General features: G+C 50.5%; 201 protein-coding genes, 1 tRNA gene, 2 pseudogenes and 1 riboswitch (2 of these 205 cut by a window edge). Of the genes and pseudogenes, 81 read left to right on the forward strand and 123 right to left on the reverse strand.

Annotation, left to right across the window (positions count from 1 at the left end):
* The 4 genes from MJO52_RS14205 to MJO52_RS14220 form a co-directional block, all read left to right on the forward strand.
* Positions 1 to 421: the 3' portion of a TRZ/ATZ family hydrolase gene (locus MJO52_RS14205; RefSeq protein ID WP_252086006.1), read on the forward strand. Its footprint begins 905 nt before the window's first position; only the last 421 of its 1,326 coding nucleotides appear in the window; its start codon lies off the left edge, out of view; the stop codon is at positions 419 to 421.
* 240 nt (positions 422 to 661) lie between these two features.
* Positions 662 to 1,363, forward strand: coding sequence for a bifunctional 2-polyprenyl-6-hydroxyphenol methylase/3-demethylubiquinol 3-O-methyltransferase UbiG (gene ubiG, locus MJO52_RS14210; RefSeq protein WP_252082389.1), 702 nt, complete (start codon positions 662 to 664; stop codon positions 1,361 to 1,363).
* A 12-nt stretch (positions 1,364 to 1,375) separates the two neighbouring features.
* The gene (locus MJO52_RS14215; protein WP_252082390.1) at positions 1,376 to 2,035 is read left to right on the forward strand and encodes an HAD family hydrolase; all 660 of its coding nucleotides are present in this window, start codon (positions 1,376 to 1,378) and stop codon (positions 2,033 to 2,035) included.
* 51 nt (positions 2,036 to 2,086) lie between these two features.
* On the forward strand, positions 2,087 to 2,845 hold the full coding sequence (locus MJO52_RS14220; protein WP_252082391.1) for a YciK family oxidoreductase: 759 nt from the start codon (positions 2,087 to 2,089) through the stop codon (positions 2,843 to 2,845).
* A 63-nt stretch (positions 2,846 to 2,908) separates the two neighbouring features.
* On the opposite strand, the gene MJO52_RS14225 is transcribed toward MJO52_RS14220, so the two are convergent.
* On the reverse strand, positions 2,909 to 3,214 hold the full coding sequence (locus MJO52_RS14225) for a hypothetical protein (RefSeq protein ID WP_252082393.1): 306 nt from the start codon (positions 3,212 to 3,214) through the stop codon (positions 2,909 to 2,911).
* Positions 3,215 to 3,473: 259 nt separating this feature from the next.
* Between MJO52_RS14225 and MJO52_RS14230 the strand changes: the two genes are divergently transcribed.
* The 3 genes from MJO52_RS14230 to MJO52_RS14240 all read left to right on the forward strand — a co-directional run bounded on the left by MJO52_RS14230 (position 3,474) and on the right by MJO52_RS14240 (position 5,955).
* A complete protein-coding gene (locus MJO52_RS14230; RefSeq protein WP_252082395.1) occupies positions 3,474 to 3,893 on the forward strand; it encodes a hypothetical protein in 420 nt (139 codons plus the stop codon).
* Positions 3,894 to 4,074: 181 nt separating this feature from the next.
* A complete protein-coding gene (locus MJO52_RS14235) occupies positions 4,075 to 5,223 on the forward strand; it encodes a sigma-70 family RNA polymerase sigma factor (RefSeq protein WP_252082396.1) in 1,149 nt (382 codons plus the stop codon).
* A 147-nt stretch (positions 5,224 to 5,370) separates the two neighbouring features.
* Positions 5,371 to 5,955, forward strand: coding sequence for an acyloxyacyl hydrolase (locus MJO52_RS14240; RefSeq protein ID WP_252082397.1), 585 nt, complete (start codon positions 5,371 to 5,373; stop codon positions 5,953 to 5,955).
* On the opposite strand, the gene MJO52_RS14245 is transcribed toward MJO52_RS14240, so the two are convergent.
* Positions 5,952 to 7,073, reverse strand: a complete 1,122-nt coding sequence (locus tag MJO52_RS14245; protein WP_252082398.1) for a glycosyltransferase — start codon at positions 7,071 to 7,073, stop codon at positions 5,952 to 5,954. The genes MJO52_RS14240 and MJO52_RS14245 overlap by 4 nt on opposite strands.
* Before the next feature lie 186 nt (positions 7,074 to 7,259).
* On the opposite strand from MJO52_RS14245, the gene MJO52_RS14250 reads away from it, so the two are divergent.
* Together MJO52_RS14250 and MJO52_RS14255 are read left to right on the forward strand one after the other, a co-directional pair.
* Complete coding sequence (locus MJO52_RS14250; protein WP_252082400.1) at positions 7,260 to 8,150, forward strand: TraB/GumN family protein; 891 nt, start codon at positions 7,260 to 7,262, stop codon at positions 8,148 to 8,150.
* Positions 8,151 to 8,400: 250 nt separating this feature from the next.
* Positions 8,401 to 9,711 (forward strand): OprO/OprP family phosphate-selective porin, encoded by a 1,311-nt coding sequence (locus MJO52_RS14255; RefSeq protein WP_252082402.1) that lies wholly within the window; start codon positions 8,401 to 8,403, stop codon positions 9,709 to 9,711.
* 50 nt (positions 9,712 to 9,761) lie between these two features.
* Here the strand turns inward: MJO52_RS14255 and MJO52_RS14260 are convergent, their stop codons facing one another.
* On the reverse strand, positions 9,762 to 13,319 hold the full coding sequence (locus MJO52_RS14260; protein ID WP_252082403.1) for an indolepyruvate ferredoxin oxidoreductase family protein: 3,558 nt from the start codon (positions 13,317 to 13,319) through the stop codon (positions 9,762 to 9,764).
* 277 nt (positions 13,320 to 13,596) lie between these two features.
* Here MJO52_RS14260 and MJO52_RS14265 point away from each other — a divergent pair, with 277 nt between their 5' ends.
* Entirely contained in the window at positions 13,597 to 14,067 is a 471-nt protein-coding gene (locus MJO52_RS14265; RefSeq protein WP_152452743.1) for an Lrp/AsnC family transcriptional regulator, read from the forward strand.
* A gap of 72 nt (positions 14,068 to 14,139) precedes the next feature.
* Here MJO52_RS14265 and MJO52_RS14270 read toward each other — a convergent pair whose 3' ends face one another.
* Together MJO52_RS14270 and MJO52_RS14275 are read right to left on the reverse strand one after the other, a co-directional pair.
* Positions 14,140 to 14,652: a shikimate kinase gene (locus MJO52_RS14270; protein ID WP_252082404.1), complete on the reverse strand. Its 513-nt coding sequence runs from the start codon at positions 14,650 to 14,652 to the stop codon at positions 14,140 to 14,142.
* Between the two features lie 44 nt (positions 14,653 to 14,696).
* A complete protein-coding gene (locus tag MJO52_RS14275; RefSeq protein ID WP_252082406.1) occupies positions 14,697 to 15,419 on the reverse strand; it encodes an acyltransferase in 723 nt (240 codons plus the stop codon).
* A gap of 107 nt (positions 15,420 to 15,526) precedes the next feature.
* Between MJO52_RS14275 and MJO52_RS14280 the strand changes: the two genes are divergently transcribed.
* Complete coding sequence (locus tag MJO52_RS14280; RefSeq protein WP_252082408.1) at positions 15,527 to 16,144, forward strand: class I SAM-dependent methyltransferase; 618 nt, start codon at positions 15,527 to 15,529, stop codon at positions 16,142 to 16,144.
* Here MJO52_RS14280 and MJO52_RS14285 read toward each other — a convergent pair.
* The 8 genes from MJO52_RS14285 to gloA form a co-directional block, all read right to left on the reverse strand.
* Positions 16,079 to 17,188 (reverse strand): prenyltransferase/squalene oxidase repeat-containing protein, encoded by a 1,110-nt coding sequence (locus MJO52_RS14285; RefSeq protein WP_252082410.1) that lies wholly within the window; start codon positions 17,186 to 17,188, stop codon positions 16,079 to 16,081. The two genes, MJO52_RS14280 and MJO52_RS14285, sit on opposite strands and share 66 nt — an antisense overlap.
* Positions 17,185 to 17,937, reverse strand: a complete 753-nt coding sequence (locus tag MJO52_RS14290) for a class I SAM-dependent methyltransferase (protein ID WP_252082412.1) — start codon at positions 17,935 to 17,937, stop codon at positions 17,185 to 17,187. The genes MJO52_RS14285 and MJO52_RS14290 overlap by 4 nt, the downstream gene beginning before the upstream one ends.
* Entirely contained in the window at positions 17,937 to 19,280 is a 1,344-nt protein-coding gene (locus MJO52_RS14295) for a glycosyltransferase family 4 protein (protein WP_252082414.1), read from the reverse strand. The genes MJO52_RS14290 and MJO52_RS14295 overlap by 1 nt, the downstream gene beginning before the upstream one ends.
* Before the next feature lie 603 nt (positions 19,281 to 19,883).
* Positions 19,884 to 21,269 (reverse strand): glutamine synthetase family protein, encoded by a 1,386-nt coding sequence (locus MJO52_RS14300; protein WP_252082416.1) that lies wholly within the window; start codon positions 21,267 to 21,269, stop codon positions 19,884 to 19,886.
* Between the two features lie 123 nt (positions 21,270 to 21,392).
* Entirely contained in the window at positions 21,393 to 22,799 is a 1,407-nt protein-coding gene (locus MJO52_RS14305; protein ID WP_286036970.1) for an aspartate aminotransferase family protein, read from the reverse strand.
* 335 nt (positions 22,800 to 23,134) lie between these two features.
* Positions 23,135 to 23,806 (reverse strand): GntR family transcriptional regulator, encoded by a 672-nt coding sequence (locus MJO52_RS14310; protein WP_252082419.1) that lies wholly within the window; start codon positions 23,804 to 23,806, stop codon positions 23,135 to 23,137.
* A complete protein-coding gene (locus tag MJO52_RS14315; RefSeq protein ID WP_252082421.1) occupies positions 23,803 to 24,909 on the reverse strand; it encodes a hypothetical protein in 1,107 nt (368 codons plus the stop codon). The genes MJO52_RS14310 and MJO52_RS14315 overlap by 4 nt, the downstream gene beginning before the upstream one ends.
* A gap of 60 nt (positions 24,910 to 24,969) precedes the next feature.
* Positions 24,970 to 25,410 (reverse strand): lactoylglutathione lyase, encoded by a 441-nt coding sequence (gene gloA, locus MJO52_RS14320; protein WP_252082423.1) that lies wholly within the window; start codon positions 25,408 to 25,410, stop codon positions 24,970 to 24,972.
* Between the two features lie 75 nt (positions 25,411 to 25,485).
* On the opposite strand from gloA, the gene MJO52_RS14325 reads away from it, so the two are divergent.
* The 3 genes from MJO52_RS14325 (at position 25,486) to MJO52_RS14335 (ending at position 28,640) form a co-directional block, all read left to right on the forward strand.
* On the forward strand, positions 25,486 to 26,682 hold the full coding sequence (locus tag MJO52_RS14325) for a hypothetical protein (protein WP_252082425.1): 1,197 nt from the start codon (positions 25,486 to 25,488) through the stop codon (positions 26,680 to 26,682).
* A 100-nt stretch (positions 26,683 to 26,782) separates the two neighbouring features.
* Positions 26,783 to 27,529 (forward strand): aspartate/glutamate racemase family protein, encoded by a 747-nt coding sequence (locus tag MJO52_RS14330; protein WP_252082427.1) that lies wholly within the window; start codon positions 26,783 to 26,785, stop codon positions 27,527 to 27,529.
* A gap of 400 nt (positions 27,530 to 27,929) precedes the next feature.
* Positions 27,930 to 28,640 (forward strand): SIMPL domain-containing protein, encoded by a 711-nt coding sequence (locus tag MJO52_RS14335; RefSeq protein ID WP_252082428.1) that lies wholly within the window; start codon positions 27,930 to 27,932, stop codon positions 28,638 to 28,640.
* A 60-nt stretch (positions 28,641 to 28,700) separates the two neighbouring features.
* Here the strand turns inward: MJO52_RS14335 and MJO52_RS14340 are convergent, their stop codons facing one another.
* A complete protein-coding gene (locus MJO52_RS14340) occupies positions 28,701 to 30,062 on the reverse strand; it encodes a metal-dependent hydrolase family protein (protein ID WP_252082431.1) in 1,362 nt (453 codons plus the stop codon).
* Positions 30,063 to 30,152: 90 nt separating this feature from the next.
* Between MJO52_RS14340 and MJO52_RS14345 the strand changes: the two genes are divergently transcribed.
* On the forward strand, positions 30,153 to 30,764 hold the full coding sequence (locus tag MJO52_RS14345; RefSeq protein ID WP_252082433.1) for a glutathione S-transferase family protein: 612 nt from the start codon (positions 30,153 to 30,155) through the stop codon (positions 30,762 to 30,764).
* Positions 30,765 to 30,900: 136 nt separating this feature from the next.
* Here MJO52_RS14345 and MJO52_RS14350 read toward each other — a convergent pair whose 3' ends face one another.
* Complete coding sequence (locus tag MJO52_RS14350; RefSeq protein ID WP_252082453.1) at positions 30,901 to 33,720, reverse strand: M16 family metallopeptidase; 2,820 nt, start codon at positions 33,718 to 33,720, stop codon at positions 30,901 to 30,903.
* Positions 33,721 to 33,970: 250 nt separating this feature from the next.
* Positions 33,971 to 35,059 (reverse strand): Glu/Leu/Phe/Val dehydrogenase dimerization domain-containing protein, encoded by a 1,089-nt coding sequence (locus MJO52_RS14355; RefSeq protein WP_252082454.1) that lies wholly within the window; start codon positions 35,057 to 35,059, stop codon positions 33,971 to 33,973.
* Positions 35,060 to 35,409: 350 nt separating this feature from the next.
* Between MJO52_RS14355 and MJO52_RS14360 the strand changes: the two genes are divergently transcribed.
* The 4 genes from MJO52_RS14360 (at position 35,410) to MJO52_RS21520 (ending at position 40,123) form a co-directional block, all read left to right on the forward strand.
* Positions 35,410 to 37,377, forward strand: coding sequence for a VacB/RNase II family 3'-5' exoribonuclease (locus MJO52_RS14360; RefSeq protein WP_252082456.1), 1,968 nt, complete (start codon positions 35,410 to 35,412; stop codon positions 37,375 to 37,377).
* Between the two features lie 116 nt (positions 37,378 to 37,493).
* A complete protein-coding gene (locus MJO52_RS14365) occupies positions 37,494 to 38,966 on the forward strand; it encodes an aminoacyl-histidine dipeptidase (RefSeq protein ID WP_252082458.1) in 1,473 nt (490 codons plus the stop codon).
* Positions 38,967 to 39,252: 286 nt separating this feature from the next.
* The gene (locus MJO52_RS14370; RefSeq protein WP_252082460.1) at positions 39,253 to 39,774 is read left to right on the forward strand and encodes a hypothetical protein; all 522 of its coding nucleotides are present in this window, start codon (positions 39,253 to 39,255) and stop codon (positions 39,772 to 39,774) included.
* A 55-nt stretch (positions 39,775 to 39,829) separates the two neighbouring features.
* A complete protein-coding gene (locus MJO52_RS21520) occupies positions 39,830 to 40,123 on the forward strand; it encodes a YceK/YidQ family lipoprotein (RefSeq protein ID WP_353505491.1) in 294 nt (97 codons plus the stop codon).
* A gap of 147 nt (positions 40,124 to 40,270) precedes the next feature.
* On the opposite strand, the gene MJO52_RS14375 is transcribed toward MJO52_RS21520, so the two are convergent.
* The 3 genes from MJO52_RS14375 to MJO52_RS14385 form a co-directional block, all read right to left on the reverse strand.
* On the reverse strand, positions 40,271 to 41,179 hold the full coding sequence (locus MJO52_RS14375; protein WP_252082462.1) for a polysaccharide deacetylase family protein: 909 nt from the start codon (positions 41,177 to 41,179) through the stop codon (positions 40,271 to 40,273).
* A complete protein-coding gene (locus MJO52_RS14380; protein WP_252082463.1) occupies positions 41,179 to 42,051 on the reverse strand; it encodes a GNAT family N-acetyltransferase in 873 nt (290 codons plus the stop codon). The genes MJO52_RS14375 and MJO52_RS14380 overlap by 1 nt, the downstream gene beginning before the upstream one ends.
* A 74-nt stretch (positions 42,052 to 42,125) precedes the next feature.
* Complete coding sequence (locus MJO52_RS14385) at positions 42,126 to 43,187, reverse strand: linear amide C-N hydrolase (protein WP_252082465.1); 1,062 nt, start codon at positions 43,185 to 43,187, stop codon at positions 42,126 to 42,128.
* Between the two features lie 464 nt (positions 43,188 to 43,651).
* Between MJO52_RS14385 and MJO52_RS14390 the strand changes: the two genes are divergently transcribed.
* The 5 genes from MJO52_RS14390 to rdgC all read left to right on the forward strand — a co-directional run bounded on the left by MJO52_RS14390 (position 43,652) and on the right by rdgC (position 48,206).
* The gene (locus MJO52_RS14390; protein ID WP_252082467.1) at positions 43,652 to 44,050 is read left to right on the forward strand and encodes a VOC family protein; all 399 of its coding nucleotides are present in this window, start codon (positions 43,652 to 43,654) and stop codon (positions 44,048 to 44,050) included.
* 424 nt (positions 44,051 to 44,474) lie between these two features.
* Positions 44,475 to 45,575: a lipase family protein gene (locus tag MJO52_RS14395; RefSeq protein WP_252082469.1), complete on the forward strand. Its 1,101-nt coding sequence runs from the start codon at positions 44,475 to 44,477 to the stop codon at positions 45,573 to 45,575.
* Between the two features lie 88 nt (positions 45,576 to 45,663).
* Complete coding sequence (locus MJO52_RS14400; protein ID WP_252082471.1) at positions 45,664 to 46,167, forward strand: hypothetical protein; 504 nt, start codon at positions 45,664 to 45,666, stop codon at positions 46,165 to 46,167.
* Positions 46,168 to 46,177: 10 nt separating this feature from the next.
* Complete coding sequence (locus MJO52_RS14405; RefSeq protein WP_252082473.1) at positions 46,178 to 46,516, forward strand: hypothetical protein; 339 nt, start codon at positions 46,178 to 46,180, stop codon at positions 46,514 to 46,516.
* A gap of 697 nt (positions 46,517 to 47,213) precedes the next feature.
* A complete protein-coding gene (gene rdgC / locus MJO52_RS14410; RefSeq protein ID WP_252082475.1) occupies positions 47,214 to 48,206 on the forward strand; it encodes a recombination-associated protein RdgC in 993 nt (330 codons plus the stop codon).
* 104 nt (positions 48,207 to 48,310) lie between these two features.
* Here the strand turns inward: rdgC and gndA are convergent, their stop codons facing one another.
* Positions 48,311 to 49,831 (reverse strand): NADP-dependent phosphogluconate dehydrogenase, encoded by a 1,521-nt coding sequence (gene gndA / locus MJO52_RS14415; RefSeq protein ID WP_252082477.1) that lies wholly within the window; start codon positions 49,829 to 49,831, stop codon positions 48,311 to 48,313.
* Between the two features lie 1,138 nt (positions 49,832 to 50,969).
* Here gndA and MJO52_RS14420 point away from each other — a divergent pair.
* A complete protein-coding gene (locus MJO52_RS14420; RefSeq protein WP_252082480.1) occupies positions 50,970 to 51,452 on the forward strand; it encodes a hypothetical protein in 483 nt (160 codons plus the stop codon).
* Positions 51,453 to 51,769: 317 nt separating this feature from the next.
* Here the strand turns inward: MJO52_RS14420 and MJO52_RS14425 are convergent, their stop codons facing one another.
* Together MJO52_RS14425 and MJO52_RS14430 are read right to left on the reverse strand one after the other, a co-directional pair.
* Positions 51,770 to 54,781 carry a TonB-dependent receptor gene (locus MJO52_RS14425; protein ID WP_252082482.1) on the reverse strand — a complete coding sequence of 1,004 codons (3,012 nt, stop codon included), beginning with the start codon at positions 54,779 to 54,781 and terminating at the stop codon, positions 51,770 to 51,772.
* A 609-nt stretch (positions 54,782 to 55,390) separates the two neighbouring features.
* Positions 55,391 to 55,906 carry an RNA polymerase sigma factor gene (locus MJO52_RS14430; RefSeq protein WP_252082484.1) on the reverse strand — a complete coding sequence of 172 codons (516 nt, stop codon included), beginning with the start codon at positions 55,904 to 55,906 and terminating at the stop codon, positions 55,391 to 55,393.
* 785 nt (positions 55,907 to 56,691) lie between these two features.
* Between MJO52_RS14430 and MJO52_RS14435 the strand changes: the two genes are divergently transcribed.
* The 6 genes from MJO52_RS14435 to MJO52_RS14460 all read left to right on the forward strand — a co-directional run bounded on the left by MJO52_RS14435 (position 56,692) and on the right by MJO52_RS14460 (position 61,992).
* A complete protein-coding gene (locus tag MJO52_RS14435) occupies positions 56,692 to 58,164 on the forward strand; it encodes an alpha/beta hydrolase (protein ID WP_252082486.1) in 1,473 nt (490 codons plus the stop codon).
* A 119-nt stretch (positions 58,165 to 58,283) separates the two neighbouring features.
* Positions 58,284 to 59,378 carry a PaaI family thioesterase gene (locus MJO52_RS14440; protein WP_252082487.1) on the forward strand — a complete coding sequence of 365 codons (1,095 nt, stop codon included), beginning with the start codon at positions 58,284 to 58,286 and terminating at the stop codon, positions 59,376 to 59,378.
* A 144-nt stretch (positions 59,379 to 59,522) separates the two neighbouring features.
* Positions 59,523 to 60,056: a DUF2058 domain-containing protein gene (locus MJO52_RS14445; protein ID WP_252082489.1), complete on the forward strand. Its 534-nt coding sequence runs from the start codon at positions 59,523 to 59,525 to the stop codon at positions 60,054 to 60,056.
* Between the two features lie 8 nt (positions 60,057 to 60,064).
* The gene (locus MJO52_RS14450) at positions 60,065 to 60,622 is read left to right on the forward strand and encodes a DUF1415 domain-containing protein (RefSeq protein WP_252082491.1); all 558 of its coding nucleotides are present in this window, start codon (positions 60,065 to 60,067) and stop codon (positions 60,620 to 60,622) included.
* Between the two features lie 3 nt (positions 60,623 to 60,625).
* Positions 60,626 to 61,213 (forward strand): DUF99 family protein, encoded by a 588-nt coding sequence (locus MJO52_RS14455; protein WP_252082493.1) that lies wholly within the window; start codon positions 60,626 to 60,628, stop codon positions 61,211 to 61,213.
* Positions 61,214 to 61,482: 269 nt separating this feature from the next.
* Entirely contained in the window at positions 61,483 to 61,992 is a 510-nt protein-coding gene (locus MJO52_RS14460; protein ID WP_252082494.1) for a 6-carboxytetrahydropterin synthase, read from the forward strand.
* Between the two features lie 123 nt (positions 61,993 to 62,115).
* Here MJO52_RS14460 and MJO52_RS14465 read toward each other — a convergent pair whose 3' ends face one another.
* Both MJO52_RS14465 and MJO52_RS14470 read right to left on the reverse strand, forming a co-directional pair.
* Positions 62,116 to 62,598, reverse strand: a complete 483-nt coding sequence (locus MJO52_RS14465; RefSeq protein WP_252082496.1) for a hypothetical protein — start codon at positions 62,596 to 62,598, stop codon at positions 62,116 to 62,118.
* A 242-nt stretch (positions 62,599 to 62,840) separates the two neighbouring features.
* Positions 62,841 to 63,326 (reverse strand): hotdog fold domain-containing protein, encoded by a 486-nt coding sequence (locus tag MJO52_RS14470; RefSeq protein WP_252082498.1) that lies wholly within the window; start codon positions 63,324 to 63,326, stop codon positions 62,841 to 62,843.
* 491 nt (positions 63,327 to 63,817) lie between these two features.
* On the opposite strand from MJO52_RS14470, the gene MJO52_RS14475 reads away from it, so the two are divergent.
* Positions 63,818 to 64,735, forward strand: coding sequence for a haloalkane dehalogenase (locus MJO52_RS14475; protein WP_252082499.1), 918 nt, complete (start codon positions 63,818 to 63,820; stop codon positions 64,733 to 64,735).
* An 89-nt stretch (positions 64,736 to 64,824) separates the two neighbouring features.
* Here the strand turns inward: MJO52_RS14475 and MJO52_RS14480 are convergent, their stop codons facing one another.
* A complete protein-coding gene (locus MJO52_RS14480) occupies positions 64,825 to 66,909 on the reverse strand; it encodes a neutral/alkaline non-lysosomal ceramidase N-terminal domain-containing protein (protein WP_252082501.1) in 2,085 nt (694 codons plus the stop codon).
* A gap of 601 nt (positions 66,910 to 67,510) precedes the next feature.
* Here MJO52_RS14480 and MJO52_RS21315 point away from each other — a divergent pair.
* Entirely contained in the window at positions 67,511 to 67,639 is a 129-nt protein-coding gene (locus tag MJO52_RS21315; RefSeq protein ID WP_286036971.1) for a hypothetical protein, read from the forward strand.
* A 37-nt stretch (positions 67,640 to 67,676) separates the two neighbouring features.
* Complete coding sequence (locus MJO52_RS14485; RefSeq protein ID WP_252082503.1) at positions 67,677 to 70,793, forward strand: cellulose binding domain-containing protein; 3,117 nt, start codon at positions 67,677 to 67,679, stop codon at positions 70,791 to 70,793.
* Between the two features lie 63 nt (positions 70,794 to 70,856).
* Here the strand turns inward: MJO52_RS14485 and MJO52_RS14490 are convergent, their stop codons facing one another.
* The 3 genes from MJO52_RS14490 to MJO52_RS14500 form a co-directional block, all read right to left on the reverse strand.
* Positions 70,857 to 71,273 carry a nuclear transport factor 2 family protein gene (locus MJO52_RS14490; protein ID WP_252082505.1) on the reverse strand — a complete coding sequence of 139 codons (417 nt, stop codon included), beginning with the start codon at positions 71,271 to 71,273 and terminating at the stop codon, positions 70,857 to 70,859.
* The gene (pcaB, locus tag MJO52_RS14495) at positions 71,270 to 72,619 is read right to left on the reverse strand and encodes a 3-carboxy-cis,cis-muconate cycloisomerase (RefSeq protein WP_252082506.1); all 1,350 of its coding nucleotides are present in this window, start codon (positions 72,617 to 72,619) and stop codon (positions 71,270 to 71,272) included. Before pcaB ends, MJO52_RS14490 begins: the two co-directional genes overlap by 4 nt.
* Positions 72,620 to 72,854: 235 nt before the next feature.
* Positions 72,855 to 73,097: a hypothetical protein gene (locus MJO52_RS14500; protein WP_252082508.1), complete on the reverse strand. Its 243-nt coding sequence runs from the start codon at positions 73,095 to 73,097 to the stop codon at positions 72,855 to 72,857.
* A gap of 1,004 nt (positions 73,098 to 74,101) precedes the next feature.
* On the opposite strand from MJO52_RS14500, the gene MJO52_RS14505 reads away from it, so the two are divergent.
* From MJO52_RS14505 to MJO52_RS14515, 3 genes are read left to right on the forward strand one after another with little or no spacing between them, the layout of a single operon-like run.
* Positions 74,102 to 74,800 (forward strand): iron-containing redox enzyme family protein, encoded by a 699-nt coding sequence (locus tag MJO52_RS14505; protein ID WP_252082510.1) that lies wholly within the window; start codon positions 74,102 to 74,104, stop codon positions 74,798 to 74,800.
* Complete coding sequence (locus tag MJO52_RS14510) at positions 74,778 to 75,548, forward strand: class I SAM-dependent methyltransferase (RefSeq protein ID WP_252082512.1); 771 nt, start codon at positions 74,778 to 74,780, stop codon at positions 75,546 to 75,548. The genes MJO52_RS14505 and MJO52_RS14510 overlap by 23 nt, the downstream gene beginning before the upstream one ends.
* On the forward strand, positions 75,541 to 76,476 hold the full coding sequence (locus MJO52_RS14515; protein ID WP_252082514.1) for a TauD/TfdA family dioxygenase: 936 nt from the start codon (positions 75,541 to 75,543) through the stop codon (positions 76,474 to 76,476). The genes MJO52_RS14510 and MJO52_RS14515 overlap by 8 nt, the downstream gene beginning before the upstream one ends.
* 91 nt (positions 76,477 to 76,567) lie before the next feature.
* Here MJO52_RS14515 and MJO52_RS14520 read toward each other — a convergent pair whose 3' ends face one another.
* From MJO52_RS14520 to cysM, 12 genes are all read right to left on the reverse strand, one after another.
* Positions 76,568 to 77,527: a DUF2279 domain-containing protein gene (locus MJO52_RS14520; protein WP_252082515.1), complete on the reverse strand. Its 960-nt coding sequence runs from the start codon at positions 77,525 to 77,527 to the stop codon at positions 76,568 to 76,570.
* A 426-nt stretch (positions 77,528 to 77,953) separates the two neighbouring features.
* Positions 77,954 to 78,712, reverse strand: coding sequence for a hypothetical protein (locus tag MJO52_RS14525; protein WP_252082517.1), 759 nt, complete (start codon positions 78,710 to 78,712; stop codon positions 77,954 to 77,956).
* A 153-nt stretch (positions 78,713 to 78,865) separates the two neighbouring features.
* Positions 78,866 to 79,990, reverse strand: coding sequence for a tRNA-queuosine alpha-mannosyltransferase domain-containing protein (locus MJO52_RS14530; RefSeq protein ID WP_252082519.1), 1,125 nt, complete (start codon positions 79,988 to 79,990; stop codon positions 78,866 to 78,868).
* Positions 79,991 to 80,074: 84 nt separating this feature from the next.
* The gene (locus MJO52_RS14535; protein WP_252082521.1) at positions 80,075 to 80,956 is read right to left on the reverse strand and encodes an NAD(P)-dependent oxidoreductase; all 882 of its coding nucleotides are present in this window, start codon (positions 80,954 to 80,956) and stop codon (positions 80,075 to 80,077) included.
* 5 nt (positions 80,957 to 80,961) lie between these two features.
* Positions 80,962 to 81,759: an undecaprenyl-diphosphate phosphatase gene (locus tag MJO52_RS14540; protein ID WP_252082522.1), complete on the reverse strand. Its 798-nt coding sequence runs from the start codon at positions 81,757 to 81,759 to the stop codon at positions 80,962 to 80,964.
* A 6-nt stretch (positions 81,760 to 81,765) separates the two neighbouring features.
* Positions 81,766 to 82,464, reverse strand: a complete 699-nt coding sequence (tsaB, locus tag MJO52_RS14545) for a tRNA (adenosine(37)-N6)-threonylcarbamoyltransferase complex dimerization subunit type 1 TsaB (protein ID WP_252082523.1) — start codon at positions 82,462 to 82,464, stop codon at positions 81,766 to 81,768.
* 165 nt (positions 82,465 to 82,629) lie between these two features.
* Positions 82,630 to 83,436, reverse strand: a complete 807-nt coding sequence (locus MJO52_RS14550) for a hypothetical protein (RefSeq protein ID WP_252082525.1) — start codon at positions 83,434 to 83,436, stop codon at positions 82,630 to 82,632.
* 262 nt (positions 83,437 to 83,698) lie between these two features.
* Positions 83,699 to 84,697 (reverse strand): ferrochelatase, encoded by a 999-nt coding sequence (hemH, locus tag MJO52_RS14555; RefSeq protein WP_252082527.1) that lies wholly within the window; start codon positions 84,695 to 84,697, stop codon positions 83,699 to 83,701.
* Between the two features lie 167 nt (positions 84,698 to 84,864).
* On the reverse strand, positions 84,865 to 85,518 hold the full coding sequence (gene adk / locus MJO52_RS14560; RefSeq protein WP_252082530.1) for an adenylate kinase: 654 nt from the start codon (positions 85,516 to 85,518) through the stop codon (positions 84,865 to 84,867).
* A gap of 143 nt (positions 85,519 to 85,661) precedes the next feature.
* A complete protein-coding gene (gene mazG, locus MJO52_RS14565) occupies positions 85,662 to 86,489 on the reverse strand; it encodes a nucleoside triphosphate pyrophosphohydrolase (RefSeq protein ID WP_252082533.1) in 828 nt (275 codons plus the stop codon).
* A 9-nt stretch (positions 86,490 to 86,498) separates the two neighbouring features.
* Positions 86,499 to 88,745: a GTP diphosphokinase gene (gene relA / locus MJO52_RS14570; RefSeq protein ID WP_252082536.1), complete on the reverse strand. Its 2,247-nt coding sequence runs from the start codon at positions 88,743 to 88,745 to the stop codon at positions 86,499 to 86,501.
* Between the two features lie 675 nt (positions 88,746 to 89,420).
* Entirely contained in the window at positions 89,421 to 90,311 is an 891-nt protein-coding gene (gene cysM, locus MJO52_RS14575; protein WP_252082540.1) for a cysteine synthase CysM, read from the reverse strand.
* Positions 90,312 to 90,599: 288 nt separating this feature from the next.
* Here cysM and MJO52_RS14580 point away from each other — a divergent pair, with 288 nt between their 5' ends.
* The gene (locus tag MJO52_RS14580) at positions 90,600 to 93,365 is read left to right on the forward strand and encodes a response regulator (RefSeq protein WP_252082542.1); all 2,766 of its coding nucleotides are present in this window, start codon (positions 90,600 to 90,602) and stop codon (positions 93,363 to 93,365) included.
* Positions 93,366 to 93,400: 35 nt separating this feature from the next.
* Here the strand turns inward: MJO52_RS14580 and acpS are convergent, their stop codons facing one another.
* The 8 genes from acpS to MJO52_RS14620 form a co-directional block, all read right to left on the reverse strand.
* A complete protein-coding gene (gene acpS, locus MJO52_RS14585; RefSeq protein ID WP_252082544.1) occupies positions 93,401 to 93,790 on the reverse strand; it encodes a holo-ACP synthase in 390 nt (129 codons plus the stop codon).
* Positions 93,787 to 94,536, reverse strand: coding sequence for a DNA repair protein RecO (gene recO, locus MJO52_RS14590; protein WP_252082547.1), 750 nt, complete (start codon positions 94,534 to 94,536; stop codon positions 93,787 to 93,789). Before recO ends, acpS begins: the two co-directional genes overlap by 4 nt.
* 24 nt (positions 94,537 to 94,560) lie before the next feature.
* Complete coding sequence (gene era, locus MJO52_RS14595; protein ID WP_252082549.1) at positions 94,561 to 95,460, reverse strand: GTPase Era; 900 nt, start codon at positions 95,458 to 95,460, stop codon at positions 94,561 to 94,563.
* Between the two features lie 113 nt (positions 95,461 to 95,573).
* Positions 95,574 to 96,254, reverse strand: a complete 681-nt coding sequence (rnc, locus tag MJO52_RS14600) for a ribonuclease III (RefSeq protein ID WP_252082551.1) — start codon at positions 96,252 to 96,254, stop codon at positions 95,574 to 95,576.
* Positions 96,247 to 96,687, reverse strand: a complete 441-nt coding sequence (locus MJO52_RS14605) for a DUF4845 domain-containing protein (protein ID WP_252082554.1) — start codon at positions 96,685 to 96,687, stop codon at positions 96,247 to 96,249. The genes rnc and MJO52_RS14605 overlap by 8 nt, the downstream gene beginning before the upstream one ends.
* Positions 96,688 to 96,735: 48 nt before the next feature.
* Positions 96,736 to 97,503: a signal peptidase I gene (gene lepB / locus MJO52_RS14610; protein WP_252082555.1), complete on the reverse strand. Its 768-nt coding sequence runs from the start codon at positions 97,501 to 97,503 to the stop codon at positions 96,736 to 96,738.
* 43 nt (positions 97,504 to 97,546) lie between these two features.
* On the reverse strand, positions 97,547 to 99,352 hold the full coding sequence (lepA, locus tag MJO52_RS14615; RefSeq protein WP_252082557.1) for a translation elongation factor 4: 1,806 nt from the start codon (positions 99,350 to 99,352) through the stop codon (positions 97,547 to 97,549).
* A 133-nt stretch (positions 99,353 to 99,485) separates the two neighbouring features.
* Positions 99,486 to 100,880, reverse strand: a complete 1,395-nt coding sequence (locus MJO52_RS14620) for a Do family serine endopeptidase (RefSeq protein WP_252082559.1) — start codon at positions 100,878 to 100,880, stop codon at positions 99,486 to 99,488.
* Positions 100,881 to 101,055: 175 nt separating this feature from the next.
* Here MJO52_RS14620 and mpaA point away from each other — a divergent pair, with 175 nt between their 5' ends.
* Positions 101,056 to 101,760 (forward strand): murein tripeptide amidase MpaA, encoded by a 705-nt coding sequence (gene mpaA, locus MJO52_RS14625; RefSeq protein ID WP_252082561.1) that lies wholly within the window; start codon positions 101,056 to 101,058, stop codon positions 101,758 to 101,760.
* On the opposite strand, the gene ycjG is transcribed toward mpaA, so the two are convergent.
* The 5 genes from ycjG to rpoE all read right to left on the reverse strand — a co-directional run bounded on the left by ycjG (position 101,748) and on the right by rpoE (position 105,811).
* Positions 101,748 to 102,695, reverse strand: coding sequence for an L-Ala-D/L-Glu epimerase (gene ycjG / locus MJO52_RS14630; protein ID WP_252082564.1), 948 nt, complete (start codon positions 102,693 to 102,695; stop codon positions 101,748 to 101,750). The genes mpaA and ycjG overlap by 13 nt on opposite strands.
* 44 nt (positions 102,696 to 102,739) lie before the next feature.
* Positions 102,740 to 103,192 (reverse strand): SoxR reducing system RseC family protein, encoded by a 453-nt coding sequence (locus MJO52_RS14635; protein ID WP_252082567.1) that lies wholly within the window; start codon positions 103,190 to 103,192, stop codon positions 102,740 to 102,742.
* 5 nt (positions 103,193 to 103,197) lie between these two features.
* On the reverse strand, positions 103,198 to 104,373 hold the full coding sequence (locus MJO52_RS14640) for a MucB/RseB C-terminal domain-containing protein (RefSeq protein WP_252082569.1): 1,176 nt from the start codon (positions 104,371 to 104,373) through the stop codon (positions 103,198 to 103,200).
* Position 104,374: 1 nt separating this feature from the next.
* Positions 104,375 to 105,079 carry a sigma-E factor negative regulatory protein gene (locus MJO52_RS14645; protein ID WP_252082571.1) on the reverse strand — a complete coding sequence of 235 codons (705 nt, stop codon included), beginning with the start codon at positions 105,077 to 105,079 and terminating at the stop codon, positions 104,375 to 104,377.
* Positions 105,080 to 105,196: 117 nt separating this feature from the next.
* Positions 105,197 to 105,811 (reverse strand): RNA polymerase sigma factor RpoE, encoded by a 615-nt coding sequence (gene rpoE / locus MJO52_RS14650; RefSeq protein WP_226647383.1) that lies wholly within the window; start codon positions 105,809 to 105,811, stop codon positions 105,197 to 105,199.
* 178 nt (positions 105,812 to 105,989) lie between these two features.
* Here rpoE and nadB point away from each other — a divergent pair, with 178 nt between their 5' ends.
* Positions 105,990 to 107,597 (forward strand): L-aspartate oxidase, encoded by a 1,608-nt coding sequence (nadB, locus tag MJO52_RS14655; RefSeq protein ID WP_252082573.1) that lies wholly within the window; start codon positions 105,990 to 105,992, stop codon positions 107,595 to 107,597.
* A gap of 30 nt (positions 107,598 to 107,627) precedes the next feature.
* On the opposite strand, the gene MJO52_RS14660 is transcribed toward nadB, so the two are convergent.
* Together MJO52_RS14660 and MJO52_RS14665 are read right to left on the reverse strand one after the other, a co-directional pair.
* On the reverse strand, positions 107,628 to 108,080 hold the full coding sequence (locus MJO52_RS14660; RefSeq protein ID WP_353505438.1) for a protein YgfX: 453 nt from the start codon (positions 108,078 to 108,080) through the stop codon (positions 107,628 to 107,630).
* Positions 108,055 to 108,300, reverse strand: coding sequence for a succinate dehydrogenase assembly factor 2 (locus MJO52_RS14665; protein WP_252082577.1), 246 nt, complete (start codon positions 108,298 to 108,300; stop codon positions 108,055 to 108,057). The genes MJO52_RS14660 and MJO52_RS14665 overlap by 26 nt, the downstream gene beginning before the upstream one ends.
* A 114-nt stretch (positions 108,301 to 108,414) precedes the next feature.
* On the opposite strand from MJO52_RS14665, the gene ygfZ reads away from it, so the two are divergent.
* The 3 genes from ygfZ to MJO52_RS14680 all read left to right on the forward strand — a co-directional run bounded on the left by ygfZ (position 108,415) and on the right by MJO52_RS14680 (position 111,157).
* The gene (gene ygfZ, locus MJO52_RS14670; protein WP_252082579.1) at positions 108,415 to 109,455 is read left to right on the forward strand and encodes a CAF17-like 4Fe-4S cluster assembly/insertion protein YgfZ; all 1,041 of its coding nucleotides are present in this window, start codon (positions 108,415 to 108,417) and stop codon (positions 109,453 to 109,455) included.
* Positions 109,456 to 109,788: 333 nt separating this feature from the next.
* The gene (locus MJO52_RS14675) at positions 109,789 to 110,346 is read left to right on the forward strand and encodes a hypothetical protein (protein ID WP_252082581.1); all 558 of its coding nucleotides are present in this window, start codon (positions 109,789 to 109,791) and stop codon (positions 110,344 to 110,346) included.
* A 247-nt stretch (positions 110,347 to 110,593) separates the two neighbouring features.
* On the forward strand, positions 110,594 to 111,157 hold the full coding sequence (locus MJO52_RS14680) for a hypothetical protein (RefSeq protein WP_252082583.1): 564 nt from the start codon (positions 110,594 to 110,596) through the stop codon (positions 111,155 to 111,157).
* A 178-nt stretch (positions 111,158 to 111,335) separates the two neighbouring features.
* On the opposite strand, the gene MJO52_RS14685 is transcribed toward MJO52_RS14680, so the two are convergent.
* Positions 111,336 to 112,073 carry an SDR family oxidoreductase gene (locus MJO52_RS14685; RefSeq protein WP_252082584.1) on the reverse strand — a complete coding sequence of 246 codons (738 nt, stop codon included), beginning with the start codon at positions 112,071 to 112,073 and terminating at the stop codon, positions 111,336 to 111,338.
* A gap of 84 nt (positions 112,074 to 112,157) precedes the next feature.
* Between MJO52_RS14685 and MJO52_RS14690 the strand changes: the two genes are divergently transcribed.
* Positions 112,158 to 113,078 carry a LysR family transcriptional regulator gene (locus MJO52_RS14690; RefSeq protein ID WP_252082588.1) on the forward strand — a complete coding sequence of 307 codons (921 nt, stop codon included), beginning with the start codon at positions 112,158 to 112,160 and terminating at the stop codon, positions 113,076 to 113,078.
* Positions 113,079 to 113,336: 258 nt separating this feature from the next.
* Here MJO52_RS14690 and MJO52_RS14695 read toward each other — a convergent pair whose 3' ends face one another.
* From MJO52_RS14695 to MJO52_RS14725, 7 genes are all read right to left on the reverse strand, one after another.
* Positions 113,337 to 114,146 (reverse strand): hypothetical protein, encoded by an 810-nt coding sequence (locus MJO52_RS14695; RefSeq protein ID WP_252082590.1) that lies wholly within the window; start codon positions 114,144 to 114,146, stop codon positions 113,337 to 113,339.
* Positions 114,147 to 114,484: 338 nt separating this feature from the next.
* Positions 114,485 to 115,207 carry a uracil-DNA glycosylase gene (ung, locus tag MJO52_RS14700; protein ID WP_252082592.1) on the reverse strand — a complete coding sequence of 241 codons (723 nt, stop codon included), beginning with the start codon at positions 115,205 to 115,207 and terminating at the stop codon, positions 114,485 to 114,487.
* A 2-nt stretch (positions 115,208 to 115,209) separates the two neighbouring features.
* The gene (locus tag MJO52_RS14705) at positions 115,210 to 115,800 is read right to left on the reverse strand and encodes a uracil-DNA glycosylase family protein (RefSeq protein WP_252082594.1); all 591 of its coding nucleotides are present in this window, start codon (positions 115,798 to 115,800) and stop codon (positions 115,210 to 115,212) included.
* Positions 115,801 to 116,736 carry an SdiA-regulated domain-containing protein gene (locus MJO52_RS14710; protein WP_252082596.1) on the reverse strand — a complete coding sequence of 312 codons (936 nt, stop codon included), beginning with the start codon at positions 116,734 to 116,736 and terminating at the stop codon, positions 115,801 to 115,803.
* A 342-nt stretch (positions 116,737 to 117,078) separates the two neighbouring features.
* On the reverse strand, positions 117,079 to 118,014 hold the full coding sequence (locus tag MJO52_RS14715) for an esterase-like activity of phytase family protein (protein ID WP_252082597.1): 936 nt from the start codon (positions 118,012 to 118,014) through the stop codon (positions 117,079 to 117,081).
* 11 nt (positions 118,015 to 118,025) lie between these two features.
* Positions 118,026 to 118,508 (reverse strand): YajQ family cyclic di-GMP-binding protein, encoded by a 483-nt coding sequence (locus MJO52_RS14720; RefSeq protein ID WP_252082598.1) that lies wholly within the window; start codon positions 118,506 to 118,508, stop codon positions 118,026 to 118,028.
* 14 nt (positions 118,509 to 118,522) lie between these two features.
* Positions 118,523 to 119,059: a YaeQ family protein gene (locus tag MJO52_RS14725; RefSeq protein ID WP_252082600.1), complete on the reverse strand. Its 537-nt coding sequence runs from the start codon at positions 119,057 to 119,059 to the stop codon at positions 118,523 to 118,525.
* Positions 119,060 to 119,145: 86 nt separating this feature from the next.
* Between MJO52_RS14725 and MJO52_RS14730 the strand changes: the two genes are divergently transcribed.
* The 5 genes from MJO52_RS14730 to MJO52_RS14750 all read left to right on the forward strand — a co-directional run bounded on the left by MJO52_RS14730 (position 119,146) and on the right by MJO52_RS14750 (position 124,649).
* Positions 119,146 to 119,757, forward strand: a complete 612-nt coding sequence (locus MJO52_RS14730; RefSeq protein WP_252082602.1) for a LemA family protein — start codon at positions 119,146 to 119,148, stop codon at positions 119,755 to 119,757.
* 20 nt (positions 119,758 to 119,777) lie between these two features.
* On the forward strand, positions 119,778 to 120,539 hold the full coding sequence (locus MJO52_RS14735; RefSeq protein ID WP_252082604.1) for a TPM domain-containing protein: 762 nt from the start codon (positions 119,778 to 119,780) through the stop codon (positions 120,537 to 120,539).
* A complete protein-coding gene (locus tag MJO52_RS14740; protein ID WP_252082606.1) occupies positions 120,539 to 121,150 on the forward strand; it encodes a TPM domain-containing protein in 612 nt (203 codons plus the stop codon). The genes MJO52_RS14735 and MJO52_RS14740 overlap by 1 nt, the downstream gene beginning before the upstream one ends.
* Before the next feature lie 364 nt (positions 121,151 to 121,514).
* Entirely contained in the window at positions 121,515 to 123,266 is a 1,752-nt protein-coding gene (locus MJO52_RS14745) for a hypothetical protein (protein WP_252082608.1), read from the forward strand.
* Between the two features lie 30 nt (positions 123,267 to 123,296).
* Entirely contained in the window at positions 123,297 to 124,649 is a 1,353-nt protein-coding gene (locus MJO52_RS14750; RefSeq protein ID WP_252082610.1) for a HupE/UreJ family protein, read from the forward strand.
* A gap of 1,040 nt (positions 124,650 to 125,689) precedes the next feature.
* On the opposite strand, the gene MJO52_RS14755 is transcribed toward MJO52_RS14750, so the two are convergent.
* The 12 genes from MJO52_RS14755 to MJO52_RS14810 all read right to left on the reverse strand — a co-directional run bounded on the left by MJO52_RS14755 (position 125,690) and on the right by MJO52_RS14810 (position 138,276).
* Entirely contained in the window at positions 125,690 to 126,118 is a 429-nt protein-coding gene (locus MJO52_RS14755) for an MAPEG family protein (RefSeq protein ID WP_252082611.1), read from the reverse strand.
* A 567-nt stretch (positions 126,119 to 126,685) separates the two neighbouring features.
* The gene (locus MJO52_RS14760) at positions 126,686 to 127,045 is read right to left on the reverse strand and encodes a GNAT family N-acetyltransferase (RefSeq protein ID WP_252082612.1); all 360 of its coding nucleotides are present in this window, start codon (positions 127,043 to 127,045) and stop codon (positions 126,686 to 126,688) included.
* Positions 127,046 to 127,336: 291 nt separating this feature from the next.
* Positions 127,337 to 128,203 (reverse strand): hypothetical protein, encoded by an 867-nt coding sequence (locus MJO52_RS14765; RefSeq protein WP_252082614.1) that lies wholly within the window; start codon positions 128,201 to 128,203, stop codon positions 127,337 to 127,339.
* A 169-nt stretch (positions 128,204 to 128,372) separates the two neighbouring features.
* Complete coding sequence (gene lysS / locus MJO52_RS14770) at positions 128,373 to 129,857, reverse strand: lysine--tRNA ligase (protein ID WP_252082616.1); 1,485 nt, start codon at positions 129,855 to 129,857, stop codon at positions 128,373 to 128,375.
* 84 nt (positions 129,858 to 129,941) lie between these two features.
* A protein-coding gene (gene prfB / locus MJO52_RS14775) for a peptide chain release factor 2 (protein ID WP_157533496.1) occupies positions 129,942 to 131,037 on the reverse strand; the annotation gives its coding sequence in 2 pieces (ribosomal slippage) (positions 129,942 to 130,964 and positions 130,966 to 131,037; 1,095 coding nt in all).
* A gap of 100 nt (positions 131,038 to 131,137) precedes the next feature.
* Positions 131,138 to 131,533 (reverse strand): MerR family transcriptional regulator, encoded by a 396-nt coding sequence (locus MJO52_RS14780; RefSeq protein WP_252082617.1) that lies wholly within the window; start codon positions 131,531 to 131,533, stop codon positions 131,138 to 131,140.
* A 37-nt stretch (positions 131,534 to 131,570) separates the two neighbouring features.
* Positions 131,571 to 132,020 carry a hypothetical protein gene (locus tag MJO52_RS14785; protein WP_252082619.1) on the reverse strand — a complete coding sequence of 150 codons (450 nt, stop codon included), beginning with the start codon at positions 132,018 to 132,020 and terminating at the stop codon, positions 131,571 to 131,573.
* A gap of 33 nt (positions 132,021 to 132,053) precedes the next feature.
* Complete coding sequence (locus MJO52_RS14790) at positions 132,054 to 132,674, reverse strand: LysE family translocator (protein WP_252082621.1); 621 nt, start codon at positions 132,672 to 132,674, stop codon at positions 132,054 to 132,056.
* A gap of 9 nt (positions 132,675 to 132,683) precedes the next feature.
* Positions 132,684 to 133,595, reverse strand: a complete 912-nt coding sequence (locus MJO52_RS14795; protein WP_252082623.1) for a DMT family transporter — start codon at positions 133,593 to 133,595, stop codon at positions 132,684 to 132,686.
* A 77-nt stretch (positions 133,596 to 133,672) separates the two neighbouring features.
* Positions 133,673 to 135,400, reverse strand: a complete 1,728-nt coding sequence (recJ, locus tag MJO52_RS14800) for a single-stranded-DNA-specific exonuclease RecJ (RefSeq protein ID WP_252082627.1) — start codon at positions 135,398 to 135,400, stop codon at positions 133,673 to 133,675.
* Between the two features lie 49 nt (positions 135,401 to 135,449).
* Complete coding sequence (gene thrC, locus MJO52_RS14805) at positions 135,450 to 136,862, reverse strand: threonine synthase (RefSeq protein WP_252082629.1); 1,413 nt, start codon at positions 136,860 to 136,862, stop codon at positions 135,450 to 135,452.
* A gap of 91 nt (positions 136,863 to 136,953) precedes the next feature.
* Positions 136,954 to 138,276 (reverse strand): homoserine dehydrogenase, encoded by a 1,323-nt coding sequence (locus tag MJO52_RS14810; RefSeq protein ID WP_252086007.1) that lies wholly within the window; start codon positions 138,274 to 138,276, stop codon positions 136,954 to 136,956.
* Positions 138,277 to 138,660: 384 nt separating this feature from the next.
* On the opposite strand from MJO52_RS14810, the gene MJO52_RS14815 reads away from it, so the two are divergent.
* The 3 genes from MJO52_RS14815 (at position 138,661) to aspA (ending at position 142,224) form a co-directional block, all read left to right on the forward strand.
* Positions 138,661 to 139,668 (forward strand): asparaginase, encoded by a 1,008-nt coding sequence (locus MJO52_RS14815; protein ID WP_252082632.1) that lies wholly within the window; start codon positions 138,661 to 138,663, stop codon positions 139,666 to 139,668.
* Between the two features lie 161 nt (positions 139,669 to 139,829).
* Positions 139,830 to 140,642 (forward strand): helix-turn-helix domain-containing protein, encoded by an 813-nt coding sequence (locus MJO52_RS14820; protein ID WP_252082633.1) that lies wholly within the window; start codon positions 139,830 to 139,832, stop codon positions 140,640 to 140,642.
* A 115-nt stretch (positions 140,643 to 140,757) separates the two neighbouring features.
* On the forward strand, positions 140,758 to 142,224 hold the full coding sequence (gene aspA / locus MJO52_RS14825; RefSeq protein ID WP_252082635.1) for an aspartate ammonia-lyase: 1,467 nt from the start codon (positions 140,758 to 140,760) through the stop codon (positions 142,222 to 142,224).
* Positions 142,225 to 142,269: 45 nt separating this feature from the next.
* Here the strand turns inward: aspA and MJO52_RS14830 are convergent, their stop codons facing one another.
* The 6 genes from MJO52_RS14830 to ffh all read right to left on the reverse strand — a co-directional run bounded on the left by MJO52_RS14830 (position 142,270) and on the right by ffh (position 146,955).
* Positions 142,270 to 143,022: a DsbC family protein gene (locus MJO52_RS14830; RefSeq protein WP_252082637.1), complete on the reverse strand. Its 753-nt coding sequence runs from the start codon at positions 143,020 to 143,022 to the stop codon at positions 142,270 to 142,272.
* Positions 143,023 to 143,372: 350 nt separating this feature from the next.
* Positions 143,373 to 143,729, reverse strand: a complete 357-nt coding sequence (rplS, locus tag MJO52_RS14835; protein ID WP_286037023.1) for a 50S ribosomal protein L19 — start codon at positions 143,727 to 143,729, stop codon at positions 143,373 to 143,375.
* A 74-nt stretch (positions 143,730 to 143,803) separates the two neighbouring features.
* Positions 143,804 to 144,568 (reverse strand): tRNA (guanosine(37)-N1)-methyltransferase TrmD, encoded by a 765-nt coding sequence (gene trmD / locus MJO52_RS14840; RefSeq protein ID WP_252082639.1) that lies wholly within the window; start codon positions 144,566 to 144,568, stop codon positions 143,804 to 143,806.
* A gap of 11 nt (positions 144,569 to 144,579) precedes the next feature.
* Positions 144,580 to 145,119 (reverse strand): ribosome maturation factor RimM, encoded by a 540-nt coding sequence (rimM, locus tag MJO52_RS14845; RefSeq protein WP_252082641.1) that lies wholly within the window; start codon positions 145,117 to 145,119, stop codon positions 144,580 to 144,582.
* A 22-nt stretch (positions 145,120 to 145,141) separates the two neighbouring features.
* Positions 145,142 to 145,381 carry a 30S ribosomal protein S16 gene (rpsP, locus tag MJO52_RS14850; RefSeq protein ID WP_226648429.1) on the reverse strand — a complete coding sequence of 80 codons (240 nt, stop codon included), beginning with the start codon at positions 145,379 to 145,381 and terminating at the stop codon, positions 145,142 to 145,144.
* Between the two features lie 155 nt (positions 145,382 to 145,536).
* Positions 145,537 to 146,955 carry a signal recognition particle protein gene (gene ffh, locus MJO52_RS14855; protein ID WP_252082643.1) on the reverse strand — a complete coding sequence of 473 codons (1,419 nt, stop codon included), beginning with the start codon at positions 146,953 to 146,955 and terminating at the stop codon, positions 145,537 to 145,539.
* A 204-nt stretch (positions 146,956 to 147,159) separates the two neighbouring features.
* On the opposite strand from ffh, the gene MJO52_RS14860 reads away from it, so the two are divergent.
* Together MJO52_RS14860 and MJO52_RS14865 are read left to right on the forward strand one after the other, a co-directional pair.
* Positions 147,160 to 147,960 carry a cytochrome C assembly family protein gene (locus tag MJO52_RS14860; RefSeq protein ID WP_252082644.1) on the forward strand — a complete coding sequence of 267 codons (801 nt, stop codon included), beginning with the start codon at positions 147,160 to 147,162 and terminating at the stop codon, positions 147,958 to 147,960.
* A gap of 219 nt (positions 147,961 to 148,179) precedes the next feature.
* A complete protein-coding gene (locus MJO52_RS14865; protein ID WP_435583617.1) occupies positions 148,180 to 149,454 on the forward strand; it encodes an HlyC/CorC family transporter in 1,275 nt (424 codons plus the stop codon).
* Between the two features lie 29 nt (positions 149,455 to 149,483).
* On the opposite strand, the gene rnhB is transcribed toward MJO52_RS14865, so the two are convergent.
* The 16 genes and pseudogenes from rnhB to rpsB form a co-directional block, all read right to left on the reverse strand.
* Positions 149,484 to 150,101 (reverse strand): ribonuclease HII, encoded by a 618-nt coding sequence (gene rnhB, locus MJO52_RS14870; RefSeq protein WP_252082645.1) that lies wholly within the window; start codon positions 150,099 to 150,101, stop codon positions 149,484 to 149,486.
* A gap of 16 nt (positions 150,102 to 150,117) precedes the next feature.
* Entirely contained in the window at positions 150,118 to 151,266 is a 1,149-nt protein-coding gene (gene lpxB / locus MJO52_RS14875; protein ID WP_252082646.1) for a lipid-A-disaccharide synthase, read from the reverse strand.
* Between the two features lie 114 nt (positions 151,267 to 151,380).
* The gene (gene lpxA / locus MJO52_RS14880) at positions 151,381 to 152,160 is read right to left on the reverse strand and encodes an acyl-ACP--UDP-N-acetylglucosamine O-acyltransferase (protein WP_252082650.1); all 780 of its coding nucleotides are present in this window, start codon (positions 152,158 to 152,160) and stop codon (positions 151,381 to 151,383) included.
* A 115-nt stretch (positions 152,161 to 152,275) separates the two neighbouring features.
* Positions 152,276 to 152,713 carry a 3-hydroxyacyl-ACP dehydratase FabZ gene (gene fabZ, locus MJO52_RS14885; protein WP_252082651.1) on the reverse strand — a complete coding sequence of 146 codons (438 nt, stop codon included), beginning with the start codon at positions 152,711 to 152,713 and terminating at the stop codon, positions 152,276 to 152,278.
* Positions 152,714 to 152,798: 85 nt separating this feature from the next.
* Positions 152,799 to 153,854, reverse strand: a complete 1,056-nt coding sequence (gene lpxD, locus MJO52_RS14890) for a UDP-3-O-(3-hydroxymyristoyl)glucosamine N-acyltransferase (protein ID WP_252082652.1) — start codon at positions 153,852 to 153,854, stop codon at positions 152,799 to 152,801.
* A gap of 12 nt (positions 153,855 to 153,866) precedes the next feature.
* Entirely contained in the window at positions 153,867 to 154,382 is a 516-nt protein-coding gene (locus MJO52_RS14895; RefSeq protein WP_252082654.1) for an OmpH family outer membrane protein, read from the reverse strand.
* A 70-nt stretch (positions 154,383 to 154,452) separates the two neighbouring features.
* A complete protein-coding gene (gene bamA, locus MJO52_RS14900; protein WP_252082656.1) occupies positions 154,453 to 157,005 on the reverse strand; it encodes an outer membrane protein assembly factor BamA in 2,553 nt (850 codons plus the stop codon).
* A gap of 63 nt (positions 157,006 to 157,068) precedes the next feature.
* A pseudogene (gene bamA, locus MJO52_RS14905) lies at positions 157,069 to 158,346 on the reverse strand (outer membrane protein assembly factor BamA); the annotation flags it as partial.
* A gap of 112 nt (positions 158,347 to 158,458) precedes the next feature.
* Positions 158,459 to 159,814, reverse strand: coding sequence for an RIP metalloprotease RseP (gene rseP, locus MJO52_RS14910; protein WP_252082659.1), 1,356 nt, complete (start codon positions 159,812 to 159,814; stop codon positions 158,459 to 158,461).
* A gap of 58 nt (positions 159,815 to 159,872) precedes the next feature.
* Positions 159,873 to 161,057, reverse strand: coding sequence for a 1-deoxy-D-xylulose-5-phosphate reductoisomerase (gene ispC, locus MJO52_RS14915; RefSeq protein WP_252082660.1), 1,185 nt, complete (start codon positions 161,055 to 161,057; stop codon positions 159,873 to 159,875).
* 108 nt (positions 161,058 to 161,165) lie between these two features.
* Complete coding sequence (locus MJO52_RS14920) at positions 161,166 to 162,011, reverse strand: phosphatidate cytidylyltransferase (protein ID WP_252082663.1); 846 nt, start codon at positions 162,009 to 162,011, stop codon at positions 161,166 to 161,168.
* A gap of 127 nt (positions 162,012 to 162,138) precedes the next feature.
* The gene (uppS, locus tag MJO52_RS14925; protein WP_252082665.1) at positions 162,139 to 162,894 is read right to left on the reverse strand and encodes a polyprenyl diphosphate synthase; all 756 of its coding nucleotides are present in this window, start codon (positions 162,892 to 162,894) and stop codon (positions 162,139 to 162,141) included.
* Positions 162,894 to 163,451 carry a ribosome recycling factor gene (frr, locus tag MJO52_RS14930; protein ID WP_252082666.1) on the reverse strand — a complete coding sequence of 186 codons (558 nt, stop codon included), beginning with the start codon at positions 163,449 to 163,451 and terminating at the stop codon, positions 162,894 to 162,896. Before frr ends, uppS begins: the two co-directional genes overlap by 1 nt.
* On the reverse strand, positions 163,448 to 164,185 hold the full coding sequence (gene pyrH / locus MJO52_RS14935) for a UMP kinase (protein WP_152452478.1): 738 nt from the start codon (positions 164,183 to 164,185) through the stop codon (positions 163,448 to 163,450). Before pyrH ends, frr begins: the two co-directional genes overlap by 4 nt.
* Before the next feature lie 162 nt (positions 164,186 to 164,347).
* On the reverse strand, positions 164,348 to 165,211 hold the full coding sequence (gene tsf, locus MJO52_RS14940; protein WP_252082668.1) for a translation elongation factor Ts: 864 nt from the start codon (positions 165,209 to 165,211) through the stop codon (positions 164,348 to 164,350).
* 113 nt (positions 165,212 to 165,324) lie between these two features.
* Positions 165,325 to 166,071 (reverse strand): 30S ribosomal protein S2, encoded by a 747-nt coding sequence (gene rpsB, locus MJO52_RS14945; protein ID WP_252082670.1) that lies wholly within the window; start codon positions 166,069 to 166,071, stop codon positions 165,325 to 165,327.
* 287 nt (positions 166,072 to 166,358) lie between these two features.
* Between rpsB and map the strand changes: the two genes are divergently transcribed.
* The 9 genes from map to MJO52_RS14990 all read left to right on the forward strand — a co-directional run bounded on the left by map (position 166,359) and on the right by MJO52_RS14990 (position 178,738).
* Positions 166,359 to 167,129: a type I methionyl aminopeptidase gene (gene map / locus MJO52_RS14950; RefSeq protein WP_252082672.1), complete on the forward strand. Its 771-nt coding sequence runs from the start codon at positions 166,359 to 166,361 to the stop codon at positions 167,127 to 167,129.
* Between the two features lie 79 nt (positions 167,130 to 167,208).
* A complete protein-coding gene (locus MJO52_RS14955) occupies positions 167,209 to 169,914 on the forward strand; it encodes a [protein-PII] uridylyltransferase (RefSeq protein ID WP_252082673.1) in 2,706 nt (901 codons plus the stop codon).
* A gap of 30 nt (positions 169,915 to 169,944) precedes the next feature.
* Positions 169,945 to 171,123 (forward strand): succinyldiaminopimelate transaminase, encoded by a 1,179-nt coding sequence (gene dapC / locus MJO52_RS14960; protein ID WP_252082675.1) that lies wholly within the window; start codon positions 169,945 to 169,947, stop codon positions 171,121 to 171,123.
* A 59-nt stretch (positions 171,124 to 171,182) separates the two neighbouring features.
* Positions 171,183 to 171,851: an endonuclease III gene (gene nth, locus MJO52_RS14965; RefSeq protein WP_252082677.1), complete on the forward strand. Its 669-nt coding sequence runs from the start codon at positions 171,183 to 171,185 to the stop codon at positions 171,849 to 171,851.
* A gap of 2 nt (positions 171,852 to 171,853) precedes the next feature.
* Entirely contained in the window at positions 171,854 to 172,207 is a 354-nt protein-coding gene (locus MJO52_RS14970) for an ArsC family reductase (RefSeq protein ID WP_252082678.1), read from the forward strand.
* A 9-nt stretch (positions 172,208 to 172,216) separates the two neighbouring features.
* Positions 172,217 to 173,248 (forward strand): 2,3,4,5-tetrahydropyridine-2,6-dicarboxylate N-succinyltransferase, encoded by a 1,032-nt coding sequence (dapD, locus tag MJO52_RS14975; protein WP_252082679.1) that lies wholly within the window; start codon positions 172,217 to 172,219, stop codon positions 173,246 to 173,248.
* Positions 173,249 to 173,338: 90 nt separating this feature from the next.
* A complete protein-coding gene (gene dapE / locus MJO52_RS14980) occupies positions 173,339 to 174,472 on the forward strand; it encodes a succinyl-diaminopimelate desuccinylase (RefSeq protein ID WP_252082680.1) in 1,134 nt (377 codons plus the stop codon).
* Positions 174,473 to 174,607: 135 nt separating this feature from the next.
* Positions 174,608 to 176,671: a S9 family peptidase gene (locus MJO52_RS14985; protein WP_252082683.1), complete on the forward strand. Its 2,064-nt coding sequence runs from the start codon at positions 174,608 to 174,610 to the stop codon at positions 176,669 to 176,671.
* Between the two features lie 111 nt (positions 176,672 to 176,782).
* Positions 176,783 to 178,738, forward strand: a complete 1,956-nt coding sequence (locus MJO52_RS14990) for an alpha/beta hydrolase family protein (protein ID WP_252082684.1) — start codon at positions 176,783 to 176,785, stop codon at positions 178,736 to 178,738.
* A 73-nt stretch (positions 178,739 to 178,811) separates the two neighbouring features.
* Here the strand turns inward: MJO52_RS14990 and MJO52_RS14995 are convergent, their stop codons facing one another.
* The 3 genes from MJO52_RS14995 to MJO52_RS15005 all read right to left on the reverse strand — a co-directional run bounded on the left by MJO52_RS14995 (position 178,812) and on the right by MJO52_RS15005 (position 180,430).
* A complete protein-coding gene (locus tag MJO52_RS14995; protein WP_252082685.1) occupies positions 178,812 to 179,189 on the reverse strand; it encodes a hypothetical protein in 378 nt (125 codons plus the stop codon).
* A gap of 6 nt (positions 179,190 to 179,195) precedes the next feature.
* A complete protein-coding gene (locus MJO52_RS15000) occupies positions 179,196 to 179,747 on the reverse strand; it encodes a flavodoxin (protein ID WP_252086009.1) in 552 nt (183 codons plus the stop codon).
* Between the two features lie 215 nt (positions 179,748 to 179,962).
* A complete protein-coding gene (locus tag MJO52_RS15005) occupies positions 179,963 to 180,430 on the reverse strand; it encodes a Spy/CpxP family protein refolding chaperone (protein WP_252082687.1) in 468 nt (155 codons plus the stop codon).
* Positions 180,431 to 180,598: 168 nt separating this feature from the next.
* Here MJO52_RS15005 and MJO52_RS15010 point away from each other — a divergent pair, with 168 nt between their 5' ends.
* The 3 genes from MJO52_RS15010 (at position 180,599) to MJO52_RS15020 (ending at position 183,489) form a co-directional block, all read left to right on the forward strand.
* A complete protein-coding gene (locus MJO52_RS15010) occupies positions 180,599 to 181,303 on the forward strand; it encodes a response regulator transcription factor (protein WP_252082689.1) in 705 nt (234 codons plus the stop codon).
* A gap of 11 nt (positions 181,304 to 181,314) precedes the next feature.
* Entirely contained in the window at positions 181,315 to 182,691 is a 1,377-nt protein-coding gene (locus MJO52_RS15015; RefSeq protein ID WP_252082691.1) for an ATP-binding protein, read from the forward strand.
* 90 nt (positions 182,692 to 182,781) lie between these two features.
* Entirely contained in the window at positions 182,782 to 183,489 is a 708-nt protein-coding gene (locus MJO52_RS15020) for an SRPBCC family protein (protein ID WP_252082693.1), read from the forward strand.
* A gap of 71 nt (positions 183,490 to 183,560) precedes the next feature.
* Here MJO52_RS15020 and rluB read toward each other — a convergent pair whose 3' ends face one another.
* From rluB to MJO52_RS15045, 5 genes and pseudogenes are all read right to left on the reverse strand, one after another.
* A complete protein-coding gene (gene rluB / locus MJO52_RS15025; protein WP_252082694.1) occupies positions 183,561 to 184,418 on the reverse strand; it encodes a 23S rRNA pseudouridine(2605) synthase RluB in 858 nt (285 codons plus the stop codon).
* The gene (gene scpB, locus MJO52_RS15030; protein WP_252082696.1) at positions 184,415 to 185,593 is read right to left on the reverse strand and encodes an SMC-Scp complex subunit ScpB; all 1,179 of its coding nucleotides are present in this window, start codon (positions 185,591 to 185,593) and stop codon (positions 184,415 to 184,417) included. The genes rluB and scpB overlap by 4 nt, the downstream gene beginning before the upstream one ends.
* 178 nt (positions 185,594 to 185,771) lie before the next feature.
* A pseudogene (locus MJO52_RS15035) lies at positions 185,772 to 186,632 on the reverse strand (segregation and condensation protein A); the annotation flags it as partial.
* A 93-nt stretch (positions 186,633 to 186,725) separates the two neighbouring features.
* Entirely contained in the window at positions 186,726 to 187,349 is a 624-nt protein-coding gene (locus MJO52_RS15040; RefSeq protein WP_252082697.1) for an L-threonylcarbamoyladenylate synthase, read from the reverse strand.
* Between the two features lie 116 nt (positions 187,350 to 187,465).
* Entirely contained in the window at positions 187,466 to 188,380 is a 915-nt protein-coding gene (locus MJO52_RS15045) for a PHP domain-containing protein (RefSeq protein ID WP_252082698.1), read from the reverse strand.
* Between the two features lie 250 nt (positions 188,381 to 188,630).
* On the opposite strand from MJO52_RS15045, the gene MJO52_RS15050 reads away from it, so the two are divergent.
* From MJO52_RS15050 to rlmB, 7 genes are all read left to right on the forward strand, one after another.
* Positions 188,631 to 189,356: a VC0807 family protein gene (locus tag MJO52_RS15050; protein WP_252082700.1), complete on the forward strand. Its 726-nt coding sequence runs from the start codon at positions 188,631 to 188,633 to the stop codon at positions 189,354 to 189,356.
* A gap of 38 nt (positions 189,357 to 189,394) precedes the next feature.
* Positions 189,395 to 189,694: a YciI family protein gene (locus MJO52_RS15055; protein ID WP_252082702.1), complete on the forward strand. Its 300-nt coding sequence runs from the start codon at positions 189,395 to 189,397 to the stop codon at positions 189,692 to 189,694.
* A 26-nt stretch (positions 189,695 to 189,720) separates the two neighbouring features.
* On the forward strand, positions 189,721 to 190,401 hold the full coding sequence (locus MJO52_RS15060) for a TIGR04211 family SH3 domain-containing protein (protein WP_252082703.1): 681 nt from the start codon (positions 189,721 to 189,723) through the stop codon (positions 190,399 to 190,401).
* 125 nt (positions 190,402 to 190,526) lie between these two features.
* Positions 190,527 to 191,120 carry a peptidylprolyl isomerase gene (locus MJO52_RS15065; protein ID WP_435583618.1) on the forward strand — a complete coding sequence of 198 codons (594 nt, stop codon included), beginning with the start codon at positions 190,527 to 190,529 and terminating at the stop codon, positions 191,118 to 191,120.
* Between the two features lie 3 nt (positions 191,121 to 191,123).
* Entirely contained in the window at positions 191,124 to 191,882 is a 759-nt protein-coding gene (locus MJO52_RS15070) for a pyridoxine 5'-phosphate synthase (protein WP_252082706.1), read from the forward strand.
* Complete coding sequence (locus MJO52_RS15075; protein WP_252082707.1) at positions 191,882 to 192,751, forward strand: Rossmann-like and DUF2520 domain-containing protein; 870 nt, start codon at positions 191,882 to 191,884, stop codon at positions 192,749 to 192,751. The genes MJO52_RS15070 and MJO52_RS15075 overlap by 1 nt, the downstream gene beginning before the upstream one ends.
* Positions 192,748 to 193,518, forward strand: a complete 771-nt coding sequence (gene rlmB / locus MJO52_RS15080) for a 23S rRNA (guanosine(2251)-2'-O)-methyltransferase RlmB (protein WP_252082709.1) — start codon at positions 192,748 to 192,750, stop codon at positions 193,516 to 193,518. Before MJO52_RS15075 ends, rlmB begins: the two co-directional genes overlap by 4 nt.
* 368 nt (positions 193,519 to 193,886) lie before the next feature.
* Here the strand turns inward: rlmB and guaA are convergent, their stop codons facing one another.
* Both guaA and guaB read right to left on the reverse strand, forming a co-directional pair.
* Positions 193,887 to 195,464 carry a glutamine-hydrolyzing GMP synthase gene (gene guaA / locus MJO52_RS15085; protein ID WP_252082711.1) on the reverse strand — a complete coding sequence of 526 codons (1,578 nt, stop codon included), beginning with the start codon at positions 195,462 to 195,464 and terminating at the stop codon, positions 193,887 to 193,889.
* A gap of 87 nt (positions 195,465 to 195,551) precedes the next feature.
* Positions 195,552 to 197,039, reverse strand: coding sequence for an IMP dehydrogenase (gene guaB, locus MJO52_RS15090; protein ID WP_252082713.1), 1,488 nt, complete (start codon positions 197,037 to 197,039; stop codon positions 195,552 to 195,554).
* 172 nt (positions 197,040 to 197,211) lie between these two features.
* On the opposite strand from guaB, the gene xseA reads away from it, so the two are divergent.
* Together xseA and MJO52_RS15100 are read left to right on the forward strand one after the other, a co-directional pair.
* Positions 197,212 to 198,564: an exodeoxyribonuclease VII large subunit gene (xseA, locus tag MJO52_RS15095; protein WP_252082715.1), complete on the forward strand. Its 1,353-nt coding sequence runs from the start codon at positions 197,212 to 197,214 to the stop codon at positions 198,562 to 198,564.
* Between the two features lie 66 nt (positions 198,565 to 198,630).
* Complete coding sequence (locus MJO52_RS15100; protein ID WP_252082717.1) at positions 198,631 to 200,946, forward strand: transporter substrate-binding domain-containing protein; 2,316 nt, start codon at positions 198,631 to 198,633, stop codon at positions 200,944 to 200,946.
* Between the two features lie 25 nt (positions 200,947 to 200,971).
* On the opposite strand, the gene MJO52_RS15105 is transcribed toward MJO52_RS15100, so the two are convergent.
* The 3 genes from MJO52_RS15105 to ftsH all read right to left on the reverse strand — a co-directional run bounded on the left by MJO52_RS15105 (position 200,972) and on the right by ftsH (position 207,228).
* Positions 200,972 to 201,949, reverse strand: coding sequence for an NAD(P)H-quinone oxidoreductase (locus tag MJO52_RS15105; protein ID WP_252082718.1), 978 nt, complete (start codon positions 201,947 to 201,949; stop codon positions 200,972 to 200,974).
* Between the two features lie 245 nt (positions 201,950 to 202,194).
* Entirely contained in the window at positions 202,195 to 204,483 is a 2,289-nt protein-coding gene (locus MJO52_RS15110; protein ID WP_252082720.1) for a TonB-dependent receptor, read from the reverse strand.
* Positions 204,484 to 205,269: 786 nt separating this feature from the next.
* A complete protein-coding gene (gene ftsH / locus MJO52_RS15115; protein ID WP_252082722.1) occupies positions 205,270 to 207,228 on the reverse strand; it encodes an ATP-dependent zinc metalloprotease FtsH in 1,959 nt (652 codons plus the stop codon).
* A 368-nt stretch (positions 207,229 to 207,596) separates the two neighbouring features.
* Here ftsH and MJO52_RS15120 point away from each other — a divergent pair.
* Positions 207,597 to 207,673, forward strand: a tRNA-Arg gene (locus MJO52_RS15120).
* 196 nt (positions 207,674 to 207,869) lie between these two features.
* Here the strand turns inward: MJO52_RS15120 and MJO52_RS15125 are convergent.
* On the reverse strand, positions 207,870 to 208,634 hold the full coding sequence (locus MJO52_RS15125; RefSeq protein ID WP_252082724.1) for a substrate-binding periplasmic protein: 765 nt from the start codon (positions 208,632 to 208,634) through the stop codon (positions 207,870 to 207,872).
* 749 nt (positions 208,635 to 209,383) lie between these two features.
* Here MJO52_RS15125 and MJO52_RS15130 point away from each other — a divergent pair.
* The 3 genes from MJO52_RS15130 (at position 209,384) to MJO52_RS15140 (ending at position 211,880) form a co-directional block, all read left to right on the forward strand.
* The gene (locus MJO52_RS15130) at positions 209,384 to 210,241 is read left to right on the forward strand and encodes a zinc-dependent peptidase (RefSeq protein WP_252082727.1); all 858 of its coding nucleotides are present in this window, start codon (positions 209,384 to 209,386) and stop codon (positions 210,239 to 210,241) included.
* A gap of 106 nt (positions 210,242 to 210,347) precedes the next feature.
* Positions 210,348 to 210,926, forward strand: coding sequence for an HD domain-containing protein (locus tag MJO52_RS15135; RefSeq protein WP_252082729.1), 579 nt, complete (start codon positions 210,348 to 210,350; stop codon positions 210,924 to 210,926).
* A 420-nt stretch (positions 210,927 to 211,346) separates the two neighbouring features.
* Complete coding sequence (locus MJO52_RS15140) at positions 211,347 to 211,880, forward strand: hypothetical protein (protein ID WP_252082730.1); 534 nt, start codon at positions 211,347 to 211,349, stop codon at positions 211,878 to 211,880.
* Between the two features lie 232 nt (positions 211,881 to 212,112).
* Here MJO52_RS15140 and MJO52_RS15145 read toward each other — a convergent pair whose 3' ends face one another.
* From MJO52_RS15145 to MJO52_RS15160, 4 genes are all read right to left on the reverse strand, one after another.
* Positions 212,113 to 216,141, reverse strand: a complete 4,029-nt coding sequence (locus MJO52_RS15145) for a translocation/assembly module TamB domain-containing protein (RefSeq protein WP_252082732.1) — start codon at positions 216,139 to 216,141, stop codon at positions 212,113 to 212,115.
* Complete coding sequence (locus tag MJO52_RS15150; RefSeq protein ID WP_252082735.1) at positions 216,141 to 217,976, reverse strand: autotransporter assembly complex protein TamA; 1,836 nt, start codon at positions 217,974 to 217,976, stop codon at positions 216,141 to 216,143. The genes MJO52_RS15145 and MJO52_RS15150 overlap by 1 nt, the downstream gene beginning before the upstream one ends.
* A 130-nt stretch (positions 217,977 to 218,106) precedes the next feature.
* Positions 218,107 to 218,487 (reverse strand): hypothetical protein, encoded by a 381-nt coding sequence (locus MJO52_RS15155; RefSeq protein WP_252082736.1) that lies wholly within the window; start codon positions 218,485 to 218,487, stop codon positions 218,107 to 218,109.
* A 108-nt stretch (positions 218,488 to 218,595) separates the two neighbouring features.
* Entirely contained in the window at positions 218,596 to 220,575 is a 1,980-nt protein-coding gene (locus MJO52_RS15160) for an acetoacetate--CoA ligase (RefSeq protein ID WP_252082738.1), read from the reverse strand.
* Positions 220,576 to 220,733: 158 nt separating this feature from the next.
* On the opposite strand from MJO52_RS15160, the gene MJO52_RS15165 reads away from it, so the two are divergent.
* Complete coding sequence (locus MJO52_RS15165) at positions 220,734 to 221,615, forward strand: LysR family transcriptional regulator (RefSeq protein WP_252082740.1); 882 nt, start codon at positions 220,734 to 220,736, stop codon at positions 221,613 to 221,615.
* Positions 221,616 to 221,653: 38 nt separating this feature from the next.
* Here the strand turns inward: MJO52_RS15165 and MJO52_RS15170 are convergent, their stop codons facing one another.
* The 7 genes from MJO52_RS15170 to thiC all read right to left on the reverse strand — a co-directional run bounded on the left by MJO52_RS15170 (position 221,654) and on the right by thiC (position 228,876).
* Complete coding sequence (locus MJO52_RS15170) at positions 221,654 to 222,127, reverse strand: Dps family protein (RefSeq protein ID WP_252082742.1); 474 nt, start codon at positions 222,125 to 222,127, stop codon at positions 221,654 to 221,656.
* A gap of 342 nt (positions 222,128 to 222,469) precedes the next feature.
* Positions 222,470 to 223,219: a HesA/MoeB/ThiF family protein gene (locus MJO52_RS15175; protein ID WP_252082743.1), complete on the reverse strand. Its 750-nt coding sequence runs from the start codon at positions 223,217 to 223,219 to the stop codon at positions 222,470 to 222,472.
* Positions 223,213 to 224,766: a thiamine phosphate synthase gene (gene thiE, locus MJO52_RS15180; protein WP_252082744.1), complete on the reverse strand. Its 1,554-nt coding sequence runs from the start codon at positions 224,764 to 224,766 to the stop codon at positions 223,213 to 223,215. The genes MJO52_RS15175 and thiE overlap by 7 nt, the downstream gene beginning before the upstream one ends.
* A 7-nt stretch (positions 224,767 to 224,773) precedes the next feature.
* Complete coding sequence (locus MJO52_RS15185; protein ID WP_252082745.1) at positions 224,774 to 225,580, reverse strand: thiazole synthase; 807 nt, start codon at positions 225,578 to 225,580, stop codon at positions 224,774 to 224,776.
* 2 nt (positions 225,581 to 225,582) lie between these two features.
* Positions 225,583 to 225,783, reverse strand: a complete 201-nt coding sequence (gene thiS / locus MJO52_RS15190) for a sulfur carrier protein ThiS (protein ID WP_252082746.1) — start codon at positions 225,781 to 225,783, stop codon at positions 225,583 to 225,585.
* Complete coding sequence (gene thiO / locus MJO52_RS15195; protein ID WP_252082747.1) at positions 225,783 to 226,859, reverse strand: glycine oxidase ThiO; 1,077 nt, start codon at positions 226,857 to 226,859, stop codon at positions 225,783 to 225,785. The genes thiS and thiO overlap by 1 nt, the downstream gene beginning before the upstream one ends.
* Positions 226,860 to 226,965: 106 nt before the next feature.
* Positions 226,966 to 228,876, reverse strand: a complete 1,911-nt coding sequence (gene thiC, locus MJO52_RS15200; protein WP_252082749.1) for a phosphomethylpyrimidine synthase ThiC — start codon at positions 228,874 to 228,876, stop codon at positions 226,966 to 226,968.
* An 85-nt stretch (positions 228,877 to 228,961) separates the two neighbouring features.
* Positions 228,962 to 229,060, reverse strand: a riboswitch (TPP riboswitch).
* 273 nt (positions 229,061 to 229,333) lie between these two features.
* Between thiC and MJO52_RS15205 the strand changes: the two genes are divergently transcribed.
* Positions 229,334 to 230,260, forward strand: a complete 927-nt coding sequence (locus MJO52_RS15205) for an SGNH/GDSL hydrolase family protein (RefSeq protein WP_252082751.1) — start codon at positions 229,334 to 229,336, stop codon at positions 230,258 to 230,260.
* Between the two features lie 78 nt (positions 230,261 to 230,338).
* Here the strand turns inward: MJO52_RS15205 and MJO52_RS15210 are convergent, their stop codons facing one another.
* A protein-coding gene (locus tag MJO52_RS15210; protein WP_252082753.1) for a thioredoxin domain-containing protein crosses the window boundary here: on the reverse strand, positions 230,339 to 230,686 show its final stretch. Its footprint extends 1,221 nt past the window's final position; only the last 348 of its 1,569 coding nucleotides appear in the window; its start codon lies beyond the right edge, outside the window — the gene reads right to left on this strand; its stop codon occupies positions 230,339 to 230,341.

The raw sequence follows: 230,686 nt of genomic DNA on the forward strand, positions 1-230,686 counted from the left end.
ATCACTGGGCACCGATGGAGCCGCGAGTAACAATAGTCAGGACCTTTTTGCCGAGGCCAGTACCGCCGCCCTGCTCGCCAAAGCCGTAAGCGGCAAGGCCACTGCGCTTCCCGCTCACCAGGCACTGGCGATGGCCACCATCAATGGTGCCCGCGCCCTGGGAATTGAAGAGAAGACTGGCAGCCTGGAAATCGGCAAAAGCGCCGATATTGCCGCGATCGATCTGTCCGGCCTCGAACAGCAACCAGTGCATGACCCTGTATCACAGTTAATTTATGCCAGCGGTGGACACAATGTCAGCGATGTCTGGGTTGCCGGCAAACAACTGCTGGAGGATCGCCAGCTGTTGACCTTGAATGAGGCAGAGGTAATCCAGCGGGCGCAATTATGGCGTGATAGAATCGCCGGCCATTCACGCTAGGCGTTATTGGTTACGGTAGTTCAACTGCAATAAGCAGCCAGCAATTGACGATTAACCGGGCAATTAAATTGACTCTCTTCGTCATTTATTGCCGCCCGTGAAGTACGGAAGTAGTCATTCGACCCTCCTCGTATTCGCGGACTAGGACCGGCTAATAGCCGGCGACAGCACCTCAGTGCTGAACTAACCCGGCACAAATTTATTTGCGGGTTGATAGCGACGGAGTATGCAGAGAATTTCATGAGTAATGTAGATCCCGCGGAAATCGCCAAATTCGAACAACTCGCCAGCCGTTGGTGGGACAAAGAAGGGGAATTTAAACCCCTTCACGAAATTAACCCATTGCGTGCTAATTATATCGATAGATACGCCTCGGTGGCTGGGAAAAAACTGTTGGATGTCGGTTGTGGCGGTGGCATTCTAGCCGAGGCAATGGCTCAGCGAGGCGCGACGGTAACCGGTATTGATATGGGCGAAGCCCCTCTCAATGTCGCCAAGCTACACGCCCTGGAAAGTGGCGTATCGGTAGATTATCGACGTATTACAGTGGAAGCACTTGCCGAGGAAGCCCCTGGAAGTTACGACGTTGTCACCTGCCTGGAAATGCTCGAGCATGTACCCGATCCTGCCTCGGTAATCCGCGCCTGTGCCAACTTGGTCAAACCCGGCGGGCACCTGTTTTTTTCGACGATCAACCGCACCCCTAAAGGCTGGCTTTTCGGGGTGGTGGGAGCGGAATATATCCTACGCTTACTACCCAAAGGCACCCACGAATACAGCAAATTTATCCGACCTTCGGAAATGGGTGCCTGGCTGCGCGAGGCGGATCTGGAGTTACGCGACATCACCGGCATGACCTATAACCCGGTAACCCGCACCTATAAACTGAACCCCCGCGACGTCGACGTCAATTACCTGATGTATGCCAGCAAACCCGAATAAGCGAACCATAGAATGAAAGCAGTTTTATTTGATCTGGATGGCACACTCCTCGACACCGCACCAGACTTTATTGTCGTGCTCAATCAGTTGCGCCACCAGGAGCAACTCCCTCCCCTGCCCGATCAGGTTATCCGTGGCACCGTCTCTAGCGGCTCGCGAGCACTGGTCACCCTGGGGTTTGGCAAGCAGGAAGGCGATCCTGAATTTTCCAGCCTTTTGCAGCGTCTACTGGATCTTTACCTGGCACACCTCGCAGAGCAGACCGTACCTTTTCCCGGCATAGAGCCATTACTTGATACGCTGGCACAAAATGAAATCCCCTGGGGTATCGTTACCAACAAGCCCGAAGCGTTTACTGCGCCCCTTATGCGAGCATTCGAATACCTGCCGCCAGCCTCCACTGTGATTTGCCCGGATCATGTGAGCAAGTCCAAGCCGGACCCTGAAGCCATACTGCTCGCCTGCAGCAAAATAGGCTGCACTCCAGCGGATGCCGTTTATATAGGGGATCATCAGCGAGATATCATTGCCGGCCAGCGTGCGGGCATGCCCACCATTGCTTGCGCATACGGATATATTGATGCATCCGACGATCCCACTAACTGGGGTGCCGATCACCTGGTCAGCTCAGTGGATGAAATCTGGCCTCTACTCCAGCAACATTATATTTAACCTTCGAAACCATGCCCGGCCCGATGCTGGGCGCCAGCATCAGGATGTTTCATGTCTGAATATGCCGGCGACTATGTCGCTCCATCAAACCTACTAAAAGATAAAATCATACTTGTTACCGGCGCTGGTGACGGTATTGGCAAGGTTGCAGCAAAGACTTTCGCCGCACACGGAGCCACTGTAATCTTACTGGGACGCACCACTCCAAAACTCGAAATGGCCTATGACGAGATTGAGGCCGCAGGAGGACCGCAGCCGGCCATTTTCCCAATGGACCTCAATGAAGCCAAAATAGAGCACTTTGAAAGTTTTGCCGAGGCCATTGAACAGGAGTTTGGCCGTCTCGATGGGCTACTTCACAATGCCAGCCTCCTCGGGCAGCGCACCCCTCTGGCAAATTACAATTTCTCCGCCTGGCAACAGGTTATGCAGGTCAATGTTAATGCCGTATTTGGACTCACCAACACACTACTGCCATTACTGGAAAAATCCGAAGCCGGATCAGTGGTATTCACCAGCTCCAGTGTTGGCCTAAAGGGAAGGGCTTATTGGGGTGCCTACTCTGTATCAAAGTTCGCAACAGAAGGCCTTATGCAGGTATTAGCCGATGAGTTGGATGGTGTATCCAATGTACGGGTGAATAGCCTCAACCCAGGCGCAACTCGCACCCCAATGCGCGCAACAGCCTATCCGGCAGAAAACCCCAAGTCTGTGGCGGCACCAGAAGAAATTATGCCCACCTACCTCTACTTAATGGGCGATGACAGCCGTAGTCAAAGCGGCAAACACTTTAGCGCTCAAAAACGCTGAGCCCATGTAAACAGTAAAAAACCGGGTAAAACCCGGTTTTTTACTAAGAAGGATACCCTTGCATTACTTACTTGGGGATTTCTCTCCCAATGAATCTCTCTGCCCGACACTCTTATCGGTTGCCGCATGCTCAGGCACATCCGCAAATATATCCCCTTCAAATTCCATCATCTCACTGCCATCAAGCATTTCCTTCTGAGCACCATTTCCAGAAAAGTCCTGCTCTATGTTTTTCCCCTGCTGGCTCTGAGACAGGCTAACCATGCTCGTAGCGGCAAAGGCCTCACCTGCAAAAGAGAGTCGCAACCCCTCAAAACTAAGGTAACCTAGCGTGGCCAATAGAACTGCGGGAGTAATAAGACCTTTCATTTTCCGCCCCTGGATAGTTTTTGCCTATATTTTTAACCCAACCAATAGCTAAGCGCTCGACAACCTCCTAATGTAAGCGCTGCTCTTACAAATGAGCCGGCCTGAGCACTAAAGAGTGGCAGGGTGACCCATTTTTATGGAAGCTATTTTTCCATGTAGGTTCCACTAAAAGCGTGCTGAGACGCACAAATCCAATTGTCCATCACCAACTGCTCCGGCAAAATAAAGCCAACAACCGGCAAAAGCGTAATAAATAGTCATGACTCGATTTTTTATAATTTCCCTTCTAGCGATCCTTACCTCCAGTGTTTATGCAGATTCACTTGGAAAGCAGCTCAAACACTGCTCTAAAGTGACATCCAATACAGACCGATTGGCCTGCTACGATAAGCTCAGTAACTCCATTGAAAGGCGAGCCGAACAAAATTTTGGTCAAGAGTATAAGCAAACTGTAGAGACACCTGAGTCTATTGAGGCAAGAATCACTGAGATTCAAGAGAGCACTCACAATAAAAAGATTGTCACTCTGGAGAATGGTCAGATTTGGAAGCAGAATGATACAGGACGCATTTTCTGGAAGGCCGGCGATCTCATTATCGTAGAGCGTGCAATGTTTGGCTCCTTCTTTATGAAACCCGCCAATGGCGGAAAGAAAATGCGAGTTAAGCGCCTAAAATAATTTATCTTTTATTAACTGGGCGTTTGCTGCGCACAGCCCCTCCCACAAAAACCCATCAGTCAGCCTTTATTGGGCGCAAAATTCAACTTTCATCTATCGTTAAAGTGAAAAGGGCGCCAAGAGCGCCTGGAGAGACTGAACAAAGCATATCGTTCACGCAGTCAACAGAAGGTTTAAGCACTTGTCCCGAGAAAATTTTTACTCAAGGGATGAAGACTGGCTGAAGGATACAGACAACGCCCTCTCCGATTCCTGCTCCAATGCGGAAAATCGCGGTCAGGCAGAAGATGCCGAACCCGATATCGAAGAGATCCATTCAGTTGGGGAATCGCTCAGCGAAAGTGGCAGCACCCCAATGCAAAGCTATCTCAAGCATCTGTACAGACTTGAGCTGCTTACCCCCGAGGAGGAACACAGCACCACCTGCCTACTACGGGATCTCGAAGATACCCTAATTGAGAAATTACAGCAGTGCGGGACTGAGCTTGTGCAATTGCGTAGTGAAGGCGTGGAGCAGCGGGGCAGTACCGGTGCCTATGACCACGGCCTGATTATTGCTCGCACAGAGATGTTACTGTCACTCGAAGAACTCACCCGACGGGAAAGAAGCAAACTCGGTGGGCTTCTGAGACGCTTTCAGGAACAAAGAAAAAAGCTGATTCAGTGCAATTTACGCCTGGTCATCGCTATTGCCAAGCGCTTTCGCAATCCCTCGGTCCCTTTTATTGATCTGATTCAGGAGGGGAACGTCGGCTTAATGAAGGCCATAGAGCGCTTCAAGCCGCAAATGGGCTACCGATTTTCAACCTACGCCTACTGGTGGATTCAGCAGGAAATACAACTGGCCATGCGGCGCAATGAAGATTTGGTTCGCCAGCCAGCCAATGTGCAGGATGACTTACGCACAATTTACCGTGCCATCGGCGAGGTACGCGCATTAGGCCAGCCCGCATCCGATGAAAATCTGGCCAGGCACACGGGGCTTGACCTGGAACGAATTCAAAGCTTGCTCAAGCTACCCGGCCCAACAGGCTCACTGGACGACCCTGTCGCAGACGACCAGAGCAGTACCCGCTTGGATTACGCTCCCGCCGACGAACTTTACAATACCGATGAATTGGTCACCAACCAAGAGCTGGCAGAGCGACTACGCGAAGCTGTCGACCGCCTGCCAGCTAGGCAAAGGACGGTATTGAACCTGCGCTATGGACTGATTTCAGACAAGGATTGCTCTTTCAGAGTTATCGGCGAACAGCTTGGGCTCAGCCAGGAACGCGCCCGCCAACTGCACTCCGATGCCATTCGTCAACTGAAACGTCAGTGGCGATAACCGCCCAAAAACTCCGCGGCCTGGGGCTGATCTCAGCCCCAGCCAAACTTGAGGAAGCCGGTGGCGGTCGATAGGTAGCGTGCTTGCCTTCAATCACTTTCCCACTAGTCTTAATTACAGCTCTTGCAACTATGATCCTCACAACCCATGCGTAAATATTCCAAAAATGGTGTAAGCGGCAACACAGCATTGGGCTGTACACTGTTGCTCGCTTGGATTCTCCCCGGCGCCCCTGCCACTATCGCCGAACAGGAAATTATTATCAGCGCAGGAAAGGGGCTAGGAAATGTCCTAATGCAGAGAGACTCGATTTCAGCCGCCAAAGTAGGCGGTATCAACTATTCCTACCTGTTCACCTCTTTCAACAATGCCAATAATTCCTGGCAGTGGTGGGGACAAGGCAGTTATTCCTATATCCGCCTGGAACACCTCAATAAAACCCAGCAGCAAAATATTCTAGAAATCAAACCGGTGCTGCGTTGGTATCCGCGCAGTGAACCCCTAGGTAGCTTTGGTGAGGCGGGTGTCGGGGCTTCTTATTTAAGCCAGCAGGAATTTGGCGACATTCGACTCAGCACCAAGGTAAATTTTGCCTTACATTTTGCTCTGGGCTATCGCTTCAGTAGTGGCCATACACTATCGCTGCGCTATAGCCACTTTTCCAATGCCTATACGAATATCCCCAATCCCGGTTTCGATTTTGCCTCATTTAATGGGCACTTTAATTTTTAATCAGCCTCTGCCTGGCTGGAAGAACCAACTAAATCCTGATAGATATTTATGGTCTTTTTAACGATTTCTTCATGAAAAAAACCATTTAACTCCACTTTATCCCGCCGCTCCATTAAAGCCAGCCCCACATCACATAAAGCTTGTGAATCTCCCCGCTCAACGACCCCCTTGGGGAAGCAGCCCTCCAGCACCTCTCCAGCACAAGTATCTTTATAGGCAACCACAGAGCACCCCATCGCCAAAGCCTGCATAGCACTTTGGCCGCTAGGCTCACCAGGGTTGGCCAAACTGAAAGTCAATTGCGAGGAGGCATAGAGCTCCCGTAAATCCTTTCTCTCTCCCAGAAAAAGTACTTTCCCTTCCAGCCCCAACTCTTGAGCCAATTGCTCCAATTTGCGGATATGGTGTAAATCACCACCCTTTGATGCCCCTACCACCAACCCCAATAAATCCTCCCGACTAGTTACGGCCCGCGCCAGAGCGTGCAAAAACACCTTCAGCTCACCCTTTTCAGACAAGGGGCCCGAATACAGCCACCAATTTTTTCCCTCCAGTTGCGGATAGCTATTCAGGAAACGCAGATGCCATTGGCCTGATACAGGTTTACTGCGATCGAACTCCCGAGAGCTAATGCCCCAGTGCACGATATGGGTAGGATTAACCAATTTTTCCCCAAGATGCGCTTTCAGGTGGCTGGCAATTCCATCGGATGATGCGATCACACATGGCCCGGAAACCAACCCTACATCCCTTCGACTGGGCGAATAATAACCATCGACATGAGTAACCAAACTGGGGCGTGTATTGACATCCATACCATCCCAAGCTCGCCAGACCACCTGGGCGGTTAAACGCCCATGGACATGGACCACATCCGCATTTAAATTCTGTAGGACACTGCGTAAGCGGCGCACAAGGGCCATAGCCCAAAAAGGCTTCTTGTTCAAAGGCAATGGGATATGTTGAACATCATGCAGTTCGAGGCGCGCCACCAAGGCCCCCCCGGCTGAGATCACAATTGGTTTTGCGTCCTGACGAGCCAACTCCTGAATGAAATCCAGCGCAGCCTTGCCTCTATCTCCAGGCTCCAATTCAGGCCAGATTTGTACAATTCTCAAAACATCTACCGCAAAAGTGGAACAAAGGGAGTATTTTGACCCTCACAGAAGTAATTTCCCAGTAGATTCCACACAGATTTGCAACAAACCCCTCTGGCAAGGCCAATTTACCTACGCAGTCACTTGGTATCAGACGGGCTTCTCGAGTGCTAACATGATTCGCCTCAACACATTCAGGGAAAAGTAATGTTCCAACGCTACTTCACTCGGTCAATCGCTCTTGTTCTTATATTATTTGTTGGCACAGCCTCTGCAGCCGAAACAGATCAAGGTATTTTCTGGAAAGCCACCAAGGAGGACAAAACTGTCTACCTGCTGGGATCTATCCACCTGGCCACAGAAGACTATTACCCAATGCGCTCCCAGATAGAGCGTGCCTATGCCCAAAGTGATGCCGTTGCTGTTGAAGCTGATATCCTCGCCGCCGAAAGCGATATGTTGATACAGCAGAAAATTATGATGGAGTCTGTTTATCAGGGAGAACGCAGCCTGCGTGATGATCTCCCCGCAGATTTGTACAAGAAATTACAAGCCTGGATGTACAAACGCAACATGCCGGAGGCTATGTTTATTCGCCAGCGCCCAGCCATCGCCATGATTTCCATGAGCATGATCGAAATGCAGGCCCAGGGTCTCAACCCGGAGCTGGGTATCGATCGCCACTTCCTAAGTAAGGCTAAAAAGGACGGCAAACCGGTATTGGAACTGGAGGGGGTTCTACAGCAATTCCAGCTATTAAATGGCCTGGATAATCCCGCCCTTTTACTCCAGCAAACACTTGAGCAGCTGGAAGATATCTCCACCTTTTTGCCAAAGCTCACTAGTGCATGGAAAGCCGGAGACGACAAAGCTCTCAATCGCCTGATTATTCTCGATGGCCTTGAAGAAAATCCCGAGTATCAGCCGCTTTATGAAAAATTGTTTTTTCAGCGCAACGAGAAAATGGCGAACAAAATAATCTTAAAAGCGCCGAAGTATCGCAAACTCTTTGTGGTTGTCGGCGCCGGTCATTTAGTCGGCCAAGGCAGCATTGCTGAGCTGATGAAGCAAAAAGGCTATAAGCTGGAGCGTATCTAAACCTTCACTTATCAGGAAAACAATTGAGCTACAACCAGCTTCATTTCCACCCAGGAAACACTTGTAGAAGTATACACAGCTACAGGTGTTTCACGGGCTTACTTAAGAACCCCCATCCCTTACTCGGCCACACCCCAAGACCTTCTATTTATAAGTAAACCCTACCCCAGAAAACCGAAAAATCATCAAACCTACTTGCTAAACTGCAACAATACGCAGCTAAAGATACAGCCGCCTCTAAGGACACTGCATGAAATACTACGCCCTGTATTTCGCCCTAACCTGTGTACTTTTATCTCCCTTCGCCACTGCTGATAAGGCCAAAACTGAAGGGGGACTAAAAATTACGTCCAAGGATGAAAATTTTTCTGCAGAACTCGGCGGCCGCATTCACTTTGACACATATTTTTTTGACAAAGATAAAAACTACTATGACACCATCTTGTTTGATACAGAACTTGAAGAACCCGTAAACACTACAGATTTTCGTCGAGTACGACTAAAAATGCGGGGAAAATTGTGGAAATGGGAATACGAACTGGAAAGAGACTTTGCCTCCTCTGGAACTGGAGGATTAAGGACTGTATACCTGGGCACTAAAGTCTTTGATGGAAGCCTCCGCATAGGAAATTTTAAACCCAGCCGCTCGATGAACCAACTCACTTCCTCCAATCAAATCACCATGATGGAGAGATCCTTTGCCTCATCCGCTGGTATTTACGACAACCGCGGCAGGCAACAGGGAATTGGCTGGCATACCCATTGGTGCTGTCATACCTATGGGGTCACCCTTTTTAATCTGCGCAACCCCGGTGATCCACGCAACGAGGGTATTGGTGCCGCCACCCGATTTACCTGGGCCCCAATCAGTAACTTCGACAGCACTGTACATCTGGGCGCTTCATTCAGCTATGAAGACGCCAATGAAGACACGCCACCGCGCGAGGCACTAGTCGAATACGCAGGGCGTCGCGGCCCAGAACAACTGGTTGCACTGAGCCCCGGTGGTGGTGAATTTTTCTTCGGTGATTTTGGCGATGATGAATTTTATCAGGGCGACCCTGGTGGAGATGTGTGGATTCTGGGATTAGAACTCGCTGGCGCCTATGGGCCTTTTTACGCCCAGTCTGAATACGCTTTTGGGATTTTTTCCGGAGATTTCTATTTATCCGAATTTACATTTTTTGAGTTCTTTGGCGCGCCGCCTCGTTTTTTTTGTGACCCATATACCGGTTGTTTTATCGGAGACCAAGATGTACGCACTTGGTATATCGTGGGAAGTTGGGCGATCACTGGTCAGCACAAACCCTATGATGAGAAAAATGGAGTTTTCAGATCTATCAAACCTACTCCACCAGAGAGCGCCTTCGAGATTACCGCACGCTACGATACCATCGAAAACCGGGATATTCCCGGCATGAAGGTAAGTAATTTTGTTTTTGGGTTTAATTACTATTTTAATCCCAAAGTGCGCCTGATGCTGAACGTGACTCTCGGGGATGATAAATTTACCGGCGATCAAACCAAGCAGCTTGCTATTCGTATGCAGGGATTCTGGTAAGCGGAACAACCCCGGCGAAAACCCACCGGGGCTTTAGTAGGAGCGGAACGTTAGCCCACTTGCTGAGCCTTAGTGGGGTCGAAAATTTCAACCTCTCTAGCTTGGCCGGTTTTACCAACAGGATTTTCAAAACGACCTAGCGCCTGCTCTCTTTGGCGTTGCGCCTCCAATACATTAGCCTCTTTGATGTGCCCGTAACCTTTAATAACCTCAGGATAACTGAGCAATTCAATAGCCGCCTGGTGGTTTTGTTCGTTCAACTGCCCCACCACTTTCTCAACCAGTTGCTCATACTCAGCGATTAAAGACCGCTCCATACGTCGCTCAGCGGTATAGCCGAAAATATCCAGAGCAGTACCGCGCAGGAACTTTAATTTGGCCAAGGCTCCGAATGCTTTGTGCATCCAACCACCAAACTTCATTTTGCGAGGACGCCCCAACACTTTGTCGAAACGGGCCAGTAATGGCGGTGCCAAGTTGAATTCGAGGTCAAAGTCTCCGCTAAAATTCTCCCGCAAAGATTGAGTAAAGCGCCCGTCAGTGTAGAGGCGCGCAACCTCATACTCATCCTTGTAAGCGAGCAACTTGGCATAATTTTGCGCAACCACTTCGGCGACCATTTGGCGCCCGGGTACCTTAAGGGTTTCCGCCGCTTTAACTTTATCCACCAAAACTTGGTAGCGCTTAGCCAACTCTACATTTTGATAGCCAGTCAGATGCTCAACCCGGTGAGCAACAATTTCATCCAGACCTTTGGGTAGCTGTACAGGCGCTCGATCGTGAGCAAGCAACCGGTTTAGAGCTTTGCGGTCTGCGGCAGCAAGGCGCCCGGCAGCAAAACCCTGCAGATTGCCCTCCACTGCCACACCATTCAGCTCAATTGCCTGTAACAGCGACGCTTGGGAAAGTGGCAATAGGCCTTTTTGCCAAGCAAAGCCCAACATAAATATATTGGCCGCCAGAGTATCTCCAAGTGCAGATTTGGTCAGACGGTGAGCCTCAACAGAATCCAGCGCGTTAACCGCGTTACTTAGGGTATCGAGAACCGCTTGTGGAGAGTGAGCATCCTCACGCCCCAAAACGGTGGCAGCGGTGGGGCTCAGGTGGGTATTCACCACCGCACGACTGTGGGTTTCATCCAGCTTGGCCAAACAGGCGGCGAGATTTCCCGCAGCGATCAAATCACAAGCCATCAGTGCATCGGCGCGACCATCGGAGATTCGCACGGCTTGCAATGCTTCTGGGTGGGCTGCAAAACGAATATGGGAATACACCGCGCCGCCTTTTTGCGCGAGGCCGGTCTGATCCAGGGTACTGCAGGCTTTGCCTTCTATGTGGGCCGCCATCGCTAACAGAGCACCAATAGTCACCACCCCGGTACCCCCCACTCCTGTCACCAGGAAGTTAAAGGGTTCATCCAGACCCGGCAGTTGTGGTGCAGGCAGCTTTTCTGCTTCTGTGCGCAAGATATCGCCAACGCCCGCACCTTTAGCCAAGCGCCCACCTTTTACCGTCACAAACGAGGGACAGAAGCCATTGATACAGGACAGATCCTGATTACAACCGGTCTGGTTAACACGGCGCTTGTCCCCCAAAGCTGTAGAAACCTTTTCCACGGCAATACAGCTGGATTGCTGCACACAGTCGCCACAGCCTTCACACACCAACTCATTAATAAAGGGGCGCCCCTCAGCCTGGGGTAGTAAGCCGCGCTTGCGCTTACGGCGCAATTCAGTGGCACAGGTCTGGTCGTAAATAATGACCGTACACCCTTCCACCTCACGCAACTCCTCCATTACCGCCGGCATATAATCCCGATGGCGAATCTCTACCTCGGAAGGGAAGCTCAGGGCACCCTGATATTTGTCTGGGTTGTCCATCACCAGAACAACCTTCTGCACACCCTCGGCCAGCACTTGGCGGCAAATCATATCCGGCGCCAACTCTCCATCATGAGGCTGGCCACCTGTCATGGCGACAGCATCGTTGAACAGGATTTTGTAGGTGATATTTACCTTAGCGGCGACAGAAGCGCGAATTGCGAGGACCCCCGAGTGGAAATAAGTACCATCCCCCAGGTTCACAAATACATGCTTTTCATCGGTGAAAGGCGCCTGTCCCACCCAGTTGACCCCTTCGGCGCCCATTTGGGTAAAGGTGAACGTCTCGCGGTCCAGCCACTGAGCCATATAGTGGCAGCCGATTCCGGCAAGGGCGCGACTGCCCTCAGGCACTTTGGTGGAACGGTTATGCGGGCAGCCGGCACAAAACATGGGTAGGCGAGAAACATTGGAACCCGCTTGTTGCGCGATGCGCTGGGCCAGGGCATTAAGGCGCATCAAGCGATGTCGCCCGCGCTCACCCAGCTTATCCTGATCCAAAATCAGACCAAGCACCTGGGAAATAATGGCCGGGGATAGCTCACCATAGGCAGGCATCAGCGGTTGATCGTGTTCATCTACTTTCCCGAGAATACGCGGGAAATTAGGGTCTTTGAGGTGAACATTGTACAGCTCCTCTTTCAGCTGCACCTCCATCAGACTACGCTTTTCCTCCAGCACCAGCAAAGTATCTAAGCCGCGGGCAAACTCCTGAATTCCAGGTACATCGAGGGGGTAGGTCATCCCCACTTTGAGGATACGAATGCCCAATTGCCGGGCTTTTTCCTCATTAATCCCCATGTCCTCGAAGGCCTGCATCAAGTCCAGGTGAGCCTTACCGGTAGTGACGATACCAAGAGTGGCATTGGAGTTTTCCAGCACAACCTTGTTCAGCTTGTTCGCCCGAGCAAATGCCAGAGCCGCCGGGCGCTTATAGCGCCACAGACGCTCTTCCTGTTCGAGGGGGTTATCCTGCTTGCGGATATTCAGGCCACCTGTGGGGCGCTCGATCTCAGGATAATTGAACTGTACCCGCTGGGGATCGACTTCCACGGTAGCGGAACTATCCATATTCTCTGCCAGAGTGATCATTGCCACCCAGCAGCCACTAAAACGGGACAACTCAAGGCCATAGTGGCCGTAATCCAAGACCTCCTGCACAGTTGCAGGATTCAAGACTGGAAGATGCATATCCACGAAAGCAAATTCCGACTGCCCCGGGTAGGAAGAGGACTTACAGCCGTGGTCATCCCCAGCGACAATAAGAGCACCACCCTTTGGCGAGGAACCCGCAGCATTGGCGTGACGGAAGGCATCACATGAGCGATCCACGCCCGGAGTCTTGCCATACCAGATACCACAAACGCCATCGACTTGAGCGCCATCGAATAGGCCAACCTGCTGGGAGCCCCACACGGCCGTCGCGGCCAGCTCCTCATTCACGCCCGGCTGGAATCGAATATTGTGCTGATCCAGTAACTTTTTGGCCCTCGAGAGCTGCAAGTCATAACCACCGAGGGGAGAGCCGCGGTAACCGGAGATAAAAGTTGCGGTATTTAAACCGCGAGCTTGGTCCATCCGCATCTGGTCAATGGGCAGACGCACCAGCGCCTGGATCCCCGAAAGAAGCACACGGCCTTTGAGGGTGGTAAAGCGATCATCCAGTGAGATTTGTTTTTTCACCTGGGAGTCCACCGCGCGCTGGGGACTGGCTACTTTTTCAGTCATACACCTAGTTTCCGGTCATTTATTCTTCTCGAAACCCAGTTCGAGCTATAAGTCATTATTCTTCCGAATTGCTCCGTCTCGGTAGTTAGCTGATCAATTTTTCGGCACCCTGCAAAACTCTCTGGCGGGTAATCACAAAAAGCGCTCAGGCTGAAACGGATTGGTCAGGTCATACTAGTGCGTTAAGCGCAACAGAGCATTGCTTTATTTACGTAAATGTGCGTAAATTTGTGATGAAAATCTCGATCGAGCAATTTTTTATAGGATAGGAGTCTTTATGAAGCGTTCGACAGACCTGGATGATTTCGACCGCAAGATTCTGCGAGCGCTGCAGGAGAACGCCGATTATTCCATGGCGGAGCTCGGAGACAAAGTCGGTCTTTCCCACACCCCCTGCTGGCGCCGTATCAAAAGGCTGGAGGCGGAGGGTATTATTCGCGGCCGCGTCACCCTGCTGGACCCGCGTAAATTGGACCTGGGAGTCACAGTATATTGTTACGTGACCATCCACAACCACGATGAAGAGTCCCTGAATAATTTCGAGACTGCGGTACAGGATGTTCAGGAAGTGGTCGAATGCTATTCAACCAGTGGCGACAAGGACTATGTTCTGCGTGTAGTAGTGGACAGTGTTGAACATTACGAGCAACTGTTAAAACGCTCACTGGTGCACCTGCCCAATGTAGCCTCGGTGAATTCCACCTTCGCCCTTAAACAAGTGAAATATACCACTCAGTTGCCGCTCTAGCAGAATAAGAGGCTGAGGCAATACCAGAGCCTCATGAATGAGCCCCATAGTTTGTGGGGCTCAAAAAACCTATCAAGCCAACGCCCGCAGCTTTTGCATTAATCGATCCAATGCCTGTTGCAGATTCAAACCATCACAGCGCAAAGTAATATCCGCATATTTGCGGTAGAGGATCTGGCGCTCCTCAAATAAACTGTCAAAACTTTGCTCCGGTGCTTTGGCTATCCCACGACTTTCATAATTGTGGATTCTCCGGCGAAGTTCATCTGCGGAACATTCCAAAAACACGACTGTGCCCTGCGCACGCAGATTAGCCATTCCCTCAGCACTGTAGACCGCGCTGCCCCCAGTGGAAACCACATGCTTGGGCAGCTGCGCTGCGGCAATGACCTCCCCCTCTATAGCCCGCAAATTGAGGTAGTCACTCTCCGCCATAATTTCCTGCAGTGTTTTCCCCTCCCGCGCCTGAATCAAAACATCTGTATCAACAAAATCCAGGGCCAGCTCTTTGGCCAACAACACACCCAAAGTACTTTTACCTGCACCGGGCATGCCAATCAGAACAATACTTTTTCTTTTTTTCATCTTTTTACCTGTTCGCAAAAATCAAAGCGAAGCAGTAATCAACGTTAATCGCCGCGGCGAGGGAAAAATACAGCGCGCAGCCAGCCAAATAGGCTATTACCTTGCAGCATAAATTTATCCAGCTCATCCATATTGTGAGCCTGGCGGAAAGCATCGGCAAAAAGCGCCTCGCGGGTAATCATTCTTCGTTTGGGGTTAATGGTTTTTATCGGCTTGGCTGGATTCCCTGCTACCACTGTATTGGCTGGCACATCCTTGGTGACCACACTACCCGCGCCGACAACGGAATTATCACCAATGCTTACGCCTTTACAAATAGTCGCACTATCGCCAATCCAAACATTATTCCCAAGACGCACCGGTACGGTGCAACGAAAAGGCCTGGTACGATTATAGAGGCCATGCCAATCGGAATCAGAAATATAAACATTAGCGGCGATCATACAGGCATCGCCAATTTCTATGGACTGCGCAGCCGATATCCGCGCTCCGGGAGAGATCAGCACATAGTCCCCAATGGTAATAAAAGCCTCGCGCCCCTTGTGCCCAAAGGTAGTAAAGCGAATGCACTTTTCCGCATTAGAAATTAAATGGGGATAATTACCCAGGCGAACATTCCCTCCAAAAACATGTACTGAAGAAGGGTCCATCACCTCGGGATCAACACCTACCGCATCAAATTGAGGAAGTAAAAAATAGTGCGTGCGCCAATTGCGCCAATGCAACTGCAGGCGCTTTAACCAGTAAGGCCTATGATCCTTGCGCATAATTAAATATCTACTTGATGGGGCGAACTGCCCACAAAAAATCGCAATTGCTTTTGTGCAAGCGCCGGTTTAGTGTTTGAGCCAAGTAAAATAGCAAGCAGTAAAATATGTCCATCCATTTGCCCATCGATATCCGAGCCATCAAGGGATTCCTCGCTGCCCACGAGGGCGAAGCGCTCTATCATCTTGCCGCTGAGACCAGCAGCCTCGGCCCCTGTCTCGAAGTAGGCAGCTACTGCGGTAAGTCCACAATCTACTTAGCTTCAGCCTGCAAACTGACCGACAGTGTCGTGTTTGCCGTGGACCACCACCGCGGCTCCGAGGAGCATCAACCGGGTGAGGAATACCACGATCCCGATTTGTTTGACCAAAAAGCCAACCTAATGGACAGCTTCCGAACCTTTCGAGCCAATATGAGAGCGGCCGAACTGGAAGACTGGGTTGTTCCCGTGGTAGCTCCCTCCTCGGTGGCCGCGCGCCACTGGAATACCCCACTGGGTCTGGTATTTATCGACGGAGGCCACTCCCTTGAAGCGGCACTGACCGACTATCGCAGCTGGTCCAGGCATATCGTGCCAGGCGGCTACCTGGCCATTCACGATATATTCCCCGACCCCGCCGATGGCGGCCAAGCCCCCTATGACATTTACAAGCTCGCTCTAGCTTCCGCTCAATTCGAGCTGGTCGAAACTGTCGACACCCTGGGCATCCTTCGCCGTATCTGAAGGCAGGCATACCGAGGTAAACAAACCGCTCGCCGGCGTCAGGTCGGCGAGTGCATCTGCCGCAAGCAGCATCGCACCCACGGTCCAGGTGGTTTTCTCCTCGGGCCAAACCGCCTGGTCTCGATAGACATATCCAGTCCAGTAGCCACCATCGCTGTCCTGCCAGCGGTGCAGGCCGCGATAAATGATCTCCGCACGTGCCCGCTGTCCCGAGGCCAATAGGGCCATAGTCAACTCGCAGGATTCCGCCACGGTCACCCAGGGCTCATCATTGACACAACGGCAACCCAAACCGGCCACCACAAACTCATCCCAGCGCTGCTGTAGTCGTGCACGCGCAGCTTCGCCTGTAAATGCACCAGTGAGCACAGGGTAAAACCAATCCATGGAAAAACGCGCCTTGCTCTCCCAGGTACGATCAAAACGCTCGGGTTTACTTTGTAGAGCCACACCTAATGCCGTGCGCCCCCGCACCCATTCCGGTCGAGCCACCCCCAACACACTGGCAATATTGATCGCGCACTCAAGGCTTTTAAAAACTGAAGCACAGCCGGTAATCAGGGCGTCCTCTTTGGGCTGTCCCCCGGCATCCACGGCCCAGTGAATTTCACCGTATTCAGTCTGAAGACCCAGGACAAAATCGATAGCGCGCTCAACCATCGACCAGTACTGCTGTAGAAATCCTTTGTCGCCACTGATCAGGAAATAGTGCCAGACCCCAGTGGCTACGTAGGCGACAAAATTAGTCTCCCGGCGCTCACCGTTATCGATCGCTCCATCTTTATAAGCCGCCCACCAGCTGCCATCCGGCAATTGAATATCCGCCAACCAGCGATAGGCTTTCTCCGCGGCACCAAATTCTCCGGCGATAGCCAATCCCATGGCCGCCTCAACATGATCCCAAGGATCGGCATAGTGCCCTTTAAACCAGGGGATTGAGCCATCGGGTAATTGCTGGGAAAGGATATAGGCTGCGCTATCACGCACAAAACCTACGGGGAAAAGGCTTGTACTCTTTTTGGGGGGCAATACCGTTTCACTCATGGGTTCACCTCCCCAGCCAAACCCAGGGGCTCAGGCGCCCGCTGCTCCGCTTTCACAAAATAGAGCGCGACACTTTTCCCCAAAAGAGGGTTCAACAGCTTTTCAGCCACACGTGTGAGTGCGGGCCGCTTCATCAAGTCCCACACTAACAAGCGATGGTAAGCTTTCACCAAGCGGTTATCTGGCTTATCCCAAAACAGACACTTCAACCACCAATAGGGCGCGTGCAGTGCGTGCGCCTTGTGCCGAGCGAAATGGTGATGTCCCAGGGCTTCAATACTCTGACGGAGCTCCCGCTCACGGAAAATACGGATATGCCCCCCCTCCACCTGATGATACGCATCGCTAAGCTGCCAGCAGACCCACTCGGGAAAATACGCCGGCACAGTAGCGGCAAAGATACCTGAGGGCTTCAATACACGGTCAATTTCTGCGAGAACCGCTTTATACTCATGAATGTGCTCCAATACCTCGGAGCAGATCACTACATCGAATGTGGCGTCGGCAAACGGCAGCTGCAAACCATTGGCAACCCCAAGTAACAGGCGCCCTTTGGCGTGTTCAGAATTATTAAAAGGCTCTGCCCGCTCATTGGCGGTACACACATCATCTAGGCACAGATCAATGCCGTATACATCCACCTCATCAGTGATCATCAAATGAATGGAGTGACGCCCCTCGCCACAGCCCAGGTCCAAAACTTTTTGTCCCGGGCGAAGGTTCAGGTGTTGCGGATCTACAGTAATCATTAAGCAGCCTCCGCACCACTAACATCTGTATCGACTAAGCCCGTTTCATTCTGCTGTTGCACGACAGACTCGCCAAGTATTTCCCGGTAGTAAGCCACCAGGTTCGATGCCGCCAAACTCCAACAGAACTTGTTTTCAATACGCGCCCTGCCTTGAGCGCCCATATCCGCTTGCAAAGATTTATCCGCCAGAACACGACCAAGGGCCTCCGCCAGCGCATTACTGTCACCGGCCGGGACGACGATGCCGGCGTCGCCGACAACTTCTGGCAGCGCGCCTCCATCACTGGAAACCACCGGGGCCCCACAGGCCATCGCCTCACCCGCAGGCAAGCCAAACCCTTCATACAGTGATGGGCAGGCCACTACTGTTGCACTGCGGTAGTGGTTCACCAGTTCTTCATTGGAAATCCCAGAAACAAACTGCACAGCATCTTGCAGTTTCAACTTCTGCAACAGCTTTTCGGTAGCGCCGCCTTTGCGCAAACGGCCAACCACCAATAGCTCCAGCTCAGGAAAGCGCTCACGCAATCCGGCCATGGCCTGCAGTAAGACTCCAAGCCCTTTGAGCGGCTGGTCCGCCGAAGAGGTCGTCATAATACGCAAGGGTTGGCGATCCACCTTGTTATCGGGGCTGAAGATCTCTGTGTCGATACCGTTATAGATCAGGTGTATTTGCTCCGGCGCCACCCCGAATTGTTCGATGATGTCTCGCTCTGACTGGCGCGATACCGTGACAATATGGCGCAACTTCCTCGAAACCTTGATTTGCATATTCAGGAAGTTGTGCCAGCGTCGCACCAACAAACGAAAGCGCCAGTCCGGCGCCGCATCTAGGGCTAGCTGGCGATCGCGGGTAATGGGATGGTGAATAGTGGCAACAACTGGGAGGCCGCTGCGCTCGATATCCAACAGCCCATAGCAAAGCGATTGGTTATCGTGAACTATGTCATATTGGTGACCATGCTGACGTAAGTATTTACGCACGCGACGACCAAAAGTATATGGCTCGGCAAAACCGCCGGTCAGTTTACTCAGCCATTCAAAGAAGTCTGCCCAAGAGAGCAGATGTTTTGGTCTAAGGGCACGGCTGGGCTTTTCTACTTCATAGAGATTGAGTCCGGGCATCTTGATCAAGCTCACCCGCTCATCCAGCTCTGGGTAGGGCTGGCCGGATATCACATCGACCGAATGGCCGGCATCAACCAGAGCCTTACTCAAGTAACGGAGATAAATTCCCTGGCCACCACTGTGCGGATGACTGCGATATCCCAGTAGACATATTTTTAGTGGCCGTGTCTCGCTAGCCATTGGACCGTCTGCACAATTTCCCAAGGCGGTCATAGATTCCCCATCTGCTTGTTCTGAGACCCACACTCATTAATCAAAAAGGCAGCGCCCTGCTGTGAAGCCTGGCTAAAGCAATCGACCAATCCGGGGCCCTACGCTGATAAAGCGGAAGAATACACTGGCGGGGAAATGACTGCTAGGCAGAAGTAATCCACTCTCTTGGCCAGTCTGCCCTTCCGCGTGGCTTCTGAAGCCAAATAAAGTACGCAGCGAACTTCTATCAAATACATTATCAGCCGATGAACTACACCAGATCTCTGCGCTGCACATCCCCCATTTAAAAATATTTTTGCCTGCGCCAGGTTTACTCTCAGCCCAGTCATCAGAGGCAGGATGAATAGAAAGAAAAGTGTGACAAGAGTTTTTTAGCAAAAGAGCTGGGAAAATAGCCTATGTATTTATTTTTGACCTGCAAAAAAAAATGCCCGCCAAAAGGCGGGCCAGGTTTCTCGAACACACTTTCAGGAGGAGAGTTTCAAGTACGTTACGCACTTAAATTTAGGTATAGCAGAGTATCGATCTCTCCTGTATTCCTGCCGGCATTCCTGTCGTAAAAGCCGTTCAGTATTTATGCCGCCGGTACACGAGAAACCGTGATTAAACCCGATGCAAATAACTTTGGTATTCCACATCGGTAACTCGAGCGCCAATCTCCGCCATCTCCTGACGCTTCAGCATAAGGAAAAGTTCGACAAACCGAGGATCGAGATATTCTCTCCACAACGCACTCTTATCAAAGCGCTTCAGTGCCCCACTCCAGGTATTAATCAGTTGCTCGCTTTGCACCTGATAGGCATCGCCTTCAACTGGATCGGGAGCCTGTAACTGGTTCTCAATTCCGTGGCAGACACCGGCCAAAATACCCGCCAAGACCAAGTAGGGATTCACATCGGCACCAGCAATGCGGTGTTCGATACGACGAGCCTCGGGATTACTGGCTGGTACTCGCAAAGTGGTGGTGCGGTTGTCGTAGCCCCAGCACAAATTCAGCGGCGCGTGAGAACTCTCTTGGAAGCGGCGGTAGGAATTGCTGTGTGGCGCAAAGAATGCCATCGCATCATTGGCGGTTGCCAACATACCTGCCGCTGCCTGACGCAGCAGCTCGGAGCCCTCTTCACTGCCATCATCAAAAACATTTTTACCATGGCTATCAATCAAACTCATATGCACGTGCATACCGTTGCCAGCCTGATCCCCAAAGGGTTTAGCCATAGTGCTTACACGGAAGCCGTGACTGCGCGCCACGCCTTTCAGCAGGCGCTTGAATAGCAGAGTTTGATCCGCCACCTTGACAGGATCGGCACTGTGCAACAGATTGATTTCAAACTGACCGGGCGCACACTCTGAGAGCACTGAATCAGCTGGAATACCCTGCTCCTCACAAGCGGCACGCACATCGGCAAAAAAGTGACGCTGCGCGTTCAGCTCAGACAAATCATATACATCGGTAGAGGGCACCAGTTCAGCATCGTTGTCGCTGACTGGGCGCGGGCGCGCCAAGTGATCAACGTCATCGCGCAACAAATAGAATTCCAATTCGGTGGCACAGACTGCGGTATAACCGAGCTTCTGCAGGCGATCCACCACCCGCTGCAGCTGGGCACGTGGATCGGCATAGAGCGAAGAGCCATCCGCCTCGTGCAACTGCATATGCAGCTGTGCTGTTACCTCCCGGTGCCAGGGCGCCAGACTGATCGGCGATACCGGCAGACAAACGCCATCACTGTCACCACTGGCAAACACCAGAGGGCTATCTTCAATATCCCGCCCCCAGATATCCAGGCTGACAGCGCTACGCGGCATTTGCAGGCTTCCCTTCAGCAGCTTCTCCGCCGCTTCTGCTGGTAGCCATTTGCCGCGGGGGACACCATTGATATCGAACATAAAGCCTTCAATCCACTTTAGGTCCGTGTGTTCTGCCAGGAATTTGCGCGACTGCTCCAACAGTTCTGGTTGGGCAGTAAATTCTTTTTCTTGTGACATAAGTTGCCTGAGGTAATCCTGTCAAACCGCAGAAGCGGCCCAGAGCGGTCACCTGCATTCTCCGTTGACGGATAGTGGGTGACAGCCTTGCGCCGCTTCCAAAAAAGGGGCTAGACCCCGAGTTTACGCTAGAGCTTTAGCGGTGTCGTCAAGTGCGCGATGCGCTTTTTCCACAAGCTCATCCACCTGCTCAGTGGTAATAATCAGTGGCGGCGCAATCACCATGGCATCACCCACGGCACGCATGACCAAACCGTGCTTGATACTCAGATCACGACATACGCCACCGGCAGTGCAGTCATCATCAAAGCGGGCGCGGCTGGCCTTGTCTTTCACAAGCTCCAAAGCGCCGACCATACCCAGGCTGCGCGCCTCACCAACGATGGGGTGCTCTGCCAACTCTGCCCAACGTTTGGCAAGGTAAGGGCCAGTCACATCGCGCACATTCTCGATAATCTTCTCATTGCGCAGGATATTAATAGTGGCCAGGCCTGCCATACAGGCCGCGGGGTGCGCAGAGTAGGTGTAGCCGTGAGTAAATTCCCCGCCCTTACTCTTGATCACATCAGCAACGCGATCACCTACCATGGTACCGCCGAGAGGGAAATAACCATTGGTCACCGCTTTGGCGAAAGTCATCAGGTCCGGCTTGAGACCATAATAATCTGCACCAAACCATTCACCAGTGCGCCCAAAGCCGAATATCACCTCATCCATCACCAACAGAATGTCGTATTGATCCAATACTTTCTTCACTTCTGGCCAGTAGGTTTCCGGCGGAATGACCACACCACCTGCACCCTGGATAGGTTCGGCAATAAAGGCGGCCACTTTCTCAGGGCCCAGCTCCTGGATTTTTTCGTCGAGGCTGCGCGCGGCTTGAATACCGAACTCCTCTGGAGACATTTCCCCGCCCTCGGCAAACCAGTAAGGCTGCTGTACGTGTTCAATGTAATCCAGCGGCTGGAACTGTTTGTGCATACCACTCATGCCACCCAGGCTGGCACCGGCGATGGTGGAACCGTGATAACCATTTTTGCGGGAAATCACAATGCGCTTCTCGGGCTTGTCCTGCAGATCCCAGAAACGGCGAATCAGGCGCAAATTAGTGTCATTCGCCTCAGAACCGGAGCCGGTGAAGAACACATTGCTCATACTGGCGGGAGTTACTTCTGCCAGCGCATCTGCCAGCTCGATAGATGGCACGGTAGTGCACTGGAAGAAACTGTTATAGAACGGCAGGGTATTCAGCTGCTCATAGATTGCATCGCTAATTTCCTTACGGCTATAACCCAGGTTGCAGCACCACAAACCAGACATACCATCCAGTAGACGATTACCATCGATATCGGTGATATAAGCGCCTTCAGCACTGGTGATCACCCGGGTGCCCTGTTGCCCCAAGTCATTGAAGTCAGTAAAGGGGTGCAGCAGGTGCTCGCGGTCGTGTTGTTGCAGCTCACTTTTGTTCATATTTCGCTCCTGGCTTTGCTCTGGGGGCTCTCCACAGCACCGGACGAGAGCCCGCATGCATCGAATGAGTCATCCCGCAATTGATCACCTACCCTCCGGAGCCCATTAACGTGTCTTGCCGGACAGGGTATTGCTTCCAAAATTTGTGATCACATTCTAGTGGCGAGACTGACGGAAGCGCAAGATCTATCTATGCCTCAGGGTAACAATAGGGTCCAGAACCGCAGTTACCCTTAGTTAGGAGAAAATCCTGAACTGAAATTGCGGCAACAAGAACCTTTACAACAGGGATACGTGAAGACTCTCACAGTGACCTATCAGGAGGAGTAAAGAGGTCAGGCTTGTTGGCCTGGGCTTCTATAAATATGACTGTAAAAGCGCTGGCCCAAGCCCTAGAGTAATTCTTCGGCGGGAATTGAGCCGAGCCCCTCCTCAATATCCTGACGAATAGCAAGGCGCACTCGCGCCACATCGCCATCGGCAATCGCACCAAGCAGGTCCTCGTGGCGGTCCGGCAACTCTTGTACACCGAAGCGCTGGAACACCAGGTGCTGCAGGGGAGCTGTTTGCAGCCATAGGCTCTCTATCAGCGAGAGGATGATATGGGGGTGCCCCAGGCGATAGAGGGTAAAGTGGAAATCGAGATTGGCCGTTACATACTCCTCGATATCCTTCTCTCTGAGCGCTTTAGTGACTCGAGCATCTAGCTGTCGTAACCGCTCGAGGGCCCCCCGTCCTACAAAGGGCAGCGCCTGCTCTGCGGCCTGACACTCCAGCGCAACCCGTGCCGCACAAATCTCTGCGAGCTTTTCTGGCGTCATGGTGGGCACAGTGACACGGCGGGTATCAGACAGCTCTAGCGCTCGCTCCGAGGTCAGGCGCCGCAAGGCCTCACGAACAGGCATCGGGCTGCAATTCAAGTCCGCCGCCAAACCCCGGATAGTGACCGGGTGCCCCGGCAAAAACTTGCCACGTAGAATGGCATCTCGCACCTGAAAGTACACTCGTTCCTGGGTAGTGCGAAACTCCTCCTGCGGAGGGCTAAATTCCGGTGCCATCTTCATGCGGCCCCAACCTGTTGCAACTTGTGGGGCAAATCATCGGAACCCACTTCGATAAGATGATCTGCTACCCGGCCGGTCTGCCAGATTTCATAAAAGTCGTCTGCCACCTGCCGGCTCATTTCCACCACTTTTTTCCAATAGCGCACACGCTCATCCGAGGGCATCTTATAAAAGTCGTTGCGATCCGGGATTTTGCCAAATGGTAACTGCTCAACAAATCCCGGCGACGGTGCGATCAGTAGTGTCGACATCATGGCATCGCCACGCACACGTCGCCAGGACAACCCCTTGTCGAACCAACCGGGCACCATAAACGGGAAGAAATGCGGGTAGAGCACTAATCCACGTGGATGACTGAAGCGCAAATCAAAGTGGTAGTCTGTAATCCCGCCATCGCGATAATTTCCCAAGGGTGCGCCAGCGGGGTTGCGCACACCCGCCATTACCAGTGGTATAGAACCACTGGCGAGCACCACCTCACGGACATTCTCCGGAGTGAGGGGGGCATTCGCCGTACTCAGATTGCCAAACTTCACAGTGGCCTGGGCCCGGGAGTGGAACACTACGCGCTCCCAGAAGGCTTTAAGGCTATGTCTGGAAACCGCATTGACCAACGCAGACGTAAAGAGCGCCGGGGCCAGAATGGCTCGCTTTTCACTTGCCAAGGGGCCACGCCCACGCGCTGTCACGAAGTGACTCTGCCACAAGGGATTCTCCACCACCTCGCGCGCACCACTTTCCCCTAACACTTCCTGTAGAATCGCGCCACCCGTCGCCGTAATCTCAGCCGGGGTGGGCTTGGTATCGCCGTAGTTCTGGTGAATATATCCATATTCCAGACGTTCCAGCGCCGCCAAAGGATTCTCCATGGCGTAGCACATATTACGAAAACTGCCGATTGATGAACCCAGCGTCGCAATAGGCTCACTACGACCTTTGAAAAAAGCCCCCATAAGAACCCGATCCAGCTGACTGATAACCAGCCACTTGGGGCCCCCAGAAGCTCCCACCAAGGTTGAGAACTGCCCTTGATGTAATCCCTCCTCGCGAACCCTACGCGCCGCTTTGGCGCCGGCCAGTAAAATGCAACTGCGGTTCTTCACATAAATTCCTTATCAATTTACCTAAAAGCCAAAGTCAAATGAGAGCCTTGCCAGGGCCAATTACCACTCGCCGCTGTTCTCCATCGACTTCCAGGGTTCCCTCGGTTCCAGGGGCTCGCCATTTTGTAACAGTTCAATTGAGATACCGTCCGGCGAACGGAAAAAGGCCATATGGCCATCGCGAGGGGGACGATTGATAGTAACCCCCGCATCCATCATTCTCTGGCAGACGGCGTAGATATCATTCACTCCATAAGCCAGGTGGCCGAAGTTTCGCCCGCCACTATAGGACTCCGAATCCCAGTTGTAAGTGAGTTCCAGCGTGGGCGCTTTATGCTGGCGAGCACTATCGACATCCTCAGGGGCCGCAAGATATACCAAGGTGAAACGCCCTTTGTCATAATCTTTGCGATGCACCAACTGCAAGCCCAACTTTTCACAGTAAAACTTTAAGGATTCTTCCAGGTTGGCCACGCGGACCATTGTGTGCAGGTATCTCACCCTCTACTCCTTCCTGTTGCCAGGATCTACAATCGCGGAATAATAAATAATTCAGCTTCGCCTGGCGAAAAGCAAATGTATAAAAAATTCTATCGTGCATTTTCTCAAGCACCCAGCGGCAGCCCATCCTCCATGCTGCACATGGCCTGTCACTCCCATCATTACTGGCCCGATGTGACATTGGAGGCAGTCCAACAATACTGGCAGGATGCGGCACTGCTCGCCGATGACAAGTGGGGACCTATTTTCCAGGAAAAAATACCCGCCTGGCAAAGTGCCGTCGCGCGAACACTAAACCTCCCCGACGCTTCTCAAATAGCTATTGCCCCCAATACCCACGAGCTTGTCTACCGGCTACTTAGTGCCTTTCCCATCACTGAACCCCTGTATATCCTCACTACAGATGGAGAATTTTACAGCTTCACCCGCCAGCTGCAGCGGCTGGAAGAATTGCCCAACATACAAGTAACCCGTATACCCAAACACCCCTTCTCCACCCTGGCAGAGCGCTTTGAGCAGGAACTGCATACGGGAGACTACCAACTGGCTTATGCCAGCCTGGTATTTTTCGATTCTGGCGTGGTATTCCCCGACCTATTGCGAATCGTCGAGCAGAAGCCAATCCAAACCCAGTTTGTAGTCGACGGTTATCATGGATTTTTTGCCCGCTCAATCGACCTGAGCGGTATTGCTGACAAAGCATTTTTTACTGCCGGCTCGTATAAGTACCTGGGTGCCGGCGAAGGGCTGTGTTTTATGAGCATTCCTCGCAACTGCTCCCTACGACCACTAAATACCGGCTGGTTTGCCGAAATTGCGGAGCCTGAAAATCGCCGTGGCCATGTCAGCTATGCGGACAACTGGCTGAGATTTGCCGGGGCAACTATGGATTATTCCTGCCTGTACAAAGGTCTTGCCATTTTCGATCTATTCCGACGCGAAGGTATTACCGTAGATAAAATCCACCGCTATGTCCTCAATGCCCAAAGCCGCTTCCTGAACACAATGAACAAAAACAGCCACCCGCTACTCAACCGGGAGCGCCTAATTCACCACGACCTGAAGGAGGGCCATGGCCACTTTTTCACGTTCGATTGCGGCACAACAGAAAACTCAGAAAAGCTACAAAAAGAGCTGAAAGCCCGAGCAGTCCTTTGCGACAGGCGCCAACATCTGCTGCGCCTGGGCTTTGCTATCTACCATGATGAAAATGAAACTTATCAGCAGGTTTTTGACTCACCCCAAATAAATTCGGAGGCGCTGTTATGCTGATTAACAGGCTAAGCCAACCGGCAGCCTCTATTGATCAATACTTTGATCCATACTTTTGCGGACGATGTAATCTTAAAAACGGGAGAGTCCGGACCTAATCATGAAGCTGCTTCTCCTCAACCCAAATACCACAGAATCTATGACGTCACTAATGGCGGGCGCCGCACAAAGGGTTGCATCTCCGCGCACCAAAATCGTAGCGACCACCGCCAAGATCGGCTTTCCTTATATTTCAAGCCGGGTCGAGGCCGAAATTATCGCTAGTGATATCCTCGAGACAATTGCTGAACACCACACACAGGTAGACGCAGTCATCATCTCTGCATTCGGGGACCCAGGCCTCATTGGTGCGCGTCAGTTATTCGACATTCCCGTGATCGGTGTTGCCGAGGCGGCAATGCTGACCGCTTGTGCACTTGGCCAGCGCTTCTCGATAGTCACATTTAGCGATAGTTTGGCGGACTGGTTTCGTGATGGTGTGCTGCGTGCCGGTCTCGAAAATCGCTTCACCAGCATTCGCCTACCTAGCGAGCGTTTCCAATCAATCGAAACTGTACAGGAAGAGCTTAGCGAGAGCTTGGTTCAGCTCGTAGAAGAAGCTGCATATACTGACCGGGCAGATGTCGCCATCCTCGCTGGAGGACCGCTCGCCGGTCTTGCCACAAAGATTTCTGGCAGACTGCCGATTCCTGTGGTCGATCCAGTCCCTGCCGCTGTCGTGCAGGCAGAGGGTCTTGTACGGCTCAACCCAGGTATCGCCCGCGCAGGTGGTTTCGCCCGTCCGCCCGCGAAAGACACATTGGGCCTCCCCGATAGCCTCTCCAGGCGAATAGAGCACACTGACTGAGCTTCTTCCAAGCCTTCCTTATAATCTCTACTCTCCCGATAGCGCTGGCTCAAAGAATTACGGAGGTTGGATTTAGACAGCCAGATACAGCCTGCGATTAAGCATCCTAAAAACGAATGCAGCCACGTGTTTCTAACAGACGTCGTTACCTTCTTCTCCTGAGTTTTGTTTTCTACCAAGAAAGATGAAACTTATCAGAAGAAATTTAGCTCTGATTAAGTTGGCAGCACTTTCCCGGCCAAGTGGCAAGCCAATATTACTAAGCAGCTTGTCTACAGCTCCCCGATGATCCGTTATGCTGACCTTCTTGCTCAGCTGCGGTTCAGAAAGGCACTGATAGTATTTGGCGCCTAATGCATCGGAGTGATGCCAAATCCATAGCGATTGATAAGGAAAAATCATGAAGTTAGTAAAATTCTCGACAATCACAGTGCTTACTCTGCTTATCGCCGCTTGCGGAAATGGGCAGGCTCCCTCCGAACGGGGAACCCTGGTCTCTATTGCGGCTCAAGGTGAGGCAAGTCAGGCTCCCGATGTTGCCAATTTGTCTGTAGGCGTGGTAACTGAGGCAGACGACAGTAAGCAAGCCATGCAAGATAATGCCGAACAAATGGCTACTCTAATGAAAGCCATTAAGAAAGCCGGTATTGCCAAGAAAGATATTCAAACCAGCGGCGTCAATCTTTCTCCCCGCTACCATTATCAGAGAGATCAGAAGCCCAAAATCGTCGGCTATACTGCGCGAAATACCCTCAACATCAAAGTGCGCAAATTGGGTGAGCTGGGAGGTGTACTGGATGACCTCACCGCCGCCGGGGCCAACCAAATTAACGGTCCCAGCTTTGAGATTGGCGAGCCAGAACCAGTAAAAGCTGAGGCCCGCGAAAAAGCCCTATTGGATGCCCAGGAGCGCGCGACTATTTACGCTAAAGCACTGGGTATGAAGGTTCGTCGAATCGTGAGTATTTCTGAACAGGGTAGCGGCGGTATGCCCCGACCTATGATGTTAAGGGGCCAGATGGAGTCAATGAAAGACAGTGCTTCAACCCCTATTGCCCCCGGTGAGACTACCGTAGCTGTCAATTTGGACCTGGTCTTCGAGCTGAAATAATCAATTACTTCTATACCGGCCCCGCAACTCTATGCGGTGCCGGTATTCTACTCACAGCTGTCAACCATCCCCCTCATGCTCCAGAAATACCTCCACTGCCGGCTCGCTGGGGTATTTGAAAACCTTCCCTTCCTTCATGACAAACTGCACCCGTTGCAATTCGGAGATATCCTCCAGAGGATTTCCTGCAACCGCAATGATGTCCGCGAGTTTGCCCTCGCTGATACTGCCAAGCTCGTCTTGAATCTGCAGTAATTGTGCGGCATTCCAGGTTGCAGAGCGGATGGCGTCGGCAGGAGTCATTCCCCCCTGTACCATCAAGACAAATTCCCGCGCATTCTCTCCATGCCGGGTCACACCGGTATCGGTCCCAAAGGCAATTTTAACTCCGCGTTTATAAGCCTTGGAAAAAGTCTCTTGCATTAGAGGCCCCATAGTGGTGGCCTTGGGACGAACAATTTCAGGTAAAAAACCATCGATCGCAGATTTCTCAGTTACCCACTCTCCGGCCATCAAAGTCGGAACAAACCAAGTATTGTTCCTACGCATGAGATCCATCACCTCTTCATCCATGTAAGTGCCGTGCTCAATGGAGTTTACACCGGCGCGAATAGCTCGAATCATGCCTTCCTTACCATGGGCATGTACCGCCACGGTAAAGCCATAATCTTTGGCAGTGGCAACAATTGCCTCCAACTCATCCTGCATAAATTGTGGATTTTGCCCACTTTTTGCAACGCTCAGCACCCCGCCAGTAGCAGTGATTTTGATGAGGTCGGCACCATCCTTATAGCGCTGACGAATCGCCTTGCGCGCGGAAATAGGTCCATCCACAACACCATCGGCCGGGCTAGGATTCCCTACTAAGTCATGGCGGCGACCATTCGTGGGGTCGGCGTGACCACCGGTGGTTGCGATAGATTTTCCCGCAGTGTAAATCCTCGGTCCCTCAATAGTGCCTGCTTCAATCGCTCGCCGCAGACTGACGGTGACATTATCGTGATCACCCAGATTGCGGATGGTGGTAAAGCCCGCCTGCAAGGTACGGCTGGCCGCATCGACACCGCGCAGAGTGAAGTCTGCCGGATTCCAGGTATAAGATTCCGTATAAGCACGAGGACCAAACTCATAAGTGAGGTGGCTGTGCATATCCATCAATCCTGGAAGCACAGTGTAATTGCGCAAGTCGACAAGAATTTCCCGCTCCCGCTTGGCAAACCCTTTTTGTACCGACTCAATACGGCCATCCACAATATGAATCGTGCGATTCTCTAACAGTTTTCCATTGCTGCTATTGAAGAGTTTCCCCGCATAAATAGCGAGTTCTTCAGCAGTAGCCTGCTGGCAAAACAGACCGGCAAAAACAGCCAGCGCCGTGACTGTGCGGCGAAAGAAGCAGCCTCTCTTGGAACTTGTGGTCATTGTCGTCACCAGTAAATCTCTTTTAGATTTGTAATGTTTTTATGGACAGCTGCTCAATTTAACGCAATCGCCGAGGCGAGAGGAAGCCCTATGAAGATCTATGAGTTTGCAAGCGCCCCTAATTGTCGTCGAGTTCGCATGTATCTTGCGGAAAAAGGCATCGAAGTTGAATTTACCCATGTAGATATTACCAAGGGCGAAAACCTCAGCCCCGAATATCGCAGTAAAGATATCAACAAGAAAGTTCCCGTATTGGAACTGGATGATGGCGCTTATATCTCTGAGTCCGTAGCGATTCAACGATACTTCGAAGAACTACACCCGGAGCCGGCACTCTTTGGCCGCGATGCAAAAGAAAAAGCCCTAGTGGAAATGTGGAATCGCCGTGCCGATTTCAACTTAATGTTTCCAGTAGGAATGTGCTTCCAACACGTTTCTGGCTTTTTCAAGGACCGCATGAATGTCTATCCTGAATTCGGCGAGGATTCTGGTAAACGAGCGATAAAATTTATGGGGGCTCTAAACGACCACCTCTCTGATCATGAATTTCTGGTTGGAAATTATTTCTCAGTAGCCGATATCAGCATGGTGTGCAGTCTCGATTTTGGCAAAGTACAGAATCTGCGTCCGGATGCCGAAAAACACCCCCACCTGATCCGCTGGCGCGAGCAGCTCAAGCAGCGCCCAAGCTTCAAGGCCTGAGGTAAATTTCTGAAACACTATTCGGAATAGACTGCCCAGCGGAGGTCATCAGGTTTTGAAAAAAACCACTAAATGCTCATAAAAAACGCCCCGGCTTATAAGAAACCGGGGCGTTTTTAGTATGGCATCAATTTTTTTATTGATCTTTTGCGGGTAATACCTCTACAGGACCAATATCCAGGGCCTCAACCTCTCCCTTAATCTTTTCCAGATCGCCAACAATGACCCAGGTAAATTGATCTGGGGCAAGAAACTCTTGCGCAGAGGACTCTACCTGCTCCTTATTCAACGCGGCCACCCTTTGGGGATAATCAGCAATGTAATCTTCCGGCAAGCCTTTTTCCACCTGCCAGTTGATACTGGACAATAACTGCCCTTTGGTTTGGAAGCGTGCACTCTGTTTTAGCACTTCATCGTTTCGATAGTCCTCCAACTCCTTCTCGGTAATGGGGCGGTTAGTCAAATACTCCTGATATTCTTTGATTAATTCCTTGATGGCCGGGGCTGTTTTATCGGTCTGCACTGGGGCAAACAGAATGTAAGGCCGCTGACCTTCCGTATCCATGGAAACCGCTCGGGCGCCGTAGGACCAATGCTTGTCTTCACGCAGGTTCATATTAACCCGCGAGGTAAACTTGCCAGCTATTGTATTGGCCATCGCATCAAAAGCTTCAGCACCCTGCGGCTGCCAAGGTGGCATCACCAATCCAGCCATGATGAAACTTTGCTGGGCGCCTGGACGATCCAGGAGGTAAACCCTAGCCTTTTCCGGACGCGCCACCTTGGCCACATCAATTTGTGGCAACTCCTCTTTGGGCGCTTTCCAGCCACCCAGAGTTTCATTCAGCAGCGGCTCGATCTCTTTTTCTGTTACATCACCAACAATGGTGAGAGTGGCATTATCGGGACGCACCCAGGTATTCTGGAAGTTCACCAGATCTTCGCGGGTGATCGACTTAATGCCTTCAGGTGTGCCAGAGCCGGTCAAGGGGGCGCCATAGGGATGCTCGTTACCAAAGAGCAGTGGCGGCAACTCACGCAGTGCCAATCCCTGGGGTTGTGCCTTTTCCTGGGCGATAGCATCCAGGCGATTGGACTTTACCCGCTCGAGATCGGACTCTGGGAAACGGGGCTCGGTAACCACCTTGGAAAATAACTCCAGTGAGGGTTTCAACTGTGACTTAAGGGCACTCATGCTGATGGAGTTGTAATCCAAACCACTGCCACCACCAATACTCACCCCTAGCTCCTCAGCTCTGGCGCTAAATTCCAGACTATCGAGATTGCCGGCACCCTCATTCAACATTTGTGCCGCTACTGAAGCGAGCCCGGGTTTACTTTTGTCTGCTGAGGCGCCACTGCGAAATTGCAGATTCATTAACACAACCGGCGTATCGTGGCGCTCAGCCAAAACAACCCGAAGACCATTTTTCAGGGTAAAGTTCTGCTGCTTAGGTAACTCCAACTCTACATTTTTATCCACCTCCGGGAGCTTACTGCGGTCTGCCCCCTCGGCGGCTGCAGTAAACTGCTGCTGAGGCTGGATAATCAAAGTGTAAGAGTCATCTTTCAGCCACTGCTCTGCTACATCCTGCACCTCACGAGCGGAAACCTTGGCATACTCTTCAACACCTTTCAGAAGAGCGCCGGGATCGTCATAGTAAAATTCCGAACGGGCGAGGATATCACTCTTACCACCAAAGCCACCGGTTTTTTCCAATCCTTTTACCAGGCTGGCGAATTCACCCTGCTTAACCCGGCGCAACTCTTCTGGGCTGACGCCGTTTTTAGCAAACTGCTGCAACTCCTTATCTAAGAGTTTTTCCACTTTATCGACAGGCTGCCCCGGCTTTACATCCACCACAATAATCAGCTGACCTGCCAACTGGCGACCGTAATAAAAAGCACTCACACTGGTCGCTACTTTTTCATCCCGGACCAATCGACGATATAAAAGGGAGTTTTTACGATTTGCCAGCAGCGAAGTCATCAGCTCCAGGGCATGCTCTTCCTCACTACCAATGGCGGGGACATTCCAAACCTTGTAAATACGGGTTTGCGGTACCTGGTCGTGAACAACTTCGCGCTTTTTCACCTGGGTGGGTAACTCCCAGTTTTTGATTCGAGGTTGCACTTTAGTACTGGGAATATCAGCAAAATATTTGCGCGCCTTGGCCATCGCCTCATCAACACTGATATCACCGGCAATAACCAGGGTGGCGTTGGCCGGTTGATAGTGATCTGCAAACCACTTCTTTACATCTTCAAGGCTGGCATTATCCAGGTCTTCCATGGAACCTATAGGTGTCCATGAATAGGGGTGATCCGCAGGGAAGGTACTTTTGGCAATAATGTCAAAAGCTTTGCCGTAGGGCGCATTCTCTCCCTGGCGTTTCTCGTTTTTAACCACCCCGCGCTGCTCATCCAGCACCTCCTGGGTAATAGCGCCTTGGAAGTGGCCCATCCGGTCAGACTCCATCCACAGAGCCATATCCAGAGCTCCCTTGGGAACTGTGGCAAAGTAATTGGTGCGATCGTTACTCGTGGTGCCGTTCATATCGGTAGCACCGGAGCGCTGAAAGGGTTCAAAGTATTCGCCGGGAAAGTTCTCACTGCCATTGAACATAAGGTGTTCAAATAAGTGCGCAAAGCCGGTTTTACCCTTCGGCTCATCCTTGGAGCCCACCTTGTACCAGATGTTGGTAGAGACAACCGGGGCCTTGCGATCCTCGTGCACAATAACGGTCAGTCCGTTAGGCAAAACTTCCTTGTGAAAGGGAATATCCAGTTGAGGAGGCGGTACGAATGCTTTCTGATCCGTAGCCGCATCTTTACTGCTGGCTGCGGCTTCCTTGTCCACGGAAAGAGCGTGGGGGGTATCATCGGTAGACTGATTACAGCCGGCAAGACCAGCAGTAGCGATAACGACACTGAAGAACACTGGACGCAAGTCCATATTGTCACTCCCTAGTAATAACCGCGGATTCAGGATGGCAAGTTTAGGCCAGTATCCAATCCATTTACCGGCTCGCCCTCCGCAGTAACGAACCAAAAACCTGACACCAGAATGAGGCACCAGGTCACTACATCAATCTTGAGACAAAAAAATGGGCACTAAAGTGCCCAAATAAATACATCACAGAGAGAAGCGATGATGCCAATCGCCAGGGATCAGGTCATCGGCACATCTCCCGTGCCGAATTAGGTTATGCTGCCACGGTGCCGGATTTGTTCTCCGTATCACCAGTCACAGAGTGGTGTCCGAAGCGTTCTTCAGCAATACGGTCGGCCACATGCGCTGTAGTCTCGCCAGTCTCGTCTGCACGCACAAACACTTCTTTCATGGTGCTGCCGATTTCTTCGATATGGGCCTTCACCTCTGCGGCGTCGTAGTCACCTTTTTGCTGGTAGTAAACATCAATAATGCCGCCGGCGTTGATCACATAGTCTGGCGCATACAGAATGCCTTTCTCGCGCAGAGCCGCCGCATGGCGCTCCTCGGCCAGCTGGTTATTGGCTGCACCGGCCACAGCACCCACCTTCAGGCGGGAAATGGTGTCATCATTAAGAATGGCACCCATAGCGCAGGGAGCAAACAGATCAACATCCAGATCAAAGATCTCATCTGCGGTCACGGCAATAGCACCCAGCTCAGTTACCGCACGGTCGATATTGTCCTGGAAGATATCGGTCACAAACAGTTCTGCACCAGCATCTTTCAGTAGTTTACCCAGGCGGAAGCCCACGTTGCCCACCCCCTGGATAGAGACCTTTAGACCCGTAAGGTCGGTTTTGCCCCAGCGGTGTTCGACAGCAGCCTTAAGACCGACAAACACTCCATATGCAGTGGAGGGAGAGGGGTCACCGCCGAATTCAGAACCCGCGAACAGACCGGACACATACTCGGTGGTCTCGCCAATTACGCTCATGTCGGCAACACTGGTGCCGGAATCCTCTGCGGTAATATAGCGGCCGCCCAGGGTATTGATGAACTCACCCATGGCGCGCAGCAGCTCGGGAGTCTTTTCCTTACGCGGATCGCCAATAATGACGGATTTTCCGCCACCCAGTTTCAAGCCAGCCATAGCAGACTTGTAGGTCATGCCTCGTGAAAGGCGCAGAACATCATTCAGAGCCTCGCCGTCATCGGCGTATGGCCACATGCGGCAGCCACCCAGGGAGGGACCTAAATTCGTATTGTGTACCGCGATAATTGCCTTGAGACCACTCTTAGCATCTTGGTAAAACGCCACTTGTTCGTGCTTATCGTAGGCGGAATGGGAAAAAATACTCATTAACTGTTCCTCTCCGGAAGGCCGGTTCTACAGCTGGGGAACAACCACAGCCCTTATCTGTTTTTATTTAGGGGTAAGATTATATCTAGCTTCGGCAGATAAAGTTTGCATATTTTGCACAGAACAGCGCTGTAATAGCTAAATCCTCACACGAATTATTTTTTTTTAGGACAGCGACCCCTACGGAAATATACTGGGCCATACAGTCATCGATCTTGACTGCCCCTTCAACCCGGCATCTTTGCGCTTAATCAAACGGATATGATTTCTCCTTCTTTAGCCCCCTGTTACCCGCTTCATTCTGGTCTGGTAGAATCCGCGCCTAAATCGACCCCCGAGAGATCAACTCGATGCTGAATGCCGACGCTCTGAAACAACTTTCACAACTGAAAACAGATATTCGCTCCAGTAAGGAGTTTGCCGAGGGCCGGGTTCGCGGCAGCAACGGCAAATTTGGCTTTGTGGAGCTAGAAGATGGACGCGAGGCTTTTTTACCTCCCAATGAGATGGAACGGGTTTTCCCAGGTGATCGTGTCCGCGTCAGCCTCACGGAAGAGAAAAAAGGCAAGCTCAGCGCTGAGCTGGATACACTGATCGAAAGCCAACTCGACTATCTGGTTGGGCAATATGTCCAACGGGGCCAGGGGCATTTTATCCAGCCCAGCCAGAACGGCTTGTCGCGCTGGATTTTCCTGCCTCCCAAGGCCCGCGGTAAAGCACAGCCGGGAGAGTTTATCGCCTGTAAAATCAATCGACACCCATTCAAAGATGGCCGCGCCCAGGCAAAAGTGGAGACGGTCATTGGCAAGCCCGATATCCCCGGTATTGAGCATGCTTATGTAGTAGCGCAATTCAAATTGCCTGAGCAGTTTGGCCAACCTGCGGAGGCCCAGGCGCAAGAAATCAGCGCTCAACTCGCCGAAGTGATCTCCGAGCGCCAGGATCTGTCTGAACTGGGCTTTGCCACAATTGATGCGGAAAGTACCCGCGATATGGACGACGCCCTCGCCGTCACCACCCGCAACGAAGGCTGGACCCTGCATATCGCCATCGCCGACCCCTCCAGTGTGATAGAAACCGGCAGCCCCCTGGACAAAGAGGCGTTCGAGCGCGCTCACAGCCAATACCTGCCCGGTGAAACCCTACCCATGCTGCCGCGTAACCTGTGTGAAAACCTGTTCTCCCTGGTACCTGGAGAACTGCGCCCGGCCCTGGTGGTTCATATTGATATCAACACTGATGGCAGCCTGGGCGAGAGCCGCTATGAATTTGCTGCGATTCGCTCCCAGCACAAGCTGAGCTACATCCAAGTGAGCCAGTTCATTGAGGGCGACGAATCCGCCGTACCAGAAGAGCAAAAACAAAGTCTGCACAACCTGGCTGCCGTTTTTGAAGCTCGCTCTGCCTATCGTGCAAATCACTCCCTGGCGATGGAAGACCGCCCCGATTACGAGATTCACCTCGACGACAAGCGCAAGATCGCTCGTATCGAAAAGCAGGAGCGCAATATTGCACAGCGCATGGTGGAAGAAGCCATGCTCGCCACAAATATCAGCATTGGCGGCAAACTGGCTGAGCTGCAACAGGGCTGCTTCTCGGTACACCTGGGTTTTCGCGAGGAGCGCATGGGTGAGGTACGCAGCCTACTCAAAGAGTTACTACCGGAGCATGCAGAGCAAGACCTCGGCGAATTGCCACATTACCTAGCCCTGGTTAAGTATCTGGAAAGCCATGGCGATGCACAGATGCAAAACCTGTTGTCGGTTCTGAAGCGCATGCTGCGCCCCGGCCAACTCGACAACAAAGCGGGAGCGCACCTAGGTCTAGGCCTTGAAGCCTACGCCACTGCGACCTCCCCCATTCGCAAATACAACGACCTGCATAACCACCGGGTACTGCGTGCCGCCCAACAAGACGGCCCTGCTGCAGCGCTTAGTGACGAACAGATCGAAGCCCTACAGGACAGCCTGACCCGCGGCCGCCAGGCCAATCGTGCGCTCGAGCAATGGCTTTATGCCCAATTTATGCAGGACAAGGTTGGACAGGCGTTCAGCGGCAAGGTCACCCTGGTCAATGGCGCCGGTCTCGGTGTGCGCCTGGACGAATTTGGTATTGATGGATTTGTTCGCCTAAATGGGGATAAAAAGAATCTGCCGAATTTTGACGGCAAGCACCTTACCCTTACCTACAACGAACAGAGCTACCAGCTGGAACAAACTATCAGCGTTAAAGTTTCCTCTGTAGATGTCGATAAACGCCGCATCTCCCTGGAGCTCTTACCTGAAACTTCAGCAAACGAAATGGCTATAGAGAATTAAGCCAAGCAGAACCCCAAAGAGCCCGGCACCCGCCGGGCTCTTTACTGTTATGCCCTAGCTGCGCCAATTTAAACGCAGAGCATAAATCCAACCCATAACAATGCCCGAGGCCACCAATGAGCAATATTGCTGAGCTGAACCCTAAACCGCTATGGCAACACTTCGCCAAACTCTGTGAAATTCCCCGCCCATCCAAGCATGAAGACCGCGTTGTCGAACACATTGTGGAATTTACCAAGAATCGCGGCTTAGAAGTTCAGCTCGACGAAATTGGCAATGTCATTATCAAGAAGCCGGCTACCCCCGGCATGGAAAACCGCCAGACACTGGCACTGCAAAGCCATGTGGATATGGTGCCGCAGAAAAATGCCGATACCGATCACGATTTTCTGACGGACCCCATCAAACCCTATATCAATGGTGAGTGGGTAACCGCAGAAGGCACCACCCTGGGGGCTGATAACGGCATCGGTGTAGCTGCCATCCTCGCCCTGATGGAATCTACAGATATCCCGCACCCAGCCCTGGAAGCACTGCTGACTATTGATGAAGAAGCGGGTATGACCGGAGCGAAAAATCTTAAACCAGGTTATTTCGAAGCAGACCTGCTACTAAATCTCGATACCGAGGATGAGGGAGAACTCTACATCGGCTGTGCCGGTGGAGTGGACGTTAATGCCGCCTTACCCTACACCGCCGAGCCTCTGATGGCTGACGCTCAGGCTTTCAAACTCACTGTACGCGGTCTACGCGGTGGGCACTCCGGCCTGGACATTGACAAAGGTCGCGGTAACGCCAATAAAATTGCCAATCGTGTTATTGATACCGCTCAGCGAAGCATTCCCCAATTGCGTATTGCCAGTCTCGATGGTGGCAGCTTGCGCAATGCCATCCCTCGGGAATCTTTCAGCACTCTAGTTGTACCGAATAACGCACAGAAACAGTTACAGGAAATTGTTGAGCAAGAGAGCGCGCAAATTGCACGCGAATTCGACAATGAAGCAGCGCTGGAGATTTGCTTGGAAGCAGCCGAAGCACCGAGCAGCGTTATGGATGAATTGAGCCAGTTGAAATTAATCCGTGCTATTCGCGCCTGCCCCAACGGTGTAGAACGCATGAGCACCGCACTGGATGGCATTGCCGATACATCCAACAACTTGGCTCGAGTGGTAACTGTTGAAGAAAACGGCCAACATCAAGTAAAGATGCAATGCTTGGTACGCAGCCTCTCCGACAGCGCCCGAGACCACCATGGACTCGACGTAGCCGCCATATTCGAGCTAACCGGTGCAAAAACCAAACTGGGCAATGCCTACCCCGGCTGGACGCCAAACCCAGCATCACCACTACTTGCCATGATGCGGGAAGTGTACAAGGAAATGACTGGGGAACATGCAGAAGTAAAAGTCATCCACGCCGGCCTGGAATGCGGTCTTTTAGCCAAGCCATACCCCAACTGGGACATGGTCTCATTCGGCCCCACTATCCGACGCGCCCACTCACCCGAAGAGCGAGTGCATATCCAGAGTGTGGCTAACTTCTGGGATTATTTTATTAAAGTTGTGCAGGCCATTCCTGCCCGTAGCTAGCTTAACGATCAACCTATAGAGCTATCTCTAGCAGTATCATCCTTTTTATTGCCTGCCCACTACAAATCATCTGAGTGGGCAGGCGACCCCCAACAAGTAAAAATCAAGTCAACAGTCTTCTCTCTCAATCTGATTTACTTTTTTGCCCTACCAATTAATAAAATATTTTTTATTTTCTAAAGGGTTCTCAGCGCCTTTATAAAAATTCTTACTCTAGAAACCACTATGGAACTTCCCTTGAATACCTTAGGTCAATAGAATCGCTTTAACACAACATGGAAGAACTATGAAAAGTGTGATTTTTGCCGGTATTCTTTTCCCTTCCTTCGCATTCGCCTCTGCAAATCTGAATAACCACCTTAGCTTTGGTGTAGGTACACAATATGGAGGCCTTTTAGGTATCAAGTACTCAAACACCTATGGGGCCGACACTTTTTATATCGGAGGAGGGCTGGCCGACAACCTTGATGAAGAGTATGGAATAACCCTTGGATGGGAAAGAAGCTTGAACCCGAAACACTCCCTCGGCTTACTTATAAGAACAAAAGAGCTAGATTGGGAACATTATATTTATAAAAATTCAAATCTTCTCAGCGCATCGCCGAATAATCAGCCATCATCTGGAATCAAATTTAAAGGACGTTATGAAAGCTATATCGCAGGATCTTACACTTACTTCTTCAATAGATATGACGAGGCCAGCCTCTTAGGTGGTATCAGTTTGGGAAAATCCTACCTAAAAACTAATAAAGATGGCTCATTCAGAGATGGGACCGAGCTAAAACTACATTTCGGCTATCAATTCTAAACATTCACAGGGAACGATATTAATGAAAACTATCAGTCTAGCAATTTGCTCTCTTATGTTAACGGGCTGTGGGACTTTCACCACCCTCTCCAGCACGGACCGTGAAATTTCTGCAAATTTAAAACGGCAAAAATCCAACTGTGAATCCATCCCGAGAGTCTACAGCGGTCTTTCCTACAATATATGTAAAATGCATTCAGACAGTGAATCAATAAATGTCGACTTACTTCTCGGCGTGTACCTCGTAGACAGCCTCTTTTCCACCGCAACTGACACAATAGTGCTTCCATTTACCATGATTGAGCAGAGGAAGAACGGAAATATTTCAGTCTCCAGCAGTCAGTATTAACAACGGTATTTAAGTAAAAACAGAGAATAAAAGCCGCTGGCAGATCTATGAAGTATCAATTGCTGCCAGCCTCTTATAAATTAACAACATTTCCTATGACAGTTGAAAAACCCTATTGACCTCGACAACACAAAGAGCTTAATAAGGTTAACTACTCCCCCCCGCTGAAGGGTGCTGAGAAATCCAATGTTTGGCAATATCTGACCTTCTACAAATCCAAACTTTTTCATGATTTTGGATATAGTCAATAAATTGGAGTAAAGCCATTGCACGAGCGGGATGGCCACTGATTCGGCCATGTAAGCCAACCGTTAACATTTTCGCCTGACTCTCCCCTTCTAGCCAGAGAAGATCAAAAGCATCTTTTAAAATTTGAAAAAAATCTTCTGCCGAAGCGCAGCCATTTGGGAAAAGATATCGAACATCATTATTCACAAGGCTATAGGGAATGATTAGCCTAGGCTTTGGGGTGTAACTCCAGTATGGCAAGTCATCGCTGTAGGAGTCAGAACTATAGAGGACCTGGGAAACTTCCCCTAGAAGTTTGCGGGTATTAACACTAGTGCGACCAATATACCAACCAACTTCTCTCTCTCCAGTTAGTCTTTCAATGCATTTATGGGTTGTTCGTATATGCTCTCGCTCAACAGCTTCATCAATATGGCGATAATCTAACCAGCGATATCCATGCCCTGCTATTTCATGACCTGCGGCTACCAATGCCTGTGCCACACTTGGGTTCAATTCCAGTGCCAACCCACAGGCGAAGGCCGTTAGTGGGAGTTTGTTCCAGTTGAAGATATTGAGGATACGCCACACGCCAGCCCGGCTACCATACTCATACATACTCTCAACACTGAGGTCTCTTTCCCCTAAACGCGGCTCCCTACCGAAGAGTTCATGTAAGTAAGCTTCCGATTGATCATCCCCGTTTAAAACACAAGATTCAGCGCCCTCCTCTATATTCAGTACAAATTGAACGGCTATTCTGGCCCCATTCGGCCATTTTGGATCCGGAGGCTGCCCTGCATAGCCTTCTAAGTCACGCTCAATCATCAACCCAGCTCAAAGGTTGTTACACCAAAAATACGCTCATGAGCAATATTGGGCTTAGAGCCTAGGTACATACGTGCACAACCAAATACCTCTTTCATATTATATTTTTTAACTAAAGCCATGGCTTCTTGATTATTTTCCGGCACGTCCAAAAATACAGCCCCTCCTGAAGAAAACTTTGTCAATTCAATCAATAGCGCTTCAGCCAACTGACCGTTATTGGCAAATAAAGGGCCCACTTTACAACCTTCACCACAGCGGCGAATTACCCCATAACCTTTCAACGTTCCCGATTGCAATACCCCCAAAGCCTGAGCCCCTTCTTGATTCAGCCAAGTACGCAAAAATTTTTCCCTTCCTGCAGGGAAGCAGGTCATGTCATATTGAAGAAGCTGATCGAAAGGAATCTCTGCAAGAGGTAATATTTCAAAATTTCCACTACCATTTGAAGCCACTTTTAAAGGCACGCCCATACTAAAACGCAAGTTGCGATGAGAGAATTTAAAGCCCCCTTCCCCATAGAAATCCTGCATCTGGAATGCAGCATCCAGCCCCACTGAAGCTCCTGGGCTTAACCTTTCAAGCATTCGTTGACGGCGAAAATACCAAAGTTTACGACCAAGCCCCAATCCTCGGTACTCTGGCTTCACAATAAAGAAGCCCATAAAGCCATATATTCCCTCATAAGAGGTAATAGCACCACCGCCTATCATTTTTTCCTGAACCAGTGCAGCGATAAATGCTTTAGAGTCCGTTTGCCAAAAAGTTTCAGCATCATGCAATCCTGGATTCCAGCCCTCTTGAGCTGCCCAATTTACCAAGACATCGACTTCAGGGCGCTGCATATTACGTATAGTCATTGTATCTTTCATATCGACTCCTATTTATAAAGAGACTGAGATCAACTTCATTAACAATCTAGTTAAATGTGACTTTTTAACTCTGGTTAACTTTTTGGTGCAAGAAATTTAAAGGGAGTTGCCGGCTTAAGCTGCGAAGATATTTCACCACCAATATCACTCGGGGTATCCAGCTTCATGGATAAAACCTTTGCCCCGTTTTTAAAATCTAAATTACTAAAATCCAACCACACTACCGAAGGATTTATCACTGAGTCAAAGTAATATCGCATTCTCTTTTGATCTATCACTGAACGCCACAAGGTCGAAGCAATATTAGGTTTCTCAGGATCACTCATCCCAAGGGGCACACTCACAGCGCGTACCTGTGAGAAGACTGAGGCTATTGCCTTTCGATGATCTTTAAAATTTGGTGATGACTCAAGGGCAAAGCTAGCACGGACAAAACGATCTGCTGCAGTTATGGTACCTGGCAGAAAATTCTCACCACCTATCTGGCTCCAATAAGTATTAATCGCCAGCTGTTGGCTATATATCGGAGAATTGGTCATGACCTTGTATTGCTTGCCATGATGAACCTGTAGTGCTCCATTGATATACTCGAATATCGCAGAATCCCCATTGGGATCGGAGATCGAAATATGCGCAGTAGCGGGCTTACCATCGGGCAAATCAGCTCCTATCACAGTAAATGGATCTGCCTCCATCGCAGTAACCACTTCATCAACAGTTGCATAATTGTCCAGTATATATTGAAGCCAGGCTCCAACTGAAATGGTCGGTTTTCCACGCTTTTGAGGGTTCCCATATTCAGCCTCAGCCAGATAAAGTAGATTCCCAGCCAAGCCCGCCTCATTAAGGCCATCAGAAGTTGCCGCCTCATAAATACTTATTACTACCGAACCGTACTTCGAAGTCCAAGTTATCGACTGTTGACCGACACCTCCATTTCTCTGTATCCCTTTTGGGAACAACCAAAAGTCCATTGCAGCTGTGGTATCACTCCAGTCCATACTTCTCCCTGTAATATAGGAACCATCACCAGCCTCATAAAAAATTCTAGTGCAGGCACTAGCATTGCTTTGGCTCAACCCAACAAACAAGATCAGAGCTGTACCAAGTAAACCGCGAACAAATTTATTGTCCATCATCTTTTCCCTGATATACATGCCATTAATTTCCTTTTAAATTTTTAAAGCCACACCGATCAACCACTAATCAACCCTATTTCAATAACGATCAAGTCATCTTTAATGGCCAAGTCTAGCTTTAGCTGCCAGCAATAAACGACAACATGTGGAAAGAGACGAAAGCGATTTAACTGAATATTTCCACTTAACTCTGACCCCAAAAAAAAGACGCTTAAAAATACATTATGAAGATCGCCCACAAGCCTTAAAGCGATCCTGATTCTCACTATCTGATAACGTGAACAACAACTGTTTGATACATCTAATTAGAATCCCTTGTGTTTAGGCACGACAGGAGCATTTCTGTCATATAATTCTACGTTATGATTTAATCAAATTCTGAAGGCAGTAGTATTCAGTACAATAAAGCCAGTTAATATCAAGCCCTTCTATCAACATTCAATCAGCAAAGACGGGATTTTATGAACACTATAGGAAGATTGGTTATTCTTGTTCGTGACTACGAAGAAGCTATTACTTTTTACCGTGACAAACTTGGTTTCGAAGTTTTTATTGATTCAGAGGCTCCGCCATTAAGATTCGTTCACCTTCGCCTACCCGAACAGAAAGACATGGGTATTTGGCTCTTACAAGCCTCCTCCAATAGTCAATTGGATCAGGTTGGCAGGCAGACGGCGGGTCAACCCTGTGCAGTTATTTATACAGAGGATTTTGATAATGAATATAAACGCCTAATAAATAATGGAGTAAAATTTACTAAGCCAAGAGCCTCAGACTCCAACGCTGAGTTTGCCCATTTTGAAGACCTGTATGGCAATGAGTTTATACTTGTCCAGCTGCAAACAGAAGTGGTTGATTAAACTGCTTCTTCTACCAAACTTGCCACTGCTAGCACTCAACTACGGTGGCAGGGGTTCAATTTAAATCTCTCCGAACTCACTATCTGCGCCTCATTCATTCGTTAGTATAGAAGCCATACTATTGCAAAACTTACTGTTTACTTCTCTTTCTCTATCACATATAAATTGGGCAAGACTCACTCTATATGTACCAAGTCCCATACTTTTATACCTCTTGATCTAACCCGAGCTAATTACAGGTCAAATTTTCAGCATCGGAGTGTGCATAACCAGTCCAAAACTGGTGCGCCAAAGAATAAAAGGAAGTTTGTTTCTTAACATAATAAACACTCAAAACATATTGGGCCCTTCAGGCCACTGAACTACGGGCACTAACTCAAAGAATGAAGCAGCCCAAGGCTCAGCGCTATCATTTGGAAGTACCATGAAAAGAAACTTGATAATGCTGGTACCAGGACTTACCCGTGTCACCAGTACTGCACAATTGTCTGAGTTTACAGAGGGGCTTATTGCCGCGAGTGAACGTATACCACTCACCCCCATAGCGGCGCCCACTATTCCCCCGGGCGTTCAGCGTTTACGAGCTACCTCCGCAGGGCAGGAGATGGAACTGGACCTGGTTGAAGCTTATTGGAACGACCTGGTACCCAGTATTACCCAACAGACATTAAAAACTCGCCTCGCCAGGGGCTTTTCACTTATCTGGTTCTGGCTCGCTAATTTACATATTTGGAAAGGAGTACTGCGGCGCAAATACCTCACCTTTGGGCTAACCCTGTCAGCACTAGCCTTTATAGTTTGGTACCTGGGTACCATTATACTATTTGTTGAAGCTATTGAACCTGCCGCTGATAATCCATTCTTCCCTCTGGTAGAGGAATTGAAAAGATCTGTTGAATATATTGGTGGCTGGCGTATTTGGGCAGTAGCAACAGCGATTGTCGCTCTGATGCCCGTATCACTACTGGTTGATATCTCAGATTTTTGTAAGCGCTATCTAACCAATGAGCCCGCGGCCAGAGGTAAACCCGCTGTGCGCTTTGAGATTATCAGACGTGTGCGCGAGCAACTGCAAAGCAGCCTAGCCTTAGAAAACTATGAATCAGTTACAATAGTTGGGCATAGCTTTGGTAGCGTAGTTACTGTGGACCTCTTTGCAGACCTTCCCTCCTTTGGCACGCCAGTGCGAATTCTAACCATGGGCTCATTAATCGAAGTTCTGGGTAAACAGGCCCCATGGCTACAAAACGAAGTTCTAGAGTTATCCCAGCGTGATGACCTGATTGAATGGATTGATATCAAATCCCACTCCGACTGGTTTGCCAGCGGCTCAGCCGTACCTGAAGCTCATAATTGCTATGAGAGGGTAATCGGTTCTTATGGCACTTTTCCAGATAAAATCGCGGCTAAAGTACATTCCCGCTATTTCGACAATCAGGAAGCAGTCAGATTTCTATTGTCATATTTTGAACGACAGGACTCCGCTAAAATTTGTACAAATGAAGATGCCTTAGAACCAGCTTAATGAAAGTTGAGTGATAGCAGCCCCAACTATCGCTTACTTGAAGCAACAGTCAGAATACCCATAAACGTCAACAGCAAGGAGAGTACAGATGTTGTCCACCCCACCCAAGGTAGCATCCGCTCTGTTATACATAGTTCTGGCTCTAGCCATCAGCAGTTGCTCCCAGCTAGCTCCAAGATATGATGCGGAACTCTATTCAGACCTCACAGAGGTGAATGCAGAACTCATGCAGTTCTTTTCCTCAGTTTCTCATGGTACAAATAAAGAATCCTATGCTAAAAGAGACCAAAACTACCATGCATTAATTGGCAAGATTGACGCCTTGGCGATGCAATCCAACACCCGGCCAATGCCCAATAAAGATATACTCAAGAAAATCAACAACTATTTGAGTTCTACAGGAGCAGATATCCTTTTCAATGAGCAGCCACCCAGTGTCAATTCACTAAAAAAAATCTCTAGCAGTCTTAATCGAATGCGCAAAGAAGACGAAGACAAGGGGCTTCGCTCTACCATTGTGGCGCTTTTCAAGAATGAAGTTGTAATCTCTATGGACCAGGCTTTAACTTACGAATCCTTCTTAAACCGCTGAGGACTTTGCCATGTCACTGGACGTAACCCAATTGATCTCAGATATTAAAGATGCAGCCTCTACCGTTATTGAGCATGACATCACAGAAATCCGTGGCTTCTCAGAGCGCCAGTTATCCGCTCTAGCCCTTCAGGCAAAATTGATTGCCAAAGCCATCGCGGAAAACGAAATCGGTGAGGACTTGAGAGATTACTTTCTTGATTCTATCGAGGATATGGCATTGAATTTTGCCAGAACCCTCCGCGGCCTTCTCGCTGTAACCATAGAAAAAATCTGGAATGCCGTCGTGGGAGTAATTTGGACCGCATTGGAAGCCTGCACAGGTATTTCATTAAAAATCGCTTCCTGAGCATTCAGTAATTATATAGCCCCACAAATGTCACGGACTGACTGTGGGGAATGCCATGATGTAATTGTTTTTATATTTCAAGCAGTTTTACGGAAATAGCATTCTTCATTACCGCCACACTGCCCCTCTAAATCAGCTTCCGACTCCGCGAACAATTCAAGTAGCCATCCGGGAAATATCGAAGTAATCCTTTGCTAAAGATAAGTCAATCCGCTTACTTCTTCCTCTTCAAGGTTAATATCGATAAGCCCCCAGCGGCTTAAAAACACATTAGCAAACAGAGAATAATAATTGGGGCCTTGCTGAAATATGGGATTAAGGTTGGACTACTGGCGTGGTGTGGCCGGCTCAGATAAATCTGGCCAGCAACCCTGCCCCCTACTTTTAAGCGGTTAGGGGAGTTCTCCGATGACCCTACCCTTTAACAGAACCAGGTGTCTGCGACTGCACTCAAACTATTGCAGCTCAGCCACAAAGGCTTTCACAGAGAAAACGGCCCCGTTACGACCATCCTGCTGAAAGAACAATAACCTACAATCTCTGCAGGCATTGATGCTGAACATTCTATCCTGCCCAGCCAAATTTTCGGACAAAAAACAACCAATTCGTCATTTGGAAACAGCTCACTAGCTGCCGCGCCCCAGTTTCCGCATAATTAACGTCCGCACACGCAACTGAACACCAAATGGCCTGATGTATGTGGTTTAAGAACCTTCGTATTTACCGCTTAACCAAAGAATTCTCTCTGGATGCCGAAAAACTAAACGAGCTACTGGAAGCCCAGGCATTTGTGCCTTGCGGTAGCCAGGACAGTGTCCGCTACGGTTGGGTCTCTCCCCTGGGCAGACACGGCAATCAATTGGTACATGCCACCAATGGCTACCTGATGGTCTGCGCCAAGAAGCAAGAAAAAGTTCTACCAGCAACCGTTATCAATGAGAAAGTAGAAGAAATGGCCCAGGCCATTTCAGAAAAAGAGGCCCGACAGGTGGGCCGCAAGGAACGTCAAAACCTCAAAGATGAGGTACTGCTGGAAATGCGGCCCAAGGCTTTTGCACGGTCCCGCTTGCACTTCGCCTATATCGCCCCGCAGGAAGGCTGGGTAGTGGTTGATGCTTCCTCTGCCTCCGCCGCTGAAGAGTTATTGGAAAATCTACGCGAAGCCATTAGCAGCCTCGCGGTAGTCCCTCTATCAGCCAAAAACCTGCCACAACAAACAATGACCCACTGGCTCACCGCTCCCGAGGCCCCCGCTCAATTTGATTTCGGACACGAATGCGAACTGCGCGACCCAAAGGACAGCGGCAGTGTGATCCGCTGCAAAAACCAAGACCTATGCGCCGAGGAAATTCACAACCACTTGGTTGCTGGCCTGCAGGTACATAAATTAGGGTTGGTTTGGCGCGGCGGGGTCGATTTCCTGGTGGACGACCAACTCTCCGTGAAACGGGTAAAGTTCAGCGATGAGCTGCTGGAAAAGGCAGATAACACCGATGCCGAAAGTGCGGCGCTGCGCTTCGATGCAGATTTCGCAGTAATGGCACTGGAAATTTCAGCCCTAATCAAGGATCTACTCAATGCCTTTGGTGGCGTTAATACCGAATCTGCCAGCGTAGAGGAGATGGTCGCTAAAGCCTCCCGCTCTGAAGCTGAAGAGCTGGCGCGAGAAGTAGAAGAAGTGGTCTTCTGATAGCCCTGTTTTACTGCAAAAGAAATGAATGGAGCAGTGAACAATAACCTGACCTTGAGCGGGACGAAAGCCCCGCCCAAGGTCAAAGTGTCGCTTTCTGAAGCTCAGATCTCCACAACTGGTCGGCCCGGCTCACCCCACAACACATGGTATTTGCGCTGCTCGGGCTGATCTACCCGTGAAAAGGTGTGCGCACCAAAGAAGTCCCGCTGCCCTTGCAGCAAGTTGGCTGGTAGGGACTCTGAACGGAAAGCGTCGTAATAGCTCAGAGCTGAAGACAGCGCCGGTACCGGAATGCCATTGAGAGTTGCACTCGCCACTGCCTGGCGCCAGTTAGCCTGGTGATCGGCGATCTGCTGGGTAAAGAAGTCATCTAATAACAAATTAGAGAGTTTGGAGTCTCGATCGTAGGCGTCACTAATCGATTGCAGGAATACCGCACGGATTATACAGCCGGCACGCCAGATTCTCGCAATTTCCGAGAAGTTCAGCTGCCAGCCCTGCTCCCGCGCAGCCAGTTTCATCAGGTCAAAACCTTGGGCGTAAACACAGATCTTGGCGCAGTAAAGGGCATCGTGCAGCTGTTGGATCACCTCCTCACGCTGCTCTGCCGCTACCTGGGTGAGAACTGGGCCCTTGAGTTTCTGCGCGGCGCGGGTGCGCAAAATTTTGCGAGTAGATAGGGAGCGGGCGTAAACCGCCTCGGCAATACTCGGCGCAGGACAGCCTACTTCAAGACTGCTGATAGCCGTCCAAAGGCCGGTCCCCTTCTGACCCGCACGATCCAAAATCACATCCACCAGCGGTTGTTCGGTAACAGAGTCTAGGGTGGAAAGCACTTCAGCACTGATATTAATCAGGTAGCTGTTTAACGGACCTCGATTCCACTCACGGAACACTTCGGCAATCTCCGCCGGTGACATCGCCAAGGCACTGCGCATCACATGGTAAGCCTCGCAGATCATTTGCATATCCGCGTACTCGATGCCGTTGTGCACCATTTTTACATAGTGCCCAGAACCAATAGGGCCGATATAAGCCGCGCAGGGCTCACCCTCTTTCACCGGGTTACCCGGCTCAAAGCGCTCTATAGGCTGGCCACTGGCCTTATCCACTTTGGCCGAAATCGCGTGCCAAACGGGCTCGATACGGCTCCAGGCGTAGCGATCGCCACTGGGCATCAGCGACGGCCCAAATCGCGCACCAACCTCACCACCTGATACTGCCGTTGTAAAGAAGATCAGCTTACCTTCATAGCGCTTAGCACGCTCTACGGAGTCAGTCCAAAGGCTGTTACCCGTGTCCACAACAATATCATCAGCCTTGAGGCCAGCATCCAACAGTTTGCAACAAACATCATCTACTGGCGCCCCTGCAGGTACAGAAAGAATGATCAAGTGCGGCGCTTTGACCTTAGCCAACAACTCAGTGTATGAGTTACAGGTTTCCACGCGCGCAGGCCGATCACCACGTTCCTTTTTATCCTGTTCTAGCAGTGCATTGAGCCGGTTGTGATCCAAATCGAAGGCACAGACCCGATAGCCATTATCAGCCAAGTTCAAGATCAGGTTCTTACCCATCACACCAGCGCCAATAAAGCCAATGTCGCACTGTGAATCAGACATCAAATTCTCCGTCATAAGATAGGGGGGCTTTCAAGGGCGCGGAGTATAACAATATGAGTCCAGGGCAGGGAGAGCAAAAACCAAACAAAACCGTCCCCAGCCATAGTAAAAACGGCTTGTGAAGTACAAACTGGTACAGGTTATCCCTTCGCCAAGGACTTCCTCAAATTAGCCAGTAACGTGATAGCTTTTATCCTTTAATGCCAAATACACGCTCAGTATGCCCCACAAAAGCCTGCCCGAGTTAATTTAGATATTTAAAGCACTACAAAAAGACCTATGCAAAATTACACGCTGTCCGTTGATGCTAATTCAATCCACAACAAGACATTTACTGGAAGCCTCACGCTTTTCATCGGGTTTCTAACTATTTAGATATTTTCAAATATATTTCCTTTAATTCCCAACTCAAGTGAAAATCATACTAACGAAAGGCTATAAATAGTCGATATTTTCTTAACTGCTCAGGACTGGGAATACATCGACAGATTAAATCGACCCAATGGAAAAAATACAATCAACAAAACCTTCCCATAACCAGGAACCCAGCCACCGATAGTGTGTTGTTATTAGCAGTCATAACACCCCACCAGGAACTATTTTATATACAAACATGAAATAAGAATTGAAATAAAGTTAAGAAAACTGACAAACCAAAAGTTATATAAGCACTTTTACCTCGTTGAATTTAATGAGAGAACAAGTCCTAAATTCCTGTATCTTTGCACAACTCAAAACACATCAGAAATCTTAATAAAGACCCCCAGAACAAAAATAATAAAAATCTGCGAATGTCACTATCAACAATATAATACCTTCTTCTTATGTACGCCAACCTACCACCACACGATTCATAAATAAAACCAACCTATTAATAGATTGAGTTTGAGGATAGGAAATACGCCCCACAAATAAATCTGCGTCTATTTGGGCTAGACATCCCCCCAACAGTCGTCCCAACTCGTCTTTATAAATGGAAGGGGTTGGAACTGGGTCGGCTCCTATTATTGAGGTCAACTAAGTTTCATCACTTTCCAGCGATGATGAACGCTTCAAAAGGTAGCGCATATAAATTGACCAAGCATCAAGTAATGTGCCTGCATTAATAATTAACAGAAATATTAGGAACATCATTATTATGAAAAAGATCCTTACCGCTGCTTCTATCTGTTTAGCCTCTTTTGGGATAGCCGGGCTCGCGAATGCAGAAACCTGGTCTCCCCCAGGTGCAATCGCCCTAGCGAGTGATGGTAACCTCGAAGTAGAGAAAGGTATCCTGCTTCAATGTAAACTTTCTGGAAGTGTCGACTCTACAGGAGCAGATGCCTCAGTTGGAAGCCTGGCCCTCTCGGGAGGTTTCCTTAACATTTGCGGCACTATTTCTTTTAGCGGGCTACCATATGCCCTTGTAGGACATGCAAACAATACTGTAACCCTAAAAAATGTAAACGTAGCAGCTGTATCAGGTAATTGCGCGGGAGATTTGAATGGAAGTTTCGACCAGTCAACAGGCAAAATTACCTTTAATGATGCCCAAATACCTAGTACTGGATCAGGATCTCCCTGTGTTATAAATGGCGTTGTATCTACCAATCCACAATCATCATTCACTGTACCCTAGATAGCCCCCTATAATTTAGACGCACGGGGTACTATCAGCAATCATGATGGTGCCCCTTATACAATTAATTGACTTATAGCAAAACACCCACCTAACCTAACTACCCTCAACTCACCCATCACCAGCCAAAGAACCTAAGCTTTAGCAATCGGCTAAAAATTCATAAAGAAATATTCAAAAAACTGGCAAATTATCAAATAGCAAGTTTACATTTAAAAACGCACCTCAATCTGTCAGAAGAACCTATCCAACAGATCAAGGTGCTCTTAAAGAGGCAATTAACATTTAAATCTGTCAATCAACCATAATCGCAGAGTTTAAAACCCTTTACTTATACTGAACCCAACAATACGAGGCTCTAAAGTAAATACATTTGTGGTGAGACCTGAATCATCACTATTAGTAAACATGTCTGTGATCGGTGCATCATCAAATATATTCTTCACATAGAGCTGCATATACAATTCTGAGTTAGGATGACTCAAACTGACTGAAGCATTGAGGTTACTCCAGGCCTTTAAACGGTCATACTCTGTATTGTAAACCCTTGCGTAACTCTCTGATTGACGATAATAGTCAGTTCGCAAAGTTAGGTCCCAATCTTCGATAGGAATTGTATGCTCCACTCCCAAATTTACTGTGAACCGTGGGGCATTTGGCAGTTCATTGCCACTTAAATCGGCGGCAAAGCCTCTCGCTCCATTCGGTGCATCAGTGAGCGGGTTATAGGGGTCGATATTTAGCCACTCATGGAAATACTGGCTAGACTCTATTTCCGGTGTGAAAGAACCCCATCTACCCGTAGTATCACATAAAGCCCAAAGCATTAATGGGTATGGTATTGCAAATGTCGCCTCCACTACATCTTTCGGCGCAACACAGTTAGAAGGAACTTGAAGACTTGGACGAACAACTAACCAATCCTCATGTCCTTGAGTACGGTTCATTACATCAATAGACTCTTCACCATCTGCAATACGGGTCTTTAGGTAACCCATATTCATATCTAGCCGAGTGTTGTCTGTAAGCTGCCATGCTAGTTCCAGCTCAATCCCCATACTCTCTGCATCAAAGTTTTCGTTTAACGAAATACGGTCAACAATTTGGGAAACTTGATAGTCGCTATAGTCATAGTAAAAAGCATTAGCGTTGAGAGTTAAGCTGCCATCAAGTAAAACATTCTTTGTTCCAATTTCAATTGCATTAACAAATTCAGGTTTAAAAGTTTCATCTAAAGGTTGGTATTGCACAACGTTGGGATCAATATCTGCGCGAGGGGGATTGGTGCCGCCCCCTTTGTAACCGTGGGCAAAGGAGAGATAAAGCATAGTTTCATCGGTAAAGGGCGTATCTGTACGCCAGTCTAGTACAGCGCGCCCAGTGTACTCCTTCCAGCTTTGAGTAACGGCATCACCCTCCGGATACCCTTTATAAACCAGCCCCCCAGAGGCAGGGCCAGGAACGATCTCACCGGTATCATTATCAGTTTCTGTTCCCAGTAATAACTGACTGGGTACCGGTGTGGAACGCTTGCGATCATTCGTGTAGCGTAGACCAGTGGTAAGCTTTACATCATTATTAATTTGCCAGTAGGTTTCACCAAAAATAGCCCAGGATCGTGTTTCCACTAGATTTCGACTGAGGAAATAATTATGACCTTCCTCATCAATATTCTCTAATGAGTTGTAATCCACATACATACAATCTTGAAAACCCTCAATGTTCTGAGGGTCCGTGCAATTCTCTGTACCCAAACCAGCCTCAGGATCATCAACGCCATTGTATACATGCTCGGCAATCAGGGAGAACATATTATTAAATACAAAATAATCATCCTGAGTTTTAAAATCTAGATAATTAGCTCCCACAACAAAATTCCAAGGGCCATCAAAGGATGTTTGCAATCTGAATTCTTGACTCCACTGTTTGTTATCAGATCGGCTGATATCCACTGCCAAGACGCCATCCGAAGGACCTAACTGTGGATCGGTGTAGATCCCATTAGGCGTAGGGCCAGGATCCAATCCATATTCAGTAGAATCACTAAAAATCGAGTCTGACACATACCGGTTGTAATCTTGGGAAGAGTAATAGTCGTCCTTGGCATAAGTCGACTGGGAATAAAATGTAAGAGTATCACTCATTTCCCATGCAAAATTTAACTGTACCAAGTCATTCTCAGCGCGAAACACAGGATCAAAACTGGTAGCAATTTCACGCAAATCCCTGGACTGCTCAGCATTGGCATAAGGATTTGGAAGAAATTCCTTCATTACCGGATAATAGCCTTGAAGAAGTGCTTGTGGAGCAACAACAAATGCAAGCCCCTTAGCATTGGTTGTACCATATGCTTCATCACTATAGATTGAGCCGGGTAAACAACCTTGACTAAAAAAACCTGTGAAATTTTCTGGTACTTCAACATCTCCAATCATTGAAACGCCTGGATCTGTCGTACAGAGCTGCTTCCCTGTACGTGAACGCTTATCATCCTCCTCAAAATGCTGCCAAATTAGATTGGCGCTAAATGTTTCTGAAGGCTCCCACTCAAAAATTGCCCGAGTGGAATAAAGATCACGATCATTGACGTCATTGTCTGTATAGGTATTAGTATCAAATCCATCGCGCTTGGTCATAGCACCGGAGAGGCGTAACCCCATGGTCTCCCCAATGGGTAAATTAAACATACCGCTAGTACGCTTCGAATTATAACTACCTATCTCCGCTTTAATTTCAGAGGAAAACTCATCCTCTGGCATAACCGGCAACATATTAACCACACCAGCTGTGGCATTACGACCATACAATGTGCCTTGTGGTCCGCGTAGCACTTCCACCCGCTCAACATCAAAAAACTCCTGCTCAAACAACCTGTTACGAATCAATGGAGCATTATTAAAACTCACTGCCACTGCAGGATCTGTGGCGGCAGAAACTGCCTTGGTGCCAACACCGCGAATGGAAAAGTTATAGGTACTAAAATTTGATTTGGAGAAGTTTACATTCGGTATCGCCCGTAGTAGTTCCTCACCACGTTCGATCTTCAAGGCATCCATGCTATCCCCAGAGAGTGCCGAAACTGCAATAGGAACATCTTGGATACTCTCCTCAATTTTCTGGGCCGTTACCGTCACTTCCTCGATCGGCTGTTTGGAGCGGCTACTTCTTTCCGTATCCTGTTCCTCCTGGGCTAGGGCCGCAGTGGAAACGGTAGACATCACCAGACAGGCTATTGCAGCGCTGTACCAGGGCGTTGTTTGATTGAGCGGATTGGTGGCACGAATCGCTTGTGCAATCAAATTTTTTTGCTTACGCAGGCTCATCATCATTCTGATTCTCTCTATTATATTTTCTCTGTTTTTCTGTCAGCCAAACACCACCTTATCTCAGGCCTAACTAGGTTTAAGACGCATTTACAGCACAGTCGGGGGGATCTAACCCCAGATTTTTCAGATCCACATTTACTAAATATTCGCCCCCAGAAATCAAGGAGATTAAATAAAACAACAATTAACACAACCAAACAATAGCGGTGACCAAAAGTTACAAACTCCGTCTTCTCAGCGTTACACTCACTAAAAAGGGCAACTTATTTCAAGCAGGAAGCTCTCACCTTTCATAAATAAAAAAGACTAGCCTCCAAAAGGTCTTTTCGAGTGTAGTTCAAGTAAGTGCAAGCGGAATTACAATTGGGGATAAATATAGCTTTTTAGAAAATCTTTAAATCTGCAAAAACCATCTGAAGATGAAGGAGACAATAAAAGTAGAGAAGTTTTCTATTTGAGAGGCAAACATCAATATGCTTAGGTGAATAGGCGTAAATTCAAGTACTAGATTCTAAAATTTGCACAGATAGACTTAACCTGCAATTTAAAATACTTGTACTTAACCAATCTTTAATTGGATGATAGCCTGATTAAATATCCAAGAAAAACAGGTTATGAAACCTCCTCCACTGCCCGCCTAACCCGAATTAATGCGCGCTGGATAAGTTCCTTTACAGATTCCTTGGAGATCCCCATGCGTTCGGCAATATCCTGATAAGTCAACCCCTCAAAACGGTGAAATTTAAATGCCGCCCCTGCACGTGGTGGCAGCCCCAGAATTGCTTTTAAGACGCACCGACAATCCTGCATACCTATTACTGTACGCTCCGGTGTAATAACATCGGGAATTTCATAATCAAGGGAAAGTGACTCATGGAAGGCTCGACATCGAGACTTGTGGTACCGACTGTGACTAACCAACAGATTTTTAGCTACCGTATAGATATAGTTTCTTGGATTTTCTATCTCTATATCGGACTGATTAAGGTGCCAGTGTAATTGAGCAAAAACCTCTTGCACTAAGTCATCAACATCAGCTGAAGCTACTCGAGAAGAAAAGTATCGTTTTAATCCTGGGCGATACTTATCCACCCAAGCTGAAATATCTTTTTGATAAAAATTATCCATAGTGAAACACACATGTGATTCAAATGATATTTAGTGCTCCCCAGACACAGAAAAGATTAGACAAACAACCAATGCAAAATCCACGAAATCCAGAAATTTATTCTTGTTATTTATCTGTAACAACCCCCCCTAAAAATCAGGCCAAGCAAAACATAAAAACTACTTGGTCACAACGAAAGAAGATTAAAAACAACCACGTTAAGGAGAGTTAACAGAATAACCTCACAAAATTTTTTGATAAATGCTTGAAAGGACTATTTGAGCAAAATGAAACGCCTTTTTATAACTGAGAGCAAAAAATCAAATAATCTCCAGAACTATTTTCCCACTTCTCATCCTCAACCTGAGTATCAGCAAAATTAATCGAAGTTAATCTACCAATCGAGGACCTTTCAAGCAAACTGTGCCGCCCCCACCTTGTTCCAACGAGAGATTCCCAATGCTCATCAACTCAGAATTGCCAATCATTCTATGCAAAGCCGTCCTCACATATAGATAGCGCCAACCAAACAAATCACAAGATGGTACAAATGCATACCCTAAGGAGAGTAAAGAGTTATGAAATCAAGCCATAGGACCATCGATTGAAGTAAGATGTTGAATTGAATGACAATTCATAATCTCAATAACATTCAAGACTGAAAGCTCCAAGCTTACGAATATGAAAGGGTTTCAATCATCTCAGCAAAGGTAAGAGACCCACCTCTTTTACCATCAGCTGGCTCAATCAAGATTTTTCAAGTATAAAAATACAAAAAATTCACTCTAGGGAAGGATTGTAGTCAATGAGTTTTACTTTCAATCTCCATTTTTTAAAGGTCTTTCTACTTTTAAGTTTCCTTGTTGGTACAACAACCACCCATGCCAAATCTCCTGCTAATGAAGAGGCATTTACTTTCACGACCTGGAATAAGCAGACTGCAGACGGCTATAAGGGCTTCTTTGAGGCAATAGAGAATCGTAATAATCCAGAAAGCCGCTCGCTGAAACTTCACTATGTACGCTTTCCGGCAACCGGAAAAAAGCCGGGCCCGCCGATTATTTATCTTGCCGGTGGCCCTGGTGGATCGGGCATCATGGCCGTCAACTATCGTTTTGATATGTTTATGGCTTTGAGGGAGTACGGCGATGTGATCGCCCTGGACCAGCGTGGCACCGGCCGCTCCAACGATCTGCCTCACTGTGAATCTCGGCAGGTTGTTCCCGCCCTGAAAAAAACAACTGATAGCCAATACATCGAATATCATCGCGAAGCTCTGCGTGAATGCCTAGCATTCTGGCATCAAAAGGGGGTCGATCTAGCCGGTTACAACACCCTGGAAAACGCTCGCGACCTGGAGGCCCTGCAACAACATCTGGGGGTAGAGAAGATTGTGTTATGGGGCACTTCTTACGGCAGCCATCTTGCTCTAGCGGCAATAAGGGAGATAGAAGGCTCTATAGACAGAGTGATCCTTTCCAGTGCTGAGGGCTTGGATCAGACTGTTAAATTACCCGCGCGAACGGGTTCTTATTTAGATCGACTGCAACTCGCCCTGGACCAGCAACCCACAGCCAAAGCGGCCTACCCTGACATCAAGGTTCTTATCGATAGAGTGCACACAAAGCTGGAGCGAGCCCCAGTCAAAATCCAGATCCCTCAGCGGGAAGGCCACACTCTGGATTACCTGCTTCAGCGTAGAGACATGCAACAAATTGCCTCCGCTTTTATTGCCGACCCCAAAAGTGTCGCCCACTTGTTAGGCTTCTATCGAGCTCTTGATTTGGGGCATGTTCCGGCTTTCGATCGAGTTCCCAGACGCTACTTCCCCGATGGATTCTTGAGTCCAGGCTCTCCAATTTCCCTGAGTGCCATGACAACGGCAATAGATATAGCCTCAGGTATAAGCACACAGCGAAAGTCTGAAGTGAAGGAGCAAGCAAAAACCGCCCTGTTAAGTGACTATCTCAACTTTTCCTATCACTACGATGGCTTGGCTGAGCAGTTGGACCTGGGTGATGCTTTTCGCAGCAACCCCCATAGCAATATTCCCATTTTGCTATTCAGTGGCACTCTTGATGGCAGAACTTACATAGAGAGCCAGCATGAGGCAATGGCAGGACTTAGCAATGCCACACTGGTAACAGTAGAAAATGCCGGTCACAATTTATTTATGGCATCCCCAGCGATACAAGACACCATCAACTCGTTCATGGAGGGGCGCCCAATCGAAAAAACCACTCTTACGGTGGATTTACCAGATTTTTCACCACAATAAGGCTTGCCCACCCAGATAGCGGCAGGTCAATAGTGCCTGCTGCCATATCCAGCCCACATTCCCTCGTTTACCCAGCCCTTGCACATTAATCTTTCAATAGATGAAATTGGAGGCGGGGGATGACCAATATCACCGACGAAGTTCATCGTGGTGCCATCTGCGACCTGCGAGCGTTGCAACAACCCGGTCTACAGACTTTCAAACGATATATTCGTGGAAGCTTGCCGGGACCGCCCTTTTGGCGGCTCACAGGTATGCAGCCAACGGAAGCAGGGTTGGGCAAAGCCACTTACTCAATGCCCATCACTCCCTGGCTGGCAGACGGCACCGGGGTCTACTGGGGTGGTATTTACGCGATGTTCGCCGACGCGCCCCTCGCCTCTGCAATTTGGACGACTCTCCCGGCCGGTAAAGTACTTAGCACTTCTGAGTTGAATATGTGTTTTATCCGGCCAATTACCAGCAATACTCAGAATATTGTTGGCCGGGCCACGACTGTGCATTCCGGTAGCCAGGTGGGGCTCTCCAGCATTCAGATCAACGATCAAGATGGCAGAACCCTCGCCTATGGAAGTACCCGCTGCCTAATTGCAGACTTCCCAGTCAACCCCGATCAGGAGCTACCTCTGCCAGACCTGGGACCAACCGATCCCCCAGACCCCTATCTCAGACCGCCACCTAAGCCCTATTTCTGTGATATGGGGCATCTGCCGGAACAGGTACCTATTGAGCTTCAGCGAACTACCATCAATGAGGGCCGCATTCACCCCGTATGGTTGCTCACCGGTTACCGCGCCATCGAAATCGAGAACGGCCGCTGTATTTCTACCATGCCCTCATCCCCCTGGTTCTCTAACGGCACCCTGTCTATCTACGGGGGGCTGCTGGCCTGGGCGGCGGACTTCACTATGGGGGCGGCCGTATATTCCACCTTACCGGCGGGCAGTATATTTGCCACCTTAGATATGCATATCCGCTTTGCCAGACCGGCCAAGCTCAACAGTGGGGACCTGATCCTCGAGGCGCAAGTTCTTCACCGCGGCCGCCAGCTACGGGTTTCCTCTTGTAATATCGATACCCCCAGCGGCAAACGCGTGGCAATTGCCACGGGCTCAGCACTAATGATTCCAGGGGGTGCACAAATGTTGAGCGATGGTAAAGAGCCCGATGAGATCATTGCTACCGCTACCTCTGGTAAACCCTGGACCCCTTAAATCAAATTCCCTGCCAGCACCGCGGCTATCTTCAGGTAAAATGCCCCACATCTATGAAAGGGGTAAGTCCCCAATTACACTTTGACCAAGTAGCCACCAAACTTACTGGCGGCACAATCCAATTACTATTGCAGGAAACATACTATGGCCTCACTGCAAGACCAGCTGTTACAAGCAGGACTCGTCGACAAGAAAAAAGCCAAACAGATCGGTAAGGAAAAGCGCAAGCAACAGAAAGTTGCAAAGAAATCTTCACAACCACAGGTAGATGAAACAAAGTTAGCCGCGCAGCAAGCGCGTGCGGATAAGGCTGCACGGGATCGCGCCCTGAATGCCGAACGTGACGCTGCGGCTCAACAGAAGGCCATCGCAGCACAAATCAAGCAGCTGGTGAACAACAACCGCCAGCCCTACTCAGGTGAAACCGCCTATAACTTTACCTTTGATAAAAAAATCAAAACTATCTATGTCAGCGAAATCCTGCGGGATCATCTCATTGCCGGCCGGTTGGTGATTGTCGCCCAGGGTGAACAGTTTGAACTGGTACCCAGAGTGATCGCCGACAAAATTGCCGAGCGCAATACCGAAATCATTGTCAAACCTACCGAAACTTCGACCTCGGTGGACGAAGACGACCCCTACGCCGACTTCCAGATCCCCGACGACCTGATGTGGTAAGCCGGTACATGGAGCAACAAGTTACACAGACAGTGGAACAATGGCTCACCGATGTTGTGGTGGGCCTAAACCTCTGCCCTTTTGCGCGCAAACCACTACGCGCAGGCCAGATTCGTTATAAGGTCTGTAAGGCAAACAACGAGGATGCTTTACTGGCAGACCTCCTTGCTGAGCTTCAACGACTCGACAGTACGCCGGAAAACGAACTCCTGACTACCCTGCTGATTATTCCAAATTACCTAAAGGATTTTGCTGACTACAATCAATTCCTCGATCAGGCCGAATGGCTACTGAAGCGCAACCATTACGAAGGTATCTATCAGCTGGCCAGCTTCCACCCGGACTATCAATTCGCAGGTACTGCCCCAGAGGATGCCGAGAACCTCACCAATCGGGCACCCTACCCGATTTTGCACCTGCTGCGGGAAGAAAACCTAGCCAAAATGATTGATCTTTACCCAAATCCGGAAGCTATTCCGGAAAATAATATCCAACGGGTAGAGTCTCTTACTCAGGAGGAGAAGCTAAAACTCTTTCCTTACCTTTTCCAGCAGCTGAAAAAATAAACGATGAAGCCCATCGCAGAACTTGTTCGCCTAAAGAAGAAACTCCGCATTATTGGCTTTGACGATGCCCCTTTCCAAAAAGAGCGGGGCTCACCTGTAAACATCAGCGGGATAATATGTACCGATACCCGCTTTGAAGGCATGCTCTGGGGTGAGGTACAAAAAGACGGCATGGATGCTACTGAAGTTATCACGCAAATATTGCAAAGCAGCAAGTTTTACCCCCAGATTAATGTGGTACTGATTGATGGCGTCGCCGTTGGAGGCTTTAATATCATAGATCTCCCCAAACTGGCTGAATCCTTGAAGCGCCCCTGTATCGCGGTAATGCGTAAACCACCGGATATGTCAGCCATTAATAAAGCCCTGAAAAACTTCCCTGACTATTCACTGCGCAGGGAGATTCTACTTAAAGCAGGCAAGGTTTACTCTCACCGTAATTTTTACTTTCAGGTACAGGGCTGTGTCCCGAACATTGCCGCCCAGATACTTGAGCAAGCTACTGATAACGGCAATGTGCCTGAAGCCCTGCGTTTAGCGCATATGATAGGCGCAGCAGTAATGACTGGACAAAGTGGGAACAGAGCCTGAAACATCTCTTTAATGTATTTTCTTATCCTTGGCACCTTTGAATTTATTCTTTCCACAATCCAATTAAGGCTAAGAGTGAGGACATCTTTCATTGGATACCAAACTATTATCGGCGACCTGTATCTCAAAATAGGCTGTTAGGAATTCTTTTATCGAGCTTTCTGCTCAGCTCTTCTCCCCCATATTGATCAACCCTCCCAAGATATCTCAAAATATCTATTATACTCAGCAGCAAGCAATAGTAATCTGAGTAAATCAGGATCACTCCAATGCCTCAATACTTCAATATCACTTACTGCCTTGACCTCAATATCACCAAGAAAGTAAATTACGCCTATATAGAGGATAATAAGCTGGAAGAAGGCTTTGTTGGTTACAGGTATCGAGTGGAATGTACATGCAGAGCAAAATACCAAGATCCTCCCACCGACATGTCATTCCTGAAAAAAATATTTAAAGCTGAGATTCAGGATCTCTGCGATCATGCTACGATTATTGATTATCAAGACCCCTTTTTAAAGGAAATTATTAACTCCATAGAATACATGGGCATAATCCATCAACAACAAAAAAAGGCACAATTTATTCAAGCGAGCTCCAAAATTGGGAAATTGTGTATAACACCCTTTAAACCAAGCTCCGAAAACCTCGCTAAAGCTTGGCATGGTGCCATTCATCAAAGAGTTGCCGCCAATAGCTCAGACCTAGATATTAATTTCGAAAAGATCAAAGTCTGGGAAACCAACAATTGGTATACAGAGTTCTCTGTAGATCTGTAATTAAAATAGTGGATACTGATAGCAAAACAAGTTTCACTTAGAGTGGACCACTCGGGTACATTTCAAGGCTATTTTCACTGGTTTTTAATGAAAGTAGCCCTGAATATTAAAAGGTACTGCAATCTACAGAATAACAGCGCTATCCCTCGAGCCAGAGGTGAAAAGAGCGACTAAAGAAAACTGGCTAAACCCTTGGTCCGTTGAAAGAAACTCCTTGCACCAAAAGTGTAAATCTTCAGAAAATGCAGCTATAGCGGATTGTTTGTCGTCATCAGTTTTAAACTGAGATTCTTGAAATTGCTTTCCCAGCGCGGTGAAGTGACAGCGAACAACAGCCTGGGCATCATTCTTTCTTTGGTCATCCGTGACGGTCAGGGTTAATTGAGAGCTGATGGGTTCCCACTGAATAAGGAAATAACGAGAACTATCATTTACATTTTTACTTAGCTTGGAAATAGCCAGCTCAAGGCTTTCGGCAAGATCCTGATAAATATCCTCACTGCTTAATGCCTGACTTTCCGCATTATATATTTCATACTCAGTATTATCCCCCTCTACCGCTTCAAAGGCGGATATCGAATGACTCATATCCCAAATTAAACCCATAACTCCTCCAGCCAGTCAATCGATTACTCTTACAAGTGAACTATTTTACGACATTCACGGCCTCCGTACATCCACTTACGAGGTTCAATTGACTGTATAGATTATAAGCAGTGATCTAGACCAAGACTGTTATATTTCAGATACTCAGAAAAGGGCTATGAGGACTACCTGCCCTCAATTTCGGTCAATTTCAGCGACTTGTGACAGTCTAAAAACCTAACCCCATTTGCCAACCGCAGCCTTTACTTGTTTGTGGGGCGCTGAGATACACGCATGGTGATGTCCGCGTGAAACACTTCCTCACCGTTAGTATCGAAGACACCCACGGGCATAACCACATCACCAACCTGAATAGATGCAAAATCTGGATACTCACAAACCGCACGCAGGTTGGTTTTTGCCATTTTCAGGTACTTAACTTCCATCCCCACGGGTATCCAACGAAAGCGGCGATCCAGAGAAACATCCAAACAGACCCCACCGGCTAGTTCGGCAGCATTACACATCGCTATCGCATGCACTGTGCCTATATGGTTTGTCACTCCCCAACGTTTCTTCAGCAATACTTCTACACGCCCCGGTGATACCTCAGCAAAGCAGGGCTTAATAGACCTAAAGTAAGGTGCTTTGAAAGCGACCACCTTCGAAACTGTCCAACGCCCAAACGCCGAACCACCAAACTTCTTCCAAAGCTGCAAAACTGCACTCTTCGAGGACTGATACTCCATCTTGTCTCACTACCTTAACCGTTTACTGATAAGCCCTTTGCTAAGGGACTTGTTAACGGGGGCACTATACAACATCTCTTCTCTAAATCAGGTAATCAGAACTATCAGGGTAATTGACCCTCAAGTGCGCCTAGGGGTTGCCCAAAGATAAAGGAAGGGGAAGATGACCTGTACTCAAGCCTGTGTAGGCTCTCATCCATAGTTTAACCATGCATGCCAACCCTGAATGAAATTAGCATTTAAATAGAAAGTAAAAGTCGAAAAGCTAAAAACACATTCACCGGAACTTAAATATTTAACTATAGCTTGTGAATTGTGAGAACCATTTCTTATCGACAACATGTAAGACTTGAAGAAATTTTACCTGTGAATCTACAGCAAAATCAAAAAAACTAAAAACCACCTTTAACTTGTATGCTGGTTATTGTTTAATTTCGTAAGTTAAAATCATAAAAGTCTAAATACTAACATTTAATAAAAGAGGCTTGCCAATGCCTATTGAGCGATTAAGAACTCCCGAAGAGCGCTTTTCCCTTCTGCCAGGCTTTCCCTATCAACCAAAATACATCGATACTCTGGATGGATACGATTCAATGCGTATGGCCTATATTGATGAAGGCACCTCTGATGCAGAAACAACATTTCTTTGCCTACATGGGGAACCAACCTGGAGCTATCTGTACCGAAAAATGATTCCAGTATTCATAGAAGCTGGGCACCGGGTTATTGCTCCTGATCTCTTTGGTTTTGGTCGTTCCGATAAACCAACAGATGACAATACTTACACCTTTAATTTTCATCGCAACAGCCTGATACAACTTATTGAACACCTAGACCTAAAAAATATCACTTTGGTATGCCAGGACTGGGGTGGACTTCTAGGCCTCACTCTGCCAATGGATATGCCGGAAAGATTTACACGATTACTGGTAATGAACACTGCGATTGCAGCGGGGGATGGCGCTTCGGAAGGTTTTTATCAATGGAGAAATTTTTCTGTCAGTGTTCCAGAGATACCGGTAGGCGGCTTAATTGCCACTGATGCCAGATCGGAAATCAATCTATTTGATATAGTGGCTTATGATGCTCCCTTTCCCGATAACAGCTATAAGGCCGGTGTTCGTCGCTTCCCCTCAATTGTTCCCGTTGATCCCGATATGGAGGGTGTAGAATTGGGACTAGAGGCCAGAAATTTCTGGTCCAAGACCTGGGAAGGCGATAGCTTTATGGCAATTGGAATGAGGGATGCCGTACTCGGTGAAAAAGTAATGGAAATGCTTAGGGGGATTATCAAAAATTGTCCTCCGCCTCTCAAGCTTGAAGAGGCTGGTCACTTCGTACAGGAATATGGCAAGGAAATTGCTGAAAAAGCCCTATCTCATTTTCAGCTACAAAAACCTGCCCAATAGATAAGAGTTAAAAAATTAGTGTTTATTGCATCTAAATCAGGCCGAATTAACGGCCTGATTTACTAATCGAATAATTTGATCAACACAACTCAGTTATTGACAGTAAAACTGCTCGACTTGCCTGAGTAGCTGCTAACCTTCCCTGTCCAGCCACTTTTCCAGTTTCCCTTGTGTTTTATGCGATAAGTACCCGCAGGAGTATCCTCACCAATTACCCACTGCCCTTCAGCAAAGGAGCAGGCCAGGCAGTCTACCGCAGTATCCCGTGTCCAGATAAAGCGAGTATCCAAGTCATTGTCAGTAAGATAGGTTTCCCAGTTGCCATTTACCTTACGTTGAATCTCTATAAAGGTATCTCCCGTTCTGAAATCGTTACGGGGATGACCGGAGCGAAAACTCGCGGAGACAGTATCACCAACAGAATAGTTGCTACGTACATCATTCCAAACCTGGCCGAAGGATTCCCATAGGCGCTTATCATCGTAGACGACACCAATGACATGAATTATTTGGTCATTCGATAAATCTGTTGGTGTCGGCCCTGCATCCACCGCCAGATTATTATTCATGGCGTTGGCCATACCTGTATAAATCTGTTGATAAGCCGCCAGGGTGTTGGGCCCATAGATCGTGTGCCCCCCCTCATAGTGTTGCCTGTCAAATTCTTCATGAGTGGTCACATAACCGGTATAAGCATTGGCCAAACCGGCAATAACTACCCTGGTAACACCGTGCCCCTGCATTGAGGCCAATACCTTCTCTTCCAGGCGGCGACCAGCCATAGTGGTCATTTCACTCGGCGCAGCCACTAGGACCAGTGATCCAATGCGAAACATCTGAAATGGCAGATAAGGAGTATACAACTGCTGCCCTACTACTTTACGCTCAACAAAAGTGGGTTTGGGATATTGGCAAGGATCATCCTGTGTATCCTTATAAACGGCAGCCGCAGAGAAAGCATTCATTAACCCAAAGAGCGGGAAACCTCTGACCACTGATTCGAATAGGCTTTCGCTGCGATCCCACTCAGTGCCTTCGTTTTCAACTGACATCCCCTCGAAAATACCATCAATCCCACTGGGACCATCCCAGGAAGAGCCAGCTGTGAATGACCAGCCCACGGCACCTTCGCAAATGTTTTGCTGACCTTCGCCAGTATATTCCCCGGCTACGGTATAACCGGGGAAATATATGTATTGATGGCGATAATCAAGATTGTTCAATAATTTATTGTTCGAGGTGCTGTAAAGAGACTTCGCTTTGTTTGCCTGTTTTTCTGCAGCCAACTCAAGACTCTCATATTCACTGGAGCCACAACCATTCCCTGGGCCACAAATATTGGGAGAAGCATCACCTAGATTGCTATTGGCAAAGGCCGCAACAAGATTTCCTGTCGAATCTGTCTGATTTGAAGCCCATTGCTCAAATAAATAACTGGCAGCTCCCTTGTGATCACTACTCAACTGACGTTGACCGGTACCAAGTGAAACATTGTGTAGCGCAAACCAGTTAATAATGCCCAATGCTTTATTATTCGCATTAACCAGCTTGAGCTGCGTCATAGTTTTGTTGGTATTGTATTGGTAATTGCCCGTATCCGGATTTTGCGCGTAGGGCTCCGGGTTGCGGTTGATACTCGTGTTGAGCAAGGTACCTTGCTCCAGGTAAATGTCGCCCTCTGCCAAACTGCTATTTGCCATAACAATAGATTGGTAGATACCTTCTACGATCGCGTTATAGTTATCTTCCGCATAACCCAGTGCACTCATATTGAGCATCACATAGTGATCATAACCTCCAGGGCCTACGTGGGTGTGGGTGGCCGTGAGCATCACATTTTCATCTGTAAAGCGGTCGTTGCCATACCTACTCTTGAGCTTGGCAACCACACCCTGTTTAACACCTTGAGTAATACTCTGTAAATCGGCGGAAACAAATACCAGACGCTGACTATCCTGAGGATTGGCAATTACAAAAGCACGGGACCACAAGCGGCTATGAATTCCTTTGGTTGTCTGACTGGTTTCTCCATAACCAACCATACCAACATCGGCGGCTGGCCCAGTGATATCGTATTTACCCGTACCTAATAGCCACTCTGCACTAAGAGCCAGGGGGGAGAATCCAAGCAGTATAAAAAATGTGGTATACCATCGAATTATTTTTGTCTTCATTTTTTCTCCATAATTTTTATACGAAAAGTCCTTTCAAAGGCCCTCTATCCTTGATTTCAAGGCGCCAAGAAGCCAGTCCCTTCCGAAAAAATCAGCTTGATATTGTGTGATAAAAACTGGCCGAACCAGTGGATACCTGTGAGTAATTACCAACTACTCACAACGGTTTTCTCTTCCTGATACCGCTGCCTTAGCATTCTAGAAACTGCGAAGAATGATCGGCAGGGTCGATGTCCTTGATCGCACCAGGCGTTTATTATTCTGTAAAGGCACGCGGGTGCCAGCATACTCTAATTATCCCAGTCAGTGTGGTTAACAGAACTCAACGGCCGCCAAAATAAATCTGACATGATAAATTTCAAAGTAATACCAACCCAATAAAAAACAGAAATAACAATTAATTATTTCTGTTTGCGCCAACTGACAGCACTATTTATCTTATAAAGCACAACAATAAAAAGATGACTCGCGCGTTCTAACAAACGCCTGATCAGCCGCTCATCTACCATGGCGATAAAGGACGTAATGAAAAAAAAGACCGATAAAACTCATAGGCTTCCAGTAAACAATCACTGAGGAATGCTGGGAAGGGGATCAAAGTATGGCTAGGTCTTTTCCGGATAAAATGGCCTACAAATGGGAGGAAATAGAGAAAAATATACCTTGGCTATTTAGTCATGAAAATCCCGATATTCCAGAAAGAAACTTTATTGCCCAGAAAGGGCCCTAAGATGAGTTGCAAATAATGAATAATCAGTGGTTAGCAAATGCGTATTAAATTACTCAAAGCGGGTTTCACCTCCCTATTCTTACTCGGCATCACACCTCTCTCCATGGCCGCAACCAACTGTAAGGTCAATATGGTTGTCCAAAGTCAATGGGATAAGGGCTATATGGCCTCTGTAGTGGTCCGCAATACTGGCACAGAGCCTATTAATGGATGGAACCTTAATTGGCAATGGCCCGGAGACCAGGTAATTGACGGCTCCTGGAATGCCAAAATTTCCCAAAATGGCAATACTGCAACAGCGGAAGGTACAGGTGACTTTGCCAATATTCCCGTGGGGGAGGCTCGCTCTTTTGGCTTTAATATCGCCTACTCTGGAGGAACACAAGTCCCCTCCAAAATCAATGCCAGTTGTCAGAATCAGCAAACCCCTCCACCGACAACATCAGAGCCACCGAAAACCAGCCCGCCCTTATCAGCAATAGAGAGCTACAACTATATTTTGGGCACCCAGACTATCAGCCCTAAGTACAGCTTCACAGGCGAAGGCTCTCTTGTCGAATCCGCTAAAGCCATCCGCGCAATGGGGTCCAACCTACTTAAGATCGCCCTGTCTACCGGCTTGTACGATGAACTTAATGGCTTGGGCCTTGACTACCAGTTCAAACGGATGCTGGAAGAAGTACCCGCTTACCGAGAGGTGCTTGATATGGACTTCTCCCACTATATGTTCTGGGTGGAGGACTCCGGATCTTGGATGGACAATAAAGGCATGTCTCAGGAAGAGCTCACCTGGCAGTACGATAAGATTTATGCGATGGCCGAGTATCTGTTAACGAAATACAGCGGCTCAGGTAAAACGTTTATGATCGGTCATTGGGAGGGCGACTGGAACCTCGTGCAAAAAGCCGATGGAACACGGGACGACAACCAAGTGAAGATTGACCCGCTGCGTATTCAGGGATTGATCGACTGGCTCAATATTCGCCAAAAAGCCATTGAAGATGCCAAGGCCAACATTCCCCACTCCAACGTCAACTTGTATCATTATGTAGAGGTGAATCGGGTTGAATCCGCAATGCAGGGTAAAGAGCGCATCACCAACGCAGTGTTACCACACACCAATGTCGACCTCGTTTCCTACTCAGCCTATGATCTGACTACTAAAGAGAAACATTCTGATTTCGCCACCCTACACGCCGAGCTAACTAAAGCACTGGACTTTATTGAGTCAAAACTGCCGAAAAAAACTGGCCTGCCCTTCGAAAAGCGGGTGTTTATCGGTGAATACGGTTACGGTGAATCTTGGTTTAAAGACTGGGGCACCCGCTCTGGTGAAGCGCAAGATATGTTGTCTCGCAATGTAATTAAAACCTCTCTTGAGTGGGGCTCTCCCTTTATTCTCTACTGGCAGATGTACGGGAACGAATACGATAGCTGGATTAAAGAATTTGTCGGTTACTGGTTGATTGATAACAATGGCAATAAAAAGGAGATTTATCAAACCCACAAGAATTTTTACACTGATGCCAAGAGCTATCTAAATAACTATCACACCAAGCAGGGGGCTCTACCCTCAGAGTCTGAATTCCGCGCTTTTGCCCTAAAATGGTTTGAATCCTCTACTGCTACTAAACCTGACAACACCTCTGAGCCCACATCAGGTACGAACACAGGGAACGGCACTAATACTGGAACTGAGCCAACACCCACAACACCCGCAGAGCAACCCCAAGCCTCAGGTCAATGTACGGTGGAATACGCCATTCAAAATGACTGGGGTAATGGATTTATGGCCAATGTTGTCATACGCAATACCGGGGATCAGCCACTGGATGCTTGGCAAATAAAATGGCAATGGCCGGGCAATCAAAAAGTAACCCACTTTTGGAATGCTGAGGTGGTTGACCACTCTGGTTCGGTAACCGCTAGCGGCCAGGATGTTATTCCACCAGGAGAGGCACGTGCCTTTGGATTTAATGGCGAGTATAGCGGAACCAATAGTCAGCCAACTCTTAATGCCACCTGCCAAGCCAGCGGTTCATCCCAGGTTGGCACCGGCAATCCAGCAACTCCCCCCGTAGCCGGAAACCGGCCCGACGATCGCGGAAGCTCCTCTCAGGATGGTGCCGGTAAAATCAAACTTTGGTTTATCGGGGATTCAATCACCTATGGTATGACCACCCTGCCCTACAACTCAATGGGGTTCCGCTCACAAATCTGGCAGCAAATCGTCGAGGCCTCTGATGGGAAATCCAGCTTTCCCCTAAGCAGTAGCGATAATAACGGCAGCCTGACCATTAGCTATAATGGTCAGCCCGTAGAAACTATTGGTACTGTGAGTGGCCCAACCGGATCCGATGGAGTAGAGAAGAAGACTGGAAATTACTGGCATACCGGAATTCCTGGAGCAAGTACGAGCGATATGCAGTGCTTTCTTAATCCTACAGGCCATCAAATCCCAGCAGGTTATAGCTCTGCCAGCTGCGCAGATGCTATTGCCTACTTTAATTCTGTCGTTACTGAAATGTGTCGTGAAAGTGGTAACAGCGCAGGGTGGTTAGACAACCAAACCTGCCCATTAAACCTAAATCTGGCGGCATCAGATGCTATTATTGTGCCTATCCAGCTGGGCACAAACGATATCACCCATCTCAACCGGAATGGTGCTACCCAATGTAGTGCGGCTCCGAAGGCTGGGAGTCTAACGGCCAAGCGCCTAGACGAAGTAGTGGAAAGCATTATCTCTAGCAATAATACTCGAGATAAAACAACGTTGGTGGGCAAAATATACAGCCACCTAAGTGCAATGGGTATACCGGATAATAAAATTGCCTTTGTAATTTCCACCATTCCCCGTAGAACGAACTTGGATGGTCAGGACCCTTCCAACCATTGTACAGACTATTACAACACGAAAATCAAAAGTACTATTGCTAGTATCACTCCTCCGGTAAAGATTCTTCTTGTTGATCAGGGCAATATTGTACCGACAGGTGATTCTGTACACCCAACAACAGCCGGACATAAAGTTATGGCCTGCAACTTGCTGTATGGCTATAACTATGGGCACTCAGGAAATTTTAACTGTCCTACCCCAAATAGCACACCAAAAACTGGTTTACTGCATGCTTTTGCTGCTGTATCAGTAAAATAGCCTCTATTAGCTACTAGAAAGGAGTTCTAAAAAATTCTAGTAATCCATTAAAAAAGAAGTGATTTATTGCGGAGCATTTTTGCAAGATGTAAAGTCCCCATGAATTGGTGCGGTATCATAAATAATTGTTACAGCCATAAAAGTACTGAAATCTTCCGTTAAATCGAAGAGGTCTACCACATCAATTGTGGCCGGACCTCTTCCTTCTACTGACCGGGTATAGCTAAGATGTAATGCAACTTGGTTAGTCTTTAACACACCCGAAAGTATATTATTCAGTTTCATAGCACGATCACTAATTGACTGAAAAATATAGGAATAAAAACTCTCTACTGAGCAATTCCCAAAAATTGGCGAATAGACCAAAGCATTTTCTGAAAACAATGAAAGAAGTGTATCCAAGTCCCCCCGCTCCAAGGCAGATAGATATTGGTAACAGAGCTGCTCGGTCTCTTTAATATCTACAGATTTCTTCATCATTTATCTTGCCTAGCCAAAGTTCGATCCACCATCTCACCACAAAGCCCAAGGTAATTATTGGGGTCAAGCAGCTTATCCACTTCATTATCGGTTAAGGCCTTAGAAACCTCATTATTCTCCTTTAATAGATCCGCAAATGGTCGATCAGTTTCCATTGCTTGACAGCAAATTTTGTAAACAAGATCGTGAGCTTTCTCACGGCCAATCTTTGGGCCTAGCCCCATCATCACCGCTTCAGAAGAAACCAAACCTCCAGTCATCTGTAAATTTCGCATCATATTATCTGGGTGTACATTGAGACCCCGCAACGCGAACTTCGCCTGTGCCAATGCCGCAGCGGATAAACAAAAGATTTCAGGAAGAACTACCCACTCAATCTCCCAGGTTCCCGTCGCACGCTCGTGATCTTCCTCCATAGCATTGAGTAACGCCGCCACCTGTTGTCGCACAATGGGCACTATTCCACTCATATATACTGAGGAAACTGGATTGTGCTTTTGCGGCATAGTGCTAGAAGCACCGCGCCCCGCAGTGAAAGGCTCCGTTACCTCCCCGACTTCTGTCTGTGCCATCAGTTTGATATCTAGGGCTATCTTACTCAGAGTGCCGGTGATTAGCCCCAATAGACAGGCGAGTTCAGCTATCCGATCACGCATGGTATGCCAGGCGATAACAGGTATAGCGAGATTAAGCTCCTTCATAAGTCCAGCCTGCACCTCTAGGCCTTGATCTCCCAAGGAGGCTAGGTTTCCCGCAGCACCACCAAATTCCCCGACTAGGACTCGTTTCTTAATTTCTGCAAGCCGTTGCTGGTGCCGATGAAAACCCGCTAACCACACAGCTGCTTTATAGCCAAAAGTAATTGGTACAGCTTGTTGAAGGTTACTTCTCGCAACCATTGGCGTATCCCGGTAATCCTCGGCTAGAGAGGCCAGCGCACCGGCGATTTCATCTACTTCCGTCTCCACAAGCTTTAATGCTGCACGAATCTGCAATACAGTAGCGGTGTCGGTAATGTCCTGAGTTGTTGTGCCCCAGTGGCACCACTGCCCTAGCCCCCCCTTACAACGCTCAACTAACTGCTGTACAACTCCAAATACCGGGTAGCCAATTAACTCTGTCTGGGATCTCAACTGCTCAAGGTCAATTTCTTCAGCACGACAATGATGGCAAATCTCATCTGCTGCCTCTTTGGGAATGATATCAAGTCTCGCCTGTACCCTGGCCAAGGCAGCCTCTACATCCAAGTAGTACTGAACTCTTTGCCGGTCAGAAAAGATCTCACTCATGGCAGGAGTGCTAAAGAGACCAGAAAAGACCTGCGAGTCTATAAGAGTTGCAGCCATTGTTAACCTCCCAAATAACAGGTAACAGCAGCGCTTTAAAGCAAAGTGTAATAATCAAGAAGAGCATAAAATGAGGCAAATACAAGCATCAGGGTGCATATGCCACATTTTCTTTACAGAGTAGACAATAGTCCCAACTTTTAGAGACATTGGTATGATCCATAGCTGGTAAACTTAACGGGGTCAAATTAAGAAACTATGTAATCAAATTGAAGCAAAGTTGAGATATTCGGCGCTAACCAGCACCTAGGCCAAATGCTAAGTATCCGGTAATAGCCAACAGGAGCAGAAGCCCAATTAATCCCGCCCGACCAGGTAATTCTGCAGGTGATGACTGTATGTTTTTTTCACGTACATAGGTGTTAACAATTATTCTTGCTTCTTTAAGATTAATATTTTTGTATTCACGCAGAAGCTTCATAGCTTGAATCATTTGGCCACTTTCAATTGCATCAACTACATCTTCTTCCAATTTCATCATTGGTCCAATTACCGCTCAAGGAACTATAATTTTGGCATATAAAACATGAAAATTCATGAAATCTACTATAGTTATGTCGAACCATTCCTATTAGTGTAATTGGTTCTATAAGAACATCCCCTCAAGAACCTGACTACAAATACCCACAAATTCTTAAATAATCTTTAATGTTACTGACTGAAAAAATAAACTATGTACTCTATAACCACCTAGAGCAAGCCGCCACTAAATCCTTTTTTTGCAACTAAAAAGAAACCAACTCGAACAGGCGAAAATAAATTAGTATCAACGCCTACTAACCAGGAGAAAGCCCTTTTTTGGAAATCCTAAAGACAGCAGCGTTAAAGCACTTAGATCACACAAAAACATTGCCTGTGAGGCTTACAAGTTCGACAACTATACCCTTCTCACACATCGACCAACACAAGAGCAACTCTCTTTAACCCAATAAGATATTGAAATCATTGATTTACATCAATCACCCGCATCTCAAGACAGGAAATCAAAAACTATAAAGTACAAAATAAAAAGCATTCTCTTGAAATATTTTTGAGCACAAAAAAATCATTCACCATTCAAAAGAAAACAAAACAAACACTAAACCTGCATCAACTCTCTCTTAAAAAAAGCAAATACTCCCAAATAGGTATAGAGATCTAACCACCAAGAATCACAGCTAACAAAAAACCATAAAATAAGAAGCGCCCATGGGAAATCAATTGCAATTTAACAATTGCCAATAAAAATCCAACTTCGTATACTGAAATTCTATCAAAAAACAATAAACTTAAAGCTAGTGGGCACAGGATGTGCATTGACAACCTGAAAAGCAAACAAGCTATACCGTCAACATCTAGAAAAGGAATTTTAACATTAAAAGGAGCAACACAAGCCGAGTTTGGCTGGAAGATCTATCCGAGGAAGTACTTAACCATAGGGCTGTAAATCATACCTATTTAATACGGTTTAGTGAGGCATCCCTGCCAAACTTTCCTTATGTTGTGGCTGATTTTGCACAACAATACAGCCTATACACATCCCGATTTATTAACTTATTAAGTGCAGCCATCTCCAAGCTGACCATTCCGGAGCACCGAAATATACTCTTGGAAAACCTGAACGAAGAATCTGGTAATTATGAGGAGGATGAACTCCGAATACTAAATCACCATGGAATAGATCCAAGGTGGATAAAAAATATCCCCCACGCTGATCTTTTTAACCGCTTTAAAGAAAAGGTCACACAGGGTAAACAAGAAACACCTCTTTCGGATGATGCGATCATCTGGTATGACATGCTTTCAATGGTATTACTTTATGGCTCTACCGAGGAAGCAATAGGAGCTTTAGGGATAGGAACAGAGCATGTAGTAAGTACAATTTATCCATATATTGAAAAGGGGTTGAAGCATTTACCTGAAATTCAGCCCAAGGACTACTGCTTCTTTTCCGTTCACACTCTAATCGACGATGATCATGCTGAAAGCCTCAACCAGATCGCATTAACTTTTGCCGAGACAGAAGAAGGAAGGAGGCGTCTTCGCCAGGGTGCAACTAAGGCTCTGAATTTAAGAGCTGCTTTTTGGGATGGCATGCTTGCACGAGCATACAACAATACAAAAATCATCGACAACAATTATAACTCGACAACCACACAAGTATCAGGAGTGGCTCAGGATGAACCAACCTATATCAACTGAATCAATTTATAATGCACAAGCCACGAATTGGCTTAGATCAGAAAAAATACTGTTGAGCGACTTCACGGCAAGACCTCGTGTTTTAGAGGCTCTGGGCAAAATCAAAGACCAAGATATCCTAGACTTTGGCTGTGGAGAGGGCTATGTATCACGCATGCTGATAGAGGCTGGTGTCAAGTCAATTTTTGGAGTTGACTCTTCTGCTGAAATGATAGCTCAAGCACAATCGATGGCTAAGGAACTCAAGCTATCTAATGCAACTTATACCGTAGGCAATGCAGTTTCATTTAATCAATTTCCACAAACCAGATTCGACAAGGCCATTGCCGTATTCCTTTTCAATTACCTGACTATCGAAGAAATGACTCAGGTAATGAGTAAAGTACGTTCTTTGCTGGTAGCAGGTGGTACTTTTGTCTTTACCGTACCCCATCCATGCCTCCCCTTTATGAGGGAAGAAAGCCCACCGTTTTACTTTGAACATGGTGAAAAATCTTATCTCGACGGTATAAATAAGACCTTTGAGGGGAAAATCTGGCGTAGAGATGGTGTACCGGTCTCTGTTCGCTGTGTACATAAAACCTTTGCACACTACTTCGAAGCCCTTGCTAAAGCCGGCTTTAACAGCCTACCCGAAGTCAAAGAATTAGCTGTAACGGATGAACATCTGGCATTTGACCCTGAATTTTTTGGTCCACTAAAAGGCTATCCACTGCATGTGTTATTTAAGGTGAAGGTAAATGATTGATATAGCACCTGACGAGACTATCCGTGCACAGGCATGGACAGCCGCAGAGTTGGAAGCTAAACCCAACTGGAAATTTAATTGGCCTAATGACTGGCCAAATGAAATCAAAGCCCTGCAAGAATGGTCTAAAGAGCAGGACAACCCTATTCGGGCTTTGCAAGCAGATTCTGTTGCCACTCCTCAGTTTGATCAGCTCGCCCAAAAAATCAAAAGTGAAATCCATGAAGGCAATGGTGTTACTTGGATTCGAGGAGTAAAAGGCTTTGATCAAACAACACTAAATCTTCTGTTTCTCAAAATCAGCCTGGCAATGGGGCAGACTATTGATACCTACGGTAGACTCTACGGCATTTTAGATACGGGCAAAAGCTATAAAGACGAAGCCATTCCTGTTTCACAAACTAACGCAGCAACTGGTGTACATACAGATAGCTCACAACGAGCCATACAACCAAATATTTTAGGGCTCTGCTGTATTACCCCCGCGATTCAAGGTGGTAAATCTAAAGTAGTTTCTGCAGCCCAGGTACATCAAAATCTCAAGAAACAGGCACCTAAAAAGCTAGAGCTGCTCTACAAGAATTACATTCGAGATCTTGTCACACCAGGGAGCGATAAAGATATCCAGAATATTCTGAACAATCATTTCCCGATTTTCAGCTATGCCAATGGCAAAATTTCTATCCGCTATATGCGCTACTGGATAGAGAAAGGCCATCAACGAGTCAATAATCCCTTAACGGCAGAGGTACTTCAAGCACTGGATCTTCTTGATGGAGAACTAAACAACAAAGAAAATGTTGTTAGCTTTTATATGAATTCTGGCGATATGATTTTTATTGACAATACTAGAGTCTTGCACGATCGCGATGAATTTATAGACACACCCGAGCAAAAACGTATATATACAAGGGTGTGGATAGATTAAGTGCTTACAGGCTCCAGGAGAATCTTCTCCGGGGGCCTGGCAATTAGGTACATAAGTCTACTGGGTAAGTAATTATAAAGTCGGATCCGCTTTAATCATTCTCACTAGCAACATAAGTATGAGGAAGCTGAATATATTCAAAAAACTTTCGCCCAAATCGGCCTCCAGTACTCTCTCTAACTCCAGATCTGCCAAAAAGCAGCTCCCCTATATTCACTCCAACCCCAACATAGAGCTCTCTACGCAAAGGGTCGTCTCGTTCTTTTTCTTTCAAAGTGAAACCCCGAGCAAAGTAACCCCCATGTAACTCCAGATAATTAAGAGGATTTCTCCGTGATAAGCCAAAACCACTTAACTTTAAGGCCAGTAGATATTTTTGCCCCGAGTAATCTGAGTGTGGCTTAAAGCCAGAGCGATTACCCGATGGAAGATATTCTAGACGAAAATCCAGCTTTTCCCTAAGCCCGGGGATATTCCGCCTTAGGTAAGAGATTCCTACTCCTGCAGTATTGGCAACAACGTCCTCCCAGGCAAAGCCATGCTCCTTAGAGTAACCATCGCCTAACTCCACAAATAACATACTCAACCAAGCTAGAGTAACTGCACTAGCCTCCGCCCCTACAGCATTATCAGCCTTGCAGTGAATGGCATCTGTAAAGAATTCACTGAGAAGATAGCTCCCATAGACATGACCGAGCTTATCCATACCACCATTGGCAGTATCATCCTCAAAGAAACCCTCACTAGTTGTACCAAAACTACTAGATCCCCAGTCCCAATCCACTAAACCAATCGCTAAAGTGGAAACAGCTACCCCTGCAGCCTCAAATAGAATGGTAGAAAGATGCTGCTTGAATTTAGGCAGTTTAAAGCCATGCCATCTAGAATCAGCCACCGGATACTGCTGTACACAACCAAATCTTTGTGATTCTTCTAAAGACACTGAATAAAGGTCTACAGGGCTGGTCACCTCTTTAGCTAACCCCTCAAAGCTCCATATAACAAAAAGCATGACCAAAGAAATTCTATGAGCTTTTACACGATTCATCATTTCCATTTATTCCTTTAATAGGAAAATCCGACTTAAACTTTTATCACATTCAAGGGTAAGTGTTGTATGACAAAGCAAGCTACCTTAGCAATAAAGCCAAACTTGATAGCTCAACCTTCCTTATTATCTCTACATATACCAATCATTAAGCATAGGAATAAATATAGACAAGGTCCAGAAACAGACCTAAAGGTGATTATTGCGCCAAAAAAGTGGGGCGGAGCATATTGAATCAACTGATTTTATTACTGGAACAACTCATTTCAAGACAATGCATCAGCATATAAACACCACTCCAGGAGGATAAAGCATCTATAAAGGTAATGTAATTTATTTAATATGAATAATCGACTAACCGCCAAGCATTGGCGCTACAAATTAAAGATTAGTAAAGATCAACGTGCAACAACATTGCATCTTATAAATTTACTTCCTATCAATACTTGAAAGTGCACTCCAAAAATTACTCTCATAGGCTTGAATAAGCCTTACGCGAGTTTCAATATCCGACTCACTTACTCCGGAGGCCAAGCCTTTTGCCACTATAGCTATAGCCTGCTCTCTAAAATCAGAAGGTAAAGTGCTAAAATTGATTAAGAACTCCAACTGACTGTCAGACAACCCCCTATATTGTTTAAGTGCTTTTGCCATACGGCCAACATTTTTACCAAAACTTTGAAAGTTGATTAAAAGGGCTGCCGCAATCTCTGCAGGTTGTGCATAATTTGCCAGCCATGCTGTATAAGCTGGATACGCCTGCGCCCCAGCTAGCGGACGATACTTAGTAATTTGACTTTTCGAGATATTAAGTGCCTGAATTAGAACCGGCAATTGCTCACTGGCAGACATCTCATTAACTACTAAGCGATAAAAGAATTTGTTAGTCACCTTACTTGAAGAACCACCAAATCGATGCAAGGAGAGTGCGTTATTGCGAAGGTCAGATTGAATAATCAGGCGCTGCTCCAGTGCAAAAGCATTTATAACTGACATTGACAACTCATTCTTTTCCAGTTTTTGGAGAATGGCAGGAACTTCATTACTAAGATATTTATTTTCAAGCCGTTGGATTAATTTCTCAGCCCTACTTCGTTTCTCCTCAATAGTTTCCGCAACAGAATTCGCCACAACTATTACTGCGAATATAAAAAAAAATCCTAACTTGATAAAAAAACCTGAAGTCACCTTATAGCGCTCCAAAACCTAAAGCGATAAGCATAGCATCTCAATCAGTAATTAGCGCAGATTACGCCGAGATAATCACGCTACTTGAAAGCTATAATGTCTATCTCAAATATCTACAACCATATATTGAAGATTGATTTCTCATTTATCTATTTAAAGTCTTTCTTCAGACAGCAAATGATAATACTCGTTCTTAATCCTCCCCCAAGATAACCTTGTTAAATCGACCTGCCTGCTTGTACCAAAATTGGCAATCGCGGCCAAATTTTTTAGCTTGCAAATCGCATCCTCAACCTCAGAATAACGAAACCACTCAGGATAAAACTCCGGGTAGCACTGCTCATCCGGCACTAATGGCGTACAACCCGCTACGGCGGCCTCCATTACCGCCAATCCCTGAAATTCGTGGTATGCAGTAGACAGAAATACATGGCTGTTATGCAAGGTTTGTCGGTATAGAGATTCACTCTCCACGTACCCCACCACCAGCAGATTCTCACTAAACTCCCTTTGTATCTGCTCAAATTCTTTTGGGCTATTACGAAAAGATTGACCCATCAGGTTGAGTAAGAATTTTACCTTTTTCTCTTTTAGGCCCCGAAGAATTTGCAGCAGACGGTCTGCGCCTTTGTCATATTCCCAGCGGGCGGCCCAACTGATGATTAGTGTATCCTCGCTTACTTCACCCTGATAACCCTGCCCCCAGCGGTGATCCCAGCAAAAATCAGCTTGTGTGTACTCTTGAGTAAAGAGTGCATCCTCTAGTGGTACTGGCAGCACCTTCGACTTACTTGTAATTTCTTCACAAATTCCCACCGGCACACAGTCCGGGAAGCGCTTTAAAAGCTTGGCTGCGCCTTCAATCAGGGTGCGGCGGTTGAATTCCGAATTAAACAGCAACAGGTCACCGGCTAACGCGGTATAAATATTGAGGAGCTGTGGCTCTATAGACCGGAACGCACCTGAACTGACTGGATAGGCAAACTGATTCTCGTGAAAGTAGACCACCGTGGGCACCCCCACTATCTCGGGCACTAAGCCGCGCAACGCACTGAGATCAGTCATAGACGTGGCAACAATTAGGTCCCACTGTTGCTTTAGTATTTGTGCCGTCTCCCCCCTGGCCCAAGAAAGGCTGTTGCCACGTATACGCCAGCTGAAATAGCGCGGGGGCAGTGTCAAGACTGTCCACTGCCACCCGGGGAAGGCAGCGACTAGGCCTTTACGCCAACGCTTGTGACTGTCGGCATCATAGGCCGAGAGCAATAAAACTTTCATGGGAATCTAAAACAACAAGGAACGGAAATACAGAGCTGGAAACAGAAGTATCCAGCTCCGTTATAGGCTTGAGAGGAGGTAAAGTCAGTCGAAAGAGCGCACATTCATCAGGCGAGCAAACAGACTAGAGGTATCCCAGCGAGAACCGCCGATCGCCTGCACCTCACTATAAAATTGATCCACCAGTGCCGTCACCGGTAACAGGGCGCCATTATGCTGGGCTTCCTGTAAAACGATGGCCAAATCCTTCCGCATCCAGTCCACGGCAAAGCCGTGATCATATTCACCGGCCAGCATTGTTTTTGAGCGGTTTTCCATCTGCCAGCTTTGTGCCGCGCCCTTGGAAATTACATCCACGACCTGTTCGCCATCCAGCCCTGCCGCTTTAGCAAAATGCAGCCCCTCTGCCAGCCCCTGCACCACACCGGCAATGCAGATTTGGTTGACCATTTTACAAAGCTGGCCACTGCCCACCGGGCCCAATAAGGTAACAGCACGGGCAAAAGTGTCTATCAACGGCTTTACACGTTCAAAATCTGTCTCTTCACCACCAACCATTACGGTGAGAACCCCATTTTCCGCACCGGCCTGGCCACCAGATACTGGGGCATCGAGAAATCCGATACCTTTCTCTTTGCCATTTGCTGCCAGTTCACGCGCGACATCTGCCGAGGCAGTAGTATGATCGACGAACAGGGTGCCCTTTTCCATAGTGGCGAAGGCGCCCTGCTCTCCAGCAACCACCTGGCGCAAATCGTTATCATTACCCACACAGGCAAACACCACCTCTGCACCTTTTGCGGCCTCAGCGGGTGTTTCGAAGCTCTCCCCCTCATACTCGCCCAGCCATTTTTCTGCACGGCTGGCGGTGCGGTTATATACCCGCACTGAGTGACCCGCTTTTGCCAGGTAACCCGCCATTGGGTAACCCATTACTCCCAAGCCAATAAACGCTACCGTTGCCATATTGATTACCCCCATATCATCCAAATAAGAGCCGCCCCTAAAATCAGGCGGTAAATCGCAAATGGCGCCATGCCGATGCGACTAATAAATTGCAGGAAAAAATGAATACATAGATAGGCACTAATAAAAGAAAGCAAAGTACCCAATAAAATATCCCCCCAGGGTACCGACTCTAGGGCGAGTAAATCATAGGTCAGTAACATGGCCGGCAGGGCTATCGCCGGTATGGATAACAAGAAAGAGAAGCGCGCAGCAGCTTCGCGCTTCATGCCGAGCATCAGCCCTGCGGTCATGGTAATACCCGAGCGGGAAGTACCTGGAATAAGCGCCAATACTTGCGCACCACCAATAACTAGTGCTTTTTTCCAGTTAAGTTGCGTTAGGGTTTGCACCCTGGCTCCACGCACATCAGCCCACCAAAGCAACAGACCAAAACCGATGGTGGTGGCAGCTATAACTGCTGCTGAGCGTAAATGCGTTTCTATATAGCCTTTAAAAATTAATCCTACCAAACCGACAGGAATCGTAGCCAGCACAATCAGCCAAGCCAAACGTCCTTCATCGCTAAATTGCCTAGATTTAAGCCCCCCTAAACCATCGCGCAGGAGTAGCCAAATATCTTTTCGAAAATAGGTGACTACCGCGATCAGTGAGCCAAAATGTACAGCCACATCGAAAGCAAGCCCTTGATCTTGCCACCCTAAAACTTCTGCAGGCAAGATCAGGTGTGCCGAGCTTGAAATAGGGAGAAATTCAGTCAAGCCCTGGATCAGGGCCAGTACAACAATCTGAAATATTTCCATGAATTATCAGGATCGAATTTTTTGACGTTTTTGCCAGGTAACTTCATTGCGAAGATAAACGGGCTCCAAAGCTTCAGCAGATACCATTTCACCAGCTCGATAGAGAGGAACCGCTAGCTCAGCAATATCCCGTGCATGGATTAAGGCATTCAAATCCAGCTCTGCCGCCCGAGCCTTGCCTAAAGCCTCATAGTGCCAACCGGGACCGGCACCGAAATATGTGCTTGTCAGCTTAGTCTCACTCAATGACAGTAGAACCTGCTCCGGGTTCTGCACGGCTTCAGATATCAGGCTGCCATTAGGCATCTCGATACCGTAAATCCCCCAGTACACCTGCTGCATACGGGCATCGAGCATAGCGACAATAGGGGATCCCCCCCACTGTGGGTGCGCCCTTCTGGCGCCTAGGGCCAAAGCGGCTAGGCTGGAAACCGGCACTACCGGCTTATCGGCGGAAAAGGCCAGTCCCTGTACACAACTAATAGCAATACGCAGGCCCGTAAATGAGCCGGGGCCCCTACTGACTGCGAAGGCATCCAAATCGGAAAGGCCCAGCTGTGCCTCTGCCAGCACCTCATCTACCATCGGTAGCAGGCGCTGTGTATGGTCTCGCTCCGCCTGAACAAAGCGCTCGGTAGTCTGGCCATTACTATAAAGTGCCACAGAGCAGGCACCCGATGTGGCATCCAGGGCAAGAATCTTCACAACTATTTCAAACCGGGTTATCGAGGGGAGTGAATTGTGGCACGGTCACAAGGTCTAGTCATGTAGATTAGCGATATTGAGGAAAGAGAAAACCCCGGTATTAACCGGGGTTGATGGAGAGTTAGCCATGCCACTAAGGCATGCTGTGAACTAGAGGAGGTTTAATTAAGCCGCACTCTTGGGTGGTCGACCACGGCGAGCGGTACCGGCCTTAGGTGGGCGCCCTCGACGAGTTGGCGTTTTCTTGGCCGCCTCCGCTTTGCTAGCAGACTTCTTCGGACGCCCTACTCTTTTCGCTGGCTTTGCTGCGGAGGTGGCCTTCTTGGGGCGCCCTACACGCTTGGTGGCTTTAGTTTCAGAAGCAGCCTTTTTGGGGCGGCCTACTTTCTTGGCCGCAGTAGTCTTTTTAGTCGCCGCCTTTTTAGCTTTTTGAGCATCAGCTTTTAACTTCGCAGCTGCTTTCTTCTCTAGCTCCTTGGCTTTTGTCGCAGCCTTCTTTGCTGCAGCTTTTATCTTAGCCTCAGCTTTTTTCTCGGCGGCTTTGATCTTCTTGGCATGAGCCTTAACACGAGACTTCATCCAGCGCGCTTCGAACGCCTTCAATGCCGCCGCCAGGTCTTTATCTGCCTTGGCAGAAAGGCTTTCAGAAAGGGTGGCCACCTTCTCCTTAGCCGCTTCTTCTGCATGACGCACGGCATCCATGGTCTTGGCCTTGGCAAGCTCCATTTTTGCCATCGCCAGCTTGGCGCGTAAATCTTTTGCTTTACCATTGGCGCTGGTCAAGGAAGCCTTGGCCGCTGCCGTACTACTTTTTTGTGCCCGCGCTTTTGCTTTTGCCACACGATCCATTTGTGCATCCAGCGACTTACTTGCTGCATCCACGGCTTTCTGTGCTTTTACGACTACCGGCGACGCTTTGGTCGATGTAGTTGCCTTTTTAGCACGTGTACTCTTTTTTACTACTCTTGCCATCCCTTGTCTCCTCATTAAAAAGAAGAAGTACTTCCAAAAGTGTGCTGGCAACGCGGCCTGTTAGCTATCGAATAAAACCCGGGGGTTATTTTATTGCTTATACAGAGCGGTGCGCTGCCTATTTCAATACAACTTTATCAAAGTTAATAAAAATACACGGCATTGCAAGTAAAAAAGCGAAAAATGAGAAATTTTTCAGCAAATAAGTCTCTTTTCCTTAACAAATTGCCTTTTGAAGAGGCAAAACACCTAAAAGTAAAAATTATTTTGGGCCTGGCAACTTATCTTCAACAACCGCAGCAAGAGCTTCGATATGATCCGCACGTAAATTTAGCGCGGGAATATAATGGTATTCACTTCCACCCGCTTCGATAAAATTAGCGCGATTCTCTACCGAAATTTCTTCCAATGTCTCTAAACAATCGGCCGAAAATGCTGGGCAAATCACATCAACACTCTTGATACCGCCTTTGCCCCATTCAATCAGGGTTTTATCGGTATAAGGTTGCAACCACTCAGCCTTACCAAAGCGTGACTGAAAAGTAACTTGCCAACGCTCCGGGGAAATTTGTAATTCTTCCGCAAGCAGCCTCGCGGTTTCCTGACAATGGCGTAAATAGGGGTCCCCTTTATCAACATTTGCTTTGGGAATACCGTGAAAAGAAAGCATTAATTTTTCAGCCTGACCGTGTTTCTGCCAGTGTTCCCTGACAGAGTTGGCGAGAGATTTAATATATAGAGGGTTGTGGTAATAATCACGAACCAGGGAAATATCCGGAATATCACGACTCTTTCGGAAAATTTGCGCCACTTGATCATATATTGCAGCAGTAGTGGTAGCCGAATACTGCGGATATAAAGGGAAAACAACAAAGGACTCATAGCCTTTTGATCGCAAGCCTTCAATAACTTTATCGAGGCGCGGTTCACCATAAGTCATGGCATACTCTACCGCGATATCCCGCCCTTTATCCTTTAAATGCTTTTGCAGTAGCTGCGCTTGATGGCGGGTATAGTAGAGAAGTGGTGAACCTTCAACTTGCGCATCGTCCGCGCTGCAATTCCAGATTTCCGCATAAGCCGGAGCAATTCTCTTGGGGCGAAAAGGTAATATCAAACCGTTTAGTATTGTAAGCCACAGTGGTCGGGGTATTTCCACTACCCTGGGGTCGGAGAGAAAGTCTCGCAAGAAATCTCTTACGGCGGACGGCGTGGGCTGCGCAGGGGTACCCAGATTCATCAAAACTATCGCTGTGGACATACAAAGACCCGCCTGAAATACAATTTTGCCAGGAATAACCTGCCGGCCATCTTAATGATTGGTCAGTCAACTACAAGGTAAGCGCTTGCGAAACTAAAAAGGAACCCATCGGAGAAGATACAAAAAAGCCCCCAAACGGGGGCTTTTTTTAACAATGTACAGTGCGATCAGCTCAATGCTTCGATGACCTTATCGCGGATCTCATCCATGCTGCCAACTCCCATCACTTTACTGTATTTCGGAGCTGCTTCAGGGGAGCGCACTTCCAGCTCTCGGTAGAAGCCAACCAGCGGCGCTGTCTGCTCGTGATAAACCGCCAAACGCTTGCGCACGGTAGCTTCGGTATCATCACTGCGCTGTACCAGTGCCTCACCAGTCACATCATCCACACCTTCGCTCTTGGGCGGGTTGTACACAACGTGATAGACGCGGCCTGAACCCTCGTGCACGCGACGCCCAGACAAGCGCTTGACGATTTCTTCATCGTCCACAGCAATTTCCAGCACATGATCGATATGCACATCGGCATCCAGCAGTGCTTGCGCTTGGGGAATAGTGCGGGGGAAACCATCGAAAAGGAATCCATTTGCACAATCTGCCTCAGCGATGCGCTCTTTCACCAGGGCAATAATCAGGTCGTCGGAAACCAGTTTGCCGGCCTCCATAATGCCTTTTGCCTGCAAGCCGAGAGGTGTGCCCGCTTTCACCGCAGCGCGAAGCATATCGCCGGTGGAGATCTGCGGAATGCCGAACTTCTCTGTTATGAATTGTGCCTGAGTGCCTTTACCGGCCCCCGGTGCCCCCAAGAGAATAATTCGCATGTTCAGTAAGCCTCCAAAACTATCGACGCACTAAGAGCCGCCGCGCCAAAAGAGCGCTACCTTACACGTCCACCCCAAATTGGGCAAGATTATGACTGTGGTACCGCCATTACCGCAGAATAAACTGCGGCCAATACGGCTACTTATCTGTCTGAATCCTGTCTTTCTATGTCTTTCGCGCGCTCCCAGAGTCGATCAAGCTCTTGCAGGCTGGCATCTTCTGGCCCACGTCCATCTGTCCTGAGGGCTGCCTCAACAGCGCCAAAACGACGCTCGAACTTACGATTACACTGTCGCAGTGCAGACTCAGGATCAACTTTCAAATGCCTGGCCGCGTTTACACAGGAGAACAACAGGTCGCCGAGCTCCTCCCCAGCATGCTCACGATCACCGGTTGCAATAGCCTCGCGCAATTCGGCTATCTCTTCCTCTATTTTGTCCAGCACACCGGTAATATCTGGCCAGTCAAAACCCACCTGTGAGGCACGCTTTTGCAATTTGGCCGCACGCGTCAAAGCGGGTAAGCCCGCGGTAACACCAGCCAGGACTCCACTCTCACCCTTTGCGTTGCGCTCTTCAGCTTTAATGGCATCCCAGTTTTGCTTTACTTGCGCTTCATCCATTGCAGAGGAGCCATTCTCGCCATAGAGCTCTCCGCTGGGGAATACATGAGGATGGCGTCGCACCAACTTGCGTACCAGGGTGTCCACAATACGGGAAAAATCGAAATGACCCTGCTCACGGCCGAGCTGGGAATAGAAGATCACCTGGAACAATAAGTCCCCAAGCTCTTCATGTAGATGTTCGAAATCTTCAAGCTCAATTGCCTCGGCCACTTCATAGGCCTCTTCAATCGTTGAAGGAACAATACTGGAAAATGTCTGTTTCAGATCCCAGGGGCAACCACCGTTTGGGTTGCGCAACTGGGACATTAGGTGGAGTAAGTCCTCCACCGAGTATTGGTCTTGCAAGGATCCCCCTCAGCGCAGCATACGCCGCTTCGCCGATGCGACATTGGGCAGGCGATTGATGCGGTGCAACACGTAACTCAACTCTTCAAAATTATGAATCTCGGCGGTAAGTACCATCTCTACAGTATGCTTATGCTTATTACTGTGCGTCTGCATCGCCGTAATATTGATTTTCTGACTATCGAGCATAGCGGTGACATCGCGCAACAGCCCCAGGCGATCATAGGCTTCGATAACGATTTCCACCGCATAGAGTTCCCTCGGTTTTGCCGCCCAATTAACTTCTAGTACTCGCTCAGACTCCTCTGCCTGCATACGCAGCATATTCGTGCAGTCTTTACGATGTATCGATACCCCGCGACCAAGAGTGATGTAACCCATAATTTCATCACCGGGAACAGGGTTACAACAACCCGCAATATGCGTCAGTAAATTGCCAACGCCTTCGATATAAACATCGGCTTTGCCCGCCCCCGTGGCCACCGGGGCAGTAAGTGAAGGCACACGCTCCGCATTGTCGACCTTTACCATACGCTGGGCGGTATTCAGCACCTGCCCCACACCGATATCCCCAGCTCCCACTGCCGCATAGAGATCATCCAACGAGTGCATATTCAGCTTGGCAGCAAGCTGCTCAAAATTAAAATCACTCAGAGCAAGCTGTTTGAACTCACCATCCAAAATACTGCGACCATCGGCAATATTTTGATCCCGGGCCTGCTGCTTAAACCAGTGGATAATCTTGGCCCGCGCCCGCGAGGTTGTTATATAGCCCATACCGGACGAAAGCCAATCGCGGCTGGGGGCTTCACGTTTACCAGTGAGGATCTCCACCTGATTGGCGGTTTCCAGTTCGTGGTTTAATGGCACTATGCGACCATCCACCTTAGCGCCGCGACAGCGATGACCAATCTCGGTGTGGATTTTATAGGCGAAATCCAGCGGTGTGGCTCCGCGGGGCAAATCGACTACATGGCCATCGGGAGTAAAAACATAGATACGGGAGTCCCCTTCCCCGGTCTGAAGATCTTCTTGTAAGGGATTACCACCCACCTCTTCATGCCAGTCGAGCACTTGTCGCAGCCAAGAGATCTTTTGCTCATAGCTATCTTGGCTCTCTGTTTTCAGGTCGGTGCCCTTATATCGCCAGTGAGCACAGACCCCATATTCAGCCTCCTCGTGCATGGCAAAAGTACGGATTTGCACTTCCAGCACCTTGCGTTCGGGGCCGATCACCGCAGTGTGCAGGGAGCGGTAGCCATTCTCCTTCGGAGAGGCAATATAGTCATCAAACTCGTTGGGAATATTGCGCCAGAGGTTATGTACAATCCCCAGCACCGCGTAACAATCCCGCACGGTAGGCACCAGTATGCGTACAGCACGAATGTCATAAACCTGAGAAAAGCCGATATTCTTGCGGCGCATCTTACGCCAGATACTGTAGATATGCTTTGCGCGACCATAGACATCACCCTCTATATCCGCCCGCGCCAGTTCTGAGCGAAGAAGCTCCAGCACCTCATCGATATATTCTTGTCGCGCCATCCGCTTTTCATCTAAAAGGCGCGCTATCTGTTTGTAGTCTTCAGGCTCAAGGTAACGGAAGGACAAGTCCTCCAACTCCCACTTGATATGCCCTATGCCAAGGCGATGCGCCAGTGGTGCATAGACATCGGCCACCTCGCGAGCGACTCGCTGGCGCTTAGTGGGCTCAGCATTCTTGGCCGCACGAATTGCACAGGTCCGCTCGGCAAGTTTGATCAGCGCAACGCGAACATCATCAACGAGCGCCACCAACATACGGCGGATATTTTCCGAGTGCTCCTCTACCGCACCGCTTTTGCTTTCCTCACCAGTATCGGCACTGCGACTGCGAATCGCCGCCATGCGCAATACCCCGCGAATAAGCTTGGCTACAACCGACCCAAACTCCTCTTCAACGCTTTTAAGCGCGAGGCGCTTCTCTCGTACTGCTCGGTAGAGCACTGCAGCCACCAGTGCTTCAGAATCAATTTGCAAGTCCGCCAGGATTTCCGCCATTTCAAGGCCGGTGGCAAAACTGCTGGCACCCTCTGCCCAAATATTTTCCGCGGCAATAGCCTGTTGTTCAGCTTCAGCACTTACTTCTGCTGCACGGCGCAAGGTCACTATGGCAGCCCCATCCAGCCCAGCCAGTTTTTGCACATGGCGCAACCAAGCTTCCAGGTCGTGCTCTCTCTCACCTCCAAAGGAATGATGTTTTCTGACTTGAACCATGTTTTAACCGGGCCGAAACAGGAATTTGTAAGCTTACTAGCATTGCTCAGTGGCTTGCATGATGGCAAAACCAAGCAAAAACAATAACTTCCCAAATTAGGGACGCTTCTATCATAGGTTTGGTCAGACTAAAGTCCACGATTTTCTTTATGTTTTCAACAAGCTGCGTGAAATTTAGCGATAACTCACCCCAGTGGATATGGCTTGATACTGGAAACTGCAAACGACAATACCAATTGGTCAATCACATTGAGCAGCGAGAATTCTTACCGAGGAGAATGCGATCAAAGGAAAGCTTGTCGGGCTGAAAGGCTTTTACAGAGAGGCCCTCTCATTTTCAACATCTCAGCGGTGACACTGAAAAACCGAGAAAACCAGTCTCTATTACAGCCTTTTTAGTGGAAGCCTATTCATTAGCCACATAAAGAGAGCTTTAAGCCCTCACCTGCCGCCCACAGCTAATTAATGGTCTTTGTTTTAATAAAACAATCTACGCACTGACAATCTTAAACTGAGAACACGCTTAAAATCAGAGCGTCAAAAAAAACTAAAAATAAAAGTCGGAGAGAGGAAATATCAAATATACGCAGATAGATTGGCAGGCATATAAAAAATCACACTAAAGTCGGGGGCAACAAAAAATCTGCACACCCGACTGTGCCTTTTTTCCCAGCCTTACTGATTGAACAATCCCGAGGATAAATAGCGATCACCGCGGTCACAGATGATTGCCACAATTATGGCATTCTCCACTTGGCAGGAAAGGCGCAGTGCTCCGGCAACCGCTCCGCCGGAAGAAACACCACAGAAGATGCCCTCTTCACGCGCCAGCCTACGTGTCATTTCCTCCGCTTCCCGCTGATCCATATCGATAACGAGATCCACTTCCTCTGGGACAAAAATTTTTGGTAGGTAAGCCTGTGGCCATCGGCGAATTCCGGGAATACTGGAACCATCGGTTGGCTGCAGACCCACAATCTGAATCTCCGGCTTCTGCTCTTTCAGAAAGCGGCCGCAGCCCATTATGGTACCTGTGGTCCCCATAGAAGAGACAAAATGAGTAATTTCCCCAGCGGTCTGCTGCCAAATTTCGGGCCCGGTACCCTCGTAATGGGCCAGAGGATTATCCGCATTGGCAAATTGATTAAGCACGAGGCCACGACCTTCGGTCTGCATTTGAAGAGCCAGATCCCGAGCACCTTCCATTCCCTCCTCCGCGCTGACCAAAATCAGCTCGGCACCGTATGCTGTCATAGAAGCCTTACGTTCTGCGGTAGCACTGTCCGGCATAATCAGGATCATACGATAACCTTTAATGGCAGCTGCCATTGCCAGTGCGATGCCCGTATTGCCGCTGGTAGCTTCTATCAAGGTATCCCCTGGTTTAATCTGCCCTCTTGCCTCGGCGTGGTTGATCATTGATAGAGCTGGGCGATCTTTTACCGAACCGGCCGGATTATTACCTTCCAGCTTGAGCAAAATCGTATTGCTGGTATCACCGGGGAGGCGTTGCAGCTTGATCAGTGGCGTATTACCTACGCAGTCAGCAATCGTTGGGTAATCCATAGTACCTTGAGTCCAGACATATTGCGGCCGCACAGTGTACCCGATGCTCCCTCTCGGGCTAAATACCGACTATTTTGGTGGACTATATAGTCGAGTTATTACAAGTATCAAAAAATCGCAAAGCAGAAAACATTTACCCAGAGCAGCCCGTATAGGAGTGCGCCTCCTCTCGCATAGGGGTAAAATGGGGAAAAAATAATCGCACAAGACCCTTGATTTCTCATGGCCCCAAATAATACCGACCCTTCCATGCCGGCTCCTTCAGAGCTCCGCTCGTTGCGTTCAACTATGTTTCGCTTCACGGTTGCGCCAGCGCTGATTTTGGCCATGACTCTGGCCCTGGTGTTCACACTGCAACAAATGCACGATCGCCGCCAGCTCTTACTCAGCCACGGACGGGCAAGTGCCGAGCAACTGGCCGAGTTAATTGAAATGAGTGGCGGCCACCCTTTCGATCTGCGTATGGAATGGTTACGCAAGAGCCTGTTGGCACTGATGTTAGAAAAGGACATGGTGCGCTCGGTGCATATTTATTCCACTGAGGAAAGTAAAAAAATCTCACTGGATAGATCCACTGGGCTGGGGCTTCTGGCCAGTGTGGGCCCACGACCACGCACCCCGCTTACAAACCACCAACTCAATCAACGCGAAGCTTTTATTTTTGAAGATGATGAAACCCTACAGGTATTACAGCCATTAAAGGGGGACATCACCACCTGCTGGATTAGTATCGAGCTACACCGGCCCTATTTTCTTGTGGGCACCTACCAAGTATTACTCGTGGGCTTGGTGGGCTTAATTATTTGCACCTTGGCCGCCCTAGCTTGGTCGGTGATTTTATCTGAGCGTTTTGCTCACAGCCTGGTACGTATGGGACAGGTATTACAAGCCATGGGGCGCGGTGAGTTTGACCGCCGCATTCACGAGATAGAGAACCGCGAACTCGCACAACTGGCCGATCAGATTAACGAGATGGGTGAAAGTCTTGCCAATTACCAGCGGGACTATAAATCGAACATGCTGCAGAGCATGGACGATCTACGTCAGTCTCTCGACAGTATGGAAGAGCAAAATATCGAGTTGGACCTGGCACGCAAAAGAGCCCAGGAGGCGAGCCGTATCAAGTCGACCTTCCTTGCCAATACCAGCCATGAAATCCGCACACCATTAAACGGCATTATCGGGTTTACTAATTTATTGCTTAAAACCGAGATCGATGAGCTACAACAGGACTACCTGCAAACCATTCTGCGCTCCTCAGAAAACCTGCTCACCACAATTAACGATATCCTGGATTTTTCTCGAATCGAGTCCGGCAATTTGGTGCTCGACCATATCCCTATGGACCTGGGGCAGCTGCTTGAGGAGACCCTGCAAATTCTTGCCCCTTATGCCTATGAGCATCACCTGGAACTGGTGCCACTGATTGACCCACAATTGCCTGTCACCCTGGTGGGCGATCCTCTACGTACAAAGCAAATATTTACCAACCTGCTCGGTAACGCCGTGCGCAGTTCCGAGAATGGTAATATCCCGGTACGCCTCACTGTACAGAGCAATAAGGACTCTGAACTGGTATTGCGAATCAGTGTTACCGACCTTGGCAATCGCATTGATGAGCCCGGTCGCCGCGAGCTGGAACAAATTCTCAACGCCAAAACACCACAACATTCGCAGCAGATCAGCGCCAACGGGCTCGGAATCTCTATCGCTCGCAGCCTCGTCGAGCGCATGCGCGGTTGCACGGGTATGGAAGTAGCTGCAAATGGTGCCAGCACCTGCTGGGTGGAACTGACCCTGGTACCGGAACGCAACCGCGGCATCCCGCCACGGGTGCTTTTCCCAGACTGCCGCATACTGATTGCCGACCCCAACGAATTGACCCGCTCCCAGGTTGCTCAACTGCTTAAACAGTGGCAGGTTGAACCCATTGAACTTGCCGATACCGATACTCTGCAGCCAGCAATTGAACAAATGTGGCGGCACGATGCGCTGCCAGATGCGGTGATTATCGATACCGCCATCGCCAAGGGAGACTTTGACAGCTTCAGCATGAAGGTACAGTCCCTGGTCGATGCCTATCAATGCCGGGTAATCGTACTCGGTGCCCCAGCAGAGCTGCGCCGCTGCTATGAGCAGTTGCGCACCCGCACCTTAACTTTCCTTGGCAAGCCGGTAACCCGCGAGAACCTGCTTCGCGCCCTGAAAAGAGCCGTCCCCCAACAGAGCCAGCCTCGCCCCAGTAATGGTGTCGTACCCGCCCTCCCCTGGCCCGCGCCACCGCGTGTCCTGGCCGTGGATGATCACGCCGCTAACCGGCGCCTGGTCGGCGAGTTACTGCGCGCCCAGGGTGTAGAGGTGGTGATCGCCGCCAGTGGTGAAGAAGCCTTACTACATTGGCAGCAAAGCACGTTCGACTTGGTCTTCATGGATATCCAGATGCCCGGTATGGACGGTATTGAAGTCACCCGCTGCATCCGCGAACGAGAGACCGGCCGCCGCACGCCCATTATTGCACTCACTGCCCATGTGGGAGCCGAGGAGAAGGCGAGGCTACTGTCCGCAGGGCTAGACGACTACCTGAGCAAACCAGTAAGCGAAGCCCAGTTGTCCCATATGATCAAACGCTGGCTCAAAATTATCACTCCACAAGTGGTAGAAAAATTGAACCCAAACCAGATGCGCCTGGTGGATATCGGAGAGAGTCTCAACCTGGCAAATGGCGATGCAAAACTGGCCAGGGATATGCTGCAAATGCTCGTGGATGGGTTGATAACCGATGAACGGGAACTGGAGCGACTACAGGGTCTAGGCGACATAAAAGGCATGTTTGAGTTGACCCACCGCATGCACGGCGGCTGTTGTTATTGTGGCGTATCACGCCTACGAGAGGCCACTTGTGTGTTACAGGAGGAGTTACGTATCCAGCAAAATCAGGAGAATCCCCAGCTCGACCGCCGCAAATTGGATAGGGCACTCAGGGAAATTCGTGCCCTGCGAGAATGGGCCTCCGAGCAGGATCTCGACACACTGTTTGGGTTGGAGGTTGCCTGACTCGCAGTGAATTAAGGCCGGGGAGATGCTCCGGCCTAACTGCGAGCTTCAAAAATCACGAACGCCAGGGCTGCATCCTTTTCATCAGAAAGGGAGAGGTGTATCACCTCCACTCCCATCGCCTGAGCCCGCCTCTGCGCTCCACCCCGCAGCAGCACCTGCGGAGCTGCACCCTGGCGCCGGCGCACTTCAATATCCTGCCAGGAAACACCTTCTCCAATACCAGTGCCTAGGGCTTTACCCACCGCTTCTTTAGCTGCAAAGCGCTTGCACAAATAGGCCGCTCTATTGGCCTCGGCAAGATCGGCAAAATCACAGCGTTCGCCACCACTCAATATACGCTCCACGAAACGATCACCATGGCGGCGCCAAACTGACTCGATACGGCTGTAATTGCAAATGTCGGTACCGATGCTAACAATCATTTCCCGTAAACCTGTTTAAATAACTCGCGGCTCTGCAAGGGCTTCTCCCCCAGTAATGTGTGCAACAAAATACGGGTTAAACGCTTCGCCGGGCCCAATACTTCTGCCGGCCACTTGCCAGACTCTTTAGCCCGCAGTACCCCCAGCAGCTCTGAACCAAAAAACTCCCACTCACGCAGAGCAGTGGCACCCTGCCTGTGCACCGGCACAAAGCCCACCTCCAATTCCAACCTATAGCTGCCGGCCTCACTCACAACACCCTGACTCTGCACACAATAATCCAAGGGTGGGCAACTACCCAACTCCGCGAGCAGCTGTAATTCGAAACTGCGCAGTGGTCCTTCCAACTCTGCACTGTCCGTACCGCCCAGATCTGATAGCTCCTGCAATAGACGCTGATAGGTGGCAAACAGACCTATGTGCGCCTCGCCCTCCGGTAGCAAGCGCACCATCAACTCATTGGCGTAGAGCCCGCCATAGACAGCACGTCCCTTAAGCCAGAGTGGAACTCCAACATTCTCCACGGGCCCGAGGGTTTTCAGGGATCCAGCACCGAGCAGAGTAACTAATAGAGGCGTAAAAGGTTGCAGCGCCTGCTGGCGCCGCTGCTTGTCCCTCCGCGCACCGCGGGCAACACAACCAATACGGCCATGGTTTGGAGTGAATAACTCAAGAATCAGGCTGGAGTCGCGATAGGGCCGGGAGTGGAGAATGTACGCCGGCTGCGCCGGCGGTGGTGTCTTCATGGCGGACGAGTCAGGGGAAGAGAGTTACTCGTCCCGATAGCCGAGACTGCGTAGGGCACGCTCGTCATCAGACCAGCCGGACTTCACCTTAACCCACAAATTCAGCATTATCTTGCTATCGAACAGGCGCTCCATATCTTCACGAGCCTGACTGCCAATCTGCTTGATACGTTCACCCTTGTTGCCGATGATAATACGCTTCTGCCCCGATCTCTCCACCAGGATCGCTGCGCTAATATGCAGAATCTTCCCTTCCTGTTTGAACTCCTCAACCTCAACAGTGACCTGGTAGGGCACTTCCGCTCCCAGCTGACGCATAATTTTTTCACGCACAATCTCTGCGGCGAGGAAGCGTGAACTGCGATCAGTAACTTGATCCTCTGGGAAGAAGTGTTGCCCCTCTGGCAAATGCTTGAGGATCACCTCTTCTAAGGAATCAAGGTTGACGTTGCGCAGTGCCGAGATCGGCACAATTTCAGCCTTAGGGTGCTGTTCCGCCAAAGCCTGCAGCTGAGGTAGCAGATCATTCTTATCCTCCAGCTGATCGACTTTATTGACGGCGATAATCAGCGGACACTTGAGACCGCGCAACTTATCGGCCACCAGCTGGTCTCCCTCACTCCAGCGGGTGCGCTCCACGACAAACACCACCACATCTACATCCCGCGCTGCACTGGAAGCGGCGCGGTTCATATAGCGGTTGATGGCCTTTTCCTGATCCGAATGCAGGCCGGGTGTGTCCACAAAAATAATCTGATTGGGGCCATCGGTTTTAATACCGAGCATGTTGTGGCGGGTTGTCTGGGGCTTGCGTGAAGTAATTGCCAGCTTCTGGCCCAGCAAATGGTTAAGCAGCGTGGACTTTCCCACATTGGGGCGGCCGACGATCGCTACATAGCCGCAGCGAGAGGGTTGTTCGCTCAAGAAGTTTCTCCGAAAGGGTTGAAGTGCCCAGCGAAACCGGGCTCTGCTCGCCCCCGCACACAGGGGCTATCTGTCCGAGCCGGGCGATAAACCGCTGCGCTCTAATTGTAAGGTTAGTCCTGCCCAGTGAGGCGCTTATAAGCCTCTACCGCAGCAGTTTTCTCTGCGGCGCGGCGACTATTGGCCTCGCCGCGAACCGGCTGAGCCAAACCACTAACCCGGCATTCTACGATAAAGTGCTGGGCGTGCTCAGCACCGGATACATCCACAACCGAATACTCTGGCAGTGGCTTTTTACGGGCCTGGAGCCATTCCTGCAAGCGGGTTTTGGGGTCTTTCACCGTCTCCAGTGACAGCTCCTGCAGCCGTGGTGCAAACCATGCCAGCACTCTAGCGCGCGCTGCCTCCAGACCGGCATCAAGGTAGATAGCACCGATCAGGGCCTCCACCGCATCAGCCAGGATAGAGGCACGGCGAAAGCCGCCGCTTTTCATCTCACCCTCGCCCAGGCGCAAGCAGTCGCCAATATCCAGCTCTCGCGCCAGCTTGGCCAGGGTTTCACCACTGACCAATTGCGCGCGCAAACGGCTCAGCTGGCCCTCGCGACCCTGGGGAAATTGCTCATAGAGTGCGGCACCAATAGTAAAGCCGAGAATGGAATCGCCGAGAAATTCCAAACGCTCGTTGTTACGGCTGCCGTGGGATCGATGTGTAAGCGCTAACTCCAAAAGAGTGCTTTGTTCAAATTTGTGGCCAAGGCGCTGGCAGAGGCGCTCCAGTAAAAGGTCAGTCACGTTTGCGGAATTGCTCCAGATCTATCAAAGGATCACAACAAAGCTCAGGCTTGGCCGTATTGAGCTGTTTGTTAAATTTCATCACGACATCCACGTTATAAATCAGCGGCTGGCGCAACTCGTAATTAATACTGACCACAGTACTTTTCGCCCCACGCACCACCTGCAATGCTTTAGTGGGCTCTCCACGCACATTATTGATCAGAAAGAAACGGCCCAGCTCTTTCTTGATCTGGCCGGTCGACATATTTTCCAGCTCCGGGTTCTCACCCAGAGTTCTCAGGGCCTCACTCACATAACGCGCATCCACGTAGGCTGGGGCCATTTTAGAAACACAGGTAAGGGCAAAGCCCAACACCGCAATAACCAACAACCAACCCCAGTAACTCATGCCGCGCTGACGCTTTAGTGAAACCCGGATAACACTACTCATTACCTTTGCCCTCAATCCATATCGCCGGCACAACGCCGGCCATTTTCGTTATTGGATAGAGCCTACTCGTTTAAAGCTGGGCAAACTGAGCCAGTTGTCCCAGTGCATCCAAATAGCAAAAGCTTTACCCACTACATCACGCTCAGGGACAAAGCCCCATGCACGGCTATCGAGGCTGTTATCGCGGTTGTCGCCCATCATAAAGTAATGGCCTTCCGGGACTACACCACTAAAGTTACCGTACTGACTGGCAGGGATATTTTTTTGCATTAAATGGCGCTTGCCATAGAGATTTTCCCACAATATTTCCTGTCTCGGATTTACCGGGGGCATCGCCTGAATCAGCTCCTGCGGTGCCAGCTCACCGTTGACATAGAGCACATTGTTTTTCAGCTCAATTTTGTCACCGGGAAGGCCAATAACCCGCTTGATAAAGTAGGTATCATTCATGTGCGGTGGGAAAAACACCATCACGTCGCCGCGCTGAGGTTCGCCGATATCTACTACTTTTTTACGGGAGACCGGCAAGCGCAAGCCGTACTCATACTTATTGACCAGAATAAAATCACCAACCTGAAGGGTTGGGATCATGGAGCCAGAGGGAATCTGGAAAGGCTCGACAATAAAAGAGCGCAACACAAAAACGATTGCCAGGATTGGGAAGAACGACTTTGCGTACTCCACAACCACTGGATCCTCTTGCTTGCCCCCGCCTTCTTTTTTGCGGCGACGGGCAAAAAACAGGCTGTCTACCAGCCAGATACCGCCACTGATAACGACTAACCAGAGCAGAATCAGAGGTAAATTAATATCCATTATGTATCTCTATTTTCCTTGAAGCCAATAGCGGACCTAGCCGCTATTGATCCACCTTCAGCACGGCCAGGAAGGCCTCTTGTGGCACTTCCACTCGACCGAGCTGTTTCATACGGCGCTTACCCGCTTTCTGCTTTTCAAGCAGTTTTTTCTTACGGGTGACATCGCCACCATAACATTTTGCAGTCACATTCTTGCGCAGAGCCTTTACGGTGGTACGGGCCACCACTTGGCCACCAATAGCCGCCTGAATTGCCACATCGAACATCTGCCGGGGAATCAATTCTTTCATTTTTTCCGCCATGGCACGCCCCTTCTGCTGGGCATTCTCACGGTGCACGATCAGCGCCAGGGCATCGACTCGATCCCCGTTAATGAGGATATCCAGACGCACCAGTTTTGCCGCTTCGAAGCGTACAAAGCTGTAATCCAGGGAAGCAAAGCCACGGCTCACCGACTTGAGGCGGTCGAAGAAATCCATCACCACTTCACTCATGGGCAGCTCATAGCGCAGGGATACCTGGGAACCCACGTACTGCATATCTTTCTGAATACCGCGCTTCTCCACGCAAAGAGTAATCACGTTGCCCAGATATTCCTGCGGTACCAGGATATTCACCTCGGCAATAGGCTCACGCATCTCCTCAATGTTACCCACATCCGGCAGGCGCGATGGGTTATCCACCATCACCACTTCGCCGTCGGTCTGCTCAACCTCATACACCACAGTTGGCGCGGTGGTGATCAAGTCGAGATCATACTCGCGCTCCAAACGCTCCTGGATAATCTCCATGTGCAGCATACCGAGGAAGCCGCAGCGGAAACCAAAGCCGAGCGCATCAGAGGTCTCAGGCTCATAGAACAAAGAGGCATCGTTAAGAGAAAGCTTCTCCAGCGCATCGCGGAAGCCTTCGTAATCGTCGGAGCTAACCGGGAACAAACCCGCGTAAACCTGTGGTTTGACCTTCTGGAAGCCCGGCAGCATTTCGATTTCATCGGCACCCTTAGCGTGGGTCAGGGTATCGCCCACTGGCGCGCCATGGATATCCTTGATGCCAGCCACAACAAAACCCACTTCACCGGCACGCAGCACACCAGTTTCTTTGCGCTTGGGGGTAAAGATACCGACGTTATCCACCACATGGGGGCGACCAATCGACTTGGTGACAATCTTGTCTTTGGTTTTCAGGGTGCCCTGCACCACTCGTACCAGGGACACAACGCCCAAATAGCTATCGAACCAGGAGTCGATGATTAGGGCCTGTAGCGGCGCATCCACATCGCCCTCGGGTGGTGGAACCTGACGCACCAGATCCTCAAGGACATCCTCTACACCCAGACCGGACTTGGCGCTGCAACGGGTCGCATCAGCTGCATCGATGCCGATGATTTCCTCAATTTCCTCAGCGACTTTATCCGGGTCCGCTTGGGGCAAGTCCATCTTGTTTAGTACCGGGATAACCTCCAGGCCCTGCTCAATCGCCGTATAACAGTTGGCCACTGACTGGGCCTCGACACCTTGTGCGGCATCCACTACCAACAGCGCCCCTTCACAGGCTGCCAGAGAGCGGGATACCTCGTAGGAGAAGTCCACGTGTCCCGGGGTATCGATAAAGTTCAACTGGTAGGTCTTACCATCCCGCGCTTTGTAGTCGAGCGTTACACTCTGCGCCTTGATGGTAATACCGCGCTCGCGCTCCAACTCCATGCTGTCGAGCACCTGGGCTTCCATTTCGCGGTCTGAGAGCCCGCCGCAATCCTGAATAAAGCGGTCCGCCAGGGTAGATTTCCCGTGGTCGATATGGGCAATAATGGAGAAATTGCGGATATGTGAGAGATCTGTGGCCACTGCGGAATAAAAACCCTTGAAAAATCAAATGATTAGCTGACGGAGCTGCCAGCTGTGTGGCGCAAGTCTAACAGAACTCCCGAGCAGAGGTGAGAGGCAGGTGACACAATGGGCCACCATTTGCCTCTTGTACTTAGCTTTCGATCTTAATTGTGCGGAAAGTTGACTGGCCAGCTCGGAAAAAGCGGATCGGCAATAGCTCATCTTTGGGGAGGTCATCGACCACCGTTTCGTAGTCGCTGATATCGGTCACTTCCTCAAAGCCCAACTGGGCGATGATATCGCCGCTACGCAGACCCGCCTTTGCACCTGGCTTGCCGGGAATAACCTGGCGTACAAGCACGCCAGTATCTACATTCCAGCGCTGCTTCATACCCTCCGGGATTTCCTCGACAACCACACCGAGGGGGCCACCCATTCTGGATGCCGGCTGATTGGACGCCTGGCTGCGCTCTTCATCAGAACCCGGCAGGGAGCCAACAACCACTTGTAGCTTTTCGGTTCTGCCCTTGCGCATCAGCTCCACGGGCACCTCGGTGCCGGGGCGAACCTGACCTACTACATGTGGCAGGTCTCCATGTACACCAATCTTGCGACCATCAAAACGGATAATTACATCTCCAGGTTTAATACCGGCCTCAGCCGCAGGAGTACCTGGACTCACCTGCTCCACTAGCGCACCAGAAGGTTTACCGAGCCCCATGGCTTCAGCCATATCACGGTCCACATTGCGGATACCAACGCCGAGCCAGCCGCGATCCACACGGCCCTTCTCTTTCAACTGGGCAACCACATCCTGGGCCAGACTCGCTGGGATAGCGAAAGACAGGCCTATAGATCCGCCGCTACGGGTATAAATCTGGGAGTTGATCCCCACTACCCGCCCATCGAGATTAAACAACGGCCCACCGGAGTTGCCAGGGTTGATCGCTACATCGGTCTGAATGAATGGCACATAGTTTTCGCGACTTTCATTGGGGATACTGCGCCCCATAGCACTCACGATACCGGCACTGGCGGAGTAGTCGAGGCCGAATGGCGAGCCGATCGCGACCACCCATTCACCCACCTGCAGCTCCTCTGAGTCCCCCCAGCGCACTGCCGACAGGTCATCGGCTTCGATCTTGAGCAGGGCAAGATCCGAGCGCTCATCGGTGCCTATCACCTTCGCCTCGTATTCGCGGCGATCGGTTAGCGTAACTCTCACCTCATCTGCACCATCGACCACATGGTTGTTGGTCACGATATAACCATCTTCAGAAATGATGAAACCTGAGCCCATGCTGGCCACTGGGCGCTGACGACGGCGTGGCTCGATCAGGTGACGGAAAATATCGGGGATTTCCTGCTGATACTGCGGCGAGTTGTTGCCGCGAGCCACTCGGCTGCGATCCACCGTGTTGATCTTAACCACCGCAGGAGAGTTTTCCTCTATCAATTCGGTAAGTTCTGGCAGTCCGCGCGCACTAGCAGCGCCGGAAGCCAAGAGACAGAGTACCAAGAGATATTGTGTACAGCGTTTAACCATAGGTTTGTTACCCCTAGTGTTCCCTTCTAATATGAAACCATTGGAATTTGAATCCCTTCCAGGGCATGCCTCGACGGAATGGCTCCGGCCCCTTTAGGGACATTCAGTAACGATTTAGTGGCTGTATAGCCACGAAAGTTCTGCCGCCTAATGTAAATCTGTGTAAAGGCCAGCGATGTCCAAACTGCGCCCACGCCCACAGCGAGGCCAATTCCACCTCCCCAAAGAACTGTACGGATACAGTGCCCTGGGCGCACCACTTTTTTATTTTCCCGCTCAATCCGGCCACAAACCGGGCCTGGTGATGGCCGGCACCCACGGCGATGAAGTCGCAGCAGTGGTAGCACTCTCTTGTGCACTGCGCTCACTGGCGACGAACCAGCTCAAACACCATGTGATACTGGCGGTAAATCCCGATGGTTGCCAGTTGGGTACCCGCTGCAATGCAAACGGCGTAGACCTGAACCGCAACTTTGCCACAGAGAACTGGGACGGCGGCGGCAATGTTTACCGCTGGAATAGCACAGCAGATGCCCGCGATGTCCAACTCGGTACCGGCAACAGGCCCGCCTCTGAGAGTGAAACCTCCGCGTTATCCCAGTTGATTACTAAACTGGCGCCCCCTTGGACGGTATCCATCCACGAACCCCTGGGCTGCGTGGAAGACCCCGACAAAACTACACTGGGAGCCTGGTTGGCCGAAGGTATGCAGCTGCCACTGGTCGAACAGCTAGGCTACCAAACACCGGGTTCTTTCGGTACCTGGTGCGCCGAGCGCGCCCTGCCCTGTATCACCGTGGAGTTTCCACCAATCTCCGCTGATGCAGCCAGTGAAGAATATCTGGATATACTGATCGACCTGATTACTTACGACCAATAAACCCTGCCAGCAGTAAAGCGCAGTGGGGGCTCGGCATCTCTCGCCAGCCAGGTAGGGCCATCCAAATCCAGGTAGCGCGCCTTTGACCCCAGAGGCCAAGCCGCACGTATTGCTCGCGAGGTACACAACATACAACCGAGCATCAGCTCAAAACCCTGCGCAGAAGCCTCCTTCGCCAGAGCCTCAGCCTCACGAATCCCCCCGGTCTTATCGAGCTTAATATTGACCATCTCATAGCGCCCCTTCAGGCGCGGCAGGTCAGCTCGGGTATGGCAGCTCTCATCGGCACAGATAGGAAGTGGATGGGGAAATGTGGAGAGAAATTTATCGTCGTCCGCAGGCAAGGGTTGCTCCAGCATGGCAACCCCCAACTCCGCCAACTGCTGACAGCGTTCGATCAGAGTGATGCTCTGCCAGGCTTCATTGGCATCAATCACCAACTGGGCACTGGGCGCAGCGGCACGTACGGCCGCCACCCGCTCACAGACCAGGTGATCATCCAGCTTGAGCTTTAACACTTGCACTCCATGGGATACCGCATTGTCCGCGGCCATAGCCATGGCCTCCGGGCTATCGATCACCAAAGTCTGTACGGTGGGCAGGGAATCGGGACCGGCAAAGGGCACATTATTGTACTTCGCCTCCCAGTCAGCCAGCGCGCAGTCGAGGGCATTGCGCGCGGCACCAGCGGGCAATCGCGACGCCAAAGCACTCCGCTTCAAACCGGCAGCCAGCTCGGAAAGCAAGGGTTCCAGCTGCTGCACAACCGATTCAGGGCTTTCGCCATAGCGGGCATAAGGGGTGCACTCTCCAATACCCACGCGGCCTTCCAGCTTTACCTCTACAACGACGACTTCTGCTTCAGTGCGAGCTCCGCGGGAGATAACAAAGGCCGTGCGCAGGGGCCAGCGCTCTATATAGCAGCGGGCCAACATGGAAAGACTCCGATTAAACCTTGGAGTTATCAGTTTAGGTTCTGTTATGAATGCCCGCTGCTGGGCTCTATGCGCAACAGCACCGGGGTAAAAGTGGGATTGGCAGCTTGGCGGCGACTGTACCAACGCACGCCGAGAGCACCGCCCAGCAGGCCCATTAGCGCGCCTATAACGGCGCCAGCCTCAGCGAAAAAATAGTCCCCCAATAGTGCGACAAGCACCAGGGAAACCAGGGGTAACAAATAAACCAGCAGGGTACTGCTGGTGAGGGCACTCTCAGTAATGCCGATTACGGCGGTATCATTCAGGGAAATTTTATCGGCCGGGTAGCCGTTAAGAACTGCTCTCACTCGCGTGGAAGAAGAAAAAAAGTCACCAAGTAGACCAGTGCCGCAGCCAGACTTGGCCTCACAACCATTGCAGGCGCTGCGCTGGATTGTTTCAACCCAGACAGCGTCGGATTCTATGGCGACAATACGGCCGCGCTCTTCAAGCACGGCACTCAGCCTTTTTCAGCAATAGAACTGGCTACTCTGCGCGCCGTGGCATCGGGGATTTCCCCAACGACAGTAACGGTATAAGCGACGCCATTGACTTCCATTCGGTCCATATAGGCCACTGTCGCACCGCGTATGGCTCGGCCTTTAAAATCCTTTAGCTCAGGTCCAAGGCGTTGCACAAACACGGTAAATACGCCTAGCCCATCACTAAAGACCATCATATCGCCATCGGAAAGGGGTTTTACCGATACCACCTTGAAACCTTCCGGCAGCCAGCGTACTTGCCAGCGACTCTGGGAGGATTCGCAGCTAGTTCGATTATCAACCCGTCGCGCATTATTGGAGACCGCCTCCAGAGCACCATCCTCTACCGGCGACAAGTCTAGCTGTACAAACTGGTAGCGCTCCAACACTCGGCCCTGGGTGCTCACCAACATAGTTTTAAGGGGCAGGCCGGTTTCCCGGTCTAAGCTGACCACCAGCCCGAGCCGGTAGCGATCCCGCGGCCTGGCCTCGATAACTACTGCATCGCGATCGGCAATACGCTCCTCGCCACGCAAAATAAACTGGTAGGCGCGCTGAACTTGCTGCTGTCCCACCGCATTCCATAGGGTAGCCCGAGCACTGGGCGAAACACCGTAGTCACAATTGCTGCTGCTACCGTGGCTAATCAATTCTCGCGGCTCGCCACTGAGGTAGCGCACACGCTCTACCTGTTCTCCGTCGCGGACCGCGTGTACCACCTGCAGGGTTTCAAGCATGCCGGCGTGCTCAAAGGTGACCAGCCCGCTGTATTCCAGCTCGGCAACCGCCTTGGCAAGCTTGGCCAGCCACTGCTCTACCTCATTACCGGCAACCGCTACCGACACAGCACCAGGACTGGCCAGAGCTTCTGCAGAGAGCACTGTGGGGTCGACAGCCGGAGGCTCCGAGTTGGCGGTAGTCAGGGCATCCTGTTCACTGCTCGGGTTTGTCACCTCAGCAGCAGAAGCTGCCGCCTGGGTGCTGGCCATATCGAGGTTTACGATACTCGGCGCACTGGGTTGGATAGCATTATCGGTGCTGGCTGTCTCCTGAGCGATCGCCAGTGGCGCCAGCAGTGAGGTGGCCAGTAAGAGGTTACTGGCCCTGCGAATTCCAATACGGATAAGACTCCCCCTGAAAACGGCTTTCGTCACGCTACATACCAACTTGTTCGCCGTAGGTCGCGCGGGCAAAAGGCACCATGCCCTGGCTGCCGACATGCGCGGCCTGTTCTGAGTGTTGCATCATTACGCGGTTCAGATGGCGCATCAGCTCCGGCGTAGGCACCTGCTGAATCACCTGCTGGCCAACCACACCGCGCTGCTCGGGTACAAAGCTCGGAGTGGCTGTGCTCACTGAGCGAGTAGATGGTGCCGGCACATAAAAACCGGACGGCTGCGGGGCAGATTGCACTACCGGCTGTGCCGGGCGCTCAACCTCCGCCATCAATTCCACACCCTGGCCCTGCACTGGGCTCTGCTGTGTATCGGTAATCTGTTGAACCCCAAGAATTGCAGCAAATGCTACAGTGGCCGCTACCGCACCGCGTGAAAGCGGACGCCACCAACGGTTATTGATCAACCCATTGGCCGCCACGGCACCACCACTCCCCGTTTGCGACAAGGGCTCTTCGAGATCAATTGCCGCAGAGATGTTCGCAGCGAGACTGCTGTTCACAGGGGCAACCTGTTCGCGGCGCATTACACTCGCCGCAAGTTGGTAGCGTGACCAGCGCTCACCCAACTCTTCAGAAGCCGAAGAGGCTTTTAACAGCCGCTGCAACTCCAACTCGCTGACTTCGCCATCCATAAGCGCCGAGAGCGACTCGTTGAGACGTTCCTGATGATTCCCGTGGGACATAGGGGTTAACCCTCTTGTGCAATCATTTATTCGGTGCCCACACGCACCATAGTTGGTATGAGATAAGACCGGGCTCTCGGCGGTTGGTTTCCCCAGTTGGGAAAATTTTCCGCAATTTTAACCCCGGTCACCCAGTGTTTCCGGCTCACCGGCCATCACGGCCTGGACTGTCCGGTCAATAGCTTCCCGTGCACGAAAAATTCTCGAACGCACTGTGCCTACCGGGCATCCCATCACCTCGGCGATCTCCTCATAGCTCAGTCCCTCAAGCTCTCTCAGCGTAACCGCTGAACGCAGATCCTCTGGCAGTGCGCGAATGGCGCGATGCACCGCAGATTCAAGCTGGTCACGAAACATCTGGTTCTCAGGTGTTTCGTTATCCCGCAACAGATCGGCGCCGGAGTAGAACTCGGCATCCTCAAGATCCACATCGGAAGACGGGGGTCTGCGGCTACGGGAAACCAAATGATTTTTAGCGGTATTAATCGCAATCCGGTACATCCATGTGTAAAAAGCGCTGTCGCCACGGAAATTGGCGAGCGCCCTATAGGCCTTAATAAAAGCCTCCTGAGTGACATCCTGTACCTCACTGTGGTCCTTGATAAATCTGCTGACCACAGCAACAATTTTGTGTTGATACTTGAGTACTAACAGGTCAAAAGCGCGTTTATCTCCCTTTTGAACCCGCTCCACCAGCTCACGGTCACTCGTTGACGCCTGATGCGCTGTCATCCCCAACTCCCATATCCAGCCACACTGCGGGCACCACAACGATTTAATGAGGGGCTGCCGGCGCAGGCGTTTCTTTTACTGTGTTGAAGACACTGACAATAGGACATAAGTTCCACGTCAAATCGACGAATAATCAGGAGGCGCTATACTACGCGACCCATAAAGATAAATGAAATCTATGAATGCCCCGGTAAACTACGACGTTCTCGTCATCGGCAGCGGCGCCGCTGGTCTCACCCTGGCCCTGCATCTCTCCGCCAAATACCGCGTAGCCTTGCTTTCCAAGCAGCGTCTGCAGGACGGTTCCACCTGGTTCGCCCAGGGGGGCATCGCGGCAGTGTTAGACGATATGGATTCGGTGGAGTCACATATTGCAGACACATTAGACGCGGGTGCCGGACTCTGCCACCCATCGTCTGTCCGCTTCACGGTAGAAGAGAGCACCGCAGCCATTCGCTGGCTGATTGACCAAGGCGTGAGTTTCACCCGCGAGGGCGAGGACTACCACCTGACAAAAGAAGGTGGGCACAGCCATCGCCGTATCATTCACAGCGCCGACGCCACAGGCAAAGCCGTACATAGCACCTTGCTGGTGAAAGTACTCAACAGCCCCAATATTGACTGCTTTGAGCATCACGTCGCTATTGATTTAATACGCCAACCGGACCCCGAGAAAGGGCGTTTTCGCTGTGCTGGCGCCTATGTGCTGAATAAAAATACTGAAGAAGTCGAGCTATTGCAGGCCAAGGCGGTGATCCTCGCCACCGGTGGTGCCAGCAAGGCCTATCTGTATACCAGTAATCCAGATGGTGCCAGCGGCGACGGCATTGCCATGGCTTGGCGCGCCGGCTGCCGGGTGGCCAATATGGAATTCAACCAATTCCACCCCACCTGCCTCTACCACCCCAAGGCTAAAGCCCTGCTGGTTACAGAGGCCCTACGCGGCGAGGGAGCACAGTTGAAACTGCCCGATGGCAGCCGTTTTATGGAACGCTTTGATAAGCGCGGTGAACTAGCACCCAGGGACATCGTCGCCCGTGCCATTGACCATGAAATGAAACGCCTTGGTGCCGACTGCCTCTATTTGGATATCTCCCACAAAGATTCCACCTTTGTACGTGAGCACTTCCCCACCGTGTATAGCAACTGCCTGAAATATGGCATAGATATCACCAAAGAGCCCATCCCGGTGGTGCCTGCCGCCCACTATACCTGCGGTGGAATTATGGTAGATAAACACGGTTGCACCGACCTGGACCAACTCTATGCCATCGGGGAAACCACTTTTACCGGCCTTCATGGCGCCAATCGCCTGGCTAGTAACTCCCTATTGGAATGCCTGGTATACGCCCGTTCTGCGGCCTTACACATCGACGAACATCTTGACTCGGTGCAAGCACCGCGCAAGGCGCCGGAGTGGGACGCCTCGCGAGTTACGGACTCCGATGAAGACGTTGTGATATCCCACAACTGGGATGAGCTGCGGCGCTTTATGTGGGACTACGTGGGAATCGTGCGCACCCGCAAGCGCCTTCTGCGCGCTCAGCACAGAGTAAAACTCCTGCAGCGGGAAATTCGCGAGTTTTATGCCAATTACCGCATCACGAATGATCTAGTGGAACTACGCAACCTGGCCTTGGTTTCCGATTTGATCATCCGCTCGGCTCTGGACCGCCGCGAGAGTCGGGGCCTGCACTACTCTCTCGATTACCCAGATCTCAGAGAGCTGGCCATGGATACGGTGCTGGTACCGGAAAACTACGCCAATCAAAGGCAATTTATCTGAACACAGGGGTATGGGTGGGCAGAGCCCGCCCTAGCGCGAATAGCGCAAAGCCACCTGCAATCTGCGCCAGTCGTCCCGATTGAGCGCGTCCCGCGCCAAAACCAAGCAAAGAGAGGCGCCCATCTGATCACGCCCACGGATTACCAGCAACCACTGCCACACTACCAGCTCACCACAAAACTCAAATTCTCGTTCCACTCCACTTTCAGTACGCCAAAACCAGCGACGGTCTCGGGTTGATAAGATTCCGCTCATCCGCTCCAGACGACGCTTTTCGACAAAGGCATAGAGGCACACAAGCAGCACTGCCGACCAGAAAAGCCAGGAAGGGAAGTCACTCAACCACAACAGCATTACCGCCTGCCCTGTGGCAAGTAATAAAAAGAGAAGAAGGAGAGGCGATCGCGCAACCACGCAGCTCAAGCGTGCGCTGCGCTCAAAAATTTGAGGCGGCGGTCTACTGCTGTAAACCGGTGTTGTCACGGATGATCTGTACTATGCGCAATAGCTCCGGGTCGGCCGGATCTTCACGGCGCATGAACCAGGCAAACAGATCCTGGTCCTGCTCGTCCATCAGTCGCACATAACGCTGTTGATCTTCGGGCTCCAGGGTCTCGTAGATATTGTCCAGAAACGGCAGCAGCACCAGATCTAACTCCAACATGCCGCGGCGGCTGGCCCAAAACAGGCGGTTGCGATCCATACTTCATTTCCAACCAGATTAAAGTGCGCAGTATACCTGCTAGCTGAGCAAACTTGAAAAGGGGCGCTGTAATCCCCAATTAATGCCACCAAGACAACCGGAGGTGGCAACACTATGGACCAGCAACAGTGGCAGGATTTTCTCAGTAGCGAAGGCGCCATTTGGGAAGGCGGCAGAGCCCACTTCCCCCTTACCAGCAATGATGACCGCCAGGGCTTACATCTTATCGACCTCGGCCCCGTGGGCGCCGTTTCAGTAGTAGGCCCCGATAGTCAGAAGTTTCTGCAAGGCCAGCTCACTTGCGACCTTATAAATCTACCCGACGGGCACAGCATACTGGGTGCTCACTGCAACCCCAAGGGACGCATGATCAGTGCCTTTAGTGCCCTAAAGCTCTCCCAGAGCGAATTTATACTCCGCCTACCCCGCAGTCTCGCCCCAATCGCCCAGCAGGCGCTGGCGAAGTACGCCGTATTTTTCAAGGCGGAACTTAGCGACATCAGCGATAACTCCCATTGGCTAGGCCTACAGGGAGAGGGTGTTGCGGAGCGGGCGGCACAACTACTGGGCTTCGAGGCCCCTTCTCCAGGCCAGGTAGTGACTTTCAATTTCAGTGGCGAGCGCTGTATCGCCCAATCGGTCAATGAGTTCCAATTGGCTCTGCTTAGCCCCAGCGATAAAACACAACAACTCTGGCAAAAACTCTCTCCCCATAGTGAAGCCACAGGCTACGACCAGTGGCAAAAGGGGCAGATCGAAGCCGGCATCCCCCAGGTTGATGCCACCACTTCTGAGATGTTTATCCCACAGATGACTAACCTGCACCTTCTTGGCGGTGTGAGCTTTAAAAAGGGATGTTATACCGGCCAGGAAGTTGTTGCCCGCATGCAGTTCCGTGGCGCCGCCAAGCGTCGCCTATACCGTGCAAAATGTGAGGGTGGTGATCTTCCAGCCAGTGGACTGGAAATTTTTGCCGACGGACAACAAAGCATCGGCAATCTGGTTGAAGCCTGCCACAGCGAAGAAGGCATAGAATTGCTCGCCGTACTAACAATCGCCAAAATTGCCGCCGGCGAAACCTTAAAGTTGAAAGATGGCCGCACCCTGGAGATTCAGGATTTACCCTACGATGCTGATGCCGACCCCTTAGCATAAGGGTAATTAACCGGCTGATTCACTTTTGGCAGATAGACCGGCATACAGTTCATACCGGTCTCAAGCGGGAAATACCTTCCCATTCGGTCTTTAGGCAATGTTTACAACCATTGCCTCCATAGACCTGACAATCCACTCAGATATTTGGCAAAATACTCACAAAGTAATATCCCCCATCGCCGCTTTCACATTCAGGCCACTAATTAATAAGCGCTTTTCTAATACGACATGTAACTTTTACACCAAAATAATTACAGCTATTTCCACAAAAATAATTTGCCTTTTTTCCGCTAATCTTATTGTGCTATACCCAAAACTTACACAGGCAAAGGGATGACTCCACTGAAAGAAATGAGCCAGATTATCGTTACTCTTGAATCCTGTGTTGTACTGGCAGGTTTCGCGGCAATCGTAGGCACCCTTCAGCCAAAAAAAACCAGGAGGATCACCAAGGGAAGAATTGTCTCCCTCGCCATGATAATTTATATCAGTCTAGTTAATGCTCTCCTCGCCGCTTTCACCCTCATACTTGCAAACTTTGGCATTAGTGATCAAACCTTATGGTCTGCAAGCAGCTTTGCCATGAGTTTGGCTACCGCTTTCTCTATTACTTATTTATGGATAAAAAAGCGCCTTAGGACAGTTTCCAAAATATCGAAAATTATTTACTTTGCGCTCTTTGGAGGCGCTGGGTGCATGGTAATTATCAACCTCTTAAATGCCTTTGGACTTGGCTTTAACAGAGAATATGGACCCTACTTCCTATCATTTGTTTTTAATTTGTTTATTGTTGGTTATGCCTTCACTAGACTGCTTATGCGACCTCTTTGGGCAGTAGTAATAGAAAACGAACAACAACATGCAAGAAAGAGTCAAGCCGGTACAAGGTAGCCCGACCAAAACAGATAAGAATCACACCCGACTCTCAAGGGCATATAAATTGCCCTAAACAACCAAACGTACTTCATCCACCGAGAAGTACCTACCTTACCAAGAGCCCTCAATAGAAAATTTCGGCATGCAACAGAAACGAATGAAACCCTATAAAGTCTGCAAGCCACTAAAAAACATAAACTATCCTTTACACACCGATAACCCCCTCACAACATAACATCTCTGCCCAGGGCGCCAGCGGAAGATGGATACACTGCCGGGACAAATTGAACAACTGCTACATATTATCGAAGTCTCCATTATCCTGGCAGGTTTTGCAGCTATGGTTGCAACTTTTCAGTCAAGAAAAATGGAAAGTATCTCCAGAGGGCATGTCGTCTCTCTCGCCATGATTGTCTATATCAGCTTGTGTAGCGCCTTACTCTCCGCTTTTTCACTTACGCTTTTAAATTTTCATGTCGAGGCTAAGCATGTCTGGTCTATCAGCAGCAGCCTCATGGGAATAGCCACCATGGGGTTTATTGCTTACCTGTGGAAGAAAAGACATTTCAAGTTTGTCTCCCCCATAATGAAATTCACCTACTACGGACTTTTTGGCATAGCTTCTTCCATTGTCATCATAAGCACTCTAAATGCAGCCGGGATAGTTTTTGAAAGAGAGTTTGGGCCGTATTTTCTTGCTTACATATGTAATTTGTTTTTTGTCGGCTTTGCCTTTGCCAGGCTCTTAATGCGGCCTTTATGGAAGTCCGTTGAAAAGAAAGAAGCCAGCCGGCCTCATATCGAGCGTGCAAGGAGACGCCGTTAACCACACAGGAAAGCCTCTGGATAATTCATGAAAAATTATTTTTTAGTAAATCCAAGACCTCAAGAAACCTGCTTCACAGTAAAATCAACAGTCACTCAAATAACCGAAGACCCCATACCTATTTTTCAAACAATAGATACGGGGTCCCTGAAAACTACCCAGCTGTAACTTCAACTATTTACCAGGGCTGTTCTTCACCAAGGTGAATAAATTGACCGTTAGGACCGTCACTATCAATCAAGGCAAGCTCCACAACAGTTCTCGCCCCTTCGGTCACATCCATTGGCGCCGCGCTGGTACCCAAATCGGTTTTAACCCAACCTGGGTGTGCGCTGTTTACCTTAATACCAGTATCTGCAAGACTTTGGCTCAAAGAAACTGTAAACATATTAAGCGCAGCCTTTGACGCATTGTAGGCGAAGGGCTTCACTGCACTCCAACTAGAGTTCTGGTCAGCATTCACAGCTAAAGAACCCAGAATACTACTCACATTCACGATACGGCCAGCTTTACTCTTCTTTAGCACTGGCAGAAGATCTTGCGTTAGACCAATTTGAGCGAATACGTTAATGCTAAAAGTGGTGTTCAGATCCTCCTGCGAAACTGTTTCACTATTGTTCTGGCCCCACTCCCCCTCAACGATAACACCGGCATTATTCACCAGAATATCCAGCCGACCATATTGCTCCGCAATCTTTTGAGCAGCTCGTGCCCTATCTTCAGCTTTGGTAATATCCAGCTCAATAATATCAATTGGTGCCACCTCACCATTCCAAGTAGCTTGAACGGCCTCTAATTTCGCTTTATCTCGACCAGACAGGATTACTTTGACTCCCTGGTTAGAAAGCTGCTTGGCAGCCTCAAGACCAATTCCTCGATTTGAACCGGTGATCAATGCAATTCGATCGTTAGACATGGTAAATCTCCTGTGAGTTAGGTTGCTTCAAACACAGGAGCATTCTATTATTCGAAAAAATAGAAACAATTGTATAAAAAGAAAATGAATGTTCGCGAATTGGAAACAATCAGCCTTAGAACTTTATCTGTTTTTGTCCATGTCTGTAGGACATTAAACCTATCGCTGGCTGCAGATCAGCTAGAACTCCCTAAGTCAACGGTTAGTAAGGAGGTTTCAAGACTGGAGTCCCACCTGAAAGCCAAACTATTGGATCGTACCACCCGGCGTGTTGCACTGACAGAAGTGGGGGCTATTGCCTATGACCGGGCTCTGCATTTGATAGAAGACTTTAAAACCATGCAAAATGATGTGCTGGTAATGGATCAGCAGGTCCAAGGCTTATTGCGAATCTCAGCCCCGCCAGCCCTGGGTGAATTTCTCTCCAAGAGAGTTTTACCCACTTTTTTGAAGCGCTGGCCAAAAATTACCGTCTCCCTAAACCTCACTTACGACTTTGAAGACCTCTTCTCCCAAGGCATTGACCTCGCGTTTCGTGTTGGCGACATACATGATGAGCGACTGATTTCCAGAAAGCTTGGCAGTTCAACGCGAATTCTCGTAGCCAGCCCTGAATATCTCACCACACAGGGAAAACCACAGCAGCCCAGCGACCTAATAAGCCATAACTGCCTGAGATTTCAATTTAACCCTGGAGATACCGAGTGGGCGCTAACCTCTAAACAATCGACAATGACTTTACCCGTTAATGGGAATTTCTTTTGTGCTAATATTTCAGCCCTGAAAAATGCGGCAGTCAATGGGCTGGGAATTGCGCAATTACCAATCAACAATATTATGGAAGAGTTAGGCAAAGGCTCACTCGTTAATATTCTTCCAGACTGGCATGTTCCACCAATGGACATTCATGCCGTTTACCGCCAGGGACTCAATAAACCCAAGAAACTCGCTGCATTGTTAGACTTTCTTAAAGAGGAAAAAAATTTATTTAATTGGAGTATCTAGCGGCATGAAGGGAATCCTATACGGTCAACCATCAATCGCCCCTCACCTGTATCGCCACCAGAGTATTCCCTAAGAGTATTTGGGCTGAATTTTTAACCTTATCTCAAATAACATCACAACAACAAAGCCCTCAAAGGGCTCCGCCCAAAATCATAATCCCAATAGGCAAAATTCTTTGCATTTAGAGCCTCTCAGGAAAACACCCAGAAAGCCTACTCTTCTAACAACAAGCATCGAAATCAACTAAATACCAAGCTCTTAGATTTGACAGGAAGACTCTATTCTTCTCACTTTTTCCACAGAAGGAAACCCTGTTACCATCCCCCTTACGGTAGACTTTGTGACAGCAAACAGAGACTTGTTTAACTTGAGGCTTTCAGCCAACTCTGGCAGATGCGTCCCTTTGCCGCACAAAGCTTGAATTGCCGAATAAGTCCCATGTGACCATATCCCAAAAACCAAGCATATAAAACTGTCTTTATGGTAGGGGTTTTTCGAAAAAAATATAAACCCATAATCTTCTGTAATTGAATCTCCCAAAACACTCGACTTATAAACACTATCATCAATCTCATCAATCGCATAGCGGCCTAAAAAATCCATTTTGAACTTTTCATCTATTTTTCTAGTTAGCAATAAATCACGGCTCACAACATTTATAGCGGGCCCACCGACACAGATAAAGGTCTTGTGATCATCTACAAAATTATGAGAATCATGAAAAATCACTTTTCTTTTCGGATACACCCTCTCAATCCGATCCTTTAACAACTGTATTCCAAGAGACTCATCGTAGGGCATAAACAACACATTATCAGGAATTCGACTTTGTGTTCTAGTAATCTCGGAAAACAGTGTTCTTTGCTTTATCAAAGGAAGCACCACGTGAATGTCAGAGTCAGAATCACCAAAGAATTTATCCCACAGAGCCTTATAATCTTTTGCATCAAATTTTTTCTTTAAAACTGCCCCAGAGCCAATAAAAGTTGCAGTAAGAAAGGCCTCTACAAATGGAGCAGAAAGGAGTTCTAGAATAGAATCGGCTAAATCGGTCAACAATAGCAGCACTTGTACTTCCCCCAATAAAGTAGTCAGGTGTCGCAAAAAAAATCAAACGGCACTAGCCCTGTAAAAGGGATTAACCCCTCATAAGATCCAATCAAACAACCGTGGAATTTTGAACTAGAACCATTATAGACAGCTTGTAAAAAAGCAGAAAACACCCACCGGTGCGAGAGAACCTTTCAGGCACTTAAATACACCAGCACCAAGACTTTACTAGGAATAACCTTAAACACTTATAAATATTGCTCAGATTAATTGACCTAATACGCCCAGCCTACATTTAACCATCGTAAGCTGGGTTTTTATTTTTAAAATTGATTTTTATCGAAGGGGGGCAGCTATTAGACTTCTACAGCAACTCTTTTTAACTGATTTTCTTCTGGCAGGGCCCATTCAATGGGCTTTTCACCCCGCTGCTGCAACCAATGGTTAGCTTGAGAGAACGGCTTAGTGCCAAAAAAACCGCGGTGCGCTGAGAGAGGGGATGGATGAGGGGCGCGTAGTACCAAGTGCTTATTGCGGTCAATAAAACCGCCTTTCTTCTGTGCGTAACTACCCCAGAGTATAAACACTAGGCCTTCACGCTGCTCCGCCAGCTTATGGATAGCGGCATCGGTAAACTGCTCCCAACCGCGCCCCTGATGGGCACCAGCTTTACTGTCCTCTACAGTGAGGGTGGCATTGAGTAGCAGCACTCCTTGTTCTGCCCAGGGTTGTAGGCAGCCGTGGTGCGCTGGAAGTATCCCCATATCAGAGTGCAATTCTTTGTAAATATTTTGTAACGATGGCGGGATTCGTACGCCGGGCATCACAGAAAAGCATAAACCGTGCGCCTGGCCTATCCCGTGATAGGGGTCCTGCCCCAAAATCACCACTTTCACCTGATCAAATGGGGTGGAGTTGAAAGCGTTAAAGATCTGCCCACCGGGTGGATAGATGCGCTTACCAGCCTCTTTTTCTCCCCGCAGAAACTGACGTAATTCCGCCATATAAGGCTTCTTGAACTCCTCGCTCAATACATCGTACCAGGAGGGGTGAATCTTAACTTTTTCCGGAACCGGCATTATCAAACCTTCAGAATCTTTTTTACGTACTTTTGCAACTCGGGCACCACAGCCTCTTCAAACCAAGGTCTTCGCCGCAGCCAAAGTGTGTTGCGCGGGCTCGGGTGGGGCAAAGGGAAATACCCTGCGGGCAGGGCATCGCGGTAATGGCGCACATTCTCTGTAATATTGCCATACCAATGCGGCAGGTAGTGTCGCTGGGCGTATTGTCCCACCAACAGCGTGAGTTGCAAGTGAGGTAGCTGTGGCAGCAAGCGCTTATGCCAGGTGACAGCACACTCCGAGCGCGGTGGCAAATCACCTCCTTTACCTCGCCCCGGATAACAGAAGCCCATGGGAATAATGGCAATCTGGGATTCATCGTAAAAGATATCCCTATCGATCGACAGCCACTCGCGCAGACGATCACCAGAGGGGTCATTCCATGGGATACTGGTGGCATGAACCTTAGTTCCCGGCGCCTGACCAATGATCAACAAACGAGCAGATTCTGCCGCTCGCAGCACCGGATTGGCTCCCAGTGGCAGGTGCTCCTCACATAGGCGACAAGCGCGTATCTCCTCCAATAAGGTTGGTAACTTCTCGACGACCACCTATTGCGCCCCTTCGGGATAGGCTAGATGTAACAGAAGCGCCCTACGATCTTGAGGGTCATGTATACGGCTGATATTGTCGTTGTCAAACACTATATAAATGCCCGTATCACCCACTGCCAGCCCATCGCCTTTGCCCCCAGTGCGGGATACTTCATAGCCCAATTCAGAGGAGTTCTCTTGCTCCCAATAATCCAAGCACCACTGCGCCTTCAAGCTAGGTAATTCTCTCCGACATACCGCAGACGCATTGGGCTCCAGAGTAAACAGCGCGCCATCATAATAGGACAAACCCGCCAGGTTTTCTGATTGCCCGCGAAAATTAAGCCCCTCTACAGCCGGCGGTGTAAAAATTTGCACTCCCCCCTTAGGGCCAAGCTTAACTAAAGCACGGGGATCGCGCTCTAGCACCATCCAAAAATCATCGCCAACTTTCTGTAAGCCTACGCCTGAGAGGTTGTACCCCTGCATATAGCCCTGAGCCTTAGCTGTGGTCGACCACATATTTTCCAGCCAACGTCCCTGCCCCTGCATATCAACTTCGGCAATGCGGTTGTAGCGTTCGCTCAACAAATACAAATTATTATCTACACAGCTGATGGCTTCAAAATCCATTGCCGCTGCCGGCCGGGTGAGATCCAATAAAAAGTACCATACGTTTGTCGGCCGATCTTTCTTTGGAACACTCAAACCAGAGAGCGTGACAAAGGGTTCCAGCTTGGCGTGAACACCCTTTAAAACGATCTGATAAACTTTCTCTGACTTTTTATCTGAGATAGTAACAAGTCTGCCATCACAAAAACTTAAACCAGAGAGGCTCAACCCTGCACTGGCATTTACCCAATAATGCTGTACTTTTTTAGCGGGAATAATGTCAGCAGCCATCGCTGAAGGCACCAACAAACTGATAAAGAAAAATAAAATTCGCTTGATCACGATTTTTTCAATCCATCGAGAAATGAATAAACCAAAAGGGTAATTAGTGATTTGGCGCATTTAATTCACCGTTTACCTTTCAGAGAAATGGAAAAGTCTCTCTCCATGAAGCCGCTGCCAACATACTCTAGATCGCTAATCACTAGGAAATAGCATAGCCACCATAATACCCATCGACAATTTTTGCGCTACAAGGAGGATAATACGATACCCAATTTAGGAGGCAGACTAAACTCAAGCCAAAAGTTGGCAAATAAAAGGAGTGGAAATGAAAAGAGTTCGACGCCGAGCGCAATAAACGTGACGCCGAAATGTATCGGCATAGTGTCAACAGAGCCGCAATTAATTTGCCATTTCCGGCATTGCAAGGTGTAGCAGTAACGCGCGCTTATCTTCAGGCTCTTGCGCACGGCCAACATTATTATTGTCCAGCACTACAAAAATGCCCTTCTCGCCCACAGCCAATCCCTCACCTTTTCCATAGTGGGCTTCCTCATAAACACGCTCTGGAGACTCTTCAAGCGAGCGATAATCCAGACACCACTCCGCCCGTAGACTGGGCAATACTCTGCGACAAACTGCGTGCGCATTGCGCTCCAAGGTATAGAGGGCGCCGTTAAAGAAGTCCAGGCCGGCTAAATCCTCAGAGCGATCAGCAAAATTTAAACCCTCTACCTGTGGCAAAGTGAATGCGCTGGCTTCTCCATCTGAATCCAGCTTCAACAGGCCCCTTGGCTCACGCTCCATCGCCACCCAGAAAGTATCGCCAGCTTTTACCAGGCCCTCACTGGAAGCGTTGCTCTTTTGTAAGAAACCTTGAGATTTGGCTTCACCCGACCAGATATGCTCTTGCCAGCGTGCATTCCCCTCTGGGTCCACCACGGCAATGCGATTGTAATGCTCACTGACCAGAAAGATCTGATTCTCATCACAACTAACGCCCTCAAAGTCCAGATCTTCTGCGGGGCGGAAAAACGCTTTAAAGCTCTCCCAGACATTAACCGGCTCGTCACGTTCCGGCACTCCTAGACCACTCAAACGCAAAAAGGACACCAGATCGGCGGAACCTTCGCTGAGCTCTAATGAGTAAACCTCTCCAGAATTCTTATCGGAAACTGCCAGCAACTTGCCAGCACAAAAGCTTAGGCCAGAAATATCCAGACCTTCGCTATTATCCACCCAATAGCCGGCTTGCAGCTTGGCGGGAGAAATCTCCACTGCCGCCAGCAAGGGGGAGAACAGCACGATAGCAATGCCAGAGAGATAATTTTTGATCACTGTGTAACCATTTAATCGCGGAAGTTATTAAATTGCAGTGGCTGCTCCAGTTCCTTACCACGAAGTAAGGCAATTACCTGTTGCAGATCATCGCGCTTTTTCCCGGTAACCCGCACCTGTTCACCCTGAATAGCCGCTTGCACCTTGAGCTTTTCATCTTTGATCAGCTTAACGATTTTTTTTGACAATTCTTTGTCCAGGCCATTCTTTAGGGTCACTCCCACTTTAACCAGCTTACCAGACTGCTCTTTTTCACCTACATCCATCGCCAGCGGATCGATATCACACTTAATCAGGGCACCGCGCAGCATATCCACCATTTGGTCTACTTGCATATCCACCTCGGCACGCACTACCAGAGAGAAATCGCTCATCTCCACTTCCGCATCCACGCCTTTAAAGTCAAAGCGATTGGTAACAGTGCGGTTTACCTGATCCACTGCGTTAGTCAGCTGGTGCTTGTCTACTTCAGATACAATGTCAAAAGAAGGCATTAAATTCTCGGCTCCTATTTCCAGATTTGCGGAGTAATCTCCGTATTGTGATCGTTATCGGCCAACCAAATATGGCCGTCTTGAATGGTGATACTGAAATCCATATTGCGCTCAACCATCTGTGCCAATTGCTCAGTCGTGTCCGCAGCGAGATTGTAAATTCTAAGGTTGTCAAAACGTTCGAGCTGATTCTCCAGCTTTTGCCACCAGATCGGTGCGGCACGACGCCCGTAACTGTATACCAAAACCCGCCCGGCACGGTTACAGGCCTTGCGCAAGCGCTCCTCAGCTGGAAGACCCACTTCTATCCATAGGTCGATTTCTCCACTGAGGCTCTTTTGCCATAAATCCGCCTCCTCATCAGATGAGAGGCCTCGGGTAAACTCCAATAAATCGGATGCATTGTGTGCAAACGCCAATAAGCGCACCATCATACGCTCATCTGTTTCTGAAGGGTGGCGCGCCAAGGTCAGCTGGTGTTCCGCGTAGTAGTCACGGTCCATATCGGCTATTTGCACCTTGGCTTTGAAAATTGTTGCTTTTAGTGCCATTTCGGCTCCATCTCTACGCCACCTTCAGCACTACAACTGAGGCGGACTATTCTTGGTTGGTTTACGGAAGAATAAGGATATTCCGCATGACCTCTGCTACCGGCAACAGCCTGCCAATTTGGCGCTGCACCATGCTGTGTCTGATGGCAAGTCTCATCAGTGGCTGCGGCGTAAACAATATCCCCACCTATGACGAACAGGTAAAAGCCGCCTGGGCTCAGGTGGAAAACCAGTACCAGCGTCGCTCAGACCTAGTGCCTAACCTGGTGAAAACCGTTCAAGCCTATGCCGGGCATGAGCGGGAAACTCTTCAGGCCGTAACCGAGGCGCGCGCCAAGGTGAACTCACTTCAGCTGGACAGCAACCTACTCAACGATCCGGCCAAATTACAACAGTTCGAAGCCGCACAGGCACAACTCTCCAGCGCCTTGTCACGGCTGCTGCTTGTGGTCGAGCGCTACCCCAACCTCAAGGCCAATCAAAACTTTCTCAGCTTGCAATCCCAGTTAGAAGGCACCGAAAACCGCATCAGCGTCTCGCGCCGGGATTATATCCAGGCAGTGCAGCGCTACAACCGTGAGATTCGCACTTTTCCCGGTCGTATTTGGCACGCCCTCCTATATCGAGATATGTCTTTGAGGGAGACCTTCCAGGCGACCAGCGAAGAGGCCGAGAAGGCTCCGGAAGTCAATTTCTAGTAGGCCGCCGGGAAACCCTTATGACACGCTCCCTTCTGACCTTGTTGACGCTCATTACAGCATTACTGGCTTTGGCTCTATGGGCCGAGGTACAGCTCCCTCCTCTATCCGGGAGGGTGGTGGATAAAGCTGAGCTACTAACCGCCGAAGAGAGATACAAACTTACAGAATTGATTCAGCAATACGAATCTGAGAGCAGTAACCAACTGGTGGTGGCCACCCTCCCAGAGCTCCAGGGTATCACCATAGAGGAATACGCCAATCAACTGGCAAGAGAGTGGAAGCTGGGCCACAAGAAGAAAAACAATGGGATTCTCTTCTTGATAGCTCCCAAAGAGCGCAAGCTCCGAATTGAGGTTGGCTACGGCCTCGAAGGTGCCCTCACCGATGCGCTATCTGCCAATATTATTCAAACCAAGGTTCTGCCGGAATTCCAGAAAGGAAGTTATGCCGGTGGAATTAATGCCGGCGTGAACTCAATTATTGCCGCCACCAAGAACGAATATGTGGCCGAACCGATCGAGACCAAGGAGGGCCGACGCCTGGCCTTTGTAGTTGGGCTATTTCTCTTACTGGTAATGCTGCATCTGTTTGGTAGCTCGGTCCTCAGCTCACCAATTCATGGGCGTAATTATAAACGCGGTCGCTTTGGCGGCTACTATGGTAGCGGAGGCTTTGGCGCGGGGCACCCTAGAGGAGGCTTACCCGGGACTGGTACAGGCGGTGGATTTAGTGGAGGAGGTGGCGGATTTGGCGGAGGAGGTGCTTCGGGAGGATGGTAATGCTTAGTAATAGCTATCAACGCCAGGTGGCGGAGGCCATCAAAGAAGTGGAGACCCAAACCGACGCGGAGTTGGTAGCTATTGTCGCGCGGGAAGCCGATAATTATTTGTATATCTCCACCCTTTGGGCTGCCTTCTTGACCCTGCTGTTATCGCCACTATTCCAATTCCTACCCTGGTGGCTCAGCTTTCAGCAAGCCTTTCTGCTACAGTGGGTTCTCTTTATCGCGCTGGCAGTACTGTTTCGCTGGCGGCCGATAACCATGCGCCTTGTACCCAAAAAGATCAAATACTGGCGCGCCTCTAACCTAGCCCGCCGTCAATTTCTTGAACAAGAGCTGCATAGCACCAAAGATCGACTGGGTCTGTTGATTTTTATTTGCGAAGCGGAGCACTATGTAGAAATTCTGGCAGATCGCGGCTTGGCTCAGCATGTATCCAACGACAACTGGCAGGTTATTATCGAGCAATTTGTACGGGAAATTAAGCGCGGTAAGGCTGGGGAAGCACTGTTACTCTGTATTTCCCAATGTGGAGACTTATTAAAAGATGCAGCCCCCTGTAGTGCTGTGAAAGATGAGTTGCCCAACCACCTGATTCTAATTAACTAACCTAATTTACTGCCCTACTTACCCTTCAGGCGTGATTTTAACGCCACAATACTTCTATACCTACGCTTTAACAACTCCTTCTACTAAGCTGCTGTAAAGGAGCAATAATCCCCATGAAAAATTAAAGCTTATGGTGATTATGCACTTATAAAAACCATTAAAAGTAAAAACTAAATCAGATAAAAGCAAAGTCAGCCACGCCAATTTAACAGTGCTTGGCAATTAATATTAAGATTAAAAAAATGTCAAATAAAAACTTCAATATCCGTATGAGAGCATCCAGCTCACAAAAAAGTCCAGCGCCACTTACTAGTTACGCCTGCAACTACGGTGATCACTCGCAACCAAAAAATTAGAAAACCCAATGAGAAAGATCTTAATTACAATTTGGCTATTTATATCGGCTTCACTGTCCTCCACTATCTGCGCCGATTATATCAATCTCACCGGTGCGGAGACTGCACCAAATATTGCAGAAATAGAGATACTCAATAACAATCTTTACATCAGCCTAGAGGTTTCTGCAGCTGATGCGAACGCGTTTTGGCCGGGAATACCACCCACAAAGAGTATTTATGAAATAGCTAGACTTGCTCTTGCACAAAAAGAGATCGCCATTGAGGTGCACTCCCCAGAGGGTAAAATTGAGCCGACTATAACCTCTGTCAGAATTGCCGAGAGAAAACCGAGAAACTCACCTTTTGCGGGAAGAATAGATCCAAGGACAGGCCTGCTAAGGCCGAATTTTCCAGCCGACAAAACCATACTGTTGGCAGATATCGAGTTTCCAATAAAAGGCTTGAGCAATCTGGAAATACGTCCACCACTGGATTCCGATGGGGCTGTCTTAGCCACAATAGGATTTACTAGTCAACACGGCCACACATCAGTAAGCAGTTTTCAATATTTGTCTCAAATAGAAAAGCTGAAAATTGATTGGGGAGATCCTTGGAATACTCGCTTTGAAAACCAAGCTATAAATCGGCACAATCGCTATCCCCTTAGATCTTTCCTCTACGTGGAACCTCGTCAGGTTCGCCACGAAATTTTATTGCGCCCAAGAGATTTATTACAATGGACCGACCAACCCTTTGATGCCTGGAAGCCCCTTACAGCCAAGCGAAGAAAAGAGTTAAGAGCAACTACAGAGAAATTCCTACAGAAAAAAAATCCCACTAGCATCAACCAAACGCTGGTTGAACCTATCAGCACGGAAACAGTTTTTCTCAAGGCAAACGATACAGGCTTTACCACAATAGGAGAGCATGAGCGGATCGAGATAGGTTCATTACTGATCGGTTACCGGGAAAAATATCATGTTAAGGAGCTACCACAAAGTGTTACTATCGACTGGAACCTCTTTACAGAGTCTATCAAATCAGTTCCCACACTCATACAAGATCCGGCTGGTCCTTTCCCAACACATGTTATGCCGGACTTTCCCGACATTCAATGGCGCAATTATTTATATGATTACCGTGCTCCCAATAGTGATCCAATCCCCATTGAGAATACCATAGCGGCCATACCCATGGCGGTGCTTTTCTCCTTCTGCTTTGCAGTATTTTTCATTCTCACCTTGCGAAGCAAAAAGGTTGAGACAAAAAACAAACATCCGATACTCTTTTACGGCATTGTGATTATTTGTGCCGTACCCATTTATTACACCCTTCCAAGTGAACTGCGCATCCCCCTGCCCGGCACCATAAACAAGCAAGAAATAAAAGAAATTACCGAGACAATACTTGATCGCCTTTCCGCTGCCTATGAAGAACCTCAAAGTGAAAAATTAAACGACCAGCTTGCCAATCTAGTAAGCAGCGAAAAATTTGATTTTACCGTCGCAAACTTGTCACAAGTTTACCAACCTCTAACCAATAGCGGCAATAAGGGTTCTATTAGATCTATCCGTGACCTGGAAATTGAGCACGCAGATCAAATGATCCTGAACGGAAATAAAACTTTCAGAATTGTTGGGAAGTGGCATTCAATGATTGAAGATTACAGCTGGGGACATATGGAGCAATTACCGCGAGAAACTCGTGCAAGTATAGAAATAACCCAATCAGACAAGTATTGGAAGATATCCGCCTTTACACCACTATCTATACGATAAGCTTGCCACTAGAATTGGTAACCAAGTGCCATGAAAAAAAATATCTCAAATTTAATTAACCTCCTTTCTTTTGCTCTGGCTCTCCACCTATCTGTAATATCTCAAATCACTGAGGCCCACTTTTCACTAAACCTAAATATAAGAATTCTACATATTGAGCACACCATCAATGGAGCCAGTCTCTATATGAGACTGCCTCTTTCCTATTTACTGGCGGATAAGGCGCAACATGGTATTGATCCCTACTCGGGGAAAATTCCATATCAAGTACCATATACTCGTAACAGCCTGGAAAATGATCGGCTGGTTCACTATGTGGATGTCGAACAATTCACGATCGACCCTGAGGCGGTGGGCAATATTGCCGCAGCAACAACACATATCCTCTCTGCTAATCAGGAGCTTAAAGGGTATGTAAAATCAGTACGTCTTTATCCTATTGGCAACGAGCCAGCTTTTGCCACATTTGCAGAGGCAAAACGAGCCCTTTCTAATAACTTTGCACAGATGGCACTTAACCACTCACTCCATGTCAGTGACACACTGATTGATATCCACATCCATTACCCTACTCAGCAACCGCTGGAAGAATATCAACTCTTTAGCTCTCTGAATCCAGGGCTTCCCGATCAAGAAAATACTGCAAATTTAATCCTCAGTTACAACCCTGGAAAAATCCAGATTTTCCGCTCTAGGGGGCTAATGCGAGAGCCTATTCAAATCCGTTATTCTAGTATAGATACCATCAATACCTTTCTAAAGGAGGGTCTGGTACATATTATTCAGGGGCTAGATCATGTGCTTTTTGTACTTTGTCTTAGTCTTGGTGCCCTCGCTCTCCCCTTATTATTCTGGCGTGTCACGGCCTTCACTATCGGCCACAGCATTACCCTATCCGTAGGTTTCTTTGGTTTTATTCCTAGCACTGTCTGGTTTGTCCCACTGATTGAAACCGGAATTGCCATTTCCATAATCTATATTGCCTGGCTTTCAATGAGACAAAAATCGATCGCCTCTATATCCAGCGAGCGTACAATTTTTTTGACTTCCTTGATGTTGGGCTTACTGCATGGACTAGGATTTTCCTTTGTATTACACGAAATACTCAACATCAACTCACCTAATATTTGGCAGAGCTTGTTAGCATTTAATCTCGGCGTAGAAGCTGGTCAAATTTTAATAATTTTAGCAGTCTGGCCTCTGCTTTATTTGGCCAGACGTCGACAGAAAAACTGGGAGTCTAACCTACGCTACACAATTGCCACTATATGCTGCGCCATTGCCTTACTCTGGACTTTTGAGAGGGGTTATGAATTGGTGAGCATAATACAGCAAGAAAACCAACCCAGAACCAATATTACAATCAGCAACAGTAAAATCTAATTCATGATTTTCCAGAGAGGAAGTTACAAGCGGCATTATGTCGAACAATAAATCTAACGATTTAAAGTTAAAGACAGCCACAATTCAAGCAGCACTCTATTTACTGGTTTTGTAACCAGAAACCGAAAGACAACCACCCCTATAGATTCAATGGAACAGGCGAACAAAAAGGTATTATTTTTAATAGCCATCGCTATTCACCCACAAGGGATCTTATTAAACTCGCCAGCGGAGTGCATTCTGCACACTATTAGCCACCTTCCCCCTGCCTAATAGCCGAAAAAAATTCGACCACACCCTGCTTAGAGCAGAATAAAAATAGCACCCATATAACATATGATCATCTCAGAACGAGTGGTATCTTTTAGCCTAAAGGAGAAAATCACCGATATCATCATAAATTAAAATCTTCTCATAAATAACTTGGAGCATTTTTCGAGACAGATTGCATTTACCCAATTGAATCAGGGATTCTGCACGGACGCCTAAATGCCTTCCAACACTGGAAACACTTACAGATTTTCATATATTTTGCACGGCATAAACCGGGATAAATAAATCCACTTCGCTAAAGCCCCACTGGAGATCTCTCAGTAAGCATGACTGCCAAACCTATACCCTAGAAGAGCAGCTCCTTGTATTATTTGCCCACCCATTAATCGACAATACTATTTCCATTAAACATGGCTAAAAACGAATAACAAGAAACTTACACAGAAAAAAATGGGGATGCAACCGCCCCTTAGTTACTCATAATTAAAACCACCTACCGCACAAACAAGAAGGCCTGTTCTTAGGCTAGGTCAATCTAGAACAAATACTAGTAGCCAAAAAGATGCTTCCCTCCATTTACAACTTACAAACATTCATTCTCGGGGGACATGATCATCCTTAGCAGATGGGTTGGAAAAGTACTCTTTCTTCGACGGCAAAACTGGGCCAGTGGCCACACACCAAGTCAGATTAGCTTTACCAAGGTAATATAACCTTAACCAATAACAAGCACCAAAATATAACGAATAATTTTGCTTTTTTAATCACTATTTAAAGGCTTGAATCGCTGCTTTACATATTAGTATTACTAAGGGAATATTGGATAAAGCGAAGACAACAAAGCGAAATTCTATTTTATTCACTAAAGCCTGAACAAGACTATGAATCACTCTTAAACCCACATATGCCCAAGCAGTATAAACGATAAACTCCGTGAGTGCGCCTAGAAAAGCCAATGAGAAAACTGCTGCGTAAAATAGAGTAGGCTGCTCCATTAAATGATTATAATTATCCGCCTTCCATCTAACCCTTGCCGGAAGCTGTGACATTTGGACTCCGGATGGCACTTCAGAGTCCAACTTCATTTTCATAGATGCAATCGCCGGCAATCTTGTTGCATACATCCAAAACCACATAACCATTGACCAAATCAGCAAAGCCACCACCGGCTGAATTAATTGAACCGTTGAATTCATCTTATTCCCAATAGTTAAATTTTTATCTTCCAATAATGCACAGAACCTTTAGGGAAGTAAAATTACGAAGATTAAATTATATCACCTCACCCACCAAGCCAAAGCTTTCAAACTTAATCTAACTCAACATGCAATAGCAGATACGGATTCCCTCAATCATCCAACTGCGACTCAACAACAGCAACGTCTAACTTTCTTAAAAACCCAGGAATTGACCTCTATATTCATCGTTATTTTTCCGTTATGCCCAACTTTTATCGAATATCTAACAGCAAGGATACCGGCCTCAACCACTCTCAACTCAAGCGCAATAAGCAACACCTCAATAACCCTATCACTTACCCCACAGAAACCAAACCCCCAACTCCATTTATCACGCACAGTAAATTAACTTTATCAAAATGTTGCTGCACGATAAAAACTTATACTCAAAAAATACCTCTATTTATTAGATATTTGTTACCACACACTCATAAAACTCTGGAGTTTTAGAGAACTCAACCTTACTGACTTTTGCTACATTAATTTTTGAAAAAACCTCCCTAATCTGAAGTGAAAAGCACCCTCCTATAGACTGCTCCACATGCCACTGACCGGTTTCCTTAAGCATAAAACCCTAACTATTTTACTCCCCACCCCTTGACAGCGATATTTTGGAATAATAAACATATCAGACAATTTCGGCATTTCGACACCAATAATTTCGGCTTGCTCCATAGTTAAAAAACCAGCAATCCCACCTTCAACCAGAATAATATATGCATCACATTTTTCATTGCCAGCTATCAAATCACTTAGATGCTCTTCATCTATATCGTACCGACCTCTACTATCAACAACTTCCAAATTAAAGGAGCTCTGATAATATTGATAGAACTGCCACAACATAAAAAACGCATCTGCATTATCTCTAATAGCCTTACGCACTATGATTCCATATATCTTTGCAAACTCATAAAGTGATAACTTCAACCATCATTATCATAACTGCCATTTAAAATGGAAATTCGCTCCTGACTCAAACTTTCCAGCAAGTCAACAAACCACAAAAATAGAACATTAGAACCAAATAGAATCACTTGTTATATTTTCACCTCCTTACCAGCGCCCACCTTAAAAAATTGATCACAGAAAAATTTTTTAACAGATATTAATCACTAATAAGAGGTATTTACAAAGGGAAACCAAGCTCAGCGCAGAAACAAAAAACTATTCCATTTACCAGCGCCAAGTCACCGCCAGATAGGGTCCATGCTGGGTAATATCATAGGCAAAGCGACCATCAGAAAGTCGATCGGAATAATTAATACTGTAATATTGGTAGCCCAGGCGCAATGAGGTAGTTTTCCAGGCGCGCCAGTCTAATCCTGCCAATAGATTCCACTGCAAATCATCACCACCAGCTCCGAAACCGCCGATTTCGGTACGCGCCCCCAGGGTCAGGCAGTCATTCACAGCAAAGCCCACACGGGTACCAATAGTCGGCTCCCACCAACTTTTGCGGCCCCCCAGACGATTTTGGATTTCTGGCATTCTGCCGATATCAATACCCACGCGGGCTTTTACTTCCTGCCTCAGGCGATTCCAACGTACACCCACGCCTATATCCCAAAAATAGCGCCGCTCGCTTTCGCCAAAATAGCCTTGCAGTACCCGGTAAGCGCCAAATGCAGCCACCCACGCCTGATGAACATCCACATTCACATCGATATCAACATCTATATCCAACTGGGGATTTCGGGGTGGCGCAATCGTTGTGCCCTCATTTAAATTGAGGTGTACATAATAGAGGTCCGAAACCAGGCCAAAGCGTCCTCTCCAAGCTTCCAGACGTACAGAAAAAGCCGCATTCAGGAGCTCTAGGGTTTTTCTTAAGTTCAGATCTACATCCACAGTGGTATCCGCCACAGTGGCCTTTCCTTTGGTGCGAAGTGGCAGAAAAATGTAGGGGGTGGCCGCAAAGCGCCAGTCATCTACGGTTGTCGCAGGGGGGCGGCTCTGAGGCGCATATTGGGCTGAAATTGCACACGAAAAAAAAAGCGCTATTAACCCAGAAATAATTGCCACCGCCCTTATTACTGACAAGAGCATCTCCACTTAATGGTTTTACCGAGGTTCAATCTCAATAAGCATCCATTAAGAATAGATAGCGATAGCCAGGCGGGGAATTGACCGAAGGGAAAGCACCGCGCCGGAAATGGCGCGGTGGCTGTAAGCACTTGGGATAGTGCGCAGGATTTACGTTTTTGCTCGCTTAGTCGTTCACTTCAGGGCGCATATGCGGGAACAGCAGTACGTCGCGGATCGATGGAGAGTTGGTAAACAGCATTACCAGACGGTCGATGCCAATGCCCTCACCAGCGGTGGGCGGCAGGCCGTATTCCAGCGCGCGGATATAATCGGCGTCGTAATGCATGGCTTCATCGTCACCGGCATCTTTCTCTGCAACCTGGGCTTTAAAGCGTTCGGCCTGATCTTCTGCGTCGTTCAGCTCGGAGAAGCCATTGGCAATCTCGCGGCCGCCAACGAAGAACTCAAAGCGGTCGGTGACAAACGGGTTGTCATCGTTGCGACGAGCCAATGGAGACACTTCGGTTGGGTACTCAGTGATAAAGGTCGGCTGGTCGAGACGGTGCTCTACAGTCTTCTCGAAGATCTCGATCTGTACCTTACCCAGGCCCCAGCTGTCTTTCAGCGGGATTTCCAGCTTCTCGGCAACGGCGCGGGCGGATTCGATATTGTCGATATCGGCCGCAGTCAGTTCCGGGTTGTAGTGCAGGATGGAGTCGAACACAGACAAGCGCGCGAACGGCTTGGAGAAGTCGTAGCTGCTGCCCTGGTATTCCACAGTCGTGGAGCCCAGTACATCTTCACAGATACCGCGCAGCATCTTCTCGGTGAGATCCATCAGGTCGTTGTAGTCCGCGTACGCCTGGTAGAACTCAAGCATGGTGAATTCGGGGTTGTGGCGCGTGGACAGGCCCTCGTTGCGGAAGTTGCGGTTGATCTCGTAAACCCGCTCAAAACCACCCACAACCAGACGCTTCAGGTACAGCTCTGGGGCAATACGCAGGTACATATCGATATCCAGCGCATTGTGGTGAGTGACGAACGGACGCGCGCTGGCACCACCGGGAATAACTTGCAGCATGGGCGTTTCCACTTCCATAAACTGCTGGCCATTGAGGAAGTCGCGGATGTACTCGATCACTTTGGAGCGCACTCGGAACACTTCGCGGGCTTCTGGCGTGGCGATCAGGTCCACGTAGCGCTGGCGATAGCGCATTTCCTGGTCGGCAATGCCGTGGAATTTTTCCGGCAGCGGGCGCAGCGCTTTGGTTAGCAGGCTGTACTCTTCACAGTTGACGTAGAGATCGCCCTTGCCGGATTTGTGCAGTGTGCCTTTTACGCCGACGATATCGCCGATATCCCAGGCACCGAAGCGCTCTTTAATATCTTTCTGTGCCGCTTTATCAGCGTAGAGCTGGATGCGGTCAGACACATCCTGGATCACCATAAAGGGTCCGCGTTTAGCCAGGATTCGCCCCGCTACGCACGCCCGTTTACCCAGTTCTTCCAGCTCCTCTTTCTGTTTATCGCCGAACTCAGCTTGCAGGTCGGCAGCGAGGTTCTCGCGGCGAAAACTGTTGGGGAAAGCATTGCCCTTCTCGCGCAGAGCGGAAAGCTTGGTGCGGCGCTCGGCGATCAGTTTGTTTTCGTCTTGCTGGATATCAGTCATGGTGATCTATCAGTTTTGTGAGTGATATTACCCCTCGTCCCATGTGTGAGAGACGAGGGGCGCGGTGAGAGTGGAGTCTTTAAATCAGAGGCCGGCTTTGAGGCTGGCTTCGATAAACTGGTCCAGGTCTCCATCCAGTACTGCCTGGCAGTTGCTGGTCTGGACACTGGTACGCAGGTCCTTGATACGCTGGTCGTCCAACACGTAGGAGCGGATCTGACTGCCCCAACCGATGTCGGCCTTGCTGTCTTCCATGGCCTGCTTCTCTGCGTTGCGCTTGAGCATTTCCTGCTCGTACATTTTTGCGCGCAGCATTTTCCAGGCTTTATCGCGGTTCTGGTGCTGGGAGCGCTCGCTCTGGCACTGCACGACGATACCGGATTCTGTGTGGGTCAAACGCACCGCAGAATCGGTTTTGTTCACGTGCTGACCACCGGCGCCGGACGCGCGGTAAGTATCTTCACGCACCTGGGATTTGTCGATTTCAATCTCGATATTGTCATCGATTTCCGGCGACACAAATACCGAGCTGAAAGAAGTGTGACGGCGGTTGCCGGAATCAAACGGCGATTTGCGCACCAGGCGGTGTACACCGGTTTCTGTGCGCAACCAGCCGAATGCGTGGTCGCCGGCGAAATGCACAGTGGCACTCTTGATACCGGCCACTTCCCCTGCTGAGACCTCTTCCAGGGTGGTCTTGAAGCCGTGGGCTTCGCCCCAGCGCAGGTACATACGCAGGATCATTTCCGCCCAGTCCTGGGCCTCGGTACCGCCGGAGCCGGCCTGAATATCCAGGTAGGCATTGTTCTCGTCGTTCTCGCCGGAGAACATACGGCGGAATTCCAGAATCCCCAGCTGCTGCTGGAGGCCTTCGATCTCAGTGGAGACCTCCCCTACGGAGTCCTCATCATTTTCCTCGACCGCCATTTCTAACAGCTCGCGGCAATCGGCGATGCCGGAGTCGAGGTTTTCGATGGTATTAACCACCGTTTCCAGGGAGGAGCGCTCGCGCCCCAGTTCCTGCGCGCGGTTGGGGTCATCCCAAACGCTCGGCTCAGCCAGCTCCAGCTCTACTTCGGTAAGGCGTTCTTTCTTGCTGGCGTAGTCAAAGATACCCCCTAAGAACGTCAGTGCGCTCTTCGAGGTCTTTTAATTGATTGAGGAGGGGATTGATTTCCATGAACTTTCGGTGTCCGGACAAAATAAAAAGCGGCGCGCATTCTACCGCAGCGCGCGGGGGTCCTTCCAGTCAGCCAGCCGCTGTAAATTGCGCAAAATCCCTATTTGCCAAACTGGCCGGATAACTGCTGCAAAATCGCGCAGTCCGGTGAGTCATCACCGGCACAACTGTCGACAAACGAATGTAGGGTTTCACGCATTGCCAACATATCGCGCAACTGGGTTTCCAGCATGGAGAGCTTTTCGTGCACCAACTGCTTAGTTTCGCGGCTGTGTCGCTCGGGATTACCCTTAAGCCCCAACAAAGTGCGTACCTCCTCTATGGAGAAGCCGCAGGCGCGAGCGCGCTGGATAAAGCGCAAGGTCTCCAGATTGTCCTCGGTGTAATGGCGGTAGCCATTGGCCTTGCGCGCGGGAGACACCAAACCGATCGATTCATAGTGGCGCAGGGCCTTACTACTGAGCCCCGAATGCTGTGCCGCCTGAGAAATATTCACTGCCAACTCCCAACCTATTGACCACTAGAGTTTACCCTTAAGCGCTGTTATCCCGGCACTGGGAAAATTGATACTGCATCTTTTCGGCGGGGTCGTAACCCAGCTCCAGGGCGGCATCCAGAGCATCCATACTGATCAAGTGCAACAATATATCCCCTGTGGGTGCACCGCAGACAGCCGGAAACATTCGATCTGTGCGCACACCGCAGCGGGATTCCTGCACCATCAAACCATTTTCCCGTAACTTGGCCTGACTCTGCTGTAACGTCATGCCACCGCCCTCGCACTGCTTGCGGCCACTCTTGCGATAGACCCAAACCAGTTCACCCGACCTAATTGCGGGAGGGTTGGACGTCACCTCTGGCTGACTGGAGCCCGGGGTATTCTCTACCTGATTTTCCATAGCCTTTTCCTCCTTGGCTCCACCGCAGGCCGCCATAGCCAGTAAAGTCAGCACCAGCAGAGCAGACAATTTTATTTTCACCATCACACTTCCTCCATAAAGCAATGGCCACCCAGCTTAAGACAGCGCTAGCCAGGCTCCCACCAGTAACAACAAAGTACCGGAAATACGGTTAATTAAACGTACATTTTCAGCGCGTTCCAGCAGGCGACTGAGGGCCTGACCACCCCCAGCGTAAATCAGCAAACACAAGGTTTCCAGCAACAGTATGGTGGCGATCAACACAGAGAGCTGCGGTGCCAAGGGCTTGCTTTGGTTGATAAAGGGCGGCAACAGGGCAATAAAGAAGGCCCACCCCTTAGGATTTGCAACCGCAGTAATAAATCCCTGAACAATCAGCGCTTTTGCGGAGGGCCGAGCGCGCCCCTGTGCCGCATCCAGAGAAGCCAGCTGCCCCCGGGAACGCCACATCTGCATGCCCATCCAGGCGAGGTAGGCACCACCGCAGTATTTAAATAGCTGAAATACAGTGGGATACTGCACCATCACCACCGCCGCACCAAGCACCGTAGCCAAGGCCACCAGCGCTACTCCTACCAGCTCGCCAACCATCATCCACAGGGTGTGGCGCACCCCTACCGTAATACCAAGGCTTAGGGCCAGCATCATGCACAGTCCCGGGGTTACCGAGGCAAAAAAACTGGCGGGGACAAAAAGCGCGAGTACAGACAATTCCATTGTATTTTCCTAGTGATGGGTACCACTGTGGTTCCCATAATGGCTTACCAGCATCCCAGCCAGCATCAGGCCACAGCCAATCAATTCGGTGGTGTTAAGCATCTCATTAAGGAATAACCAGCCTGCCGCTAGAGCAAACACCGCCTCCAGGCTCATAATCACCGTGGCGTGGGATGGTGCCGCATGGCGCTGAGCCAGCAACTGGAAAGTAAATGCCAACGCAGTGGAGAAAATCATCATGTAGGCGATCGGCCAGGCCGCATCCATAGCGGACTGTATCGTTGCCTGCTCGGTGAAGAGCGACGCCAGGGCCGACAACAGACCACAGACCAGAAACTGAATACAGGCCAGACGCAGTGCATCGTAGCGTTTCACCAAGCGATCCGCAGAGAGCACCTGAATGGCAAAGACAAAAGCACTGGCAAATACCATCAGGTCGCCAACTAACTGAGACTCTTCACTGAAGTCCGCCAGCCAGTAGAGGCCAAATAAAGCCAGGCCAATACCGCCCCAAGTCCAGCGATTGGTTTTATGCCCGAGGGACAAACCGATAACCGGCACCAACAAGAGGTAAAACCCGGTGATAAAACCAGCGCGGCCAGCAGTGGTGTAAAGCAGGCTGATCTGTTGCAGCGCCGCACCTAGGAACAACCAAAAACCGAGTAGAGCACCGCCGGGTAAACAGGCTCTCCAGCGGTGGCTAACGGTATGTCCGTTCGCCTCGCCAGGTTGAGCATCTCTGCGCGAAGATAGCCAATAAACGATGGGCACTAAAATCAGGCCGCCGAGGATAAAGCGCCAGGCATTGAACGCCAACGGCTCAATATCTGCCATGGCGATCTTTTGTGGCACAAAGGCGACGCCCCAGAAAAGAGCGGCTAATAACAGCAGGACTTCGGCCTGGACTTGTTTACGTTTCACTACTTTTTACTTCCAACCACTTTTTATTACTGCTGTGAACAAGCTCCAAGCAATTCACAACTTTCCGAAAGGTGCTCCTATATAGCCTCCAGCAGGCTCACCATTAATTGCAGGGATTCGCGCCCACGAAATTCGTTGACGTCTAACTTGTAAGCCAGGCGCACTCGCTCGGTGGGCTGCGGCCACTGGTCTGTATCTATATTAAAAGCAATGGCATCAAGGGCCAGCTGTGGCGCCTGCGGCGGAGCGACCACCATTTTCAGGTGCCGCTCGCCGACAATGCGTTGCTGAAGCAATAGAAACTCGCCATCGAAGACCGGCTCGGGAAACGCCTGCCCCCAGGGGGCACAGGCACGCAACAGGGCCGCGGTTTGCAGGGTGTAGTCTGCAATATCCAATTCACCATCGGAATCGATCACGGCCTGCAATTGATTCTCATCCAGGCGCTTGCGCACCACTCGTTCAAACTCCGCCCGGAAAGCATCGAGGTTTTGTGCAGGCAGACTCAACCCTGCGGCCATGGCATGACCGCCGAATTTACTGATCAGCTCAGGATTGGCTGCGGCCACATCGCTCAGGGCATCGCGGATATGCAAGCCGGGTATGGAACGCGCCGAGCCTTTTACCAGGTCGTTATCCCCTTCGGCAAAGGCAATTACCGGGCGGTGGAATTTCTCCTTGATACGACTGGCAAGAATACCCACCACCCCTTGATGCCAATTGGCATCGTAGAGACACAGGCTCCAGGGAATTTCCCCCTCCAGCTGCAGTTCTTCCAACGCCGCTAGAGCTTCCCGCTGCATACCCTGCTCTATGGCCTTGCGGTCTCGGTTGAGCATATCCAGCTCCCCCGCCAACTCACGGGCTTCACTGGGATCGCGGGTCAGGAGGCAGCGGATGCCTGTGCCAATATCATCCAGGCGCCCGGCCGCATTGATACGTGGCCCCAGGATAAAACCAATATCGGTGGTGGAAAGCCTGCGTTGGTCTCGCCCGGCCACCTCTAATAAAGCGGAAATACCGGGTCGGCAGCGCCCGGAACGAATACGGGCGATACCCTGGTGCACCAGAATGCGGTTGTTGTGATCCAGCGGCACCAGGTCAGCGACAGTGCCGAGCGCCACCAAATCGAGATATTCGGCCATATTCGGCGGAGCGATACCGCTCTGCGCAAACCAACCGCATTCCTGCAGGGCACTGCGTAGACGACTCAACAGGTAAAAGATAACTCCCACACCGGCGAGATTCTTACTGGGGAAATCACAGTTCGGCTGGTTCGGGTTCACAATGGCATCGGCATCCGGCAGCTCACTGCCGGGCAGGTGGTGATCGGTTACGATCACTGTCATGCCTGCGGCCTTGGCCGCCACCACCCCATCGATACTGCTGATGCCGTTATCCACGGTGATCAGCATATCCGGGGCGTAATCCTTGGCCACTTCTACGATTTCCGGGGTGAGGCCGTAACCAAAATCGAAGCGGTTCGGCACCAGGAAGTCCACGCCCGGCGCACCCATGGCCCCCAGTGCCAACACGGCGAGCGTGCTGCTGGTGGCACCATCGGCATCGAAGTCACCGACGATCAAGATTTTTTGCTGCGCCCGCACGGCTTCCACCAGCAGTGTCACCGCTGTATCCAGCCCCCGCATCGACTGGGGTTGCTGCAGCTTGGCGAGACTGTGGTCCAGGGCCTCCTCGCTGACGATACCGCGACCTAGCAGTACCCTCTGCAAAATTTTGGGGGTTTCAGAAGCAAAACGGCCAGTGGAAAAATCCACTGGCCGCCGCTGAATTGTTGTATTCATTCTCTCTCAGCTATTTTTAATCCGGCCGCCAAGTCCCTCGCTGCGCCAGCTAGTGCCCTTCGGACAGCATGGTCGCCATATAGTCGTGCACCTGGGGCAAGTCGTTGGGCAGCACCTTGAATCGCTCTTCGCGTTGCCAGAGGTCCTGCATATGGGCCGGCAGGGGAATTTCGGTTTGTGGCAGTGCCTGCGCCACAGCATCGGGGAATTTTGCCGGGTGTGCGGTGGATAAGCAAACCATTGGCTGCTCGGCGGAGCGGCGCACCCTTCTTGCGGCCTCGACACCAATAGCGGTATGGGGATCGAGCAAATAGCCGGTCGCCAGGTACTGCTCACGAATCACCTCAATAGTACGCGCATCGTCGACCCTATAGCTGGAAAATGTCTTTTGGGCCTGCGCCAGGGCCGATTCGCTCAAGTGCATAGGTACACTGCGATCTGCCAGCAACTCCGCCACTGCGGCACCATCGCGGCCGTAGAGATCAAACAGCAGGCGCTCAAAATTGCTCGACACCATGATATCCATGCTGGGCGACAGGCTGTGTATCAGCGGTTTGGGCGTGTGATCGTTATCGCTGATGCAGCGGTGCAGGATATCGTTGGCATTGGTAGCGATCACCAACTGGTCGATTGGCAAACCCATCTGCTTCGCCAGGTAACCGGCAAAAATATCGCCGAAGTTGCCGGTGGGCACGGAGAAATTTACTGTCTTATCTGGTGCGCCCAGGCGCAAGGCGGCATAAAAGTAGTAGACAATCTGCGCCATAATGCGCGCCCAATTAATGGAGTTCACCGCCACTAAACGGCGCCCATCGGGTAAAAAAGACTGGTTGGCGAAGCTGGCCTTCACCATATTCTGGCAATCGTCGAAATTACCTTCCATGGCAATATTAAACACATTGTCCGACAACACTGTAGTCATCTGCCGGCGCTGTACTTCTGAGACCCGATTGTGGGGATGCAAAATAAAAATATCGATATTGTCGCAGTGGCGGCAGCCTTCAATCGCCGCCGAACCGGTATCCCCCGAAGTAGCCCCCATCACCACCACGCGCTCACCACGCTTTTTCAGCAGGTGGTCGAACAACTGACCGAGAAACTGCAGAGCAAAATCTTTAAAGGCCAGAGTCGGGCCGTGGAAAAGCTCAAGAATCCACTCGTTGGTATCGGTCTGTACCAAAGGCGCTACCGCCCTGTGACGAAACTGACCCTGCCCCAAACCATAGGAGCGCTCGATAATATTGCGCAGCTCCCGCTCACTGAGATCCTCTCCCACAAACGGCCGGATAATTTCAAAAGCCAACCGCTGGTAATCCATACCTGCCATAGCCGCAATATCCTTGCTGGAAAAGTGCGGCAGTGACTCGGGCACATAGAGACCGCCATCGCTGGCGAGCCCGGTGAGGACAGTATCGGCAAAAGAGAGAGACGGCGCGCGGCCGCGGGTGCTGACAAATTTCACGGTGTTGTTTCGCTCTTGGATCTCGTAGGCAATAAAGAAAACTGGCGCCTATTCATAGAGAAAGGCGCCATCTAGCAATAGGGGAGAGGGCTTAACCGAGGCTCTCCACGCGAATACGCACCACTTTCCCTTCAATCGTATCCAGGGCCTCAATTTGTGCAACCGCTTCGCGCAGGCAGGCCTCCCTGGCACGGCTGGTGAGAATCACCACTGGGACCAATTCTTCCCCATCGACCGGCTCGTGCTGAATCAGGGCCTCAATGCTGATGCCCTGATCGCTACAAATAGTTGCCACCTTGGACATAACACCCGGCTTATCATGAGCGGAAATACGCAGGTAATAGCTGGTGACCACCTCTTCCTCCGGCAACACCAGGGTATCGCCCTGCTCTGCCAAGGCCACCCCGGCAGCCGGAACCCGCTGATCCGGCTTGGCATCCAGGGTGCGCGCTACATCGACAATATCGGCAATCACTGCCGAGGCTGTAGCTTCGGCACCGGCGCCTGCGCCGTAATACAGCGTTGGGCCCACCGCATCGCCGTTGACCAACACCGCATTCATCACACCATTTACGTTGGCGATCAGGCGACGCTGTGGAATCAGGGTTGGATGTACCCTCAATTCCACCCCCTGCTCTGTGCGGCGCGCGATGCCCAGATGTTTAATGCGATAGCCGAGTTCATCGGCATAGCGGATATCCTCCGGACAAATGCGGCTGATACCCTCGGTATATACCTTGTCGAAGGCAAGCGGGATAGTGAAAGCCAGGGAAGCCATAATTACCAGCTTGTGCGCAGCATCAATGCCTTCTACATCGAAGGTCGGGTCTGCTTCTGCATATCCCAAAGCCTGCGCCTGAACCAGAGCCTCATCAAAGCTGCGACCCTTCTCGCGCATTTCAGTGAGGATATAATTTCCTGTGCCATTAATAATACCGGCGAGCCATTCGATGCGGTTGCCCACCAGGCCTTCGCGCAGGGATTTAATAATAGGGATGCCACCGGCCACGGCCGCTTCATAGGCAATGGTGACCCCCTTTTGTGCGGCCAGTTCAAACAGCTCATTACCGTGCTCGGCGATCAGTGCCTTGTTCGCGGTCACCACATGCTTGCCGTTTTCAATTGCCACCAGGACCAGCTCACGCGCTACCGTGGTGCCGCCAATCAGCTCCACCAAAATGTCGACATTGGGGTTGTTGGCGACATCGAAGATATCGCGGGTAACATCCAGCTCACTGGTATCGCAATCGGGGTTATCGCGGCGGGCCCCGACCTGCTCAATCACTACCGAACGACCACAACGCGCAGCCACTTCGTTTCCATTGCGCGCCAGGACATTGATTGTTCCGCTGCCCACCGTGCCCAAACCGCAAACACCAATACGCACTGGACGCTGCGGCTCTACCGCAGGCATCTGATCCGCCGCCTCTGCGACGTCTTCAATTGTTGCGCTCACAAATTCCCTCCGCGCGTAGGCCCCCGGCAATGCACCCCAACCTAAAATGCCACACCAGGAGAAGACGCAATAAAAACAAATAAAACTAACAAAATATCGACAACCTTACCGAGCTGAAAGCAAAAAAGTCAATAAAGTTGCGCCAGCCAGACTCCACCCTCAACGATGGGGTAAACGAAACTTTTGTCACCCAAAAGAACTCCTTGAAATAGGAGCCATCCTCAGTAGATGCTATAAGTGCATCTACTAGCATCAGGTACCAGCAACCTGCGAAATTGCATCCACCGCGCCTTTTCCAAAAAATGGGCGCACTGAAAAACGGACTCAGATAGCGGTCGAGTGATGAAAAAAACCCTTATCCTTTATACTGGCGGAACCCTGGGAATGCGCCGCAGTGAATCCGGCTATGTGCCGGACGCCGATCTTGAAGGTGCCCTGCAGCGCCTGCTACAGGATGTGATCGGCCAACTGCCGAGCTATGACTTCCAGGCCCTCGACCCGCTCCTCGACAGCGCCAATATGCAACCCCAGGACTGGTACCGCATCGCCGCCTTGATACGCGACAACTATAGCCACTACACAGGCTTTGTTGTGCTGCACGGCACCGATACTATGGCTTATACCGCCTCTGCGCTGTCCTTCGCCCTGCAGGGACTGGCCAAACCGGTAGTGGTAACCGGCTCTCAGATCCCCTTGCGGGAAATGCGCAGCGACGCCTATAACAATTTAATCGCCGCCTTGCTGTTGAGCGGTTCAGATAGTATCGGTGAGGTCTGCCTCTACTTTAACGGCAAGCTGTTGCGCGGCAACCGTGCGGTAAAAGTTAGCTCCGGCTCACTGGATGCCTTCTCCAGCCCCAATTATCCGAGCCTCGGCGAAGTGGGCATCCAGGTGCATATCGATCCTAATGCTTTATTGATGCACGGAGACACACCGCAGTTTGAAATCCCCGATAACGCCGATGGCAGCGTTGTATTGGTGAAACTATTCCCCGGAATTACTCCGCTGTTTCTCAGTAAAGTTATTGAAGCACGCCCACGCGGTATAGTGATTGAAACCTACGGTACCGGCAATGCCCCCACCGACAATCAGGCATTTACCGAGCAGCTTACCAGAGCTACAGAGCTGGGAATTATTTGTGTGGCGGTATCACAATGCCTGGAAAACCATGTGGATCTCGGCAAGTACGCTGCCGGCTCCGCACTACTGCGCGCCGGTGTGATCGGTGGCCTGGATATGACCAGCGAAGCCTGCTATGCCAAATTGAATCACCTGTTAGCCATGAACTACACAAACAGTGAAGTTAAAGACTTAATGGAAACCCCGCTATGCGGGGAATGCACCCCCTAACAAAATCAAACGGGATTTATTGAGCAATGCGCAGAAAAAATTCTGCCAGCTTATCGTTGCAGATATAAATCCCGACGGCTTTTTATCGGGCGACCAAATGTGACCAGGTATTGGTTTAGAGGAAAATACTGGGCATTTAGACCAGAAGCAGATACTCCTTGATGAGCAATAATTTTTCACAAAACTTACGCCTGCTGTGCAGTTTCTATCGCTCCATCGCCGAAGTGTGTCGGCGCATGGGTGTGAACCGAGCACAATTTAACAAATACCTCAGCGGCAATACTCAGCCCTCACAGTACACTCTCAGTAAAATCTGCCACTTCTTTGGTGTTGAACCCCATGAAATTTTGATGCCCGCCGAACAGTTTGAGCAAATTGTTCGGGTACGCCGCACCGCTACGACTGTCGAATCCTCCCGCCCCTACTCTATGGATATTGACTTGCTAATGCGGGAGTCACAGGGGCGCGCAGATAAATACCTGGGCTTTTACTTTGAATATCACTACTCGATGACTTTTCCCGATCATATTATTCGCAGCCTGCTGCATATCGAGTCCGATGGGGAAGGATATTACTTCCAGCGCTTCGAGCGCATGCGCTATCCAGATAGGGAGGAGTGGTACAAGTCCCGCTACAAAGGCATGCTGCTTTTTCTCTCGGAGCGTATATTTTTGATTGGCTACGAAGCGCTGACACGCAACGAAATCGCCCAGACAATCCTCTATCCCACCTATAAAAGCCGAGTGAGTTATTTATCCGGCCTCAAGCTGGGCGCCTCTGCCAGTGACCGGCGCGAACCCGTATGTACAAAAGTATTGCTGGAATCTCTTGGACGTAATATCAGCATCAAAAACGCATTAAAACTGTGCGGGGTATTTGGCCCGGATTCCGATGAGATCAATCGCAGTATTCGCGAAAATATCCGAGCCTCAAACACTGAAGGTCCACAGAGTTTTTTTGCCACTCCACTTTAAGCATGAATTTCTATTAAGGCCCAAATGATAACAACCACGGGCACCCCGTAACCCAGGTTAATCCTGGTTATTGGTGCACTTGCCCCTATGCAGATGAAGAGAAAGCAGAAGTACCATGACAAACGATTTCCACACCCTAAAACCCATGCCGGTATTCACTACCAGTAGTGAATACCGCATCGAAAAAGATTTGCTCGGAGAGCGCGAAGTACCGGCCGATGTCTATTTTGGCATTCAAACCCTGCGCGCCCTGGAAAACTTCCAAATTACTGGTATCACCCTCAACCACTTCCCTAACTTGGTCAAAGCGCTGGCCATGGTGAAGAAGGCTGCGGCTCATGCCAACTGCGAACTCGGCTACTTAGAAAAGAACCTGGAAGCGGCAATTGCCAAAGCCTGCGATGAAATTATTGAAGGCAAGCTGCACGATCAATTCCTGGTGGACATGATTCAAGGCGGTGCCGGCACCTCCACCAATATGAACGCCAATGAAGTAATTGCCAATCGCGCGCTGGAATTGCTCGGCCACAATAAGGGTGAATACAAAAACGCTCACCCCAACAACCATGTAAACCTATCGCAATCCACCAACGATGTTTACCCCTCCTCCATCAACCTAGCAGTCCTGCTCAGCTACAACGACCTGGTGCAGTCTATGGAGGAGCTGTGTATCGAATTTGATGGCAAAGCCAAGGAATTTGCACAGGTTATTAAAATGGGCCGCACCCAGCTACAGGATGCAGTACCCATGACCCTGGGGCAGGAGTTTGCCGCTTTTGCTGCAACCATTCGTGAAGATGTCGCTCGGGTTAAAGAGCTAGTAGCCCTGTTTAAAGAAATCAATATGGGCGGCACCGCAATCGGCACAGGTATTAATACCGACCCGCAATATCGTCAACTGGTTGTATCGGCACTGTCTGAAATTTCCAGCATCGATTTTGTCTGTGCGGAAAATCTGGTAGAGGCCACCTCTGATATGGGTGCCTTCGTCATGTTTTCCGGGGTAATGAAACGTATCGCAGTAAAAATTTCAAAGATCTGCAGCGATCTACGCCTTCTCTCCAGCGGCCCTCGCGCAGGCCTCAACGAAATCAATCTGCCACCGATGCAGCCTGGCTCCTCCATTATGCCTGGCAAGGTAAATCCAGTAATTCCCGAGGTGGTCAACCAGGTAGCCTACCAAGTAATCGGTAACGACCTGACAATCACCTTGGCAGCGGAATCGGGCCAGCTGCAGTTAAATGTCATGGAACCAGTTATCGCCTTCAACTTGCTACAGTCTATGCGCCTAATGACCCAAGCTATGCATACCTTGGCTCAACGCTGTGTCAATGGCATCAGCGCGAATGAAGAGCATTGCCGGCAGTTGGTAGAAAACAGTATCGGCCTGATCACCGCGGTAAATCCGTTTATCGGCTACGAAAATGCCACTCGTATTGCCCAGCAAGCATTGATGACGGGCGCGAGCGTCAAGCAGTTGATTTTGGATGAGGGGTTACTAAGTGAGGAGGAGTTAAATGATATTCTCGCTCCAGAGAATATGACTCAGCCACGTAAAGTAGCATTGAAGAGCCCAACTTAGATAAAAAAGCGGCCGCTTTAGAGAGGCCGCTTTCTTCCGCTGATCTTAAATACCCAGCTCTTTAATTAGAGTGGCTGGAGGCAGATAACCGGGCACAACCCTGCCATCCTCCATCACAATAGTGGGCGTGCCGCGTACATCGATCACCTCGTTACCCAATTTATATTGGGCGGCAACCGGGTTGTTATTGCAGACCTGCAAAGGCACGTTTTCGCGGTTCTTCAATGCGGTGAGCGTTTTATTGGTGTCATCGGCACACCAGGCAGTAGCGAGCTTGCGATAACCCAGAGATTGCAGGCCGCCGCGCGGGAATGCCAAATATCTTACTTCGATCCCGCGCTTGTTCAGCTCAGGAACATCCTGGTGCAACTTGCGGCAATAGCCACAGTCGACATCGGTGAAAACATAGATACGCGCTTTGGTCTCGCCTTTGGGCGAGAAGACGATCATATCGTCGATGCTTTGGGTTTCCATCACCTTGGCCCGGCGAGTTGCCCGGCGCCCCTCAGAGAGGTTCGCAAAACCTCCGCCAGTCTTAGCCTGGAACAGGTCCCCCAGAATAAAATGGTTGCCATCGGCTGAGACAAACAGAGTACTGCTACCACCGTCAAGCTCTACTTCGTAGAGCCCCTCGATCGGGGTCTCACGTACTTCACCATAAGTAGGCTTGGGGTTACTTGCCTCAAGGCGGGCTTTGATTGTCTTCGCAACGTTTGCGTCGACCTCTGCAAGGGCCGCTGGGCCAAGCAGACCGAGCAGCACTCCAGCGAGCGCCAGCGGCTTCTTGATAAGCATCATTACCGATTGCTCCTTAAATTCTCAATGAGGTTCGACTCAAACGTCGGCCTTCAGTTCCAGCCAGTATGGCAGCTATATGCCATTTCAGATCCACATGGCGCGTTTTAACATATTCAGGCACTGTACACTACGTACAAACTCCCAAGTTGTGCGCTGATCTAAAGGATACAGGGGTAGATAGCGTAACTGTCGGGGACAAGGGGAGAAACGTGAGGCCAGAAGTTCAAATGCACTTCCATGAGCGATTCAGCCTTTCGGGCTTGGCACATGACTGGCCATAAAGGGAAGACTACGGATACAAAAAAGCCGGAGAATAACCCCGGCTTTTCTGCGAGCTGTATGAGAGGTGCTTAGTTAAGCTTCTCTTTAATACGTGCGGCTTTACCAGTCAGGCTGCGCAGGTAGTAGAGTTTAGCCTGGCGTACGTCACCACGACGCTTAACCTTGATGCTGTCAACCAGCGGGCTGTGAGTCTGGAAAGTACGCTCAACACCAACACCGTGGGAGATTTTACGCACGGTAAAGGAGGAGTTCAGGCCGCGGTTGCGCTTGCCGATTACCACACCTTCGAACGCCTGCAGACGCTCGCGGTTACCTTCTTTTACTTTCACTTGAACGATTACAGTGTCGCCCGGCGCGAAGGGAGGTACTTCGCTCTTCAGCTGTTCCTGCTCCAGCTGCTGGATAATTTTGTTAGTCATTTGGATTTGCTCCCAAATAGAGTTTATGTAGCTTCTCAGCTAGTTCACCGAACTACTCCCGCCTCCCGGCGAATCCGGCATCAAGTTTTATCGGATTTCCGCTCCTGTTGAATTTCTTCCAACAGTTGCTTCTGCTCCTTGTTCAGCTCCAGCCCATCCAAAAGGTCGGGTCGACGCTGCTGTGTGCGCGCCAGTGCCTGCTTCAGGCGCCAGCGGCGTATTCTTTCGTGATTGCCCGAGAGCAACACTTCCGGTACCGCCACACCCCGGTACTGTTCAGGCCGGGTATAGTGGGGACAGTCGAGCAGACCCGAGGAGAATGAATCCTCAACCGCCGACTGGTCGTGCCCTAGCGCGCCGGGAATCAGGCGTGTAATGGTGTCCACCAACACCATAGCGGCCAGTTCACCGCCACTTAGGACATAGTCACCAATGGACCACTCTTCGTCGATCATTGATTCGACGATACGCTCATCTACCCCTTCGTAACGCCCGGCCAGCAAAACCAGATTGCCAGCGCCAGAGAGGTTTTCGACCCCGCGCTGATCCAGTTGCTGTCCCTGCGGAGACAGGTAGATAGTGCGCACAGCTTCGCCCTCTTCCCCAGCCCAGGCGCGCGCGGCCTGCAGGGACTGATAAAGGGGTTCAGCCATCATCACCATTCCGGGACCACCGCCATAAGGGCGATCATCCACAGTGCGATGCTTGTCACTGGTGAAATCCCGAGGGTTCCAGCAGCGTACTTCCAACAGGCCATCTTTGACGGCCCGACCGCTGACACCATACTCGGTCAATGCAGCAAACATCTCCGGAAAAATGCTTACCAGAGCGATTTTTTTAGTCATCGCTCAGCGCCTTAAAAAGCTGGGTCCCAGTCGACGGTTATTACACCGGCTTCCAGGTCAATATTGGTTATAAACTGATCCGGCAGATAGGGAATCAAGCGCTCGCGCTTATCCGCTCCACCGCGCACCACCATTACATCGTTGGCGCCAGTTTCCATCATGCGAGCGACGACACCAAAGTCGTGATCTTCGCCATCGAAATGGCTGACAACCTTTAATCCCTCGAGCTGGTGCCAGTAATACTCACCTCGCTCAAGCTCAGGCATCAGTTCACGAGCTACAGCTATATCGCGCTGGCAAAGTCGAGCCGCCAAATCGCGGTCATCAATGCCTTTCACATGTACTATTAAGCCCTTACCGTGACGCTTACCAGCGTCAATTTCGAGAGCTTCCCAACCTTTCGGCCCCTGCAAGCGCCAATTAGGGAACTGCAGGATGTTGTCCATCGGCTCGGTATAGGAGTGAACCTTGACCCAGCCGCGCACACCATAAACGGTAGTAACGCGCCCAACCGTGACCAACTCTTCGGAAGGTTTTCCGTTATCTGTCACAGGAGCACCACTTACGCGCAAATTAAGCAGATTCTTTCAGCAGCTTGCTGACGCGATCAGAAACCTGAGCGCCGTGACCCAGCCAGTAGTCAACACGCTCACGATCAATGCGCAGACGCTCTTCCTGGCCACGGGCAACCGGGTTGAAGAAGCCAACACGCTCAATGAATCGACCGTCGCGAGACTTGCGGCTGTCGGTTACGGTCAGGTGATAGAACGGGCGTTTTTTAGCACCGCCACGAGCCAAACGAATGGTTACCATGTAACTTTCCTGTATTTTTTAACACTTGGCGACAGCAATAAGCTGTCACCCAAACATCTCTGCCGGCAGCTCACCCGGCTGAAAGGCGGCGTATTCTAATGTACCGCCAGAGATTTGTATAGCGATTCCTAGGGCCGCCAGAGCCCCGTAAACCCTTACTTTTTCTTGAATCCGGGAGGCAGGCCACCGGGCATACCGCCCATTCCGCCGAGACCTCCGGGCAGACCACCACCCCCGGTCATTCCACCGAGGCCGCGCATCATCTTGCCCATGCCGCCGCCTTTGAGCTTCTTCATCATCTTGCCCATCTGCTTGTGCTGCTTGAGCAGGCGATTCAAGTCTTGTAGCTGGGTGCCGGAACCGGCGACGATACGGCGTTTGCGCGAACCGTTAAGAAGGTCAGGATTGCGGCGTTCGGCCGGCGTCATGGAGGAGATTAATGCGTCCATACGCTTAAATTCTTTACCCATGTCGGCCTGTTGTGCGGCCTGCGCCACACCACCCATGCCGGGCATTTTCTCCAACAGGGAGCCAAAGCCACCCATGTTTTGCATTTGCTGCAACTGGTCGCGCAAGTCTTCCAGGTCAAAGCCTTTACCTTTCTGGACCTTCTTAACCAGCTTTTCGGCTTTCTCTTTATCGATCTTCTGCTCTGCTTCTTCAATCAGAGACAGAATGTCGCCCATACCCAGGATACGGGAGGCGATACGGTCCGGGTGGAAGGTTTCCAGGGCGTCGGTCTTTTCACCAACACCGATAAACTTGATCGGCTTGCCAGTAACATGGCGTACAGAGAGTGCCGCACCACCGCGTGCATCACCATCTGCCTTAGTCAGAATAACCCCAGTCAGTGGCAGGGCCTCATTGAAGGCGCTGGCGGTATTTACCGCATCCTGACCAATCATTGCGTCGATAACAAACAGGGTTTCTGCGGGATCCAACTCACTGTGCAGCTCGCGGATTTCATCCATCAGCTGACTGTCAATATGCAGGCGACCCGCGGTATCGACAATCAGTACATCGGCAAATTGCTTGCGAGCCGCATCCACTGCACCCTTGGCAATATCCAGGGGCTTCTGATCAGGAGTTGAAGCATGGAACAGCGCGCCCACTTCACCTGCCAGAGTTTCCAGCTGCTTGATGGCTGCGGGGCGATACACGTCCGCACTCACCACCATAACTTTCTTCTTTTCCCGCTCCTGCAGGTATTTAGCTAGCTTGGCAACACTAGTGGTTTTACCGGCCCCCTGAAGGCCCGCCATCAAAATCACAGCGGGGGGCTGAACTGCAAGGTTGAGCGGCTCTGCAGCAGCACCCATCACCTTAACCAGCTCATCCTGAACAATCTTGACGAACTGCTGCCCCGGGTTCAGGGCCTTGCTAACCTTCTGCCCAACAGCGGCCGTGCGCACTTGCTGCACAAAGGCCTTCACGACTGGCAGAGCGACATCCGCCTCAAGCAGCGCTTTGCGTACTTCACGCAGGGTATCGCGGATATTGTCATCGGTCAGACGGGCCTTGCCGGTGACTTTTTTTAGGGCCGCCGATAAGCGGTCACTCAGGTTATCGAACATAAATTCGTCTCGATTTCTCCGATTGCGGACAGGACCCCGGTGCGGAGGGCCGCGAAATTTTTTGGGGAGTATCTCCAACTCCCACTCTGAGGCGCGGCAGTATAGCTCAGGTCCCGTCACAGCCGAAATATCACCAGATCTTCCCTGTTAAAGCGTGCTGTGACACACTCCTCCTCCACTGCTTAGAAGATACGGATCTAACCAATGGCGGCATTCGCCCACTGGACGGCCATCGCGCTATATATAGCTACCACCATTGTCGCGGCCAGGGCCCTTGCCCGCGCCCAACAGCCCGATCGTAAACTGCTCCTGGGCCTGCTCGCCGGAGCCCTGGCCACCCACGCAATATCCCTTGCGCAGACACTGTTTTCCTCAGCGGGCTATCGCTTTGATCTGTTAGCAATGCTGTCATTAATCACCTGGGTGGTGAACTTATTGCTGCTTATCCTAGCGGTGAATCGACCACTAACCCTGTTAATACTGATTTTTGCCCCGTTAGGAGCACTCACCGAACTGACCGCGTCCCACACCTGGGGAGGCGTTACACCACACCAACAGTTATCTTCTGGGATTGCCATACACGCGCTGCTATCAATCTCCGCCTACTCCCTACTTACTCTTGCAACCCTACAGGCCATCTACCTTTATTATCTGAACCAGCAGCTACACAACCATCGGCCAGTGGGTGCCATGCGCCTGCTCCCCCCCCTACAAAGCATGGAGTCATTACTCTTTGGGTTAATCGCTTTCGGCCAATTACTGTTAACTGCCTCCCTGATTACCGGATTTATCTTTGTGGGCAACCTTTTTGAGCAGGGCCCCCTACACAAGACAGTGCTCTCTCTGCTCGCCTGGGTGCTTTACAGCATTCTTCTTTGGGGGCATTGGCAGTGGGGTTGGCGCGGTAACACAGCCGTGCGCTGGACTCTGTGTGCCTTTGCTGCACTAATGCTGGCCTACTTTGGTAGTAAGTTGGTTATTGAGGTTATCCTTCAGCGCGGCTAAAAATACTAAAGAGGAGCCGTTTAAAGGCGATTATAAGCAAACGGCACTGACATTCGCTCGCAGGTGCCATTTTCAGGCAGGAGACCGAACACCCCTTGATCTCCTCAACCGCCCCTATAGCCTTTACCGGGTTTATTTTGGGTTATAAGTGACCGGATAACTTGCGGAGGTGGCCGTTCTGTTTCAATATCTCCGCTCAGAAATAAAAAGAGTTCTCCCTTGAACGAGATGCCCCCGGGCCTGCTGTTTAGCCTGCTTGCCCTGCTGATTGTGATATCGGCTTTCTTTTCCAGCTCCGAAACCAGCATGATGGCGCTGAACCGCTACCGCCTGCGCCACCAGGCCAAGAGCGGCCACCGCGGCGCCAAGCGGGCCATGGAACTGCTTGCCCGGCCGGACAAGCTGATCGGCGTTATCCTGATTGGCAATAATCTGGTCAATATCCTGGCCTCAGTGATTGCCGGTGCTGTCTTTACTCAACTGTACGGCGATGCCGGCCTCTTCTACGCCACCGGCGCTCTCACTATCGTTATTCTTATTTTTGCGGAAGTCACCCCAAAAACCATTGCCGCTCTTCACCCGGAGAGAGTGGCATTTCCTGCATCGCTAGTTTTACGCCCACTACAATGGCTTCTGACACCGTTTGTATTACTCGTCGGCAGCATATCCAATGGACTTGCGCGCCTGGTAGGCGTTGAAGCAACTGCTGGCAACGAGGCAGAACACCTAGCACCCGAGGAACTTAGAACAGTGGTGTTCGAATCTGGCGCCCTGCTTCCCAGCAAGCACAAAGGCATGCTTCTCAATGTGCTGGACCTGGACCAGGCCACAGTGGAAGACATTATGATCCCACGCAACGAGGTCATGGGAATCGACCTGGAAAACAGCGCCGATCAGATTCTCCAACAACTGGCAGAGAGTACTTACACCCGCCTGCCGGTATACCGGGGAGATATCAATCAGGTAGTGGGTATTTTGCACCTGCGTCGCGCCGCACAAATACTGCGAGACGGCCCAGACAAGCTCACAGCTGAACGCCTCAAGTCCTTTACCGGTGAACCTTACTTTGTTCCCGAGGCCACCCCACTACCCACCCTGCTAATGAACTTCCAGAAAACCAAGCGCCGCATGGGCTTGGTTGTGGATGAATACGGGGAGGTGATGGGGATCGTAACTTTAGAAGATCTACTGGAGGAAATTGTCGGCGACTTCACCGCGAGCCCAGTTCCCAGCGACGATGAGGAAATTGTCGCCATGGAAGGCGGCTGGTATATGATCGAGGGTGGAACCTCTATCCGGGATATCAACCGCACGCTAAATTGGGACCTAACCACCGACGGACCAAAGACCTTCAACGGTCTCCTTATGGAGCATCTTGAAAGCATCCCAGATGGCAATATCAGCTTATTCATCCTCAATAATTACCAAGTGGAAATTGAAGAGGTGTCCGACAAAATGATTATCAGAGCCAGGATCAAAAAAATTGAGCGCTAGTCAAGCGCTCTACAACCTTAAGCTTAAGCTTAAGCAATATCCTCTAAGAGTTTCCTTACCGGGGCAAAACTCACCCGGTGCAGTGGGCTGGGACCCAATTCTTCCAGGGCCTGCACATGAGCTTTAGTGGGATAACCTTTGTGGCCGGCCAGCCCATAACCTGGATAGCGTGCATCCAACTCCAGCATCTCTCGATCACGGGTCACTTTGGCCAAAATTGAGGCCGCAGCAATGGCGGCAACGCGACCATCCCCCTTAATCACAGTATCGCAGGGATAAGACCAGTCCGGTCTTTTATTACCATCTACTAACACAAACTCAGGCTGTAGTGGCAACTGCTCCACTGCACGGCGCATTGCCAATAAACTCGCCTGCAGAATATTGATCTGATCAATTTCTTCGACGGTTGCACGGGCAATAGAAAAACTCAGTGCACGCTCACAAATTTCCTCAAAGAGCGACTCTCGTTTTTTCTCACTAAGTTTTTTGGAGTCAGCCAGCCCCAAAATGGGCTCTGCTGGATCGAGAATTACTGCAGCCGCCACTACATCTCCAGCCAATGGGCCGCGGCCAACCTCATCGACTCCAGCGAGAAGATCGCCTTTATAAGGACAGATGTACGGAGGTAATTCTTTTTTAACACTCATGGTTTATAAAACCCGATTACTTCAAAAGAGCACAGATAGCATCGGCTGCCCGCTCAGAGGCATTTCGGCGCAATTGCTGGTGAAGATCGTCAAATTCGCGCTGCAACTGATCACCCAGTAGTGGATCTTCAAAATAGCGCATCAACGCCGCTCCGAGATTCTCCGGGGTCGCATCACTCTGCAGGATTTCCGGCACCAGCTCCCTTTGTGCCAACAAGTTGGGCAGAGAAACCCAGGGAGTGTGCAGCATACGAGAGACGATAGCGTAAGTAATTTTGCCCAGTTTATAGGCAACCACCATAGGCTTTTTCAGTAGCATAGTTTCTAACGTTGCCGTTCCTGAAGCAATTAACACAGCATCCGACACACTGAGCGCCTTGTGTGAATCCCCCTCTAATATCGTGACAGGCAGTTCCGGAAAATCCTTTAGCTGCTCCCGCAATTCGGCTAAACGCTGCTCATTCGCTGCCGGCAATACAAATTTGAGATCGGGATGGCGCTGGTAACACCAGCGAGCCGTCTGCAAAAATAACGGCCCAAGCAAACGCACTTCCCCACCTCGGCTACCCGGTAACAGCGCAATAACACGGTCATCAACTGTGAGACCCAGCTCTTTGCGCTCTGCAACATTGCTAACCTGCAGAGGAATATCATCCGCTAACGGATGCCCCACAAAAGTCACCGGCACGTGGTTTTCACGATAAAAAGCAGCCTCAAAAGGCAGCAAGGTGAGCATATGATCAATAGCACGAGCAATCTTTTTTATTCGCCCCTGTCGCCACGCCCACACTGAAGGGCTGACATAGTGCACAGTGCGAACCCCTTCGGCCTTGAGGGACTCCTCCAGAGACAAGTTAAAATCTGGTGAGTCGATTCCGATAAAAAGATCCGGCGGATTTTCAGTGAAGTGCTCGCGTAGAGTGCGGCGAATTTTTAATAATTCTGGCAGTCGTTTTAGCGGCTCAACCAATCCCATCACCGAGAGACGCTCCATTGGAAAAAGGGATTTCGCCCCCAAAGCCTGCATACGCGGACCGGCAATCCCTTCAAACTGAATTCCCGGGAGGCGCTTTTGCAGGGAGTCAATAAGACCTGCACCGAGGATATCTCCAGAGGCCTCACCGACAACAATACCAATACGAACCGGCTTATTATTTTCTGACACGCCTAACAATTCCCCCAGAGTGGAAATGGCTCAATTTTCATAGATACCGATTAAGATATGAAAAGACTAAATCAGGAAGTGCACAATAACAGCACTTCCCGCAAATGGTTGTGCTTAGCGGACAATTCCGCGAGAGGAGGTCTGCAGGGAATCAATCCAAGGCTGAATTACAGGGGACTGCTCACGCAGTTCCGTAAGGGCCTGGACAGCCTCTTGCAGAGTGAGGCCGCGCCGGTAGACCGTTTTGTATGCCTTGTTGATTAGAGAGATATCCTCGCGGGAAAAACCTCTACGACGCAACCCCTCCGCATTAATAGTCTTGGCCTCTGCCGGATTCCCAGCCACCATGACATAAGCCGGCACATCTTTGCCGATCGCTGCGCCCATCCCTAGGAAAGCGTGCTCACCAATGGTGCAATGCTGATGTACAAGACTGTACCCGCTGAGGATTGCCCAATCTTTTACTATTACGTGGCCGGCGAGCCCCACATTATTAACAAGAATGGTGTGATTACCGACAACACTGTCATGACCAATGTGGGCATAGGCCATAATCAGGTTATCACTGCCGATAGTGGTTTCCCCACGATCCTGCACAGTGCCCCGGTGGATGGTAACGCCCTCACGAATAACATTGTTATGGCCGATTACCAGGGTGGTCTGCTCGCCTTGATATTTTTTGTCCGGCGTATCTTGACCTATCGAGGCAAACTGGTAAATACGGTTATTTTTTCCGAGCTTAGTGGGCCCACTCAATACAACATGTGAAGCAATTTCACAGCCATCACCGAGTTCCACATCGGCGCCAACTATGGAATAGGCTCCGATACTCACCCCGGAACCGATAACCGCCGTCGGATCGATAATAGCTGTGGGGTGGATATTTGTCTGCATTCTGGAATCTACTCCTCAGGTAGCGACACTTCGGACACTACAACTTCAAATAAACAACAACTGGAAGAGTTATCAAAAGCACCTTAGCAGCCACGTCAAGTGACGAATAAGCGCTTTAAACCTGCTTCACCGCACACAGAAGATCTGCAGAGGCCGCAAGCTCACCATCGACACTGGCTTTACAGGAAAACTTCCAGATATTACGGCGCACTGAAACTGCTTCGGACATCAGGTCCAGCCTGTCCCCAGGGACCACCTGACGCTTAAAGCGCGCCTTGTCCACACCGCCAAACAGGTACAGGTAGCCATCCTCAGGCTTCTTGCCAAATGTTTTGAAGCCAAGAATTCCTGAAACCTGGGCCAGAGCCTCAACGATCATAACACCGGGGAAAATCGGCATCTGTGGAAAGTGACCGTTAAACAGCTCCTCATTAATAGAGATATTTTTATACCCCTTAATAAACTTCCCTTCCTCGAGTTCAACGACACGATCGACCAATAAAAACGGATAGCGATGTGGCAGGTACTCGCGAATCTCAGTTACATCCATCATTCCAAATGCCCCCAGAAACCACTTCGGGGCGTTAAACGCCCCGAAAACATCAAATCAAAATTGTTTTTCTTAAAGCAGCTGTGAGCTATTTATCCCGATCGAGGGACAGGGCTTTAAGTTGCTTCTCCAAATCTTTCACCCTTCGTGCCACCTTATCCAACTGCCCGAAACGCACCGCGTTGCGACGCCAGGACTGGCTATCGGCAAAGGGTAAAGCGCCGGAGTAAATTCCCGGCTTGTCGATGGATTTGGTCACAAAAGTATTAGCGGTAACTTGGCAGCCATCGGCAATGGTTACATGCCCGGCAATACGGGAGCTGCCACCCAAAGCACAGTGCTTACCGATTACTGCGCTGCCCGCAATTCCTGTGCATGCAGCAATGGCTGAGTAGTCACCAATCTGCACATTGTGCGCGATTTGGACCAAATTGTCGATCTTGACACCACGACCAATCACAGTGTCACCAAGTGCCCCACGATCCACACAAGTATTGGCGCCTATTTCAACCTCATCGCCAACCTGCACGCCACCCAGCTGGTAAATCTTAATCCATTCACGCTGATGCAGCGCAAAACCAAAGCCGTCTGTACCAATAACCGCGTGACTGTGGATGATAACATCGCGCCCGACCTGACAACCGTGATGCAGTATTGCACCCGCATAAAGGCAGCTCCCTTCTCCAAGGGTGCTGCCCTCTCCCACAAAGCAGTTGGCGCCAACCGATGCCCGAGGTCCAATTTTCGCAAACGCCTCTATCACCGCACCAGCTGCAATAGAGGCACTAGAGGCCACTTCTGCGTCCGGATGAACTACAGCGCTCGGGTGAATACCTGCCTCAATCGTTGGAGCCGTATTGAACAAAGCACTCGCCCTGGCAAAAGCCAAGTAAGGGTTATCCACACAAAGTGCGCTAACAGGTGTCTCCTCAACAAACTCGGCAGTCACCAATACAGCGCCCGCTGACGTGGTCTTGAGGAAGCGGCGATAATTAGGGTTTGCCAGAAAGGTCAACTGCTCGGGCCCAGCATCTTGCAAAGTGCTAAGACCAGAAATTACATAGTCTGCGTCTACCCCGGGGGCCAGACGCAGCTCAGCACCCAGAGCATTTGCAAGCTGGGTTAACGACAAATTGTCACTCATACAGGCTATCGATTACTTATCAGCATTCATACGCTTTACGACAGCCTCAGTCAAATTGACCGAAGGATTTGCAAAGTAAGCGGTAGAGGCATCCAACACTAAGTCCAGGTTTTGCTCTTTAATGATCGCTTCCAGCGCTGTTTTAGCCTTGGGCCCCAGAGAAGTTTGAATTTCCTGACCTACCTGGGCCTCCATTGCGCGCAGTTTTTTAACAGTAGTTTCAAAGTCTGAACGCTTGAAGTTCATCTTACGCTGATATTCTGTTTTCTGCTCATCGGACCAGGTAACGCTGTTTTTCTGCGCATCTTCTGCCATTTTTTGCAATTCTGAACGAATAGACTCGGCACTACTTTGCAGCTTGGAGTACTCGGAACTGGTCTTCAATGAATTGACCTTGGTCTTGGCCACATCGGTGCTCATAATCGCAGCCTGCAGGTTAAATACCGCAACCTTGGTCTGCGCCATGGCGGCGCCAGACAGGGTTATACCAGCCAGCAGGATTGCGAAAATCTTTACATTCTTAAGCACTTTAGTCTCTCCAATTGGTTTTATTTTTTATGCGCAGTAGCTGCACTCAATCCATTTATATTCGATAAAGTTAAAAGCTATTACCCAGGGTAAACTGGAACACTTCCGTCTCATCATCCTCGTTTTCCTTCAAGGCTTTAGCCAAACTGAAAGTCAATGGTCCAAAACCGGTAACCCATGTCAAACCAATGCCCGCGGAAACATTCATTTTACCGAAGTCCACATCGTAACAGTTGATCTGGGTTTCATCACAACTGGTATCAAAGACGTTACCCGCATCAACAAAGAAGGCAGACTGCAGAGAGCGCTGATCTTTGATAAACGGCAGCGGGAAAATAACCTCGGCACTACCTTCTACTAAGATATTGCCACCAAAGGGGTCGGCATCACCGTTCTGACGGATATCCAGGTTCCCATTCTCATCTATCTGATAGCAGTTTTTTGTAATGCTTTCACCATCGGTTGCACAAGGAAGTTGAGTATAAAACTCTGCAGGAGTGGAACGGGGGCCCAGTGTATTACGCTTGAAACCGCGCACAGAGCCAAAACCACCGGCATAGAAATTTTCAAAGAAAGGCAGTTGATCGAGATCACCGTAGCCATCCCCGTAACCCAGGCGCGTACGCAGACGTAGCGTCAAACTCTTCGTTAGGGGGCGGAAATACTGACCAGTATAAATAAATTTGTAGTATTCAAGATCACTGCCGGGCACGGTAAATTCTGCGGAGAAATTCTGGGATGCCCCGCGAGTCGCCAATATACCGCGGTTCAAAGTGGAGCGGGCATAAGAAGCTGTCAAAGCCAAGTTATTAAACGCATCACCGTAACGATCGATAAAACCATCTGCCGAAGTATTAAACTGGTTCTGATCAATCATCATTGCAAGATCATTGGCCACATCATTATTGAGATCTGCAACAATCGTCTCGGCATCAATGAGTGTCACCCCCTCACGAGCGGTGTCATCCAAAAGAGATGGGCTGGATTGGATTTCCTGTACAGAACCACTCGAGGCCGAGAGCTCCAAATGACTGAAATTAACATTCAGTCCCACACGGGAAATTTCTGAAACCGGGTAGCCAAAGCTAACACCACCACCATAACTAGTCGTGTTGTAGTCCGACAGGTTGACCTCAGAGTAGTCATTTTCCCTATAAAAAACGTTAAACCCGCGGCTCACACCGTCAGGTGTAAAGTAAGGGTCAAGATAGGAAAAGTTCAGTGCGGTCTGGTAGGTAGAGACGTTTAAACCTATACCTACCTGCTTGCCGGTACCCAGCCAGTTATTTTCCTGGATATTACCGCCGAGTACCAAGCCGCTACTCTGTGCCCAGCCGATAGTGCCACCAATAGAGCCTGAAGGTTGCTCCTCTACGGTATATTCCACATCGATCTGGTCGGAAGTACCAGGCACCTCTGCAGTTTCTACTTCCACCTCTTTAAAGTAACCGAGGCGTTCCAGGCGCACCTTGGATTGCTCAATTCTTGCGGAGGAGGCCGAGGCAGATTCCATCTGACGCATTTCACGGCGCAACACCTCATCGGCAGTACGGGTGTTACCACGGAAATTGATTCGGCGCACATAGGCGCGCTTACCCGGGTTGATAAAGAAGGTAATTTTTACCGTATTCTCTTCTTTATTGGGTTCGGGAATGCCATTCACCTCGGCAAAGGTATAACCTTCATTGCCCAGACGCTTGGTAATATAGTCAGACGTGGTGGTCATCCGAATCTGGGAGAAAGTCTGCCCTTCACGCACCAACAGTAAGCGCTTGATTTCCTCTTCCGAAACCACCGGGTCGCCGGCGAGATCCACCTCACTGACGGTGTAAACATTCCCCTCTCTCACATTGACTGTGATAAAAACACTCTGCTTGTCTGGGCTCAGGGAAACCTGAGTGGATTCTATTTGAAAATCCAGATAGCCGCGGTCGAGATAGTAAGACTCTAGGCGCTCCAGGTCACCAGTGAGTTTCTCACGGGAATATTTGTCATCGCTGCGCAGCCAGGACAACCAACCTGTGGTCTGCAGCTCGAAAATTTCTGCCAATTCTTCGTCGGAAAATGCCTCGTTACCCACAACATTGATGTGCTTGATAGCCGCAACAGAGCCCTCGTCGACGATAACCCGCAGCTCGACCTGGTTGCGTGGCAATTCTTTCACTTCGGTCTTAACACTTGCACCATAGCGCCCCTGTGCCACATATTGCCGCTCAAGCTCCTGGGCGAGCCCCTCCAGGGTTGCACGCTTAAAGATCTGCCCCTCGGATAAACCGTTATCCTTCATGCCCTTGAGCAAATCTTCGGTGGCGATGGCCTTATTACCGCTGATCTCAATCTTGGAAATTGCTGGACGCTCGCGAACAGTGACCACCAGAACACCATTTTCACGGCCGATTTGGATATCTTCAAAGTAGCCGGTGCGGAACAGTGCCCGGGTAGCGCTCTGGATTTCCACGGATTCAATTTCATCACCCACTCGCACGGGAAGGGCAGAGAAGACTGTACCGGCAGAGACGCGTTGCAATCCTTCCACGCGAATATCATTGACCACGAACGACTGCGCTATTGCACTTAAAGGCAACATCAGGCCGAGGGAGGCCGCTTTGAGGAAATCTTTCATCTACTAATTCCGAGTGTTTTTATTCGCAATCCAGGAGTTACAGCGCTTTATTCAGCGCCCAGCTCCCCCGGAACCTGAGGGTTGCCCCTCTACCTTGTAATCGACATCAACCCGTTCTGAGTTCCCGGGTACCTTGACCGTTTCAACTTTCACCACCTTCAAGTAACCAAGTCGCTCAAGGCGAACTTTAGATTGCTCAATAAGAGCCGAAGAAGCTAAAGCGGACTCCATTTGGCGCAACTCTCGCCGCAAAACTTCATCTGCCGTGCGAGTGTTTCCACGAAAAGTAATACGCCTAACGTAGGTGCGCTTGCCAGGGTCAATAAAGAAAGTGATTTTTACCGTGTTCTCTTCTTTATTGGCTTCTGGAATACCGTTTACTTCGGCAAAAGCGTAACCCTTATTGCCCAAACGCTTGGAAATATAGTCTGAAGTCGTTGTCATCCTGACCTGGGAGAACGTCTGCCCTTCACGCACTAGCAGCAAGCGCTTAATTTCTTCCTCTGGAACGACTGGGTCTCCAGCAAGTTCTACTTCACTAACAGTGTAAACATCACCCTCAATCACGTTAACAGTGATGAAAACACTCTTCTTGTCCGGCCCAAGAGATACTTGGGTAGAGTCGATCTGGAAGTCGAGATATCCGCGATCGAGATAATAAGATTCAAGACGCTCCAGGTCACCAGTGAGCTTCTCACGGGAGTACTTATCATCACTGCGCAACCAAGAGAGCCAGCCAGTGGTTTTAAGCTCAAAAATTTCTCCGAGCTCTTGATCTGAAAAGACGCGATTCCCTACGATGTTGATATGTTTAATCGCAGCAACGGTCCCTTCCTCGACAATAACCTTCAATTCAACCTGATTGCGTGGTAACTCTTTAACTTCTGCTTGGACGCTAGCGCCATAGCGCCCCTGTGCCACATACTGGCGCTCAAACTCCCGGGTCAACCCTTTGAGGGTCGAGCGCTTTAAAATCTGTCCCTCGGCCAGACCGTAATCCTTCAGCGCCTTTAGCAGATCTTCCGAGGCAATCGCCTTGTTTCCTGATATATCTATCTTAGATATGGCTGGCCGCTCTCTCACGTTAACAACTAAAACGCTACTTTCACGACCGATCTGAATATCCTCAAAATAACCGGTTTGAAACAGTTCTCGGGTCGCCCCCTGAATATCCGCAAGCTCAATTTCATCGCCAACCCGCACCGGAAGAGCTGAAAAAACGGTGCCTGCAGAAACACGCTGCAAACCTTCTACACGAATATCGCTGAGAACGAATGACTGAGCTAAAGCGCTGAGAGGCAGCACCAAGCCCAGGGATATCGCTAACAGCCAATACTTCATACTAATTCCGAACCGCTTCTGATAAGAGCAGAGGTTCCCAAGGTAACCGGCACCGCGCTCACTCTTAAAATCTACTCACTCCAAACGCCATAGGAAAATGCACTCCAGGAGGCTACAAACGTAAAATATCGTTATAAAGCGCCAACCCCATAATACAAAGCACTAAGGCCATACCTACTTGTAAACCGATCACCTGCACTCTCTCAGACACAGGAGAACCCTTGACCGCCTCAATACCGTAGTAGAGAAGGTGACCACCATCGAGTACCGGAATGGGTAACAGATTGAGTACACCGAGACTGATACTAAGCAGAGCTAAAAGCGACAGGAAAGACTGCCACCCCCTCTCTGCGGAAGTACCCGCCACTTTAGCAATGGTGATGGGGCCACTCAAGTTTTTGGTCGAAAGTTGACCAAAAATCAATTTCTTCAAGCTGTTCAGAGTGAACAGTGTTTTGTCCCAAGTCTCTTGCACCCCCTGAGAAAGAGCGCCAGCTACACCGTAGTGGAAAACTCGTACGCGATCCTCGGGCCAGCGCTCGGTGACGGGCTGTACGCCGATCTGGCCGACACGCTCACCACTGTCGAGCGTCACCTGCGCCGGCGTAACCGGCAGGGTCAACCGTTGCCCCTGGCGTTCAACTTCCACCTGAAGGGGCTCGCCTGCACGAGCGCGCACATACTGACTCCACTCTTCCCAACCGGAAAAAATTCGCCCGTCGGTAGCCACAATCTTATCGCCCGCACGCAGCCCCGCTGCACTAGCAGCGCTACCCTCCACAACCTTATGCAACGTCATACTAATGGGCGGCGTCCAGAGACCGAGGCCAATCTCCCCCAATGGGTCAGGGACTTCCTGCCCTGCGAGCCAACGGTCGATATCAGCCGCCATATGATATTCGAGGTTAGAGTCCGGGTAGCGCACTGAGAATTCTATAGAGCCACTGTCCCCCAAACGGTTAGCCAAGCGCCAGTTGAGGGCTTGCCAAGTGGGTGTAGCTTCGCCATCCACCGCGATAATTTCCTGCCCGGACTCCAATCCCGCAGCTTCAGCAATACTTCCAGGCTTGACGGAATCTACGACAGGCACCGGACCCGCCGTGCCCCCCATAAAGACAATCCAAAACAGTACAATTGCCAACAGGAAGTTAGCTGCGGGACCCGCTGCAGCAATCGCTATACGCGCCCAAACACTCTTTCGGTTAAATGCCTGATTCAGCTCATGAGCGGCGACAGGTCCCTCCCGCTCATCTAGCATTTTGACATAGCCACCAAGGGGAATTGCTGAGATAGCAAACTCAGTGCCGTGCCGGTCATAGCGAGAGAAAAGGCGGCGGCCAAAGCCGACAGAAAAACGCAGCACCTTGACCCCACAGAGCCGTGCTACGAGAAAGTGTCCAAACTCGTGGAAGGAAACCAGTATACCGAGGGCTACCAAGGCCCAGATTACCGTCTGAATCAGATCCATACTCAGTTACAGTCTCTTTTCATGCGCAAACACCGGCATTATATGCCCAGCAGCAAAATTAAAGGGCCCCAACAGCTTGTTGGGCCAGCTCCCGCGCATTGAGATCAATGGCTTCGACTACGTCCAGCCCTGTCAGTTCAACGGTGGGAGTGCTATTCATTACTTTTTCTATAGCCGCAGCAATACTAGTAAATGCCAACCGTCCTTGTAAAAACGCCTCTACAGCCACCTCATTGGCCGCATTCAATACCGTGGGAGCACTGCCGCCGGCATTCATAGCTTCGCGTGCCAGACGCAGGCAGGGGAATCGCTGATAATTTGGCGCTTCAAAATCCAGGCGGCCCTGCGCTATCAGGTCGAGTGCAGGAACCCCAGCATCTATGCGGGTGGGAAAGGCCAGTGCGTGAGCGATGGGGGTGCGCATATCTGGATTACCCATCTGTGCCAACAGGGAGCCATCCCGATATTGCACCATGGAATGCACAATACTCTGTGGGTGCACGACCACTTCTATTTGCTCTGGGCTGGCGCTGAACAAATAACAGGCCTCAATAAACTCCAACCCCTTATTCATCATGGTGGCCGAATCTACTGAAATTTTCCGTCCCATCGACCAATTGGGGTGTGCGCAAGCTTCCTCGGGGGTCACTCGATGTAAATCACCGGCTAGGCGTGTGCGGAAAGGGCCGCCGGAACCGGTTAGCAAGATTTTTTCCACTCCCGCCCCCTCCAAGCTGCCAAACGGCTGGGGCAGGCACTGGAAAATGGCATTGTGCTCGCTGTCAATTGGCAGCAATTGGGCACCTCCTGCACGCAAAGCTTGCAGGAAAACTGGGCCGGCCATCACCAGAGCCTCTTTATTCGCAAGCAACACTTTCTTCCCAGCTTCAACTGCTGCTAGAGTTGGACGCAGCCCAGCTGCACCGACAATTGCTGCCATAACCACATCCACTTCATTCGCAGAGGCAACCTGGCATAGCCCTTCCAAACCCCAAAGGACTTCAGTAGAAACTCCCTCCCCCAGCATACTGCGCAATTGATCGGCCCCCTCTTCACCAGCCACCACCGCAAAGCGAGGGTTATATTGACGACACTGCTGGGCCAGCTCAGCGATACGCTCGCGGGCTGTCAGAGCATAGATGGTATAGCGCTGGGGGTGGCGGGCAAGCACATCGAGAGTGCTTACCCCAATAGAGCCCGTAGAACCTAGGACAGTGACGACTTGTGGAGATTGCCTTTGCATAAGTGCTCGACTTACCTACGAAACTTCTTGTACCTCGACCAAAGCACCGACAGACAATGGCGGCGCTGGTCACAAGCACTGGATATAAATTGAAGTGTGGCGTACCCGTTATAAGTACTTAGGCAGCTCACTAGCGAGGGCCGCCATGGTGAAAACCGGTAAAGCCGCAGTGAGACTATCCAGCCGATCCATAACACCGCCATGCCCTGGCAGAATATGACTACTGTCTTTGATACCCCGGTGCCGCTTGAACATACTCTCCAGCAGGTCGCCAATGACTGAGGCAAGCGCAGTTACCAGTACACCGAAAGAGAACAGCACAGTATTTTTCAGAGGAAGATCAAACAGGTAGGAAGTAACCAGTGCGAGTATCAAGCAGGCTCCCAAACCGCCAAAAAAACCCTCCCAGGATTTGCCGGGACTCACTTCGCGGGCCAACTTGCGCTTTCCGAACTTGCGCCCGACAAAATAAGCGCCCACATCGGCAGCGACAACAATAGCGACGACATACAATACCAGCCAGGCCCCGTGATCGAGCCCACGCAAAACCACCAGCGACAACCAGCTGGGCACCAGAACCACTAGCCCAATCAGTCCACGTACCCAACGATTGCCCCACAGCGAGGCACTGGCGGGGTAGCTCTGGACCCAGTGAAAAGCAAGCGCCCACCAACCGCAGGCTACTGCCAGGATTTGACGGGCCCGATCAATATCCGGGGATCCGAAATCCATGGAAAAAACATATTCCGCGGTGAATACCAGGGTTCCGCCCAGTGCGGCGAGAAAGACAAAACGCAGTGCGCGATTGAGGTTGGAAAGATTGGCCCACTCCCAACCACCGAGCAAAATCACGGCTACGAAAATCAGTGTGTACCATTGAATTGGTAGCAGGAACAAAACTCCAGCGAAAAGTACCAGCAATACCAGCGCAGTAATTATTCTTTGTTTAAGCACCGAAAACCCCTTTCATCTGGACCTACACTCAGCCTACTATCGCACAGCAAGCCTGAACGCCCCGGTGTAATATTCCTAAAAATTATTCGCGGACAAAAAAATGGCCGCGCATTTGGCCCGATCCCTGTCAGGCCTGCACAGCCGTGCCATCACCTTCAGCGCGCCCACCGAATCGCCGGTCGCGCTGTTGGAATGCTTTTATCGCCTCATCAAGGGCGCTTTCATCAAAATCCGGCCAGAGCGTATCGGTAAAAAATAACTCGCTATAGGCGGCCTGCCAGAGAATAAAGTTACTTATACGCTGCTCGCCACTGGATCTTATCAATAGATCCACCGATGGCAAATCCGCGAGCTGTATATGGCTTTCAACCGCATCCTCATCAATGGAGTCGAGGGACCGCTGGCCATTGACCACCTCTTCGGCAAGCTGCTTTGCCGCCTGGGCAATATCCCAGCGACCGCCATAGTCCGCAGCAATAACCAGGTCGCCCTGAGTACAGCCCCGGGTAATCTCCTCCGCTTCCACAATGGCGCGCTGCAAGCGAGGCGAAAAACGATCCCTGCGCCCTACCACTCTCAGGCGCACGCCTTCATCACGCATACGCCTAGCTTCTTTGCGCAGATAGGAGTGAAACAGCGTCATTAGCAGCTCCACTTCCTTAGGAGGGCGCTGCCAATTTTCGCTAGAAAAAGCGAACAATGTCAGCACCTCTACACCGCGACTCCTACACGCAGACAGGAGATCGCGTATGCGCTCAACTCCAGCCTTGTGCCCAGCCGAGGGCGAGAGCCCTCTGCGGGCGGCCCAGCGCCCATTACCATCCATAATAATGGCGATATGTCGGGGGACTGGGGAGCTCAAGCTGGTACCACTATTACCCATTAAATTTCCATCAGATCTTTTTCTTTAGCTGCGAGCGCCTTATCGACATCCGCTACAAACTGATCTGTAATTTTCTGAACATCATCACCTGCACGACGCTCATCGTCCTCGGAGATTTCCTTGTCCTTGACCAAAGATTTCACCTCAGCCAGCGCATCGCGACGAATATTTCGGATAGACACACGCGCAGTCTCAGCCTCACCGCGAGCCTGACGAATAAAGTTCTTGCGAGTCTCTTCGGTCAGCATAGGCATCGGTATACGAATAACCGCACCCGCTGTGCTTGGGTTGAGGCCCAGATCCGATTTCATAATCGCCTTTTCGATGTCTGGAACCAGGTTTTTCTCCCAAGGAGTCACCGATAAGGTGCGCGCATCCTCAACTGTGACATTGGCAACCTGAGATAGTGGAGTATCTGAACCGTAATAGGAAACATGAATACCGTCGAGAATACTCGGATGCGCACGGCCGGTGCGAATTTTATTGAAATTATTGGCCAGTGCGTCGAGCGCCTTGCTCATGCGAGTCTTAGCGTCTTTTTTGATATCTTCAATCACGATTTCACTTCCTCTTCGATTAGCGTGCCTTCCTCGCCGCCCACGACAATATTGAGCAGCGCACCGGTTTTATCCATACGGAACACCCGAACGGGCATATTGTGCTCGCGGCAGAGACAGATCGCAGTCAAATCCATCACGCCAAGTTTTTTATCGAGCACTTCGTCATAAGTCAGCTGGTCATAGCGGGTTGCGGTAGGGTCCAGTACCGGATCAGCCGAATAAACACCGTCTACCTTGGTGGCTTTTAGCACCAACTCAGCCTCAATTTCAATACCGCGCAGGCAGGCTGCAGAATCTGTGGTAAAAAATGGGTTGCCGGTACCCGCGGCAAAAATCAGTACCTCACCGCGCTCCAAGTAGCGAATGGCCGCGCGGCGGTCATAGTGGTCCACAATTCCGCTCATCTGAATAGAGGACATTACCCGCGAGGAGATATTGGACCTTTCCAGTGCATCTCGCAGGGCCAAGGCATTCATTACCGTAGCCAGCATTCCCATATGATCACCGGTCACGCGATCGAGTCCGGCTGCACTCAGGGCCGCGCCGCGAAACAAGTTGCCGCCGCCCACAACTAATCCAACCTGAACGCCGATACCTACCAGCTGGCCAATCTCCAGGGCCATTTTGTCCAGCACTTTAGGGCTGATACCAAAACCCTGATCACCCATCAGCTCTTCGCCGCTGAGTTTCAACAGAATTCTTTTATATTTGCGGTCTTTAATACCGGGCATTCTTCGGTCCTCTCAAATGTACCTGTTTAGTGGCCAAGTATTGCCGCCGAACATTACAACACTTTCAGTCATTTACACAGAGGGGTGCCCCGCTGTAAGCACATAGGCTCCAGCGAAGGCACCCCACCGCGAGTGAGCGCACAGGGCACCCACTATTATCAATTAAGAAGAGGACTTAACCTGTGCAGCTACTTCTGCAGCGAAGTCCACCTCTTCTTTCTCGATACCTTCGCCCACTTCAAAACGAACGAAAGAAGTTACGTCAGCGCCGGCTTCTTTAACCAGCTTGCCAATACTCACGTCAGGATTCTTAACGAAAGGCTGCTCTACCAAGCTGTTCTCCTTCAGGAACTTCTTGATACGGCCACCCATCATTTTCTCAACGATCTCAGCGGGTTTGCCTTCCATATCCGGCTGCGCCTTGATGATGTCCTTCTCTTTTTCCAGAACATCAGCAGGCATATCTTCAGGCTTATTCACCTGGGGGTTTACCGCGGTTACGTGCATAGCAACGTCTTTCGCCAGCTCAACCTCACCAGCGCTCAGAGCTACCAGGGCGGCGATACGATTATTGGAGTGTACGTAGGCACCTACAACCGGAGCCTCAACCAGCTGGATTCGACGCACACCGATGTTCTCACCGATTTTCTGAACCAGTGCTTCGCGAGCAGTTTCCAGATCACCTTCCATCAGGGCGGCTACGTCCTGCTGACGCTCAGCAAATGCCTTATCGACCACCTTGGCAACAAAAGCCTGGAAGTTTTCATCGCGGGCAACGAAGTCAGTCTCAGAGTTCACTTCAACCAACACACCGTAGCTGCCGTCCTCGGCTACTTTTGCAGCGACAACGCCGTCTGCAGCGGTACGGCCAGCTTTTTTAGCAGCCTTCAGGCCGGAGGCTTTGCGCAGGTCTTCGATCGCTTTCTCGATATCGCCATCCGCTGCGGTAAGTGCTTTCTTACACTCCATCATCGGCAGGCCAGTACGCTCGCGCAGTTCTTTTACCATTGACGCGGTAATCGCCATGATTTTTTCCTCGGGGTTCTGTCACTAAAAATTAGAAAAAAGGGGCCGTAATTCGGGCCCCTTTTTAAGTTCGCAATGTAACGCTACTCCGTTACACTACTTAGCCCTGCAAATTACTCTGCAGCAGCTTCGTCATCGCTAGCTTCGACGTACTCGTCTTTGTTCACCGCGCTGCCAGCTTCCGCTGCACCGGCGAGCACCGCATCAGCTGCAACAGTGGTGTACAGCTTGATTGCACGGATAGCGTCGTCGTTACCGGGAATTACATAGTCAACACCAGCGGGATCGCTATTGGTATCGACAACACCGATTACCGGAATACCAAGCTTGTTAGCTTCCTGGATGGCGATGCGCTCGTGCTCAACGTCGATTACGAAAATCGCGTCGGGCAGACCGCCCATGTCTTTGATACCACCGATGGAGCGGTCAAGCTTTTCCATCATACGGGTGCGCATCAGAGCTTCTTTTTTGGTCAGCTTTTCGAAAGTGCCATCTTGAGACTGGGCTTCCAGCTCACGGAAACGCTTGATGGACGCGCGGATGGTTTTGTAGTTGGTGAGCATACCGCCCAGCCAGCGATTGCTGACGAAGGGCTGGCCACAGCGCTCAGCCTGCTCTTTGATAGATTTCTGTGCAGCACGCTTGGTGCCAACGAACAGAATCTTTTTCTTTTGAGCAGCCATCCCCTTGATCACCTGCAGGGCTTCGTTGAAGGCCGGTACAGTGTGCTCCAGGTTGATGATGTGAATCTTGTTGCGGGCACCAAAGATGAATTGACCCATCTTCGGGTTCCAGTAGCGGGTCTGGTGGCCAAAGTGAACACCAGCCTGCAGCATATCGCGCATGCTTACTTGCGGCATAATAAACCTCTATATATACGGGTTAGTCCTCCACACATCCCATGCGTCAACCCCTATCGAGGCACCCAGACACATGTGTCGATGCGTGTGCGGCATTTTCACCCCGGAAGCATTCCGGAGCGGCGCGCTTTATACCACAATCGCACAGCTGAGTGAAGGACGCGGACAAATATGGTGCGAATGAGTGCGCCGATTCGCTCGCTGAATAGTGTCAAGCCCTGACGCTATGCCCCACCACCGGCAATCCGCTACAATGCCCGCCTTCACAGATAGACTTAAGGACACGCATGACCTCAGCCATAAAGACGCCGGAACAAATTGCCAAAATGCGCACCGCGGGCCGCCTCGCCGCAGAGGTCCTGGAAATGATTGGCGAATATGTGGTCCCTGGTGTCACAACGGAAGAACTGGACCGCCGCTGCCACGACCATATTGTCAATGTGCAGAAAGCCATTCCCGCCTGCCTCGGCTATCGAGGCTTCCCAAAGTCCATTTGCACCTCGGTAAATGAAGTGGTCTGCCACGGAATACCCTCTGAAAGCAAAGTCCTCAAAAAGGGCGACATCATTAATATTGACGTCACCGTGATCAAGGATGGATGGTACGGCGACACCAGCAAGATGTTCTTTGTCGGCAAGCCCGCTGCACACGCCGAGCGACTGGTGCGCGTAACCCAAGAATGCATGTACAAGGCTATTGAGATAGTGCGCCCGGGTACCAGCCTCGGTGATATTGGCCATGTGATCCAGCAGCATGCCGAAAAGAATTACTACTCCGTCGTACGCGACTTCTGCGGTCACGGTATCGGCGATGTCTTCCACGAAGAACCTCAGATATTGCACTACGGCCAGCCCGGAACTGGCGAAGTTTTGCAGGAGGGCATGACCTTCACTATTGAGCCGATGATCAATGCCGGCAAAGCCGCAACCCGCGTTCTCGGCGACGGCTGGACGGCAGTCACCAAGGACCGCCGCCTATCGGCGCAGTGGGAGCACACCATGGTGGTCACCAGCAACGGGGTTGAGGTACTGACCGCACGCGGTGAGGAAAAGTTTTAATCGCAAACTCTCCCCGCTCCAATTAAAGATGCACAGTCCCGCTGCCGCGCGGCGGGACACTGCCAAACGGACTTCAGTCATGCAGCCGGCCAATATCCCTTACTTCGAGCGCCCCCTGTTCTTCTTCGATCAAACCCGCTTTCGCCGGGACTTGGCTTCCCGTGAAAAACCGCCCTTGCAAGTATTTAAAGATGCGATTGGCGCTGCCGAGCACCAGATGGCTGAACGTTTTCGCGAGGGGGAAGATGTGGCCACCCTCGTGCATGAGCGCGCCTTATTCATCGACTGCCTGTTGCACTACGCCTGGCATCAGTACAGCTGGAGACCGGGCGCCAGCTTGCTGGCCGTCGGAGGCTATGGGCGCGGGGAGCTACACCCCCATTCCGATATCGACCTGTTGATCCTCACCGAAGAACGGGCCAATGATGAAACAGTCGACAACATAGAGCGCCTCATTACTTTCCTCTGGGATTTGGGCTTGGAGATCGGTCACTCAGTGCGCAACGTAAAAGAGTGCCTGGCGCTGGCCGCCGAGGACATCACTGTCATCACCAATCTCACCGAGTCCCGTACTGTGGTGGGTGATAGCAAACCCGGCGAACGGCTTGCGGCCGGGATGGAGGGGAGCAAGCTTTGGTCCACCGAGGACTTCTTCAAAGCCAAGTTGGCGGAACAGGATGAGCGCCACAACCGCCAGCAGGCAGCGGAATATATTCTCGAGCCCAACATCAAAAACGCACCCGGCGGGCTGCGCGATATCCAGACTATCTCTTGGGTAGCGAAGTACTTTTTTCGCGTACGCACGCTCAGACAACTGCAGGGCAAGGCCTTTTTCACTGAGGAAGAATTCGCCATTCTGCAGTCCGGCGAAAGCTTCCTTTGGCGTGTGCGCTACGGCCTTCACCTGCTTGCCGGACGCGCCGAGGAGCGACTGCTGTTCGACTACCAGAGGGAGCTAGCCAAACAATTTGGCTATGAAGACAGCGACACCCAACTGGCAGTTGAGCAATTTATGCACAGCTACTATCGCATCGTAATGGCCCTACGCGAGCTTAACGATGTACTGCTGCAGTATTTGGGCGAGGTGATCCAACAAGGGGGTGCGCAGGCTATCACCCCCATCAATGAGCGCTTCCAACTGCGCGGCGGTGCGATTGAAGCCGCCTATCCGCAGGTGTTTAATCAGCACCCCTCTGCGCTATTGGAAATCTTTGTGTTGATGGCCAGGCACCCGCAGATTACCCGGGTACGTGCCTCAACTATCCGCCTGATCCGGGAACACCGCCACTTGATCGATGAGCGCTTTCGCGCGGACTCCGCCAACAGCGAGCTGTTTATGGAACTGCTGCGTTCTGCACGCGGACTCTCCACACAGCTGTCGCGCATGACCCGCTACGGTATTCTCGGGCGCTACCTGCCAGAATTCGGCCGCGTTACCGGGCAAATGCAGCACGATCTCTTCCATATCTACACTGTGGACGCCCACACCCTGCAGGTGGTGCGCAATATGCGCAGTTTTCGCGGCCCCGAAGCACGCGAGAAATTCCCGATCGCCGCGGAGATCCTCGAGCGGTTGCGCCAGCCCGAGCTGCTGTATATTGCCGGCCTCTACCACGATATCGCCAAGGGTCGCGGCGGCGACCACTCGAAGTTGGGCGTGGTGGACGCCGCCGAATTCTGCCAGCGCCACCAACTGCCGGCACGCGACCGCCGCCTAGTGTGCTGGCTGGTGGAAAAGCATCTATTGATGAGCCAGGTATCTCAAAAACAGGACATCAGCGACCCAGAGGTGGTGCATGCCTTCGCCCGCGAGGTGGGCGACCGCGAACACCTGGATTTCCTCTACGCCCTCACAGTAGCCGATATCAACGCCACCAACCCAGAGCTTTGGAACAGCTGGCGCGCCAGCCTGATGCGCCAGCTCTACCAGGCCACCCAACACGCCCTGCGCCGTGGTTTGGAGAATCCCGTCGACCGGGAGGAAATCATCGAGGAGACCCGCAGCCTGGCACTGGAAAAGCTGAGCGCCCTCGGTCTGCCAGAGGCCTCCATAGAAAATATCTGGGCGCAAATGGGCGAGGACTACTTTGTGCGCGAGAGCGCCGACAACATCGTCTGGCACACCGCGGCCATCCATGAGCTGCACAGCAACAGCCCGCTGCTGCCGAGCGACACCCTGGTACTAACGCGCAACTCGGGCCCCGGTGAGCACGATGGCGCCACCCAGGTTTTCGTCTATACCCCCGACCGCGCCAATGTGTTCGCCGCCGCAGTCACCGGACTCGATATGCTCAACCTGAACGTGCACGACGCGCGCCTTTACAGTTCGGCCTCAGGTTACACCCTGGATACTTTTTATGTACTGGATGAATCTGGACAGCCCCTGCTCGACGAACCCCAGCGCCTGCAGCAAATTCGCGAAACCCTACAAGAGGAGCTGGAACTGGTGGAGGATTACTCCAAGGTGATCCAACGGCGCACCCCGAGGCGCCTAAAGATGTTTTCGCTGGAGAGCCGCGCGCACCTATCCACAGAACCGGGAGATCAGTACAGCACGCTGGAAATCACCAGTGCTGATAGACCGGGCCTGCTGGCCCTGATTGCACGCACCTTTGTCACACACGATCTGCGCCTGCACAATGCCAAGATCTCCACTCTCGGGGAGCGGGTGGAGGATATTTTCCATATCACCGATGCCGAGGGGCGCGCGCTCTGCAATACCGAGACCAACCACGCTCTGGAGCAGGCCATTTGCCGGGAGCTGGATGACCACACAGCGCCGTAATATCACCAATGACGAGCGGATAAGAACGCCATGAATCCAAACCTGGACAAGCTGCAGCCCTACCCTTTTTCCAAGTTACAGGCACTGAAAGCGGGCCTGCAGCCGGCGAACAAACCCCATATCGCCCTCTCCATCGGCGAACCGAAACACGAGCCGCCCAAATTCGTACAGAGAGCGCTAGTCGCGCACCTGGATAAGATCTCTGCCTACCCGCTCACCATAGGCCTTGACCCCCTGCGCCAGGCAATTGCCGACTGGCTATGCGCCCGTTTCCAACTCAAACAGGTGAGTGCCGATTCCCAGGTGCTGCCAGTAAACGGCACCCGCGAAGCGTTATTCGCCTTCGCACAGGCCACGGTCACGCCGGGCAGTAAAGTACTGATGCCCAACCCCTTCTACCAGATTTACGAGGGGGCGGCCCTGCTCGCCGGCGCCGAGCCGCACTTTATCAACTGTCTCGCCGACAATAGTTTTAAACCAGACTTCGGCTCGGTGTCCGAATCGGTGTGGCAGCAGTGTGAACTGCTCTACCTGTGTTCACCGGGCAATCCCACCGGTGCCCTGCTAGAGATTGACGATTTGCAATTACTCATCGAACTTGCAGACCGCTACGACTTCACCATCGCCTCGGATGAGTGCTACTCGGAACTCTATTTCGATGAGAGCGCGCCGCCGGCCGGGCTGCTGCAAGCCTGCGAGCAAATGGGCCGCAGCAACTATCACCGCTGTGTGGTTTTTCACAGCCTGTCGAAGCGCTCCAATTTGGCTGGGCTGCGCTCCGGGTTTGTTGCCGGCGACGCTCAGCTGCTGGAGAAATTCCTCCTCTATCGCACCTACCACGGCTGCGCAATGCCGCTACCCAACCAATACGCCTCTATTGCCGCCTGGCAGGATGAAGAGCACGTACGCGAAAATCGCGCACTCTACCGACAAAAGTTCGACGCGGTGCTCGATATTCTCGACGGCTGCTTAGAAGTACAAAAACCACAGGCCAGCTTTTACCTGTGGCCGCGAGTCGGCAACGGGGAGGAGTTCGCCAGAGAGCTATACCGCCAGCAAAACATCACGGTTTTGCCGGGCTCTTTCCTCGCCCGCAATAGCGAGGGAGTAAATCCAGGCAGCGAGTATGTACGCATGGCCCTGGTGGCCACATTGGAAGAATGCATAGAGGCTGCAGAGCGCATCAAAGAATTTTGCCGGCAAACCTGACAGGCGAACTAATCCAACAGACACCGTAACCCAGGAGCCCCACCCAGGCACAGACGAGAATGGCAGTAAAAAATTTACTCAAGCAAGAGCGCGTGGATTTTATTCTACAGCGCCTGGAAGAACTCTATCCGCAGACCCCGATTCCGCTCGATCACAAAGACTCCTACACCTTGTTAGTCGCCGTACTACTCTCGGCGCAGTGTACCGATGAGCGCGTAAACCAGATCACCCCCGCCCTCTGGCAGTTGGCCGACAACCCGGAGGATATGGCTCTAGTACCCGTGGAGGATATTCAAGCGGTTATCCGCCCCTGCGGTTTATCACCGCAAAAATCCAAAGCCATCAGCAAGCTGTCACAAATTCTCGTCAACGAATACCACAGTAAAGTGCCGGAAAATATGGCCGCCCTGGAAACCCTGCCCGGCGTCGGCCACAAGACAGCAAGTGTGGTAATGTCCCAGGCATTTGGCCACCCGGCCTTCCCTGTGGACACCCATATTCACCGCCTGGCGCAGCGCTGGGGACTCACCAGCGGTAAAAATGTCACCCAGACCGAGAAAGATCTAAAAAGGCTATTCCCCAGAGAAAAGTGGAATAAATTGCACCTGCAGATTATTTTTTATGGCCGCGAGTACTGCTCGGCACGCGGCTGCGACGGCACAGTCTGCGAAATCTGCACCACCTGCTATCCCAACCGCAAAAACCCCAAGAAAACCAAAAAGGCGTAACTGTGATTACTCTGTACGGCATTAAAAACTGCGACACCGTAAAGAAAGCCCGCAAATGGCTGGAAAAGAATGGGGTCGACTATCAGTTTCACGATTTCCGTGAAGACGGCATGGACAATGTGCCCCTAAAAGCCTGGCTGAATAAATTTGGCTGGCAGGAAGTGCTGAATCGCCGCTCCACCAGTTGGCGCGCCCTGAGCGAAGCACGGAAAAACACAATGGACAACGCCAGCGCTTTGACCCTGGCCATCGAGACCCCCACCCTGATCAAGCGTCCAGTGACCAGCTCAGGCGGCACTACCCACTTCGGTTTTAAAGAGCAAGAGTTCGCCGCACTTACCGGCCAAGCCAACTAGGAGAAAAAAATGAGCGATATCTACAGCATTGGATTCGGCGTTGGCACCTGTAATAGCAAGGGCGACTGGCTGGAAGTCTTCTATCCAAAACCGCTGTTCAAACCCAGTGCAGAAATAGCCAAAGCGGTGACCGAGACCCTACATATCGAAAGCGGCAACCACAGCCTGCCTCTCGACGCGACCCTGCTCCACAGCCTCACTGAAAAACTGCACAGTGCCGGGGCGGGCGAACAGGCGGAGATCCTACAGCAGTTCGCCAACAGCCACCGACCTCTGGTAGTGGCCGTACTTTCCAGCGACGAGGCGCCACAGACAGTACCTGAAGCCTATTTAAAATTACATTTGCTTTCCCACCGGCTGGTGAAACCCCACGAAACGAATCTCGAAGGTATCTTCGGCAAACTGGTCAATGTGGCCTGGACCAATCAGGGCGCGATCGACCTGGAAGAACTGCCACAGCGCCAACTGGAAGCGCGCCTGAACGGAGAGCACTTGGAAGTTGCCTGTGTCGACAAATTTCCCAAGATGACCAACTACGTGGTGCCCACGGGCGTGCGTATCGCCCACACCGCGCGTGTGCGTCTCGGCGCCTATCTCGGTGAGGGCACCACGATCATGCACGAGGGCTTCGTCAACTTTAACGCGGGCACCGAGGGACCGGGCATGATCGAAGGCCGCATCTCGGCCGGCGTTTTTGTCGGTGCTGGCTCCGATCTGGGTGGCAGCAGCTCCACCATGGGTACTCTCTCCGGCGGCGGAAACATAGTGATTTCCGTGGGTGACAACTGCCTGCTGGGTGCCAACGCCGGTATCGGCATCCCCCTGGGGGATCGCTGCACCGTGGAAGCGGGTTTATATATCACCGCTGGGACCAAAGTGGCCCTACTGGACGACAGCGGCAAACTGGTCGAATACATCAAAGCACGCGAATTGGCCGGAAAGTCCGACCTCCTGTTCCGCAGAAATTCCACCAATGGCGCCGTTGAATGTTTAACGAATAAGAGTGCCATTGAGTTGAATGCAGCTCTGCACAGCAATTAAAACCTGACCCTGCGGGGCCCCGGCCCCGCCCGCTCTCCATCTGCATAAATTCCGATAACAACGCACCTGATCAACTAAAAGGATTATTCCGTGACCCCCACACTGCAACTGGCCTTTGACCTTATCCGCCGTCGCTCCGTAACCCCCGAGGACGCAGGCTGTATGGATCAGATGATTGAGCGGCTGGAAAAAATTGGGTTCAAGGTGACAAAGTTGCGCCGTGGCGATACCGATAATTTTTGGGCGGTGCGCAACGGGCAAAGCATAGGCCCACTGCTCGCCTTCGCCGGACACACCGATGTCGTGCCGAGTGGGCCGGAGGAAAACTGGAGCAGCCCACCCTTCGAACCACAAATCCGCGATAACTTTTTGTATGGTCGCGGTGCGGCCGATATGAAGGGCTCACTGGCAGCAATGGTGGTGGCCTGCGAGGAATTTATCCATCAGCACCCCGATCACAGCGGTCGCATCGCCTTTTTGATCACCAGCGACGAAGAGGGGCCGGCAATCAACGGCACAGTCAAAGTCGTTGAGTGGCTTGAGGAGCAGGGAGAAAAAATAGACTGCTGTATTGTCGGTGAGCCCTCCAGCAGCGAGCGCGTCGGCGATATTATCAAGAATGGAAGACGCGGCTCCCTGGGCCTTGAATTAAAAGTCTTCGGTGTGCAGGGACATGTGGCCTATCCACATCTGGCGGAAAACCCAATTCACAATTTGGCCCCAGCTCTCGCTGAACTGGCCGCAGAAGAGTGGGATCAGGGCAACCAATTTTTCCCAGCCACCAGCTTCCAAGTTTCCAACATCAACGGAGGCACAGGAGCAACCAATGTGATTCCCGGTGAGGTGGATCTGCTCTGTAACTGGCGCTTTTCTACAGAATCCACCGCCGAAGAACTGGAGGCCCGTGCCCGAGCAATCCTGGATAAGTACAACTTAAAATATGAAGCGAACTTTAATTTGTCCGGGCACCCCTTCCTCACTGCCGAGGGTCCACTGGTCCACGCTGTAGAGCAAGCGATTCAAAAAATCACAGGAAAGGAAACAGAGTTATCGACGGCCGGGGGCACTTCGGATGGCCGTTTTATCGCTCCAACAGGAGCGCAGGTAGTGGAACTGGGGCCGGTCAATGCCACTATTCACAAAGTTGATGAGAGAGTCAAAGCCGACGATTTGGATATACTTAAGGAAATCTATCGGGAAGTACTTAGGGAGCTTCTAACCTGAGCTTACTGCCCCAGACGATAATTATTTATTAATTGCACGGACTATCCCACTAAATACACGGATCGGCTTATTCGCCTCCTAACCAACTGCCTCTGCGGTATGCTCCTTCCGATAACAAAATGGAGGAGCCCGCAGATGCAGATAATGAACAGACTATTGAAAATAGCCGCGGCGATATTAATCGCCAGTCCTGCCCTCGCTGAAGAGCAACCCACTAACTTCAGCTATGAGGATGTATTCAATCTCGAGTATGCCAGCGACCCTCAGTTCAGTAACGACGGAAAGAGTATTTACTACGTCCGCAACTCCATGAACAAAATGGCGGACAACAAGCGGGCAAACCTATGGCGCATCAGTGCCGACGGCAAGGACCACCGCCCACTGACCTCAGGGGATTACTCTGATTATTCACCACGCCTATCCCCGGACGGTAAAACAATTGCCTTTATCAGTTCCCGCAGTGGCAGCCCCCAGATACACCTATTGTGGCTCGACAACGGCCAAAATCTGCAGATCTCCCACCTGCCAAAATCCCCTTCAAATATTCAGTGGTCACGAGACGGCAAACAAATTGCCTTCACCATGTTTGTGCCCGAGAGCAAACCGCTCCCGGTTGAACTACCCGGTGCCCCCGAGGGCGCAGAGTGGGCAAAACCACCTCAGTTTATCGACCGCAGTATTTATCGTGCGGACGGCATGGGTTATCTCAAGCAGGGGCACACCCAGGTATTTGTCATCCCCCGTGAGGGCGGCACGCCGCGTCAGCTTACCAGCGGTGAGTTCGATCACGGCAGTAGTCTCGCCTGGAGTAAAAACAACGACGCTATTTACTTTTCTGCAAACCGCCACCCCGATCACGAGATCGAATTGATGAACTCTGAAATTTATAGAGTAAATCTCAAGGATGGCAACATCGAGCAGATCACCGAAAGATTCGGGCCCGATCACCACCCGCAGATTTCCCCCGATGGTAAAAAGCTTGCCTACCTGGGATTCGAGGATCAACGGCTCGGGTACCAACAACACAGCCTGCGCATCATCGATCTCGACAGCGGCAAGTCCCGCAAAGTTCAAACCGCTAAAGACCGCAGCATCTCCAGCTTCGACTGGCTCGGCGACAGCAAACGTATCGCTTACAGCTACGACGATCAGGGCTCCACAAAAATTGCCATTAAAAAAATTGGTGGCAGTGACACCGTAGTCGCCAGTGATGCTGGCGGTCTATCGCTGGGGCGGCCCTACTCGGGCACTCACTTTGCCACATCCAAACGCGGAGCTATTGCTTACACGCAAACTAATCCGCAACATCCGGCAGAGCTGGCTTTGGCCCACAATGGCAAAGTAAAAGCGCTGACCAGCCTAAATAACGATGTGATGCCGTTGCGCAATATGGCCCGCGTGGAGGAGATCAATTACAAGTCCAGTTTTGATGGCCGCGATATACAAGGCTGGGTCGCCTACCCTCCCAATTTCGACCCGAAGAAAAAATATCCCCTGCTGTTGGAAATTCACGGCGGGCCCTTCTCTAACTATGGCCCCCGGTTTGCCGCCGAGGTGCAACTTTTTGCCGCCGCCGGCTATGTAATTCTCTACACAAACCCACGGGGCTCCACCAGCTACGGGCATGAATTTGCCAACCTGATTCATCACAATTACCCGAGCCAGGATTACGACGATTTAATGGCCGGCGTCGATGCAGTCATCGACCAAGGTTATATCGATGAGGGGCAATTATTCGTTACCGGCGGCAGCGGCGGCGGCACCCTAACGGCCTGGATTATAGGCAAAACTGACCGATTCCGCGCAGCAGTAGTTGCCAAACCGGTAATCAACTGGGAGAGCTTCGTTTTAACTGCAGATTACTCCAGGTTCTTTACCAAATACTGGTTCTCAGGCATGCCCTGGGAAAAGCCGGAGGAATATCGTCGCCGCTCACCGCTGACTTATGTGGGCAATGTCACTACGCCAACCATGCTGCTTACCGGAGAGGAGGACTACCGCACACCGATGTCCGAAACAGAGCAGTTTTACCAGGCACTGAAGTTGAACGATGTGGAAGCTGCAATGGTACGAATTCCAGGCGCCTCTCACAGTATTGCCGCAAGACCCAGCCAGATGATTGCGAAAGTGGCTTCTATTTTGTACTGGTTTGATCAGCATAAGTCGGATAGAGAGGCTGAAGACTTAGTAAGTAAATAATTTATCTTTACTGACTTTTTAATTAATGGGCGCCTCCACTAGGCGTCCACACTATTTTATTCATTTCCCTTGTCATTCATAATAGAAAAATCAATGACAAGGATTCTAGTGATGCGCAAGCTGTTATTTCTTTTTTTCCTGTGGCCCTCTCTCGCACTTTCTGGGCAAGTTAGCTTGTCCGACTTGGTACGGCATACAGATATACAAGAAGTAAAAATTTCTCCAACTGGTACCCATTTAGCCATTAAAAAATTATATGAGGGAGAGAGAATACTGGTTTTTATGTCTATCAACCCTCTGAAGATCACTGGCCATCTGCGCTTTAGAAGCAAGGAAGAAGTCGGCGATTTCTACTGGGCTAACAATGAACGGATTGTTACTGAAGTCGTATCAAGGGAAGCGGCATTAGAGACACCAATATTTTATGGCTCACTATTTGCCATTAACTATGATGGCACTAGAGGCAAAAACATATTCGGACACTTGGCGGGAGAGCGCCAAGTCGGATCTCGCTTAAAAAAGGCCGAATCCACATATGCCCACCCAACAATCATTGATACCCTCCCTAAAGAAAAAAATAAAATATTGATCTCCACCTCCCCCTGGGCTAAGGACTGGGAAACAATAGGAGAAATCCTCGAAGTAAACATTTATAATGGCGTACAAAAAAGAATAACAGGACTTCCTCAGGTAGGACGCGCCCACACTGACAGAAACGGGAATTTAACCTTCGCTACCGGCAGCAACAGAAATGGTGAACGCGAACTTTACAAGAAATCTAAAATAGGATGGGAAAAACTAGAGAACTCTATTTTAAATCGTAGCTGGCCAAGGGGAGGCAATCTAGAAACAGGGGATTTCTATTTTGAAATAGACCGCCCTAACGATACGGAGCAACTAGTTAAATTTAACACTAAAACAAACAAATTAACTCAAATATTTTCCCACGATATTTCCGACATTAGCGCAGTAATTTACCACCCCAAAAGTGATAAACCCATCGGGGTTTACCTGCACCCCGACTACCCTGAAGAGTACTTTTTTGATGAGGGCGATGGATTTGCAGCTTATTTCCGTGGTTTAAAAAAGGCTTTTGAGGGCTACAGAATCAACTTTACAAGCTTCACCAGTGATGGCTCTTTAGGAATATTAAAAGTTTATGGAGACCGACTTCCAGGGGATTATTTCTTAGCAAACTTGAAGACTAAGAAAGTAGATTTTCTATTGTCATCATCAGAATGGCTTGCCCCTGAAACTCTAAACTCAATGCGAGCTGAGTCATTCGTCACCACAGATAACATGAGAATAGGCACCTATCTGACGTTTCCCAAAGGACAAACTAAAAATCTGCCTATGGTAGTGGTACCGCATGGTGGGCCCCATGCCCGTGACTATTGGGGATACGAACAAGAAGCACAAATACTTTCCCAAAATGGCTACCTGTTTCTCCAGGTTAATTTCCGTGGTTCCACAGGCTATGGAGACCATTTTTACACAGCCGGAGAGCGTGAGTGGGGAGGGAAAATCCAAAGTGATATCGCAGATGCAGTTAACTGGGCTGTAGACAAAGGATATGCTGATCCTCAGCGAATCTGTATTTACGGTGCAAGCTTCGGTGGCTACTCAGCCCTAATGAATCCCATCAGATTCCCAGACCTATACAAATGCGCTGCGGGTTATGTGGGCGTGTATGATTTGGAGATGATGTACAAGAAAGGAGATATCAAACGTCGTGATAGGGGGCTAGCATATCTTAAAAGAGAGCTGAGTAAAGATAAGAACTTTCTAAAGGAAAATTCCCCAATCCACAATACTGACAAACTCAACATTCCCTTGTTTATTATTCACGGTGAGAAAGATGAGCGAGTGCCGGTTGAGCACGCAGAGGAGCTATTGGAAAAACTTGAGAAAGAAGGAAAGCCCGCAAAAAGCCTTATTGTCGCCAATGAAGGACATGGGTTTTATAATGAAAAAAACAATATGAAACTTTATACAGAACTACTAGCTTTTCTTGATAAGCATATTGGTGTTGGGTCAGTAGAAAAACAGCCAGCTGTAAACCAGTAATAAGCTAATACCACCCTAGACTTTCCAGCACCAGTTGAGCTATCAACTGGTGCTTTCACAAAGAAACGACCTTTTAATGAAGCTGCCCTGGAGTTTCTGAGATTTCCTCGACTGAACTCACTGGCTCGTCTAAGCCATGTGACAGTACAAAATAATAAATGACCTGCATCTGCCCGTGGATTTCTGTCATCAGATCGAAGTTAAACTCGCCTCTCTCCCCTGGGCCCACTTGTACTGAAGCAATATGTGAGGGCTCGATAAAAAATTCCGCTACCGGGCGTTTGCCGCGCATCACTTGTACAAGCAATGTGCGGGTATCCTCCTCTGCAAAGCGCCAGTAGTAGTCATCATCATCGTAAACGACGCTCTCCGGGGTGCCGGCCCGAAGTATGCAGTTGGGATGCTCGGCCAACCAGGACCAGAACTCTTTAAAGGGGATCGTCTGTGGCATGAAGATTTAGTCATCCAGCTCAACGACACTGGCGGCACCACCTTCAAGATTAAACTCGTCGGCTATCTGTTTGCACCAGAGGTTGAGACGCTCAGCAGTCAATTCTTCCTGCTGGTCTTCATCGATTGCGAGCCCCATAAATTTGCCTTCGCCCTCAATCTCTGCTTTGGAGGCCTCAAACTCATAGCCTTCGGTCGACCACAAACCGGCAATGGCCGCTCCCCGACCGACAATTACATCGTACAACATGCCCATAGCGTCTAAGAAATAATCGCCATAACCAAACTGGTCGCCCAGGCCAAACAGGGCCACCGTCTTGCCACTGAAGTCGATTTCCTGCACATCCTCCCAGAACTCCTCCCAGTCGGATTGGATCTGGCCGAAATCCCAGGTGGGAATACCAAAAATCAGCTGCTCGTAGTTGGCAATGTCCAACTGTGTGACATCGGCTATATCAAACAGGTCCACCCGCTCCTCACCCAGGCGGGCGCGGATGCGCAGGGCTACAGATTCGGTATTGCCTTCGTCACTGCCATAAAACAAGCCGATTTTGCTCACAGTCATTCCTCTTCGCCCAATCCGGGCCACACTAGATACCTATTGGCGGGGCGGCGTATTCTCCCAGCAAAGGCGGGGCACGGCAAGCTGGCCAAGGCTGTACCTCGACACAAAAAAGCCCCCATAATTGTGGGGGCAAAGGGTTATGAACCGACCGGGCCTCTGGGGAAGGGTGCGCCCGGTGGATCGCACAAGGAGTCTGCGATTTAGGGATATCAGCTTTCTGTAGCTCGGCGCTCAAGGCGCTCTTCACGCCACTTCATGCGGCGCTCTTTGCGCTGCTCTTTCAACTCTTCAAATTTTGCTTTCTGCTCATCTGTGAGTATCGCCTCGAACTGCTGGCGCAGTTGGAAGTGGTTCTGCATTTTTTGCACCTGCAGCTTGCCCAATTCGGCCCCGAGTTGGTCTAAGGTGGCTTGGTCTGCACCAGCCTCCAGGGCGGTATGGATTTGCTTGCGCAGCTCTTGTAACTGCTGGCGCTGGGCATTCCTGCTTTCGCTATTGCTATCTCTGTTAGCCTTCAACTGCGCTTTCTGGCCCTCAGTCAGTTCCAACTTGCGCGCCATATGTTCAAATCCGCGCTTGTGATGGCCGTCCTCAGCGCCAAACGCCATAGTAGCTACAGGGGCAGCCATTACTCCGGCCAGGGCCAGGCTACTCAGCACCAGTTTCCAGTTTTTCATCACTCCGTCCTCACGTTTGTATTCAGTGATTTCATAGTAAGTTGGGCCTGTGTAAACAGGGGCAAACCGCAGTAAACATTTGTTAAGAACGGTAAAAAGCCTGCAGAGCTGTGATAACTAGCGCCAACGCTTTGCATATAATGGCCCCACAGCAATTGAGAGAACATCATGAGCCGCATCCTTCTAATCGACGACGACACAGAATTAACCGATCTGCTGCGGGAGTACCTCACCGGAGAGGGCTTTGATGTAACTGCCGCCAACGACGGTGGCCGCGGATTGGAGTTGGCCCAGAGCCAGCCCTTTGATGCCCTGGTGTTAGATGTGATGCTACCGGTGCACAATGGCTTTGATGTACTGCGCAAGCTGCGCGAGGAGGCTTCTCCCACCAGTCGCTCCCTGCCGGTCATTATGTTGACCGCCAAAGGGGACACCGTAGACCGAATCGTGGGCCTGGAAATGGGTGCCGACGACTACTTACCCAAACCCTGTAATCCCCGCGAGTTGGCGGCGCGTCTGCGCGCAATCTTGCGTCGCGGTCGGGTTGAGGTAGAAAATAACGACGACAGCCTTAGCAGCGGCCCGTTACGCCTGCTACCAACCGAGCATCAGGCCTATTGGAGTGACCAGGCCCTATCTCTGACAGGGGCCGAATTTTCTGTGCTCAAGGTGTTAGTACAAAGCGCTGGGGATGTAGTGGGCAAAGAGGTACTCACCGAGAATGCCCTGGGGCGCAAACTGATGCCCTACGACCGCTCCATCGATGTACATGTCAGCAACATTCGCAAGAAACTCGCGGACAAAGGCGCCAGCCGCGACCTGATTATCAATATCCGCGGCGCCGGTTATATGCTCACCCAGGCCAAGCAGTAGGTAGTATCAAAATGCGCAGCCTCTTCTGGAAAATGTTTTTTGGCGCATGGATCACCGCCATGGTGATGGTGGTTGCCGCCATTTACATTACCCATTTTGGCGAATTTGGTGACCCCCGCCAGGAGGAGCGCTGGGAGGGGCCCGCACTGTTTCGAGAAGTCATGCGCAATATGCGTATCGCCCGCCGCCATGGGCCCGAGCAGTTTCAGCACTGGCTGGAGCGCGCACCCAAAAAGGTCAAGCGGCGGGTGTACGCAATAGATAGCGAAGGCAACGACCTGCTGGGGAGACCACTGCCACAGAACATGGCACCGCTGATCAATAGCCTCGACTACCGCAATCGCGAGGCCCATATGCTAGTGGATAACAAACCTACCGTTGGCTTCTTCCTGCCACTGCGCACAGGAGACCCTCTGCGTATTGCCCTGGTTGCCGGAGATAGTAAAGAGGGGCTGCTACTACGATTCCTTTGGCGCAACTTCTGGCCCATGCTGCTGCTCTCTATGATTGCCTCGGGCGTCGCCTGTTACTGGCTGGCCAGCTACCTGAGCCGACCTTTAGAACAACTGCGCGCCGCCACCAAGCGTGTCGCCGCCGGAGGATTGGATTACCGGGTCGCCCCCAGCCTGCGCACCCGCAACGATGAATTGACCGACTTGGCACTGGACTTCGACTCCATGACCGCCCAGCTTCAGGAGTCCATGTCCGAACAGCGCCGCCTGATTAAAGATGTGTCCCACGAATTGCGCTCGCCCCTGGCGCGACTGCAGGTAGCCCTCGCGATCGCCCGCCAGAAGCAAGTTGTAGGGCTCGATACTGAACTGGATAAAATCGGCAAAGCGGCGGACTATCTCGAAGATATTATCGCCGACGTTCTCTCCTTGCCGGTCAGCAACCAGGAGCAGCGCCCACTGGATGACGTAGTCGAGCTCAACAGTTTACTCTCGGCCCTGATCGACGACCTGCAGATCGAAGCGACGGATAAACATCTCGGCTTTGATATGAGCGCCAGTGGTGAAGAGCTGCTTGTTGCTACTCGCGGCAGCTCCCTGACCGCAGCGCTGGAGAATATCTTGCGCAATGCGATCAAATACAGCCCCAGCCACGGACTGGTGCGGGTACTGGTGCAGGAGTCCACAGACAGCTGCAGTATCTCTGTAATCGACTCTGGCTCCGGTGTGGAAGAATCCGACCTGGAAGCCATATTCCGCCCCTTCTACCGCACGGACAGCGCCCGCACTCGCGAGAGTGGTGGTTTTGGCCTGGGACTGGCTATCGCCCAGCGCACGATATTGCATCACGGTGGAAGCATTACCGCGCGCAATCACCCCGGTGCCGGCCTCTGTGTCGAGACCAAGCTGCCACTTATCCATCTCAGCGACGATTAAACCGCAGAGGAACTGCTATAACCTTGACTAGTGCCGGCTATTCGCCGGCAATCGGGGTCAGCGATCCCGAAAATAGCAAAGGGCCCCGCTATGCGCTGGATACTCTATATCTTCGTATTTCTGATACTACTGCTCCTAGCCGGTTATCTGTTTCCCCGTGAAGTCTCCTTGGAGCGCAGTATCTACATCGACAAACCACCCCAAACCATATTCCCCTACGTCAACGACTATCGAAAATTCAACAGCTGGTCCCCCTGGCGGCATATAGATCCCGCCATGGAATATAAATACAGCGGTCCAGAAACGGGGGTGGGGGCAACCATGAGTTGGCATGGCGAAAACTCCAATGAGGGCAGCGGAACCCAGACCATCATCGCCAGCACGCCGGACTCAACAGTACTCAACAAGCTTAATTTTGGTGACGGCAGTGAAGCCTCCGCGGAATTCAGGTTAATGCCCCAAAACGGCGGCACCCAGGTTGTCTGGAGCTTTAATACCGATACCGGTGGCGGCCCAAGGGAGCGCTGGATGGGGCTGGCCATCAAAAAAATGGTGGGGGAGTCCTACGAACAAGGACTGGCAAAGCTCAAGCAACTGATGGAGTCCAGTACCAAAACCGAGGGAGCCAATAAGGAGGAGACTAATGACACCAGTAATTCGGTGTCCGATATTCCCTCCGATGTCGACGACGCCATGGGTGGTGGCCCGCAGGGCGTACAGTCTGAGATGCAGAATCAACAGCAAGAAGAGGCTGGAGAAACTCCTGAAAATGAAGAGCAAAAGGAGAACCAGCCATAGGCTAAAGCTAGCACCCAAGCACGAAAAAGCCCGCAGGATGCGGGCTTTTTCGTAAAAAAAACGTAACCGTATCAGGACTTATTACGACGCTGCGCCGGTACCGGTGACTTACGCAGTTTGCGCCTCTGGCGTTCCAAGTTCTGTTTTTCCCCCTGGGTTAGCGGTCGCTGGCCCAGCTTGGGCAGACCGGCGGTGATACAGAGGTCGTCAATTTCCCTGGGCTCCATCTCAATCCACTGGCCCACGCGCACGTGGGATGGAATAAATACACTGCCATAGCGCACCCGCTTCAGGCGGCTCACGCGCACCCCCTGGGACTCCCACAAACGGCGCACCTCGCGATTGCGTCCCTCCATCACCACGCAGTAAAACCAGCGGTTTCTACCCTCGCCGCCGCTTTCGACAATATCGGTAAAGCGCGCTGAGCCGTCATCCAATAGCACCCCTTTAAGCAGGCGTCGCTTCATCTCCTCATCCACATCTCCCTGGATGCGCACAAGGTATTCGCGATCGATCACCGATGAGGGGTGCATCAACTTATTGGCCAGCTCGCCACTATTGGTAAACAGCAGCAGACCACTGGTGTTGAAATCCAGGCGGCCAACGGATATCCAGCGGCCGGTTTTCAGCCGGGGCAGGCGGTCGTAAACCGTGGGGCGCCCTTCCGGATCGTGGCGCGAGCAGATTTCGCCGACAGGTTTGTTGTATAGGATTACCCGGCAGCGGTTTTCCCCGCTGGAGGGCAAGCCCTGGCCATCAAATTCAATATGATCCGCACCGGTCACCCGTTCGCCGAGTTCCGCTACTTTTCCGTTAACGGTCACGCGACCCGCATCGATCGCGCGCTCCATCTCACGCCGCGACCCCAGGCCGCTGCGCGCTAATACTTTTTGCAATTTTTCGCCTGCTGGCGAGGTGCCATCACTCATGGGGTGGTGTTTTCCGCTTGCACTACTTCTTGGGAATCTTCATCGACATCGCTACTTCCCGGCTCCTCTTGATCGATTGCAGCCTCAGTGTCGATATCACCAAACAGGCTGCTTTTGGGCAGTGTTGCCGCGATAGGGGCTTGTGGCTCCCTAACGTCGTCGTCCTGTTCAATTTCGCTTTCATGTTCTTTTTCCGGAGTTGACTCCTCCTCGGCGTCAACACTCAAAGGCTCAGAAGCCTCTGGGCTTTCAGACTGCGTCTGCGCCAACTCCCATTCATCTTCCGGCGCCGCACCCCCGATCTCTTCTTGCGCCTCTGTGGACAACTCAGCTACTGCCACATCATCACTTTCGGCAGCTTCGGTCTCTATCTCGGGCTGCTCGGCATCGGTCTCTAGCTGTATATTGGCCTCCGCAGCGATTTCCTCAAGCGCTGCAGCGACCCGGGCGTCCTCCTCAGCATCGGTATCCGTTTCCGCATCTTCAGATTCCTCCTGCTCCTCACTTTCCAGTGCGCCGGCCTCCTCTTCCGTTTCCACACTCGCCTGCTCGCCCTCTGAAAGCTCCTCTCCCTCAGCGGCGAGTGCAGCCGCGATTTCCTCGGGGGGGAGCCCCTCTGATTCGAGAATCTTATTCAAGCTCTCGATATCACGGATTTCAGCCAAAGTGGGCAAGTCATCCAGGGAGGACAGATTGAAATAATCTAGGAAATCCCTGGTAGTCGCGTAGAGGGAGGGCTTGCCGGGCACATCGCGGTGACCAACCACCTTGATCCAACCTCTATCCAACAGGGTTCTCACTATCTGAGAGCTGACCGCAACCCCGCGGATCTCCTCAATATCCCCACGGGTGACCGGCTGACGGTAGGCAATAATCGCCAATGTTTCCAGAGTTGCGCGGGAATACCTTTGCGCTTTTTCCTCCCATAGGCGGTTCACCCAGGGGGCCAGATCTTCCGGCACCTGGAAGCGCCAACCACTGGCAACTTTTTTCAGCTCAAAACCGCGCCCAGCACAACTCTCGGCAATCTCACCGAGCACATCCCGTAGGGTTGTGGCGGAGGGGCGCTCCTCCTCGTCCAACAAGGACAACAATTTTTCCTCACTGAGGGGCTGAGCCGAAGCTAACAAGGCACCCTCCAGGATTCTGCGCAGTAATTCCGGAGCGATTGTCATCTTATTGTTCCAACTCTTCTTCTCTGGGCTCCACCTGCCCTTCAGAATGTGACTCCTGATCACTCAAGTCTTGACTCAAGGTACTCTCGGCATCGGAAAACTGGGGTGTTTCCCCCGGCTCTTCTGCGTAGGAGTCATCTGTACTTTCGTCAAGTTCATCATCACCGGCTTCATTGCCCTGGCTAGCTGCGCGCACATGAATGGGCCCAAAAGCTTCATTTTGTACCAGCTCGACCAGAGACTCTTTGACCAACTCCATCACCGCCAGGAAAGTCACCACCACGCCAAGGCGCCCCTCTTCTGCGGTGAACAGACTCACGAATGGCACAAACTGGCCGTGGCGGATCTGATCCAGCACCTGAGTCATACGCTCGCGGGTAGAGAGCTTTTCGCGTTCCACTTGGTGGCTCTCAAACATATCGGCGCGGCGCAACACATCCGCCAGCGCAACCAATACCTCCTTGAGATCCACCTCTGGGTCGGGCCGGGTAATATTACGGTCCGGTCCTTCGGCACTGGCCTGATGGATATCGCGGCCCATGCGCGGTATTTCATCGAGATCCTCGGCGGCAGTTTTGAAGCGCTCGTATTCCTGCAGGCGGCGAATCAGTGCAGCGCGAGGGTCCTCACCCTCTTCTTCTTCCGCTGCTGGCGGGCGCGGCAACAGCATGCGCGACTTGATCTCGGCGAGCATTGCCGCCATCACCAAGTATTCCGCCGCCAACTCAAAGCGCATCGACGTCATCATCTCCACATAAGCCATATACTGGCGGGTGATGTCCGAGACGTTAATTTCCAAAATATCCAGGTTCTGGCGGCGGATTAAGTAAAGCAGCAGATCCAGTGGGCCTTCGAAGGCTTCCAGGATAACTTCCAGAGCATCTGGTGGAATAAAGAGATCTGGGGGCAGGTCGGTAAATGCCTCCCCCAACACGAGTGCGAGAGGGCCTTCGCCCTCTTCGCTCTCCTCGGAGAGCGGGTTTTCCGTGGGCGAATCAGCAGGGGCGGCAGATTCGGTAGCTGCAACATCGGCGAGCACCTGTTCCTCCACCTCGGCTATTAGTTCTTCACTGGACACCCTGCCCCACCCTCAAAATCGCAAACGGCCGATTATACACCAGTGAGGCACTAATCAGCCCAGTATTTCATCTGTGGCGCCACAGCCCTGGCGAATTAGCTCGGGCTCATCGCCTGTCAGGTCAATTACCGTAGTCGCTTCCATTCCACAAAAGCCACCATCAATCACCAGCTCCACCTGGTGCTCGAGGGTGTCGCGAATATCATAGGGGTCGGTCAGCGGCTGCGTATCGCCAGGCATAATCAGGCTGCAGCTCATCAACGGCTCACCCACCGCCTCAATCAACTCCAAAGCAATGGGGTTGTCGGGCACGCGAATACCAATGGTTTTGCGCTTGGGGTGGATTAGACGGCGAGGCACCTCTGCGGTGGCCGGCATAATGAAGGTATAGGAGCCTGGGGTGTGGTTCTTTAGCAGGCGGAACATCTGGTTATCCACCTTGGCGTAAGTGGCTAACTCGGAAAGATCGCGACACATCAGGGTAAAGTTGTGATTTTTATCCAGCTGACGCAGGGCGCGAATCCGCTCAACCGCTAGCTTCTCCCCTAATCGGCAGCCTATCGCGTAGGCAGAATCAGTGGGATAAACAATCACCCCCCCACTAGTCACTATATCTGCGGCCTGACTGATCAGCCGCCCTTGAGGATTGTCCGGATGAATTTGAAAGAACTGCGCCACAAAGCCCCCAAGCTTTAATCAATTGAAACCTCTTGCGGCGGGCTCTGATACCCGCCGGGGATTAGGGTTCGACCAATGCCGACTCCCCCTCTGTTGTGATATGAAAATTCACACCGTCAGGCAGATACTGCTTCCCCTGGTCGATCCCGGTGCAGAGTGTGCCACAGATTCCACACCGGCTCGACGTCTTCGGGTAAACGCACACAGCCCAGTTCCCTCCAGGGCTGCTCCGGCTGGTGGAAATCACTTCCCAAAGAGCTCAACAATGGAGCTTTGCAGGAATCGCCAACGGCCAACGCCATGAGGGTGCGCAGTTCTCTGGTCTGCGTGGGGTTCTGCCGACCGCAGAGCAGCTCTATAGCATTCCCGCCACTGCGGTAGAACTCTGTCAGCAGACGCAGTAATTGGGTTCGAGTGAGACTGTACTTGAGAGGGTGTGCCAACACTGCCGCACCACCAGCAGACTGTATAGTTTCAACAGTCTCTTGCAATTGTGGCCATTCCACGCGCACATCACCGATCTTGCCGGCGCCCAGATAGCGCTTGAATGCCCGCGCTGTGTCCTCAACGTGCCCGGCTTGCACCAGCCAACGGGCGAAGTGCGGCCGCCCCAGTACGGAATCACCGGCAATCTCACGCCCCCCCTGCAAAGCGCCCTGAAAACCGCGCTTCTCTAGACGTTCGGCAATCCGCTCGGCGCGCTCTTGGCGCAATCGCTCGCGCAGGTCAATTGCCTGCCGCAAGCACTCAGCTGCCGGGTCAACATTCAATCCAACTACATGGACGGAGCGCCGCCCCCAAAGGCTGGAGAATTCGATCCCCGTCATCACGGTGATGCCTAATTGGTCACCAACCGCCTGTGCCTCAGCCACACCATCCACCGTATCGTGGTCAGTGAGTGCCATCAGTGTCACACCTTGAGATTTCGCCCTCGACACCAGCTCAGTAGGACTTAAAATACCGTCGGAAGCGGTACTGTGGCAGTGAAGGTCTACAAGGTCTGTATTCAGATCTTCTGGCAGGAAACTCAACAGCAGGCTCTCACTCTCTCTAGGGGTTAAAAGTCGCAGTATCTATTATTTGGAACAATCATCCGGTGGCGCTGTCCTACTCGCAACCGGTGTTTTCAAGGATAGGGCCCGGACCATAGGTCTCCCTTGGCGGCCACGAGGAACCGGAGTCTGACAGCAGTATTGTCAGTGGGGAAGCGATTTTCCTTGAGGGCCATTGCAATATGACCTCTCAACCAGCTTCCCGCGGGCATTATCACCGGAATTGAGTATGACCGAAACGAATTCGACCACCCCAGTAGCCCAACAGAAGCCCAAGAAGAAAGAGGGCCTGCTCGGCAACCTGCTTCTCAACATCGTTATCCCCACCCTGGTCCTGACCAAACTCTCCGGGGACGACTGGCTTGGCACCAAATGGGCCCTAGTGGTCGCACTGGCGTTCCCTCTCGGCTACGGACTGCGCGACCTCATTCGCTCTGGCAAGGTCAACTTCTTCTCCGCCCTGGGAACTATCAGCATCCTGCTCACCGGTGGTATCAGCCTGCTGGAGTTGGATCCGCAGTATATCGCCATTAAAGAAGCCGCCATTCCAGGACTGCTGGGTATCGCCACCGTTGCCTCCCTCTACACTCGCTGGCCACTGGTAAAGACACTTTTGTACAACGACCAGATACTGGATACCGCCAAGATCGCCCAGAGTCTCGCCAACAAAGGCAACCAGGGTGCCTTTGAGCGCACCTTACAACAGGCGTCCTGGATGATCGCCGCCTCTTTTTTCCTCTCCTCAGTACTCAACTACGTACTGGCGAAAGTTATTTTACAGAGCCCTCCGGGTACGGAAGCCTTCAATGAGGAGCTGGGTAAAATGACCGCACTCAGCTATCCGGTGATCGCCCTACCGGCCACCATTATTTTAATGCTGGTGCTCTTTTTCCTCTTTTCCCGTATCGGCAAGCTTACCGGTCTGAAGCTGGAAGAAGTCATGGTTGCCCAATAACAAAATTTCCTGATCAACTAACAAGAGCAAAATTCACAATGTGGTACGCAATCATCAGTGAAGATGTTAGCGATAGTCTCCCTTTGCGCAAAAAAGCGCGTCCAGACCATTTAGCCCGACTCAACCGTCTTAAAGACGAGGGGCGCCTGCTAGTTGCAGGCCCGCACCCCGCCATTGATAGCGAAGAACCCGGTGAGGCTGGCTTTAGCGGCAGCCTAGTGGTTGCCGAATTTCCCTCGCTTGAGGAAGCTCAGGCCTGGGCCGACAGCGATCCCTATGTGGCTGCTGGCGTCTACGCTTCAACTTCTGTCAAGCCATTCAAATTAGTACTGCCCTAATAACAACAAGCACAAGCTGTATCGCAATGAAGAAATTATTGTGCGGCCTGATCGCCGCCACACTGCTCAACGCAGTCCCGGCAACTGCCGCCGCCGAAACTCGCTATATCACCGACCAGCTACATGTGCCCATGCGCGCCGGTAAAGGCAATGGATTTCGTATCCTGCACCGCGGCTTGCCCAGCGGCACCCAGCTCAGTGTTCTCGAAGATGCCCCGCAAGAGGGTTGGACCCGCGTGCGCACCCAGGGTGGCACAGAGGGGTGGGTGAGGCGCCAATACCTGGTCTCCGACCCAGTGGCCAAACTCAAGCTGGAACAAGCGGAAGCGAACCTGGCACGCTTTGAGAAAATGGAAGGCAACCTCGGTGGGGAAGTCCGCCGCCTGGAGGAAGAAAATAGCAAGCTGAGTAGCTCCCTGGAGTCCGCCCAGCAACAGAGCCAGACTCTCGCAGCCGAGCTGAAAACCCTAAAGGCGTTATCGGCAGATGCCCTGGCACTCAATGAGCGCCACCAGAAGCTCCTGCACCAGCACGAACTACTCAAGCAGGAGAAGACCATGGCAGAAGCGGAAATTCAGCGATTATCCGGCAGTGAAAGCCACAAGTGGTATATGTATGGCGCTCTGTCTGTACTACTGGGCGCCCTCCTTGCAATGATTGCCCCGCACCTACGCCCGCGCAAGCGCCACTCAGAGTGGGCGAACTGATTTCGCCCACTCTCGTCGAAATCGCATACTATTGAGCCCCAGGGGAAGTGATATCCCCCCAGGCCCTACATCCAACTCAAAAGCGGCTGTGCCGAAACACTGCCGTAAAACCTAAAGGACTTAGGATGATGCGTAAACTATTTGCAATGCTACTCTGTGCAACCCTTGCCCTTCCCGCATTGGCCAAAAACCCGCGCGTGGAACTTAAAACCGACTTGGGCATTATTCAGATCGAACTCTTCGCCAAAGAAGCTCCGGTCACCGTACAGAACTTCCTTACTTATACCAATAACGGCTTTTACAATGGGATCATCTTCCACCGGATAGTACCGGGCTTCGTTGTTCAGGGTGGCGGATTTACTTTCGATTTCCAGAGAAAGGAAACCCAAGACCCCATCGTCAACGAATCCGCCAACGGCCTGCAAAACCTGCGCGGCACCCTCTCCATGGCAAGAACCAACGACCCAGACAGCGCTACCTCTCAGTTTTTTATCAATCTGGTCGATAACACCAGGCTCGACGCCCAAGAAGGCAAGCCCGGCTACGCCGTTTTTGGCCGAGTGATTGCCGGCATGGATATTGTGGAAAAGATGGTAGAACAGCCAAGGGGCCTTTATCGACAGCACCCAAGTGCCCCCAACACGCCCATCCGCATCCTTGAGGCCAAACGTATAGACACCGGTGACAACGCCGTCGCCACCAACAGCAAGGGAGAATAAGCTGTGATCGCTCTCAGTGTTAATCTCAACAAGATCGCCCTGATCCGCAATTCCCGCGAGGGTAACTTCCCCGATGTCACTGCCCACGGTCGGATATGCCTAGACGCTGGTGCGCAGGGTATTACCGTACACCCACGCCCAGATCAGCGCCATATCCGCCCCAATGACGTACGCGAATTGGCTGCACTGTGCCGCGATCGCCAGGGTATTGAGTTCAATATTGAGGGCAATCCCTTTGCCCTGCACCAGGGGGACTATCCCGGCCTGATGCCGTTAGTACTGGAAACCCAACCAAATCAGTGCACCCTGGTCCCCGACAGCAACGACCAGCTAACCTCCGATCACGGCTTCAACCTCAAGCTCGATGGCCCGCGCCTGGTCCCCCTGATCGCCAGACTCAAGGACACCGGTGTCCGAGTTAGCTTGTTTATGGATCCGGATCTAGAGCAGATCAGCCTGGCCAAAGATGTGGGCGCTGATCGCATTGAGCTGTATACAGGCCCCTATGCAGAAGCAGCCGCAAAACAGAGTGCGGAGCTGGAAGAAATCTTCAGCGCTCACTGCGCCGCCGCCGAGCATGCACGCCAACTGGGACTGGGGGTAAATGCGGGCCACGACCTGAACCTGGTCAACCTGCCCCGCTACCGCACCCTGCCGGGATTACAGGAAGTCTCAATCGGCCACGCCCTCACCGTAGACGCCATCGGTATGGGGCTGGAGAATGCTGTTAAAGCTTACCTGGACTGCCTCGCCGGCAACTGATGAAGACACTCAACATTATTGGTGCCGGGCGCCTGGGAAAAACTCTCGGGCGTTTGTGGCAACAGGCCGGTTTTTTTCAAGTTCAAGCGATTTTTAACCGCAGTCTGGATAGCGCACAGGCTGCCGCCGAGTTTATCGGCGCCGGGCGCGCAGTAGCCGCGCTGGAATTGATGAAGCCCGCAGACTTCTGGCTAATCGCTTGCAGCGATAGCGAGATTGCCGCAACAGCTGAACGCCTCGCCAACCACCTTGGCGAACGCGAAAACATAGCTGCCTTCCACTGCAGTGGCGCCCTGAGCTCACAAGTGCTCGAAGTGCTACGCCCTGCCGCTATCGCCAGCGCCCACCCGGTGCACAGCTTTGCCGATCCGCTGCGCTCCCTCGACAATTTCACCGGCTGTAGCGTCGCCCTAGAGGGCGAAAGCTCTGCAACAAAGGCTTTAGCAGAAGCTTTCACTACCATAGGCTGTGAAATACTCAACATCGAAGCCCAGCACAAGTCTCTATACCATGCCGGTTCGGTGATCGCGTGCAACTATCTCACCGTACTCATAGATCTCAGCCTGAGCAGTTTCGCTGCGGCAGGTATCGACCGCGATAGTGCCCTCAAGTTACTGGAGCCAATTGTTCTGCAGACCGCACAGAATAATATGGCTCTTGGACCGGAGAATTCTCTCACCGGCCCGATCGCCCGGGGCGACCTGGAAACAGTAGCCAACCAGCTGAAAGACTTAACCTCGACAGCCCCGGAACTCGCGCACCACTATCGCCAACTGGGCCTCGCCTGTGTAGAGTTGGCGCGGCGGGGCCAGCTATCCGATGAGAGCGCGGCCAAATTGATCGAACTACTGAGCGAGCCAATGCGGTGAAAGACTCCTCTGAATACCTAAAAAAAAGGGCCTTTTTCGACAGCCTACTAACTATTTATGGGCGCAAGCCGGTGCTCGAAGCACTGGAAGACCCAGAACTTCCGGTACACAAGCTGCACCTGGCTAGCAGCAACCGACGCGACCAGCTAATCAGTCGAATGGAGTCCCTGGCCGAGGAGCGCCAGATAGAAATCTCCTACTTGGACCGGAAAGAACTCTCCCGCATCTCGAAAAATTCTCGCCAGGATCAGGGTGTAGCTCTGGATCTGGCCCTACCCAACTACGGCAACTACAAAGCCTTCCTGCTCAAGAATGAGGCTAAGACATACGAACTTTTAGCGCTGGACGGTATTACCAATCCACAAAATCTCGGCATGATTATCCGATCAGCCTGTGCCGGCGGTGTGGATGGTATTCTCCTGCCGAGAAAGGGCTGCGCACAGATTGACCCACTGGTGATCAAAGCCAGCACCGGCACTCTATTTAAAACCCAGATACTACGGTGCGACATCCTGGCCGATGCACTAAGCGATTTTCGCGATTCCGGCGCACGTATCTGTGGCCTGTCCTCCCATGCCTCAATGACCCTTGCAGAGGTTCCCGGTAACAAACCAACTATTTTTGTTCTGGGCAATGAAACCCGCGGGGTTAGCGATGCGGTCACCAAGCAGTGTAACGAGCTAGTGCGTATCCCCATGCAAAATGGTGTGGAGAGCCTCAACGTAGCGGTTACTGCGGCACTGATCAGCTTCCGGCGCCAACTTTAATCCGCCCAGGGCATCTCTGTGCAAAAGGTGCCCCTTCTTTCACTTTTAGCTCCCTAATTACCAACTACACCCCTCTCGAAGAGTGGCTACCCACAGATTCTGTGGATATCTCTGAGGATAACTATTCTTTCCCTGTCTCAAAGGCCCATGGTTGCGCCAATGTGACAATCTGAAGAAAAAATGACCAGCTTTTGAAACGCCCAAAAAATCAACGAGTTACAGTGAATTACAAGATAAAAGCGAGAGACGTGCGCACCAGTTAAGCGCCATTTGAAGTAAAGAGCTCAGCTGTGGAAAGTGGCACGCTTGGCGGGGGAAATAGAGAAATGGGGCGCCAAGCGCCCCATTAAAGAAGTGAGATTAAGCGCTTACTCCCACTCGATGGTAGCCGGTGGCTTGCTCGATACATCGTAAGCCACGCGGGAGATATGCTCTATCTCATTAATAATGCGGTTGGAGACTTTCTCAATCAACTCGTAGGGCAAATGCGCCCAACGCGCCGTCATAAAGTCCACGGTTTCCACGGCTCGAAGCGCCACTACATATTCATAGCGGCGGCCATCGCCCACCACACCAACCGATTTCACCGGCAGGAATACCACAAATGCCTGACTGGTTTTGCGGTACCAATCAGCCTTGTGCAACTCCTCGATAAAGATGGCGTCTGCCTCGCGTAAGATATCGGCGTACTCTCTCTTTACCTCGCCGAGAATGCGAACGCCCAGGCCCGGTCCCGGGAAGGGGTGGCGGTAAACCATATCGTAAGGCAGGCCCAACTCCAGGCCGATTTTGCGCACTTCATCTTTAAACAGCTCACGCAGTGGTTCCACCAGTTCAAACTGCATATCTTCCGGTAAGCCGCCCACGTTGTGGTGAGACTTGATTACATGGGCTTTGCCCGTTTTGGCGGCGGCAGATTCGATCACATCTGGATAAATAGTACCCTGAGCCAGGAACCTCACATCCTGCAATTTGGACGCTTCTCGATCGAAAATCTCGATAAAGGTATTGCCGATAATTTTGCGCTTGGCTTCAGGCTCATCCACACCTGCCAGACGTGAGAGGAAATCCTCTTCCGCATCGGCGCGAACAACCCGCACGCCCATATTGTCGGCAAACATTTGCATCACCTGATCGCCCTCATTTTTGCGCAACAGGCCGTTGTCCACAAAAACACAGGTCAGCTGATCGCCAATAGCCTTGTGCAGCAGTGCCGCCACCACAGAGCTGTCGACACCACCGGAGAGACCCAGCAATACCTTGCCATCACCCACCTGTTCGCGCACTTTGGCAATGGAGTCCTCGATAATATTGGCCGGGGTCCAGAGCTTTTCACAACCGCAGATATCAATGACAAAGTGTTCATAGATGCGCATACCCTGCAGGGTATGTGTCACTTCCGGGTGGAACTGTACCCCAAAGAAGTTCTTGTCGGCGGAGTACATACCAGCAATGGGGCAGGAATCGGTGGAGGCCATCAGCGCAAAGCCTTCCGGCATTTGCACGACTTTGTCGCCGTGGCTCATCCATACATCCAGCAGCGCCTCACCTTCATCGTTGAGGTGATCTTTGATATCGCGCAGCAGATTGGAAGTGCCCTCTACTTTTACCTGGGCGTAGCCAAACTCGCGGACGTTACTTCCCTGTACGGCACCACCTAGCTGGTGTGCCATGGTCTGCATGCCATAGCAAATCCCCAGAACAGGCACGCCCAAGCTGTAAACCACTTCTGGCGCGCGGGGAGAGCCCTCTTCCGGTACAGATTCGGGCCCACCGGCCAGGATAATACCTTTCGGGTTATATTCACGGATCTCTTCTTCGCTCATGTCGAAGGCGCGAATTTCGGAAAAAACACCCAGCTCGCGCACTCGGCGGGCGATCAATTGGGTGTACTGGGACCCAAAGTCGAGGATCAGAATTCGACTGGAGTGGATATCTTGGCTCATGATTGACTCATTAACAGAATAAATAACGGCAAACGGACCTGAAAGGTCCGTTTGCGGCTTGGTACTGAAAGTTGTTCACCGAGGGGCTTAGCGTCCGCCCACCGGGTAGTTGGGCGCCTCTTTGGTAATCTGCACATCGTGTACATGGGACTCACCCATGCCGGCGGCAGTTACCCGCACAAATTCCGGACGGGTGCGCATGGTTTCAATATCCAAACTACCGGTATAACCCATAGCAGAGCGCAGGCCACCGAGCATCTGGTGCACAATGGCAGACAGAGGGCCTTTATAAGGGACGCGCCCTTCAATACCTTCCGGGACCAGTTTTTCAGCGCCCTTGCTGGCATCCTGGAAGTAGCGATCGGAGGAGCCCTGAGTGCGCGCCATGGCACCGAGGGAGCCCATACCGCGATAGGACTTGTAAGTACGCCCTTGGTATAGCTCCACCTCACCCGGCGCCTCTTCGGTACCGGCAAACATAGAGCCCATCATTACGGAAGAAGCACCCGCAACAATTGCCTTGGAAATATCACCGGAATAGCGGATGCCACCATCGGCGATCATGGGTACCCCTGTTCCTTTAAGCGCAGTGGAAACCTCAGCAATTGCCGTTACCTGGGGCACACCGATACCCGTTACGATTCGGGTGGTGCAAATAGAGCCGGGGCCAATACCCACCTTCACAGCATCCGCACCAGCTTCAACCAATGCGCGCGCGGCGTCGCCAGTGGCAATATTGCCGCCAATTACATCCACCTGAGGATGCATTTCCTTAATGCGACGCACGCGATCAATTACGTTGCGGGAATGGCCGTGGGCAGTATCCACAACCAACACATCCACACCGGCCTCTACCAGAGCCGCTACGCGATCATCGGTGTCAGGACTGGTGCCCACTGATGCGCCAACACGCAGGCGACCATCGGAATCTTTACAGGAGTTTGGGTACTGCTCTGCCTTATTAAAGTCTTTAACGGTAATCAGGCCACGCAACTCAAAATCATCGTTCACAACGAGTACTTTCTCGATGCGGTGCTTGTGCAGCAATTCGCGCACATGATCAGAAGAGGCATCTTCGTGTGCAGTTACCAGGCGCTCCTTTGGCGTCATAACACTGGCAACACTCACATCCAGGTCGGTAAGGAAGCGAACATCGCGGCTGGTAACAATACCCACCAGATCTCCTTTATCCATTACCGGAACACCGGAAATATTGTGATGGGTTGTCAGGGCGATCAATTCACGCACGGTGGCATCCGACTCGATCGTAATCGGGTCTTTTACCACACCGGCTTCAAATTTTTTCACCGCACGCACCGCAAGAGCCTGTTCTTCAATGGACATGCTCTTGTGAATAATGCCGATACCACCTTCCTGTGCCAGGGCAATTGCCAGGCGCGCTTCCGTTACTGTATCCATAGCAGCGGAGACAATGGGAATATTCAGGGTGATATTGCGGGACAGCTGGGTTTTAAGGCTGACATCCTTGGCGGTCACCTCGGAATAACCGGGCACAAGTAGGACGTCGTCGAAAGTGAGGGCTTCGCGCGCGATGCGCAGATTGGATTCAGACATTGTTGACACTCAAACCTCGAATAGGCGGGATTGGGTATCGGCGCGATTATACCTCTCAGGAATAAAAGCGCAAATGGCATTTCATAGAAAATCAGATTTAACGAGTAAAGCACTTTACCTATAAAGGGGATACTGCAATATTGCTCCGCCAGTTTTCACTTGAGAGGCACAGATGCAATCCAGCCCAGCAACTCCCAACAGCAAACGCAGTGTCCTGTCGGTAAGCGATTTGAACCGGGAGGTGAAACAGCTGCTGGAGGGCAGCATTCCACTACTGTGGATCAGCGGGGAAATCTCCAATTTTACTGTGCCCAGCTCCGGCCACTGGTATTTTAGCTTGAAAGATGCCCGCGCCCAGGTGCGCTGTGCCATGTTTCGCGGGCGCAACCGCAGTGTGGCTTTTCGCCCACAAAACGGCCGCGAAGTGCTGATCCGTGCACGGGTTAGCCTCTATGAGGGCCGCGGTGAATTCCAGTTGATCGTGGAACATATGGAGGAAGCCGGCTTCGGCGCCCTGATGCGCCAACTGGAACAACTCAAAGCCAAATTACAGGCCGAAGGGCTATTCGACAGCGCCCGAAAACGCGCCCTGCCCTATTTGCCCACCAATATTGGCATTATCACTTCCCCGACTGGTGCCGCGATTCGCGATATGATCCATGTATTGGGTCGACGCCACCCTGGAGCGCGAATTGAACTCTGGCCAGTGGCTGTACAAGGCCAGGGAGCGGCGCAACAAATCGCCGGCGCTATTGGAAAAGCTGGCCGCAGCGGTCGCCACGACCTACTTATCGTGGGGCGTGGCGGCGGCTCTTTGGAGGATCTCTGGCCTTTCAATGAGGAGGTTGTTGCGCGAGCCTTGGCCACCTGCCCCATTCCCACAATTTCTGCGGTAGGCCACGAAACAGACACGACCGTTTCCGATCTGGCTGCCGATCTACGCGCACCCACCCCCTCAGCAGCAGCGGAAATTGCCAGTGCAAATGCCGCTGAGTTATATCAACGGCTGGAAAATAGTAGGCTTCGATTATATAGGGCCATACAGCAGCAGGTTCGCCACTTACAGCAGAAAATTATGTTGAGCCGTAATCGTTTACGCCACCCGCGTGAACAACTGCAAAACCGCTCGCAACGCCTGGACCACCTGGAGATGCGCCTATTGGCCGCAGGCCAGCAGCAAATTCAGCAGCGCCGCAACCAATTGGCAGCAGCTCAGCGGGCCTTTACCCACTACCAACCCCAGAGGCAATTACAGAAAAAAGGAGAACAGCTGAAATTTGTGCAAAGCACTTTGCAACGCGCGGCTGAGCGCCTTTTGCTGCAAAAAGCTGACAGGCTCAACCACCAAGCGCAGTTACTTCACAATGTGAGCCCACTGGCTGTTTTACAGCGCGGCTATGCTATTGCCAAGGATTCCCAAGGTAAACCTCTAAAAGACAGCCGCACGCTCGAAATAAACCAGGAAATTGAAGTTCAATTGGCCCGGGGTCACTTTTCCGCCAAGGTAGAGAACATCAGTCACTAAAACCAGAAAATGGGCTGAAGAGGCACGACACTATAATCCACACATAGAGAGCTTTTGGAGCTATCTATGAGGTGCCGTTATAAAGCTATCAGCCCCTATTGCTGGATTTTTTTATACTTTTTTATACTAATTCTCGCACTTGCCGGATGCTCCCCAAAAGCACCCGAAGATTCAGAGAAGTCAGGTACTTTACAACCTACGGCCTCTTCAGAAAGTAGCCCTCAGGCAAATACCCCAACCGAGGAGAAAAAAAGTCCTACTGTTATTCCTGCAAAAGAACAACAGGTCAATTACATTGAAACCGGGGACCTCAAGGAAATAAAAAAACACGGCACCATCCGCTTCGTGAACTTGACCGGAGCAGCGGAAAACCTATTACCTAGAGACGGAGTAGTCAGCCTGCGCCACTTCGAGCTGGGAAATAAACTCGCCGACCAATTAAAGCTGGAGGCCAAGTGGATTAAGGCCCCAACCCCCGACAAAGCAGTAGAAATGCTAATTGCCGGTGAAGCTGATGTCATTGCCTATAACCTAACAGTGACCGATGCGCGAAAGAAAATCATTGACTTCAGCGTACCCATGCGCCAATCCCGCCTGCAGCTAGTTACTGGCCCTTCCGGTCCAGATATTAGCGACCCGAGCAAACTTAACGATGTTGAATTAATTGTTCCGCAGGGCTCTGCCAATATAGAAGCTGCGCAACAATTAATTGCCAAATATCCTGATGCGAAACTTTCTGTGCGTGAATTTGTTATTCACGGTAATCGCGATGGTTTGATCGATATGCTCAATATGAAAAATAATCGGGTCGCGATTCTCGAGAACTTTTCTGCGGAGGATTTACGCAACTATAGGGACGACTTACGCCTAGGGGCTTATGTTAGCGAGATGCAGAATATCGCCTGGGGAATGCGCAAAGACACTAAGCGACTCAATTCCACAGTGGATAACTTTATTACTCGCAATCTGGTGAAGGCCCAGGAAGAGCGCATCACCGACTGGAAGGGCATTAAAAAATCTGGTGTTATTCGCTTGCTTACTTATAACGGCCCCACGACCTACTTTATTTGGAAAGGTCTGTTAATGGGTTTTGACTATGAATTGGCGAAAGCCTTCGCAGACAAACACAAACTGCAGCTACAAATTATTGTGGTGCCGTATGAAGAGAGCTTAGCGGACTGGCTCAGGGCCGGACGCGGGGATTTTGCCGGATCGGAACTCAATATCACCTCATCCTATGAGCCAAAAGGGATGGTATTCACCAAGCCCTATGTAGAGTCAGCAGAGCAAATCATAAGTAGCAAAAATAAACCCCCAATCGAAAAAATTCAGGACCTGAGCGGCCGAAAACTCACTCTACGTGCCTACTCTTCTTTTATTGACACAGCTAAAACTCTGCGAGACGCAGGTATTGACGTAGAAGTTCAGGTTGCACCGCCGGATATGTCCCAATCACAAATTTTCTCTTTGATCTCGGACGGTCTAATCGATGCCACCATTTCAAATTCTGGGCGCGCAAAAATTGAGGCTTCAGTACAGCCCAATTTGGTACTAGGTACGTTACTCGGGGACCCCCAGCCCCAAGGCTGGCTGGTTCTACGCCAGAACTGGCATCTACTGAAGAACCTCAATAAATTTATCGAGGGCTATAGAAAAACTGCGAAGTATAAAAAACAGTATGCGGCCTACTTTGAGCCCAACAAACGCTTTATGCAGAGGGTTAGCACCCGAATAATCCCAGGAGAAAACCTCTCCCCCTATGATGACCTGGTAAAAGAATCGGCTTATAAATATGATTTTGACTGGCGCATGATCGTTGCACAAATGTGGCAGGAAAGTAATTTCAATCCAAAAGCGGTTTCACCGGTTGGTGCACAAGGTCTGATGCAGGTAATGCCGGCAACCGCAGAGGAAATGGGATTTCCACCCCCACTATTTGAACCGGAGCGCGCCATTAAAGCCGGTGTGAAATATATGGACTGGGTCAGAGACCGGTTTAACCCCTCCCTGCCCACGGTAAACAAACTCTGGTTCACTCTAGCCTCATACAACGCTGGTTATGGCCACCTTCTCGATGCACAGCGCCTCGCCAAGCAGTTGGGCCTAGACCCCAATGTCTGGTTCGACAATGTAGAAGTAGCCATGTTAAAGCTGGCCCAACCCCAGTATTTTAAGCGTGCGCGTTATGGCTATGTAAGGGGATCGGAGCCTGTGCAATATGTGCGTAACATCAGCAATCTCTACAAGGCCTATGTAGAAATGATGAGCGACGATGCCAGTGTGGCTGTGCCCCTACAGAAAGCACCGGGTATCAGCTATTGCTCGCCACTCCACACCCCAGAGGGGGTTATCCAACAGATACCCAATTACTCCGCTCCGTAGGCTACCAACGTAGATTTTCTAAAAATCATAAGGTGAGCACAATTTTCCCAACGATCTTGCCAGACTCAAGAAGCCGATGTGCTTCGGCAACCTCCTCCAAAGGGAAGCGCGCAGCAATCTGAGGGTGAATTTTACCAGTTTCTATTAATGGCCAAACTTGTGATTCCAAAGAGTGTGCAATACTGGCCTTAACCTGTGTGGATCTTGGCCTTAAGGTCGAGCCGGTAAGGGAAAGCCGCTTTAACATCACCGGTAACATATTCACTTCGACTCTGGCTCCCTGCAGATAGGCGATATTCACGATACGGCCATCATTCGCAGCCACTTGAATATTACGATCAATATAGCTACCACCCACCATATCCAGAATCACATCCGCTCCATGTCCTGAAGTAGCTTCTTTTACTGCCTGTACAAAATCTTCTTCCCGGTAATTTATTGCTTGCTCGGCGCCGAGTTGCACACAAGCCACACATTTTTCTGCGGAACCGGCTGTGGCGAAAACCCTAGCTCCCAGCTGGTGTGCCAACTGAATAGCGGTAGTGCCAATACCCGAGCTACCGCCATGTACCAAGAAGATCTCTCCACTTTTCAAACGAGCCCGATCAAATACATTGGCCCAAACCGTGAAGAAAGTCTCCGGTAATGTCGCAGCCTCCACCATAGACAAAGAACCGGGTATTGGTAGGCACTGCCCTTCTGGAACCGTCACAAAATCCGCATATCCGCCGCCATTAGTTAGGGCACAGATCTTATCGCCAACTTGCCAGCGTTCAACGCCTTCACCCACAGCGGCCACCCGACCGGAAACTTCAAGCCCAAGAATAGGTGAGGCACCTGGAGGCGGTGGGTAATGACCATTGCGCTGAACGATATCGGGACGATTGACACCAGCGGCAGCTACCTCAACCAACACTTCACCTGGGGCGACCTCCGGTCTGGGCAGGTCCGTCAACTGCATGACCTCGGGGCCTCCATATTCCGGTAGATCAATAGCACGCATTATTCGCTCCTTTATCCTTTAAATTCTTCACGACCCGATTCAGTGATGGCGACAAACCCTGAAACCATCAGAGAGATATTGAGCACTACTGTACCGCTAATAGGAGGGAATTACAGGAGGGTAAAAGCAATGTGGCCGGGAACACTTGCACAAATCACCGAAAGATCCTGTATGCAAGTGGCCCGGCCAAGAAATGCATTAACTGAGAGCCAATATCTCAATTAATTCCAAAAGTGAGTTGCGATTTAAAGCTCGTATAGGAACTCCACTCCCATCACACGGCCTTTATTCAGTGGTGTGAAACTGGCGCCAATTCCTCCCATAACAGGAGGTAACTGGGTATTGTTACCCTCCGCCATTTCATCCAGCATATTCTTGCCGAACAACGAAACCGTATAGCTTCCATTATCCGGTGTATAGCCGATGCTGAAATCCAGCATATCCACTTCTGACAACATGCCACGATTGTCATCGGTGTAAGGAGCTTCATCTCTATGATTAAAATTCACACGAGAAGTCAGGGTGCCGAAGGCGCCTAACTGCAAGTCGTGGATAAAGCCCATGCCGTAGGTCCAGGGGGCCAGACGCGGAATCTCAAGACCGAGATCGGTACTATCTACAAGTCCATCGCCATTTAGATCACCCAGCACCTTATCGTAGTCACCGTCAACATAGCCAACATTAAAGGTAAACAGCAGATTTTCACTAAGGGCCGCCATAGCCTCCAACTCGGCCCCGCGGATGGTGGCATCGGCAGTATTGCGGATGATTTGTGCAACCCCTGTTACCGCATCAGGAAGGTTTTCCTCACGCTGCATATCATCGATAGTATTGTGGAATACCGCCATATTGGTGCGTAGACGCCCATCCAGCCAATCCACTTTTGCGCCAATCTCGAAGCTGCTCTGCTCCTCTTGATCGGTAACCTGTGGAGAATAAGGCCTTTCAGTTAAAGGATTAATTCCTGCATTGCGGAAATTGTAACCGCCGCTGCGGAAGCCCTTGGTCCAGAAGGTATACAGCTGAGTATCATCGGAGACGGACCACTGCAGGCCCACCTTGGGCGTAAAGGCATTCCAACTCTCGCTATCTTTATAGTCGTAGCCTGCACAGCCATCTAAAGAGCAGAGGTTCAGGGGAATAGAGGCTATCTTGGCATCTTTTTTCTCACTGGAGTAGCGCCCCCCCAAGGTCAAAACCCAAGCTTCATTTAAGTCAATATCCGCCTGGGCAAATACGCCATAAGTGCTGTGATCCTGTTCACCGCCTCCCGTCCAGTCAATTGTCCCGAAACTTAAAAGACGATTCTCCAAGTAGGTGACATCCTGGCTAAACCAGTAAACACCAGTAGTCAGAGCAGTGCGACCAAAACGCCCAGAGTAGCGCAGCTCATTACTAAGCTGGCTCTGATCCACACTGGAATCAGCATGGAACAGCGTAACCGGTAGAGAGTCGATATCACCCAGCCCGTGAGCCTCATATTCCCTCCAGGCGAGAATATTGGTGATGGTGCCATCACCAAAGGCAACATCTTTATTGAACTCGGTAATAATCTGGCTCCACTCATCTTTCTGGTAGCCTTCCTCATTTTGGGCCACCTCAAAAGAATCTCTGCCGTTATCCCAATCATCAATGCCAATTGACGCAGCGATCAGAGGGGCACTTGGAGCAAATTGCAAACCTTCCCTAGTCTGAACATAAGTCGATTCATAACCGCGGTTCTGAGCCACCACACCATCAGAATCCATGCGGCCGTGCTCCATACGCACCAATAGCTCCGCTGTGTCGCTCAGCTGGATACTAAAGCTTGGCCGAATAAACCAGCTGTCGGAAGCGCCGGCATTGTCGTTGTTAGTGGCAACGTTTTCGAACCATCCGCGGTCGTCGTTGTAATAAACCGTTAAACGGCCGTTGACCGTATCGGAAATGGCGCCGTTAATGGAGCCGGCTGCGACAGTATCGAGATTGTCGGTGGTGGATATTTTAAAGCGTGTAGAAAATTCATCCGTGGGGCGGGCAGTCTTTATGACCACTGCACCACCAGTTACATTGCGGCCAAACAGCAGGCCCTGTGGACCCCGCAAGACCTCAACACCTTCCAGGTCGAACAGGTCGGTCACCACACCAGCGTTCACACCCAGATACATACCGTCCACAAACACACCGACGGTAGGATCAATAGAGGGAATAGAACTATTGATACCCAGGCCGCGTACCGTGAAGTTTGCGGTATTTTTTACCGTGCCCACATCTTCCAATTGAACATTGGGCATTTTGAAGGAAAGGCTTTGCAGGTCCTTGGTGTGCAGAGCCTCTAACTGATCGCCAGAATAGGCGGTGGCCGCTACAGGAACCTCCTGCAGGATTTCTGCATCGGCGCGTTTACGGGCGGTGACTTGCACCTCCTCCATTAGAGTACCTACCGAACCCTCAGCGGCAAAGCTGGGGGTCGCACCACTGGCCAACCAAAGAGTCGCTACAGAACAGGCGGAAAGCAGAGCGGAGTGCTGCTTAAATTTTGACGGACTTCCCATGTTTTCTCTCCATTGTTTTATTGTTTTTATCTACAACAACGGACTTATCGCAATCGGTACTGCCTTATCCCGCCGCTCTACTCTCTCAGTGGAGATTCCGACTTTGCGGGATTCCGATCCAAGACCGCGCTGATAAAGAGGCACAGAATTCGCATGTTTTCTGTGACTCAAACAGATTACAGGCTAGCCACGCCCGGTGGAAGTCTATTTATCGCGGATAACGATAAAAATAACTCAATTAGTCTGGAAAGTTCGTTGGAAGAGGAAAAACTAAATCCTGACTAAAAAAAAAGAACTAAACATGCACTATTTAAGTGCGAACTTTTAACTCGCCCACACCCCAAATTCCCCTTAAAAAGTAAGGAATCAAAATTTATTTTTGTTAAGAGCAGCCAAGGCGTGAGTTAAATCTAGCTTGATGAATTTAAAAAATGCAGTAACGGCGAAATACAGGCTCAAACTTCGTTATCTTCAACATAAAAGACCTAGCAGTCAGCAAAATTACTCGGTTAATAGGCTAGATTTTTCTGGGTGTGGATACTGAGAAATGGTACCTTTGAATATTCTGTTAAAAAAGTGTGACACTAATTACAAATTTCTCCACTTTATACAAAAGTAAATTTGACCATTAAGTCCGGCCATTTTATTGCCAGAAGTAACAAATTATTTTCACCTTATTAGTACATCGCAAACGACCCACTGGTAAGCTAGCCGAGCAATGCCCTATCAATTTGTCAACTGCAAATGCAGCGCTAGGATGTATCCGATCCCTTAACCGCTTGCAGATCATGAGTCTGCTTTGCCCCCAAGTGTGATTACTTGATGCATCTCAGAAGCATCGAGGGTTTCTTTTTCTAGTAGCGCTTGTGCTAGGGCATCAAGCTCCTTGCGATGGCCCTGTAGAAGATTCTGGACTTCCGCCTCTATTGCGCTGACCAGGGCGATGACTTCGTCATCTATAATCTCAGAAGTATGCTCACTGAAATCTTTTTGCTGCGCCATTTCCTTACCAAGAAAGATATGCTCCTCCCCGCGCCGAAAGGCCACGGGTCCAAGTTTCTGACTCATACCCCAGTGCGTTACCATATGCTGGGCCAAGCGGGTGGCCTGCTTCAAATCGGACTCTGCCCCACTGCTGACTTCATTAAACACTACCTGCTCAGCCACCCTACCCCCCAACATCACACCGATGCGATCACGCAGGTAGCTCACTTTCATGTTGTGGTGATTTTCTAGTGGAATCTGTTCTGTTGCACCGAGGCTGTGTCCCCTGGGAATGATAGTGGCTTTCTCCAACGGATCGGCATGGGGTAGTAGCATCGCAGTGAGGGCGTGGCCAGCCTCGTGATAGGCAACCGTCTTTCGATCTTCCTCCCCCATTATCACTTCCCGTTCGCCACCAAGTACTACTTTGTCCCTGGCCTGTAGCAGACAATCCATATCCACGGCTGTCCTATTTTGCCTGCCCGCCAACAACGCGGCTTCATTAATCAGGTTTTCCAAGTCCGCCCCGGCGAAACCCGCCGTTAAGGCAGCCAAGCGCTCCAGGTCGACTTCCCCATGTAGTGGGACATTCTTAGTGTGAATACTTAGGATGTCCCTTCGAGCAGGCCTATCCGGTAAATCCAGGGTGATCTTGCGATCAAAGCGTCCAGGGCGAAGCAGTGCCGCATCCAACACATCGGGACGGTTGGTTGCCGCTATCACAACCACCGCCTCCTGGGGATCAAAGCCGTCCATCTCGCCGAGAATCTGATTCAGGGTTTGCTCACGTTCATCGTGTCCGCCTCCCAGACCCGTGCCGCGCGCCCGCCCTACTGAATCAATTTCATCGATAAAAATGATTGCTGGAGCCTCTTTCTTGGCTTCAGCAAACATATCCCGCACCCGCGATGCCCCGACACCGACAAACATCTCTATAAACTCCGAACCACTGATACTGAAGAAGGGAGCATCACTCTCTCCTGCCAAAGCCTTGGCCATCAATGTTTTGCCTGTACCTGGGGGGCCCATCAGCAGAATACCGCGAGGAATCTTTGCCCCGAGTTTACGGTAGTGTTCAGGGTCTTTTAGGTAGCCGGCTATTTCTTGCAAGTCCCTCTTGGCATTGGCAAGGCCAGCCACATCAGCAAAAGTCACTTCGGATTCACTGCGTTCATAGCGTTTGGCCGGTGACCGGGCAAAACTGAATGGGTTGCCTGGGGTCATGGCGCCCATTCGGGCCTGCATTCGACGCCCCAACCAAACCAGCAAGGCAATTATCAAAACCCACGGCAACAGCAAGATCGCCATCCTTTGCCAAAATCCGCCCTGGGATGATTCCGCTTCAATTATTACCTGCTGCTTTTCCAGTAAGGGCATTAACTCGGGGTCCTGCACCGGGGGTATGGTCGTCTCAAAGCGTTTTTCTTCTGGCTTCTGGGCTTTATCTTTAGTCTCACTCTTTCCCTCGGGCTGCTTACTGGCTACTTGTTTGAAGACTCCGGTGATACGTTGTCCTTCAAAAAGTACACTGGCAATTTCCCCCTTGCTTAGCGCACTCTTAAAGTCACTGTAAGATAAAACCTCTCTTTCTGAACCAAACTGCCCATTCGAACAGTATTGAAGAGTGAGGATCACCAGGAAAAGGAGTACGACATACTGCAGCCAACCAAGTGGACTCTGCTGAGACTGGCCAGAGAGAGGGGAACCTGGCTCCTCGGCAGGTAACTTCTTCCCTTTCTCATCTTCATCCGCCATTGCCATAAGATCTCTTTGATATTGGGGTAGCCTACTATCCAAAAATTGAAGCGCAGTCCCTTTATGCTGGAACAATCAGTATAGTTCTCCGCCAACTATGCTGAGCCGGCATATGTATAGGCCCATAAAGCCTCGGGCTAACGAATGAGGGCGGCGCTCAGCGGTCTCAATCAACCCCACCTAAAGGCCTGTAACAACTATTGTTAAAAAGAACTTGCAAACTCTCGTTCCACGCGGCAAAATTCGCGCCCTGTCGAACTCTCTGGCCCTGCGCCAAGGGGCGAAAAAGTTCGATAAGTTGCGGATTTTTAAAGGATTTTCCTTAAAAGCAGTTGACTTAAGCAAATCAACTGACTATAGTTCGCACCCATAACGCGCTCGTAGCTCAGCTGGATAGAGTACCTGGCTACGAACCAGGCGGTCGGAGGTTCGAATCCTCCCGAGCGCGCCATACAAAAAGGGCCTGTAACGCAAGTTACAGGCCCTTTTTATTTTTCTGACTTTTTACCTACCTTATAGCTAACAACCTTCAGCTAAGTTAGCTGGCAAGATAGCCGAGCTTGGCTAGTCCCTGAAAAATTGAAAGAGCCTTGATAACAACCGAGGCCCCTTCACTCGCCGTACAATACGGAGATTCTCACACCTGCTTACTTGCAGATATTCTCCTTCTGTACAACATCATATTTCTTCAACAACTCCTGATAGCGGCCACTGCTGCACAGCTTGGCAAGCCCACTATTGAAATCATCGCGCACCTTCTGATCACGGAACCCTACACGGAAATCGGTAATTGGAACGAAGATCGGGAAAAGATTAACCTGATCCATTTTATGTCCCATTTTATTACTCAAATGCTTAAACAGCTCCATATCTACAACCGCCACCACGTCTTTCATTTTCCAAAATTGAGCGACAAGATCGGGGGCTGTTGGAGCCTGAATAATATTCTGGCGCTGCGTACCATTGGGTCCATACATCTTTTCAAATTCCGGCCCTAAGTCCATAGGCCCTCCCTGCCAAGTAATCACCTTCTTACCGGCCAAATCAGCAATGCTATCAATTTTCATTTTATCGGTAGCTTTGGTAATCGCGTAATTGGCAAAACTGATCATGTTATTAGAGTAAAAAAGACCATCATCTTTCTTCATCACATTAACAGCTGCCTGTACTTTACCCTGCTCAAGGGCTGGGGCTGTCTCTGCAAAACCCATCTGTTCAAACTGCACCGAATACCCAGGCAGCGCTTCCCGTACAATATCGACCTCCAGGCCACTGGTAGCATTGTTGATCACATAGGGGGGAGCATCGCCAGCTATTGCCACCTTTAAGGGTGTGCCGCCCGATTGGGCAACCGCCTGAACAAGAACACCGAACATCAGCCCGAGAAAAACAACAACGGAGCGCATACGCATAACCATCTCCAAAGCGACAGAAAAATCACCCAGACGCCCTAAGTGTTGACACCGAATAGCTATTTATCAAGTCGCATCTTTCCACCATAGAAACAGACTTATACTCAGCCACCCCCTATGCCAGACATATTTTCTAGCCAAAGAACTTGAAAACGGCACGTAATCCCCCCAACTCAGAAAATAGTATAGCGGTATGGCTATAGACCCCTATTGGAAAACTCTCAACATCAATCTTTTTCCTGAGAACTGCAAAGTCAAACTTGTATTTTGCTCAACTAGGTTTATACCCCCCCCGCTGGAATCCCATAGAGACTGAAGCAAAGGCCAGCCAGTATGGTATCGATTCAGAAACAACTCACTAAATATAAAAGAACTCTACACAATACAGATGATCGCAATAATCTGACAATCCTAGACTCACAATTGAACACTGAGTTTCGAGAAGTAAGAAAGCCTGGTCGCAGCTTTAATGTTAAATCGATAGCCTCAATGGTACAGATGGAGAAAAACTGCAAGTGGATAGCTCACAGTCAAGATCATAAATACATAACACTCTCCGCCCCCCTTCGGTTACGTCTTTATCGGACCGCACACAACGATCGGCAGGAAAATTTCTATGAGTTCTGCAAGCTACCCTCTATTTGGGTATTCAATAAACGGCAGAAACAAATAAAGTACCATCAAGGTACGACCTGTGAAACTTTTTCAATAGACGAGAATAATTTAGCCAGACAGCAGGCACATAATCTATGAGCGCTTTTATTGCAATTATCCTGTTCGCCCTGGCAATTTGGTTAATACCGATTATTTATCGCCGCTGGCGCATCAACTATCGACGTGCACAAGTACTGACTCAGGAGCAGTTACAGCTTCTCAAGGAAGCGCTTCCTCTATATCACGATCTAAATAGTGGCCAGCAGAAAGAACTACGTGGAAATATCGCACTTTTTCTTCATGACAAAGAATTTGTCGGCTGCGACGGCTTACAAGTGAATGAAAAAATGAAAGTCACGATCGCCGCCCATGCATGCCTTCTACTGCTCGGTCGTAAAAACGAGTGTTACCCCAACCTCTACACCTTACTACTCTATCCTGACACTTACGTTGCCCAGGAAACTCACAGAGAGGGTTTTATAGAGACCCACAAGCACAGCGCACGGGAAGGCGAGGCACACTATCGCGGCCCCGTAGTGCTCTCCTGGGGTGATTTGGAGGAAGATTTAGAGTTCCCTCAGCGAGGACACAATGTCGCTTTACATGAATTTGCCCATAAAGTAGATGAGGAAGATGGCTACTTTGATGGCCGCCCACTCTTTGAGAAGTCCAACGATGGCGACAACTGGGCTGCAGTAATGAGCCAGGAATTCCATCGTTTGCGCCAAAAAGCTGAATTTGGCCAGCTCCCCGGTGACAGCCCTTCCGTGCTGGATTTATATGGAGCCCAATCGCCCGCTGAATTTTTTGCTGTAGCCACTGAGAGCTTTTACACCATCCCCATTGCTATGCGCTCCCTACATCCAGAGCTCTACAGGGAACTGAGCCGCTTCTATCGACTGGACCCAGCAACACTGGTCGGAGGAAAAGCAGATAGTTCTCCAGGGCTATAACTCTCTCTCTTTAAATTCAACATAGAAATACAATAAGCTAGTGGCAGCTTATAAAAGAAAAATGATATCGAGCATAATTCCAGAAAACTAATGCCAGGAAGTATCAATGGAAGCAATTGAGAAAGCGCTTAGCTTTATTATCGAAATAGAGAAGCTCAAAGACGTTCAACGGAAAACAAAACCAGTGGGATTGAATCGCTTCGAAAACTCCGCAGAGCACAGCTGGCATGCCTGTCTATGCGCGCTAATTTTGAAAGATTATTCAAATGACCCAATTGATATAAACCGGGTTTTAAAAATGCTACTAATACATGATCTTGGGGAAATTGATGCAGGGGATACCATAATCTACTCAAGTGAAACAAACGAGGCAAAGACTAAAGAAAAGAAAGGGTTAGAACGACTATTATCATTATTACCTGGAAGTATGAATATAGAATTGATGAAATTATGGGAGGAATTCGAGTCTGGAGAAACGGCTGACGCCCGATTTGCCAAGGCCATTGACCGAATCCCTCCCCTACTACATAACATTTATGGTGAGGGACACAGTTGGAAACAATACGGTATCACCAAGGATCAAATATTTTCTTTAAACGCACGTATTGGAAAGGGTAGTGAAAAACTTTGGTCTGAGATTAGTAGCATGCTAGAGGGGGCAATCAAAGATGGCATCCTCAAGTAAGGGCCTACCTGAATAGGATCAAGAATATAAATTTGAGCCATGGGCTTCCCACAGGGTAATGCTCAACCACCTTAGCCTGTTCTACAATCAATACCATTCTTGTATAGCTTCCCCTGATTGCTACCAATATCTGAATAGTTTCCAACTCCTTCTGGAATAAAAATCGTGCCAAAAGTAGCCCTGCCAATCCTCGGAGCCTTTATTCTTTTTTTGTTCCACACCGCATCAGCCAATTCGCCTATTAAGTGCCAACCCTTATTTAACCATCAGGATGATAAGGTTGCTCAATACAATAGGTGCACCCAAATTGACTTCCAACCCAGTAGTATCGACGGATCGGCAACGATCATAATGCGGCGCAATAGCAAGGGGGCTTGTGCCTATACCACAGCTGTCCAATGTGGCAATAAAAACATACAGATGAAGGAAATTGCTGCGATAGATTTCAAGATCTCTATTCCTGCGGGCAAATGTAACCCAACCGAGTGGATTGCTGTATACATGTTCCCCTGGTGTGGAGAATCAGGGGGATGTTGGAGCGGCGGGGAACGAGAAGTGGACTTTGTAGAAACAATGGGCCCCAATGGCCCCGGTGACCTAGCCTCCAATTGGGGAGGTCGCGCCAAGCAGGCAGAGTGGATCAACCAACATGGCGCCATCAGAGTCGATAGTGGCACTAGCCAGCATATCACTTTTACTTCCAGCCAAGTTCTCTCAGGACCCAAAAGCGGCACTTATCAATGGGACATTCGAGTGTGTGCCCCTTCGGCGACAAAGTGTGAAAACACTAATCAACTCTGGCATGCTTACCGTGAGAAAGGCCCGACTATTTTTGATGAGTCGATGATGATCGTTATTGACAACTGGGGAGTTAATCACCCACCTAGAGAGGGCTGCACTTTAGAGGTTACAAATATGCTAATCACTAAACACTTGAGGTCATCTAAAGAGTAGGCAAAATTCTGAACATCCTTACCATTTTCCAAAAAAAGGGAGTAATTCAGCCATTTACCTATATATAGTCTTTGAGAATATCAAAAACTCAAAAAACTGATTAAATAATTGAATCATTCTATGATCCAGCCAAAAGTTCTTTTTACGAAAAGACTTAAATAAAGCGAGTTATCAGCCGCTAAGTCGAAAACAAGCCCTTTCATTCTTATTGATAACTTTTAACCGTCGCAAATTAATAATCCTTCTTCCACTGCAATTCCACACTACCAGAACCACTATCGCCCTCGTCCGCTGTTTTAAACTCCAGATTAAGGTCTTCGCCTATCTCTATCTGCATTTCTGCTTGCCAGGGGCTTAGTGGATCGGTACTACGTTGCAACTCTACATAGATACGGTTGGTAATATATTTTCCCAGGCTCAGAGCATACTCATCCCCCTCATCACCTTCCTCTTGCTCAATATTCAGAGTATCCAGCCGCAACAATTCCCGGGTTTTGGCTACCGGGTCTAACACAGCGCGTCCGGTTTGCAAGCTGCGAACCACACTCACTAAACGCACCGCCTGCAGCGGAGAAATATCTGACAAGGACTTACCAAACAACAGCTGAGCTAAGATTTCATCCTGGGAAGCTGAGGGATCAGAGCTGAAAGTAATATCCATATCTGTTGCAGAACCAGAAATATTTGCAGTGATTTCACCGTCGCTATATTTGTAAACGCCTTCGACAAATACAGCCACTTCGTTATTTTCAAAGCGTACCTCCCCTTCCTGCAAATTAAATTTCTTACCTAGTAGATCAAAGCTACCTCTCACAATGGTCAGTTTTCCTGAAGCCTCGGGTTTGGCCGCAGTTCCACGAATATCCACCTGACCACGCAGTTGGGAGTTAAGCCCCAGACCACGCACATAAGATTGCTGGTCTAAAACCACTTCCACCCCCAGGTTAATCTTACTGAGTAGCGGTGGAGCGCGCTCCACTTGCGGGCCATCCACCTGGACTTCTACCACCTGGATTTCCGGAACACTGCTACCGATCCACTGTTCAATCTGTACCGCTAATGGACGTAAAGTAAAGCGCCCGGTAATTTCCGCATCCTGGCTGGAGCCGGACAGAATTGCCTCTCCCGAAATGGCACCGCGCACCCCCGGAGTATTTAACAAGTGTGCTCTATTTAGGTTTAAATTGAGGCTCATCTGTGGTGGCGACTGCTCAGGGAAGAACACCGCTCCTCCCAGGTTAATCGTACCGCCATCCACAACAGTGGCACTGCCACGCTCAATACGCCATTCCTCTGGTGTAAGGCGCATATAAAAATCGATATCGGCAATGCGCGTGTGACTGGGCCGGTGCTCATAGCTGGCCCCGCTGAGTTCTATCGCACCATTGAGCCGGGGCTCGCCAAGCGTGCCTGCACCATCAGCAGAGAAACTCAACAGGCCCCGCATAACATTCACCCTCGGGTCCATAAACTCCGCAACCACAGACAAGTCTGCAGTACCATCACTGACCAACTGCAGGGGAACATCACTTATAGGTCCAGATGGGTTATCTGCGAACAATCGCTCCATTATGGGTGTAATAAGCAGGCTAGCGCTGCTATCTACTGCGCGTCGATTGCCATGATCAGCTACCAGAGACACTTGCAACTCACCGCCCTCGGTATACCACTCCAGGGCCATAGAGAGCGGCTGTACCTGAACCCGCCCTTTTTCCCTGCCTGGCATATAGCCGCTGAGACGCAGATCGCCCTCAAGCTGTGGCTGACGTGGGCTACCGGTGATACTCGCATGCAGGGTGATATCCCCTTGATCGGGGATATTAAATGCTACCTCACGGGAGAGATCTTCCAGAGAAGCCCTACCTAAAACTTGCAGGTCCAGACGTTGTTCATTGAGGCTGCCATGGACCGACAATTGGTTACGTCCCGCCCACAAAAACTCCAGCCCCTCAACAATCAAACTCTTATCGGCATAATCCAGAGCGCCCTGCAGCACCCAGGGCTCATAGCGGTAACCGCCCTGCGCCAGCACACTGGCCCTTACCTCCGGGTTAGTAAGCGCCCCACTAATTTCTCCATCCAGACTCAGCTCACCCTCCATAGTACTGGGCAATACTGCTCCAAACACTTCCACCAAGCTCAAGGGTAAGTTACGCACATTCACTCCCACCTGGAGCTGGTCCCGTTTAGGCTCAATTACTCCCTGCGCCTCCACCAATACGACGCCCTGCTTCCCCAGACGCTGTGCTTCCTCGGCCAGGGCTGTCAGGCGACTCGCGCTCTGCTCAGGCTGTACCGCGCCCTTGGCGATACCTGGGATAATCACTGGCGATTGCGGGCCCTGAAACTGTCGTGAACCAAAGTAGTTCATGGTGCCGTTGGCAAAGAGTTCCAGTCGCAAGCCTTGCAGGTCAATTTTTTCCAGGTTTCCGCTGGCATCACCTTTCAGGTTATAGCGGTATTCTTGAACCAGACCATCGGATTCCAGGCTGGCATTCAAGTAGGGATTAGACCAAGGGCCCTCGACACCCAGCAGCCCCTTTAAACCCAGGCTAACCCCCTGTGCAGAGACAAATCCGAGATCTTCATAGGGGCTGAGGTTGCGAATATCCAAATGCAGCTGCAAATTCAGTGTTTTTGCCTCGATATCCACCGAGCCCCCACCGAATACATTCAGCTTTTCCCCCACCAAGCTCAGATCAGTAATTGTCAGCCCCTGTAAATTACCCTTCACCTTGCCCGTCAACTCATTTTGTAGGCCTCGGTAAGCGGTAACAGCACTCACATCCCCATCAAAAACCGGCTTGTCCCATGGCCCTTTTATCTGTAGCTGAAGTTGATGCAGGGTCCCAGAGAAGTCATCGGGGATTTTTAGTGCTTCTGTTTGCGGTAAAGCAGATAGCAATCGACGAATCTCTTCAACCCCCAGCTCTTGCGCCGCTACATTGATGTCCAGGGACTTGTTGTCGGTATCAATAGCGCCCGCCGTACGAATTTGCGCACCGGCAAACGCCAGTCGAAGGGACTCCAACAGAATAACCCCCTGATCAGTATTCACCTCACCCAGCAGACTCAGTGGCTGCTCCCGATAGTGACTATTCAGCTCAATCTGACCAGAGATACTGGGTAGTGGCAGTGTACCGGATAGGGTTAAATCAGCACTAAACCAGCCGCTGTGTAATACATCTTGCCAAGGGCGGGAGAGGGTAATTGGCAGGCGGTTGAGGTGAAGCTCAGCACTGATCTCATTTGCACCAATACTGCCTGAAACAGTGCTGCGCCGCCCATCCACCTGCAACCAAATACCTTCGGAGTGAATGCGCCAGGGAAAAAGGTCAATTAGCAAGCTACCGGTCAATGCCAATTGATGCTGGGAAAGTGGAATGGAAATAGACTCTATATCGATCTGTACCTGCTCATCGCGACGGCGCAGAGCAATTTTGCCACGTGCATCCAACGCCTGCCCTTTCGGCAGGTGTAGCTGGCGACCCACAAAGCCCTGAGCTGTTTCACTGGCCGAAAAGTCCAGAACAAACCGCCCCGGCTGCTGCTCCCGCCCCTCGGCAATAAACTGCAGATCACCACCTTTTAACTCGCGAACTTCCAGCTGCAACTGAGTGGGCTGCCCCTCCCAGCGATACAGGCTATTAGCGGATACAGAGAGCGCTGGAATATCGCTGACTTTGCTGCTAATTAACTGCAATCGCTCAAGCTTTAACTCTCCTAAGCGAAAACTCGGCAACAGGGCTTCCCAGCTGGAAGTTTTTACTGTGTCCGCCTTATCCTCTACTACTTGTGCAGTTTCTTGCTCTGCTTCAGTCAAGGATTTAAGTAATTCATCCAGCACATCGAGATTCAGCAGAAAATCTTTGGCGGCGATACGCTCAATATTGACTGGATTACTGGAAAAACTCTGTAGCTGAAACTCCAGCTGGCTTCCCTCTGCCAGGGTATTGTTCTCAAAATCGACCCGAAGACGTTCAAAAAACCAGGCCCCGAGGCGCTCGCTGCCAATCCCTTCAGCCTCAATCGTAAGGCCATCGATTACCTGTTCTGCACCGTAAAAAGCCGTGCGGGTCAAATTAACCCGCCCCTGCTCTGTGCCTAGAAAGTAAATTAATGAAAGCAGAATAAATAGCAACAGACCCGTGATCAGGTAGCCCCCGGCTCCGAGAGAACGCCACAACCCCCGCAAAAAGCCTCGCAAAAAACCTAGCAGTGCGCCAGCAAAGCCCAGAGCCAATACACTCCATCTGGACATCAAAATGCCTGCCCCAGGCTGACATAGACCTGGTAGTGATCATCTACTCCGTCGCGCCTATCCAGAGGAAAGGCTAAGTCAAAGCGGATAGGAGCGAAGGAGGTATTGTAGCGAACACCAAATCCCGCCCCCCAGAAGAGGTTAGAGAAGTTAGGGCGTGGATTCTCATAGGCATTTCCTCCATCGAGAAACAGGACTCCGCCCCAAGTTTTACTAAAACGGAAACGCCCTTCGATTGATATTTCGCTGAGGCCGCGCCCACCGATCGCATCGGACAGGGATTCCTGGCCGTCCTCATTAATTTCAACAATACGTGGACCCAACTCCTGGTACCCATAGCCTCGTACTGAACCACCCCCACCTGCATAAAAGCGTTCATCCGCCGGCAGTTCCAAATTGGGTGCACCAGTAATGGCGCCGGCCTTGATACGCAATGCTAAAGTTGGTTCATAGCGCGCCGATTGCGCCGTTTTATAAGCGGTCAACTGCAGGATATTTTTGACAAATGAAGTACTGTTATTTTTGAGATCCACATAGGGCTTAATCTCCAGTGCTGTGGTGGCGCCACGACGGGCATCGAGAGGCTTATCTGTTGTGTTTAACTTAAAACCCAACGGGAACGCCAATAAATGATAATTCTCATCCGGGTCCCCATCCTCCACAGCACCATCTACTTTTTCATCCACACGGCTGAATTTCAGTTCAGCCCCGCCACTGATGGTACGGTGCTTACTCAGCTTGCGCGATACCAGCCCCTTAAGGGTTAAGGCCTTGGAACTGTAGGAGTCTACATCCTCACCGGTTAAGGCCACACTCGCAGTAAAGCGCTGTTTATCCCTAAAAAAACGCGGTATGGTCAACTTACTCTCTAGAGTTTGCTTGACCTTATTCACTTTACTCTCCACTTCCAGCTTTTCGCCACGGTGAAAAATATTACGATGTTCCCAGCTGGCAGATACACCGGGACCCTCATCAGAGGTGTACCCCACCCCCAAAGTAATAGTGCGGTGGTTGCGCTCCTGCACAATAAAAATGACATCAACCAGACCGTTATAGGGCTCTGATATCTGGTGAGTTACATTGGAAATTAAATTAGTGCGCAATAAACGCAATTGAGCCGCATCCAGCTTACTGCGGCTGAAACAATCTCCAGGGTTAATATTCAACTTACTGCGCAAATAGTCATCTTCAACAGAAGTGGCACCAAGGATTTCTACCTCACCCACCAACACCTCTGGACTGGGTGCCACACGGTACACCAAACGTGCAGCTGCCTCCTGGTGAATCACTGTAGCTTGATAGGTAACATCGACATTGAGCAGACAGGCATTTTCATTAAGGTATCTGGTGATGGTCTGCACACCTTCGAGTACCTCATCTGCCTGTAATGGATCGCCGATAGAAATAGGCAAGCCGGGAAAGCCCGCCCGCAGATTCGCGGGCATTTCAATATCCAGGCTCTTAATCAAATACTGAGGACCGGGAAATACTTGGTAAATAATTTCACTACCCTGCACCGATTCCCGTACAGTAGCATCGTAATACCCCTCAGCGCGCAGTAATTTTTCCAGATTTCCACGCTCATAATGAGCGATATCCCGCAGGTTTTCATAACTCTCAAGGGCGCTACTATTCTTACGCAACTCATTGAGCTCATTAGTCAATTTTTCCTGCAATTGCGGGTCGCCCTGCACATACAGTGAAAAAGCGGGAAGTTTGGAAAAAAAAGGAATGGCTACAGCCTGCTGGAAGGGCAGTAATACAAAACCGACAAGCAGGAAGGCAAAGAGAACTCGCAAAATATTAATCCGTTGACTACGGCGGCTAGTCCGCATACTCCCGGGTATCCATCCCTTCACACCTGATAATGTCCCGGTACAGATATTGCCCGGGTAGAGTTTGCCGACGAGAGACGAAATAGCTAATAGTCCCGTTTTAATCGCCGGCCGAGAAAAAGCAAATGGTTTATGGCTGGCTGCTAGTGCTCGGGCTGCCAAGTAACGGATTACAGTCTTTGATAATCACCCGCCCTTCGAGAATATTGCCCTTGGAGTATTCAGTAAAAATACATTGATTGGTTTTGGGGTCGTAGTTCTCGATCCAGAGGTTATCCTCTTTCCAAGTGGCGCCAATATGCCGGTAACCATCAGGTACAGAAATACGCATCACACCACCGAAGCGTTTTACAAAGACCTGTTCATAGTGGAAGTAATAAGCCAGCCAGCCTGCAAAGAAGAAAACTGCAGCCACAATGGCGCCAATTTTCAAGCTGCCCATGCGGCTGCCAGCAAAGAGGGAGAGAATAACCAGAGCGATAACCGCTGCCCAGTAGAGATAGGTAACCATACTTGCTCTTCTGCCTTGAGTTTATTGGTATTACTACAGGGCAAGGGTAGCGCAGAACCGAGTCAAACAAAATGACGCCCGTCTACGCGCCCTCCCCCCTTAATCTCTTTAGTCTTCCGCCAAGGCTGGCAAATTTTCATAGAGTGCCAGAGCCTCTGGGTTGGCGAGGGCTTCTTTATTCTTAACCGCCTTACCATGCACGACATTGCGAACCGCCAACTCAACAATTTTTCCACTAATAGTACGCGGAACATCGGCCACCTGAATCACCTTGGCGGGTACGTGGCGCGGGGTCGTATTAGCTCGAATGGTGGAGCGGATTCTCTGCACCAGATCATCATTCAGCTCTACGCCCTCGCGCAACACCACAAACAGTACAACCCGTACATCGTCTTGCCACTGCTGACCGATACAGATGCTATCAAGCACCTCCTCAACTTTCTCTACCTGGCGATAGATCTCGGCAGTACCAATACGCACGCCACCGGGATTCAGTACCGCATCGGAACGACCGTAAATAATCACTCCTCCATGGGTAGTAATTTCTGCATAGTCGCCGTGTGCCCAAACTCCCGGCCAATTTTCGAAGTAGGCGCTGTTATATTTCGCCCCATCGGGATCATTCCAGAAACCGATCGGCATACAAGGGAAAGATTTGGCACACACGAGCTCCCCCTTCTCTGAAGTTACCGGCTTGCCATCGTCATTCCAGACTTCCACAGCCATGCCCAATCCTCGACACTGAAGTTCTCCCGCATAAACTGGCAACGCAGGGTTACCCAAGGCAAAGCAGGAAATAATATCCGTGCCTCCAGAAATAGAAGACAGGCACAGATCCTCCTTTATATCTCGGTAGACATATAGAAAGCCTTCATGAGCCAGTGGCGAGCCTGTAGACAGTACCGAGCGCAGCTTCTCCAATTTGTGGCTTTCGCGGGGCTTACAGCCGCTCTTTTCCAAGGCGGCGATATACTTGGCACTGGTGCCAAATACGCTGATGCCCTCCTCATCCGCCATATCCCACAAGCCCCTAGCCTCTGGATAGAAGGGAGAGCCATCGAACAACACCAGGGTTGCACCACAAGCCAAGCCACTTACCAGCCAGTTCCACATCATCCAGCCGCAAGTAGTGAAGTAGAATAAGGAATCCTCACGACGCAAGTCGCAGTGCAGGCGATGCTCCTTCAGGTGTTGAAGCAAGGTGCCGCCCACCCCGTGCACAATGCACTTCGGCACCCCAGTAGTCCCTGAGGAATACATGATGTATAGGGGGTGATCGAAAGCAGTCTGAACAAAGGTAAGCTCGCGCTCAGGTGCTGTGGCTTCGAACTCCTGTAGTAACACCGCTTTATCCAGCGGCTCTGCTGCTAGTACCTGAGCCGCTTTTTCCTGCGAGCGGGCAACAGGCACCACTACCAGCTTCTCAATGGAGTCGATACGGGCCACTATCTCGCGCAATCGCGGCAGGGAATCGATCACTTTGCCGTTGTAGAAGTAACCTTCGCAGGCGATCAGCACCTTCGGTTCTACCTGGCCGAAACGATCAAACACGCCATTGATACCAAAATCCGGCGAACAGGAAGTCCATATAGCGCCAAGACTGGTGGTTGCCAGCATGGCCACTACGGTATCCATCACATTCGGCATAAAGCCAGCTACACGATCCCCTTCGGATATGCCCTGATTGGCCAGGGCTGAAGCCAAGCGTTCTACCCGACCATATAGCTGCGCGTAGCTGAGCTGGCGGCGGCTGCCATTCTCCAGGCGCTCAACCAAAGCCGTCTTATCGTCGCGGTAGCGCAGCAGGTTTTCGGCAAAATTGAGTCGTGCATCGGGGAACCACTCAGCACCCGGCATGTTGTCGCGGCCCAAGATCTCTTCTCCACGCGCACTGGCCCGCACTTCACAGAAATCCCATAAGTCGCTCCAGAAGACCTCACGCTCTTCTACAGACCACTGGTAAAGCGCACTGTAGTCTTCAAGCTGCAGCTGGTGTTTCACATTAACCAGGCGACGGAACTCATCCATCTGGGTGGCGGCTACGGCCTTGGGGCTCGGTTGCCAAAGGGCTTGTGCGTTGTCCTTCATCTCAGCAGACCTTTTAGGTTCATTATTCTCGGTGATTGTTTGACCTTCGCCAGGGCGAAAGCGGCAATCATGCCTTGCCCGACAACTTTAAACTATTTTAATCTTTCGATGGTTTATTAAATAAAACTTAACATTCATAGAATGCATCCGGAGCCATAGTGAGCGCCACCATTAAACAGCTTCGCGCCTTCGTTGTTGTAGCCCGAAGCCACAGTCTGGCGCAGGCCAGTGCCCAGTTACACACTTCCCAGCCGGCGCTCTCCGTGGCTATCCGCAATCTGGAAGAGGCCGCTGGAGGGCCTCTATTTAGTCGCGATAGCCGCCAACTGGTCTTGACCCCAGAAGGGCGTGAGTTCCTGGTTCGTGCGGAGCAACTACTTAACAGCTGGGATCAATCACTGGATGCTATACAGCAGCGCTTCCGCCTGGAACGTGGACAACTGCAACTGGCAGTTATCCCCGCTTTCGCCTTAAACCGAGTACCCGCTCTATTAGCTAACTTTCACCTGACATATCCACAAATCAATGTTGTGCTGGAAGATGTGGTTATGGAGCGGGTTGTAGAATCTGTACAGGAGGGACGCGCGGAGCTGGGCATTAGCTTTCGCCCGGACGAACTGGGTGGAATGGAGTTCGCACCCATTGAACACGACCGTTTTATCGCAATAATGCCCGAAGACCACATATTGGCGGAAAAGAAGGCCGTACGCTGGCGCGACTTGGCCGCTCATCCTTTTATATCGATGAACCGTGGATCGGCAGTGCGACGCTGGACGGATACTGCCTTTGACCAGTGTGGACAAGCTGCTCAATATATTTGTGAAGCTAATCAGCTCAGTACTATCGGGCAGCTGGTCAGAGCGGGCTTGGGAATCAGTGCTGTACCAAGCCTTTGTGAGGCACAAATGCGAGAGTACGGTTTAATCTGCTTGCCTCTTACCGCGCCGGCGGTAATGCAAGAAGTTGGCGCACTATTTAAAAGCCGCGGTAACCTCTCTGCACCCGCCAGCGCTTTCCTGGAGTTACTCACCGGGCAGTAGTCACTACAGGAATAGTAATTTACCCAGAGTGCCAGTAACTATTTACTACTGGTAGCGCGCAGCATCCAGGCAGTTTTTTCATGCACACGCATACGGTCAGATACCAGGGCAATAGTCGATTCATCCTCGCCCTTTTGCGCGGCCTTTAATACATCACGACAAGTTTTTATTACCTGCTCATGGCCCTTGGTGAGAATTTTCACCATATCTTCTGCTGCGGGAACTTCTACAACTTCTTCAATAGAACTCAGCTGTCCAAAAGCCTGATAGGTGCCCGGTGCAGAAACACCCAAAGTGCGAATTCGCTCTGCAATGTCATCTACCGCCGTAGCCAGTTCGTTGTACTGCTCCTCAAACATCAGGTGCAGTTCACGAAAAAATGGCCCGGTAACATTCCAATGGAAGTTGTGCGTTTGCAGGTATAGAGTGTAGCTATCCGCCAGCAAGTGCTTGAGGCCGCCAGCAATCTTTTCCCTATCCTTTTCACTAATACCAATATCAATTTTTTTCATTAAACAAATCCTTCTTCCAAGACTTTGCCACCGAAATGGTTTCACTGCCATTCTGATAGTTTTATGGTTTTACCACAAGCTATCGGGTTGATAGCTTATCTATATAGCCGAGCCAAGTTTATAAGACACTAAAAAGACAAACATATTTATCCTGGCAACTAACTCGGAACATGCCTTGAATCTAGCGGTATCCTGCCCTGGAACAACTGTGTGTCCAAACTGAAAAGTTAATTAATCCGCCAAAAAAGAAAAATAAATAAAACATGTTGGTTATGCATACACTTATAGTGCTAACACTGTATCAATCTACGGAAAGAAAAATTTAAGAGAAAACAAAGTTAGCTAGGTATTACAAACCGGGCAATTACTATGGCTCGGCAGCTGCAAAGTTTGCAGGGCTAAGGTTTCTGTCTCGATTAAGTGCAATTTATTCAAGCTCGATACCGGCAAATCCATCAGGTATTTCATGGCCTCCAGAGCCTGCATGCTACCGACTACACCCAGCGCCGGACCGATCACACCTGCTGTAGAGCAGTTCTGCACTTCAGCCTGCTCCTGGGGCGGAAACAGGCAGGCATAACAGGGACCTTTTCCTTCAGAAAAATCAAAACTAATCAGCTGGCCGGAAAAACCCTGCACCGATGCCATTACCACCGGACACCCGGCCTGATAACAAACCCGGTTGATCGTATGGCGGATTTCCAGGTTATCGGTGCAGTCCAACACCAGATCCACCTGTTTTACCTGCTCACGCAGCCAGGATTCATTCGCCATTTGGTTGTGGGGGTGAATGCGAATAGTTGGATTGGCTGCAGCCAATTGTTGTGCAGCCACCATGGCTTTGGATTTTCCCTGGTGATTGGTTTTGTACAAAACCTGGCGCTGTAAATTGGAGAGATCGATATGATCACCGTCTACCAGGTGCAGCTCTCCAATACCGGCTGCGGCCAGATACATCGCTGCCGGGCTGCCGAGCCCACCTAGACCAACAATCATAATTCGAGCAGAAGACAGTTTTTTCTGCCCATCTTCACCCGCCTGGGGCAACATTATCTGGCGACTGTAACGCTGTAATTCCTTACTACTTAACATGGCTCTACTTCCGCATGCTTACCTTTAAACAGGACATTAAAATCGGCAACCGCCTGCTTGTAATCTTTTGCTTTAGTAATAGCGCTGACCAGGGCGATACTACCAACGCCACTAGCGATAACCTCACTGGCCCGTTGCATATTAATACCACCAATTGCCACGAGTGGATATTCGGGCAATAGCGCGGCCATTCGCGCAAGTTTCTGCACACCCTGCAACTGATCCGACATATCCTTGGTGTTGGTCGCATAAATTGCACCAATCGCCAGGTAACTGGGGCGATAACGGTAGGCCAACAGTAATTCATAGAAGCCGTGGGTACTGATACCCAACTTCAATCCTGCCGCTTGAATTGCCCTCAGATCAGCAGACTGCAAATCCTCCTGGCCCAAATGCACGCCATAGGCACCGCACTCAATCGCCAACTGCCAGTAATCATTGATAAACAGGCGCAGGTTATACGTCCTGCCAATAGCCACTGCCCGCTCAATCTGTGCGCGCAGGTCCCCACCCGGATTCTTTATTCGCAGCTGTAAAGTACGCACCCCCAGCTCAGCCAGGCGCTGCAACCACTCCACTGTATCCACTACCGGATATAAACCCAATGCTTGAGAGTCTGTTTGGGCAAACCCTTGAACAAGAGGCTGGGCCACACCAAAACCATAATCCAGCGCACGCTCTTCTCCCGGCACCAAAATTTCCGGGAAGTCGATTAAATCCAGGGGCCAGCCACAGTGGCCTACAGGGCCGGCACCAGCGCCGATGTGTGCATTATTTCCCCGGCGCAAACCCCGCTGAACATAGGCTTTACCCACAACGCAGGCATCTCTCAACGGGTAGCCCAAAGCGCGGCAAGCGGCAATAGCGGAGGACAGGGTGCAGCCAGTGCCATGTGTGCCTGTACTGGACACTTCCCGGCCAATAAACCAATCGGCTTTTTCACCATCCCACAGTAAGTCGGCAACTTCTCCCGCACGCAATTGCGTATGGCCGCCGGTAACTAAAATTGCGGTACCGCCGTGGGCGTGCAACTGACGCGCAGCCTGCACAATAGATTCCGCACCCGTGACACTGGCTCCGGTAAGCCATTCCAATTCATGTAAATTGGGAGTGACCAGATCACACTGTGGCATCAACTGAGCCAACACCGTTGCGGTAATACTTCCTTCAGTGAGCCCGGCTCCATTGGTAGCAACAGCAACCGGGTCGTAAATAACCGGAACCGGCTGCACCGCTTGCAGCTGGCGCAGGAAATCTGCCACCGCAACAACTTGTTCAGCATTCGCTAGCAGACCGATTTTAATTGCGGCAGGAAATAGATCCCGCCGTAAAGCCTGTAACTGAGAACCCAAGACCTCTAGGGAAACTGCATTAATTGCAGTAACTTCCACCGTATTCTGTGCAGTATTGGCCGTGATAGCACTGCAACCATAGCAGCCGAGGTCGGCAAAAGTCAGCAGGTCCGCCTGAATGCCGGCGCCACCGCCGGAGTCACTGCCGGCAATGGTCCAGACAATTGGCTTTTTCAATTGGAGTTGATCGCGCATAAAAATACTAATCCTGCAATATGCTCTCTGCCTGCTGCCAGAAAGGCATATCAAGGGTGGGGGTGCTGGGGCTGGCAGTTTGACGCCTGAGCATCAAGCCGGCATTAAAGGCGGCGCGCCCGGATTCCACAGCCAGTTTAAAAGCATTAGCCATCAGTACCGGATCCTGGGCTTTTGCAATCGCGGTATTCAATAACACCGCATCAAAGCCCATCTCCAGTGCTTCTGCCGCCTGTGATGGCGCACCGATTCCCGCGTCAATAATAAGCGGTACATCACTCAGGCGCTCGCGCAGTGTTTGCAGGTTATATTTATTGAGTAGTCCCTGCCCAGTACCGATGGGAGCCCCCCAGGGCATTAATACCTCGCAACCCACATCCAAAAGTTTTCGACACAGAACCAGGTCATCTGTGCAATAAGGCAAAACCTTGAAGCCTAACTGAATTAATTCCCGCGCAGTTTCTACCAGACCAAAGGGGTCTGGCTGCAAATTGTAATCATCACCAATCACTTCCAGCTTGAGCCAATCGGTCTGGAAAATTTCCTGGGACATTTTTGCCAGCTCCACCGCTTCTCGCGGCGATTTACAACCGGCGGTATTGGGCAACAACTGACAACCGGACTCGCGAATATAATCCCAAAATCGATTGTCCTGCTGCTGTGCCGGATTTTGCCGGCGAAGAGACAAAGTAATAATTTCCGAAGCTGAGGCTTGCACGGATTCGCGCATAATCGCTGGGGAGGGATACAGAGCGGTGCCCACCAAAAGCCGGCTGTTAAATGTTTTTCCGTAAAGTGTTAATAGATCGCTCACCTTTACCCCCCCACTACCGGAGCAACAATATCCAGGCTATCGCCGTTATTTATCTGTGTATTGCTATATTCCGTACGGGGAATAAATCCACCGTTGATCGCAACGGCAAACGTTTCTCCGCGATAGCCGAGCTGATGTAAAAGCGCAGAGAGTTTTAGCGGGGATTCAAGGCTCTGTGTTTCCCCATTAATTAGTACCTGCATCAAGCCACCTGTAACAGTTGTTGTGCCACTTGATTCTCCACTTGCTCCACGACTGCCGGCGCTAAAAGATAACCGTGACGGTAAAGGCCATTCACCCTAATCAGCCCATCCTCGCTGTGGATATAAGGCATATTATCCATAGTGGCGGGGCGACAATTTACGCGGGTCTCAACAATACGAGCCTCGGCAAAAGCCGGGTTGAGGGAGTAAAGCGCAGAAGACAATTCCATACTGGAGCGCACGGAAATGGGCGACTGGTCTTCGCTCTCAATTTCCGTGGCACCAATCACGGTGCGTCCATCGCTACGGGGTACAGCGTAGAGCTTATAGCGTGGGTGGAGCAGGCGCACTGGACGCTGCAAAACCACTTCCCGGGATTCCACCACCATCACCTCACCACGGACACCGCGCAAGCCTTCAATCTGTCCCTTGGCACCGAGACCACGGCAGTCGATCACGCAATCAAATTGTTCGCGCTCCGAGTTCACAGAGATATACCCGGCTTCGCAATTTACCTTGCTGTGCTCTCGCAGAGTGACAGCACCTCGGTGCAACACCCTGAGTAACGCAGGCAATAGGCGGTGATTATTGATATCCGCCTCACCCCGCAGGTAAAGCCCCTGCTCAAAGCCATGTAAGGAGGGCTCTAATTTCGCTAAAGTATTGCTATCTAGTGGCTCCAGCTGCCCCCTGGCAGACTCGCCAAGCTTACCCTGTAGTTCCCGCAGAAATTGCAGCAGCTCGCTTTTATCCTTGCCATGCGCCACCAGGACTGAGCCCGCTCGGCGGTATTCCACGTCCTGCCCGCTCTGCTCCTCCAACTGCCGGACCCACTCAGACCAAAGCTCAAGGCTTTTTAACCCCAGGCTATAAATGTGTTTATTACTATGTACCAGCTCCGATAAAGGCGAGATCATTCCCGCAGCTGTCCAACAGGCTCCACCTTTTGATTCCGATAAGTTACCGGCCTCAAACAGGGTAATATCTACATCAAGCTGACAGAGCCTCCAGGCGAGTAATCGCCCCAACAGGCCGCCACCGGCAATAGCCACTTTGGCTTTGGTTTCGTTTGACACAGCTTACCTATCTTCACAATTCCAATTGGATACCAGCGATAGCAAGCTCCTTTTACATCACTGTATTTCTAATATGCTGGGGGAGTTACCCTCCCCCAACACCCTATCAGCCCTTGTGATAAATCTCGCTGCCCATATCCTTAAATTTAACTGCCATCTCTTCCATCCCGCGTTCCGCCTCCTGTTTGGCTGCGTAATCACGCACGTCCTGAGTAATCTTCATAGAACAGAATTTAGGCCCACACATGGAGCAGAAATGCGCTACCTTGCCGGATTCCTTCGGCAGGGTTTCATCGTGATAAGAGCGTGCGCGCTCCGGGTCCAAACCGAGATTGAATTGGTCTTCCCAGCGAAATTCAAAGCGGGCTTTTGACAGAGCGTCATCGCGCTTCTGTGCCCATGGATGCCCCTTGGCCAGGTCTGCGGCATGGGCCGCAATCTTATAAGCCATCAGACCCTCTTTAACATCCTCTTTATTGGGTAGGCCCAGGTGCTCTTTGGGTGTCACATAGCAGAGCATGGCGCAACCATAGGTGCCGATAAGCGCTGCACCGATGCCGGAAGTGATGTGGTCATAACCGGGAGCAATATCTGTCGTTAATGGGCCAAGAGTATAGAAGGGAGCACCGTGGCAGTGCTTCAACTGCTCATCCATATTTTCTTTGATCTTATGGATAGCCACATGACCAGGGCCTTCGATCATAGTTTGTATATCGTGCTTCCAGGCAACTTCGGTTAATTCACCAAGCGTATACAGCTCACCGAACTGAGCTTCATCATTGGCATCGGCAATAGAGCCCGGACGCAGGCCATCACCAAGGCTAAAGCTCACATCATAAGCTTTCATAATCTCGCAGATTTCCTCAAAGTGGGTATAGAGGAAATTCTCCTTGTGATGAGCGAGACACCACTTCGCCATGATGGAACCACCACGAGACACTATCCCGGTCATTCTTTTGGCTGTGAGTGGTACATAGCGCAAGAGCACGCCGGCATGAATAGTGAAATAATCCACTCCCTGTTCCGCTTGCTCAATCAAGGTATCTCGGAAAACATCCCAGTTGAGGTCTTCGGCAATTCCATTTACTTTTTCCAATGCTTGGTAAATGGGTACGGTACCAATGGGGACTGGTGAGTTGCGCAGAATCCACTCGCGAGTTTCGTGGATATTGGCTCCGGTAGACAGATCCATCACCGTATCTGCCCCCCACTTGGTAGACCAAACCAGTTTTTCCACTTCCTCTTCAATGGAAGAGGTCACAGCGGAATTGCCGATATTTGCATTCACCTTACACAGAAAGTTGCGCCCGATAATCATCGGCTCCACTTCCGGGTGATTGATATTCGCTGGGATAATTGCGCGTCCTTCTGCAACTTCCCTACGAACAAATTCCGGCGTGATTTGTTCCGGAATGTAAATACCATCACGCGCTTTTTGGTATTCACTCTCACTCATCTCCGCCGCTAACTTTATGCGTCCCATATTTTCACGGACTGCAACAAACTCCATCTCCGGCGTGATAACGCCACGGCGGGCATAGTGCATTTGCGATACATTACGTCCCTGCTTGGCTCGGCGCGGACTGGGAAGCTTTTCGAAGCGAATGTGGTCCAGCCCCTGGGCCGCCATACGCTGTTGACTGTAGGCCGCTTGGCGGGAGTCCAGCTGTTCAGTATCTCCTCGTGTCTCTATCCAGCCTTTGCGTAGCTTGGGCAGACCTTGGCGTACATCGACTTTAAAATTGGGCTCTGAATATGGCCCGGAGGTATCGTATACGGTGAGAGGCGCGTTGGGTTCTAGAATAGGATTATCGGCATCCCCACCTACCACACTATCCCCAAGACAAATCTGGCGAGCGCCAACCTGGATACCAGGGGTTTCACTAGGCAAAAACACCTTGCGCGAATTGGGAAAAGACTGAACCGTGAGATTCTCAAGAAATTCTTTAGCGGAATCGCGACTGGCAGCGCGGGAGGACTTTCCGGCTTTACCGGATTGTTCAATGATCTCAGACATGCGTAACCTTAAAACTTGGGAATTTAAAGGTCGCAGCATCCAGGGCACATACAAAGAGAAAAGACGCCAAAATGTAAAAAAACAGGCGACTTCAGATCTTGTTCCCTACGCGGGGGTTACCCCGATCAGGTTCAACGGATCTCGCAACAGCGATCTCAGCCCACAGGCACTCCGACAAGTAATGCGCAGTATAGAGGAAGCCATCGAATATGAATAGGTGGTCTATCAAAGAGGCGTATCTAGGTCTGACAACAATCATCATTTGAAGTGAAACCAAAATCACTTAATGTTCTCGACGACAGAATTTCAACATGCTTCAACTTATTAAAATCTGACCAGCTAGTCTAGCGCATTCACAGTAGCACCTCTCACCCACCAACCTAAACTCCTCAGGTTCACCGATATAGCTTTAAAACAATAACTATCTACGACGAAAGTCGGTGTGGGAGAAATCACAATGTGGAAAAGATACGGAGTTATAGCAGTCTTTTTTTTAAGTGTTATGTCGCTGCCATCAGTGATGGCAGCCCCTTCAAAATCCGTCGCTGCAGGAGACAGTATTACCATGGCATTCGGTGCAGACTGTACACGCAATAAGTATTTTTGGGACCTATTTTGTCTTCTGGGTGGAGATCAACCGGAACACTCTTGGTTTGATGGTGACAATTATTCTGTAGAAAGTATTTACGATAGATATAAAATTATTTCACCCAATATCGCTGCAAATAAAAAAGCGGCTGAATCCGGTGCCGAGATGCGTGGAGGTAATAAGAATTTTGCAGTACAGGCCGATCGAATTTTGGCTCAAACCAATGTGGCAGATCATGTTGAAATCGTTCTTGGCGGGAATGACATCTGCAACCGAGATTGTGCCGATCCAGCCAACTGCAATAACCCACTATATACCGACAATGAATGGCGCTCAGCTGTTCAAGCCGGCTTGGATAAACTCGTCGACGGCCTTCCCAATGGTTCCACCATTCTGCTCGGATCTGTACCTAGGGTACAGGATCTTCGTGGAGCAGGCCTGGAGAAGCAGGCGGAAAACTCCCGAGTAGACTGTGAAAATGTTTGGTCAACATTTGGTATCTGCCGAATTGCAACCAACGGCGGTATCATGAACGGAGAGGATTTCACCACCCGCTATAATGCGATTACTGCAGCCCAGCGGCGTTACAACGAGATTCTTGCCGAAGAAGCCGAAAGTTACAATGGTGTTAATGGTGTTGAGGTTATAGCGGAATACACTGGTGAAGATGAGGTAAATGCTGGGACTTTCCAGTTTGGAAAGGATGATGTGGGTGGTGGAGACTGTTTCCATCCCAGCGTACAAGGCCAAAATATCGTTGCCGATATCTTTTGGCAGGGTAATCCCGATAAGTAAATAACTTCCCTAATCGGTGAACATTGGGCTCTCTGACTAGAGCTTTCATGAGAGCCCAAGTTTATCTCACAGCCTAAACTATTCTCTTTCTGTATTTGAATTTTTCTCAAAGTAGCTAAGCTCTTCAACTACATACTGTATACGTTGTGGTAGTCCCTTTCTCATAAAGACCACATCAATAAGCTGGCCACTAGAAAGCGCATCCCACAATTTATTTTGACCGCTATGTACCCAACTATCATTCACTCTCAGTAATACATCATTTTCTTGAAAACCCAAGGCAGTGAAGAACTCATTATCTGCGACACCTTCAAGTCGCATCAAATGGTGTCCCTCAACTTCCAATTCGGCCTCGGTAAACTTAGCCTCCAAAGCCTGTCGCTGCTCCAAGTGACGACTTAACCAAGCCTGCCCTAGAGTCAGCAC

The sequence above is a fragment of the Microbulbifer variabilis genome (assembly GCF_023716485.1).
Lineage (GTDB): Bacteria > Pseudomonadota > Gammaproteobacteria > Pseudomonadales > Cellvibrionaceae > Microbulbifer > Microbulbifer variabilis_B.

What these genes read in the sequence shown, in the direction of transcription:
- ubiG (WP_252082389.1), top strand. Translation starts at nt 662, where the DNA reads ATGAGTAATGTAGATCCCGCGGAAATCGCCAAATTCGAACAACTCGCC.
- MJO52_RS14215 (WP_252082390.1), top strand. Translation starts at nt 1,376, where the DNA reads ATGAAAGCAGTTTTATTTGATCTGGATGGCACACTCCTCGACACCGCA.
- MJO52_RS14220 (WP_252082391.1), top strand. Translation starts at nt 2,087, where the DNA reads ATGTCTGAATATGCCGGCGACTATGTCGCTCCATCAAACCTACTAAAA.
- MJO52_RS14225 (WP_252082393.1), bottom strand. Translation starts at nt 3,214, where the DNA reads ATGAAAGGTCTTATTACTCCCGCAGTTCTATTGGCCACGCTAGGTTAC.
- MJO52_RS14230 (WP_252082395.1), top strand. Translation starts at nt 3,474, where the DNA reads ATGACTCGATTTTTTATAATTTCCCTTCTAGCGATCCTTACCTCCAGT.
- MJO52_RS14240 (WP_252082397.1), top strand. Translation starts at nt 5,371, where the DNA reads ATGCGTAAATATTCCAAAAATGGTGTAAGCGGCAACACAGCATTGGGC.
- MJO52_RS14250 (WP_252082400.1), top strand. Translation starts at nt 7,260, where the DNA reads ATGTTCCAACGCTACTTCACTCGGTCAATCGCTCTTGTTCTTATATTA.
- MJO52_RS14255 (WP_252082402.1), top strand. Translation starts at nt 8,401, where the DNA reads ATGAAATACTACGCCCTGTATTTCGCCCTAACCTGTGTACTTTTATCT.
- MJO52_RS14260 (WP_252082403.1), bottom strand. Translation starts at nt 13,319, where the DNA reads ATGACTGAAAAAGTAGCCAGTCCCCAGCGCGCGGTGGACTCCCAGGTG.
- MJO52_RS14265 (WP_152452743.1), top strand. Translation starts at nt 13,597, where the DNA reads ATGAAGCGTTCGACAGACCTGGATGATTTCGACCGCAAGATTCTGCGA.
- MJO52_RS14270 (WP_252082404.1), bottom strand. Translation starts at nt 14,652, where the DNA reads ATGAAAAAAAGAAAAAGTATTGTTCTGATTGGCATGCCCGGTGCAGGT.
- MJO52_RS14275 (WP_252082406.1), bottom strand. Translation starts at nt 15,419, where the DNA reads ATGCGCAAGGATCATAGGCCTTACTGGTTAAAGCGCCTGCAGTTGCAT.
- MJO52_RS14280 (WP_252082408.1), top strand. Translation starts at nt 15,527, where the DNA reads ATGTCCATCCATTTGCCCATCGATATCCGAGCCATCAAGGGATTCCTC.
- MJO52_RS14285 (WP_252082410.1), bottom strand. Translation starts at nt 17,188, where the DNA reads ATGAGTGAAACGGTATTGCCCCCCAAAAAGAGTACAAGCCTTTTCCCC.
- MJO52_RS14290 (WP_252082412.1), bottom strand. Translation starts at nt 17,937, where the DNA reads ATGATTACTGTAGATCCGCAACACCTGAACCTTCGCCCGGGACAAAAA.
- MJO52_RS14295 (WP_252082414.1), bottom strand. Translation starts at nt 19,280, where the DNA reads ATGACCGCCTTGGGAAATTGTGCAGACGGTCCAATGGCTAGCGAGACA.
- MJO52_RS14300 (WP_252082416.1), bottom strand. Translation starts at nt 21,269, where the DNA reads ATGTCACAAGAAAAAGAATTTACTGCCCAACCAGAACTGTTGGAGCAG.
- MJO52_RS14305 (WP_286036970.1), bottom strand. Translation starts at nt 22,799, where the DNA reads ATGCGGGCTCTCGTCCGGTGCTGTGGAGAGCCCCCAGAGCAAAGCCAG.
- MJO52_RS14310 (WP_252082419.1), bottom strand. Translation starts at nt 23,806, where the DNA reads ATGAAGATGGCACCGGAATTTAGCCCTCCGCAGGAGGAGTTTCGCACT.
- MJO52_RS14325 (WP_252082425.1), top strand. Translation starts at nt 25,486, where the DNA reads ATGTATAAAAAATTCTATCGTGCATTTTCTCAAGCACCCAGCGGCAGC.
- MJO52_RS14330 (WP_252082427.1), top strand. Translation starts at nt 26,783, where the DNA reads ATGAAGCTGCTTCTCCTCAACCCAAATACCACAGAATCTATGACGTCA.
- MJO52_RS14335 (WP_252082428.1), top strand. Translation starts at nt 27,930, where the DNA reads ATGAAGTTAGTAAAATTCTCGACAATCACAGTGCTTACTCTGCTTATC.
- MJO52_RS14340 (WP_252082431.1), bottom strand. Translation starts at nt 30,062, where the DNA reads ATGACCACAAGTTCCAAGAGAGGCTGCTTCTTTCGCCGCACAGTCACG.
- MJO52_RS14345 (WP_252082433.1), top strand. Translation starts at nt 30,153, where the DNA reads ATGAAGATCTATGAGTTTGCAAGCGCCCCTAATTGTCGTCGAGTTCGC.
- MJO52_RS14350 (WP_252082453.1), bottom strand. Translation starts at nt 33,720, where the DNA reads ATGGACTTGCGTCCAGTGTTCTTCAGTGTCGTTATCGCTACTGCTGGT.
- MJO52_RS14355 (WP_252082454.1), bottom strand. Translation starts at nt 35,059, where the DNA reads ATGAGTATTTTTTCCCATTCCGCCTACGATAAGCACGAACAAGTGGCG.
- MJO52_RS14360 (WP_252082456.1), top strand. Translation starts at nt 35,410, where the DNA reads ATGCTGAATGCCGACGCTCTGAAACAACTTTCACAACTGAAAACAGAT.
- MJO52_RS14365 (WP_252082458.1), top strand. Translation starts at nt 37,494, where the DNA reads ATGAGCAATATTGCTGAGCTGAACCCTAAACCGCTATGGCAACACTTC.
- MJO52_RS14370 (WP_252082460.1), top strand. Translation starts at nt 39,253, where the DNA reads ATGAAAAGTGTGATTTTTGCCGGTATTCTTTTCCCTTCCTTCGCATTC.
- MJO52_RS21520 (WP_353505491.1), top strand. Translation starts at nt 39,830, where the DNA reads ATGTTAACGGGCTGTGGGACTTTCACCACCCTCTCCAGCACGGACCGT.
- MJO52_RS14375 (WP_252082462.1), bottom strand. Translation starts at nt 41,179, where the DNA reads ATGATTGAGCGTGACTTAGAAGGCTATGCAGGGCAGCCTCCGGATCCA.
- MJO52_RS14380 (WP_252082463.1), bottom strand. Translation starts at nt 42,051, where the DNA reads ATGAAAGATACAATGACTATACGTAATATGCAGCGCCCTGAAGTCGAT.
- MJO52_RS14385 (WP_252082465.1), bottom strand. Translation starts at nt 43,187, where the DNA reads ATGGACAATAAATTTGTTCGCGGTTTACTTGGTACAGCTCTGATCTTG.
- MJO52_RS14390 (WP_252082467.1), top strand. Translation starts at nt 43,652, where the DNA reads ATGAACACTATAGGAAGATTGGTTATTCTTGTTCGTGACTACGAAGAA.
- MJO52_RS14395 (WP_252082469.1), top strand. Translation starts at nt 44,475, where the DNA reads ATGAAAAGAAACTTGATAATGCTGGTACCAGGACTTACCCGTGTCACC.
- MJO52_RS14400 (WP_252082471.1), top strand. Translation starts at nt 45,664, where the DNA reads ATGTTGTCCACCCCACCCAAGGTAGCATCCGCTCTGTTATACATAGTT.
- MJO52_RS14405 (WP_252082473.1), top strand. Translation starts at nt 46,178, where the DNA reads ATGTCACTGGACGTAACCCAATTGATCTCAGATATTAAAGATGCAGCC.
- rdgC (WP_252082475.1), top strand. Translation starts at nt 47,214, where the DNA reads ATGTGGTTTAAGAACCTTCGTATTTACCGCTTAACCAAAGAATTCTCT.
- gndA (WP_252082477.1), bottom strand. Translation starts at nt 49,831, where the DNA reads ATGTCTGATTCACAGTGCGACATTGGCTTTATTGGCGCTGGTGTGATG.
- MJO52_RS14420 (WP_252082480.1), top strand. Translation starts at nt 50,970, where the DNA reads ATGAAAAAGATCCTTACCGCTGCTTCTATCTGTTTAGCCTCTTTTGGG.
- MJO52_RS14425 (WP_252082482.1), bottom strand. Translation starts at nt 54,781, where the DNA reads ATGATGATGAGCCTGCGTAAGCAAAAAAATTTGATTGCACAAGCGATT.
- MJO52_RS14430 (WP_252082484.1), bottom strand. Translation starts at nt 55,906, where the DNA reads ATGGATAATTTTTATCAAAAAGATATTTCAGCTTGGGTGGATAAGTAT.
- MJO52_RS14435 (WP_252082486.1), top strand. Translation starts at nt 56,692, where the DNA reads ATGAGTTTTACTTTCAATCTCCATTTTTTAAAGGTCTTTCTACTTTTA.
- MJO52_RS14440 (WP_252082487.1), top strand. Translation starts at nt 58,284, where the DNA reads ATGACCAATATCACCGACGAAGTTCATCGTGGTGCCATCTGCGACCTG.
- MJO52_RS14445 (WP_252082489.1), top strand. Translation starts at nt 59,523, where the DNA reads ATGGCCTCACTGCAAGACCAGCTGTTACAAGCAGGACTCGTCGACAAG.
- MJO52_RS14450 (WP_252082491.1), top strand. Translation starts at nt 60,065, where the DNA reads ATGGAGCAACAAGTTACACAGACAGTGGAACAATGGCTCACCGATGTT.
- MJO52_RS14455 (WP_252082493.1), top strand. Translation starts at nt 60,626, where the DNA reads ATGAAGCCCATCGCAGAACTTGTTCGCCTAAAGAAGAAACTCCGCATT.
- MJO52_RS14460 (WP_252082494.1), top strand. Translation starts at nt 61,483, where the DNA reads ATGCCTCAATACTTCAATATCACTTACTGCCTTGACCTCAATATCACC.
- MJO52_RS14465 (WP_252082496.1), bottom strand. Translation starts at nt 62,598, where the DNA reads ATGGGTTTAATTTGGGATATGAGTCATTCGATATCCGCCTTTGAAGCG.
- MJO52_RS14470 (WP_252082498.1), bottom strand. Translation starts at nt 63,326, where the DNA reads ATGGAGTATCAGTCCTCGAAGAGTGCAGTTTTGCAGCTTTGGAAGAAG.
- MJO52_RS14475 (WP_252082499.1), top strand. Translation starts at nt 63,818, where the DNA reads ATGCCTATTGAGCGATTAAGAACTCCCGAAGAGCGCTTTTCCCTTCTG.
- MJO52_RS14480 (WP_252082501.1), bottom strand. Translation starts at nt 66,909, where the DNA reads ATGAAGACAAAAATAATTCGATGGTATACCACATTTTTTATACTGCTT.
- MJO52_RS21315 (WP_286036971.1), top strand. Translation starts at nt 67,511, where the DNA reads ATGGCTAGGTCTTTTCCGGATAAAATGGCCTACAAATGGGAGGAAATA.
- MJO52_RS14485 (WP_252082503.1), top strand. Translation starts at nt 67,677, where the DNA reads ATGCGTATTAAATTACTCAAAGCGGGTTTCACCTCCCTATTCTTACTC.
- MJO52_RS14490 (WP_252082505.1), bottom strand. Translation starts at nt 71,273, where the DNA reads ATGATGAAGAAATCTGTAGATATTAAAGAGACCGAGCAGCTCTGTTAC.
- pcaB (WP_252082506.1), bottom strand. Translation starts at nt 72,619, where the DNA reads ATGGCTGCAACTCTTATAGACTCGCAGGTCTTTTCTGGTCTCTTTAGC.
- MJO52_RS14500 (WP_252082508.1), bottom strand. Translation starts at nt 73,097, where the DNA reads ATGAAATTGGAAGAAGATGTAGTTGATGCAATTGAAAGTGGCCAAATG.
- MJO52_RS14510 (WP_252082512.1), top strand. Translation starts at nt 74,778, where the DNA reads ATGAACCAACCTATATCAACTGAATCAATTTATAATGCACAAGCCACG.
- MJO52_RS14515 (WP_252082514.1), top strand. Translation starts at nt 75,541, where the DNA reads ATGATTGATATAGCACCTGACGAGACTATCCGTGCACAGGCATGGACA.
- MJO52_RS14520 (WP_252082515.1), bottom strand. Translation starts at nt 77,527, where the DNA reads ATGATGAATCGTGTAAAAGCTCATAGAATTTCTTTGGTCATGCTTTTT.
- MJO52_RS14530 (WP_252082519.1), bottom strand. Translation starts at nt 79,990, where the DNA reads ATGAAAGTTTTATTGCTCTCGGCCTATGATGCCGACAGTCACAAGCGT.
- MJO52_RS14535 (WP_252082521.1), bottom strand. Translation starts at nt 80,956, where the DNA reads ATGGCAACGGTAGCGTTTATTGGCTTGGGAGTAATGGGTTACCCAATG.
- MJO52_RS14540 (WP_252082522.1), bottom strand. Translation starts at nt 81,759, where the DNA reads ATGGAAATATTTCAGATTGTTGTACTGGCCCTGATCCAGGGCTTGACT.
- MJO52_RS14550 (WP_252082525.1), bottom strand. Translation starts at nt 83,436, where the DNA reads ATGGCAAGAGTAGTAAAAAAGAGTACACGTGCTAAAAAGGCAACTACA.
- hemH (WP_252082527.1), bottom strand. Translation starts at nt 84,697, where the DNA reads ATGTCCACAGCGATAGTTTTGATGAATCTGGGTACCCCTGCGCAGCCC.
- adk (WP_252082530.1), bottom strand. Translation starts at nt 85,518, where the DNA reads ATGCGAATTATTCTCTTGGGGGCACCGGGGGCCGGTAAAGGCACTCAG.
- relA (WP_252082536.1), bottom strand. Translation starts at nt 88,745, where the DNA reads ATGGTTCAAGTCAGAAAACATCATTCCTTTGGAGGTGAGAGAGAGCAC.
- cysM (WP_252082540.1), bottom strand. Translation starts at nt 90,311, where the DNA reads ATGGATTACCCAACGATTGCTGACTGCGTAGGTAATACGCCACTGATC.
- MJO52_RS14580 (WP_252082542.1), top strand. Translation starts at nt 90,600, where the DNA reads ATGTTTCGCTTCACGGTTGCGCCAGCGCTGATTTTGGCCATGACTCTG.
- acpS (WP_252082544.1), bottom strand. Translation starts at nt 93,790, where the DNA reads ATGATTGTTAGCATCGGTACCGACATTTGCAATTACAGCCGTATCGAG.
- recO (WP_252082547.1), bottom strand. Translation starts at nt 94,536, where the DNA reads ATGAAGACACCACCGCCGGCGCAGCCGGCGTACATTCTCCACTCCCGG.
- MJO52_RS14605 (WP_252082554.1), bottom strand. Translation starts at nt 96,687, where the DNA reads ATGAGTAGTGTTATCCGGGTTTCACTAAAGCGTCAGCGCGGCATGAGT.
- lepB (WP_252082555.1), bottom strand. Translation starts at nt 97,503, where the DNA reads ATGGATATTAATTTACCTCTGATTCTGCTCTGGTTAGTCGTTATCAGT.
- MJO52_RS14620 (WP_252082559.1), bottom strand. Translation starts at nt 100,880, where the DNA reads ATGGTTAAACGCTGTACACAATATCTCTTGGTACTCTGTCTCTTGGCT.
- mpaA (WP_252082561.1), top strand. Translation starts at nt 101,056, where the DNA reads ATGTCCAAACTGCGCCCACGCCCACAGCGAGGCCAATTCCACCTCCCC.
- ycjG (WP_252082564.1), bottom strand. Translation starts at nt 102,695, where the DNA reads ATGTTGGCCCGCTGCTATATAGAGCGCTGGCCCCTGCGCACGGCCTTT.
- MJO52_RS14645 (WP_252082571.1), bottom strand. Translation starts at nt 105,079, where the DNA reads ATGTCCCACGGGAATCATCAGGAACGTCTCAACGAGTCGCTCTCGGCG.
- rpoE (WP_226647383.1), bottom strand. Translation starts at nt 105,811, where the DNA reads ATGACAGCGCATCAGGCGTCAACGAGTGACCGTGAGCTGGTGGAGCGG.
- nadB (WP_252082573.1), top strand. Translation starts at nt 105,990, where the DNA reads ATGAATGCCCCGGTAAACTACGACGTTCTCGTCATCGGCAGCGGCGCC.
- MJO52_RS14665 (WP_252082577.1), bottom strand. Translation starts at nt 108,300, where the DNA reads ATGGATCGCAACCGCCTGTTTTGGGCCAGCCGCCGCGGCATGTTGGAG.
- ygfZ (WP_252082579.1), top strand. Translation starts at nt 108,415, where the DNA reads ATGGACCAGCAACAGTGGCAGGATTTTCTCAGTAGCGAAGGCGCCATT.
- MJO52_RS14675 (WP_252082581.1), top strand. Translation starts at nt 109,789, where the DNA reads ATGACTCCACTGAAAGAAATGAGCCAGATTATCGTTACTCTTGAATCC.
- MJO52_RS14680 (WP_252082583.1), top strand. Translation starts at nt 110,594, where the DNA reads ATGGATACACTGCCGGGACAAATTGAACAACTGCTACATATTATCGAA.
- MJO52_RS14685 (WP_252082584.1), bottom strand. Translation starts at nt 112,073, where the DNA reads ATGTCTAACGATCGAATTGCATTGATCACCGGTTCAAATCGAGGAATT.
- MJO52_RS14690 (WP_252082588.1), top strand. Translation starts at nt 112,158, where the DNA reads ATGAATGTTCGCGAATTGGAAACAATCAGCCTTAGAACTTTATCTGTT.
- ung (WP_252082592.1), bottom strand. Translation starts at nt 115,207, where the DNA reads ATGCCGGTTCCGGAAAAAGTTAAGATTCACCCCTCCTGGTACGATGTA.
- MJO52_RS14720 (WP_252082598.1), bottom strand. Translation starts at nt 118,508, where the DNA reads ATGCCTTCTTTTGACATTGTATCTGAAGTAGACAAGCACCAGCTGACT.
- MJO52_RS14725 (WP_252082600.1), bottom strand. Translation starts at nt 119,059, where the DNA reads ATGGCACTAAAAGCAACAATTTTCAAAGCCAAGGTGCAAATAGCCGAT.
- MJO52_RS14730 (WP_252082602.1), top strand. Translation starts at nt 119,146, where the DNA reads ATGACCTCTGCTACCGGCAACAGCCTGCCAATTTGGCGCTGCACCATG.
- MJO52_RS14735 (WP_252082604.1), top strand. Translation starts at nt 119,778, where the DNA reads ATGACACGCTCCCTTCTGACCTTGTTGACGCTCATTACAGCATTACTG.
- MJO52_RS14740 (WP_252082606.1), top strand. Translation starts at nt 120,539, where the DNA reads ATGCTTAGTAATAGCTATCAACGCCAGGTGGCGGAGGCCATCAAAGAA.
- MJO52_RS14745 (WP_252082608.1), top strand. Translation starts at nt 121,515, where the DNA reads ATGAGAAAGATCTTAATTACAATTTGGCTATTTATATCGGCTTCACTG.
- MJO52_RS14750 (WP_252082610.1), top strand. Translation starts at nt 123,297, where the DNA reads ATGAAAAAAAATATCTCAAATTTAATTAACCTCCTTTCTTTTGCTCTG.
- MJO52_RS14755 (WP_252082611.1), bottom strand. Translation starts at nt 126,118, where the DNA reads ATGAATTCAACGGTTCAATTAATTCAGCCGGTGGTGGCTTTGCTGATT.
- lysS (WP_252082616.1), bottom strand. Translation starts at nt 129,857, where the DNA reads ATGACTGATATCCAGCAAGACGAAAACAAACTGATCGCCGAGCGCCGC.
- MJO52_RS14785 (WP_252082619.1), bottom strand. Translation starts at nt 132,020, where the DNA reads ATGGTGAAAATAAAATTGTCTGCTCTGCTGGTGCTGACTTTACTGGCT.
- MJO52_RS14790 (WP_252082621.1), bottom strand. Translation starts at nt 132,674, where the DNA reads ATGGAATTGTCTGTACTCGCGCTTTTTGTCCCCGCCAGTTTTTTTGCC.
- recJ (WP_252082627.1), bottom strand. Translation starts at nt 135,400, where the DNA reads ATGAATACAACAATTCAGCGGCGGCCAGTGGATTTTTCCACTGGCCGT.
- MJO52_RS14810 (WP_252086007.1), bottom strand. Translation starts at nt 138,276, where the DNA reads ATGCCTGCGGTAGAGCCGCAGCGTCCAGTGCGTATTGGTGTTTGCGGT.
- MJO52_RS14815 (WP_252082632.1), top strand. Translation starts at nt 138,661, where the DNA reads ATGAAAAAAACCCTTATCCTTTATACTGGCGGAACCCTGGGAATGCGC.
- MJO52_RS14820 (WP_252082633.1), top strand. Translation starts at nt 139,830, where the DNA reads ATGAGCAATAATTTTTCACAAAACTTACGCCTGCTGTGCAGTTTCTAT.
- aspA (WP_252082635.1), top strand. Translation starts at nt 140,758, where the DNA reads ATGACAAACGATTTCCACACCCTAAAACCCATGCCGGTATTCACTACC.
- MJO52_RS14830 (WP_252082637.1), bottom strand. Translation starts at nt 143,022, where the DNA reads ATGATGCTTATCAAGAAGCCGCTGGCGCTCGCTGGAGTGCTGCTCGGT.
- trmD (WP_252082639.1), bottom strand. Translation starts at nt 144,568, where the DNA reads ATGACTAAAAAAATCGCTCTGGTAAGCATTTTTCCGGAGATGTTTGCT.
- rpsP (WP_226648429.1), bottom strand. Translation starts at nt 145,381, where the DNA reads ATGGTAACCATTCGTTTGGCTCGTGGCGGTGCTAAAAAACGCCCGTTC.
- ffh (WP_252082643.1), bottom strand. Translation starts at nt 146,955, where the DNA reads ATGTTCGATAACCTGAGTGACCGCTTATCGGCGGCCCTAAAAAAAGTC.
- MJO52_RS14860 (WP_252082644.1), top strand. Translation starts at nt 147,160, where the DNA reads ATGGCGGCATTCGCCCACTGGACGGCCATCGCGCTATATATAGCTACC.
- rnhB (WP_252082645.1), bottom strand. Translation starts at nt 150,101, where the DNA reads ATGAGTGTTAAAAAAGAATTACCTCCGTACATCTGTCCTTATAAAGGC.
- lpxA (WP_252082650.1), bottom strand. Translation starts at nt 152,160, where the DNA reads ATGCAGACAAATATCCACCCCACAGCTATTATCGATCCGACGGCGGTT.
- fabZ (WP_252082651.1), bottom strand. Translation starts at nt 152,713, where the DNA reads ATGATGGATGTAACTGAGATTCGCGAGTACCTGCCACATCGCTATCCG.
- lpxD (WP_252082652.1), bottom strand. Translation starts at nt 153,854, where the DNA reads ATGAGTGACAATTTGTCGTTAACCCAGCTTGCAAATGCTCTGGGTGCT.
- bamA (WP_252082656.1), bottom strand. Translation starts at nt 157,005, where the DNA reads ATGAAAGATTTCCTCAAAGCGGCCTCCCTCGGCCTGATGTTGCCTTTA.
- rseP (WP_252082659.1), bottom strand. Translation starts at nt 159,814, where the DNA reads ATGGATCTGATTCAGACGGTAATCTGGGCCTTGGTAGCCCTCGGTATA.
- ispC (WP_252082660.1), bottom strand. Translation starts at nt 161,057, where the DNA reads ATGCAAAGGCAATCTCCACAAGTCGTCACTGTCCTAGGTTCTACGGGC.
- uppS (WP_252082665.1), bottom strand. Translation starts at nt 162,894, where the DNA reads ATGGGTAATAGTGGTACCAGCTTGAGCTCCCCAGTCCCCCGACATATC.
- pyrH (WP_152452478.1), bottom strand. Translation starts at nt 164,185, where the DNA reads ATGCCCGGTATTAAAGACCGCAAATATAAAAGAATTCTGTTGAAACTC.
- tsf (WP_252082668.1), bottom strand. Translation starts at nt 165,211, where the DNA reads ATGGCGATTACCGCGTCAATGGTAAAAGAACTGCGCGAGCGTACTGGC.
- rpsB (WP_252082670.1), bottom strand. Translation starts at nt 166,071, where the DNA reads ATGCCGCAAGTAAGCATGCGCGATATGCTGCAGGCTGGTGTTCACTTT.
- map (WP_252082672.1), top strand. Translation starts at nt 166,359, where the DNA reads ATGACCTCAGCCATAAAGACGCCGGAACAAATTGCCAAAATGCGCACC.
- MJO52_RS14955 (WP_252082673.1), top strand. Translation starts at nt 167,209, where the DNA reads ATGCAGCCGGCCAATATCCCTTACTTCGAGCGCCCCCTGTTCTTCTTC.
- dapC (WP_252082675.1), top strand. Translation starts at nt 169,945, where the DNA reads ATGAATCCAAACCTGGACAAGCTGCAGCCCTACCCTTTTTCCAAGTTA.
- nth (WP_252082677.1), top strand. Translation starts at nt 171,183, where the DNA reads ATGGCAGTAAAAAATTTACTCAAGCAAGAGCGCGTGGATTTTATTCTA.
- dapD (WP_252082679.1), top strand. Translation starts at nt 172,217, where the DNA reads ATGAGCGATATCTACAGCATTGGATTCGGCGTTGGCACCTGTAATAGC.
- MJO52_RS14985 (WP_252082683.1), top strand. Translation starts at nt 174,608, where the DNA reads ATGCAGATAATGAACAGACTATTGAAAATAGCCGCGGCGATATTAATC.
- MJO52_RS14990 (WP_252082684.1), top strand. Translation starts at nt 176,783, where the DNA reads ATGCGCAAGCTGTTATTTCTTTTTTTCCTGTGGCCCTCTCTCGCACTT.
- MJO52_RS14995 (WP_252082685.1), bottom strand. Translation starts at nt 179,189, where the DNA reads ATGCCACAGACGATCCCCTTTAAAGAGTTCTGGTCCTGGTTGGCCGAG.
- MJO52_RS15005 (WP_252082687.1), bottom strand. Translation starts at nt 180,430, where the DNA reads ATGAAAAACTGGAAACTGGTGCTGAGTAGCCTGGCCCTGGCCGGAGTA.
- MJO52_RS15010 (WP_252082689.1), top strand. Translation starts at nt 180,599, where the DNA reads ATGAGCCGCATCCTTCTAATCGACGACGACACAGAATTAACCGATCTG.
- MJO52_RS15015 (WP_252082691.1), top strand. Translation starts at nt 181,315, where the DNA reads ATGCGCAGCCTCTTCTGGAAAATGTTTTTTGGCGCATGGATCACCGCC.
- MJO52_RS15020 (WP_252082693.1), top strand. Translation starts at nt 182,782, where the DNA reads ATGCGCTGGATACTCTATATCTTCGTATTTCTGATACTACTGCTCCTA.
- rluB (WP_252082694.1), bottom strand. Translation starts at nt 184,418, where the DNA reads ATGAGTGATGGCACCTCGCCAGCAGGCGAAAAATTGCAAAAAGTATTA.
- scpB (WP_252082696.1), bottom strand. Translation starts at nt 185,593, where the DNA reads ATGACAATCGCTCCGGAATTACTGCGCAGAATCCTGGAGGGTGCCTTG.
- MJO52_RS15050 (WP_252082700.1), top strand. Translation starts at nt 188,631, where the DNA reads ATGACCGAAACGAATTCGACCACCCCAGTAGCCCAACAGAAGCCCAAG.
- MJO52_RS15055 (WP_252082702.1), top strand. Translation starts at nt 189,395, where the DNA reads ATGTGGTACGCAATCATCAGTGAAGATGTTAGCGATAGTCTCCCTTTG.
- MJO52_RS15060 (WP_252082703.1), top strand. Translation starts at nt 189,721, where the DNA reads ATGAAGAAATTATTGTGCGGCCTGATCGCCGCCACACTGCTCAACGCA.
- MJO52_RS15065 (WP_435583618.1), top strand. Translation starts at nt 190,527, where the DNA reads ATGATGCGTAAACTATTTGCAATGCTACTCTGTGCAACCCTTGCCCTT.
- MJO52_RS15075 (WP_252082707.1), top strand. Translation starts at nt 191,882, where the DNA reads ATGAAGACACTCAACATTATTGGTGCCGGGCGCCTGGGAAAAACTCTC.
- guaA (WP_252082711.1), bottom strand. Translation starts at nt 195,464, where the DNA reads ATGAGCCAAGATATCCACTCCAGTCGAATTCTGATCCTCGACTTTGGG.
- guaB (WP_252082713.1), bottom strand. Translation starts at nt 197,039, where the DNA reads ATGTCTGAATCCAATCTGCGCATCGCGCGCGAAGCCCTCACTTTCGAC.
- xseA (WP_252082715.1), top strand. Translation starts at nt 197,212, where the DNA reads ATGCAATCCAGCCCAGCAACTCCCAACAGCAAACGCAGTGTCCTGTCG.
- MJO52_RS15100 (WP_252082717.1), top strand. Translation starts at nt 198,631, where the DNA reads ATGAGGTGCCGTTATAAAGCTATCAGCCCCTATTGCTGGATTTTTTTA.
- MJO52_RS15105 (WP_252082718.1), bottom strand. Translation starts at nt 201,949, where the DNA reads ATGCGTGCTATTGATCTACCGGAATATGGAGGCCCCGAGGTCATGCAG.
- MJO52_RS15110 (WP_252082720.1), bottom strand. Translation starts at nt 204,483, where the DNA reads ATGGGAAGTCCGTCAAAATTTAAGCAGCACTCCGCTCTGCTTTCCGCC.
- ftsH (WP_252082722.1), bottom strand. Translation starts at nt 207,228, where the DNA reads ATGGCAATGGCGGATGAAGATGAGAAAGGGAAGAAGTTACCTGCCGAG.
- MJO52_RS15125 (WP_252082724.1), bottom strand. Translation starts at nt 208,634, where the DNA reads ATGCGTATGCGCTCCGTTGTTGTTTTTCTCGGGCTGATGTTCGGTGTT.
- MJO52_RS15130 (WP_252082727.1), top strand. Translation starts at nt 209,384, where the DNA reads ATGAGCGCTTTTATTGCAATTATCCTGTTCGCCCTGGCAATTTGGTTA.
- MJO52_RS15135 (WP_252082729.1), top strand. Translation starts at nt 210,348, where the DNA reads ATGGAAGCAATTGAGAAAGCGCTTAGCTTTATTATCGAAATAGAGAAG.
- MJO52_RS15140 (WP_252082730.1), top strand. Translation starts at nt 211,347, where the DNA reads ATGAAGGAAATTGCTGCGATAGATTTCAAGATCTCTATTCCTGCGGGC.
- MJO52_RS15145 (WP_252082732.1), bottom strand. Translation starts at nt 216,141, where the DNA reads ATGTCCAGATGGAGTGTATTGGCTCTGGGCTTTGCTGGCGCACTGCTA.
- MJO52_RS15150 (WP_252082735.1), bottom strand. Translation starts at nt 217,976, where the DNA reads ATGCGGACTAGCCGCCGTAGTCAACGGATTAATATTTTGCGAGTTCTC.
- MJO52_RS15155 (WP_252082736.1), bottom strand. Translation starts at nt 218,487, where the DNA reads ATGGTTACCTATCTCTACTGGGCAGCGGTTATCGCTCTGGTTATTCTC.
- MJO52_RS15160 (WP_252082738.1), bottom strand. Translation starts at nt 220,575, where the DNA reads ATGAAGGACAACGCACAAGCCCTTTGGCAACCGAGCCCCAAGGCCGTA.
- MJO52_RS15170 (WP_252082742.1), bottom strand. Translation starts at nt 222,127, where the DNA reads ATGAAAAAAATTGATATTGGTATTAGTGAAAAGGATAGGGAAAAGATT.
- MJO52_RS15175 (WP_252082743.1), bottom strand. Translation starts at nt 223,219, where the DNA reads ATGTTAAGTAGTAAGGAATTACAGCGTTACAGTCGCCAGATAATGTTG.
- thiE (WP_252082744.1), bottom strand. Translation starts at nt 224,766, where the DNA reads ATGCGCGATCAACTCCAATTGAAAAAGCCAATTGTCTGGACCATTGCC.
- thiS (WP_252082746.1), bottom strand. Translation starts at nt 225,783, where the DNA reads ATGCAGGTACTAATTAATGGGGAAACACAGAGCCTTGAATCCCCGCTA.
- thiC (WP_252082749.1), bottom strand. Translation starts at nt 228,876, where the DNA reads ATGTCTGAGATCATTGAACAATCCGGTAAAGCCGGAAAGTCCTCCCGC.
- MJO52_RS15205 (WP_252082751.1), top strand. Translation starts at nt 229,334, where the DNA reads ATGTGGAAAAGATACGGAGTTATAGCAGTCTTTTTTTTAAGTGTTATG.